223 protein-coding genes, 1 riboswitch and 2 other annotated features (1 of these 226 only partly in view) are annotated in these 230,686 nt (G+C 45.5%); of the genes, 77 read left to right on the top strand and 146 right to left on the bottom strand.

Features of this window, described 5'->3' with window-relative positions; genetic code table 11:
• On the top strand, nt 1-14 hold the end of the coding sequence (nhaB, locus tag BEL05_RS18855; RefSeq protein ID WP_028762034.1) for a sodium/proton antiporter NhaB. The gene continues 1,582 nt to the left of window position 1, outside the view; 14 of the gene's 1,596 nt are visible here — the last part of the coding sequence; its start codon lies off the left edge, out of view; its stop codon occupies nt 12-14.
• Between the two features lie 87 nt (nt 15-101).
• Nucleotides 102-623 carry a disulfide bond formation protein DsbB gene (dsbB, locus tag BEL05_RS18850; protein WP_069672087.1) on the top strand — a complete coding sequence of 174 codons (522 nt, stop codon included), beginning with the start codon at nt 102-104 and terminating at the stop codon, nt 621-623.
• Between the two features lie 82 nt (nt 624-705).
• Here the strand turns inward: dsbB and BEL05_RS18845 are convergent, their stop codons facing one another.
• From BEL05_RS18845 to BEL05_RS18835, 3 genes are read right to left on the bottom strand one after another with little or no spacing between them, the layout of a single operon-like run.
• Nucleotides 706-1,146, bottom strand: a complete 441-nt coding sequence (locus tag BEL05_RS18845; RefSeq protein ID WP_069672086.1) for a YcgN family cysteine cluster protein — start codon at nt 1,144-1,146, stop codon at nt 706-708.
• Between the two features lie 46 nt (nt 1,147-1,192).
• Nucleotides 1,193-2,176 (bottom strand): lytic murein transglycosylase, encoded by a 984-nt coding sequence (locus tag BEL05_RS18840; protein WP_069672085.1) that lies wholly within the window; start codon nt 2,174-2,176, stop codon nt 1,193-1,195.
• Between the two features lie 19 nt (nt 2,177-2,195).
• The gene (locus BEL05_RS18835) at nt 2,196-2,477 is read right to left on the bottom strand and encodes a YcgL domain-containing protein (RefSeq protein ID WP_028762038.1); all 282 of its coding nucleotides are present in this window, start codon (nt 2,475-2,477) and stop codon (nt 2,196-2,198) included.
• 126 nt (nt 2,478-2,603) lie between these two features.
• Between BEL05_RS18835 and minC the strand changes: the two genes are divergently transcribed.
• Genes minC through minE form a run of 3 tightly spaced genes read left to right on the top strand, consistent with a single transcriptional unit; the run spans nt 2,604 to nt 4,360 of the window.
• Nucleotides 2,604-3,269 carry a septum site-determining protein MinC gene (gene minC / locus BEL05_RS18830; RefSeq protein ID WP_069672084.1) on the top strand — a complete coding sequence of 222 codons (666 nt, stop codon included), beginning with the start codon at nt 2,604-2,606 and terminating at the stop codon, nt 3,267-3,269.
• Between the two features lie 21 nt (nt 3,270-3,290).
• Entirely contained in the window at nt 3,291-4,100 is an 810-nt protein-coding gene (gene minD, locus BEL05_RS18825; RefSeq protein ID WP_028762040.1) for a septum site-determining protein MinD, read from the top strand.
• A gap of 2 nt (nt 4,101-4,102) precedes the next feature.
• Entirely contained in the window at nt 4,103-4,360 is a 258-nt protein-coding gene (minE, locus tag BEL05_RS18820) for a cell division topological specificity factor MinE (protein WP_028762041.1), read from the top strand.
• A 49-nt stretch (nt 4,361-4,409) separates the two neighbouring features.
• Here the strand turns inward: minE and rnd are convergent, their stop codons facing one another.
• The 8 genes from rnd to BEL05_RS18780 form a co-directional block, all read right to left on the bottom strand.
• Nucleotides 4,410-5,519 (bottom strand): ribonuclease D, encoded by a 1,110-nt coding sequence (gene rnd / locus BEL05_RS18815; RefSeq protein WP_028762042.1) that lies wholly within the window; start codon nt 5,517-5,519, stop codon nt 4,410-4,412.
• Nucleotides 5,520-5,618: 99 nt separating this feature from the next.
• Nucleotides 5,619-7,292 carry a long-chain-fatty-acid--CoA ligase FadD gene (gene fadD, locus BEL05_RS18810; RefSeq protein WP_028762043.1) on the bottom strand — a complete coding sequence of 558 codons (1,674 nt, stop codon included), beginning with the start codon at nt 7,290-7,292 and terminating at the stop codon, nt 5,619-5,621.
• Between the two features lie 211 nt (nt 7,293-7,503).
• Nucleotides 7,504-8,394, bottom strand: a complete 891-nt coding sequence (locus BEL05_RS18805) for an alpha/beta hydrolase (protein WP_028762044.1) — start codon at nt 8,392-8,394, stop codon at nt 7,504-7,506.
• 6 nt (nt 8,395-8,400) lie between these two features.
• Complete coding sequence (locus tag BEL05_RS18800) at nt 8,401-9,219, bottom strand: class I SAM-dependent methyltransferase (RefSeq protein ID WP_069672083.1); 819 nt, start codon at nt 9,217-9,219, stop codon at nt 8,401-8,403.
• A 69-nt stretch (nt 9,220-9,288) separates the two neighbouring features.
• The gene (locus tag BEL05_RS18795) at nt 9,289-10,023 is read right to left on the bottom strand and encodes a M50 family metallopeptidase (protein ID WP_139151923.1); all 735 of its coding nucleotides are present in this window, start codon (nt 10,021-10,023) and stop codon (nt 9,289-9,291) included.
• A gap of 107 nt (nt 10,024-10,130) precedes the next feature.
• Nucleotides 10,131-10,472, bottom strand: coding sequence for a hypothetical protein (locus BEL05_RS18790; protein ID WP_069672082.1), 342 nt, complete (start codon nt 10,470-10,472; stop codon nt 10,131-10,133).
• Nucleotides 10,473-10,541: 69 nt separating this feature from the next.
• Entirely contained in the window at nt 10,542-11,255 is a 714-nt protein-coding gene (gene tsaB, locus BEL05_RS18785) for a tRNA (adenosine(37)-N6)-threonylcarbamoyltransferase complex dimerization subunit type 1 TsaB (RefSeq protein ID WP_069672081.1), read from the bottom strand.
• 195 nt (nt 11,256-11,450) lie between these two features.
• Nucleotides 11,451-11,795, bottom strand: coding sequence for a GNAT family N-acetyltransferase (locus BEL05_RS18780; protein WP_069672080.1), 345 nt, complete (start codon nt 11,793-11,795; stop codon nt 11,451-11,453).
• A 281-nt stretch (nt 11,796-12,076) separates the two neighbouring features.
• Between BEL05_RS18780 and BEL05_RS18775 the strand changes: the two genes are divergently transcribed.
• Both BEL05_RS18775 and BEL05_RS18770 read left to right on the top strand, forming a co-directional pair.
• Nucleotides 12,077-12,976 (top strand): DMT family transporter, encoded by a 900-nt coding sequence (locus BEL05_RS18775; RefSeq protein WP_245687031.1) that lies wholly within the window; start codon nt 12,077-12,079, stop codon nt 12,974-12,976.
• Nucleotides 12,977-13,001: 25 nt separating this feature from the next.
• Complete coding sequence (locus BEL05_RS18770) at nt 13,002-14,303, top strand: NAD(P)/FAD-dependent oxidoreductase (protein WP_028762051.1); 1,302 nt, start codon at nt 13,002-13,004, stop codon at nt 14,301-14,303.
• A 148-nt stretch (nt 14,304-14,451) separates the two neighbouring features.
• Here BEL05_RS18770 and yoaA read toward each other — a convergent pair whose 3' ends face one another.
• Nucleotides 14,452-16,377 carry a DNA repair helicase YoaA gene (gene yoaA / locus BEL05_RS18765; RefSeq protein WP_069672079.1) on the bottom strand — a complete coding sequence of 642 codons (1,926 nt, stop codon included), beginning with the start codon at nt 16,375-16,377 and terminating at the stop codon, nt 14,452-14,454.
• A 261-nt stretch (nt 16,378-16,638) separates the two neighbouring features.
• Nucleotides 16,639-16,759 (top strand) — a sequence feature (His leader region).
• A gap of 62 nt (nt 16,760-16,821) precedes the next feature.
• Between yoaA and hisG the strand changes: the two genes are divergently transcribed.
• The 8 genes from hisG (at nt 16,822) to hisIE (ending at nt 24,055) form a co-directional block, all read left to right on the top strand.
• Nucleotides 16,822-17,721, top strand: coding sequence for an ATP phosphoribosyltransferase (gene hisG / locus BEL05_RS18760; protein ID WP_028762053.1), 900 nt, complete (start codon nt 16,822-16,824; stop codon nt 17,719-17,721).
• Between the two features lie 43 nt (nt 17,722-17,764).
• Entirely contained in the window at nt 17,765-19,081 is a 1,317-nt protein-coding gene (hisD, locus tag BEL05_RS18755; protein WP_069672260.1) for a histidinol dehydrogenase, read from the top strand.
• Between the two features lie 2 nt (nt 19,082-19,083).
• Nucleotides 19,084-20,127 carry a histidinol-phosphate transaminase gene (gene hisC / locus BEL05_RS18750; protein WP_069672078.1) on the top strand — a complete coding sequence of 348 codons (1,044 nt, stop codon included), beginning with the start codon at nt 19,084-19,086 and terminating at the stop codon, nt 20,125-20,127.
• An 81-nt stretch (nt 20,128-20,208) separates the two neighbouring features.
• The gene (gene hisB, locus BEL05_RS18745; protein WP_028762056.1) at nt 20,209-21,276 is read left to right on the top strand and encodes a bifunctional histidinol-phosphatase/imidazoleglycerol-phosphate dehydratase HisB; all 1,068 of its coding nucleotides are present in this window, start codon (nt 20,209-20,211) and stop codon (nt 21,274-21,276) included.
• Nucleotides 21,273-21,929, top strand: coding sequence for an imidazole glycerol phosphate synthase subunit HisH (gene hisH / locus BEL05_RS18740; RefSeq protein ID WP_069672077.1), 657 nt, complete (start codon nt 21,273-21,275; stop codon nt 21,927-21,929). The genes hisB and hisH overlap by 4 nt, the downstream gene beginning before the upstream one ends.
• The gene (hisA, locus tag BEL05_RS18735; RefSeq protein ID WP_069672076.1) at nt 21,926-22,663 is read left to right on the top strand and encodes a 1-(5-phosphoribosyl)-5-[(5-phosphoribosylamino)methylideneamino]imidazole-4-carboxamide isomerase; all 738 of its coding nucleotides are present in this window, start codon (nt 21,926-21,928) and stop codon (nt 22,661-22,663) included. The genes hisH and hisA overlap by 4 nt, the downstream gene beginning before the upstream one ends.
• Nucleotides 22,645-23,418, top strand: a complete 774-nt coding sequence (gene hisF, locus BEL05_RS18730) for an imidazole glycerol phosphate synthase subunit HisF (RefSeq protein ID WP_028762059.1) — start codon at nt 22,645-22,647, stop codon at nt 23,416-23,418. Before hisA ends, hisF begins: the two co-directional genes overlap by 19 nt.
• Before the next feature lie 19 nt (nt 23,419-23,437).
• Nucleotides 23,438-24,055 carry a bifunctional phosphoribosyl-AMP cyclohydrolase/phosphoribosyl-ATP diphosphatase HisIE gene (gene hisIE / locus BEL05_RS18725; RefSeq protein WP_069672075.1) on the top strand — a complete coding sequence of 206 codons (618 nt, stop codon included), beginning with the start codon at nt 23,438-23,440 and terminating at the stop codon, nt 24,053-24,055.
• A 63-nt stretch (nt 24,056-24,118) separates the two neighbouring features.
• Here hisIE and BEL05_RS18720 read toward each other — a convergent pair whose 3' ends face one another.
• Nucleotides 24,119-25,420: a hypothetical protein gene (locus tag BEL05_RS18720; RefSeq protein ID WP_069672074.1), complete on the bottom strand. Its 1,302-nt coding sequence runs from the start codon at nt 25,418-25,420 to the stop codon at nt 24,119-24,121.
• A 382-nt stretch (nt 25,421-25,802) separates the two neighbouring features.
• Between BEL05_RS18720 and BEL05_RS18715 the strand changes: the two genes are divergently transcribed.
• Nucleotides 25,803-26,909 (top strand): phosphoribosylaminoimidazolesuccinocarboxamide synthase, encoded by a 1,107-nt coding sequence (locus BEL05_RS18715; RefSeq protein ID WP_069672073.1) that lies wholly within the window; start codon nt 25,803-25,805, stop codon nt 26,907-26,909.
• Between the two features lie 83 nt (nt 26,910-26,992).
• Here the strand turns inward: BEL05_RS18715 and lpxM are convergent, their stop codons facing one another.
• The 4 genes from lpxM to pheS all read right to left on the bottom strand — a co-directional run bounded on the left by lpxM (nt 26,993) and on the right by pheS (nt 31,716).
• On the bottom strand, nt 26,993-27,928 hold the full coding sequence (lpxM, locus tag BEL05_RS18710; RefSeq protein ID WP_069672072.1) for a lauroyl-Kdo(2)-lipid IV(A) myristoyltransferase: 936 nt from the start codon (nt 27,926-27,928) through the stop codon (nt 26,993-26,995).
• Nucleotides 27,929-28,028: 100 nt separating this feature from the next.
• A complete protein-coding gene (ihfA, locus tag BEL05_RS18705) occupies nt 28,029-28,325 on the bottom strand; it encodes an integration host factor subunit alpha (protein ID WP_028762064.1) in 297 nt (98 codons plus the stop codon).
• Nucleotides 28,326-28,329: 4 nt separating this feature from the next.
• Nucleotides 28,330-30,717, bottom strand: coding sequence for a phenylalanine--tRNA ligase subunit beta (gene pheT / locus BEL05_RS18700; protein WP_069672071.1), 2,388 nt, complete (start codon nt 30,715-30,717; stop codon nt 28,330-28,332).
• 15 nt (nt 30,718-30,732) lie between these two features.
• Nucleotides 30,733-31,716 (bottom strand): phenylalanine--tRNA ligase subunit alpha, encoded by a 984-nt coding sequence (gene pheS, locus BEL05_RS18695; protein ID WP_028762066.1) that lies wholly within the window; start codon nt 31,714-31,716, stop codon nt 30,733-30,735.
• Between the two features lie 392 nt (nt 31,717-32,108).
• Here pheS and BEL05_RS18690 point away from each other — a divergent pair, with 392 nt between their 5' ends.
• Both BEL05_RS18690 and BEL05_RS18685 read left to right on the top strand, forming a co-directional pair.
• Nucleotides 32,109-33,611: a methyl-accepting chemotaxis protein gene (locus tag BEL05_RS18690; RefSeq protein ID WP_069672070.1), complete on the top strand. Its 1,503-nt coding sequence runs from the start codon at nt 32,109-32,111 to the stop codon at nt 33,609-33,611.
• Nucleotides 33,612-33,732: 121 nt separating this feature from the next.
• A complete protein-coding gene (locus tag BEL05_RS18685) occupies nt 33,733-36,366 on the top strand; it encodes a PDC sensor domain-containing protein (RefSeq protein ID WP_069672069.1) in 2,634 nt (877 codons plus the stop codon).
• A gap of 117 nt (nt 36,367-36,483) precedes the next feature.
• Here BEL05_RS18685 and BEL05_RS18680 read toward each other — a convergent pair whose 3' ends face one another.
• From BEL05_RS18680 to topA, 6 genes are all read right to left on the bottom strand, one after another.
• On the bottom strand, nt 36,484-37,353 hold the full coding sequence (locus tag BEL05_RS18680) for a putative ATP-dependent zinc protease (protein ID WP_028762069.1): 870 nt from the start codon (nt 37,351-37,353) through the stop codon (nt 36,484-36,486).
• A gap of 64 nt (nt 37,354-37,417) precedes the next feature.
• Nucleotides 37,418-37,789, bottom strand: a complete 372-nt coding sequence (locus BEL05_RS18675) for a SpoIIAA family protein (protein ID WP_028762070.1) — start codon at nt 37,787-37,789, stop codon at nt 37,418-37,420.
• 26 nt (nt 37,790-37,815) lie between these two features.
• A complete protein-coding gene (locus tag BEL05_RS18670) occupies nt 37,816-38,103 on the bottom strand; it encodes a hypothetical protein (protein WP_028762071.1) in 288 nt (95 codons plus the stop codon).
• Nucleotides 38,104-38,201: 98 nt separating this feature from the next.
• Entirely contained in the window at nt 38,202-38,558 is a 357-nt protein-coding gene (locus BEL05_RS18665) for a DUF3802 family protein (protein ID WP_028762072.1), read from the bottom strand.
• Nucleotides 38,559-38,677: 119 nt separating this feature from the next.
• Nucleotides 38,678-39,250 carry a YceI family protein gene (locus tag BEL05_RS18660; RefSeq protein WP_028762073.1) on the bottom strand — a complete coding sequence of 191 codons (573 nt, stop codon included), beginning with the start codon at nt 39,248-39,250 and terminating at the stop codon, nt 38,678-38,680.
• A gap of 514 nt (nt 39,251-39,764) precedes the next feature.
• Nucleotides 39,765-42,428, bottom strand: coding sequence for a type I DNA topoisomerase (gene topA / locus BEL05_RS18655; protein ID WP_028762074.1), 2,664 nt, complete (start codon nt 42,426-42,428; stop codon nt 39,765-39,767).
• Nucleotides 42,429-42,787: 359 nt separating this feature from the next.
• On the opposite strand from topA, the gene astB reads away from it, so the two are divergent.
• Nucleotides 42,788-44,125: an N-succinylarginine dihydrolase gene (astB, locus tag BEL05_RS18650; protein WP_069672068.1), complete on the top strand. Its 1,338-nt coding sequence runs from the start codon at nt 42,788-42,790 to the stop codon at nt 44,123-44,125.
• Nucleotides 44,126-44,401: 276 nt separating this feature from the next.
• On the opposite strand, the gene BEL05_RS18645 is transcribed toward astB, so the two are convergent.
• Nucleotides 44,402-46,861: a hypothetical protein gene (locus tag BEL05_RS18645; protein WP_069672067.1), complete on the bottom strand. Its 2,460-nt coding sequence runs from the start codon at nt 46,859-46,861 to the stop codon at nt 44,402-44,404.
• Between the two features lie 216 nt (nt 46,862-47,077).
• Here BEL05_RS18645 and BEL05_RS18640 point away from each other — a divergent pair, with 216 nt between their 5' ends.
• The gene (locus BEL05_RS18640) at nt 47,078-48,397 is read left to right on the top strand and encodes a dicarboxylate/amino acid:cation symporter (RefSeq protein ID WP_069672066.1); all 1,320 of its coding nucleotides are present in this window, start codon (nt 47,078-47,080) and stop codon (nt 48,395-48,397) included.
• 62 nt (nt 48,398-48,459) lie between these two features.
• On the opposite strand, the gene BEL05_RS18635 is transcribed toward BEL05_RS18640, so the two are convergent.
• The 13 genes from BEL05_RS18635 to BEL05_RS18575 form a co-directional block, all read right to left on the bottom strand.
• Nucleotides 48,460-49,764, bottom strand: coding sequence for an inosine/guanosine kinase (locus BEL05_RS18635; RefSeq protein WP_028762078.1), 1,305 nt, complete (start codon nt 49,762-49,764; stop codon nt 48,460-48,462).
• A 191-nt stretch (nt 49,765-49,955) separates the two neighbouring features.
• The gene (gene hemH / locus BEL05_RS18630) at nt 49,956-50,975 is read right to left on the bottom strand and encodes a ferrochelatase (protein WP_069672065.1); all 1,020 of its coding nucleotides are present in this window, start codon (nt 50,973-50,975) and stop codon (nt 49,956-49,958) included.
• 119 nt (nt 50,976-51,094) lie between these two features.
• Nucleotides 51,095-51,739 carry an adenylate kinase gene (gene adk / locus BEL05_RS18625; protein WP_028762080.1) on the bottom strand — a complete coding sequence of 215 codons (645 nt, stop codon included), beginning with the start codon at nt 51,737-51,739 and terminating at the stop codon, nt 51,095-51,097.
• A 197-nt stretch (nt 51,740-51,936) separates the two neighbouring features.
• Nucleotides 51,937-52,782 (bottom strand): tetratricopeptide repeat protein, encoded by an 846-nt coding sequence (locus tag BEL05_RS18620; protein WP_069672064.1) that lies wholly within the window; start codon nt 52,780-52,782, stop codon nt 51,937-51,939.
• Between the two features lie 74 nt (nt 52,783-52,856).
• Nucleotides 52,857-54,776, bottom strand: a complete 1,920-nt coding sequence (htpG, locus tag BEL05_RS18615) for a molecular chaperone HtpG (RefSeq protein WP_069672063.1) — start codon at nt 54,774-54,776, stop codon at nt 52,857-52,859.
• A gap of 158 nt (nt 54,777-54,934) precedes the next feature.
• The gene (gene recR, locus BEL05_RS18610; RefSeq protein WP_028762083.1) at nt 54,935-55,534 is read right to left on the bottom strand and encodes a recombination mediator RecR; all 600 of its coding nucleotides are present in this window, start codon (nt 55,532-55,534) and stop codon (nt 54,935-54,937) included.
• Nucleotides 55,535-55,546: 12 nt separating this feature from the next.
• A complete protein-coding gene (locus tag BEL05_RS18605) occupies nt 55,547-55,876 on the bottom strand; it encodes a YbaB/EbfC family nucleoid-associated protein (RefSeq protein WP_069672062.1) in 330 nt (109 codons plus the stop codon).
• A 97-nt stretch (nt 55,877-55,973) separates the two neighbouring features.
• On the bottom strand, nt 55,974-58,745 hold the full coding sequence (gene dnaX, locus BEL05_RS18600; RefSeq protein ID WP_069672061.1) for a DNA polymerase III subunit gamma/tau: 2,772 nt from the start codon (nt 58,743-58,745) through the stop codon (nt 55,974-55,976).
• Between the two features lie 285 nt (nt 58,746-59,030).
• Entirely contained in the window at nt 59,031-59,585 is a 555-nt protein-coding gene (apt, locus tag BEL05_RS18595) for an adenine phosphoribosyltransferase (protein WP_037427701.1), read from the bottom strand.
• Nucleotides 59,586-59,790: 205 nt separating this feature from the next.
• On the bottom strand, nt 59,791-60,159 hold the full coding sequence (locus tag BEL05_RS18590; RefSeq protein ID WP_028762087.1) for a YbaN family protein: 369 nt from the start codon (nt 60,157-60,159) through the stop codon (nt 59,791-59,793).
• 287 nt (nt 60,160-60,446) lie between these two features.
• Nucleotides 60,447-61,190 carry an HvfC family RiPP maturation protein gene (locus tag BEL05_RS18585; RefSeq protein ID WP_028762088.1) on the bottom strand — a complete coding sequence of 248 codons (744 nt, stop codon included), beginning with the start codon at nt 61,188-61,190 and terminating at the stop codon, nt 60,447-60,449.
• On the bottom strand, nt 61,191-62,027 hold the full coding sequence (locus BEL05_RS18580) for an HvfB family MNIO-type RiPP peptide maturase (protein ID WP_028762089.1): 837 nt from the start codon (nt 62,025-62,027) through the stop codon (nt 61,191-61,193). It lies immediately after the preceding gene.
• A gap of 89 nt (nt 62,028-62,116) precedes the next feature.
• Nucleotides 62,117-62,590: an HvfA family oxazolone/thioamide-modified RiPP metallophore gene (locus BEL05_RS18575; RefSeq protein WP_028762090.1), complete on the bottom strand. Its 474-nt coding sequence runs from the start codon at nt 62,588-62,590 to the stop codon at nt 62,117-62,119.
• Between the two features lie 366 nt (nt 62,591-62,956).
• Here BEL05_RS18575 and dusC point away from each other — a divergent pair, with 366 nt between their 5' ends.
• Both dusC and BEL05_RS18565 read left to right on the top strand, forming a co-directional pair.
• Entirely contained in the window at nt 62,957-63,886 is a 930-nt protein-coding gene (gene dusC, locus BEL05_RS18570; protein ID WP_069672060.1) for a tRNA dihydrouridine(16) synthase DusC, read from the top strand.
• A 150-nt stretch (nt 63,887-64,036) separates the two neighbouring features.
• Nucleotides 64,037-64,393: a TraR/DksA C4-type zinc finger protein gene (locus BEL05_RS18565; RefSeq protein WP_028762092.1), complete on the top strand. Its 357-nt coding sequence runs from the start codon at nt 64,037-64,039 to the stop codon at nt 64,391-64,393.
• A 240-nt stretch (nt 64,394-64,633) separates the two neighbouring features.
• On the opposite strand, the gene BEL05_RS18560 is transcribed toward BEL05_RS18565, so the two are convergent.
• The 7 genes from BEL05_RS18560 to rnm all read right to left on the bottom strand — a co-directional run bounded on the left by BEL05_RS18560 (nt 64,634) and on the right by rnm (nt 73,020).
• Complete coding sequence (locus BEL05_RS18560) at nt 64,634-67,312, bottom strand: TonB-dependent receptor (protein WP_028762093.1); 2,679 nt, start codon at nt 67,310-67,312, stop codon at nt 64,634-64,636.
• A gap of 799 nt (nt 67,313-68,111) precedes the next feature.
• Complete coding sequence (locus BEL05_RS18555) at nt 68,112-68,867, bottom strand: exo-alpha-sialidase (protein WP_245687030.1); 756 nt, start codon at nt 68,865-68,867, stop codon at nt 68,112-68,114.
• 265 nt (nt 68,868-69,132) lie between these two features.
• Entirely contained in the window at nt 69,133-69,999 is an 867-nt protein-coding gene (gene rluB, locus BEL05_RS18550; RefSeq protein ID WP_028762094.1) for a 23S rRNA pseudouridine(2605) synthase RluB, read from the bottom strand.
• Nucleotides 69,992-70,615, bottom strand: coding sequence for an SMC-Scp complex subunit ScpB (gene scpB, locus BEL05_RS18545; protein WP_028762095.1), 624 nt, complete (start codon nt 70,613-70,615; stop codon nt 69,992-69,994). Before scpB ends, rluB begins: the two co-directional genes overlap by 8 nt.
• An 18-nt stretch (nt 70,616-70,633) precedes the next feature.
• Entirely contained in the window at nt 70,634-71,422 is a 789-nt protein-coding gene (locus BEL05_RS18540; RefSeq protein ID WP_028762096.1) for a segregation and condensation protein A, read from the bottom strand.
• A gap of 120 nt (nt 71,423-71,542) precedes the next feature.
• Entirely contained in the window at nt 71,543-72,163 is a 621-nt protein-coding gene (locus tag BEL05_RS18535; RefSeq protein ID WP_028762097.1) for an L-threonylcarbamoyladenylate synthase, read from the bottom strand.
• Nucleotides 72,160-73,020 carry an RNase RNM gene (gene rnm / locus BEL05_RS18530; RefSeq protein WP_069672059.1) on the bottom strand — a complete coding sequence of 287 codons (861 nt, stop codon included), beginning with the start codon at nt 73,018-73,020 and terminating at the stop codon, nt 72,160-72,162. The genes BEL05_RS18535 and rnm overlap by 4 nt, the downstream gene beginning before the upstream one ends.
• Before the next feature lie 214 nt (nt 73,021-73,234).
• Nucleotides 73,235-73,343 (top strand) — a sequence feature (Trp leader region).
• Between the two features lie 59 nt (nt 73,344-73,402).
• Between rnm and BEL05_RS18525 the strand changes: the two genes are divergently transcribed.
• The 6 genes from BEL05_RS18525 to trpA are packed head-to-tail and all read left to right on the top strand — an operon-like array spanning nt 73,403 to nt 80,084.
• On the top strand, nt 73,403-74,959 hold the full coding sequence (locus BEL05_RS18525) for an anthranilate synthase component 1 (RefSeq protein ID WP_069672058.1): 1,557 nt from the start codon (nt 73,403-73,405) through the stop codon (nt 74,957-74,959).
• Complete coding sequence (locus tag BEL05_RS18520; RefSeq protein ID WP_028762100.1) at nt 74,956-75,555, top strand: aminodeoxychorismate/anthranilate synthase component II; 600 nt, start codon at nt 74,956-74,958, stop codon at nt 75,553-75,555. The genes BEL05_RS18525 and BEL05_RS18520 overlap by 4 nt, the downstream gene beginning before the upstream one ends.
• Nucleotides 75,552-76,586, top strand: a complete 1,035-nt coding sequence (gene trpD, locus BEL05_RS18515) for an anthranilate phosphoribosyltransferase (RefSeq protein ID WP_028762101.1) — start codon at nt 75,552-75,554, stop codon at nt 76,584-76,586. The genes BEL05_RS18520 and trpD overlap by 4 nt, the downstream gene beginning before the upstream one ends.
• Nucleotides 76,587-76,617: 31 nt before the next feature.
• The gene (gene trpCF / locus BEL05_RS18510; protein ID WP_069672259.1) at nt 76,618-78,045 is read left to right on the top strand and encodes a bifunctional indole-3-glycerol-phosphate synthase TrpC/phosphoribosylanthranilate isomerase TrpF; all 1,428 of its coding nucleotides are present in this window, start codon (nt 76,618-76,620) and stop codon (nt 78,043-78,045) included.
• A 43-nt stretch (nt 78,046-78,088) separates the two neighbouring features.
• Entirely contained in the window at nt 78,089-79,288 is a 1,200-nt protein-coding gene (trpB, locus tag BEL05_RS18505; RefSeq protein WP_069672057.1) for a tryptophan synthase subunit beta, read from the top strand.
• On the top strand, nt 79,281-80,084 hold the full coding sequence (gene trpA, locus BEL05_RS18500) for a tryptophan synthase subunit alpha (RefSeq protein WP_028762104.1): 804 nt from the start codon (nt 79,281-79,283) through the stop codon (nt 80,082-80,084). The genes trpB and trpA overlap by 8 nt, the downstream gene beginning before the upstream one ends.
• An 86-nt stretch (nt 80,085-80,170) precedes the next feature.
• On the opposite strand, the gene BEL05_RS18495 is transcribed toward trpA, so the two are convergent.
• The gene (locus BEL05_RS18495; protein WP_069672056.1) at nt 80,171-82,243 is read right to left on the bottom strand and encodes a S9 family peptidase; all 2,073 of its coding nucleotides are present in this window, start codon (nt 82,241-82,243) and stop codon (nt 80,171-80,173) included.
• A 217-nt stretch (nt 82,244-82,460) separates the two neighbouring features.
• On the opposite strand from BEL05_RS18495, the gene BEL05_RS18490 reads away from it, so the two are divergent.
• The 5 genes from BEL05_RS18490 (at nt 82,461) to BEL05_RS18470 (ending at nt 84,649) form a co-directional block, all read left to right on the top strand.
• A complete protein-coding gene (locus BEL05_RS18490; protein ID WP_028762106.1) occupies nt 82,461-82,817 on the top strand; it encodes a hypothetical protein in 357 nt (118 codons plus the stop codon).
• Nucleotides 82,818-82,878: 61 nt separating this feature from the next.
• Nucleotides 82,879-83,175, top strand: coding sequence for a DUF6482 family protein (locus BEL05_RS18485; RefSeq protein WP_069672258.1), 297 nt, complete (start codon nt 82,879-82,881; stop codon nt 83,173-83,175).
• 11 nt (nt 83,176-83,186) lie between these two features.
• The gene (locus tag BEL05_RS18480) at nt 83,187-83,438 is read left to right on the top strand and encodes a DUF3081 family protein (RefSeq protein WP_028762107.1); all 252 of its coding nucleotides are present in this window, start codon (nt 83,187-83,189) and stop codon (nt 83,436-83,438) included.
• Between the two features lie 27 nt (nt 83,439-83,465).
• Complete coding sequence (locus tag BEL05_RS18475) at nt 83,466-84,071, top strand: HAD family hydrolase (protein WP_069672054.1); 606 nt, start codon at nt 83,466-83,468, stop codon at nt 84,069-84,071.
• Nucleotides 84,072-84,133: 62 nt separating this feature from the next.
• On the top strand, nt 84,134-84,649 hold the full coding sequence (locus BEL05_RS18470; protein WP_069672053.1) for a CIA30 family protein: 516 nt from the start codon (nt 84,134-84,136) through the stop codon (nt 84,647-84,649).
• Nucleotides 84,650-84,684: 35 nt separating this feature from the next.
• Here the strand turns inward: BEL05_RS18470 and BEL05_RS18465 are convergent, their stop codons facing one another.
• Nucleotides 84,685-85,869: an HD-GYP domain-containing protein gene (locus tag BEL05_RS18465; RefSeq protein ID WP_069672052.1), complete on the bottom strand. Its 1,185-nt coding sequence runs from the start codon at nt 85,867-85,869 to the stop codon at nt 84,685-84,687.
• A 302-nt stretch (nt 85,870-86,171) separates the two neighbouring features.
• On the opposite strand from BEL05_RS18465, the gene BEL05_RS18460 reads away from it, so the two are divergent.
• Genes BEL05_RS18460 through xthA form a run of 3 tightly spaced genes read left to right on the top strand, consistent with a single transcriptional unit; the run spans nt 86,172 to nt 87,846 of the window.
• The gene (locus BEL05_RS18460; protein WP_028762111.1) at nt 86,172-86,717 is read left to right on the top strand and encodes a septation protein A; all 546 of its coding nucleotides are present in this window, start codon (nt 86,172-86,174) and stop codon (nt 86,715-86,717) included.
• The gene (locus tag BEL05_RS18455) at nt 86,717-87,016 is read left to right on the top strand and encodes a YciI family protein (protein ID WP_028762112.1); all 300 of its coding nucleotides are present in this window, start codon (nt 86,717-86,719) and stop codon (nt 87,014-87,016) included. Before BEL05_RS18460 ends, BEL05_RS18455 begins: the two co-directional genes overlap by 1 nt.
• 23 nt (nt 87,017-87,039) lie before the next feature.
• Entirely contained in the window at nt 87,040-87,846 is an 807-nt protein-coding gene (gene xthA / locus BEL05_RS18450; protein ID WP_028762113.1) for an exodeoxyribonuclease III, read from the top strand.
• An 81-nt stretch (nt 87,847-87,927) separates the two neighbouring features.
• Here the strand turns inward: xthA and BEL05_RS18445 are convergent, their stop codons facing one another.
• The 3 genes from BEL05_RS18445 to BEL05_RS18435 all read right to left on the bottom strand — a co-directional run bounded on the left by BEL05_RS18445 (nt 87,928) and on the right by BEL05_RS18435 (nt 90,888).
• Nucleotides 87,928-89,376: a methyl-accepting chemotaxis protein gene (locus BEL05_RS18445; protein WP_069672051.1), complete on the bottom strand. Its 1,449-nt coding sequence runs from the start codon at nt 89,374-89,376 to the stop codon at nt 87,928-87,930.
• A 74-nt stretch (nt 89,377-89,450) separates the two neighbouring features.
• A complete protein-coding gene (locus BEL05_RS18440; RefSeq protein WP_069672050.1) occupies nt 89,451-89,945 on the bottom strand; it encodes a DUF1097 domain-containing protein in 495 nt (164 codons plus the stop codon).
• Nucleotides 89,946-90,243: 298 nt separating this feature from the next.
• Complete coding sequence (locus tag BEL05_RS18435; RefSeq protein ID WP_028762116.1) at nt 90,244-90,888, bottom strand: MBL fold metallo-hydrolase; 645 nt, start codon at nt 90,886-90,888, stop codon at nt 90,244-90,246.
• Nucleotides 90,889-91,049: 161 nt separating this feature from the next.
• Between BEL05_RS18435 and BEL05_RS18430 the strand changes: the two genes are divergently transcribed.
• Entirely contained in the window at nt 91,050-92,339 is a 1,290-nt protein-coding gene (locus tag BEL05_RS18430) for an alpha/beta fold hydrolase (protein ID WP_069672049.1), read from the top strand.
• Nucleotides 92,340-92,415: 76 nt separating this feature from the next.
• Here BEL05_RS18430 and BEL05_RS18425 read toward each other — a convergent pair whose 3' ends face one another.
• The 7 genes from BEL05_RS18425 to BEL05_RS18395 all read right to left on the bottom strand — a co-directional run bounded on the left by BEL05_RS18425 (nt 92,416) and on the right by BEL05_RS18395 (nt 101,316).
• Nucleotides 92,416-93,015 (bottom strand): cytochrome c3 family protein, encoded by a 600-nt coding sequence (locus tag BEL05_RS18425; protein WP_069672048.1) that lies wholly within the window; start codon nt 93,013-93,015, stop codon nt 92,416-92,418.
• Between the two features lie 8 nt (nt 93,016-93,023).
• Nucleotides 93,024-93,512, bottom strand: a complete 489-nt coding sequence (locus BEL05_RS18420; RefSeq protein ID WP_028762119.1) for a nitrate reductase cytochrome c-type subunit — start codon at nt 93,510-93,512, stop codon at nt 93,024-93,026.
• Nucleotides 93,513-93,523: 11 nt separating this feature from the next.
• Nucleotides 93,524-96,013: a nitrate reductase catalytic subunit NapA gene (napA, locus tag BEL05_RS18415; RefSeq protein WP_069672257.1), complete on the bottom strand. Its 2,490-nt coding sequence runs from the start codon at nt 96,011-96,013 to the stop codon at nt 93,524-93,526.
• A 2-nt stretch (nt 96,014-96,015) separates the two neighbouring features.
• A complete protein-coding gene (locus tag BEL05_RS18410; RefSeq protein WP_028762121.1) occupies nt 96,016-96,273 on the bottom strand; it encodes a chaperone NapD in 258 nt (85 codons plus the stop codon).
• A 41-nt stretch (nt 96,274-96,314) separates the two neighbouring features.
• Nucleotides 96,315-96,473: a periplasmic nitrate reductase, NapE protein gene (locus BEL05_RS18405; protein WP_028762122.1), complete on the bottom strand. Its 159-nt coding sequence runs from the start codon at nt 96,471-96,473 to the stop codon at nt 96,315-96,317.
• 416 nt (nt 96,474-96,889) lie between these two features.
• Nucleotides 96,890-100,765 (bottom strand): ATP-dependent RNA helicase HrpA, encoded by a 3,876-nt coding sequence (hrpA, locus tag BEL05_RS18400; protein ID WP_439332371.1) that lies wholly within the window; start codon nt 100,763-100,765, stop codon nt 96,890-96,892.
• Nucleotides 100,766-100,899: 134 nt separating this feature from the next.
• Nucleotides 100,900-101,316 (bottom strand): CBS domain-containing protein, encoded by a 417-nt coding sequence (locus tag BEL05_RS18395; RefSeq protein WP_028762124.1) that lies wholly within the window; start codon nt 101,314-101,316, stop codon nt 100,900-100,902.
• Between the two features lie 341 nt (nt 101,317-101,657).
• On the opposite strand from BEL05_RS18395, the gene hyaA reads away from it, so the two are divergent.
• The 13 genes from hyaA (at nt 101,658) to BEL05_RS18335 (ending at nt 114,383) form a co-directional block, all read left to right on the top strand.
• On the top strand, nt 101,658-102,794 hold the full coding sequence (gene hyaA, locus BEL05_RS18390; protein ID WP_069672046.1) for a nickel-dependent hydrogenase small subunit: 1,137 nt from the start codon (nt 101,658-101,660) through the stop codon (nt 102,792-102,794).
• Nucleotides 102,795-102,798: 4 nt separating this feature from the next.
• Nucleotides 102,799-104,505, top strand: coding sequence for a nickel-dependent hydrogenase large subunit (gene hyaB, locus BEL05_RS18385; RefSeq protein ID WP_028762126.1), 1,707 nt, complete (start codon nt 102,799-102,801; stop codon nt 104,503-104,505).
• A 10-nt stretch (nt 104,506-104,515) separates the two neighbouring features.
• The gene (cybH, locus tag BEL05_RS18380; protein WP_037427712.1) at nt 104,516-105,187 is read left to right on the top strand and encodes a Ni/Fe-hydrogenase, b-type cytochrome subunit; all 672 of its coding nucleotides are present in this window, start codon (nt 104,516-104,518) and stop codon (nt 105,185-105,187) included.
• A gap of 10 nt (nt 105,188-105,197) precedes the next feature.
• Entirely contained in the window at nt 105,198-105,761 is a 564-nt protein-coding gene (locus tag BEL05_RS18375) for a HyaD/HybD family hydrogenase maturation endopeptidase (protein ID WP_028762128.1), read from the top strand.
• Nucleotides 105,742-107,499 carry a Kae1-like domain-containing protein gene (locus BEL05_RS18370; RefSeq protein ID WP_028762129.1) on the top strand — a complete coding sequence of 586 codons (1,758 nt, stop codon included), beginning with the start codon at nt 105,742-105,744 and terminating at the stop codon, nt 107,497-107,499. The genes BEL05_RS18375 and BEL05_RS18370 overlap by 20 nt, the downstream gene beginning before the upstream one ends.
• Before the next feature lie 2 nt (nt 107,500-107,501).
• Nucleotides 107,502-109,868 (top strand): carbamoyltransferase HypF, encoded by a 2,367-nt coding sequence (gene hypF, locus BEL05_RS18365; RefSeq protein ID WP_083250393.1) that lies wholly within the window; start codon nt 107,502-107,504, stop codon nt 109,866-109,868.
• A gap of 138 nt (nt 109,869-110,006) precedes the next feature.
• The gene (gene hypB, locus BEL05_RS18360) at nt 110,007-110,777 is read left to right on the top strand and encodes a hydrogenase nickel incorporation protein HypB (protein ID WP_028762130.1); all 771 of its coding nucleotides are present in this window, start codon (nt 110,007-110,009) and stop codon (nt 110,775-110,777) included.
• On the top strand, nt 110,777-111,022 hold the full coding sequence (locus BEL05_RS18355; protein ID WP_028762131.1) for a HypC/HybG/HupF family hydrogenase formation chaperone: 246 nt from the start codon (nt 110,777-110,779) through the stop codon (nt 111,020-111,022). The genes hypB and BEL05_RS18355 overlap by 1 nt, the downstream gene beginning before the upstream one ends.
• 2 nt (nt 111,023-111,024) lie before the next feature.
• Nucleotides 111,025-112,140, top strand: coding sequence for a hydrogenase formation protein HypD (gene hypD / locus BEL05_RS18350; RefSeq protein WP_028762132.1), 1,116 nt, complete (start codon nt 111,025-111,027; stop codon nt 112,138-112,140).
• 2 nt (nt 112,141-112,142) lie between these two features.
• Complete coding sequence (gene hypE / locus BEL05_RS18345) at nt 112,143-113,168, top strand: hydrogenase expression/formation protein HypE (RefSeq protein ID WP_069672045.1); 1,026 nt, start codon at nt 112,143-112,145, stop codon at nt 113,166-113,168.
• Nucleotides 113,168-113,515: a hydrogenase/urease nickel incorporation protein HypA gene (gene hypA, locus BEL05_RS18340; RefSeq protein WP_028762134.1), complete on the top strand. Its 348-nt coding sequence runs from the start codon at nt 113,168-113,170 to the stop codon at nt 113,513-113,515. Before hypE ends, hypA begins: the two co-directional genes overlap by 1 nt.
• A 30-nt stretch (nt 113,516-113,545) precedes the next feature.
• The gene (locus BEL05_RS21100; protein ID WP_169731086.1) at nt 113,546-113,710 is read left to right on the top strand and encodes a hypothetical protein; all 165 of its coding nucleotides are present in this window, start codon (nt 113,546-113,548) and stop codon (nt 113,708-113,710) included.
• 421 nt (nt 113,711-114,131) lie between these two features.
• Nucleotides 114,132-114,383, top strand: a complete 252-nt coding sequence (locus BEL05_RS18335; RefSeq protein ID WP_028762135.1) for a hypothetical protein — start codon at nt 114,132-114,134, stop codon at nt 114,381-114,383.
• Nucleotides 114,384-114,399: 16 nt separating this feature from the next.
• Here BEL05_RS18335 and BEL05_RS18330 read toward each other — a convergent pair whose 3' ends face one another.
• The 32 genes from BEL05_RS18330 to bioB all read right to left on the bottom strand — a co-directional run bounded on the left by BEL05_RS18330 (nt 114,400) and on the right by bioB (nt 140,711).
• Nucleotides 114,400-115,656, bottom strand: a complete 1,257-nt coding sequence (locus BEL05_RS18330) for an ABC transporter permease (RefSeq protein ID WP_037427714.1) — start codon at nt 115,654-115,656, stop codon at nt 114,400-114,402.
• Nucleotides 115,653-116,870 carry an efflux RND transporter periplasmic adaptor subunit gene (locus BEL05_RS18325; protein ID WP_139151920.1) on the bottom strand — a complete coding sequence of 406 codons (1,218 nt, stop codon included), beginning with the start codon at nt 116,868-116,870 and terminating at the stop codon, nt 115,653-115,655. The genes BEL05_RS18330 and BEL05_RS18325 overlap by 4 nt, the downstream gene beginning before the upstream one ends.
• Nucleotides 116,867-118,048 carry an efflux RND transporter periplasmic adaptor subunit gene (locus BEL05_RS18320; protein WP_069672044.1) on the bottom strand — a complete coding sequence of 394 codons (1,182 nt, stop codon included), beginning with the start codon at nt 118,046-118,048 and terminating at the stop codon, nt 116,867-116,869. The genes BEL05_RS18325 and BEL05_RS18320 overlap by 4 nt, the downstream gene beginning before the upstream one ends.
• Nucleotides 118,038-119,063 (bottom strand): HlyD family secretion protein, encoded by a 1,026-nt coding sequence (locus BEL05_RS18315; protein WP_342671963.1) that lies wholly within the window; start codon nt 119,061-119,063, stop codon nt 118,038-118,040. Before BEL05_RS18315 ends, BEL05_RS18320 begins: the two co-directional genes overlap by 11 nt.
• Entirely contained in the window at nt 119,029-119,715 is a 687-nt protein-coding gene (locus tag BEL05_RS18310; protein WP_069672042.1) for an ABC transporter ATP-binding protein, read from the bottom strand. The genes BEL05_RS18315 and BEL05_RS18310 overlap by 35 nt, the downstream gene beginning before the upstream one ends.
• 271 nt (nt 119,716-119,986) lie before the next feature.
• The gene (locus BEL05_RS18305) at nt 119,987-120,379 is read right to left on the bottom strand and encodes a hypothetical protein (protein WP_069672041.1); all 393 of its coding nucleotides are present in this window, start codon (nt 120,377-120,379) and stop codon (nt 119,987-119,989) included.
• 162 nt (nt 120,380-120,541) lie between these two features.
• Complete coding sequence (locus tag BEL05_RS18300; RefSeq protein ID WP_069672040.1) at nt 120,542-120,955, bottom strand: hypothetical protein; 414 nt, start codon at nt 120,953-120,955, stop codon at nt 120,542-120,544.
• Nucleotides 120,956-121,003: 48 nt separating this feature from the next.
• Nucleotides 121,004-121,468 (bottom strand): GNAT family N-acetyltransferase, encoded by a 465-nt coding sequence (locus tag BEL05_RS18295; RefSeq protein WP_069672039.1) that lies wholly within the window; start codon nt 121,466-121,468, stop codon nt 121,004-121,006.
• A gap of 68 nt (nt 121,469-121,536) precedes the next feature.
• Nucleotides 121,537-122,136, bottom strand: coding sequence for a GNAT family N-acetyltransferase (locus tag BEL05_RS18290; protein WP_028762144.1), 600 nt, complete (start codon nt 122,134-122,136; stop codon nt 121,537-121,539).
• Nucleotides 122,137-122,227: 91 nt separating this feature from the next.
• Nucleotides 122,228-122,743 (bottom strand): GNAT family N-acetyltransferase, encoded by a 516-nt coding sequence (locus BEL05_RS18285; protein ID WP_028762145.1) that lies wholly within the window; start codon nt 122,741-122,743, stop codon nt 122,228-122,230.
• Between the two features lie 323 nt (nt 122,744-123,066).
• Complete coding sequence (locus BEL05_RS18280; RefSeq protein WP_069672038.1) at nt 123,067-123,615, bottom strand: NAD(P)H nitroreductase; 549 nt, start codon at nt 123,613-123,615, stop codon at nt 123,067-123,069.
• A gap of 112 nt (nt 123,616-123,727) precedes the next feature.
• On the bottom strand, nt 123,728-124,321 hold the full coding sequence (locus BEL05_RS18275; protein ID WP_069672037.1) for an HvfX family Cu-binding RiPP maturation protein: 594 nt from the start codon (nt 124,319-124,321) through the stop codon (nt 123,728-123,730).
• Nucleotides 124,322-124,484: 163 nt separating this feature from the next.
• Nucleotides 124,485-125,549: a phosphotransferase gene (locus tag BEL05_RS18270; protein WP_139151919.1), complete on the bottom strand. Its 1,065-nt coding sequence runs from the start codon at nt 125,547-125,549 to the stop codon at nt 124,485-124,487.
• Nucleotides 125,550-125,561: 12 nt separating this feature from the next.
• Nucleotides 125,562-126,218, bottom strand: a complete 657-nt coding sequence (pnuC, locus tag BEL05_RS18265) for a nicotinamide riboside transporter PnuC (RefSeq protein WP_028762149.1) — start codon at nt 126,216-126,218, stop codon at nt 125,562-125,564.
• Between the two features lie 37 nt (nt 126,219-126,255).
• A complete protein-coding gene (locus BEL05_RS18260; RefSeq protein WP_028762150.1) occupies nt 126,256-126,516 on the bottom strand; it encodes a YkoF family thiamine/hydroxymethylpyrimidine-binding protein in 261 nt (86 codons plus the stop codon).
• A gap of 57 nt (nt 126,517-126,573) precedes the next feature.
• A complete protein-coding gene (locus tag BEL05_RS18255; protein ID WP_069672035.1) occupies nt 126,574-128,721 on the bottom strand; it encodes a TonB-dependent receptor in 2,148 nt (715 codons plus the stop codon).
• Between the two features lie 71 nt (nt 128,722-128,792).
• Nucleotides 128,793-128,913: riboswitch (TPP riboswitch) on the bottom strand.
• A gap of 117 nt (nt 128,914-129,030) precedes the next feature.
• Nucleotides 129,031-129,420 carry a YcfL family putative periplasmic lipoprotein gene (locus tag BEL05_RS18250; RefSeq protein WP_028762152.1) on the bottom strand — a complete coding sequence of 130 codons (390 nt, stop codon included), beginning with the start codon at nt 129,418-129,420 and terminating at the stop codon, nt 129,031-129,033.
• A 44-nt stretch (nt 129,421-129,464) separates the two neighbouring features.
• Entirely contained in the window at nt 129,465-129,929 is a 465-nt protein-coding gene (locus BEL05_RS18245) for a PaaI family thioesterase (protein WP_028762153.1), read from the bottom strand.
• Nucleotides 129,922-130,422, bottom strand: a complete 501-nt coding sequence (locus BEL05_RS18240) for a PaaI family thioesterase (protein ID WP_028762154.1) — start codon at nt 130,420-130,422, stop codon at nt 129,922-129,924. The genes BEL05_RS18245 and BEL05_RS18240 overlap by 8 nt, the downstream gene beginning before the upstream one ends.
• Nucleotides 130,423-130,452: 30 nt before the next feature.
• Nucleotides 130,453-130,806 carry a purine nucleoside phosphoramidase gene (gene hinT / locus BEL05_RS18235; RefSeq protein WP_028762155.1) on the bottom strand — a complete coding sequence of 118 codons (354 nt, stop codon included), beginning with the start codon at nt 130,804-130,806 and terminating at the stop codon, nt 130,453-130,455.
• 205 nt (nt 130,807-131,011) lie between these two features.
• Nucleotides 131,012-131,584, bottom strand: coding sequence for a hypothetical protein (locus tag BEL05_RS18230; RefSeq protein ID WP_069672034.1), 573 nt, complete (start codon nt 131,582-131,584; stop codon nt 131,012-131,014).
• Nucleotides 131,585-131,756: 172 nt separating this feature from the next.
• Nucleotides 131,757-132,608 carry a CsgG/HfaB family protein gene (locus BEL05_RS18225; protein ID WP_028762157.1) on the bottom strand — a complete coding sequence of 284 codons (852 nt, stop codon included), beginning with the start codon at nt 132,606-132,608 and terminating at the stop codon, nt 131,757-131,759.
• A gap of 2 nt (nt 132,609-132,610) precedes the next feature.
• Nucleotides 132,611-133,024, bottom strand: coding sequence for a curli assembly protein CsgF (locus BEL05_RS18220; RefSeq protein WP_051412846.1), 414 nt, complete (start codon nt 133,022-133,024; stop codon nt 132,611-132,613).
• A 16-nt stretch (nt 133,025-133,040) separates the two neighbouring features.
• Nucleotides 133,041-133,508 carry a curli production assembly/transport protein CsgE gene (locus BEL05_RS18215; protein WP_028762159.1) on the bottom strand — a complete coding sequence of 156 codons (468 nt, stop codon included), beginning with the start codon at nt 133,506-133,508 and terminating at the stop codon, nt 133,041-133,043.
• Complete coding sequence (locus BEL05_RS18210) at nt 133,505-134,131, bottom strand: LuxR C-terminal-related transcriptional regulator (RefSeq protein ID WP_028762160.1); 627 nt, start codon at nt 134,129-134,131, stop codon at nt 133,505-133,507. Before BEL05_RS18210 ends, BEL05_RS18215 begins: the two co-directional genes overlap by 4 nt.
• A 165-nt stretch (nt 134,132-134,296) precedes the next feature.
• Complete coding sequence (locus tag BEL05_RS18205) at nt 134,297-134,854, bottom strand: curlin (protein WP_245687029.1); 558 nt, start codon at nt 134,852-134,854, stop codon at nt 134,297-134,299.
• Between the two features lie 258 nt (nt 134,855-135,112).
• Entirely contained in the window at nt 135,113-135,463 is a 351-nt protein-coding gene (gene cctA / locus BEL05_RS18200) for a tetraheme c-type cytochrome CctA (RefSeq protein WP_028762162.1), read from the bottom strand.
• 371 nt (nt 135,464-135,834) lie between these two features.
• Nucleotides 135,835-136,698: a protease HtpX gene (gene htpX, locus BEL05_RS18195; protein WP_028762163.1), complete on the bottom strand. Its 864-nt coding sequence runs from the start codon at nt 136,696-136,698 to the stop codon at nt 135,835-135,837.
• 248 nt (nt 136,699-136,946) lie between these two features.
• Nucleotides 136,947-137,618, bottom strand: a complete 672-nt coding sequence (gene bioD, locus BEL05_RS18190) for a dethiobiotin synthase (RefSeq protein WP_069672033.1) — start codon at nt 137,616-137,618, stop codon at nt 136,947-136,949.
• On the bottom strand, nt 137,603-138,400 hold the full coding sequence (locus BEL05_RS18185) for a methyltransferase domain-containing protein (protein WP_069672032.1): 798 nt from the start codon (nt 138,398-138,400) through the stop codon (nt 137,603-137,605). The genes bioD and BEL05_RS18185 overlap by 16 nt, the downstream gene beginning before the upstream one ends.
• Nucleotides 138,401-138,478: 78 nt before the next feature.
• On the bottom strand, nt 138,479-139,630 hold the full coding sequence (locus tag BEL05_RS18180; protein ID WP_069672031.1) for an 8-amino-7-oxononanoate synthase: 1,152 nt from the start codon (nt 139,628-139,630) through the stop codon (nt 138,479-138,481).
• A 28-nt stretch (nt 139,631-139,658) separates the two neighbouring features.
• On the bottom strand, nt 139,659-140,711 hold the full coding sequence (gene bioB / locus BEL05_RS18175; protein WP_028762167.1) for a biotin synthase BioB: 1,053 nt from the start codon (nt 140,709-140,711) through the stop codon (nt 139,659-139,661).
• Nucleotides 140,712-140,863: 152 nt separating this feature from the next.
• On the opposite strand from bioB, the gene bioA reads away from it, so the two are divergent.
• Nucleotides 140,864-142,198 carry an adenosylmethionine--8-amino-7-oxononanoate transaminase gene (gene bioA / locus BEL05_RS18170; RefSeq protein ID WP_028762168.1) on the top strand — a complete coding sequence of 445 codons (1,335 nt, stop codon included), beginning with the start codon at nt 140,864-140,866 and terminating at the stop codon, nt 142,196-142,198.
• A 33-nt stretch (nt 142,199-142,231) separates the two neighbouring features.
• Here the strand turns inward: bioA and BEL05_RS18165 are convergent, their stop codons facing one another.
• The 3 genes from BEL05_RS18165 to BEL05_RS18155 all read right to left on the bottom strand — a co-directional run bounded on the left by BEL05_RS18165 (nt 142,232) and on the right by BEL05_RS18155 (nt 147,288).
• Nucleotides 142,232-143,317 carry a sensor domain-containing diguanylate cyclase gene (locus BEL05_RS18165; RefSeq protein WP_245687028.1) on the bottom strand — a complete coding sequence of 362 codons (1,086 nt, stop codon included), beginning with the start codon at nt 143,315-143,317 and terminating at the stop codon, nt 142,232-142,234.
• 312 nt (nt 143,318-143,629) lie between these two features.
• Nucleotides 143,630-143,995: a DP-EP family protein gene (locus BEL05_RS18160; RefSeq protein ID WP_028762170.1), complete on the bottom strand. Its 366-nt coding sequence runs from the start codon at nt 143,993-143,995 to the stop codon at nt 143,630-143,632.
• Nucleotides 143,995-147,288, bottom strand: coding sequence for an nSTAND1 domain-containing NTPase (locus BEL05_RS18155; protein ID WP_069672030.1), 3,294 nt, complete (start codon nt 147,286-147,288; stop codon nt 143,995-143,997). Before BEL05_RS18155 ends, BEL05_RS18160 begins: the two co-directional genes overlap by 1 nt.
• Nucleotides 147,289-147,542: 254 nt before the next feature.
• Here BEL05_RS18155 and BEL05_RS18150 point away from each other — a divergent pair, with 254 nt between their 5' ends.
• Nucleotides 147,543-147,959 (top strand): globin domain-containing protein, encoded by a 417-nt coding sequence (locus BEL05_RS18150; protein WP_028762172.1) that lies wholly within the window; start codon nt 147,543-147,545, stop codon nt 147,957-147,959.
• A 16-nt stretch (nt 147,960-147,975) separates the two neighbouring features.
• On the opposite strand, the gene BEL05_RS18145 is transcribed toward BEL05_RS18150, so the two are convergent.
• The 7 genes from BEL05_RS18145 to BEL05_RS18115 all read right to left on the bottom strand — a co-directional run bounded on the left by BEL05_RS18145 (nt 147,976) and on the right by BEL05_RS18115 (nt 156,090).
• Nucleotides 147,976-148,413 carry a hypothetical protein gene (locus tag BEL05_RS18145; RefSeq protein WP_069672029.1) on the bottom strand — a complete coding sequence of 146 codons (438 nt, stop codon included), beginning with the start codon at nt 148,411-148,413 and terminating at the stop codon, nt 147,976-147,978.
• A 52-nt stretch (nt 148,414-148,465) separates the two neighbouring features.
• A complete protein-coding gene (gene oleD / locus BEL05_RS18140) occupies nt 148,466-149,587 on the bottom strand; it encodes a 2-alkyl-3-oxoalkanoate reductase (protein WP_069672028.1) in 1,122 nt (373 codons plus the stop codon).
• A 12-nt stretch (nt 149,588-149,599) separates the two neighbouring features.
• On the bottom strand, nt 149,600-151,297 hold the full coding sequence (gene oleC, locus BEL05_RS18135; RefSeq protein ID WP_069672027.1) for an olefin beta-lactone synthetase: 1,698 nt from the start codon (nt 151,295-151,297) through the stop codon (nt 149,600-149,602).
• A gap of 23 nt (nt 151,298-151,320) precedes the next feature.
• Nucleotides 151,321-152,193, bottom strand: a complete 873-nt coding sequence (locus BEL05_RS18130) for an alpha/beta fold hydrolase (protein WP_069672026.1) — start codon at nt 152,191-152,193, stop codon at nt 151,321-151,323.
• 91 nt (nt 152,194-152,284) lie between these two features.
• A complete protein-coding gene (locus BEL05_RS18125; protein WP_028762175.1) occupies nt 152,285-153,334 on the bottom strand; it encodes a 3-oxoacyl-ACP synthase III in 1,050 nt (349 codons plus the stop codon).
• A 227-nt stretch (nt 153,335-153,561) separates the two neighbouring features.
• Nucleotides 153,562-154,824 (bottom strand): methyltransferase, encoded by a 1,263-nt coding sequence (locus BEL05_RS18120; protein ID WP_245687027.1) that lies wholly within the window; start codon nt 154,822-154,824, stop codon nt 153,562-153,564.
• Between the two features lie 69 nt (nt 154,825-154,893).
• Entirely contained in the window at nt 154,894-156,090 is a 1,197-nt protein-coding gene (locus tag BEL05_RS18115; RefSeq protein WP_069672025.1) for a chemotaxis protein, read from the bottom strand.
• Between the two features lie 183 nt (nt 156,091-156,273).
• Between BEL05_RS18115 and BEL05_RS18110 the strand changes: the two genes are divergently transcribed.
• On the top strand, nt 156,274-156,510 hold the full coding sequence (locus tag BEL05_RS18110) for a DUF1289 domain-containing protein (protein WP_028762178.1): 237 nt from the start codon (nt 156,274-156,276) through the stop codon (nt 156,508-156,510).
• 4 nt (nt 156,511-156,514) lie between these two features.
• Here BEL05_RS18110 and BEL05_RS18105 read toward each other — a convergent pair whose 3' ends face one another.
• The 6 genes from BEL05_RS18105 to BEL05_RS18080 all read right to left on the bottom strand — a co-directional run bounded on the left by BEL05_RS18105 (nt 156,515) and on the right by BEL05_RS18080 (nt 164,863).
• Nucleotides 156,515-156,880, bottom strand: a complete 366-nt coding sequence (locus tag BEL05_RS18105; protein WP_028762179.1) for a YajD family HNH nuclease — start codon at nt 156,878-156,880, stop codon at nt 156,515-156,517.
• A gap of 113 nt (nt 156,881-156,993) precedes the next feature.
• A complete protein-coding gene (locus BEL05_RS18100) occupies nt 156,994-158,970 on the bottom strand; it encodes a BCCT family transporter (RefSeq protein ID WP_069672024.1) in 1,977 nt (658 codons plus the stop codon).
• 288 nt (nt 158,971-159,258) lie between these two features.
• Complete coding sequence (gene phoU / locus BEL05_RS18095; protein ID WP_069672023.1) at nt 159,259-159,960, bottom strand: phosphate signaling complex protein PhoU; 702 nt, start codon at nt 159,958-159,960, stop codon at nt 159,259-159,261.
• Nucleotides 159,961-160,000: 40 nt separating this feature from the next.
• A complete protein-coding gene (gene pstB / locus BEL05_RS18090; protein WP_069672022.1) occupies nt 160,001-160,819 on the bottom strand; it encodes a phosphate ABC transporter ATP-binding protein PstB in 819 nt (272 codons plus the stop codon).
• A 72-nt stretch (nt 160,820-160,891) separates the two neighbouring features.
• Nucleotides 160,892-162,544: a phosphate ABC transporter permease PstA gene (gene pstA, locus BEL05_RS18085; RefSeq protein WP_069672021.1), complete on the bottom strand. Its 1,653-nt coding sequence runs from the start codon at nt 162,542-162,544 to the stop codon at nt 160,892-160,894.
• Nucleotides 162,545-162,604: 60 nt separating this feature from the next.
• A complete protein-coding gene (locus tag BEL05_RS18080) occupies nt 162,605-164,863 on the bottom strand; it encodes an ABC transporter permease subunit (protein WP_069672020.1) in 2,259 nt (752 codons plus the stop codon).
• Between the two features lie 184 nt (nt 164,864-165,047).
• Here BEL05_RS18080 and BEL05_RS18075 point away from each other — a divergent pair, with 184 nt between their 5' ends.
• Together BEL05_RS18075 and BEL05_RS18070 are read left to right on the top strand one after the other, a co-directional pair.
• Complete coding sequence (locus BEL05_RS18075; protein ID WP_028762185.1) at nt 165,048-165,542, top strand: glycine cleavage system transcriptional repressor; 495 nt, start codon at nt 165,048-165,050, stop codon at nt 165,540-165,542.
• 166 nt (nt 165,543-165,708) lie between these two features.
• Entirely contained in the window at nt 165,709-166,551 is an 843-nt protein-coding gene (locus BEL05_RS18070) for a DUF2797 domain-containing protein (protein WP_069672019.1), read from the top strand.
• Between the two features lie 170 nt (nt 166,552-166,721).
• On the opposite strand, the gene BEL05_RS18065 is transcribed toward BEL05_RS18070, so the two are convergent.
• The gene (locus BEL05_RS18065) at nt 166,722-167,291 is read right to left on the bottom strand and encodes a DUF4136 domain-containing protein (RefSeq protein ID WP_028762187.1); all 570 of its coding nucleotides are present in this window, start codon (nt 167,289-167,291) and stop codon (nt 166,722-166,724) included.
• Between the two features lie 313 nt (nt 167,292-167,604).
• A complete protein-coding gene (locus BEL05_RS18060) occupies nt 167,605-170,565 on the bottom strand; it encodes a M9 family metallopeptidase (RefSeq protein ID WP_069672018.1) in 2,961 nt (986 codons plus the stop codon).
• Nucleotides 170,566-170,913: 348 nt separating this feature from the next.
• On the opposite strand from BEL05_RS18060, the gene BEL05_RS18055 reads away from it, so the two are divergent.
• The 4 genes from BEL05_RS18055 to BEL05_RS18040 all read left to right on the top strand — a co-directional run bounded on the left by BEL05_RS18055 (nt 170,914) and on the right by BEL05_RS18040 (nt 173,195).
• Complete coding sequence (locus BEL05_RS18055) at nt 170,914-171,510, top strand: LysE family translocator (protein WP_028762189.1); 597 nt, start codon at nt 170,914-170,916, stop codon at nt 171,508-171,510.
• Nucleotides 171,511-171,532: 22 nt separating this feature from the next.
• Nucleotides 171,533-172,102 (top strand): DUF1415 domain-containing protein, encoded by a 570-nt coding sequence (locus tag BEL05_RS18050; protein WP_069672017.1) that lies wholly within the window; start codon nt 171,533-171,535, stop codon nt 172,100-172,102.
• Nucleotides 172,103-172,162: 60 nt separating this feature from the next.
• Nucleotides 172,163-172,912 carry a ribonuclease H family protein gene (locus BEL05_RS18045; RefSeq protein WP_069672016.1) on the top strand — a complete coding sequence of 250 codons (750 nt, stop codon included), beginning with the start codon at nt 172,163-172,165 and terminating at the stop codon, nt 172,910-172,912.
• A gap of 88 nt (nt 172,913-173,000) precedes the next feature.
• Nucleotides 173,001-173,195 carry a DUF4250 domain-containing protein gene (locus BEL05_RS18040; RefSeq protein WP_028762192.1) on the top strand — a complete coding sequence of 65 codons (195 nt, stop codon included), beginning with the start codon at nt 173,001-173,003 and terminating at the stop codon, nt 173,193-173,195.
• 24 nt (nt 173,196-173,219) lie between these two features.
• Here BEL05_RS18040 and BEL05_RS18035 read toward each other — a convergent pair whose 3' ends face one another.
• Nucleotides 173,220-175,211 carry a DNA topoisomerase III gene (locus BEL05_RS18035; protein WP_069672015.1) on the bottom strand — a complete coding sequence of 664 codons (1,992 nt, stop codon included), beginning with the start codon at nt 175,209-175,211 and terminating at the stop codon, nt 173,220-173,222.
• A gap of 267 nt (nt 175,212-175,478) precedes the next feature.
• Here BEL05_RS18035 and BEL05_RS18030 point away from each other — a divergent pair, with 267 nt between their 5' ends.
• A complete protein-coding gene (locus BEL05_RS18030) occupies nt 175,479-175,742 on the top strand; it encodes a hypothetical protein (protein WP_069672014.1) in 264 nt (87 codons plus the stop codon).
• A gap of 18 nt (nt 175,743-175,760) precedes the next feature.
• On the opposite strand, the gene BEL05_RS18025 is transcribed toward BEL05_RS18030, so the two are convergent.
• From BEL05_RS18025 to trmJ, 21 genes are all read right to left on the bottom strand, one after another.
• A complete protein-coding gene (locus tag BEL05_RS18025) occupies nt 175,761-175,946 on the bottom strand; it encodes a hypothetical protein (protein WP_069672013.1) in 186 nt (61 codons plus the stop codon).
• Between the two features lie 435 nt (nt 175,947-176,381).
• The gene (locus BEL05_RS18020) at nt 176,382-178,499 is read right to left on the bottom strand and encodes a methyl-accepting chemotaxis protein (protein WP_069672012.1); all 2,118 of its coding nucleotides are present in this window, start codon (nt 178,497-178,499) and stop codon (nt 176,382-176,384) included.
• Between the two features lie 356 nt (nt 178,500-178,855).
• The gene (purF, locus tag BEL05_RS18015; protein ID WP_069672011.1) at nt 178,856-180,370 is read right to left on the bottom strand and encodes an amidophosphoribosyltransferase; all 1,515 of its coding nucleotides are present in this window, start codon (nt 180,368-180,370) and stop codon (nt 178,856-178,858) included.
• Nucleotides 180,371-180,470: 100 nt separating this feature from the next.
• Nucleotides 180,471-180,959: a CvpA family protein gene (locus tag BEL05_RS18010; RefSeq protein WP_028762198.1), complete on the bottom strand. Its 489-nt coding sequence runs from the start codon at nt 180,957-180,959 to the stop codon at nt 180,471-180,473.
• A 263-nt stretch (nt 180,960-181,222) separates the two neighbouring features.
• On the bottom strand, nt 181,223-181,801 hold the full coding sequence (locus BEL05_RS18005) for an SPOR domain-containing protein (protein WP_069672252.1): 579 nt from the start codon (nt 181,799-181,801) through the stop codon (nt 181,223-181,225).
• 32 nt (nt 181,802-181,833) lie between these two features.
• On the bottom strand, nt 181,834-183,084 hold the full coding sequence (folC, locus tag BEL05_RS18000; RefSeq protein WP_069672010.1) for a bifunctional tetrahydrofolate synthase/dihydrofolate synthase: 1,251 nt from the start codon (nt 183,082-183,084) through the stop codon (nt 181,834-181,836).
• Nucleotides 183,085-183,188: 104 nt separating this feature from the next.
• The gene (truA, locus tag BEL05_RS17995; RefSeq protein ID WP_028762201.1) at nt 183,189-183,974 is read right to left on the bottom strand and encodes a tRNA pseudouridine(38-40) synthase TruA; all 786 of its coding nucleotides are present in this window, start codon (nt 183,972-183,974) and stop codon (nt 183,189-183,191) included.
• Between the two features lie 161 nt (nt 183,975-184,135).
• On the bottom strand, nt 184,136-186,988 hold the full coding sequence (locus BEL05_RS17990; protein WP_069672009.1) for a FimV/HubP family polar landmark protein: 2,853 nt from the start codon (nt 186,986-186,988) through the stop codon (nt 184,136-184,138).
• A gap of 190 nt (nt 186,989-187,178) precedes the next feature.
• Entirely contained in the window at nt 187,179-188,195 is a 1,017-nt protein-coding gene (locus BEL05_RS17985; protein WP_028762203.1) for an aspartate-semialdehyde dehydrogenase, read from the bottom strand.
• A 2-nt stretch (nt 188,196-188,197) separates the two neighbouring features.
• Nucleotides 188,198-189,328, bottom strand: a complete 1,131-nt coding sequence (locus tag BEL05_RS17980; protein WP_069672008.1) for a 4-phosphoerythronate dehydrogenase — start codon at nt 189,326-189,328, stop codon at nt 188,198-188,200.
• Nucleotides 189,329-189,439: 111 nt separating this feature from the next.
• A complete protein-coding gene (ndk, locus tag BEL05_RS17975) occupies nt 189,440-189,871 on the bottom strand; it encodes a nucleoside-diphosphate kinase (RefSeq protein WP_028762205.1) in 432 nt (143 codons plus the stop codon).
• Between the two features lie 178 nt (nt 189,872-190,049).
• A complete protein-coding gene (iscX, locus tag BEL05_RS17970; protein ID WP_069672251.1) occupies nt 190,050-190,241 on the bottom strand; it encodes a Fe-S cluster assembly protein IscX in 192 nt (63 codons plus the stop codon).
• Between the two features lie 104 nt (nt 190,242-190,345).
• Nucleotides 190,346-190,681 carry an ISC system 2Fe-2S type ferredoxin gene (gene fdx / locus BEL05_RS17965; RefSeq protein WP_028762207.1) on the bottom strand — a complete coding sequence of 112 codons (336 nt, stop codon included), beginning with the start codon at nt 190,679-190,681 and terminating at the stop codon, nt 190,346-190,348.
• A gap of 8 nt (nt 190,682-190,689) precedes the next feature.
• Nucleotides 190,690-192,552: a Fe-S protein assembly chaperone HscA gene (hscA, locus tag BEL05_RS17960; RefSeq protein WP_069672007.1), complete on the bottom strand. Its 1,863-nt coding sequence runs from the start codon at nt 192,550-192,552 to the stop codon at nt 190,690-190,692.
• A gap of 62 nt (nt 192,553-192,614) precedes the next feature.
• Nucleotides 192,615-193,136: a co-chaperone HscB gene (hscB, locus tag BEL05_RS17955; protein ID WP_069672006.1), complete on the bottom strand. Its 522-nt coding sequence runs from the start codon at nt 193,134-193,136 to the stop codon at nt 192,615-192,617.
• Nucleotides 193,137-193,153: 17 nt separating this feature from the next.
• Nucleotides 193,154-193,477, bottom strand: a complete 324-nt coding sequence (gene iscA, locus BEL05_RS17950; RefSeq protein ID WP_028762210.1) for an iron-sulfur cluster assembly protein IscA — start codon at nt 193,475-193,477, stop codon at nt 193,154-193,156.
• 14 nt (nt 193,478-193,491) lie between these two features.
• Nucleotides 193,492-193,875, bottom strand: a complete 384-nt coding sequence (iscU, locus tag BEL05_RS17945) for a Fe-S cluster assembly scaffold IscU (RefSeq protein ID WP_028762211.1) — start codon at nt 193,873-193,875, stop codon at nt 193,492-193,494.
• A gap of 38 nt (nt 193,876-193,913) precedes the next feature.
• Nucleotides 193,914-195,128 carry an IscS subfamily cysteine desulfurase gene (locus tag BEL05_RS17940; RefSeq protein WP_069672005.1) on the bottom strand — a complete coding sequence of 405 codons (1,215 nt, stop codon included), beginning with the start codon at nt 195,126-195,128 and terminating at the stop codon, nt 193,914-193,916.
• Between the two features lie 82 nt (nt 195,129-195,210).
• On the bottom strand, nt 195,211-195,672 hold the full coding sequence (gene iscR / locus BEL05_RS17935; protein WP_028762213.1) for a Fe-S cluster assembly transcriptional regulator IscR: 462 nt from the start codon (nt 195,670-195,672) through the stop codon (nt 195,211-195,213).
• A gap of 194 nt (nt 195,673-195,866) precedes the next feature.
• The gene (gene cysE / locus BEL05_RS17930; RefSeq protein WP_028762214.1) at nt 195,867-196,688 is read right to left on the bottom strand and encodes a serine O-acetyltransferase; all 822 of its coding nucleotides are present in this window, start codon (nt 196,686-196,688) and stop codon (nt 195,867-195,869) included.
• 3 nt (nt 196,689-196,691) lie between these two features.
• Complete coding sequence (gene trmJ, locus BEL05_RS17925) at nt 196,692-197,456, bottom strand: tRNA (cytosine(32)/uridine(32)-2'-O)-methyltransferase TrmJ (protein ID WP_069672004.1); 765 nt, start codon at nt 197,454-197,456, stop codon at nt 196,692-196,694.
• A gap of 156 nt (nt 197,457-197,612) precedes the next feature.
• Between trmJ and suhB the strand changes: the two genes are divergently transcribed.
• The 6 genes from suhB to BEL05_RS17895 all read left to right on the top strand — a co-directional run bounded on the left by suhB (nt 197,613) and on the right by BEL05_RS17895 (nt 201,795).
• Complete coding sequence (gene suhB / locus BEL05_RS17920) at nt 197,613-198,416, top strand: inositol-1-monophosphatase (RefSeq protein ID WP_028762216.1); 804 nt, start codon at nt 197,613-197,615, stop codon at nt 198,414-198,416.
• Nucleotides 198,417-198,565: 149 nt separating this feature from the next.
• Nucleotides 198,566-199,738, top strand: a complete 1,173-nt coding sequence (locus tag BEL05_RS17915) for an NnrS family protein (protein ID WP_069672003.1) — start codon at nt 198,566-198,568, stop codon at nt 199,736-199,738.
• 110 nt (nt 199,739-199,848) lie between these two features.
• Nucleotides 199,849-200,253 (top strand): phosphate-starvation-inducible protein PsiE, encoded by a 405-nt coding sequence (locus tag BEL05_RS17910; RefSeq protein ID WP_028762218.1) that lies wholly within the window; start codon nt 199,849-199,851, stop codon nt 200,251-200,253.
• Between the two features lie 128 nt (nt 200,254-200,381).
• Nucleotides 200,382-200,684: a PilZ domain-containing protein gene (locus tag BEL05_RS17905; RefSeq protein ID WP_028762219.1), complete on the top strand. Its 303-nt coding sequence runs from the start codon at nt 200,382-200,384 to the stop codon at nt 200,682-200,684.
• A gap of 111 nt (nt 200,685-200,795) precedes the next feature.
• The gene (locus BEL05_RS17900) at nt 200,796-201,464 is read left to right on the top strand and encodes an AAA family ATPase (protein WP_028762220.1); all 669 of its coding nucleotides are present in this window, start codon (nt 200,796-200,798) and stop codon (nt 201,462-201,464) included.
• On the top strand, nt 201,451-201,795 hold the full coding sequence (locus tag BEL05_RS17895; protein WP_069672002.1) for a replication protein RepA: 345 nt from the start codon (nt 201,451-201,453) through the stop codon (nt 201,793-201,795). Before BEL05_RS17900 ends, BEL05_RS17895 begins: the two co-directional genes overlap by 14 nt.
• A gap of 25 nt (nt 201,796-201,820) precedes the next feature.
• On the opposite strand, the gene BEL05_RS17890 is transcribed toward BEL05_RS17895, so the two are convergent.
• Entirely contained in the window at nt 201,821-202,063 is a 243-nt protein-coding gene (locus tag BEL05_RS17890) for a YecH family metal-binding protein (protein WP_069672001.1), read from the bottom strand.
• Nucleotides 202,064-202,223: 160 nt separating this feature from the next.
• Between BEL05_RS17890 and BEL05_RS17885 the strand changes: the two genes are divergently transcribed.
• From BEL05_RS17885 to BEL05_RS17875, 3 genes are all read left to right on the top strand, one after another.
• Nucleotides 202,224-203,921, top strand: coding sequence for a sensor histidine kinase (locus BEL05_RS17885; protein ID WP_028762223.1), 1,698 nt, complete (start codon nt 202,224-202,226; stop codon nt 203,919-203,921).
• Complete coding sequence (gene btsR / locus BEL05_RS17880; RefSeq protein ID WP_069672000.1) at nt 203,918-204,628, top strand: two-component system response regulator BtsR; 711 nt, start codon at nt 203,918-203,920, stop codon at nt 204,626-204,628. The genes BEL05_RS17885 and btsR overlap by 4 nt, the downstream gene beginning before the upstream one ends.
• Before the next feature lie 121 nt (nt 204,629-204,749).
• Nucleotides 204,750-206,186, top strand: coding sequence for a carbon starvation CstA family protein (locus BEL05_RS17875; RefSeq protein WP_028762225.1), 1,437 nt, complete (start codon nt 204,750-204,752; stop codon nt 206,184-206,186).
• A gap of 61 nt (nt 206,187-206,247) precedes the next feature.
• Here BEL05_RS17875 and BEL05_RS17870 read toward each other — a convergent pair whose 3' ends face one another.
• The 9 genes from BEL05_RS17870 to BEL05_RS21095 form a co-directional block, all read right to left on the bottom strand.
• The gene (locus tag BEL05_RS17870) at nt 206,248-206,787 is read right to left on the bottom strand and encodes a YaeQ family protein (protein WP_028762226.1); all 540 of its coding nucleotides are present in this window, start codon (nt 206,785-206,787) and stop codon (nt 206,248-206,250) included.
• An 87-nt stretch (nt 206,788-206,874) separates the two neighbouring features.
• Nucleotides 206,875-207,786, bottom strand: coding sequence for a precorrin-2 dehydrogenase/sirohydrochlorin ferrochelatase family protein (locus BEL05_RS17865; protein ID WP_069671999.1), 912 nt, complete (start codon nt 207,784-207,786; stop codon nt 206,875-206,877).
• Nucleotides 207,787-207,901: 115 nt separating this feature from the next.
• Nucleotides 207,902-208,219, bottom strand: a complete 318-nt coding sequence (locus BEL05_RS17860; RefSeq protein ID WP_028762228.1) for a putative signal transducing protein — start codon at nt 208,217-208,219, stop codon at nt 207,902-207,904.
• Nucleotides 208,220-208,484: 265 nt separating this feature from the next.
• Nucleotides 208,485-209,432: a protein translocase subunit SecF gene (gene secF, locus BEL05_RS17855; protein ID WP_069671998.1), complete on the bottom strand. Its 948-nt coding sequence runs from the start codon at nt 209,430-209,432 to the stop codon at nt 208,485-208,487.
• A 13-nt stretch (nt 209,433-209,445) separates the two neighbouring features.
• Nucleotides 209,446-211,296 (bottom strand): protein translocase subunit SecD, encoded by a 1,851-nt coding sequence (gene secD / locus BEL05_RS17850; RefSeq protein WP_028762230.1) that lies wholly within the window; start codon nt 211,294-211,296, stop codon nt 209,446-209,448.
• Nucleotides 211,297-211,335: 39 nt separating this feature from the next.
• Nucleotides 211,336-211,668, bottom strand: a complete 333-nt coding sequence (gene yajC / locus BEL05_RS17845; RefSeq protein WP_028762231.1) for a preprotein translocase subunit YajC — start codon at nt 211,666-211,668, stop codon at nt 211,336-211,338.
• A gap of 26 nt (nt 211,669-211,694) precedes the next feature.
• A complete protein-coding gene (tgt, locus tag BEL05_RS17840) occupies nt 211,695-212,819 on the bottom strand; it encodes a tRNA guanosine(34) transglycosylase Tgt (RefSeq protein WP_069671997.1) in 1,125 nt (374 codons plus the stop codon).
• A 167-nt stretch (nt 212,820-212,986) separates the two neighbouring features.
• Nucleotides 212,987-214,024: a tRNA preQ1(34) S-adenosylmethionine ribosyltransferase-isomerase QueA gene (gene queA, locus BEL05_RS17835; protein ID WP_028762233.1), complete on the bottom strand. Its 1,038-nt coding sequence runs from the start codon at nt 214,022-214,024 to the stop codon at nt 212,987-212,989.
• 71 nt (nt 214,025-214,095) lie between these two features.
• Entirely contained in the window at nt 214,096-214,257 is a 162-nt protein-coding gene (locus BEL05_RS21095; RefSeq protein WP_156029356.1) for a hypothetical protein, read from the bottom strand.
• Between the two features lie 177 nt (nt 214,258-214,434).
• On the opposite strand from BEL05_RS21095, the gene BEL05_RS17830 reads away from it, so the two are divergent.
• Both BEL05_RS17830 and BEL05_RS17825 read left to right on the top strand, forming a co-directional pair.
• Nucleotides 214,435-215,028 (top strand): acyl carrier protein phosphodiesterase, encoded by a 594-nt coding sequence (locus tag BEL05_RS17830; protein ID WP_069671996.1) that lies wholly within the window; start codon nt 214,435-214,437, stop codon nt 215,026-215,028.
• A 10-nt stretch (nt 215,029-215,038) separates the two neighbouring features.
• Nucleotides 215,039-215,569, top strand: coding sequence for a protein disulfide oxidoreductase (locus BEL05_RS17825; protein WP_245687026.1), 531 nt, complete (start codon nt 215,039-215,041; stop codon nt 215,567-215,569).
• Here BEL05_RS17825 and BEL05_RS17820 read toward each other — a convergent pair.
• Nucleotides 215,566-216,918, bottom strand: coding sequence for a sigma-54-dependent transcriptional regulator (locus tag BEL05_RS17820; protein ID WP_069671995.1), 1,353 nt, complete (start codon nt 216,916-216,918; stop codon nt 215,566-215,568). The two genes, BEL05_RS17825 and BEL05_RS17820, sit on opposite strands and share 4 nt — an antisense overlap.
• A 54-nt stretch (nt 216,919-216,972) precedes the next feature.
• The gene (locus BEL05_RS17815; protein WP_069671994.1) at nt 216,973-218,565 is read right to left on the bottom strand and encodes a sensor histidine kinase; all 1,593 of its coding nucleotides are present in this window, start codon (nt 218,563-218,565) and stop codon (nt 216,973-216,975) included.
• Between the two features lie 343 nt (nt 218,566-218,908).
• Between BEL05_RS17815 and BEL05_RS17810 the strand changes: the two genes are divergently transcribed.
• Together BEL05_RS17810 and BEL05_RS17805 are read left to right on the top strand one after the other, a co-directional pair.
• Nucleotides 218,909-219,790 carry a hypothetical protein gene (locus BEL05_RS17810; protein WP_069671993.1) on the top strand — a complete coding sequence of 294 codons (882 nt, stop codon included), beginning with the start codon at nt 218,909-218,911 and terminating at the stop codon, nt 219,788-219,790.
• A gap of 114 nt (nt 219,791-219,904) precedes the next feature.
• Complete coding sequence (locus tag BEL05_RS17805) at nt 219,905-220,240, top strand: hypothetical protein (protein WP_069671992.1); 336 nt, start codon at nt 219,905-219,907, stop codon at nt 220,238-220,240.
• 47 nt (nt 220,241-220,287) lie between these two features.
• Here BEL05_RS17805 and BEL05_RS17800 read toward each other — a convergent pair whose 3' ends face one another.
• The 3 genes from BEL05_RS17800 to BEL05_RS17790 all read right to left on the bottom strand — a co-directional run bounded on the left by BEL05_RS17800 (nt 220,288) and on the right by BEL05_RS17790 (nt 223,335).
• A complete protein-coding gene (locus tag BEL05_RS17800; RefSeq protein ID WP_342671962.1) occupies nt 220,288-221,796 on the bottom strand; it encodes a PhnE/PtxC family ABC transporter permease in 1,509 nt (502 codons plus the stop codon).
• 1 nt (nt 221,797) lies between these two features.
• Nucleotides 221,798-222,415, bottom strand: a complete 618-nt coding sequence (locus tag BEL05_RS17795; protein WP_245687025.1) for an ATP-binding cassette domain-containing protein — start codon at nt 222,413-222,415, stop codon at nt 221,798-221,800.
• 65 nt (nt 222,416-222,480) lie between these two features.
• Nucleotides 222,481-223,335, bottom strand: coding sequence for a putative selenate ABC transporter substrate-binding protein (locus BEL05_RS17790; RefSeq protein WP_069671990.1), 855 nt, complete (start codon nt 223,333-223,335; stop codon nt 222,481-222,483).
• 235 nt (nt 223,336-223,570) lie between these two features.
• Between BEL05_RS17790 and BEL05_RS17785 the strand changes: the two genes are divergently transcribed.
• Together BEL05_RS17785 and BEL05_RS17780 are read left to right on the top strand one after the other, a co-directional pair.
• Nucleotides 223,571-224,245: a response regulator gene (locus BEL05_RS17785; RefSeq protein WP_028762243.1), complete on the top strand. Its 675-nt coding sequence runs from the start codon at nt 223,571-223,573 to the stop codon at nt 224,243-224,245.
• Nucleotides 224,236-225,585 carry an ATP-binding protein gene (locus BEL05_RS17780; protein ID WP_028762244.1) on the top strand — a complete coding sequence of 450 codons (1,350 nt, stop codon included), beginning with the start codon at nt 224,236-224,238 and terminating at the stop codon, nt 225,583-225,585. The genes BEL05_RS17785 and BEL05_RS17780 overlap by 10 nt, the downstream gene beginning before the upstream one ends.
• A gap of 2 nt (nt 225,586-225,587) precedes the next feature.
• Here the strand turns inward: BEL05_RS17780 and BEL05_RS17775 are convergent, their stop codons facing one another.
• Nucleotides 225,588-226,283 (bottom strand): 2OG-Fe(II) oxygenase, encoded by a 696-nt coding sequence (locus BEL05_RS17775; protein ID WP_028762245.1) that lies wholly within the window; start codon nt 226,281-226,283, stop codon nt 225,588-225,590.
• 119 nt (nt 226,284-226,402) lie between these two features.
• On the opposite strand from BEL05_RS17775, the gene BEL05_RS17770 reads away from it, so the two are divergent.
• Nucleotides 226,403-227,665, top strand: coding sequence for a cyclic di-GMP phosphodiesterase (locus tag BEL05_RS17770; protein WP_028762246.1), 1,263 nt, complete (start codon nt 226,403-226,405; stop codon nt 227,663-227,665).
• Nucleotides 227,666-227,714: 49 nt separating this feature from the next.
• Here BEL05_RS17770 and corA read toward each other — a convergent pair whose 3' ends face one another.
• Nucleotides 227,715-228,662 (bottom strand): magnesium/cobalt transporter CorA, encoded by a 948-nt coding sequence (corA, locus tag BEL05_RS17765; protein WP_028762247.1) that lies wholly within the window; start codon nt 228,660-228,662, stop codon nt 227,715-227,717.
• A 218-nt stretch (nt 228,663-228,880) separates the two neighbouring features.
• On the bottom strand, nt 228,881-229,246 hold the full coding sequence (locus BEL05_RS17760; protein WP_028762248.1) for a hypothetical protein: 366 nt from the start codon (nt 229,244-229,246) through the stop codon (nt 228,881-228,883).
• A 178-nt stretch (nt 229,247-229,424) separates the two neighbouring features.
• Here BEL05_RS17760 and BEL05_RS17755 point away from each other — a divergent pair, with 178 nt between their 5' ends.
• Nucleotides 229,425-230,084: a YccT family protein gene (locus tag BEL05_RS17755; protein WP_069671989.1), complete on the top strand. Its 660-nt coding sequence runs from the start codon at nt 229,425-229,427 to the stop codon at nt 230,082-230,084.
• Nucleotides 230,085-230,686 lie beyond the last annotated feature (602 nt).

Here is a 230,686-nt window from a genome sequence, read left to right as displayed (position 1 = left end):
CATCGGGTCATTAATTTGTTGATTGACTGAACTATTGTAGTTTCGTAAAGTCTTAAAAACGCCTCTAGTAGTTAGAGGCGTTTTTTTATAGGAGAATCTTTTTGAGCGCATTAACCCGATTCGCACAATCTCGCCTAGCCTGGCTTATCCTGTTTGCCAGTGCATTGACGTTAGAGCTGTGTGCCCTTTTCTTTCAATACGTCATGAAGTTAGACCCTTGTGTCATGTGTATCTACCAGCGTGTTGCTGTAATGGGTATATTAGGTGCGGGCCTTATCGGCATGCTGGGGTATGCTAATCGCTTATTTAGGTTTGCAGGTATTTTGTTATGGGGTATTAGCGCCTCATGGGGACTCCAGATAGCGCTTGAATTGGTGGAGATGCAAACCAATCCATCACCATTCTCCACTTGCTCTTTCCTGCCAGAATTCCCTAGCTGGATGCCACTACACGAGTGGCTGCCATCGGTATTTATGCCGACAGGTATGTGCAGTGATGTACCTTGGGAGATGTTCGGTGTCACGATGGGACAATGGATGGTGGTCGCCTTTACCGGTTACCTGCTCGCCCTAGCTTTATTTATTCTGCCTGCTTTATCGGTCACAAAGGCAAAAAAGAGTTAAACAAATGCGATGACATGAGCAGATAACTCTCAACAAAAAACGCCGAACTGGGCGTTTTTTGTTTCCAATGTTCAAGACCTTGTTAGTCGCAATCTTTAAGCGGCCACAACACAATATGATCTTCTAAGTATTTAACTTTGGTCTCATTCACTATCTTATTCTGAGTAGACATCCCTTTGGCATGCATCTGCTGTTTGTCACCGGCAAGTAAAGGATGCCAACTTGGTAGGTCTCGCCCGTGGTATATACGTCGATAAGCACAACTATCAGGCAACCAGGTTAAGGATGCAATATTATCAAGCGTTACCTTAGTGCAGCCTGGCACCAAGGTAAAACGTTCCTCATACTGCTGACATTGGCACTGAATGGGATCTAATAGCTTACACGCGGCATTGGTGTAGTAGAGTTCTTCGGTCTCGTCATCGATAACCTTGTTTAAACAACATTTACCACACCCATCGCACAGCAACTCCCACTCTTCGCTCGTCAATTGGGCTAATGTTTTTTCTTTCCAAAACGACATGATTCTCGATTCTATAAAAAAGCCTGCAAACGCAGGCTAGTGTACACTATTTAATGGCCGGATACTTTATCCGCTCGGAGAGATAGGTGACTGACAATGCAAAATAGTCCGAGGGGTTATAGCTCAATAGCGCCCGATAATTGTCATACACCAAATATTTTCGGCTACTAATCCCCTCAGGCATGATAAGTGACACTTGCATACCAGGTACATTCGGTAAGGCTGAGCCATCGAAGCGAGTCACGCCGCTTTCCTGCCACTGAGCGAACGTTCGCTTAGTCTCAATGCCAATCAGGTTGTTATCTATGTCAGCTGGGACTTGAACTTGTCGCCCCCAAGTTGCCTGATCGTTCCATCCCGCTTTTTTAAGCAAGGTTGCCGTTGAGGCAAATGCATCATCAAGGTTGGTCCAAATATCGATAGCACTGTCGCCATTACCATCAATTGCATGCTTTGCAAACTCACTCACTGTAAAATGAGCAAAGCCCATACGACCTGACCAAGTGCTAAGTAAGTTATGATACTTGAGCCCACGGGACTCTATTAACGCTAATGCCTCAAAAAACTGAGATAGATTTGACGCAGCATCATCGTCTCGGTAAGCATGAGAAGCGGTCACACTTAATACAGGATAATCGCCAACATCCGCTCCGAGCTGAGAAACTATGCCCCAAAATGCGATCACAAAACGAGGTTGTACCCCATATTGTTTACCTAACTTATCAAACTGAGCTTTGTGGCCCGCATACAGCTGTCGAGCGTTCGCAACCAATGACTCAGAGACCGCATTGGGAAGATATTGTTCGAGGGTTTGCGGCGATGATGCTTCATCTTGATTGACCACCGCTTTTTTAAACAATTTAATTTGAGGAAATAGCTGATCGATAGTCGCCTGTGCCACCCCCTCTTGCAGCGCTTGCGCTTTTAGCTCGTTGAGGTAGTCATCAAAACTCTGACGCTCCTGCGCCTGGGTCGTCGTTAAACTAGTACTAATGATTAACGATGTCAGTATTACGATTCTTAAAAACATGCACTATCCTAATTGCCAACTAGTCTCTACTATAACCTATCTCTTTTTTGTATTCTTCGAGTAGATTAATAGGAGGTGGAGGTAATTGAAGATAATACCCCTTCTGCTCTAGTTCAACTTTAACTTTGTTTATATCCGCTAAACCAAGATGCTGACGTTTATCTAAAGGCAACATCATCACCAATTGCGGTGCGCCAAACATCGCCATCAACGCCTCAGGCACTCGCTCAAAATCATTGCGTTTTTCTACAAAAAGGTAGCTATCCGCTTTTAATCGACTCTTATATACAGCACAGATCATATCGAGGTAAATTTCCAGTTTATTCAACTTGCCAGCTAATACGGCACACTATAACATGGGCCATTGGGATTATAATAATAACGAACTGGCTTTAGTCGGTTTAATTTATAAAGAGCAAATTTAGGAATGCAGAAACCTAGCCTCGAATTAAAAGGCTCCTCTTTTACGCTGTCAGTGATCCATATCAATCATACTGATTTAGCAGCGGTAGCCAATGAGCTCGATAGTAAGCTGGCCATTGCCCCACAGTTTTTTATTGGCGCTCCGCTCGTGGTCAATCTTGGCGCCATCACAGATGCAAACTATAACCTTGCTGGGCTAAAAGATTTACTGATTTCCCGCCAACTGGTTATTGTTGGCGTGACAAGTGCAACAACAGCGTTGATCAAGCAAGCAAAAGCGCTAGGCTTAGCCATCATCAAATCGGGGAAGCAGAGTGAAACTCAGCCCCAATTGCCAAAAACCACTAAAATCGTTAGACAGAATGTTCGTTCAGGCCAACAGATCTATGCGCAAAATGGTGACCTGATCATTGTTGGTGCCGTAGGGAACGGTGCCGAAGTGATTGCTGACGGCAGCATACACATATACGGTAATCTAAGAGGTAAAGCGATGGCGGGAGCCAATGGTGATAAAAACGCCGTAATTATCGCGCAATCATTAGATGCCGAACTTGTCTCCATTGCGGGACAATATTGGTTAACCGAAAATCTTCAGGCTCACGCCACGAGTAAAAGCGGTTGTATTCGATTAGCGGGTGACGCGCTCACCGCCGAAACATTATCGCTATAAAAACAAAAGGATATATTATAAATGGCACAAATTATTGTTGTCACCTCAGGTAAAGGTGGAGTGGGTAAAACCACTTCAAGCGCGGCAATCGCAACTGGGCTGGCATTAAAAGGGCATAAAACCGTCGTTGTCGATTTTGATATCGGATTACGTAATCTCGACCTGATTATGGGCTGTGAACGCCGTGTGGTTTACGATTTTGTCAACGTCATTAATGGTGAAGCGAATCTCAACCAGGCGCTAATTAAAGATAAACGTACCCCAAACCTTTTTGTACTGCCTGCATCGCAAACTCGCGATAAAGATGCGTTAACCAAAGAAGGCGTCGGACGCGTCCTAGAGAATTTAGGTAAAGATTTCGAGTACATTATCTGTGACTCGCCTGCAGGTATTGAGACTGGTGCGATGATGGCACTTTACTTTGCCGACACTGCAATCGTTACCACAAACCCAGAAGTCAGTTCAGTGCGTGACTCAGACAGAATCTTAGGCATGTTACAGAGTAAGTCTAAGCGTGCAGAAGAGGGGTTAGCGCCTGTAAATGAATACCTATTGCTAACTCGCTACTCCCCTGCTCGTGTTGCCACAGGTGAGATGTTGAGCGTCGCTGATGTTGAGGAAATTTTGGCTATTCCCTTGCTGGGCGTCATCCCAGAATCTCAAGCGGTGTTAAAAGCATCAAACTCAGGTATCCCAGTGATCATAGATCAAGAAAGTGATGCAGGTAAAGCCTATAGCGATGCAGTAGCACGTCTTACTGGTGAAGAGGTTGAGATGCGTTTCGTCAACGAAGAGAAAAAAGGATTCCTAAAAAGGATATTTGGTAGCTAATTATGTCTCTACTCGATTACTTTAAAACAAAAAAAGCACCCACCACGGCCGTCACAGCAAAAGAGCGGCTGCAGATCATCGTGGCCCACCAACGTGGTGAGCGTGATGCACCCGATTACTTTCCTGCAATGAAGCAAGAGATCATCGAGGTGATCCGTAAATATGTGCAGATCGACACCGACCAAGTGTCTGTGCAACTCGATCAAAATGACGATAAACTCTCAGTACTTGAGCTTAATGTGACGTTGCCAGAGAAATAACTGACAGTTTGTAAAATTAAAAAGCCCTCATAAGAGGGCTTTTTTGTTGTTAGAGTTCAAGAGACATAAGTATTGTTTCCACTAGTTCACTGCGCCAGCCGCTCAGTAAAAGTGGCTTTTCGCCAGCTTTGTCGTCCCAAATCCACTGCAAAAACTCATGGATATGACGCTTAGAACCAATCAGCTCCATTGGGACATCTTGCGCTTCTGCAACGGCTTGTAACGCAGTTTTAATCGTCTTAAACGCTGACTTATAACCTGGCTTTAACGCGATCACATCAATCGCTTTTGGTAAATTATCCAGATCTGCCGTAGCCAGAATAGCGACAATGGCTTTAGCGTGGACACGCTTTTCCTGCTCAGTCAGTTCGGTCATTCTGAAGATATCGCCACTGGTTTTCGGCTGTTTCTTCGCCAACGCAATCAGGGCATGATCTTTAATAACAAAACCAAGCGCTAAATCTTTCTCTAATGCTTTGTCTAAGCGCCATTTTGCCAACACTTTAAGGTAGGCCAACTGCTTAGGCGACAACTGGAAACTATTTTTAACTTTGAGATAAGCCGTCTCACCATCAGGGGCATCGAGCCGCCCTTGGGTCATCCGTTCTCCTTCTTCGTAAACCCATGCTAAGCGATCGGTTGCATTGAGCTTATCAACTAATTGTGGATAGAGTTGATAGAGATATTCAACATCGTTAGCCGCATAATGCAACTGTGCATCAGACAGTGGGCGCTTTAGCCAATCAGTACGAGACTCGCCTTTATCCAGTGACACCTCTAAGCAATGTTCCACCAACTTTGCATAACCTAGCCCATGGCCTAAGCCGCATAGTGCTGCAGCAATCTGGCTATCAAACAACACTTTGGGCTGGCATTGGCCATAGCGGGCTAATACCTCTAAGTCTTCACTACAGGAGTGCAGTACAGTGACCATGTCATCTCGTTCAAGCAGCGCCCAAAAACCACTAAGATCACTTATCGCAACGGGATCGATTAACGCTAACGACTGACCATCGTAGACTTGAATTAAGCCTAATTGTGCATAATAGGTCCGAGTCCGTACAAATTCAGTATCTAACACTAAGACACTCGCCTGACGATATTGCTCAACAAGCTTCGCTAAACTTGCATCATCTTCAATATATTGAAACGTTAACAATCTTATCTCCCCAGCACTTCTTTTTTAGCTATAAAAAAACCGGCTTAATCAGCCGGTTTTGAGATAACCAAATGGTCGTTTGGAACCTAAATATTATAATTACGCAGATTTGGCCTCATCGCGTAACTCACGTCTTAAGATTTTACCGACGTTGGTTTTAGGTAACTCATCCCTAAATTCTACCAGCTTAGGAATTTTATATCCCGTCAAATGATGACGACAGTGCTTAATAAGCTGCTCTTCGGTTAAAGATTTATCAGAAGCGACCACAAAAATCTTTACGAGCTCACCGCTTGCTTCATGGGGCACACCAACGGCGGCAACTTCAAGCACTTTAGGATGCAGTGCTACGACCTCTTCGACCTCATTTGGAAATACATTAAATCCAGAGACCAGAATCATATCTTTTTTACGATCGACGATAAAAAAGAAACCTTTCTCATCCATATAGCCAATATCACCAGTTGCTAGGTAACCGTTGGCGTCAATGACTTTCGTCGTTTCCTCAGGACGTTGCCAGTAGCCTTTCATCACTTGAGGCCCTTTGGCAAACAGCTCTCCAGTTTCCCCTTGGGCTAATACATTCCCTTCCTCATCACGAACTTGCATATCGGTATTGGCCACAGGGAAGCCAATTGACCCATTGTAACCCGCTAAGTTATAAGGGCAGCATGTCACCAATGGTGAGGCTTCAGTTAAGCCATAACCTTCTAATAGTTTAGTCTTAGTGATCCCTTGCCACTTATCCGCTACCGCGCGCTGCACAGCCATGCCACCGCCAATTGACAGCTTCAAGTTGTCAAAGTTTAGCCCTTTAAACTCCTCTGAATTCACTAACGCATTAAATAAGGTGTTTACCCCGGTTAATGCCGTAAAAGGATGCTTCTTTAATTCTGATACAAACGCCGGAATATCACGCGGATTAGTAATCAATAGATTATTTGCACCTTTGTGCAAAAACAGCAAACAGTTAACCGTCAAAGCAAAGATGTGATAAAGCGGCAATGCCGTCACCACAAACTCTTTACCATCGACTAATAGTGGCGAATAAGCCGCATCGGCCTGTAATAAATTACTAACAATGTTGCCGTGCGTTAGCATGGCACCTTTTGATACACCTGTCGTACCACCAGTGTATTGCAAAAAGGCAATATCATCTTTGGTCACCGTAGGTTTAACATATTGCAAACGGCGTCCTTTAGACAAAGATTGACGCATCGATAGGGCATGAGGCAAGTGATACTTAGGCACCATTTTCTTAATGTACTTCACCACGAAGTTAACTAAGGTGCGTTTTGGCGCACTCAACAGATCACCAAGACCGGTTAATATCACGCTTTCTACAGACGTTTGATCAACGACTTGCTCTAGGGTATGGGCAAAATTAGACACCACGACAATCGCTTTGGCACCAGAATCATTTAGCTGATGTTTAAGTTCACGTGGGGTATACAGCGGATTAACGTTAACGACCACCATGCCTGCACGCAAAATACCAAACAGAGCAATGGGATATTGCAGCAGGTTTGGCATCATAATCGCAACACGATCGCCCTTCTCCAACTTAAGCTCGTTTTGCAAATACGCCGCAAATGCTCGGCTTCGCTCTTCAAGTTTACGGTAAGTCAGCATGGCACCCATATTGACAAAAGCAGGCTGATCAGCATATTTGCTTACCGAGCTTTCAAACAGATCGATCAATGAGCTGTATTGTTCTGCATCGATAACGGATGGCACATCGTCGGGTAAATTGTTCGTCCAAAGCTGTTCCACTAGTCTCTCCTAAATCCCCAAGCAGAGTTATTGCAAACGCATCCGTTCGCTAATCATTTCCAAAACGGGAAACTAAACACTGACTTATAAATATTGTAAGTAACGCCCAAAAATCATACGGGCGTTTTAATTTTGATCATCATCACATAATTAGAGCAAAAATCCTAGCCCAATTTTATCATCCTTTTACGATTCATTGTCTCGAGCTAAATCACGCAATAAATGCATTAATTTGCTCAGCGACCATTTTACTGTTGCCCATATGCAGATGATGATCACCATCAAGAGCCACATGCGACAATTTTCCATACCAACTTTTAACTTGCTCTGCGATATCTGGCGCTATTTTGTAACCCTCATTGGCGCTTATCAGCAATACATTGGCTTGATGATCGCGCATCAATCCCGTCACATGTTCGAGGTTTAAACGCATTGGAGAGTCTAGCTTTAACCTTGGGTCGCTGCGCCATTGCACGCCCCCATTTACTCGCTGCATATTGCGCTCAATCAATAATTGGCACCAGACCCTGTCCAGCCCTGTCAAACGATGGCGCGCTGTAATGGCGCTATCCGAGGTGGTATACAACGGTTGTTGACGTTCGCTAAGAGCCATTTTACGATGCATAGCGAAACTACGAACTAATCGTGCTTTGCTCTTATCCGCAGATTCAACCAATGGACTCGCGGCCTCAATAAACACCCAATAAGGTGCCTTATTAGCAAATGCTGCACTGTAGGCCGATGCGACAATGCCTCCTAAGGAGTGCCCTATTACGGCATGAATCGATGTTTGACTAGACAGGTGGTCAATCAGCATCTCTAAGTCATAAAGGTAATCAATCCAGTGCAGCGGATATGCACCGGGTCTATGGGCCGAAAAACCATGACCAGGCCAGTCTATGGCCAGCAGCTGATAATCCTTGAGGTGCGCAGCCAATGGTTCAAAACTATTGGCATTGTCTAACCAACCGTGCAGTGCGAGCAGCAAAGGTTTGCCGTCATCCCCCCACAATCTGGCCCCCAAACGAATATGAGGTAGCGCGATGACTACCTCATTTTCGGGGCCGCTAGACTGCCATAATGCAGATCTGTTGTCAGGCATTTATCGTTATTTTTTCACAAATTTTAAGGTCATGCGATCACTCTCACCTATGGCCAAATACTTTTCTTTATCCTGATCACCTAAACGTAAACTCGGTGGTAAGGTCCAAACCCCCTTGGGATGATCCTTAGTATCTGCCGCATTAGCATTGATCTCACTGCTAGCTACCAATGAGAAGCCCACTTTTTCAGCAAGGGCAACCATCTCATCTTGCAGCATATAACCGGACTTGGCATCCATACCTGCTTTTGCTCTATGCTCAACGACACCTAGCACCCCTCCGGGTTTAAGCACTTGATATGCAGATTCCAATACCGCTTCAAGTTGACCAGCCATCGCCCAATTATGAAGATTTCTGAAAGTCAGCACGGCATCGGCACTGTTATTATCACCCATACTGATTAAACGAGGCGGATCGAAAGCAAAGGTAGATGCCTTGCCAAGTGAGTCTTGGTTATCGTTAATCCAGGTATCAAGTGCTTTACCCAAGCGCACGCGATAGGCAGGAGCCTTAACATCTTCTGGTGGGTTCGCATCAAAATTTGCACCAATATAGTGGCCCTCTTTTGCTAAATAGGGGGCTAATATTTCAGCATACCAACGCCCACCAGGCCAGAGCTCGATTACGGTATCGGTAGGTTTTATATCAAAAAAGGCCAATGTCTCACCAGGATGGCGATATTGGTCGCGCGTGACGTTTTTAGCTTGCCTTAATTCATTGCCTAACGCGGCGCTCATTTCATGATTGAGATCACCGTGTGCCAATGCATTGTTGCTCAAGAGTGATGAGAGCACGATTGCGGCTGCTATTGTCTGTTTCTTCATTATTATTCTCCCTGAAAAGTCTAAACCTAACAGTCTCTAAGACTAAATAAAACTTAAAATAACATTGATTTACAATTTGCGCCTTGTAGATGATTCGGCATTCGCATCAACTCGTCGCCAGCATAACCACAACATCAACAAACTGGTTAAGAGCCAGACTCCTACCCAAATCCATGCTGGGATCCAAGTGTGCTGAGATAACATCACCGCATCACCTTTTTGACCTAAGCCCAGCAGATAAGTTGGGCTTGCCAACGCGTTCAGCATCACCATTAAGGCGATAATGCGTAACGAGATGGTCAAAACCTTACTGTGGCTCAATTTAAGCGGCAATAGAAACACAATGGCTAGCATAGCAAGAATAGCAATGGTGAGCAGATCGCGGCCCCAAAACAGGACGGTTAATAATACAGCCCCACCTAAACAGGCTAAACTCACTTTAATCCCACGCGTCCATGTCGCCAGATTAAAAATGAGATAGCCCCATAGTGCTGCACCAAAATAACCTGAAAAACCAATCAGAATTGGCCAGCCGCCTTGACTAAAGCAGAGGCCAGCACCGTTAGGGAAAAGTTGGATATGGCTAACCGCGCCGCCGGTAAAGAGTGTGGCCAAACCATGAGATAGCTCATGAAAGTAGCTCTCTAACCACTTAAACGGCACGCTGATAAATGGCAGTCGGATCAATACCACTGCCAGTAATAACTCGATAAAAAATTGGCTTCGACTGGGTAAGCCTGAGGTTTTAAGGTGCTGAGCGCGATGGGAGTGCATGGGTTGAGTGTGATGTGAATCGATGGACATAGGTATCCGTTCATTCATGTTGAAGTAGTAACATTCCCCACACTTTATAACCAATAAGCAGGGGGAAATAGCGTTGTGGGTCGTTGTTCATGATGGTTAACTATCGATCATGCGTAGGTATCGATACCCACCATTTGCGAGATCGCTTCACGCTGTTCCGCATGTTCATTCAACAAATAGCTTGATATGGCGCCCTGTTTAGCCTGGGTATTGCGCTCATATTCAAGCTTGGCATCCAGTTTAGCATCCAAGTCTTGCTTAGCGATAATGCCCGTCTGTTGATTTAGTCCCTCAGCATCGACAGACACTTGTTGTCGTTGTGCTTGCTGCGCTCGAGCCTGTTCAGCTTCTAGAACAGGACGAGAATGGTTAACCGGCGCAATAGCATCACTTATGGCTGTTGCGCTGTGCATAGCACTGGGGAGGACAGACCCGGTATGTACTTGCATCGATTAACATCTCCTCTTAACAACAATGTTGCCGTTGTTCACTTGGCCCACAATTAAGCGTACACCAATTTATTCGCGACCAGGCAGTTTTTTCCAGGTAACCGTATCTCTGAGGTATACCGGAGCAAGACCGTCTACATCGGTCGACAGTCCCTTGCTATGAGCAAGCGCTGCTAAGGTCAGCATATACTTGGCCTCAGGAAACTTAGCTAAGCTAGATATCGTCATACCGTCAATAACCAACTCAGGGTATGCGTCAAACCCTGTTCCACAAGCCACCACTTCACAGTGATAATTTAAATCGCGGCTCACCGCATCAGGGGCACAGACTCGCTCACGGCCCACTAACGTGGCAATGCCTGCTTCACAGACAAACTCTCCCCAATACACTTCGCCCATACGCGCGTCGATAGCGGCAACCACTTGTTGAGCACCTTGCTCATCCATCGCCGATTGCGCCATCGCTTGCAACGTAGAAATGCCCACAACGGGAAGATCTTGTCCTAAAGCTAAACCTTGGGTCATTGAGGTACAAATACGAATACCAGTGAAACTCCCTGGGCCGCGGCCATAGGCAATTAAGGCTACTTCACTCAGGGAAAGTTGCGCCTCAGTAAGTACGGCATCAACCATAGGTAACAGACGCTGGCTGTGTTCACGTGGTGCGTCCGCTTGCTGGGCATAGATTCGTCCATGATGGCGCAGCGCAACCGAACACGACTCGGTACAGGTATCGAGCGCAAGAATTGTCAGAGGGGCAAGCTTATCTGTGTTTACAGGCATTAAATCAAACCAAATTTTTGGGACGTATAACAATGTGTGTCAGATCGAGGTAGGCCTTTCACAAAAAAAGCAAGCCACGACAGCAACGGCACGCGTCTCTACGACCACCATCTAATAATGAGCCGATTATAGCGTAAAACTTGCTAAGGTATAGCCAAAAACTTAGTGACAAAGTCGCGCGAGATATAGCGAACCTTAAACTAAGGATTTATACATGGCGTAGGCGTCTATCGTAAAGCCTGCGGGATGATCCCAAGGTGAAAAATTCCCTAACGTGTAGCCTAGCCCTTGATAAAACACCACGGCATTAAGTGATGCAGACAGGGACAAGGCGTTTAAGCCAGCGTCGATAGCCTGAGCCTCAAGAGCCCTGACTAGGCATTTCCCATAACCTTCACCGATAAAACAGGGATCGACAAAACAAGCTTCTAGGCTCGAACTTGAGCGGTCAATAAAGCCAAAACCAATCAATTGGTCGCTGTCATCTACCAATACCATCGCCTGATTATTCAATAAAACATTGCTGAAATGCACAGGCATCTCGACACCACTCTATCGCACCAATAAGTCGGACGAATAGTGGCTCGCACATCCCTTTAGTATGGCGCGCGTTCGAATTTGCCATATTTCACTCACCTCGTTGTGAGTGGCCAACCTCCATGCCGACATATCTGCTCCAAATAAAAACCCATGTTAATAACAGCAATTACTCGCTACCATATCAGCGTAGCCATTGGCGATTCAACCATAGTTAATATGTACAACAGCTTGATGATACTCATCAGCAAAGCTGTTTTTTTACTTTACATCAAGGAACCGCATTGAATAGCTCACCAGTATCGAACGCCTCAAAGGTTTGGCATCAAGGCGCTATAGTCTTTGCACTGTGCTCTGCGGTGCTAATGGGTACAATTGGTGCGCTGGCACAAGCAAGCATGCTCGATGCCACAACCGTAACGTTTTACCGCCTATTCATCGGCGCCGTGTGTTTATTAGCTTATATGGTTATCACAGGCAAACATCGCCAAATTCTTCACTGCCCCAGTAAACACAATGTTATTAACGGTGCCATGCTGGCTGGATTCATGGTGTTTTACGTTGAAGCCATTAACTATATCAACATGGCCAATGCGGTGATGGTGATCTATTTAGCACCACTGTTCACCGCCGCAGGGGCACATTTCTTGTTTGCAGAAAAGCTCAATAGGTTTACCCTCTCCGCTATTGTTACGGCACTCATGGGGGTGGTCTTTATATTACCTAGTCTATCTTCGCTAACAGACGATCCACAGCAATGGCGAGGCTATGGCTTCGCACTTTTAGCGCTGCTTAGCTATAGCAGTTTTATGCTGGTTAATCGCCGCTCAATACACACAACTCCCTATCAAAGTACCTTAGTCCAGCTCATTATAGGCGCATGCTGTTTACTGCCTTTTGCGCTTAATCAAGCAGTGGTTCCCAGCATTGAACAGTGGGGCTGGCTGTTATTGATCGGGTTTTTCCCTGGTTTCTTAGCTATCTTGCTGGCTGTTAAAGCATTACGCGAGCTGCCCACTGCAACCTTTGGCACCTTAGCCTATATGGAACCGGTTACAGTAGTGCTGCTCGGCTGGACGCTGTTTTCACAATACCTTACAGTAGATCAATTGGTTGGCTGCGTGCTAATCGTTATTGCAGGCCTAATTCAAACCCGATATAGCCATAGAAATCATGTTGAGTAACGACCTAAAATCACAGGAAGCGAGTATGAGTAGTGAGCAAGTAAGGATTGTCATTGTTGGCGGTGGAGCCGGTGGACTCGGCCTTGCCACCCAGTTGGGACACAAATTGGGTAAAAAAGGCCACGCTGAGATTATCTTAATCGATAAAAACCGTACCCATATTTGGAAACCTCTACTGCATGAAGTCGCAACAGGCTCGCTTGATGCCGATCTCGATGGTGTAGTTTACTCAGCTCACGCCGTAAAGCATGGGTACCAATTTCAACTGGGTGAACTCAATGATATCGATTTAAAACAAAAATGTATCTCCTTAGCCCCCATAGTTAACGCCAACGGCGAATCGCTATTACCTAGCAGACAATTGAGTTACGATAAATTGGTACTCGCTGTAGGCAGCGTAAGTAACGATTTTGGCACGCCTGGAGTACAAGAGCATTGCTACTTTTTAGACTCCCACCAGCAGGCTAATCGATTTCACGACGCATTGTTAGACAGCTTTACCCGAGTGCATCAATCGGATGAACTCGGCGCGCTAAAAATTGCCATTGTTGGCGGCGGCGCCACTGGCGTTGAGTTGTCAGCAGAGCTATATCATGTCACCGAGTTGCTTAAAGTCTACGGCTTAAGCAAAATGACCGCCGATAAACTCAGCATTAGTTTGATTGAGGCTGGGCCTCGCATCCTCCCTGCACTACCAGAGCGAATTGCGGCATCAGCCACTCGCGAGCTGACCAAACTTGGGGTAGAAGTCAGGCAAAACACCCGTATCAGCGAAGCCACAGCCAAGGGCTTTTTAACCTCAGAATCTGAACTTATCGATGCACACCTCATGCTTTGGGCGGCAGGCGTTAAAGCGCCAGAGTTCATTAGACAGATAGATGGATTAGAGCTTAATCGCGCCAATCAGATATTGGTCAAGCCGACACTGCAAAGTCTCACCAACGACTCACTCTATGTGATCGGTGACTGCTGCGCCTGTAAGCAAGCTGATGGCAGTTTTGTGCCACCGCGAGCGCAATCCGCCCATCAGATGGCTCAATGTGTCGAAGCTAATATTCTTAATGAAATCAATGGTAAAAGTTTGAATGAATATGAATATATCGATCATGGGTCGTTAGTAAACTTATCACGTTTTAGCACAGTGGGTAGTTTAATGGGTAACCTCACGAAAAACAGCATGTTTGTAGAAGGTAAAATTGCCCGCTTTATGTATATCTCCCTTTATCGCATGCACCAAAAAGCGATTCATGGCGTCCCTAAAACCTTCGCCCTATGGGTAGCAGAAAAAGTGATGCGAGTCGTGCGCCCAAGAATGAAACTGCACTAAAGTTTTAGTGATAGTTATTGTAATTAATAGTGATAGTTATTGTAATTGATAGTGATAGGGATAGTGAAACAGGGTTACTTTTTCTGTTTCACTAGCCTAAATGGCTTGTCGTTAGCTCAATAATCAAGATGAATAATTGGAAACGAGCTTAATCAATGTGTTCTAAAAAACGAACCGCATTGTCCAAATTGCGGGTGCGGCGCATGGGTGGCAAAGAGTTGATAAATGCCTGTCCGTAGGGGCGATTAACGATACGGTTATCACACAAGATCAATACACCGCGATCTTTTTCATCACGTATCAATCGACCTACGCCTTGATTTAAGGTGATAACCGCTTGCGGCAAGGACAAACTCATAAAAGGATCGTTCCCTTCACGCATTACCCCTTCGGCCCTTGCCTTATACAAGGTGTCATCGGGTGACATAAATGGCAGTTTATCGATAATGACGCAGCTTAACAGTTTACCGCGCACATCCACCCCCTCCCAAAATGCCCCCGTCCCCAACAAGACCGCATTGCCCAATTGACGATACTTTTTCAGCAAGGTTTGTTTACCAGCCTGGCCCTGCACTAATAGGGGATATTGCACTCGACCGTGCAGCGCTTGCGCCACCTGATTGAGCATTCGATGACTAGTAAACAGCATGAAAGTACGACCTTTAGCGGCATTGATGGCTTGTATCGCCACATCAACCAGCTGCTTAGTGGCGTTATCATGTTGGCTGACGCTCCCGAGATGACGAGGTACACAAAATAGTGCTTGGCGGCCATAGTCAAACGGACTATCTAAAATCAAGGTGTTAGCAGTATTAAGCCCAAGCGCTTTGGTAAATAAGCCAAGATCACGATTAATTTGTAAGGTCGCTGAGGTAAAGATCCAACTGGTGTCAGTTCGAAACAGTGCTTCACACTCTTTGGCCACATTGATAGGTGAAATACGCAGCACGATATGTCGATAGCCATATTCGACGCTGTACGCGCTATTGTGATTGTCACATTGGAAAAATGCCGCCAATTTACTTAAGTAAGCATCGAGTTTTTCAACACAATCATCGAACTCTTCATTACGGCCAAGGTATCCAAGCAACATATTTTTATAGGCAGTTAGCTCCTCTAGCAATCCCCATGAGGCGGCCATCAATTCTCGATTACTGAGTAAGTAACGCCAATCCACTTGCTCTGTTGCAAACATTAAAGATTGCCATTGTTCAAGTTGGGTTAAACAGCGCGCCGTCATGGCTGCTATCTGCGGCGAGTCCGCCATAGATTGGCGATAAAGGTTGGCAAATTGTTCAATAAGATTAAGTAAACTTTTGATAGTCAGTTGCTGACCAAAATAAGTCACAGCAATATCGGGCAGCAGGTGAGCCTCATCGAAAATAACCGCATCGGTATCGGGCAATAGCTCGGCAAACCCGGTCTCTTTTAGAACACTATCGGCCAAAAATAGATGATGATTGACCACAATAATCTTGGCTTCCATCGCCTTTTGCCGGGCTTTACGGGTGAAACAGGGCTCATAATGCTCACAGGCTTTACCAATGCAAGTCTCTTTTGAGCTAACGACTAACGGCAACGCCGCTGAGTTTTCTGAAACCGTATTTATTCCACCAATATCACCATCGATGGTTTGCCCAGCCCATTGATTTATCCGCAAAAGATCATCTAACACTTGGCTATCCATCACATCAGCGCCGCTGAGTTGGCGTTCCATATTGCGCTGACACAGGTAGTTACTACGCCCTTTCAGTAACGCAACCTTCAGTTTGATATCGAGCATCTGCTGCAGTGCGGGTAAGTCTTTAAAAAACAGCTGTTCTTGTAAGTTTTTACTCCCCGTGCTGACAATCACTTGCTTACCGCTTAACAGCGCGGGCACAAGGTAGGCATAGGTTTTACCCACCCCCGTTCCCGCCTCCACAACCAGATTTTGACCATGCCAAATGGCCTCGCTCACTGACGATGCCATTTGTTGCTGTTGAGGTCGGCAGCTATAGCCACTCACTAGTTGGGCAATGACGCCGTCATTAGCAAATATCTGCTGTACCTCTTGGGTTAATCTGCTGGTCAATCTAGGTCCATGTTCTATCTGATGTAAAGTGATGCAGGCATTATCCGTGTTTTATCTATGAGTACAAGTTGAGGCCGCTACCAAGTTAGGGATTTGGATAACAAGTTTACGCAAACAAGCTGAATATTTTTCAATGCAGTAAAATAAGGGTTGCATAAACATCCAGTCTTGATTAGTTTAAATACAACTTAGGCGAAAGCATCGTCCAAATACTAAATTATCGATACGAGAAAAGAATATGACCCAGCGTTTGAATACTATCCATCATCACCATCATATGCGGTAGCCTTCGGACGCTTACTGCCGGAGGACTATTTCCTTCTGGCGGTTGATTCAAATGAGATCAAAAACCCCTGGAAGGAATTCCGGGGGTTTTTAGTTTTAAGTTTAAGATTTTGTTTTTATACAATTAATTTTATTGAATCAACACAGAGGAAGTCAGTTATGTCAGAGTCAAACAGATTACGTATCGCGATCCAAAAGTCAGGCCGCTTATCTAAAGAGTCTCAAAAGCTACTAAAAAGCTGTGGCGTTAAATTTAACGTTAACGAACAGCGCCTTATCGCACACTCAGACAATATGCCAATCGACCTACTCCGCGTACGCGATGATGACATTCCAGGCTTAGTCATGGATGGTGTCGTTGATCTAGGCATCATCGGCGAAAACGTGCTCGAAGAGGAGCAAATTGAGCGCCAAGCCATCGGTAAACCTGCTGAATGCCTTAAGTTAAGAGAACTTGATTTTGGTGCGTGTCGATTATCACTTGCTGTACCAACCGAATTTAGTTATCAAGACGCGACCTCACTAGAGGGGCTTCGCATAGCGACTTCTTATCCGAACCTGTTACGCCGCTACATGCAGGAAAAAGGCATTAACTACCGAGACTGTATGTTAAAAGGCTCAGTTGAAGTCGCGCCTCGTGCAGGGCTTGCTGATGGCATATGCGATCTGGTATCAACAGGCGCAACACTCGAAGCCAATGGTTTGTACGAAACTGAAGTGATCTACCAATCTATGGCCTGCATCATTCAGTCGACGCAAGAGCAAACTCCCGACAAACAAGCCTTAATCAACAAGATTCTTTCTCGCATCAATGGCGTTGTACGAGCCAAAGAGAGTAAATATATTCTGCTGCACGCGCCTACCGAAACCCTTGACCAAATTGTTGCACTGCTCCCAGGCGCTGAAAATCCAACCGTACTGCCACTGAACGATGACACCAATCGTGTGGCCATCCACGCGGTAAGCACAGAAGATCTGTTTTGGGACACCATGGAGGAGCTCACTAAGTTAGGGGCAAGCTCAATCCTTGTCATGCCAATCGAAAAAATGATGGGTTAACACTATGACGCTAAATACGAGTACCGATGCAATGAAGGTCGAGATGCAACAACTCAATTGGGGAGCGTTAAACCTTAGTGAGCAAAAACAAGCACTGCAGCGCTCTCCCCTCGTTGGCGATTTGGCACTAGAGCAGAGTGTCAAAAACATTATTGATACAGTGGCTAACGAGGGTGATGTCGCGCTCAAGCAATTTTCAAAACAGTTTGACAACGTCAAATTGGATGAGCTTGCACTGTCTGGCATGGAGATAGAAGCCGCCTGCGCGAGAGTCAGCGATGAGATAAAGAGCGCCATAGCGCAAGCTATGGGCAACATAGAGACCTTCCATAAAGCACAAGCCTTTCAAGGCATTGATGTTGAAACTCAAGCGGGTGTGCGCTGCGAGCTTCGTAGTGAGTCCATTGAGAAAGTAGGGCTTTATATTCCTGGAGGCAGTGCGCCGCTCATATCTACGGTATTGATGCTCGCACTGCCAGCCAAAATTGCGGGATGTGAGCAACGTGTGCTCGTCAGTCCACCACCCATTGATGATGCCATTGTCTATGCAGCCAATGCATGTGGGATCACAGAGATTTTTCAAGTCGGTGGTGCCCAAGCCATCGCCGCCTTGGCACTGGGCACTGAGTCGATACCTGCTGTCGATAAAATATTTGGCCCAGGTAATCGTTATGTCACCGAAGCTAAACGTCTAGTATCCCAAGATAGTCGCTGTGTGGTAAGTATCGATATGCCAGCTGGGCCTTCAGAGGTCTTAGTTATCGCAGATAAAGACGCGAACGCCAATTTTATCGCCGCCGACCTATTGTCTCAAGCGGAGCACGGCCCAGACTCGCAAGTGATGCTGGTCACCGACAGCCAAAAACTCGCTAATGAGGTCAATCAAGCGCTGCAACAACAACTTGCCCTGTTATCTAGAGCCGATATCGCGAAGACGGCGCTATGTTGCAGCCGCACCTTACTGGTTAGCGATATGAATGAAGCCGCTAAAGTGTCCAACCGTTATGGCCCAGAACACTTAATTATTCAGACCTGTGCACCTCGTGAACTGCTCAGACAAATTCGCGCTGCGGGCTCGGTATTTTTAGGGGCCTACACACCAGAGTCGGTGGGCGATTATGCCAGTGGCACTAACCATGTGTTACCCACCTACGGTTATAGCAGGGCCGTCTCTAGTCTATCACTTGCCGATTTTTGCCGTCGTTTTACCGTGCAAGAACTCAGTGCAGAGGGATTAATGAGACTAGGCCAAAGCGTAATGACGCTTGCCAGCGCCGAGCAACTCGATGCCCACAAAAATGCTATCGCGGTGCGTTTGCTTAGCATTGAAGCGGCAACAAGTACGGATAAGGGAGCTTAATTATGGAGCAGAAGTTAACTATTGCCGAGCGACTAGCACGCCCAGAGCTGCTGACGCTGCAGCCCTATCAGTCTGCGCGCCGCATTGGTGGTGAAGGACAGGTTTGGGTCAATGCCAATGAGTCACCGTTTAACAATAGTGATATCGACGGCCTCAATCGCTATCCTGAATGTCAGCCACCCGCACTTATTAATGCTTATGCCAAATATGCAGGTGTGACTGCCGGTCAAGTCCTCACCAGTCGCGGTGCTGATGAAGCTATCGAGCTGTTAATTCGTACCTTTTGTGTACCAGGCAAAGATAGCATTGCCTGTTTTGGCCCGACCTATGGCATGTACGCCATTAGCGCACAAACCTTTAATGTCGGTGTTAATGCCCTGCGTCTTAATGATGAATATCAACTGCCAAACGACATCGATGTGCAAGTTGATGATGCCAAGTTGGTGTTTATTTGTAATCCCAACAATCCCACTGGCACTGTCATTAACCCAGAGGTGATCGAGCAGGTGATCGCAAAACTGCCTGATGCTCTCGTCGTTGTCGATGAAGCCTATATCGAGTTTTGCCCCGACTACAGTGTTGCCAACCTTATCAATCAGTTTGACAATCTCATCGTGCTGCGCACCTTATCCAAAGCATTTGCGCTGGCGGGCGCTCGCTGTGGCTTCATGCTCGCCAATGAGATGATCATTGAGATGGTGATGCGAGTCATCGCGCCCTACCCAGTGCCTTTGCCTGTATCCAACCTTGCTTGCGAGGCGCTAAGCCCACAAGGCATCGACACCATGAAACAACAGGTTAGCCAACTTAAACAAAATGGTTTACGACTCAGTGAAGCCTTGCTGCGCATCGGCGCTCAAGTCCTGCCCGCCAATGGTAACTTTGTATTGGCGACCTTTGACAATGTCACCGAAATCCAAAACAAACTTAAGCAAGGCGGCGCTGTCGCGCGAGCCTATAAAGATCCCGCTCTAGCCAACAGCATTCGATTTAGTTTTGCCAGTGATGAACAAACGGATACGTTAATCAATCTGCTTATTGATTAATCGCCGAGAAGCACAGATATTGACCCATATAACCCTAACTAGTGGCACAGAATAAGAATTGAAATTGAAGGTAGAATAAAGATGAAACAAAAGATCCTTTTTATCGATAGAGATGGCACCATCATCGAAGAGCCAATCACCGACAAGCAAGTTGATAGTTTGTCCAAGCTGGTATTTGAACCGCAAGTGATCCCCGCGCTACTTAAGCTTCAAGGTGCAGGCTATCGTCTAGTCATGGTCAGTAACCAAGATGGATTAGGCACCCCGTCGTTCCCTAAAGATGATTTTGACGCGCCGCAGAACATGATGATGCAGATATTATCCAGCCAAGGGGTAGTGTTCGATGACGTGCTGATCTGCCCACATTTTAATGATGAAAACTGTAGTTGTCGTAAGCCTAAACTGGGTTTAGTTAAATCATACCTTACCGAAGGCCGTGTCGACTTTACTGGCTCTGTTGTCATAGGCGATAGAGAAACTGACCTAGGCCTTGCTGACGCCATGGGAATTAAAGGGCTGCAATATAACCGTGAAAACCTTAATTGGGATGCCATTGCCGACGACCTCTTGGGCACTAATCGTGTTGCAACCGTTGTGCGCACCACAAAAGAAACCGACATCCGCGTCACGGTAGATTTAGATAGCCAACAGAAAAGTGACATCAATACAGGCATTGGCTTTTTTGACCACATGCTAGATCAAATCGCCACCCATGGCAGCTTCAAGCTGGATGTAAGCGTCGATGGAGACTTAGAGATTGACGATCACCACAGCGTCGAAGATACCGCCTTAGCCATTGGTGATGCACTAAGACAAGCCTTAGGTGATAAGCGTGGTATCGCTCGCTTTGGCTTTAGCATCCCTATGGATGAAGCCAGTGCCACTTGTCTGCTGGACTTATCAGGGCGGCCGTTCATCAAGTTTGATGGCCAATTTGAACGCGAAATGGTGGGCGAGATGGCGACCGAAATGGTGCCACACTTTTTCCGCTCATTTGCTGATGGTCTGCGCTGTACTCTGCATTTGTCCACCAACGGCGACAATGATCACCACAAAGTAGAAAGCTTATTTAAAGTGCTCGGTCGTACCCTGCGCCAAGCGGTTAAGATTGAAGGCGATGCGCTGCCATCGAGCAAAGGTGTGCTATGACAACCGCTCAAGACACCACCGTCATAATCGACACTGACTGCGCCAACTTAAGTTCGGTGCGCTATGCATTTGAGCGAATCAAGGCCAATGTGACCGTCACCGATAATATTGACGCCATTAAAGCGGCCACTCGAGTGGTGCTACCTGGTGTTGGTACGGCAAGAGCGGCCATGCTATCGCTCAATAATAAAGCGCTAATCGATACCATTACAGACTTAACGCAGCCAGTACTTGGTGTTTGTTTGGGGATGCAATTGTTAACGACGCAGTCAGCGGAACGAGGCAGCGATACTAACGATTGCCGATGTCTTGGCATTATAGACACTGCTATCGGCGAGCTCGATAGCCAAGGTTTGCCGTTGCCCCATATGGGTTGGAATCAAATCACTACAACGGCGCACCCACTTTTTAGTGGTATAGCGCCGGGGAGTTATGTGTATTTTGTGCATAGCTATCGTGCTCCGATCAGCCAATACACCATTGCTAGCAGTCAATATGGCGAGCCCTTTAGTGCGGCCATCGCCAAGGATAACTTTATGGGCGTGCAGTTCCACCCAGAGAAAAGTGCCGCCATTGGCGCTCAGATCCTGAAAAACTTTATGAAAATGACCAGTAACAGTCTAAATCTACAAAGATCGGAGGTTGCCCAATGATTATCCCCGCAATCGATCTTATCGACGGCCAAGTGGTTCGCCTCTATCAAGGCGACTATAACCAGCAAACCACCTTTGCCTTAAGTCCATTAAGCCAACTTCAATCTTATCAAGCACAAGGCGCCCAGTGGCTACATATCGTTGACCTTACAGGCGCCAAAGATCCCGACCTACGCCAAACAGCATTGATAGCTGAACTAGTGAACGGGCTTAAAGCCAATATTCAAGTGGGCGGCGGCATTCGCAGCGAAGCCCAAGTAGCGGAGCTGCTGGAGATTGGCGTCAAACGAGTGGTGATAGGCTCACTCGCGGTCAAAGAGACGGCACTGGTGCAAAATTGGTTTACCAAATATGGTAGCGACGCCATCTGTTTAGCACTCGATGTCAATATCAATGAAGAGGGCGAGAAAATCGTTGCCGTGTCAGGCTGGCAATCGGGTGGCGGTAAAACCTTAGAGTCCTTAGTGGAAGCCTTTACACCTTATGGCCTAAAACACGCACTGGTGACCGACATTAGTCGTGATGGCACCCTGAAAGGTAGTAACACCGAATTATACCAAGAGATCGCGCAGCTTTATCCCGATATTACATGGCAAGCGTCTGGTGGTATTGCTAATCTCGAGGACGTTGCCGCAGTAAGAGACAGTGGCGCCAACGGTATTATTATCGGCAAAGCCCTATTAATTGAAAACTTTAGTGTCGAGGAGGCTATCCAATGTTGGCCAAACGCATAGTCCCCTGCCTTGATGTCCGCGAAGGTAAAGTGGTTAAAGGCGTCCAGTTTCGTAACCATGAAATTGTCGGCGACATAGTCCCCCTGGCCGCACGTTACGCCGTTGAGGGCGCCGATGAACTGGTGTTTTATGACATTACCGCCAGCGCGCACGACCGTGTGGTTGATAAAAGTTGGGTGAGCCGGGTTGCCGAGCAGATTGATATCCCCTTCTGTGTTGCGGGCGGAATAAAAACGATTGCTCAAGCGCGAGAAAAACTTGCCTTTGGCGCCGATAAAATCTCGATTAACTCACCAGCCTTAAGCAATCCTAGTCTAATCGATCGCCTGCAGGATGAGTTTGGTCGCCAATGTATCGTTATTGGTATCGACTCCTTCTATGACGCTGACAGCAATAGCTACAAGGTTAAGCAGTTTACTGGTGATGAAGCCGCGACTAAAGATACCCAATGGTATACCCAAGACTGGGTTGAAGAGGTTCAAAAACGTGGCTGCGGAGAAATTGTACTGAACGTCATGAACCAAGATGGTGTGCGCCAAGGTTATGACATTAAACAACTATCAATGGTACGCGCCATCTGCGATGTTCCCCTTATCGCTTCTGGCGGTGCTGGCACCATGGAACATTTTAAGCGTGTGTTTACCGAGGCTAACGTTGATGCAGCCCTCGCCGCTAGCGTATTCCATAAGGGAATTATCGATATTCAGGCACTTAAACGTTACCTCATCAGCAACGCGATACCTATGCGCGTCTAACCCAATTGAAGGATAAACAATGAAAAACATCGAAGATTTTAGTCAACTTGATTGGGACAAACAGCAAGGCTTGCTGCCTGCGGTAATACAAAACCATTTAACGGGTAAGGTGCTGATGCTGGGTTATATGGATAAGGAAGCGTTAGTTAAAACCTTAACCACTAAGCACGTGACTTTTTTTAGCCGCAGCAAGCAACGCTTGTGGACCAAAGGTGAAACCTCTGGTAATACGCTAAATTTAGTGGCTATCGACACGGATTGCGATCATGATAGCTTATTGGTGCAGGTGATCCCAAATGGACCAACCTGCCACCTCGAACGAGAAAGTTGCTGGCCAGACGGGGATGCACACCCCTTTATCGACAACTTAGGCAAACTGATCGCTTCTCGTAAAGGTGATGACCCAGAATCTAGCTATACCGCCCATCTATTTGAGCGTGGCACTAAGCGTATCGCTCAAAAAGTAGGCGAAGAGGGGTTAGAAACCGCGTTAGCTGCTGCGACTCATGACAAAGCAGAGTTAATCGATGAGGCATCGGATCTCATCTACCACCTATTGGTGTTGCTTGAAGACCAAGACCTAAGCCTTGCCGATGTTACCGACAATCTCGTTAAACGTCACAACAAGGTAAAATAAGTTTAGCGCACAAAAAAAGCACCTCAGTAAGCCACTGAGGTGCTTAACATTTATTCTATAAGCCTATTGACGAATAAAGTTAACCGTTTCTTCTACGACCCCATCCCCATCTTCGTCAACACTCAGCACTAATACATTGTCTTCAACACTAACAAATAGTCCAAGTTCAGGATTTTCGGCAAAGTCTGTCAAGCCTGTATCACCGTTGCTATCAAAAGTTTGGGTCACCGTCATACGATTGGTCTCACTATCAATCGCATAAGTGCCCCACTCCATCCCTGACTCTTCACTTTGATCATCGAAGTCTACTTCAGCGTGCACATAAGTACCGTCGTTATAAAAAATGAACATCAACAGGTCATTCTCATCTGCATCCCCATCATTACGATCTCTAACGACCCAGGTACCAATAACACCATCATCAGGCAACGAATTAAATGAGATCGTACCATCAGATGTCCCATCTGCATCTTCATCGATGTCAAACACTAACTGACCATCGGCAACCTGTGCAAACAGCCTTGGCGCACCTTCCTCGGTAGTGAAATCAGTTAAGCCAGTATCACCATTCTCATCAAAGGTTTGAGTCGGTGATACTCGACCGGTCGCGCTATCACGTTCATAGGTTCCCCACTCCATTCCTGATATTTCATCGTCCGCTTCTTCTAGATCAACCTCTAAATGGATATAAGTTCCATCATCAAAGAAAACAAAGCTAAGCAACTCATTAACAGCATTACCACTGTTATCATCTAACTGATCCCATGCGCCAACAATACCGACCTGTACCTCATTGTCTCTCAGTTCACCAGAAAGATGTTCCAGTGCCGCATTTTCAGAAATTAGCGCGGTGACAGCGGTGTCCTGACCACCATTTTCAATGGTTGCTTGTACAGCCGATGACGCAGCAAAATCTGCCGTACTTAAACTGAAATCCACGGGCTCCGCAGCATCGATAGCCGTTTGAGTGATAGTAATACCATTGCTGGCATCACCATCTTGATCTAGGGTTTGCAGCAATCTCGCCATATTAACAACTGAAGAGTTGGTCACATCTTCTGTCGCTGCAATACTCAGCGGCGTCACCACACCGGTCGCTACCGTTGGTGGGAACTCAAGCCCACCGATAAAAAACGTCACCGTCTCACCAGCGATATAGTTATACTCGCCTTGCGCATTGGTTACCCCAGTTTGTGTTGCAGTGCGATAGCCAATGCCTATCACAGCGCTATCGATAAAAATACCTGCGCTAACAGTTGGACTAGGAGGAATTACTGGTGGCGGAGTGGTCGTTTCGTCATCATCACTACTGCCACATGCAACGAGTAAAGATGAAACAAGCAATGCTATCAGTTTTTTATTCATGTCATTTCCTTTAACATTCGTTCATTGAACTAGGTTGGATTATTTACGCAATGAAGCTCTTTTAGGTTAGAAGTAAAAACCGCAAACAGTCAATATATAACAAGTCCATATCGGTGCACTTGCACATGAAGCATAACAATACTCACTACTCCAATGACAAAAGTCAGTATCATTAATCACGGCAACCCGCCGATGCCAGCATATATTCTTATTTATAGTAAATAAGTCGAGTATATTGACTGCTAGCACCTTCATCCTTCGCTATAGAAAACACACTGTTTTATAGGTTATTTTGATGCGTAAACTACTGTAGCTAAGGCGCAGTTCTGCTACAATCTCGCGGTAATATCCCCTCTAACATTACATAAAAAAATAAAACCCTATGAATCATTCAAACAAAGTTTTAGCCGTTAACGATGATCTACCAATTCGTACAGACAAACCTGTTCATTCAGGTAAAGTTCGCAGCGTATATTGGCTTACTGCCGAAGACAGTGCGCGCCTGATCCAGCAAAAAGGTTACGATGTTCCCGCTGACACTCCGCTGGCCATTATGGTGATCAGCGACCGTATTTCCGCTTTCGATTGCATCTGGCAAGGCGAAAATGGTCTAAACGGTGTGCCAGGTAAAGGCGCTGCACTTAATGCGATCTCCAACCACTGGTTTAAGCTGTTCAAAGAGAAAGGCTTAGCCGATAGCCATATTCTTGATGTGCCACACCCCTTTGTATGGATTGTACAAAAAGCCCAGCCAGTGATGGTTGAAGCCATTGCACGCCAATACATTACAGGATCCATGTGGCGCGCTTATAGCAAGGGCGAGCGTGATTTTTGCGGTATTACCCTTCCTGAAGGCCTTGAGAAAGATCAAAAGCTTGACGAAGTGCTTATCACACCATCAACCAAAGGTGTACTCACCGGACTTGAAGGCGTACCTGAGGCTGATGACGTTAACGTATCTCGTGCCGATCTTGAACGCCACCTAGCAGGCTTTAACTTCCATCAGCCAAGCGATATCGACTTGTATGAGAAGTTACTCAAAGAAGGTTTTGCCGTGATAAGTGACGCCCTCGCCGCTGCCGATCAAATCTTTGTCGATACTAAGTTTGAATTTGGCTACGTTAACGACGCCGACGGCAATGAAAAACTGATCTATATGGATGAAGTGGGGACGCCAGATTCATCACGTATTTGGGATGGTGAAGCACGCCGCAACGGCAAGATTGTTGAGAAATCAAAAGAAGGTTTCAGACAGTGGTTACTTAATCATTTCCCTGATCCTGATATTCTGCTCAACAAAGAGCGCATGCCTGAGCGCTTCGCCTTGGCCAAGGATAACAAGCTCCCACTAGAAGTCATGATGGATATCTCCAATACTTATGTTGGTATTGCCGAAACCATCATTGGTGAAAAGTTAGTCTTGAGTGAAAACCCACGTCAGGAAGTGGTTGATATTCTACGTAATGAGTATCAACTGATTGTTGACTAGATATTAGCTTCTGGCTAAAAAATAAAACCGCAGTAGTCATTTAGCTACTGCGGTTTTTTGTTATCACCGCTAATTTGTGCCAATTAATAAATTGATGGTTCACCTGGCGGCCGAGTACGTAGCACTTTTAAAAACCACATATATTGCTCAGGGTATGCATTAATCACCTGCTCTACAGCACGATTAAGCGCTAGGGCCTCATTCTCTTTGCCTTGCATTTGGGCAGGATCAATCGGCGCCATCACGGTCAGTAGATACCGACGCGTTTTTTGGTTGTAGCCAATTTTTACAGGCATAACCTGAGCATTGCCTGCGGCCGCTAAACGGCCAACCACAGGTAACGTTGCCTTGACCGTGCCTAAAAACGGGGCAAAAACGCTTTTCTCTGGACCTAAATCTTCATCCGGCAAATAGAAAAAGCTATTGTCATTTTTCAGCTCTGAAAGCAGCGCACGAATACCAGCCTCGCGCATATAGATATTACCGCCTTGAGAGCTACGCATACGATTATTAAACCAATCGAATAGCTTATTACGATGGGCTTTTGCCATGGCGACCATAGGCAACTCAGCATTTAAGCGTAATCCGGCATATTCTATTCCCCACACGTGGGGCATGATAAAGATAACGGGTTGGCCACCATCACGGGCACGCTGCACGTGTTCAAATCCTACTAACTCAACACGACGACGAAGATTTTTAGTTGAGCGGAGCAACAGTTCCGATTGCGCGAGTAAGATCATGACAAAGTTTTCGACATTATCATCGAGTAACTGTGTGATCTCAGCTTCACTCTTTTCTGGGAAGCAAGCCACTAAATTGGCTCGTGCGACGCTAAGCGGTTTCTTAGCAATCTGCTTCACCAGTTTCGCTAATGTGCGCGCAATGGGGTCCCTCAGCCAAGCAGGCATTAACCCAAAAATCACTAGCGCACCAATAGCAAGCCAAGTTGGCCAGTGTTTTGGGTGCAAGAGTTCAAATTTAAAGCGGCGATCGAAATATTTTGGTTTTCTAGACAAGTAATTAAACCTCAAACTTGCGAAGAGTCCGATAAGACTGGAGTTCAGAAAAACAGAAAAAGCCACTCGTAGAGTGGCCTTAACTTTTAATCAAGTGAAGTTATTTACCGGCGTTAGCCTCTTCAACTCGACTCTTCAGTTTCTGTCCTGGGCGGAAAGTCACCACACGACGAGCAGAAATTGGAATATCCTCGCCTGTTTTAGGGTTTCTTCCCGGTCTTTGATTTTTGTCCCTTAGGTCAAAGTTGCCAAAGCCAGATAACTTGACCTGCTCACCGTTTTCTAGCGCTGACCGAATTTCTTCGAAAAACGCTTCAACCATCTCTTTAGCTACTCGCTTGTTAATTCCAAGCGTTTCAAAAAGATGCTCTGCCATTTCGGCTTTGGTAAGTGCCATACTTTTAATCCCTCAACAATGCGTTGAACTCTGACTTAAGTTCAGAAACTACTGCATCAACCATCTCAGCAATCTCTTTCTCTTCAAGTGTACGAGTGTTGTCTTGTAGTGTAAGTGCTATCGCCAAGCTCTTTTTGCCCGGTTCAACACCTTTACCCTGGTATACATCGAACAAGTTTAAGCCAACCAACTGATTTTCGCCAACTTTTCTTATCAAATTTACAACATTTCCTGCGGAGACCTGCTCATCTACGACGATAGCGATGTCACGACGGTTTGCTGGAAACTTAGATACAGTCTGGGCTTGAGGCAAACTTGCATGTAATAAAGCGTCTAATTCAAGCTCAAAAACAAATGTTTTTCCGTTTAGTCCAAATGGCTTTTCTAAGCTAGGATGAACGGCACCAATGACGCCTATCACACGATCATTTCTTAGTATTTCAGCACATTGCCCCGGATGCAGAGCTGAATGCGATGCTTTTCTAAAAGTAAATTCTTCATCAGAAACTGTCAAGCCGATAATCGCTTCTAAGTCACCTTTAAGGTCGAAGAAGTCAACGGTTTTTGATTCCATTGACCAATGTTCGTCATTTTGGTTACCTGAAATTACCGCGCCTAGCATAGCCTGCTGGCGTACATTTGACTCGGCGGTTTCATCTGGTACAAAACGTAGACCCGTTTCAAATAAACGAACACGATTTTGTTGACGACTCTGGTTGTAGCCAACCGCAGTCAATAGTCCAGTAAAGGTCGATAAGCGCATTGCTGACATCTCTACAGAGATTGGATTTGGCAAAATCATTGCCGTTTCACCGGGGTGAACCAACTCTTGCAGCTTGGGGTCAACAAAACTATAAGTAACAGCTTCTTGGAACCCACGTGCTACCATCATAGCGCGTACACGTTTTAGGCTGATGTCTGATTCTTTATGATCAGGCATACTCAACGCCGCGATCGGGGCCGTATTGGGGATATTGTTATATCCGTATATACGTGCAACCTCTTCAATGAGATCTTCTTCAATCGCCATATCGAAACGGTAAGTAGCTGTCGTTACCTGCCAGCTATCTTCAGCAACAACAACATTAAAGCCTAAGCGCTCTAAGATCTCTGTTACATCGCCATCACCAATATGGTGGCCCAATACTCTGTCTAGCTTGCTACGGCGCAGCAAAATGCTTACAGGCTGCGGTAGGTGCTCATCTGACTTAGACTCAACAACTGGACCAGCTTCACCACCACAAATATCCAGTACTAGGCGAGTCGCTCTATCCATCACTTTAGCTTGAAGCTCTGGATCGACACCACGCTCGAAACGGTGTGACGAATCAGTATGTAACCCTAAGCGACGTGACTTACCCATTATGGCAAGTGGCGCAAAGAACGCACATTCAAGCAGAATGTCTTGCGTATCCGTTGTCACACCTGATGCTTCACCACCAAATACACCTGCTAGTGCCAACGCTTTTTGCTGATCGGCAATCACTAAGGTATCACTAGGCACTGTGATCTCGTTACCATCGAGTAGTGTTAATTTCTCTTCGCCATCGGCTAGACGAATCGTGACATCACCGTTAAGCGTATTAAGGTCAAACGCATGCATTGGCTGACCGAACTCGATCAGTACATAGTTGGTGATATCAACAATAGGATCGATTGAACGAATACCACTGCGACGCAGCTTTTCTTGCATCCACAATGGCGATGGTGCTTTTACATCTACGTTTTTAACTACACGGCCTAAGTAACGTGGACAAGATGCTGGCGCTTGGTTGTCAATAACCACGGCATCATCGATGCTAGGTGTTACGGCTTGCCACTTTGGTTCCGTCACAGCTTGGCGATTAAGTACACCAACTTCCCTTGCTAAACCCGCCATACCTAAACAATCAGCGCGATTTGCGGTTAAATCCACATCAATGACGGCATCATTAAGGTCGAGGTATTCTCGCACATCGGTGCCAATTGGCGCATCAAGTGGTAACTCTATAATGCCATCGCTCTCTACATCGATCCCAAGTTCTGAGTACGAACAAAGCATACCAAAAGAAGGCTGACCACGAAGCTTAGCCTTTTTGATTTTAAAGTCACCAGGCAATACAGCACCAACCATGGCGACCGCGACTTTAAGGCCTAAACGACAATTTGGTGCACCACAAACAATATCGATTAACTCATCGTCACCAACATTGATTTTTGTTACACGAAGCTTGTCTGCATCTGGGTGCTGACCGCACTCGACCACTTCGCCAATTATCACGCCAGTAAAGTCTGCTGCAACGGCATCAACACCGTCGACTTCTAGACCTGCCATCGTAATTTGGTGTGACAGCTCGTCACGGGTAACACTAGGATTGACCCACTCACGAAGCCAAGATTCACTAAATTTCATTTTTTACTCGCTCCGTTATTTGAATTGCTTAAGAAAACGTAGGTCGTTTTCAAAGAATGAACGTAGATCATTAACCCCATAACGCAGCATAGAGAGTCGCTCTACACCCATACCAAACGCAAAGCCCTGATACTGTTCTGGATCAATGCCAACGCTGCGCAGTACATTTGGATGTACCATGCCGCAACCCAATACTTCTAACCATTTACCATTTTTGCCCATCACATCAACTTCGGCCGAAGGCTCAGTGAATGGGAAATACGATGGACGGAAACGTACCTGTAAATCTTCTTCAAAGAAATTACGTAAGAAATCGTGCAAGATCCCTTTCAGTTCAGCAAAGTTAACATGCTCATCGACCAATAAGCCTTCCACCTGATGGAACATAGGCGTATGAGTTTGATCGTAGTCGTTACGATAAACACGGCCTGGAGAGATGATTCTCAGCGGCGGCTTCTCATTTTCCATGGTGCGGATCTGCACACCAGAAGTCTGCGTACGCAGCATTAACTTTGGATTAAAATAGAAGGTATCATGATCGGCACGCGCAGGATGGTGCTCAGAGATGTTAAGCGCATCGAAGTTATGGAAATCATCTTCGATTTCAGGCCCCTGCTTAACGCTAAAGCCAAGTTCGCCAAAGAAGGTTTCGATACGTTCGATTGTACGCGTCACTGGGTGTAAACCACCATTGTCGATACGCCGACCAGGTAGCGTGACATCAATGCTTTCGGCTGAAAGTTTCTCTTCTAGCTCTTTCGCCTTTAAACCATCAATACGCTCAGAAAGCTTTTGTTGTACAGCTTGCTTGGCCTGATTAACGGCTTGACCGAAAGCGGGCTTCTCTTCAGCGCTAAGCTTGCCCATCATCTTCATCATGTCGGTGATTTTACCCTTCTTGCCTAGGTAATCGACACGAAGGTCATCAAGGGCTTTCAGATCATCTGTCCCTTCGATAGCCTGCAAGGCCTGTTCTACGATTTCTGTTAACTGTGACATCATCTCTTCCAGTACGCCCGACCTTAGATAAGGCCAAGACTTTCTATATGCTAGCTATTTATCTTGCGAAAATAGAAAAAGAGACAAATTTTACGTGACCACAAGGCGTTTGACTAGGGCTTATTTGGTATTTATCTAACGAAAGACAAGGCAAAACAATATTGAAGCGTTCAAAGTAACGACTATTGAATAAAAAGCACCCTAAAAATGTAATTTTGATTCGCGATGCCCCCAATGACGTTGTAAACTTCATCGGTACCTTAATTAACAATAATGATAAACAAACCGTACAAATAACCAACAACCGAACGCTTATCTCTAAATATCGGGTCAAGTTATTAAAACCTTTTCCGATAATTTATGTATATCCGTGTCGGCAACAGAGAATTGCTATGAAAGAAGTTAAATTTCGTTGGGTAGATCAATACCTTATTCACATGACCTTAAAGACCAAGTTTTCAATACTGGCCATTATCCCTATCATTACTTTAATGGGCTTATCTTATATTCTATATAGCCAGTTTACTGCCCAAGTCAGTCAAAGTTACCAAGATTCAAGTACCCAGCAAGCGCAACAGATGGCACAGCTCATTGACATCAGCAGCCGCTATATACCAGAGAGTGAACGACAATCTTTTAGCAATGAACTCACCCGCCAGGGGTTAGCTATCGCCAAGCAAAGTCTCTCTGGCGCAGCCTCCAAAGCTGTAACTAAAGGCGGGGGTGCGGTTGTAAATAATAATACAGTGACGGCTTATAGCGGTGAGACGCAACAAGGTTTAGTGGCAAAGGTGAGCATAAATAACCTAAGTAACGTCCTCGGTGAGTCACGAAATACAGTGATCCTTAGCTTGGTTATGTTAATTCTAGTGATCTTGATTAGCAGCTATTACATCTCGACATTTGTCGGTGGTGCACTTTATACCAATGTTATGGCACTCAAGCGTGCCGCAGATGGCGATCTCACCGGGCGACTAAACTTTTTTGAAGTTAACGATGAGTTCAGCATCTTGGCCATCAGTATCGACACTTTGGTTGAGCGCCAACACAACCTCGTTACCCAAATGACCCAAGCAAGCAGCCAAATTCGTAACGTTGTGCAGAGTTTTAGGCAAACGGCGCAAGAAGGCCAGAGCCTAGCAGCAGAGCAACGCCAGCATCTTGATTCGCTAGCCACCGCTATGGAGGAGATGACCGCAGCGGTAAAAGAGGTTGCTCGTAACGCAGAACAGTCTTCGACAGAAACACAAGAAGCTAATCAGCAAGTTGAAGCAGGCTCTAAAGATATCACCATAACCGTAGAAGCGATTGGTGCGCTTTCCAATGAGATCGGTGATGCATCAGAAGCAGTAAATACCCTCAATGACAATGCCGCCAAGATTGATGAAGTGGTGACCACCATTAATGCCATCTCTGAACAAACCAACCTGCTTGCCCTAAACGCTGCTATCGAAGCTGCCCGTGCTGGTGAGCAAGGACGTGGTTTTGCCGTTGTTGCCGATGAGGTTCGTACACTCGCGGGCCGAACCCAAGCAGCAACGGTTGAAATTAAGTCAATGATCGAAGCGCTACAAACTGGTTCCCAAGACCTCACACGCGTCATGAAGCGCACAGTGGACAAAGCAGAAGAAGGTAAGCAACACGTACTGGATACAGGCGAAGATCTGAAAGCAATCGCACACCACAGTGAAAAGGTATATGAGATGAGTGTGCTCATCGCGACATCTGCAGAGGAACAATCTGCGGTTGCCAACGAGATTGCCACCAATCTTATGGAGATCCGCAATCAATCCCACGACGTCGAACAATCGGCTAACCAGTCGGTGTCAGGCTGTGATGAATTGCACGCAACAGCTGAACAACTTGACCATTTACTCGTTGGTCTAAAAGTTTAACCCCCTTAATAACTGGCAGTAGACCTATTGGGTCGCTGCCAGTTCATTGTGTTTCCCTATTTTCAGTTAGCGATTTTTACTTTAGTCTTAGAGATTAACAGGTAATTGATGGAATAAACGGATGCGCGCCACTGAGAATAAAAACAAGGGAGATAGTCAAGCGCCGCTATGGCGAGATAGCCTAACGTTTAAGTTCACCGTAGTGCAATTTGTGGTTGCCGCACTGATCATTGCTTCAAGTATCTGGCTAATTTTCTCTACCGAACAAAAGCACCATATGGATACTCAGCTTTCGCTGAGCCAAAACCATGGCTTATCCGTTATCGCACAGTTACAGCAGATCACCTCAAAAATAGAAGCCTTAGCCGTTTCGATTGGAATTGTTGGTGAAACCTATCGTGATCAAGAATCGCTCATCGAACAGATAGTTCCACCGCTGTTGGCTATAGAAGAGAATGAACAACTCATCATTAGTGGTGGTTTATGGCCTGAGCCTTGGGCATTTAGCGAAAACAAACAACGTAATAGCTATTTTTGGGCAAGAGAAAAGAACCTCGACTTCCAATTTGAGGGGGGCTATAACACCGAAGTAAACACCAGTTACCATAATGAATTCTGGTATAAACCCGCTAAATATCTACAGAATGGTCACACACACTGGTCGAAAAGCTATATTGACCCCCATACTAATGCTGTGATGATCACGGCATCAGTTCCCATGCGGGTGGAACATAACTTTATTGGCGTTGCTACGGTTGATGTCTCACTCAATGCCTTAAATGAGCGCTTGCGTTTTTCCGATAAAAACCCACTTTCAAAAGGCTATCTGTTTGTCTTAGACAGTTTCAATAACTTGTTATCTGACCCCTTTTACGAAGCTGAGGAAACACCACTGGGCGACACACTGTTAGGCAAACCACTTGAAACACTCATTGAACAATATCCCGCTTTATCTGCGATAGATTCAAGTATAAAGAGCATTGATAGCGATTTTGCTAAACAGGTACTGGCCACATCCGTCTATCAAGATACACAACTTGACGATCTGCTTAATAATACCGCCCAGTCCGAAAAGCAACGTCTATCAGTGCTGCTAAATGCTTCTGTACAGCATCTTGAGCTTAAACAGGATCCCGTGATCATATCACTCGAGTCAGGGCCCATTTTTAATGAGCCTGTCTTAATATCAATATTCCAAATGCCACAGACATACTGGAAAATAGTATTAGTGACTCCACTATCGAGCTTGTCGCAACAGGCGAATGCAATTGCAATCAAAATTGGCGCGTTTTTGCTACTGGCGCAGCTCATCGCACTATTTGTACTGTTTATATTTCAACATAAACTATTTATTCGGCCGATATTTCAAATTGTCTCTGCACTACAGAGTGGTAATTTAGGTCGACTGGAGCTCGATGCCAACCGCCGAGATGATGAAGTTGGCCAACTTGCCAAAGCCTTTATTGCCCGCAGCAACCAATTAGAGATAGCCTATGCAAGCCTTGATGCGGGAAATCTGGCACTTGAGCAGCAACTGGCCATGCAAATACATGCTCAACAAGAGCTTGAGGCAAAGAAGGAGTTAATAAATTCGCTGTTAAATGCATCACAAAACCTAATCTGCATTAAAGATATTAATGGGCGTTACACCCTAATTAATGACAAGTTTTGTGAAGTATTGGGCATCGAACGACAACAGATATTAAATCGATTAGATAGCGACATCTATCCTAAGCATATCGCTGCTATCATTGCAGCTCACGACCAACTCATCATCGAATCAGATAAAGCACAAAGCTTTGAGCAACCCATACCAACGGTACAAGGGGAACGCACCTATCTCATCACTAAATACCCGATAAAAGATAGTGATGATAATCTGATAGCCTTGGGTGCAATGGCTGTTGATATTAGTAGCTTAAAAGAGAAATATGAAGAGCAGCGACAAACTTCAGCTCGCCTAAGCATAACCATTGATGCACTAAGAAAATCATTGACGCTTGCAGAAGCAAAGAGCACTGCGTTAAGAGAGCAGTTAACCCTTGGGGCAGATGCTAGCCAGAAAAAGGGGCAATTGGCCCGCATAGAATCAGAGCAGTTACATATATTGCCACAGGTAGTTGAACAGCTTTTCAAACATCAGCTGGTAAACCTTGAGCAACTATTTTTATCATTTCATCAGCAATCATCGATACAAGCCCCTTCTGCAAATCGTTTGCTAGTGATAGACCGACTGACTCAGCAAATCGACATAATCCGTCATACGCTCGCCCTGCTCAGTCGAAGTAATGGCACAGTTAAATCAATAAACTTAGCGATGTTTATTCAAGATGTCACGAGCGTTCTCCATCCACAACTAGCAGCTAAGAATGTTGATATTGAGGTCAACTGTGCCACAGCCGTTACAATCAATATGGCGGCATGGGACCTGTTTACCATCAGCTATCAAATACTCTCAAACACCCTAATTGACGGGTTTGGCCAAACATATGAACGTGATACCGCTGCGAGTATTACTATCGATATTAGCGCGAAGAAAGACTATGTTATCCTGCGCTTTCACGATAACGGATCGGGACTGAGCAGCGACATGCTTGCGAGAATACAGCAACAGCTTAAGCAGCAACGCCATGATGGCACGCTTAATAAACTCAACCTATGGCTTAGCGAACGCTATGAGGGTGAAATAAAGATTAACTCTGTCCTCGGCCGATACACAGAGATAACCGTCAGTTTTAACCCTAATTTACCTTAGAGGCTAACAGCTTAAAGAGAAACCTTGGTCTCGCAGCATTCTTACAATGGTAAAGTGGTAATCGTTTATATGCTATAAGAACAGAAAAGAGGCTTGCGCCTCTTTCTTGTTATTACTTTATAGCGATACATCGACCATATAATGACCCTGAAGCCAATTACGCCCAATGAGCAATTTGTGCGTCATCTTGCTTCTATCACGTAAATTCACTTTAACCTTATACTCTTTACCTAGCTCTCCCACTTGTAACTCCACCATGTAACGTATCTCGCTACCTTGAGCATTACGTATTAACGATGTTTCCACAATACGAGCATGAACACGATGCTGCTTGCCCTGTTCATTTTCGGTAGTAAAAAATAGCATTTTTCCGACATTTTTCTCCATGTCATCAACGCCATTCTCAACCTTTAGATCTACAGCATGTAGTGAGTTCTCAACCGCACCAGTATCAATACGTGTGTTAAATAGCAATCCAGTTTCAACAATACTAATGGGGGCGACAGGACCAATCAATTGTTTATCAGCCACGTCAACAATATATTTGCCCTTAAGCCAATTCCGCCCAATTAAGAGTTTGTAATCCATGTGGCTACGGTCTCGTAGGTTAACTTTGACCTTGCGTTCGTCCCCTTTCTTACCAATCTTAAGTGACACCATGTAACGCGTTTCAGTGCCTTGAGAATTGCTCACCGTCGACGTTTTAACAATTGTTGCACTTAAGCGCTTTGACTCGCCCGTACGATTTTCGGTGGTAAACCAAATGGTTTTTCCCACATTGTCCTTCATATTTTTAGCGCTACCACCTTCGACTTCTAAATCAAAAGCATGTATTGAAGTATTGCCCGCGCCGGTATCAATGCGCGCTTCATAAGTTAAACCAACCTCACTCACACTCATTTGCGCCGTTTGGCCGATGATCGCTTTTTCACCAGCAAATGTTGGTGCGGCAATCATTAGTGCACTCAAAATTAATATTCTTAGCATTTACAACCTCAAATTATCTACTAAAAAGCCGACCTAAAGTCGGCTTTATCCATTCACTTAACGTTTATGCGTCATGATGAAGTATCCAATCCTGTGCGTTTTCCACTTCCATACGACTAAAAACTTTAACCGGACATGGCACCATATAAGCCAGTACGCTTGCCGTATTCGCAACCAAATCATTATCAGTGATGATGGCAACTCTTGAAAAATCAGTCAAATGAAAAAAGCCTAATTTGGCGTCATCCCACAGCGTTTCAACAGAAACGCCCTCAAAACCTTCACTAAATTCATACCATAATTTAATTGTTGCGTGGTCCATTAACTTAGCCTCAATTGCTGGAAGCAAATGCTGCTCGTAGTCTTCACTAGTTAACACACCTAACGCCTTAATAGCGACAACATCGTGGTGAAACCCATCTAACAGCTGTATCATGATGAACTCCGTTTTTAATCAGAATGCTAATGAACAAAGTGAAAAACAAACAGGCTAAACAGAAAGCTGGTGCAGGCACAGTGCATCATATGTTCCAAACGATTAATCCCATCTTTTAAATATCGATAGTGGCGAACAAACTGAACACCGAGCCAGACGAGTATAAACGGCACAAATGGCAGCGAAATCACTAAGGGAATAAAGCCCCAGCCCATTTCAAATGCATTAGCAGTGAACAGCTGAAACACTGCCCAAAAAATTAGCAAAATGAGGTAAACAATATAATGCTGTTTATAGAGAGATTTAGATAACATCTGAACAACGACCCTAATGCGATTTACTCTATTACATTAGGTACAATTAACCGCTTTAACAAGTACTCAGTTGTAAACAGCTGTTGCACGGTGATAAATCACTCACTTGCTTGCATCTTCGCAATCTCTTGGTCAAACAAATTCTTTATCAATCCGGAAAACTCGGTAATAAAAAGAGTTTGCTCTGGTGTTGCGTTTTGCTTAGCAACGTTGGCGAGGATCTCTTCTAAATCGTAGACGATGGCATCGACTTCTCGAATGACCATATTTCGCTGCGCAAAACTGAGTGAGGGGTTTTGCCCGCAAACCATAATGATCTGGGCGGCAAGTTGCTCTTCAAAAAGTTCCATAACGGTTTCATCACCAATAGAGGTATGCTCTGGGGCTTCGAATAAGCCTAAGTGCTCAGTGAGATACTGTATTAAGTGAATATAACCGTCTTTATCAGTAACCATTATTTACCTTAGCATCTTAAATTATACTGAGCATGGCCTAAGCCATGCTGAATATCCAGTGACTGTTGATATTATGGTACAAAACAAAGCCAGAGTCTTGTTGATAGCGCACGTTTTTATTATCGCTTAAGCGTTAACACGAATGAGACAGGTACAGCTTGGCTGATTGTCGTTAAGCCAGCTATTTCCCTGAGTTTTTCAACCCCTTCTGTTAAGCCAAAATCAGCAGCATTGATCAATAGCGGCACATCACTCACCACAAACAGTTTATCTGTTGCCAATTTGGCAACCTTAACATGCACGGCCATTGTCTTTGATTGACCATGGAGTGCTATTTCAGTCTGCAGCGACATAGGCATAACACTGCCAACGGCTAACGACTCAACGGCCGCATCATCTAACTCAGCCTTGAGCGTTAAGTTTGGGTATTGAGCGGTTTCAAAAAGGATCTCCTTCATTCGGATATCTCTTATTTCAACATTGGTCCACACGCTCGTTAGTGGAATCGATAAGGTAAAAGCACCTGACTTTAACTGACCTTCCAGTTGATTAAAACGGTGGACTTCCGCAACATCACCCTTTTTAATCGAGATAAAACTCACTTTCGAGTCTTCATTAACCACCTGCCAGTTCATCGCGAAAGAAAAACAACTTATCGCACTAAGGGAAATACCCAGTAACATTCTTCTCATTGCTATACGCTCCATTGCTTAATGAATCCTTGCTTACACTATCGACACAAGCATAAAGACAACCACTAGGTTGTCTTTATGATCAATTTCACTCGTGATATCAATATTAGCCTATTCTTAGCTAAGCGTATTAAATAGTTGGAAAAGTAACATCAACAATCTGCTTTTCTTACCGCGAATGACGCTTGCCCAAAACGACTTAATGCAAAAAATTAATCACACGATTAGCCCACCCAATGATAAAACACTCGCGTATTAAAAGAGCGAAATGTCCGATTGATGCTATAACTCAGCAAGAGTGCAGCGCGTCTGAGACAAGGCCCTTAATGACTCCTGCATTAAGGGCATTCACAACGCCCCAGTTGATTGCAACGACTGAGAAGCATAGTCTTCTGCATCGGGTGCACTCGTTGCAAAAAACACACAGAGTCATTCACACTCTGGTACTGATTGGTAATAGTAATGAAAGCTGCAGATATAAAAAAGCCCTAACTTTAGTTAGGGCTTTAACAATCTAGGCTTTTTTAGCCTTGGGTTTAGCTTTTGGTTTTGCCTTGGACTTAGCTTCGCTTACCCATTTACCGCCTATATACTTTGCCGTCCATCCTGTCGCTTTACCATCAACTTCTGTCGATACGTACTGCTCTTTGGTTTTGCGACTAAATCTCACAAAGGCTTTGTTACCGTCATCATCACAAACAGGAGCGTCTGCTAGATAAAGGTATTTAGGCCAAAGTAGCTCACGGTATTTAACCAACTCTTCCACTAACGGTGCACGTGTTTCACGCGATTTAGGGAAAGTGCTAGCGGCCATAAATATCCCTGCGGCACCATCTCGCAAGACGAAATAGCCATCAGACTTGGTGCATTTTAGATCGGGGAGATGAATAGGATCTTCTTTTGGTGGTGCAGCCTCACCACTCTTCAACAATTTACGTGTATTTTTACACTCACTGTTGGTACAGCCGAAATACTTACCAAAACGGCCGTTCTTCAGTTCCATATCATTGCCACAGCGATCACATTCTAAGATTGGGCCTTCATAACCTTTAATCTTAAATTGACCCTGTTCAACCTCATAACCACCACAAATAGGATTATTACCACAAACATGTAGTTTGCGTTTTTCATCAATCAGGTAGCTATCCATCGCTGTGCCACATACATCACAGCGATGCTTAGCACGTAATGCATCAGTTTCTGCATCTTCGTTATTTTCGCTAATGGCTTCCTCACCCGGCGTTAAATTAAGCGTGGTCTTACAACGCTCTTTAGGTGGGAGTGCATAGCCCGAACAACCTAGGAAGACACCTGTGGTACCGGTACGAATCCCCATAGGGCGACCGCACGTTGGGCACTGAATATCGGTAAGCACCATCTCGTTAGGACGCATTCCGCCCTCTTCTGGTGGTAATTCCGCCTTCTCAAGCTGTTCAGTTAAGCCTTTGTAGAAGTTATCCAGTACTTTTTTCCATTCAAGTTGACCCTGAGCAACATTGTCAAGTGTCTGCTCCATGCCCGCAGTAAAGTCATAGCTCATTAGCTCTTCAAAACTACCGACTAAACTTTCACTGACGATCTCACCCATTTTTTCAGCATAAAAGCGACGGTTTTCAACTTTTACGTAGCCACGATCTTGAATAGTTGAGATGATCGTTGCATAGGTCGATGGCCTACCGATCCCACGCTTTTCTAACTCTTTAACAAGTGATGCTTCGCTAAAACGCGCAGGCGGTTTAGTGAAGTGCTGCTTAGGTAGCAACTCATCAAGCGCAAGCTTATCGCCTTTAGCGACGTAAGGTAGAGTATTGTCTTCTTCATTTTTCTTTTTAATTGACGTTTGTACACGCGTCCAACCGTCAAATTTGAGTGTGCGACCAGTCGCCTTAAGCTCATAGTCACCCGCAGACACAGTTAGGCGCGTCGCATCATATTTTGCTGGCGTCATCTGACACGCAACAAACTGGCGCCAAATCAGCTCATAAAGACGTTGAGCATCGCGCTCCATGTCACTCAGGCTCGCAGCAGTCACTTTGACATTAGAAGGACGAATCGCTTCGTGAGCCTCCTGAGCCCCCTCTTTGCTGCCATAACGGATTGGCGACTCTGGCAGATATTTATCGCCAAATTCTTTGCCAATCATTTCACGTACATTGTCTAATGCTTCTTGACTCAAGTTGGTTGAGTCAGTACGCATATAGGTGATGTGACCCGCTTCATAAAGGCGCTGAGCCATCATCATCGTCTTCTTAACACCGAAGCCTAAACGAGTACTCGCAGCTTGTTGCAGTGTAGAAGTGATATAGGGTGCTGAGGGCTTACTCGATGTGCCTTTGTCTTCACGGGCGCTCACAACGAAGCTTGCCGCAGATAATGCAGCGACCGCCGCCATGGCTTGAGCTTCATTCACTGGATTAAAGGCATCGCCCTTAAATTTGCTCACCTGCATTTTTAGCTTATCGTTAGACAAGGTATTTAAGTCAGCATGAATATCCCAAAACTCCTCAGGAACAAATGCCTTAATTTCACTTTCGCGTTCAACCACTAAGCGTGTTGCAACAGATTGCACTCGACCCGCAGATAAACCACGAGCGACTTTTTTCCATAGCAAGGGTGACACCATAAAACCCACGACTCGGTCGAGAAAACGACGAGCTTGTTGGGCGTTCACCATATTCGTATTTAGGCTAGCTGGATGACTAAAAGCATCTTGAATCGCGGTTTTAGTGATCTCATTAAACACCACACGTTGGTAGCGTTCTGGATCACCACCGATAACCTCTTGCAAATGCCATGCAATCGCCTCCCCCTCTCTATCCAAATCGGTTGCGAGAAAGATATGGTCAGCGTTAGCGGCAAGGGTTTGAAGTTCCTTAACGACTTTTTCTTTACCTGGTAACGTCTGGTACTTTGCTTTCCAGCCTCGTTCAGGATCGACACCCATACGAGCGACTAGCGCTTGTTTGGCTTTTGCCGCTTTGTATATAGCCTTTTCATCAGGAGACATCTTACGTACTTCAGCAGGCGTTTTAGTCGCCGTACTTGTCTCACTGCTCGAAGAGGTCGGTAGGTCACGGATGTGCCCTACACTCGATTTTACGATGTAATCTTTGCCGAGATATTTATTAATAGTCTTGGCTTTGGCCGGTGATTCGACAATAACTAGCGATTTACCCATAGAATGATCTGCGCCAAAAAGTCTCAAAATTCTGTAAATTGGCTCCATATATAGAGGGTTGTATCAATAGTTTCAAGCTAATCCCTCTTTTATTTGTCACGGAGAGCCATTTTTTAACCGTTTTTGAAAAAAATGTGAAAAATAATATTGCGTAATTAAAAACTAATATTTCATTATTACCCATCTAGCAAGTACTAGTTATGCATTTCTAGTCAAATATCACATTAACAGCCATTTTCCCCTAGCTTGTTAAGCGTAAACTCTCAAGTATACTGAGGCACAAATAAGCCATTATTCAGCACAAGTATTGAATTTGTCGAACACGGCACAAAAACAAAAATGACTCTGAAGGATAAGCAATGAAGCATTACGAAGCGAATTTTGATGGACTCGTCGGACCAACCCACAATTATGCGGGACTGTCATACGGTAATGTGGCTTCTTTAAGCAATGCCGCGGCAATATCAAGCCCTAAAGCTGCCGCTAAACAAGGCCTTAAAAAGGCCAAAGCGCTCGCAGATATGGGAATGGTACAAGGTATGCTTGCACCTCAGGAGCGCCCAGACCTCCATACACTGCGTCGAATTGGTTTTTCAGGTACTGACGCCGAAGTTTTAAATAAAGCCGCTAAACAGGCCCCTGCGGTCCTTAGAGCCTGTTGCAGCGCATCGAGCATGTGGACAGCCAATGCGGCAACGGTGTCACCTAGTGCCGATACCCATGATGGAAAAATCCATTTCACACCAGCAAACTTGGTCGACAAACTGCATCGCAGTATCGAACCCACAACGACAGGTAATATTCTCGCAGCAACGTTCAACAACGCGCGCCACTTTAGTCATCATCAACATCTACCAGAACATCCAAGTTTCGGCGATGAAGGTGCGGCTAACCACACTCGTTTATGCAGCGAGTATGGCCATGCAGGCCTAGAACTTTTTGTTTACGGGCAAGAAGCTACCAACCCGGCTGCGCCAAAACCGCAAAAGTATCCTGCACGTCAAACTTTAGAGGCTTCGCAAGCGATTGCACGCTTACATCAACTTGATGATGATAGCAGTGTGTTCATTCAACAAAATCCCGACGTGATCGATCAAGGTGTATTTCATAATGATGTGATTGCCGTAGGTAATCAGAATGTGCTCTTTTATCATGAGCAAGCCTTTATGGATACCCAAAAGAAACTTGCCGAAATCCAGCGTAAATTTAATGGACAAGAGCTTCACTTTATTGAAGTCCCTACCGCTAAAGTCGGAATTCAAGACGCCGTTAAAAGCTACTTGTTTAATACGCAAATCATTACCCTGCCAAACGGTGAAATGGCGATTATCGCACCGACAAATTGCCAAGAGAACCCAGCGGTATTTGCTTATCTCAATGAGGTAGTAACGCTCGGTACACCAATCAAACATGTACACTACTTCGATGTTAAACAAAGTATGCAAAATGGTGGCGGCCCTGCATGCCTGCGTTTACGTGTAGCAATGAATGAAATGGAAGTGGCGGCGGTTAATCAACATACCTTGATGAATGATGCGCTGTTTAAACGTTTAAATCTATGGGTTGATAAACATTACCGTGATGAATTAGCCGTTGATGACCTCGCCGATCCGCAGCTCATTATAGAGTCTCGAACAGCACTTGATGAACTGACGCAAATTATGAAACTCGGCAGTGTGTATCAGTTCCAAAAGTAAATGTGCTGCTAAGAACAATTAAAGAGAACCACCTTTTTATAAGGTGGTTTTTTATTAGCTGTCATCATCAGTCCTAATGCTTGAACAACCAATAGCCTTATTCAAGTTCAAAACAGCCAAAACGCAGACATTCATCACATTAGAATGCTGGACATTAAATATAAATCAAGCTCAAAAAGCGATATGACAATGGGTTAATTAAGGATATAAACTAACGGAATATGTTCAAAAAAAAAGGCGCCAACGGCGCCTTTTTTCACTATCTACAGCCGATAATTACAGAATAGATATACCCACCGACACCACTTGAGTCAATGCACCATTAGGCGTCTCGACTTCAACAATGAATACACCACTATTCGGTTCATCTTCACCTTTTAAGGTAACACTGAACTCGCGACCACCATTGTAGTTTGAGCTTGGCCACACATACTCAGCGGCACTGACTACAGAGCCTGCACTAGCCTTAAACCTTACGATTGAACCCGCCGGCATCTGTTGGTTATGCAGATCTGAAATTGTAAACCCAACGGTTGCAGCTCCTTTACCTATGATTTTAATGCTGCCCCCAAAATGAGGTCCATCTTTATCATCAATGTAAATATCAGCAGGCGCAGTTCCGTAGGCCGTACTACCAGACATTACCATCACAAGGCTACGACGCACATAGAGTGATTTAGAATCGCTTATACCATCTGCACAACCCGCATGGACTGGATCAGAACAGAGTACGCCATTGTATTTGCCATCTTTAGCTTCAAACACACCATTGGCATTAAAATCAATAAGCTCCTCTAACGAGCCCCCAACCTGACCACCTGCTTGTTGAGGGTTAAATAAACCATCCTCGTTGTAATCGTTATAAGCATCGGTCAAATCAAATGATTGACCCGTCACATCGGTGCCATTAGTGAATTCGCTCATCTCACTGGCATCAAATCGGCCGTTACCGTTTAAATCAGGGAAAGATTCCTCACCTATTGCTGTCGCCGTGATCGTGGCGCGACCACCATATTTTTGACCATAAAAGTTACCGTAAACATCCAGTGTAGGGTAGTAGATCAACGCCGCTGTTGGATTGTTAACCAAAGCGCCAGCACCAGATAGTATGGTGTTACCTTCAGGTCTTGGTAATTGACTGGTCCATTTTACAGAACATGCACCTTTTACGGTCTGACATGCATCTTCAATAGAGCCACCTTCAGTGGTAAAGGAGACGGTTGTCCCATCTGGCACTGGGTTATTAAACGCATCGGCCATACGGGCAGTCACGACAACTTCGGTGCCATCAACATCCCAACCTTCAGCATTTAATACTGCAGCAGACAGCGAAAAACTGTCCTGATCTGGAATACCTGTTGACACAATTAATTGACTAGACTGGCTTGATATCGCAGGCACAGAGCCATCATCAACCGTAGCAGTCACACGTAGTGACGTTGATACGGTACCCGTTGTCACAACTGTTTGTACAACCCCTGCGTTATCTGTGGTGGCTTGAGCAGGTGATAGACCGACCCCGCCGACTAACGTATTAAGCGAGAACAACACATTCTGGTTAGCAACAGGGTTACTGTTCTTATCTAACACTTTGAATTTAACAACTGAAGACTCGACCCCACCAGTACCAAGAATGCTGATATTCTCTGGCGTTGCTGACTCAAAAACGATGCTGCCGACGTCGGCTTGAAGTACGTTGATTGTCCCCGTTGCAGAAAGACTAATACCGCCAGCATTTGCCGTGACGTTAATTTGATCTTCCCCTACACACCCTTGTGCACGATAGGTTGATGTTGCCACACCATTACTTGATGATACTGGCGAGCTAATTTCCGCTTGTGCTGGATTTTTCGTTGCACAGGTAGATGAGAAGTTAACATCAACAGGTTGTGTAAATGGATTGCCCTTGTCATCCTGAATCTGTACAGAGATTGTCGCTGTGCCGCCCGCAGATAAATTATCAGTACTAATTGATGCCACACCTTTAACGAATGGTGAACCGCTTCCCATCAGAACATTCGTTGCGCCAACCACGACAATAGTCTTACCTACTTCGTTGGTCGATAAGGTCGCTGTCACTTCACCTGCACCTAAAGAACTACCCGCGTAGATATCAACGGTTGCTTTGCCATTGGCATCTGTCACTGCCGTTTTAATGGGAAGATCACCAATAGGGCTGTCAAAGGTGACAATCGTTGCTTTAGCAATACCAGTCACGGTCGCGGTTAACTTGCCAGGTGAAAGCGTACTAATTGATTGCGTTGGATTACCATCGACATCAGTGAGTACAAGAGAGACTTGTGCGCCGCCACCTGCTTCACCACCATCACCGACCATAGTTACGTTAACCGATGCACTCTCTCCTGAAGAGGTGGTCGCGGTTATGGTCGCGCCGGTGTTAATCGACGCAGTATTAAGCTGAATCGTTGCTACACCATCAACGGTTGCTACCTCACCAGTGCCTGGGGCAAACGTACCATAGCTTTCGTCATTTAGAGAGAAAGAAACCAGTGTACTAATATTGGCCCCAGTCGAATCCTTTACAGTGGCCCTAATCGTTGCTGGCTCAGCAGCTGAAATTTGAGTATTTGAAATAGACAACGCAATTGAAATAGTGGGTTCTGGTGGTGTCGTCCCTCCGCCACTGCCATCATCGGTGACATTGCCTCCTCCGCTACACGCTACGATAAAAAGCAAGAATAAATATGAGGTGAAAACTTTATACGCTGACTTCATTGTCAGACTCCCTGTTACTCAGATTATAATTTTAAGCGTCTGCTTATTACTTATAGATGAACATTACACAATTTTCCTATAACTTTTCCATCACTAATCGCGTTTATTTGATTAAAACCCCCAAAAACTTTAACTATTTAGCCGTTTCATCGCCTTTCGTTTCTTGCTAGGCTTTAAACGCAAATTGAAAAGCATAAAAATAATACAGGAAGCACTATGGCTCGCACTCAAAATAAAAAGCTCGGATTGACGGGTAAAATACTTATCGGCATGGGCGGGGGTATTTTATTTGGACTCCTTATTCGGAGTCTATTTCCAGATAGTCAGTTCATCGAAGAGTACATTACTAATGGCTTACTTAATGTCGTTGGTACCATTTTCATCTCAAGTTTACAGATGCTCGTTGTCCCACTGGTTTTCATCTCACTGGTTTGCGGTACCTGTTCACTGAGCGACCCATCCACTTTGGGCCGACTCGGTGGAAAAACCATTGCCTTTTATCTGTTTACTACAGCAATTGCATTAAGTATGGCGATCTTGATAGCCCTGCTTATCCACCCGGGTAATGCCTCACTTGCTGCAGAGAATATGCAATACGCCGTAAAGGAAGCGCCCAGCCTGTCCAATGTGTTAATTAATCTTGTCCCTCGCAACCCGATTCAGGCAATGACTGAAGGCAATATGCTACAAATAATCATCTTTGCGGTGATATTTGGCTTCGCGGTGTCACATATTGGCGAGCGCGGTAAGCGTGTCGCTGCACTCTTTACCGATTTAAATGAAGTGATCATGCGCGTTGTGACCTTAATAATGCAACTCGCCCCCTATGGTATTTTTGCCCTAATGGGTAAACTGGCATTAACCCTCGGCTTGGAAACGTTCGAAAGTGTATTGAAATACTTCTTTGTTGTCTTAGGTGTATTACTTATACATGCATTTATCGTCTACCCCACACTGTTAAAAGTGTTCTCAGGACTGAGCCCATTTACCTTTATACGCAAAATGCGCGATGTGCAGCTCTTTGCATTTAGCACCGCCAGTTCTAATGCCACGTTACCTGTCACGATTGAAACTGCCGAACACCGTCTGGGCGTCGACAACAAAGTCGCCTCCTTCACCCTACCCCTCGGTGCTACGATCAATATGGATGGCACTGCGATTATGCAAGGTGTCGCGACGGTATTTATCGCACAAGTATTTGGTATTGATCTGACTATCACTGACTACGCAATGGTCGTCGTAACGGCAACATTGGCCTCAATCGGTACCGCTGGGGTACCTGGCGTCGGACTTATCATGTTAGCCATGGTGTTAAACCAAGTAGGACTGCCTGTAGAAGGTATCGCGTTGATTATGGGAGTTGACAGACTACTTGATATGGTGCGCACGGCTGTGAACGTTACAGGCGATTCTGTAGCGACTGTCGTCATTGCTAAGTCTGAGGGGGCGTTTGATGAAGTGACCTTTAATGACTCTCAAGCTGGTAAAACTGCCGGTAGCTTTGTAGAACAAGTCAATGCTGACATAAAAGACTAAATCGATGACATTAAAAAGGCGTCCAAATGGACGCCTTTTTGGTGACTGAAAATAACAAAAGACTAACGTTCCCAGTAGGACTCTTCCAAACTATCTTCACGCTCAGGTAAGCCGCGAGAAAGTCTTGGACTATGCTGCGCCAATACCTCATAGGCTACACGATTCGCGTATTTACAAATTTGGGAGAATGAGGAATAACACAAGCCATCACGTTTATGCTTACTTGACCCAGGTACATTTGCTCTATGATAAGTATTCGACGCTAAGTCATGCAGTAACGCGGCTAGAGCACCATCACCGGCACCATTAGTGTTACGAATGATCTCAGGTCCCCCCATATAAGGCGAAATATGCGCAAACACTTTAATCGGTGTTTCGCAATCACGCTTTAATTTAGGGCGAGAAAACTCATAGCGATTAAACTCTGGAATCGCACCAGGCAGCAAGGTATGACTGGTTTCCCGCTTTTCAGTATCCTCAGTATAACCGGCAGTATAAAGCCCTAACGGTCCAGCAGTTGACAGTACCATATCGCACCACTCTAACGCGGCATTGCTTGCGCTCAGTGGATCTTTAAAGCCCGTTAATGCTTCACCTTCATCCTCATTCATCGCCAAAATGGTGACATTGTCTCTAATAAAATCAATCCACCACTGTGGATCTTCCTCAATCAAAAAGCGTGTGCCAAGCGTTAATACCACAGGGACATCGGCTTCTTTAGCATATTCAATCGCTTTTAACGCCGCATCGGTAATTTGATCGCCGTCGCTTGCGCGCATTAGATAGGCCGTTAACACTAAGGCTGAAGAGTCTTGCACTATCTGCTTATCGATAAATTCAGGCGTCAACTTATCCATAAAACCTTTGCTTATCGCAAAGGTACGCTCACCGCACTCGGAGATCAACGTAAAGCAACGGCCAATTGGACCATCGACAGGCTGCAGGTAGTTAAGGTCCACCTTAGAGGAGGTATTACACAAATAACGGTAGGCGTAACTGCCCACTTCGATATTATTACTCATCACCCCAAACAATACCGAACGATCATCAGCCAAAATAGAGTAGTTGTGAACCGTGTTACCTATGGTGCCACCCGCAAACTCATCACTGATCATATTTGACTGCTTCAACTCTGTGTATAGCTGATGGGCTTTGTCATTGTCGATAAGAGTAGAGTTACCTTTTGGCAATTCGTAACGGCTTAATAACTCATCAGCCACTTTCGCTTCAATATCAACTAAGGTTTGATCTATGCCACTAATGTGAGTAGACACATGCTGTGGTTGCTGTGTTAGCTGTGCCAATAATGGATCACGATTTTTAACTGGGAAATAGTGTTTTGACTTACGTTGACCAGGAAACTTCATACCGAACTCACTCTTGTCGCATCCATGCAAAATCAAATGAAAATAATGTGCAAGTTAGACCCCCGTAACCTACACATCATTGAGCTGCGCGCTACAAAAAGCGACGTCAGCAGCCTCACCATCAATAAACGGCGGCAGATCCTACCATATAAAATAGCAGCAGGCAGTGATTTATGCCTGTAAGTGGATGATTAACTCGCCAACCAATGCCCAGCCTGTTCAATGACTAGCGATTTCAGCAGTGCGATATGGGCGGGCTCATCATTCAGGCAGCCAATAAAGCGATAGCTGGTGCCACCGGCGTCAATAAAGCTCTCTTTTCCAGCAATAGAGATCTCTTCTAATGTTTCCAAACAATCAGCCGCAAAGGCTGGACACATAATATCGACGGACTTAATACCTTGTTTGGGCAAAGATTCTAACAAACTGTCTGTCGCAGGAGTCAACCACTCCTCTTTGCCAAATTTGGATTGAAAGCAAAGACGCCACTGAGAGGCTTCAAGCCCTAATGCTTGTGCTAGCAGTTTTGCCGTCGTTTCGCATTGCTGTTGATAAGGGTCGCCTTCTGTCACATACCTAACCGGCACACCATGAAAAGACATCAGCAAGCATTGAGATTGGCCATGTTGCTGCCAATGGGCGCGAACCGACTGCGCTAAAGCCTCGATATAAAGTGGATGTTGATAATACTCTTTACTAAACCGAGTCTCTGGATAGTTGCGCCTGCTTTTATAACACGCTGCAACCGCATCAAATACTGGTGCTACCGTGGAGCAGGAATATTGAGGATAAAGCGGCAGTACAATCACTTTATCAACCCCTTGAGTGGTTAATGCATCAATGCCATTGGCTAATGATGGATTGCCATAACTCATGCCCAGCGCAACCGGAACCGTTCTACCTAGCTGCGCTTGCAATGCACCCGACAGAGCCAGTTTCTGACGCTCACTGACAACCATCAAAGGCGATCCCTGTTGCCACCAGATCGACTGATAGAGCTCAGCCACAGCTTTAGGCCGAGTATTGAGGATAATGCCATTTAAGATGGGTTTCCAAATCAAAGGGTTAAGGTCGACGACTCGGGGATCACTAAGAAACTGCTTTAAAAAGCGTTTCACATCTTTAGGCGTCGGACTATCCGGCGTACCTAGGTTAACTAATAACACACCCACTTTAGGTGAAACGGCAGCAGTATTGGCAGTCAAGATCACTCTCTACTCATTGGTAAATCATCAATAATGACAGTAGGCTAGCACCGCAATAGGCATAAAAAAAGCCCACCTAAGTGGGCTTTTTAAAATATGAGAAGCAGCTCATAAGATATTGCAAATTAACCGATAGCGTTAACAATCGCTTCGCTAACCGCTGCAACACTTTGGGTACCATCAAACTTGTTGTAGGTCATTGCACCTTGCGCAGCAACCTTACCGTAATACTCAACAAGCGGCTTAGTCTGCTCATGGTAGATGCCTAAGCGCTTACGCACAGTGCTCTCTTCATCATCTGGGCGAATCGCTAAATCTTCACCAGTAACATCGTCTTTGCCTTCCACTTTAGATGGATTAAATACAATGTGGTAAACACGGCCAGATCCAGGGTGAACACGACGGCCACTCATACGCTTAACGATCTCTTCATCTGGCACATCGATTTCAATCACGTGATCGATAGCAATACCACTCGCCGCCATTGCATCGGCTTGCGGAATCGTACGTGGGAAACCGTCAAGTAGGAATCCGTTAGCGCAATCTTCTTGAGCAACACGCTCTTTTACTAGTCCAATAATCAGCTCATCAGAAACTAATTGTCCTGCATCCATCACTTTCTTCGCTTCTAAGCCAAGTGGCGTTCCCGCTTTCACTGCAGCACGTAGCATGTCGCCAGTAGAGATCTGTGGCACACCATATTTTTCCATGATGAACTGGGCCTGAGTACCTTTTCCGGCACCTGGGGCACCTAATAGCATAATGCGCATCTGAGAGTCCTCTTATTTCGCATAGTTTTGATTATTAGTTTTTATCATTTGGGCGGCGATCTTCGCACAATTAGCCGCCCTTTTGAAGAGCTGAAAGCCGTGTTTTAGTTCGACTTTAGGCTGATACAGCACAATTCGCTCAATAAATACTATTTAACCGAGCAATTACCCAAATGACTGGGTAAATCACGCGTCAGTTAATAAAGTAAGCTGTATAACTTACGACGATATTGGTTAGCAAGCGGGTTTGCTTGGCCTAATGCGGTTAGAATTTCCATAAACAGCTGCTTCACATCACCGCTCTGCGCGCTAATATCTCGCTGCAAAATAGCAAACAGTCGTGTTAATGCCTCTTCATCACGCTTGGCACTGTGGAGCGCTTTGGCCAAGGAGAGCACTAAGGGTAAATCATCCGGCTGTGCTTCAACTGCATCGATCAGATTGCGGATCTCAGGTGTATCAGCGGCATCTAACGCCAAAGATAGCTTGGCTTTTAAACTTTGATAATAACTGTCTTGATCGGCAAGCCCAATATTATCAAGCAGTACCTGTGCCTGATTAATATCATCAGCACTAAGCAAGGCATCAGCATAAACCAGTGCAACTTCTGCTTGCTGACATTCACTATAGGCTTGTTGCAATAAGCCAAGCGCTTGAGTTACGTCGCCATCTACTAGCAGAGCCTTAGCTTGATTTAGCTGTATTTGCCAAGCCTTAGGCAGATGTTGATCTAACATGGCTTGAATTTGCACAGGCTCTTGAACCCCGGCAAAACCATCAACTGGTTTGCCCTCTTTCAGCACTAAGGTGGTCGGCAAGTTCTGGATCTGAAAGTAGTTAGCGATCTCCATCTCTTGGTCGCAATTTACCTTGGCGAGGACAAAGCGACCGCCTTGGGAAATGGCAAGATTCTGAAGTGTATCCGCTAACGCTATACTTTCTGGACTTTGTTGACTCCAGAAGGTTAGTACAACAACTTGCTGCATCGAGGCATCGACAACTTGTTGTATGTTCTCTTTGGTTAAATCCAATATGCCTTCCATAGTTCCCCTTTACATGGGTTAACCCAAATAATGAAAGAGGCAGTCAAAACTGCCTCTTTTTTAATGGCTAAATATTACTTAGCGCCTGCGAGTAACATCTTATTCATCAACTTAATAAATGCTGATGGATCTGCAAGGCTGCCCTTTTCTGACAGTTGGGCCTGTTGAAGTAACAAGTCGGCCCACTGACTAAACAGCTCTTCATCTTGCTCTCCATCTAAGCGTGCAACTAATGGATGCTCAGGATTAAGTTCAAATACAGGCTTGCTCTCAGGAACCGCTTGTCCTGCCGCTTGCATTAACTTAATCATCTGCGATGACATCTCCCCTTCTCCTGCAACCACACAGGCCGGAGTATCGGTTAGACGAGTCGTTACCTTAACCGCAGACACTCTATCACCCAGCGCATCTTTAACGCGGGTCACGAGTCCTTCTGATTCAGTCTCTAGCTTCTCTTGTGCCTCTTTCTCACCCGCATCCTCAAGATCACCCAGTTCTAAGTCACCACGGGTCACAGAGTGAAGTTGCTTACCATCAAACTCGGTTAGGTGATTAATCAGCCACTCATCGATACGCTCTGACATCAACAACACTTCGATATCTTTCTTACGTAACAACTCAAGATGTGGGCTGTTGGCAGCAGCTTCATGGCTGTCAGCTACAATATAGTAAATCTTGTTCTGTCCCTCTTTCATGCGACTGATGTAGTCAGCTAAAGAGACAGTGTGTGCCGCTTCATTAGTATGAGTCGATGCAAAGCGCAGCAAACCAGCAATTTTTTCTTTGTTGGCAAAATCTTCGGCTGGACCTTCTTTTAATACCTGACCAAACTCAGTCCAGAAGGTTTGATACTTTTCAGCATCATTCTTAGCTAACTTCTCCAGCATACCCAGTACACGCTTAGTGACGGCGGTCCGCAGTGCGGTAGTGACCTTGTTGTCTTGTAGGATTTCGCGAGAAACGTTCAAAGGCAGATCATTTGAATCAATCAATCCCTGCACAAAACGCAAGTAACTTGGCATAAACTGCTCTGCATCATCCATCACAAACACACGTTGCACAAACAGTTTTAGACCGTGTTTACGATCGCGATTCCAAAGATCCCAAGGCGCTTTCGCAGGGATGTAAAGTAAGCTCGTGTACTCTTGCTTACCTTCAACACGGTTATGGCTCCACAATAGTGGGTCAACAAAGTCATGAGAGATATGCTTATAAAACTCTTGATACTCCTCGTCACTCACATCACTCTTGCTGCGAGTCCATAGCGCAGTCGCTTTGTTCATCCCCTTCCACTCGCCTTCCGTTGCCGGAATCGCTTCAGCTCCCTCTTCGGTGGCCTCTTGCGCAGGCGTGCCTTCTTGCCACATCTCTACCGGGACTGAAATATGATCTGAGTATTTGGTAATGATTGAGCGTAGACGGTAATCGTCGGCAAACTCTTTCTCTTCTTCACGAAGGTGCAAAGTGATCTCTGTACCGCGGGTTTCTTTGGTAATAGTTTCAACGGTGAAGTCACCTTCACCCGCAGACTCCCACTGAACCGCTTCATCATGTGCGTGGCCAGCGGCACGAGTGCGAACAGTCACTTTATCGGCCACAATGAATGCCGAATAGAACCCCACACCAAATTGGCCAATTAGTTGCGAGTCTTTTGACTCATCGCCAGATAGGTTTTTAAAGAAATCTGCGGTACCTGACTTAGCAATAGTACCCAAATGCTCAATAACACTGTCGCGTGTCATGCCGATACCATTGTCTTCAATCGTGACAGTGCCTTTCTCTTTATCAGCACTAATGCGCACACGCAATTCGCCATCACCTTCATACAAGGCATCGTTGGTCAAGGCTTCATATCTTAACTTGTCTGCAGCATCTGCTGCATTGGAGACCAATTCACGTAAGAAAATCTCTTTGTTTGAATACAAAGAGTGGATCATCAAATTCAGTAGTTGTTTGACTTCGGTTTGAAAGCCATGAGTTTCTTGTTGTGACATCGATTATTCCTTCCTGTATTTACAAAAACGCTCTATGGCTAAAGAGATGGGGGTCGAATTTGGCTTTTCAAGGCAAAATTCATTTATCAATTTCATTTGCTCAAAAAAAATCCAGTACTTTCGTACTGGATTCCTATTTCGATTAACGCCAATGCCGTTTATATCGGCAATCGTCCGTTAAATGAGAGTGCTAATGTAGTGCTATCGACATACTCAAGTTCACCGCCAACGGGGACACCATGGGCAATTCGACTGACCTTAATATTATGTTTCTTAGCCATGTCAGCGATATAATGCGCTGTAGCGTCACCCTCTACCGTTGGGTTGGTCGCCAAAATAAGCTCACTCACCTCGCCGCCAGCTAAGTGCTGGGCTAACAAACTTAAACCAAGTTCATCTGGTCCCACGCCATCGAGTGGCGAAAGATGACCGAGTAATACAAAATAACGCCCACTAAAATGGCCACCCGCTTCAATAGCTAATACATCTGCAGGCGTTTCCACCACACAGATAAGATCAGAGTGACCACGACGACTACTGGCACAGATTGGACAGTGTGTCTCTTCAGTAAAGGTGCGACAAGCAGTGCAATGGCCGACATCGCTCATTGCACTGGCTAACGCACTGGCGAGTTTTTGGCCCGCTTTCCGCTCGCGCTCTAACAACTGAAACGCCATGCGCTGCGCTGATTTAGGACCAACGCCCGGTAAACAGCGTAAAGACTGGATCAAATCATCAACCAGCGGACTAAATTTCATAATCGGTCCAGATTAAAACGGCATCTTCATGCCTGGTGGTAATTGCATGCCACCAGTCACTTCAGCCATTTTCTCTTTTTGATTTTCTTCAACTCGACGTGCGGCATCGTTACACGCTGCAGCAATAAGATCTTCAAGCATCTCTTTGTCATCTTCAAGCAGGCTAGGATCGATATCTACCTTACGAACACTATGAGAGCCTGTCATGGTCACTTTTACAAGACCAGCACCAGCTTCGCCAGTGACTTCCATACGTGCGATCTCTTCTTGCACTTTGGCCATTTTATCTTGCATCATTTGGGCCTGTTTCATCAGGTTACCCATACCGCCTTTTCCAAACATATCGATTTCTCTTCAATATTAAAAAACTGGCTAATCTTACTCAATTAGCGCCAATAAGCAATCAAAGCTGATCACCAAACTGTAAACTTATGAACAGTTATGACTCAACGCTTTCGATAAAGTTCGATTTATCGACAAGTGCAATACCGTTACCACGTTGCCCAAGTAGTTCTGGCGCATAACTTAGACTATCATTTTCCATTTCGGCATTCATCATCGCCTGCAACCACTGAATGTTATCATCGCTGAGTAATCCATGATGCGCTTCGGCCAACAATTCTTGATGAAAACGTTGACGGATCTCCAGTGGTGTCTCACGTCCAGACTCAACGCCCACCACAAACGCCACGCGGCAAGTGTCGCCTAGCGCTTGACTTAACGCGGCTTCAAGTTGCTCGATGGCCCCGGGGGCTTCAAGATGCTTCTGATTCGGTTTAAGTACCAAGGGCAATGGATCACAAAACTGCTGACATACAGAGTTAACAGCCAGCTGCCTGACACGACCACCAATATCTAGCGCTGACATTAAACGATACCATTGCAAGTCGATACTGTGACCAGTCACTTTCCCCTCACCTAGGGGTGGCAACACCGTATTTGGGTCAGGAAAATCAGCAGCCGCTGGCTGCACAACAACATCACGGTGCTGTTCAGGTTCAGCACTGCTGACAAGGCTATTAGTTTGGCCACTCGTAGCTGATTGACGCGTAGCAGGCTCATCACTGTTTACTCTAAGGTCCGCGGTCTCACCTTTTGCTAGCTGTGAAGTAGTAGTGCTCACATTAGATTCTGGCGCCGCGACCCAAGGCGGCCTATCTTCATCATTGGAGGCTGCTAGCTCATGAGCAATCTCAGATGACTGGTGTTGATTAGTCTCACTGGACTGTGCAAACTCTGTGATCGGTGCTTTTTGTTCATCGCTACGTTGCACCCCATGTTCATGCTTGGTGCTGCATGACGCTTGATCACTGTCACTGTCACTGTCACTGCGAGACGGTGGCACATATGTTTGGCGTTTCGGCTCAAACTTTTTTGTGTCACTCTCCTTAGATGATTGCTCAACCAGATCTGATAGCAAAGACTCTCTGGCCGCTAGTACAGCATCCAGCAGGTCATCATCAAGCGGATCTGTGACCTCGACACTCGGTTCAACACTATCAGCAGGCTTCCTAGGAGACAGATTGGCAACTTGGGTGCCGGATTGACTGGCAATATAGGCATCATAATCACTAGGATCCTGATAATGCTCGCTGTCAGAGTCATCAACAAAATGATTCATTTCATCAAAATGCGGCGTATTATCTGCCACATTTTGCCCAAAAGGCGTTGTCGCATCGGTTTGAACCGCGGTTTCTGACACCACGGGCTCAACGGCAGCGCTGCTGGCGGAGTTTATGGGTGAAACCACCGATTCTGGCACCGCACTAGATTCATGCGATTGTGGTTGCGCTGGTGTAGGCTGCACATTGGATGTTGGCGCATTAGCCTCTGCACTGGCACCTTGATTATGACCTGAATCTTGGGTTTGGCTCTGGGCTTGGCTTAAGATCAGTGCCTGCTCAGCCTCTAACGCCGCCACATCAGCATCATCTTCACTGTTATCAATGGCTGCTGGCTTATCGTCAATCAAATCAGTCATCTCAGACGAACTCTTAGCCGTGATATTTACGCTAACATCTGTGACAGTTTCAGGACGATGATTCAATGGCGCGGGTTCATTGGCAAGGTTGACCGCTGGCAACTCAAGTCCATTGTTACTAGGCTCTGCTTCCCAACGTTTTACTGGGGCTTCTGGCACAAATGCCACCGCTCTTAACAGCGCCATCTCAAGCCCCGACTTTGGATCTGGGGCATGAGGTAGATCCTTGCGACCGCTCAACAAGAGTTGGTAATAAAGCTGAACTTGCTCAGGATTTAACTGTTCTGCAAACGCTTTAATCTGCTCAGCATATTTCGACAGTTGCGCCGCAGCTGGCGCAAATTGTGTCAAAGTTATCTGATGTAATAACTCTAATATACTTCGCAGCACTTCCTCTGGATCGGCACCAAATGAAAGTACCTCTTCAGTTACCTGCAGCAGATGAGCCACATCACCTTGAGCTAAAGCATTGAGCAATACGATGACATAATGTTCATCTATGGTCCCGAGCATGGTTTGCACTTGCGTTAAGCTAATGCTGCCTGCCCCAAACGCAATCGCTTGATCGGTTAAACTCAAGGCATCGCGCATACTGCCGTTGGCCGCTTTAGCCAAAAGTTTAAGCGCACCTTCATCATAGCTAACCGACTCTCGGGACAATATATTGGCTAACTGCGCTTGTATCTCATCTAAGGTTAAGCTTTTGAGATTAAATTGCAGACAACGTGACAGCACAGTGACAGGCAAGCGCTGGGGATCGGTTGTCGCTAAGAGAAATTTAACATGCTCAGGTGGTTCTTCTAAGGTTTTGAGCAGCGCATTAAAACTGCTACGCGACAACATATGCACTTCGTCGATCAAATAGACCTTGAAACGTCCTCTGGAAGGCCGGTACTGCACGTTATCCAACAATTCACGGGTATCATCAACTTTCGTACGCGATGCCGCATCGACTTCTATCAGGTCAACGAATCGCCCCTGCGCAATCTCAACACAGCTGCTGCATTGCCCACATGGAGAGGAAGTAATACCCTGTTCACAGTTAAGACCTTTTGCAAATAATCGTGCCAAACTGGTTTTACCCACGCCTCGGGTACCCGAAAAAAGATAAGCATGATGTAAACGATTCTGCGTCAGTGCATTGGTCAGTGCATGGAGAACATGAGACTGTCCGACCACTTGCTCAAACTTGGCAGGGCGCCATTTTCTGGCCAACACCTGGTATGACATGGAACTCCCCATTTGTGTCATCAAAACAATAGCGGAAATAGACGCCGATAATCCGCAAACAATAACATGCCACGAGATAACTCGCTAGCAAGCAGCGCTTGTCGATAACGATATAAGTTGGAATTACAGAACAGTTGGAGTTTGTTTAAGCAGATAAGGATAAAGGGGGAGACTCAGCCAGTGACGAACGTACGCCCTGTATTGCTTAAAAACAAAAATGCTGCGAGTGACAGGCACCTAAAGCCAGTCAATCTCACAGCATTTCAACACGCTAAAACAGCTTGATTATTCGCCTTCAAACTCACACAGAGTCACTAACTCTAGATCCATATCGTTTAAGCGCTGCTCGCCACCGAGCTCAGGCAACGAGATCACAAATGCCGCGTGGTTAACTTGGCCGCCAAGTCGACGGATCAACTTAACCGTGGCTTCGATGGTGCCACCAGTTGCCAACAGATCATCAATGACCAGTACTTTATCATCGGCGTTAATCGCATCGGTGTGGATTTCAAGCATGTCGTGACCATACTCAAGCTCATAGCTTTCTGAAATCGTTTCACGTGGCAATTTACCCGGCTTACGCACAGGCACAAAACCAACACCAAGCTCTAAGGCTAGGGGCGCACCAAAAAGAAAACCACGCGCTTCGGTGCCAACAACCTTGGTAAATCCTTGGCCTTGGTACTTCTCAAGAAGTAATTCTATTGTCGCTTGATACGCATTGTGATCTTCCATCAAACTAGTGACATCTCTAAACATGATGCCTGGCTTTGGGTAATCTGGAATTGTCTTAATACTTTGCTTTATCAAGGCTAACTTATCTGTATTCATTGCTACCATCTTTTTCAATTAAACCCACTTAAGGGATAAACTAACCATTTGGCCAGCTTTGACTAGAATTTTCGGCTAAAGCTTAAGCCCCTTTGAAGTGTGTTGCAACACTGAGTGTCACAAACCTTAACCTTGTTTAAAGCGCTGAGTCACAATTTTAGCGAGAGTTAAACAACCCAGAGTTGAACAAAAATGCGGTGCGCGGACAAAACCACTAATCATCAAGCTCGGGAATGCGACGTAAATAAAGCAGCAGACCTGTTAACATACAGGCCAACATCACCTTAACCCATATCAGCGGTACAATAGCAATACTGACGAGAAAGCTAACACTCGTGGCAATGTACGCTTTCTTCTTTAATCCCTTACGAATCGCTCTTTCTCTGTCCCAATCTTGCAGCGCATCGGCAAACCATGGATGAGTCATTAACCAATTGTGGAGCCTCTGGTTAGATCGCGCAAAACAAAACGCCGCCAGTAAAACAAAAGGAACCGTTGGTAGTAAGGGAACAGCAATACCAATTAAGCCTAGCAGCAGACTGCACAGCCCAACCACAAGATACATACCACGCTTTAGCGCCATTGATTCCTCACATAAAAAAACCACTCAAAAATGAGTGGTTAGTATACCTGAGTAACGCTTGGAGGCTATAGCAGTTGTAGATGCTTCAACCAAGATAGAGTCGCTGGAAGCGTTGGTAGTAACAGTACGAGAATAAATCCAACAAAATAAACAAGATTAAACGGGTCTTTAAACGGCTGACTCATGACTTCCTCACTCTAGGTGTTAATTTTATTGATCTAGATCAATTTTTGGCGCCATTATAGAGAGATGAAGCAATGATAGAAAGCCCTAACTCGAACTATTTTTCAGCGATGACCCAAGATGATATTACGGCTAATCATATCCCCAAGCATCTGCGTGCATCCGCTGACGAGAGTCTCCTTATCCATCTGCGTGTACAAGCCACACAACCACTTGATAATCTGATCAAACTCAAGATAGTCATGTTGCTCAATATAGGCCAATACTTGCGCCGCAAGTGGGTTAAGCTGTAAAAAACAGACCTCTTCTTCTGCATCCCGATAGATACAGAAAAAACTGGGCTGCTCACTTTGAGTCAAGGGTTGATATTCAGCGCTAATTCGCTGTACGTCAAAGTGATACTGAGCCACACGTGCACTGGCACGAAATGCCAATTTGGCACTACTCACTTGGGTGTCGTCAATGGGGTGGTGCAGCGGGTTTTCTTGCTCTGTCGCTACAACCAACTCTAACCACTCATAATGTGCAAGCTCTAACATAAACACAGGATCACGTTCGCTTACTGGGTACTCTTGCTGGAGGAACACCAAAAACTCTTGTGCAATTTCAATAAAGATCGGCGTTTGACAGTCGTGCGTAACAAAGAACTGCTGAACTAACTCCTCCCATTGTTTATCCTCATACAGCGAACACAACACCGGAAAAGCATTAGAGACAAACCCATTAATATTATTAAAAAACAGCTCTCGGTAAACCTGCATTCTACGTGCATCAGTTCCGCTGGGCAGGGGTTGACTCGGGTCTCGAATGTAATCGATAAATGATTGCTGGACATTAACAAACGTCATTTATGCACTCCGATTAATAGGCTGCTGCGCCGCTGTTTGATAATCATGAATTTTATTAATTTCCTGCAATAGCACTTGGGTTGGCGGGATATTAAAATCTCGCTCCAATAGGGTCGGAAAAACACCATGATGAGCATAGCAGGCTTGCAGCAACTGCCAAACGGGATCAATAACATCTGCACCATGGGTATCAACCATCAGATCGACCGCTTCTTCATAGTGGCCGGCAATATGCAGGTAGGCGATACGCTCTGTCGGCATCGCCTTTAAAAAGTCTAATGGATCGTATTGGTGATTAATCGAGTTGACGTAGATGTTGTTTACATCGAGCAGTAGCCGACAATCTGCTTCAGATAAAACCGCGTTAACGAACTCTAGTTCACTCATTTCACTACCTGGTGCGGCGTAAAATGAGACATTTTCCAAAATCAGTGGTCGCTCAAGGATCGCTTCAACTTGCTTAACGCGTGACGCCACATGGATAACGGCTTCTTGGGTAAACGGGATTGGCATTAAATCATATAAATGCCCTTTTCCTGAGCAGTAACTTAGGTGTTCTGAATAAACATCGATACCATGTAAGTCCATAAAGCCTTTGATCTGCTTTACAAAACTCACATCTAACGGTTCTGGGCTACCAATCGACAAAGAGAGCCCATGACAAAAAAATGTATTGCGCTCAGTTAACTGTCGAAACTGTCGTCCGTATTTGCCACCAAAGGTCATCCAATTCTCAGGCGCTACCTCGAAAAAATCAATAGCATTAGGTACCTGCTCGCAAAACTCGTCCAACATCTCGCGCCTTAGCCCTAATCCCACCTGTGCATTATTAGCCATAACGTGACAACCTCAACTCTCTAAAACAATTAGGCCAGCAATTAACTGGCCTAACTAAAGATTTAAACAACGTTTAACCGGAAGTGGTATTACTTATTACCACCACACTTGCCTTCTTTGGCTTTTTTATCACCACCACATTTGCCTTCGCCACACTTACCTTCTTTCATGGCTTTCTTTTCACCACCGCATTTACCTTCGCCACACTTACCTTCTTTCATGGCTTTCTTTTCAGCGCCGCATTTGCCTTCGCCGCACTTACCTTCTTTCATGGCTTTCTTCTCAGCACCGCATTTGCCTTCGCCGCACTTACCTTCTTTCATGGCCTTCTTCTCAGCGCCACATTTGCCTTCGCCGCACTTACCCTCTTTGGCTTTTTCGCCCTTCTTCATGTTTTCGCCACATTTACCTTCGCCACACTTTCCTTCACCGTCAACGATTTGGTAACCCGCTTGCATTTCGCTATAACCGAATGGATTCGCCTGTGCTTCAGCGGCAAAAGCACCACCAACAAAAACCGTACCTAACGCAACAGCCACTGCAGTATTTTTAACTAATTTCATAATCTCTTCCTTCCATAATCGATTTGTATGCAATTGGTTGCCAACACCACTATGTTGCTGGCTCGGGTAATATGACCCGCCCTACCAAGTTTTTATTTCAAAAAACTTATCAGACATCACATTTATGCTACACAAATGATAATAGTGCAACTTAGTTTGTCTGTACAAAGCCATTGAATCGATAGTTTTTCCGCAGTAAAGGTCGATTATTTTGTAACGAGTATAGCGTTAGAGTAGAATGTGCGCCCTTTTGCGGCGTTCACTAACATAACTTCGCAACAAGTTGATGTGGCCTTTTCTTAATCTAGAGCCGCACTGTTTTGAGGCGCAGGCCTCAATTGTTTATTTAAGTGGGATAACAAGTTAATGCGCGTAATTTTAGCCCCAATGGAAGGCGTTGCCGATGCCCCGATGCGAGCTCTGTTAACCCGTGTAGGTGGGTATGACATGGTCGTTAGCGAATTTATTCGTGTCGTCGATCAACTATTACCAGAAAAAGTCTTTTACCGGTTATGTGCAGAGCTTAAACATCAATGCCACACAGAGGCAGGCACACCGGTTCGCTTGCAGCTACTCGGACAAAACCCAGATTGGATGGCAGAAAACGCGCTACGCGCAGTTGAATTAGGCTCCCGTGGCGTCGATTTAAATTATGGTTGTCCTGCCCCTATGGTTAATCGTAGTAACGGCGGCGCAGCACTGCTCAAAGAGCCAGAAACTATCTATCGCGTGACTAAAGCTGTGCGCGATGCCGTCCCAGCCGGTAAACCCGTGTCCGCTAAAATACGCTTAGGCTGGGATGACAAAAGTCGGTGTATCGAAATCGCACAGGCAATTGAATCGGCTGGCGCAACCGAATTAACCGTACATGCTAGAACGAAAGAGGAAGCCTATCGGCCACCAGCCCATTGGGAGTATATCGCTAAGATTAAGCAAGCAGTCCGCTTACCTATTATCGCCAATGGTGAGGTGTGGAGCCGTGAAGACTACTTAAAATGCCAGCAAGTCAGTGGTTGTGATGACGTAATGCTTGGGCGGGGCGCGTTAACCGTGCCAAACTTGGCACATGTGGTCAAAGGCACCCAAACGCCCATGAGCTGGCAAGAAGTGAAAACACTCCTGATCCAATACTCCGACTTTGAGATTGTCAGCGAGAAAGAAAAATACTATCCAGCCCGCATTAAACAGTGGCTGCGCTTCATCGCGAGACATTACAGTGAGGGCGAAGCCTTATTTCTGCAAGTTCGCGTACTTAAACATACCCCAGATATATTGTCGCTGTTAAAAAACAGTTAACTTGCAGCCAGCATTGGGGTTTCACTGGTCTGATCTTATTGTTGCACACCAATTTTCCTAAAAATCACACCGAGTTTTGATCTCAGTCATAGCCAATTTGCGCCAGCGGCTTAGACTGAATATCCATCAACATAAACTAGGCATTGATTTGTGAGCAGATCCCATATCAGACATGAACTGTCGGAGCTTGAAGCTAATCTCAGGAAAGAGTTAGGTGCACTGCTAAGGTTGAACCATTTATCTATTGATTGTGAGTCGTTGTCACTGTCATCGTTAATAGATGAGTTAACCGCAGCCAAACTTTGCGATGAACCACTCTTTCTCAAACTCACCCAACTCGATGCCGCAATGTGCCAACTCGACATTGATCTCTATGGATTATGTTCTGACTGCGAGTCGGAAATTGAGCAGCAGAGAATTGACGCCAATCCCTTGGAGCAGCGCTGTGCACAATGCGCTGCCGATCATGAACACGAACACCGCCAAGAGTTGCGTTTGACTCATTAAACCTATGTGTCAGCTATCTGCTACAAATGGTATCTGACACAGTGCCCAACCTCTGCAGTCCATGAATTGTCACCACCGCTGATAACTGATGTTGACTTAAGCGACCTGTCATCATAGTCCTGTTTATACACTGCGCTCCATCAAATCTGTAGCCTCCATATTTAACCATTAACGATAATGGTTTAATTCGCCCATAAAAAAACCTCCAACTAAGGAGGTTTTTTATAGGCTAAGCCAGGCTTAGAACTTTTGATTTACACGTAAATAGAAAGTACGACCAAGTACATCATACAAGCCCGTGTTCACATCGCGATATGCGGCAAAGTTATAATAGGTAGGAGCTTGCTCATCAAACAGATTATTTACCCCAAGCGTAACGGTACCATTCCAATCATGAGTGTAACCCACTTGGAAGTTATGCTTGAAATAGCTTGGCGTATCGATGATGTAATCTTCGCCCTGCTCTCTCCAATATTCACCCGACTGGCTGCCAATATAGACCGTAGTCCACGCTGCGTTAAAATCATCAAAGTACCAGGCTGCAGAGAAGTTACCACGCCATTCTGGGTAGTCAACAACACCTGAGTAATCAATAGTTACCGACTCAGAGTCAGCCTGCTTTTTAAACTCCAGCACATGGCTCATATCGACCTTAAAGTTAAAGTCACCAAAGCCAGTTTCTAAGTTGTACGCGGTGGCAAAATCGAAACCTGATGTCTCAACCGTTGCAATATTAACCACACCACTTTCGATGTATTCGATCTTACCGTCAGCACCACGGGTCACAAACTGCGAACCACCATTAACCTTTTCATCACGAATCACATCTGATGCACTCACAGACTCAATCTTATTGTCATAAGTGATGGCATAATAAGACAGCTCAAGGCTCCATGCGTCGGTCACATTCCATACACCGCCTAGTGTTAAAGAGTTACCCTCTTCAGCTTCTAGATTAGGGTTACCGCCGTACCAAGTTTTGTGTTGATTTCCCGTTGCACAGTAGTTGGCATCTGAGTCGTTGTTCGCTTCACACCACACTGAATCATAAGCCTTCTCAAAGCTTAGTGATTGAGATGAGAACATCTCCCCCATATTTGGTGCACGGAAAGAGTCACCATAACTGGCACGAAGGAGTAACGAATCAACTGGACGCCAGCTTAAACCAAACTTAGGCACAACGGCATCAAATGTCGATGATTTGGTCACGACCCCCTCAGGACCACTCAGGCTTCCCTCTTGCTCATACTTTTCATAGCGAACTGCCGCTGAAAACTCAAAGTTAGCAGGCAAACCCACTTGGAACTCTGTGTATACAGCTTGGCGCGTACGCTCAGCATCAACATCATCGCCACCTGAGCCACCTGAGATAATACCTGCTGCAGACTCAGGGTCGCTAGTTTGTTTAAAGTTGATCATTTCATACTCGATACCACCAACCATAGCAACAGTGAAATCTCCATTTTCAAGCACTAATGTACTGGCTAACGCATCAAACTGAGTGCTGTCGAATTTGCCTTGATATACGCCAGTATGAGCCGCAGCACCGTACAACTTAGCCATCTGTGCATCCCACTCGGCATAGCTCATTCCAGAAGTATTAAAGATGTCATACTCACCAGTATCGATTTCGCTCTGAATGATGTTGTCATTGATCAAGTTATAATTGAAAGAGTTAGTGGTTGACGCAGAATGCTGAGCATTGATCTCCCAGTCAATCCCGTTACCGACTTCTGAGTAACCAACAAATCCACCTAAAATATCGTAGTTATTGGTCTCGGTTAATGTGTCGCGCTCGCCAATCTGTACCGAGCGCATATAAAGCGTCATATCTGCACCAGTTGGGTTGTATTGGTTATCTGCGCCCATAACTGGATAGTTAGTTGACACAGGCGTGCCGGCATAACGCGTATTGGTTTCGCTCAACGATGCAGACCCACGACCACGGAACTGAATGTTATCAGTCACTTCATAGTTGAAATTGGTCATGAATGAGTTACGCGTCATGTCGCCAAATAACTTGGTGACAGCCCCGTAACTGTAGAAACAGCGACCGTTATTTTCACCGTCTGTACCATCGGAAACATTTTCTGTTTGATCGCACATATCAGAATTAGCGTAAAAGTCATAAATCGGCTTGCCATCTGCATCTAACTTGCCAGTGTTGTAGTAACCATTTGGCACTGAGCTGAACGAACTGTAATCGCCATAAGAGGGATCATCCATATTCCATATATCACGGTCCATCACAGATTTAGTGTCATAGTACTCATAGGTAAATGTGACATTGCCTTTATCTGAATTGAAGCCCGCAGCGATAGAGAATCGGTTGGCATCTCCGCCGTCGATATCGGGTTGCTCAGTGCTAAAATCAAGCTGGAAACCATCAAACTCTTTCTTGGTAATAATGTTAATTACACCTGCAACAGCATCAGAACCATAAACCGCAGAGGCGCCATCACGTAAGATTTCGATTCGCTCTACTATTGCCAATGGAATTTGCGAAGTATCGGCAACCGCACCTGAGCTAGAACTTGTGCCAGGCATACGACGGCCATCTAGCAGGACAAGCGTTGCTTGTGCACCAAGACCGCGCATATTAATACTGGCAGTAGAGCTAGCACCAGATCCATAACCTGACATGCCACGCCAAGAACCAAAACTGTTAATGGCTGAGTTGTTAAGCACATCTGCAACGGTTTTCTCACCCGTTAAGGCTATATCTGCTGCGCTGAGCACAGTTACAGGTGAGGAAGTTTCCATATCCACCTGTTTAATGCGTGAACCAGTTACTTCGATGCGTTCTACTTTTTCACTTTGCTCTTCAGCAAATACTGTTCCTGAAAAAGCCATACTCGATGTCGTTAAGGCAAATATGCCTACGCGAACCGCTTTCGCTGTTAAGGTCAAAGAGTTCATATGTTTCCCTCATATACGAGTAATTAACAAAAATTCTCGCTTAATAATATTTATTGTTTTGTTTTTAATTAAGAAGTTAATCCTTCGGTATGGATATTGTTAAAAAACAAAAAACATGTCAACGAACAGCACATAAAAACAACCCAAATGAAACCAATTGATACACATGAAATAACAAAAATTTATTAAAAATAATAAGGGAATACAAGAAAAGCCATAAAGAACAACGACCTAAAAAAATAAAGATGATAAGCAAGAGAACGAACAAAGTAAATGCATTACATTAAAGTCAGTGGATACAAATAAATACACATGTATGATTATTGTTTTAATTATTAATAAAAGATCAATAGTAAACACTAAACACAACAAGTACCGAAACATTGTAAACGCTCGGCAAATTTTAGAAGCTCTAAAAACCCACCCTAGTTAATAAAATGTTACTAAGTGAAGGGTGATATAATTATCCAGCTATTTTAATATTAAATAAACATTGTTATTTACAACTAGTATGTCATTAAATAAATGAAACGTTGGCGGGGTTCAGCAAGATATTAGAAATCTAAAACAGCAACATTGCGTACCAACTAAATAGATGACGGCCACGAGTCAAAACGAGTAGCGTACTAAGGATATTATGAGCATCAATGTATTCAAAGAAAGACTTGAGTGCTCTCATCACCAATACCCAGCAACAAGGCTAAATCAAGCCGATTGAATTAACATCAGCTTAGTCTAATCGGCAGACTTGACATTGTCGCGACTCAATTGATACAAAAAACGATTGTGGCAGGAAAGATTAACTCAGTTGCACCTTAGCGAAATAGATCGCGCATGTCCCTTCATGAGCGGAATAATAGCTGATGCGTAACTCCTCTTCGGTCACTATAACTCCGGCATAGCTGGTATCGCCACCAGACGGTAAGGTCAAACACTCAATCAACTCCCCTTTACTAGATAAAACCTCAACAATTGATGTTCTTACACGCTCATCATATAGCCGTACCACGGCAAAGTGTCGCCCTTGCCATATAAAATTGACTGGACCACCGATACGTTTATCTAACACGCGCCAATGCCAGGAAGTATAGGGAGGATTGGCTTCACCAAGCAGCGCTCGCTCATCGGTTTGCCAGAGGGGATCTCGTCTAAGAAGACACCACGCCTTGCCTTCACAATCAAATACCAACCCTGACTCATTCACATAGCCACTTTGATTTAATCGTGGTTTCAGCTGAGTGTATTGCAGCCCATCATCACTACGATATAAAGCGACATAACCATGAAGCTCGTTTGGGTGGTAAGCAACGCCATACAAACAATCTTTATGCTCAGTGACGCGCCACAGCCATTCATCTTTACCTGCTAACTCTTGCCCTGATGACCAATCTTTACCATCCTTTGATTGCCAATAGTAAGATTGCAGATTTTGCTCACTCTTATTGTGAAGCGTGGCACCGCCAAAAAGATAAAGTTGTTGCTGAAACACGACTAACTTTCCATCACGAAGATCGGTCTCAGCAGAAGTGATTAGCGCTGAACTATGCCATGTCACACCATCGTCACAAGATTTGAGAATACGCAGCGCACCATCAGGAGAGACATGGGCGCGACCTTCTCGAAATACGCAGTAAAGCGCACCATTAAACGCCGCTAAGCCAGTAAAGGCATTATGTTAACCTTGGTCGCAAACCTTTGTTACTAATATGATTTCCATTGGCATACTCCGCTTGAAGGCTATAGAGAGTTATAGTATTGCAGCACAATTGTGGGTACAAAAAAGGCCGCCTAAGCGACCTCTTTGGGATACTGTAACTCGGTTAGCTACGTTGACGTGGTGTTTTGCCTGCGGCGCTCTTATGTTTGCGCACAGCCCGCCGAATTTTGGCACTTTTGACTTTAGCACGAGCAACACTGTGCTTGTCCGTTCCCATTAGGGTACGTGTTTCCTCTTCCATGCCGGCCAATTTCCTTAGGTAATTAACCTGCTCAATTGGCAACTCAATCCAACCACCACGCGGCAAGGTTTTTGGCAACTCGATCATACCGTAACGAATACGGATCAGACGGCTCACCTGTACCTCTTGCGATTCCCATAAGCGACGAACTTCACGATTACGGCCTTCGGCTAGTGATACATGCCACCACTTGTTCATGCCCTCACCACCAGCTGGTTTTACTTTATCAAAGTGAGCTGGACCATCTTCAAGGGTTACACCTGTGCGTAAACGCTGAATGCAAGCGTCATTGACTTCACCAAATGTACGCACAGCGTACTCGCGCTCCACTTCATGTGAAGGGTGCATTAGTCGGTTGGCCAATTCACCATCAGAGGTAAACAATAACAAACCAGAGGTGTTGATATCCAAACGGCCGACCGCGACCCAGCGTGAATCACGCGTGCGTGGTAATCTATCAAAGACCGTAGGACGTCCTTCAGGATCTTTGCGGCTGCAAATTTCACCTTCTGGCTTATGGTAGGCTATCACACGGCATACCAGATCCTCTTCAGACTTTACCGAAACCGCGCGACCATCGATACGCACCTTGGCGTCAGCCTCAATACGATCACCTAGCTTAGCAATTTCACCGTCAATACTAACTCGACCTGCAGCAATCCATGCCTCCATCTCACGACGGGAGCCATGGCCTGCTCGGGCCAAGACTTTCTGCAATTTTTCACTCATTAGTAGACTCTTCTATAGTGTTGGGCACGGTTTCATCGTCGGGCACGCTTACCTCAGCGCTCACCCCACCAGAAAACAGTGCCGCTAGTGACTCAGTATCAGATAGAACGGGAAGATCCGCTATCGTATCTAAGCCAAAATAGGCTAAAAATTCATTTGTAGTCGCATATAACGCGGGCCTTCCCGGCACCTCTTTATGGCCTACAATTTTAATCCAATGTCTATCGGATAAACTCTTTATAATGTGGCTACCGACTGCCACACCACGGACAAACTCTATATCTCCTCGTGTCACTGGCTGACGATAAGCTATCACTGCCAATGTTTCGAGTGTCGCCCTAGAGTAACGAGGCGCTTTTTCTTGCCACAAAGTTTGCAAATAGGGACTCAAGGTTTCAATCGTCTGAAAACGATAACCACCCGCCACCTTAGCCAGTTCAATGCCACGGCCTTGATAATCTTGCTGTAACTCCTCTAGCGCTGCTTTAACCTTAACGCGAGATACGTTAAAGTTTGCCAACACACTCTCAGTTAAATGCTTAATTGACACCGTTTTCGCCATGACGAATAAGCTGGCTTCAATCAATTGTTTTAACTGATCAGGGTTAATTTGCAGTTTCTTACCGTTTGACAATCAATACGCCCTAACATGAATCGTTGATAATGGCTCAGCTTGAATTAAGTCAACCAATAGCTCTTTGACTAACTCCATTAGCGCTAAGAAGCTCACCACCACACCAGCTCGCCCCTCTTTGACATCGAATAGCTGCTCAAAAGGCAGATAATCCTTGCCTTCAAGCATAGCTAAAATCTGTGCCATACGTTCCCGGGTTGACAGGTTTTCACGTCTAACATGATGATGCTCAGTCGCTTCAACACGTTTTAACACCGATGCAAATGCGCTGGCGATATCAAACAAGGATACCGACGGCGGCACGACAACAGGTTTAATATCCGCCGCTGGCAGCGCTTTAGCTTGAAATATATCTCGCTCTAAACGCGGTAACTCATCTAAACGCTGTTGGGCGTCTTTAATGACTTCATACGCTTTTAATTGGCGAATAAGTTGCGCCCGAGGATCTTCTTCATCCTCATCGCCCACGTCAGGCTTTGGCAATAATAACCGCGACTTTATCTCTGCTAAGGTAGCGGCCATGACCAAATAGTCGGCAGCAAGTTCCACTCTGGCACCTTGCAGTAACTCAATATACTCAAGGTACTGATCCGTCACCGGAGAGATGGCTAAATCCACCACATCCAGTTTTTGTTTCCGGATTAAATATAGCAAGAGATCGAGCGGTCCTTCGAAGGACTCAAGAAACACCTCTAATGCTTCTGGCGGGATAAACAGATCGGCAGGCAGATGTTTAACCACCTCGCCTCGAACGACTGCTAGCGGTAAACTTTGTTGAGTTCCAAGCATCCGCGCTCCCAATACCCTTTATTTTTCAAAAGGAAACTGACCAACTACAGCGTTTAACCTCTTGATTGCTTTACGCCAAACGCGCGATTATACCCGCTAAGCGTCGCAATAGACAGGGGTTTAAAGAAACTGACTGACATCCCCTGCGCCTTCACGCAAAATATCGATATCCCCTTCGGATAAGTCAATCACGGTCGTCGGCTTTTCGCCTAAATAACCACCATGGATAATCACATCCACTTGATGCTCAAGAATGTCACGAATGTGCTCAGGATCGGACTCGGTAAACTCCTCGCCTGGCAATATCAAACTGGTCGACATAAGCGGGGCATCTAGCGCTTCAAGCAGCGCCAAAGCAATGACATTATCAGGCACTCGAATACCAATGGTCTTTTTCTTAGGATTCTGTAACCGCTTAGGCACCTCTTTACTTGCTTTAAAAATAAAGGTGAATGGCCCCGGTGTGTTGTGCTTTAACACGCGATAAGCTTGATTATCAACCTTTGCATAAGCGGCTAGTTCAGATTGATCGCGCACCATCAGTGAGAAATTGTGGTCATTATCTATCTGACGAATACGGGCTATACGCGTCATGGCATCTTTTTCGCCTAACAAGCAACCTAAGGCATAACCGGAATCGGTTGGGTAAACCACCACTCCGCCCTGCTTAATCACATTCACCGCCTGATTAATCAGTCGTGCCTGTGGATTTTCTTCATGTACATAAAAAAACTGACTCATTTAGATTCCATCCAATTATCCATTTGCCATACCCAATCAACACCTTGGGGCTGGAACATATTTTTACCTAACTCAATCCAACTGCCAGGAAAATGAAAATCACTACCTAGTGATGCATGCAGTTGATTGAGTTTACTTAATGCAATTAAATTATTTCTATCTTCAATGGTTTGCTGACCAAGCACCACTTCCATCGCATCGCCCCCAGCCGCTTTAAACTCTCTAACCAAGCGTTTGAGCCATTTCCCAGACAGCTTGTAACCACTAGGGTGTGCTAATACCGCGCAGCCACCAGCCTGATGAATAAATGCAATGGCTGTTGCCATGTCGGACCAATTATTCGGCACATATCCCGTTTTTCCACGCGCGAGATACTTCTTAAATACCGATGCGGCATTAACGGCATAACCATTATCCGCTAACCAGCGCGCATAGTGCCCACGACTCAGCGCTGCCCCACCGGCTAACGCCTTAGCTCCTTCGTAAGCGCCTTCTATACCCGCCTTTTCTAGGCGCATCCCAATCTCTTTGGCCCGGGCTTCACGCAACAGGCGTTGCTCGGTCAAAAACTCAGCTAACGGTTCATTGTCAGTATCAATATTCAGTGCAACGATATGAATATCAAAGTTATTCCACCGTGTTGATATTTCTGTACCATTGATTAAGGTTAACGGCTCACTTTGGTTATTATTAAACTGATGGGCCTCAGTTAAACCTGCGGTTGTATCGTGATCAGTGATAGCCAACACTTGTACACCTTTCTCAATGGCGCGAGCAACAAGCTCTGAAGGTGACAACTGTCCGTCTGAAGCGGTCGTGTGGCTGTGAAGATCAATTAAAAGCGTTTCATTTATCATCCCACTATTCTACTAGAGTTTGTTATTAGAAACATCTAATTGGGTTAAATAGTGCGACAATCCCCTTGATGAGATGTCGCTTAGACCAAATAAGCACTAAATAGAAAAATATTCAATTGACATCACCGCCACGTGGATGTTTTTATATAGCCATTAAACAACATTACCTTTTACATAAATGAGAGACGCTTCGATGACATTTCAGTTCAATAACATCAATTGGTGGTGGCACTTCCCAAACTAGCGGGTGGTGTGAAGAACTGTGCTCATGTAAAAGAGACAAGATTCAACAAAAAGCCCGCACTTGATGCGGGCTTTTTTGTAAAAAAAAATCATAATCAGCCCGTTATTGCGATACCAGACGTTTAAAGCGAGAGACAAGATGACAATAGCTAAAGTAACAACGGTTAGGGAACGGATCGACTATCCGAATGATCCGCTCAGCTTATATCAGCAGCTTACCCACGATGCGCCGCACACTATGCTGCTCGAATCGGCTGAGATTGAAAGCAAAGATAATATTCGCAGCATCATCTTAACCCACGCAGCACTGGCTATCCGATGCAAAGGTTATCAGTTAACCTTTACCGCACTGACTGAAAATGGCCAAAACTTGCTCGCACCAATTGAACGCTATTTCCCCGATGCTGACGCCGTGGTTGAAGACAACACGCTAACCTTAACCTTGACGAAAGCGTCTCAACAACTCGATGAAGATGCTCGGCTTAAATCGGTGTCGCCACTCGATGGTTTACGCGCCATAGTTAAGGGCATCGATTGTGGTGAATCACCACAATTTGAAGATCTATTCCTAGGTGGTGTACTGGCATATGATTTAATTGACACGGTAGAGCCTCTGCCGCAAGTACCAGAGGGTAATAACAGTTGCCCTGATTACCTTTTCTATCTGGCTGAAACCTTGGTCACAGTCGATAGACAGGCCGAAACAGCGCAAGTGATCACGCATCTATTTAATACAGAACAACACCAAGATAATGACTATGCATGCTGCCTTAGCGATCGTATTGCAACGATTGCAGCACAAGTCGCGGAACTTAGATCGGCTCCAGCACTGGTTACTGTTGATGCTGACGCCAAAGTTAACGTCTCTGATGCGGAATTTGTCCAACACGTCGAGGCGCTAAAATCTCATGTGGTAGCAGGAGATATCTTTCAAGTTGTCCCCTCACGTAGTTTTAGCCTCCCTTGCCCCAATACCTTAGGCGCATACCGAGCGCTGCGTTTAACCAACCCCAGCCCTTATATGTTCTACTTTCGAGGCGATGATTTTACCGTGTTTGGTGCCTCACCAGAAAGCGCACTCAAATATGAAAGCTCGACCAATCAGGTTGAGATTTACCCAATCGCTGGCACCCGAGCGCGAGGAAAAACCCTTGATGGCAGTATTGACACCGATCTAGACAGCCGGATTGAGCTTGAACTTCGGCTAGATAAGAAAGAGCTATCTGAACATTTGATGTTGGTCGACCTTGCGCGTAATGATGTCGCTCGCATTAGTCAAAGTGGCACCCGTAAAATTCCTGAGTTACTTAAAGTCGATAGATACTCACATGTGATGCATTTGGTCAGTCGCGTCACAGGACAATTGCGCCAAGATTTAGATGCACTACATGCTTATCAAGCATGTATGAATATGGGCACCCTGACTGGTGCTCCAAAAGTGAGTGCCGCACAGCTCATTCGTGGCGTAGAGAAAACACGCCGCGGTAGTTACGGAGGCGCCGCAGGTTATCTTAATGGTCTAGGTGATATGGACACCTGCATTGTCATCCGCTCCGCCTTTGTAAAAGATGGCACCGCACACATTCAAGCAGGGGCTGGTGTGGTCTATGATTCAGACCCACAGGCCGAGGCTGATGAAACCCGTCAAAAAGCACAAGCCGTTATAACAGCAATTAAGATGGGAGGTGGCGTATGAAGCTTTACCTATTGGATAATTTCGATTCATTTACCTACAACCTAGTTGACCAATTTAGAAGCTTAGGCTTCGAGGTGGTGATCTACCGTAATGATGTCGATGCCCAGTTTATCGCTGATAAACTCCTCAATGAAGCTGGTAAAGCCGCATTAGTATTGTCACCAGGCCCTGGTGCTCCCCACGAGGCTGGATGTCTGATGACATTAATCAGTTTGGTTGCGGGAAAAGTGCCAATGCTTGGGATCTGCTTAGGACATCAAGCCATGGTTGAACATTTCGGTGGCAAAGTTGAGCGCGCTCAGCAAGTGGTACATGGCAAAGCGAGCCCAACCTTTCACAATGGCCAAGAGATATTTGCTAACTTGCCCTCGCCGCTTCCCGTCGCACGGTACCACAGCCTAGTGGCGACCCAAGTCCCAGAGTGTTTAGAGGTCATTGCGACAACAGAAGAGATGCCGATGGCGATCTCTCACAAAACCTATAAAGCCGTGGGCTTTCAATTTCATCCTGAATCGATTCTAACCACGCTAGGCAGTCAGTTATTGACGCAAACCCTCAGCTATTTAACCAGCCCGGCAGTGGGAGAGGAAAAATGAGCCAACTACAATCAATCTTAGATAAACTTTATGCTGGACAGAGTGCTAGCCGCGAAGAAGCCAACACCTTAGTCAGTCAGATCATTAGCGGTGAAATGAACCAAGTCACTATGGCAGGTATGCTAGTCGCAATGAAAATGCGCGGTGAAACCATTGATGAAATATCAGGGGCAGCCGATGCACTGCGCGCCGCCGCAAAACCTTTCCCACGTCCAAGCAAAGCCACTAAAGCGCAAGGTATTGTTGACATTGTCGGCACTGGCGGTGATGGCCACAACACCATCAATATTTCAACGACAGCAGCATTTGTTGCCGCGGCTGCTGGCGCTAAGGTCGCCAAGCATGGAAATCGCAGCGTCTCAAGTAAATCGGGGTCTTCCGACTTATTGGCACAATTTGGCATCGATTTAACAATGGCCCCAGACACCGCCCGAGACTGCCTAGACAATCTGGGCTTATGTTTTCTATTCGCGCCCCATTATCATGGTGGCGTGCGACATGCGGTGCCGGTGCGCCAAGCGTTGAAAACCCGCACACTGTTTAATCTTTTAGGGCCGTTAATCAATCCCGCACACCCAGATTTTATGGTGCTAGGTGTATACAGTCAGGAGCTGGTCGACCCGGTTGCTCACGCATTGAAAGCCCTAGGTATAAAGCGTGCAATGGTGGTACACGGCGCAGGGCTCGATGAAGTAGCTATTCATGGCGACACCTTTGTCTGTGAGCTGCATAATGGTGAGATAAGCCAATACACCCTTACACCTGCTGAGTTAGGATTACCACAAGCTAGCCTTCCTGAGTTGGAAGGGGGCACTCCAGAAGAAAATGCCGCGTTGACTAAGGCCATTTTACAAGGTTGCGGCCAAGCAGCGCACACCAATGCGGTTGCCGCCAATGCAGGTTGCGCATTGTACATCGCCGGTATCTGTAACAGCCCTGCAGCTGGCACAGCACTCGCGTTAGATACCCTAGCCAGTGGCAAAGCCTTTACCTTACTTGAGCAGCTTGCCGACGCAAGCGCCGTTAAATAGAGAATTGGGAGTGATTGTGAGCAGTTCAACTATGACCCAAACAGCACCAAAGCAAAGCAATGTATTGACCAAGATTGTTGATACCAAGGCTGAGCATATCGCTGCATTAAAAATCCGTTTCCCCGAGGCATCACTGCAACCCAAAATATCAGACAGAAGCCTGTTCGAGGCTCTGAAAGCGCCCAATGCTGGGTTTATCTTTGAGTGTAAAAAAGCCAGCCCTTCGAAAGGCTTGATTCGCCCAGATTTCGATGTTGAAGCGATTGCCGACGTTTATTTGCATTACGCGGCGGGCATATCGGTATTGACCGATGAAGCCTTCTTCCAAGGTGATATGGGTTATATCCCCAAAGTCAGAGCCCGGGTGACACAACCCATTCTGTGTAAAGATTTTTTTGTTGACACATATCAAGTCAAACTCGCGGCGCATCAAGGTGCCGATGCCATTTTGCTGATGTTATCGGTATTAGATGATGAGCAGTACCAAGCCTTAGCGGCCGAAGCCCAAAAGTACCAACTCGATATGCTGACAGAAGTCAGTAACGAAGAGGAGTTACAGCGTGCTATCGCTTTAGATGCTGCAATCATCGGCATCAATAATCGTAACTTGCGCGATCTATCGACCGATTTAGCCACCACAGAAGCCTTGGCACCACATATACCCGCAGATCGCGTGGTGATCAGTGAATCAGGGATCTATAACCAAGCACAAGTGCGTCGCCTCAGCCCATTAGTAGATGGTTTTTTGGTGGGTAGCTCGTTAATGGCAGAAGATGATTTAGATTTAGCCTGTCGCACCTTGACCTTAGGTCATAACAAAGTCTGTGGAATGACCCGTAGCGAGGATTTGCAAGCAATCGCAGAGGCGGGGGCAATTTACGCAGGACTTATTTTTGCAAAAAAATCACCACGCTACGTAACGCCAGAGCAAGCGCTAGCGCTGACAACCGCACAACGTGCCAGCGCTAAATCGCTTAGCTTTGTTGGAGTATTTGTCAATGAAGCCCCCAAAGTGATCAGTGATATCGCCTCATTATTAGATCTATTTGCCGTACAGTTACACGGCAACGAATCAGAATATGAAATAAACCAAGTACGAGAAGCATTAAAAGAGGCGGGCTCACAAGCAAAAATTTGGAAAGCGGTTGCCGTTAATGTTGATGCAGCAGATACTGAGCTCACGTTAGTCACCAATGCCGACCGTCTCCTTTTTGACAGCAAGACCCAGCAAGCCGGCGGCGTACAGTTTGGCGGTACCGGCCAAGTATTTAACTGGCAACTGTCACTCCCCAACAAAACTGAATCCATGCTTGCAGGCGGTTTAACCGCTAAAAATGCCGCTGAGGCCAGTAAACAAGGGTTCTTTGGTCTGGATTTTAACTCAGGCGTTGAACATGAGCCGGGGGTAAAAGATCATCAACAAATTGCTGCAGCATTTAGCGCACTTAGAGCCTACTAAGTGACAATGACACCAAATTGAATTTTAATTTAAGGAACTACCAATGACTAAGCTTGATCCCTACTTTGGTGAATATGGTGGCATGTACGTGCCGCAGATATTGATGCCAGCGCTAAAACAACTTGAAGCAGCTTTTGTCGATGCCCAGCAAGACGAGGCGTTTCTGGCAGAGTTTAGCGACCTACTGAAGAACTATGCTGGACGCCCAACAGCGTTGACACTCACCCGTAACTTAAGCCCGAACCCTTTGGTTAAGATCTACCTCAAACGTGAAGATCTATTGCACGGTGGCGCCCATAAGACCAACCAAGTGCTCGGCCAAGCGTTACTCGCTAAGCGCATGGGTAAAAAAGAGATCATCGCTGAAACCGGAGCTGGGCAACACGGTGTAGCCACGGCCCTAGCCTGTGCATTGCTCGATTTAAAGTGCAAAGTTTATATGGGCGCTAAAGACGTTGAACGTCAATCGCCAAACGTGTTCAGAATGAAACTGATGGGCGCTGAAGTCATTCCTGTAACCTCTGGTTCATCGACACTAAAAGATGCTTGTAATGAAGCGATGCGCGACTGGTCTGGCAGCTACGATAAAGCGCATTACCTACTTGGCACCGCTGCAGGGCCACACCCTTTCCCAACCATAGTGCGTGAGTTTCAGCGCATGATTGGCGAAGAGACAAAACAACAGTTACTTGCACGTGAAGGTCGCCTGCCAGACGCGGTTATCGCCTGTGTTGGCGGCGGTTCAAACGCCATTGGTATGTTTGCCGACTTTATTGACGAAGCCAGTGTCAAACTTATTGGTGTCGAGCCCGCTGGGTTAGGTATTGATACCCCGATGCATGGCGCACCGCTTAAGCATGGCAAAACCGGTATATTTTTCGGCATGAAAGCCCCCTTGATGCAAGACAAAGAGGGACAGATTGAAGAGTCTTACTCCATCTCGGCAGGCCTTGACTTTCCCTCTGTCGGCCCACAACATGCTCACCTAGCAGCCACCGGCCGCGCCACTTATGAATCGGCAACCGATGATGAAGCGCTCGAAGCTTTCCAGTTATTAGCCCGTAGCGAAGGGATTATTCCAGCCCTAGAATCCGCCCACGCGCTAGCTTATGCCATCAAGCTTGCCAAAGTAGCCACAGAAGAGACCTTATTGGTGGTCAATCTCTCTGGTCGCGGTGATAAAGATATCTTTACCGTGGCGGACATATTAGAAAATAAGAACAAGGAGAGCGGTAATGAGTAACCGTTATCAAGTAGCATTTAGCGCATTAAAAGCGAAAGGCCAAGGCGCTTTTGTGCCTTTTGTCACGCTTGGCGACCCCAGCCCTGAGTTATCGCTAAAGATCATCGATACCTTAGTTGAAAACGGTGCCGATGCGCTAGAGCTAGGGTTTCCCTTTTCAGATCCGCTTGCCGATGGTCCCGTGATCCAAGGGGCAAACTTACGTGCACTAGACGCAGGGACCACGCCGAGTCATTGCTTTGAGATGCTTAGCAGTATCCGTGCTAAATACCCCGATCTTCCTGTCGGGCTGCTGCTTTACGCCAACTTAGTCTTTGCCAACGGTATCGATGCCTTTTATGCCAAAGCCAAGGCTGCAGGGGTCGATTCAGTACTCATTGCTGATGTGCCAGTGGAAGAAGCGGCGCCTTTTATCGACTCAGCCAAAGCACACGGTATTGCGCCAATCTTTATCGCCCCGCCTAATGCTAACCGTGAAACCTTGCAGTTAGTCAGTGAGAAAGGTGAAGGCTACACCTACCTTCTGTCGCGTGCAGGTGTCACGGGGACAGAGTCGAAAGCAGGCAGGCCAATTGATGAGATTTTAACCCGCTTGAAAGAGTTCAACGGTGCACCACCACTATTGGGTTTTGGTATCGCAGAGCCAGCGCAAGTGAAGGCCGCGATCGACGCGGGCGCAGCAGGAGCCATTTCAGGATCGGCTGTGGTTAAGATAATTGAAGCCAATCGTGATAACGAAGCCGCACTCCTTAGTGCGCTGGGCGAATTTACCCGCAATATGAAAGCCGCCACTTAGGCTAATATCGCCACTTTCAGTGCCATAAAAAAACGCCTGATTAACTATCAGGCGTTTTTATTATCTAGTACCCATTAGCATAATGACTATTCAGTTTCTTGCTTCGCTGTATCGAGCATAGCCTTATGGTCTATCTCAAACGGTGGCATTGCTTTGCCATCATTTTTCAAATAGTGATCCATCCAGCGCATTAAACGAAGATTGTAATCGTATTGCGCAGCTGCTTTACGGTTACCATGTCCTTCACCAGGGTAATAAACTAAGCGCACGTCCTTACCCTGCACCTTCATATAACGATAAAGCTCCATCGATTGAGCAGGATGTACACGAGGATCATCCTTACCATGCATGATCAGCAATGGGGTTTCAGATTGGCCCGCCCAATAAATTGGGCTGCGCTCTAAATACCACTGCCACTTATCCCAAGGATAAGAGCGTGCATGCACTAAGTGCATCTCATTCGAGATATCCGTCGTACCAAATTTAGACAGCTGATTGGTCACACCAACAAACATCACGCTCGCAGCAAAATGTTTTGTCAGCTTAGTCGCCGCCCATGCTGAAGCATAGCCGCCGTATGAACCACCCGTGATACCTACTTTTTTACTGTCCACTAGCCCCATATTAACAAGGTGATCTTTAAACTCGACCAGATCGTCGAACTCCTTGCCAGCATAATCATTTTGTCCAAGCTTAGAATAGTCAACGCCTTTACCCGTACTACCACGGTAATTAGGGTAAAAAACCGCATAACCTTGACTCGCCGCTAATTGACCTGGACGAGAGTAGTTAGTCAACCAACCATCTTTATCATGGCTCTCTGGGCCGCCATGGACCGACATGATCAACGGGTAGCGCTCCCCCTTTTTGTAGTCGAGGGGATAGATCAACACACCACCAATCTCAACGCCATCTTTCGCCTTGAAGGTGATAGATTCCTGTTTAGCGAAACGCTTATCGTCTAGCCATGGGTTGGAGTTACTTAGGCGGTTTGCCTTATGCTTGGCACCTCGAAGGAGATACACTTCATTCGGATGTTTAGCAGTGTTAGCACGCAGGGCAATACTCTTATCTGAATCAGAGATACTAAGCTGTGAAGCGATAAATTTACCCGGTTTAACAACCTCTTTGAACTTGCTGCTACCCGGTTTAATCAATCCAATCACTGAATCCGTATCGATATTACTAATGAAATAAAGCTCATTGCTGCGCTTTTTCCACTCTATATCGCTCACGTGGCCTAAATGATTAGGTAACCATTCTTTGATCTTACCGCTTTGGCTGTCAGCAAGGTAAAGTCGACCGGTCGCGGGATCGTGCTTATCTTGTGCGCCTAAAATGGCGACATATTTCCCATCATGGGAAAACTCAGCAGCGCCAAGCTTACCTTCAGTCATAAATGAGGTCACAACCTGCTGCTTGTCCACATTAACAATATGCCACTGCGACTTCATGTACTGATCGTCAATCAACGCTGAAGGTTGGGTTTTAACAAGCAGTTGCTCATCATTTGCCGACCACTGTACCGCTGAAACATAATCCTCAATCGCCCAAGCAACAGGTGTAAGCGGCTTGTCATTGACAGTCAAATCGACGACAAACAGCTGTTTATTAGTCAGTCCCTGCTCATAAACCTCGGCCATAAAACCAAGCTCTTTTAGCTCCTTAACACTTTTGTCTTTAGCAGGTTTTGCAATCAGCGCAATTTGTTTACCATCATGACTGAGTGCATAGCTGGCGATGTCTGTCTCTTTTAATTCGAAGGTTTTCTGTGCCTGCCCCCCATTAAAAGGGATCTGATATAACGCTGTATGTTTGTCATCACCCATCTTTGCGAGGAAATACACCAAGGTGCCATCCATTGACCAATGAATATTTTTAATGGTCACTTCGCCTGTAACATAGGGGCGTTCAATACCTTTGTCGTCAACGATATACAGCTCAGCCCAATGTAAGCCATTCTTCTCTTTATAGAGTTCACGAGGCACATAGCGAGTAAAAGCGACATTGTCTCCTGATGGGCTTACCTGAGCTTGCGCCACCTGTTGCAATCCAATCAGTTCCTGGGCCGTGAGTAGATCTCCAGCCGCTGCATTAAGACTGAGTACACCAAACGACAAGGCGATGGCATGCTTTACAGCTTGTAACGGTCTTTTCATATTTGCTTTAGACTCCAATCTGTTAGTTATCTTGTTATTGTTATCTTGATCTGGGCAACATTATAGGTTCATTGGATACAAAACTAAAACAGTGCCTAACAATTTATTGGCATTAAGTCATGGTGCAGGTAGTATTGGGCTCGCGGTAAGCGTCAAAAAGCTTATATTGTATCCTTCTAACAAGTTGCCAGCCGCGTCATTTAAGGAAAAGGTAAGCATGGAGCATTTTTTAACAAAGGTGTTAACCCGGCTGCAAGACTACCGCAGCAAAAATGGCATCGAACATACGCCCTACGATGCAAAGTACGACCAAAGCAACAACATCAAGGCAATTCATTTTCAGCTGTCTTATGGGCTCGGAAAATTCAGTATTGAACGAGATTTGGCCAACAATCGCATTGTGATCAAAGAGCGCCAATGGCAACAATGGGTTACCGTATTGTTCTTCGTCATTATGGCCATCCTAAATCCTGAGCAAACATGGCTACTATTCGCGGCCGCCACGATCAATATAGCTGTGTTAATCATTAAAGAGATTAAAATCGTTGCCCTAAAACGTTTTCTATTTGAGTGATCTTTCTGTCGCGCGCTAGCGTATCTCTGACTCAAATCGAAAAGTGATGAGGATGATTAAGATGACGCAGCAAGAGCTAATCGAACGTTTTGATGCACAAACACTGGCACCAACAATTATTAACACAGCCGATGCGACTCACTATTTAGTTGGCGGTGAAGATGAGCTTGGCAATTTCTATCAGCTAACCGCCCCAAACAAACGCCCCTTGTTATATTTTTCTTTAGACCAAGCCAAAACCCAACTCAAACAGATGGGATTGACTCATGCCCACTTTGAACTGTGTTCGGCCTATGATGAGATGATTGGCATAGAACCTCAAATTGCCGACAAGTCATCCATTGAAATACGGTTCTAAGCCTAACCACTATGGAAACTCAGATAAAATTTACCAAAGCCCTTTTGGCATACAGTAGAGTCACCCACTGTGGTGAAAAGACCGCAAGAGGCTATCAATTTAACGATGTTGAAGTGTGGGCAGATTTCGATGGCTATACTTGTTACATGCAATCAGGGGGCGTGACGCTGACCTTGTTATTTCATGGCAAGTTTCTGCTTGAATATGACAGTAGAGATAAGCTTAAGCGTTTTATCAGGCAGCTCGATAAGTTAGCACATTAGTCGAGGATTGAGGATTGAGGATTTAAGATGCAACATATGAAACAGATGTTCGAAGGCTTCATTTTTGACTTAGATGGCACCTTAGTCAGTTCGTCACTGGACTTTACTGCACTCAAGGCCAGCATCAACTGCCCTCTAGATGAAGATATTCTGGCCTTTATGGAGCAGTTAAGCGGCCCGCAGCGGCATCAGGCCGAGCAGATTATCGTCGCGGCAGAGCTTGACGATGCGCAGCAGTGCACGACACTGCATGGGACCTTAGCGTTACTGGACTTTTTGCTACTTCAACAAGTTCCCATGGCCATAGTAACCCGTAACAGTCAGCTGGCAGCCCAGTGTAAAATTGAACAAACCCAACTCCCCATTGAACTGGTGTTGACACGAGGCGATGGCCCCGCAAAACCCAACCCGAGCAGCTTAACACACATCAGTCACACTTGGGGAATTGCGCCAGATAAACTCGCCTACATCGGTGACCACCTTTACGATGTCCAAGCAGCTAACCGAGCAGGTATGCAGTCGGTGCTGCTGACTTTTGGCCAGAAAAAGCCCTACGAAGCCCAAGCAGCATATTGCTTCACAGACCCTATGCATATGCTTAAATCTATGCCTCTTTTACCACTATGCGCCTAATACTGCTGCTAGCACTGTGTGCAACGATGACATCAATAAATGCTTTTGCTAATGAGGCCAGCATGACAACACCTAAGGTTGAATCCCGACTCGTAGATTTTAGTGACAAGGAAGCCACTTGGACTATCGTTAATGACGGTGTCATGGGTGGACGTTCACGCAGCGATTTTAAGGTTGAACACGATAGCGGGCGCTTTAGTGGTGTCGTGTCCCTCGAAAACAATGGTGGATTTGCATCGGTCAACAGAAGCGTACAGATCAGCAAAACCTTACCTGCTGAATATAATAACCGTTGGAGAATTAACATCGACATCATAGGTGATGGCCGCACCTATCAACTCAGGCTCAGAAATCAGGCCGGCACAACCTTCAAAGCTGATTTTGAGACCCAGGCGGATACCCCCCAACAGCTGACCTTTAGTGCTAACGACTTTATCGAATCTTTTCGGGGACGAACATTCCCGCAAAACCCGAAACCCCAATGGAACGATCTGGTTACTATCGGTTTTCTCATCGCTGACAAACAGGCCGGTGAGTTTCAATTAACCGTCAAAGCAATAAACTGGTATCTCGAATAATTAAGCCTAAGTGGCTGTGTTTGATGACAAGTCAGTTAACCTTGATGAGAAAGAAATTCGATAATTTCATCCATGTTGAGATTGAAATCATCCGCTCTCACGCACTTTACAATCAAATCGTCAGCAGCGGTAGCAAGGTCAATATGATGACAAGCCTCAAAGTGATCCGGATTTAGCACGTAGAAAGGCCTCACCGTCGGCCTTATTGGATCTTCGGTATTATGACGTTCAACAATTGCTAAACGGTTTGACTCTAACTGCACCACAGAACCAACAGGATAAACCCCCATACATTTAATAAAGTGATCAACCAATTGCACATCCAGCTCATTATTTTTAGCCAGCACCCTTAGAATGCTAAATGCTTTTACTTGCGGATACCCCGACTTATAACAGCGCGTAGAGGTCAACGCATCAAAAATATCGCAAATCGCAATCATGCGACCATAGGTCGATATCTCCCGTTCCGGTAATCCATTTGGATAGCCCTTACCATTGAGTTTTTCATGATGTAGACGTGCAACTTCAAGGCTTAATGAACTGATATTGGGTGTATTTTTAATAGTACGAATAGAGTGCGTGGCGTGGGTTTTCATTATCGCAAACTCATCATCAGTCAGTTTTCCCGGCTTATTGAGAATATGCTCTGGGATCATGATTTTGCCCACATCATGTAAGAATGCGCCAATGGCTAAATGATGCACAATCTCTTTATCTATCTTCAAGTAGAAAGCAAAAATACTCATCAACACAGACACTGCAACCGAGTGCTCTAGCAGGTACTGATCTTTATGGCGGATATTAAGCACGCAAGCCAATGCATCAGGATTATCAAAAATCAGGTCAATAGACTGCTCTGTTACCGCCTTTACCGGTGCCAAATTTAGTGGCACACCGTTTTTGGCATCATGGAAGATTTTTTGCTGTATCGACTTAGACTCTTCAAATACTTGTTTGGCTTTAACCAGTTCACTGGAGAAAAATCGTGAGTTGGGAGGGGGTGACTGGCGTTTCTCTGGGCGCGTGACTGACTTACCTACTAGACGTGATTTAGCCGTATCAATCAACAGCCTTTCAACACCTTTCGCTTTCAGAGCATTAATGATCCGCTCATCTTCTACCCAGCCTTGAGATGACAACCTAAACCTGTCTTTAGGAAAACTGATATCGACGATATACATTCCAACACTCAATTGTGAAATGTCGCGCTCAACAATCATATTTTACGATCCATGTCTGTTACCGAAAGGATAACTTATTGCGAATCTCTATAAACTATCACCAAACCTATTCTAAGGTAAATTAAAGCATTCATTTTATAGGACGTTTATCAAAAATATCTATGTGTTCGCAAAGAGAATAAGCTACTGTTGCAACATTGAAAGTCCCACCGTTAGCGAGATGTAAATAGCGAATTATTTTTATGCAGTGGCTTGTGGATTGGGACCCTAAACTTTTGCTGCGTATTCTAAGCATGCTACACTCACACCCAGTTTTATTTTTAATTTACCTAAGAGTTACTATGAAACAACTGCTCGACTTTTTGCCTTTAGTCATCTTTTTCGCTGTGTATAAATTCTTTGATATTTATGTCGCTAGTGGGGCACTTATCGCCGCGACTGCGCTACAACTTATTATCACCTATCTGTTATACAAAAAGATCGAAAAAATGCACCTGATCACATTTGCCATGGTCAGCTTTTTCGGTACGCTAACGCTTATTTTCCATGACGATGCATTCATCAAATGGAAAGTCACTGTCGTCTATGCCATGTTTGCCATCGCACTGGCGGTCAGCCAATGGATCAATAAGCCGATCTTAAAAGGGATGCTAGGTAAAGAGCTTGTGGTTGCCGATAGAATATGGGCGCGAGTGACTTGGTACTGGGTGCTGTTTTTCCTCTCATGTGGCCTAATCAATATCTACGTCGCATTCAGTCTCTCGCAAGAAACTTGGGTGAATTTTAAAGTCTTTGGGCTTACCGCCCTCACCTTAGCCAATACTGTGATCACCGTAATGTATCTTTACAAACACATGCCTGAAGAACATAAAAAGGAACTCAAATAATGTGGTACATGATTTCGTCTCAAGATGTTGAAAATAGTTTAGAAAAGCGTATGGCTGCTCGTCCAGATCATTTAGCTCGCTTGCAAACCCTATCGGATGAAGGCCGTTTATTGGTCGCAGGCCCACATCCTGCCGTCGACAGTGACAACCCAGGTGACGCCGGTTTTACCGGTTCGCTCGTGGTGGCGGATTTTGACTCATTAACCGCTGCGCAAGCTTGGGCTGACCAAGACCCTTATATTGCCGCTGGCGTTTATGAAAGCGTTATTGTTAAGCCATTTAAACGTGTTTTGCCATAATCTAAACACCAAGGAATGATGTTTTGAAAATTGTATCTTTTAATATCAATGGATTAAGAGCTCGACTACATCAGTTGCAAGCCTTAATCGATAGCCACTCACCAGACATTATCGGCCTGCAAGAAACCAAGGTGCACGATGAAGCATTCCCTTTAGCCGATGTTGAAGCGATGGGATATCAGGTCCACTTTCACGGCGGAAAGGCCCATTACGGTGTTGCAATGCTGTCAAAAATGGCGCCCACTAAGATACAAAAAGGCTTTCCTACGGACCTTGATGACGCACAGCGACGGATGATCATGGGCACATTTACCCAAGAAAATGGCCGTCCACTGACCGTGCTCAATGGTTACTTTCCTCAGGGTGAAAATATTGCTCATGAGACCAAGTACCCCGCAAAACGTAAATTTTATCAAGATCTGATGATGTACCTAAACGAGTACCATACTCGCGATGAAGATATCGCCATCATTGGTGATATCAATATCTCGCCCGTTGATCTTGATATAGGCATTGGTGAACCAAACGCTAAGCGTTGGTTAAAAACCGGTAAATGCAGTTTTCAACCAGAGGAACGAGAGTGGCTAAAGACCTTATTAGATTGGGGCTTAATCGACACTTTCCGTCAGCTGTATCCTGACCGCAGCGAGCGTTATTCATGGTTTGACTATCGTAGTAAAGGGTTTGACGATAACCGTGGACTACGTATTGACGTGGTCCTAGCGACCCCTTCATTGGCCGCGCGTTTAATCGAGTCGGATGTCGACTATGATCTACGAGGCATTGAAAAGCCATCGGATCACGCACCTATTTGGAGCACGTTCAAATAGCCATTAAAAAGGTTCAATAGCTTAAGCTATTGAACCTTTATTATATTCGACCTATCACACTCTCTGCAGACGATATTTTAATTAGCTAAGTCGATATTGAGTCAAAATTGACTCTAGTTCTGTCGAGGAGACTTTCAGCTCTGCGGCCAAACCTACCGAACGCTCTGCTGTATCCTTAATCGTCTGCGACTGATCACGGATATCATTGAGCTGGGCGGCGATATCTCTTGCTGACACACTTTGCTCCTCTGCAGACGCCGCTATTTGTGAACTCATATCAAATACATGATTAATGGAATCGGCCATGGTATCCACATCGCTACCAACGGTTTCTATCGCACCACGCCCGAGCTCTGCTTGTTCAACAATCTGATGAGTGATATTCGACAGTTGTGTCGACCCAGTTTGTAGTCCCTCAATCATAGACTGGATCTCGACCGTCGCTTGCTGAGTCCGTCCCGCTAGCGTTCTGACTTCATCTGCAACCACAGCAAAGCCGCGACCTTGCTCGCCTGCCCTCGCCGCTTCTATCGCAGCATTAAGTGCCAGCAGGTTGGTCTGTTCAGAGATACCATTAATGGTGGTAACCACCGCCCCGATTTCATTCGCATTACCCGATAACTGGTCCACCGAACTTGAGGCCGCGCCAATCTGAGTGGTTAATTGAGCAATACGGTTAACCGCTTCGGCGATACGTACTTTACTGTCTGCCGCTGCCGTTGAATTTTGTTTGGTATGCTCAGAGGTATTAGCCGCGTTATGAGATACCTCCTCAATCGCAGCAGTCATCTGATCCATCGCCACTGCGACAGTATCGAGAAACTGATGCTGAAAATGTGCTAACTCATCATTCTGCTTCGCTTGTTGATTAAACTCGTCCGATGCATGAGATAAGGTGGCAGCATTTTTTCCAATAGCCGTCACCATCTCACTCATATTATCCGCACTGCGGTCTATTTCACGAGCGATCATACTAAAGTCATCGGTACCAAAAAAGTTGAGTCTGAAAGAGAGATCACCGTCAGCAAGGCGTTTGATAGCGATATACATATCCCATAACCCGCCACCCAATGAGGTTGAAATCCAATAACTTAACTGACATAAGGGATAGAGTGACAACAGCGCTACCCAGAACATCCATTGACCGTTACTTTTTGCCCCCAGCTCCCATGACGCAACGTTCACCGTCGATTGTAAATACTGACCATTAACCGCAGCGCTAACAGTCACATTATCACCTTGGCGAGATCTGTTTTCACGTGACCCCAATTGCAAACCATGTCGCTGCGCAAACTGAGACAATGCAGTCCCAGTTAAACTTTGTTGCTGGGCAACATTAGCATAGCTGTCAAGGGCGGCTTGTGCCCGTGCCATCGAACTTTGACCGGCATGCTCAGACACTTGATTGAGATTAAACAGGGCGACGACTAATGTAATAACACCGACCATAGAACAAACTAGCCAAAACTTTCCATTTAGGCTTAGTTTAATCATCAAGGCATCAATCTTTCTAAATTGAATCTCTTTCATGGAAACTCACTTATTATTTTATCTGGCTTGACTATTCGCGTTGACACGTGCCACCAGGTGGCTTGTTAACTGCGCTACTGGGATGCTTTAACTATACGTAACTTAATAGCAGGCAGTGTTTTTTGCGTAAAACAGACCAGCTGTTCAGTTAATAGTGTCATGCTATAACCTAATAAGGCCCCTAGCAATAAAGGCGGAATAATATTGATAATATCGCCCCCCATCGCGAAGGTGATACAGCAACCAATAAAGGCCCCTGGAATAAAGGATAGTTTGTGATAGCTAGCTTGCAAACACATAAGTGCGGTGACAATGCCCGTTAGCAAATAGCCAATCAGTGGTGTCTCGAAAAAACTACTGCCAGAAATCACCACCCAAGCCCAAAACACGCCAGACAAATTGGTCAGCCAACTCATCAACACGCCTTGAAAACCTGCTTTAGGTTGAGCGAAATAGGTACTGCACGCAAGAAAGCCAATCCAAGTGACTAAGTGAAATGTATCGGCAACCCCAGCCCAAATAGCAGCGAGAATGCCGGCCGACAAAGCGACCTGCCAACGGTTTTCCATGTATGACCCCTCATTACATTGGAATATTATTTTTGGTTAAATTACTTCAAATTGATAAACAAAAATAGGATCTAGGCCAAATAAACCAGATCTGATGTTACTAAATTGCAAAATATGAGTGATTTGTAGTAAAAAAACACAAATTATTTTGAGGTTGTCACTAGAGATCGTGACAAAAGGCGAGATTATTGATGCTGTTTTTGCGCTATCGCTGGCAAAATACGATTGCTTCGCCCTGTACCTTCACTTAATGGCGGGGCGAAGCATTCATCGTATATGCAATAGACGCTAATCGCGCTTAGCCAAAGAGTTGATCAGCCACGAAGGGGTTTTGATCGCGTTCAACACCAAAATTGGAAATAGGCCCGTGACCCGGAATAAAGGTCACATCACGACCCAATGGCCAAAGCACAGTGGTGATAGATTCAATCAAGTCATTATGGTTGGACATCGGAAAATCTGTACGACCAATGGAGCCTTTAAAAAGAACATCGCCTACCCAGGCAAGCTTGTCTTGAGCACTAAAAAAGACAATGTGACCAGGCGTATGTCCAGGACAATGCAGTACCCGTAGGCTTTGCTCACCTACCGAGACGGTATCACCCGCATTAAGATACTGATGTGGCGTAAATCCCTCTACAGGTAAAAAACCAAAGTGTTTACTCTGATCCGGCAGGGACGACAGCCAATACTCATCATCTTTATGGGGGCCAATTATCGACACACCTGTCGATTCACTCAATGCCTTAGCCCCACCCACATGATCAATATGACCATGCGTTAGTAAAATCTTTTCCAGTGTCAAACCATGATGTTCGAGTTGCTGCTCGATGCGATTAATATCGCCACCGGGATCGACAACCGCAGCTAACTTACTTTTTTCACACCAAATAATACTGCAGTTTTGCTGAAAAGGCGTGACTGGCACAATTTGATACTTCATCTTTACATTCCACTTTTACTGACTAGCCATAGATTACGTTAAGCTGAGTGTTTTCACTAACATCTGTTACAAAAATATTGATCTGAGATAAGCTATCCGCACCGATATTTTTTGTATACAATTTGCCCCTATCTGGCCATGCTATTTTATACAGGGTAATTATGCACACTCGGCAAATTCTGGCAGGTATTCATGCCATCAAACACACCTTCACACTCCCACTAGACTATAGCCAACCCAATGGTGAGCAGATCACCGTATTTGCCCGCGAACTCAGAGGGACAAACCCACAAGACAGTACACGACCTTTTATAGTCTTTTTTCAAGGTGGACCCGGATTTGGCGCGATCAGACCGGCCGCCAATAACGGCTGGATAAAACGCGCCCTGAAAGAGTTCAGGGTTTTACTGCTCGACCAACGTGGCACAGGACTCTCGACTCCTGTCAGCCACGTCTCGATTAGCCATTTAGATTCTGCCCAGCAAGCTACCTACCTGAGTCATTTTAGGGCTGATAATATCATTCGCGATGCAGAGGCCATTCGTCAGTCCATCGCCAATGGCGATAAGTGGAGTATTTTGGGGCAGAGCTTCGGTGGGTTTTGCGTACTTAAATATTTAAACGATGCACCTGAAGGGTTAAGTGAAGCCTACATCACAGGTGGTATTCCCTCGTTAAGTCGTCCAGCCGAACAAGTCTATCAAGCGACCTATCGCCGTGTACTCAGCAAAAATGCAGACTTCTTTACCCGCTTTCCTGACGCCCAAACGCTAATAAAACAACTAGCAGAGCATATTGCTCACCATGATGTCAGAATTGCCACAGGCGAGCGGCTCACTGTTGAGATGTTACAACTGTTAGGTATTAATATCGGCATGGAGCAGGGCCCAGAGTCGGTGTATTACTTACTTGAACAAGCTCTAATCGATACCGCCGCGGGTCCCCAAGTCAACCCTCTATTTTTGGCCCATTTTTGTCAGCTATTAGATTACAACACCAACCCTATCTTCGCGCTGCTGCACGAAAGCATCTATTGTCAAAAAGACGCGTCGAACTGGGCTGCACAGCGTGTGCGCAGTGTCTACAGTGAATTTAACTATGAGGCCGATAAGCCATTTTTATTCACTGGCGAAATGGTGTACCCCTGGTTTTTTGAGCAGTTTACTAACTTAAAACCGCTTAAACATGCCGCACACCTACTAGCAGAAAAAACAGACTGGCCAAACTTGTACGATCAAGAAAGGCTGATTGATAACCAAGTGCCAGTGGCCGCGGCTATTTATAGCGAAGATATGTTTGTTGAGATGCAGTACAGCCTCGAAACTGCAGCATCGGTGGGTAACTTAACCTATTGGTTAACATCGGAATATGAGCACAATGGTATCCGCATGGATGGCGAGCATATTCTCGACAAGTTGATCGCCCTTAATCGTGGCGAGCAGCTAAGATAGCTACATTGCTAAACCATAAAAAAACGCCAGCGAGATGATTGCTGGCGTTTGCTTTAGTGGAGATAAAAATTAACGTCTAGAAACCTTCGACACCTTTCATATCAGGTAAGTGGTGAGCAATACCTTTATGACAGTCGATACAAGTCTTTTCACCGCTAGCTAATGATGTGGAGTGCATATTAGCCGCTCGTGGAGATTGACGTGTAAAGTCCATGTAATCAAAGTTATGACAGTTACGGCACTCTAATGAATCATTCGCTTTTAAGCGTGCCCATTCATGCTCAGCTAACTCTCGACGCTTTGCTTCAAACTTATCGCGTGTATTAATGGTGCCAAATATTTTCCCCCATACCTCTTTCGAGGCTTGCATCTTACGCGCGATTTTATCTGTCCAGTTATGTGGTACGTGACAATCAGGACAAGTCGCTCTTACGCCGCTTCGGTTAGTAAAGTGTATGGTGGTTTTTAGCTCCTCATACACATTATTTTCCATCTCATGGCAGCTGATACAGAAGGCCTCTTGGTTGGTCGCCTCTAGCGCGGTGTTAAACCCACCCCAGAAAATTACCCCAGCGACAAAGCCACCCAACGTCAGAAACCCTAAGCTGTAGTGAACGCTTGGCTTTCTTAACACTGTCCACACCTTTTGCAGGCTAGATAGTAGTTTCGCTATCATGTCAGCTCCTAGTGCTTATTGTTGGTATTGGTATCAGCATTGATCAAGTGATCCATATCGACAAAGTCATTTTCAACTAACAACTTAGCATCGAGCTGCGGCACATGGCATTGAGTACAGAAATAACGTCTAGGCGACAGCTCGGCCAAGAAATTATTTTCTCTATCCATATAGTGGGTCACACTCACCATTGGCGCCTGAGAGTCTCCCGTACGCTTACGCGCATGACATGACATACACTTGTTCACCTTCAGATCGATTTGATAACCATCAATCTTATGAGGAATCACTGGTGGCTGCATTGGGTAGTTACGCACCTCTTTTATATCGGTGTTTCTCACCTTTTGCATCGCTGGCGGTGTTGGCTCAACATTCAGTGGTGTTTCTCTTAAAGTGGCAATCTTTTCGTCAGGTACACTGGCTGATTGCGCCGTGAATGTCACGCCAACGGTTAGACTCACCATCGCGGCTAATGTCACAAGTTTTACTGTTTTCATGGTGATTCTCCTTACGCCTTAACCACTTTAACCGCACATTTCTTAAAGTCTGTTTGCTTAGACAATGGATCTGTCGCATCAAGGGTAACTTTATTAATGAGCTGGCTGGCATCAAACCAAGGTACAAACACCAATCCAACAGGAGGCTTATTACGACCACGAGTCTCAACGCGCGTCTTAATCTCACCTCGACGTGAAATCACTTTCACTTCATCACCACGACGTAGGCCACGCTTCTTCGCATCATCAGGATGCATAAAGCAGACTGCATCAGGGAAAGCACGATAAAGCTCAGGTACACGTTGGGTCATAGAACCTGAGTGCCAATGCTCTAGCACTCGACCCGTAGATAACCAGATATCGTACTCTTCATCTGGAGACTCTGGAGGCGCTTCATAGGGTAGAGCGAAGATCACTGCGCGGCCATCTGGCTTACCGTAGAACTCAAAGCCTTTACCTGGTTTCACGTAAGGATCAGAACCTTCCCGGAAACGCCATTTAGTCTCTTTACCATTGACCACAGGCCAGCGCAGACCGTGAACCTCATGATAGGTTTCAAATGGCGCAAGATCATGGGCATGACCACGGCCAAAAGTGGCATACTCTTCAAACAAGCCCTTTTGAACATAATATCCAAAGTGCTGAGCTTCTTCGTTCATAAACTTAGGATCGGTTTGCTCAAGCGGGAACTTATCTACATTGCCATTTTGATAAAGCACTTCAAATAGTGTCTTACCTTTAAATTCAGGGTTAGCCGCTAATACATCTTTTGGCCACACTTCATCGGTAGTAAAACGCTTTGAGAATTCCATCAACTGCCACAGATCAGAACGAGACTCACCAGGTGCTTTGACCATTTGATGCCAGAACTGTGTACGGCGCTCAGCGTTACCGTAAGCACCCTCTTTTTCCACCCACATTGCAGTAGGTAAAATCAAGTCAGCAGCTTGTGTGGTCACCGTTGGATAAGCATCGGATACAACGATGAAGTTTTCAGGGTTACGGTAACCAGGTAGTCCCTCTTCGTTGATGTTGGGACCCGCCTGCATATTATTGTTCACCTGCACCCAGTAAGCGTTGATATCACCATCTTTTAGGCGGCGATTCTGCTCAACAGCGTGGTAGCCAGGTTTCGGCGGAATGATGCCATCTGGAATTTTCCAAATCTTCTCTGCAATCGCTCTATGCTTAGGATTTGCAACAACCATATCTGCAGGTAAACGGTGTGAGAAAGTTCCCACTTCACGTGCGGTACCACAAGCAGAAGGCTGACCCGTTAATGAGAACGGGCTGTTACCTGGCGTCGAGATTTTGCCAGTAAGAAGATGAATGTTGTAAATGAGGTTATTACACCACACGCCACGCGTATGCTGATTGACACCCATGGTCCAAAATGACGTCACTTTAGTGTTCGGATCGGCATACATCTTAGCCAATTCGATCAGTTTATCTTCAGGAACACCAGAAAGTTTACTGACCGACTTAACATCATAGTCAGCCACAAATGCTTTAAATGCTTCAAAATCAATTGGCGTAGATTTACCCGCCGTCTTAACATTCTTAGCTTTCATCTGTAGAGGGTGTGTAGGACGAAGGCCGTAACCGATATCGGTTTCCCCCTTACGGAAGTTAACGTGCTTGTTAACAAAGTCCCAATTTACCGCGTCATTTTGAATGATGTAGTTAGCGATAAAGTTAAGCATCGCCAGATCGGTATTTGGTGTAAAAATCATACCCAGATCAGCCAGATCGAAGGATCTGTGTTCATAGGTAGACAAGACTGCAACATTGACATGAGGCGCACTTAAACGGCGGTCTGTCACTCGGCTCCAAAGGATCGGGTGCATCTCTGCCATGTTAGAGCCCCACAGCACAAATGCGTCGGCCGCTTCCATGTCATCGTAACAGCCCATGGGCTCATCGATACCGAAGGTACGCATAAAGCCACCTACCGCCGATGCCATGCAGTGACGAGCGTTAGGATCAATGTTGTTGGAACCAAAACCGGCCTTCATCAATTTCGAAGCCGCATAACCTTCCCATACGGTCCACTGGCCAGAGCCAAACATACCAACGGCTGTTGGGCCTTTTTTCTTAATGGTTTCCTTCCACTTTTGCGCCATGGTGTCAAAGGCAGTATCCCAGCTTATCGGCGTAAACTCGCCGTGCTTGTCGTACTTGCCGTCAGTCATACGCAGCATAGGTGTTTGCAACCTATCTTTGCCGTACATGATCTTAGATAAGAAGTAACCTTTAATGCAGTTTAAACCTCGGTTAACTTCACTCTCTGCATCGCCGTGCGTGGCAACGACTTTACCGTCTCGGGTACCAACAATGACCGAACAACCTGTACCGCAAAAACGGCATGGTGCTTTGTTCCACTCAAGTTTAGTTTCTGCTGAACTGGTAATTAAGTTGCTAGCCGCAGTCGGTAGCGCTAAACCAGCGGCTGTAGCAGCAGTCAATGCCGCATTAGCCTTCATAAATTCGCGTCTATTCATCTTCATTTTTCACCCTCTTCAAGCACTTCACTTTGGTGATAAACCATGGCCGCCGACAGTACACCCTCAATGCCGTTAATCGCTTCGATATCTGCCATTAATCCTTTTTGAGTCTCACCCTCTAACACCACGACTAGCTTGACCTCATCGTTAACTGACAACTCAGCGTTCTCCATCGTTAAAATGGTCTGCCTAACATTAGACATTTGTTCAGGCCTGACCTGAACCACTAAGCTTGTGACGTGAAGTTCTTTGCTCATTTGTAAATCACTCTTTATTTTATTTATTAGATGGCAGTGGTTTAGCCTGCGCCTGGCGGTCCCATCACTATCTGGCCAAACCAAATAGCAAATCCCAGCCCAGACACGAGTAACACTGACAGCAGTGGAGCAAGAAAAACGGTTAGAAAGATAAATATTTTTAACTCTAAGCTTTTTTCTTCATTTGATGTGGAACTCATGCATCCTCCAACGGGTCATGTCGGTTTTACACTTAGGTGCAGAACACTTACACAAACGTAATTTTGTTAAGTAAGACAGCCTTATACAGTGCCAGTCTCCTTACGCACTATGGTATCAATAATTTGTTAACATTCTGTATACCCCTAAATCGGTAAAAGCTACACACGCTTGATCCAGATCATCCTTTTATCGCTGATACTACCTAGATCACCCTGTGTAAGCGTCGTTTTCGATTGAGAAAGCAGCAAAATGAATACATTAGCTATTCATAAACCTCTAAAACATAGACTGTTATAGTACAATTTGTAAGCAGAACTGTGATCTAAATCCTGAAAATATCCCCTTAGGAGTACATGGTTTTTATAAGGCCAAAAAAAAGCACCTTAACTAAGGTGCTTTTAATAAGATTTAACGGTTAGGTTTCACTGATTCGGTGCATGATCCGTTTTTCAGAGATCGGATAGGCCGTTCCCAAGACTTGAGCAAAACAGGAGACACGATACTCCTCTATCATCCAACGTGCATCAATGAGCGCTTCAGGAATCGGCATGGTCCGTGGGACTTTTGCTAATTGCTCATCAAGTAGCTTCTGTACGTTATTGATACTATGAAGATGCAGACGGTCGCGGTTAGGATCCACAGGTAACTTATCTAAACGGTTGTCAATCGCTTTAAGGTAGCGCACTAAATCAGGTAAACGCTGCCAGCCACACTGCTCGACAAAGCCCTTGAACACCAGTTTATCCAACTGTGCTTGTATATCACTCATCGCAAACGCGATGTCTAAACTAATTTTGCCTCTTAGGCGCTTCTTGACCTTTTGGTATAAGGTTAAAATCTCTTCGACTTTTAGGGCTATTTTGGCTGCTGTGGGGTTTAACTCCTGACGCACCCAATCTTTAGCTTGGTCAAATTGCTCTGCGTTACGAACATCGAGGCCTTTTTCATCGAGCAGTTGCTGCACTGCCGCCGACAAAATATCATCAATAAGAATATGTACCTGGCCAAATGGATTAAAATACATCGCCAGTTTTGCCTTGTTCGGCAAACTGTTCTGCAGATGTTTTACCGGCGACGGAATGTTAATCAGCAATAGACGTTGTAAGCCGTTGCGATGCACTCGACTTGCCTCATGTTCATCATCAAACAATTTGATCGACACACTGGTTCTATCATCCACCAACGCAGGAAATGCTTTGACTTCAAAGTTACCTTTACGTTTTTCATACTGCTTAGGCAAACTGCCAAAATTCCATTCGGTTAGGTCTGCTTTTTCGATACCCGTTTCAGCGACATTACGAATGGCCTGAGTCACCTGCCCCTGCAATTGCGACTTCAATGTCTCCAGATCACGACCTTGGCTGATCACTTTGCCCTTGTCATCTTCAACATTAAAGTTAATCAACAGATGCGCAGTGAGCTGCGATAGATCGAAATCTTCTGGGGATATTCGTACACCGCTCATGCGCAATAACTGCTTACACATGGCATCGAGCAAACCAATATCGGTGGCTTTCATCGCCTGTAAGCACGCTTTAGCATAATCAGGGGCTGGCACAAAGTTACGCCGTAATGCCTTGGGCAGCGACTTAATCAGCGCGATACATTTCTCTTCCCGAAGACCTGGCACTAACCAATCAAATCCCACACTGTCTATCTGATTGAGCAGTGCAACGGGAATATGTACCGACACGCCATCGTCAATGGCTGATGGTTCAAAATGATAACTTAGACTGAGCTTAAGATTCCCCTGATGCCAATAGTCGGGAAAATCGAGCGCTGATACGTGGTCATCGCTGCGTTTCATTAACTGATCACGCTCAAAATCGAGTAAATCAGGATGACTTCGCTTCTCTTTTTTCCACCAGCTTAGCAGCTTTGGCGCGTTGTAGATCCCTTGAGGGATCCGTGGTTCATAGAAGTCGACGAGCGCCTGCTCATCAACCAAAATATCTCGTCGCCGAGATTTATGCTCCAGAGCTTCGATATCTTGCAGTAAGTTGCGATTTTTAACAAAGAAGGCTTCATTGGTGCGCAATTCACCCTCAGCAAGCGCGCTCCGAATAAAGATCTCTCGCGCTTCAATCGGATTAACAGGCCCATACTGCGCCCGTCTTCGATTGACAATCGTTAACCCATAGAGCTGTTGGTTTTCAAGGGCGATAACACTGCCCTGTTTAGCCTCGAAATGGGGTTCTACATAGTTTTTCTTAACCAGGTGGGCCGCTAGCGGCTCAACCCATTCCGGTTGGATTTTGGCACAGCATCTTGCAAACAAACGCGACGTCTCGGTCATCTCAGCGGCCATAATCCATTTAGGCCCTTTCTTAGCAAGTGGCGAACCAGGGAAGACGAAAAACTTGCGATTTCGTGCCCCAAGGTATTCATTATCTTTATCTTTAAAACCAATGTGGCTAAGCAAGCCAGTCAGCAGCGCCTTATGCAACAGCTCATAATCTGCGGGCTCAGCATTGAGTTTCCACTTTAAATCATGCACTGCCTGACGTAACTGCGCGTAAAGATCTTGCCACTCACGCACGCGCAGATAAGCCAAAAACTCCTGCTTACATAACTTTCTAAACTGGCTTGCCGACAGTGCTTTTTGCTCTGTCTTGATATGGTCCCAAAGCTTAACCCATGAGATAAAGTCCGAATCTTTATCACTAAAGCGACGATGCGCCTCATCAGCCGACTGTTTTTTATCCATGGGGCGTTCACGTGGGTCCTGAATCGACAGGCCTGCGGTGATCACTAACACTTCATGTAAACAACCAAATTCGTTGGCCTGCACAACCATTCTTGCCAACCTTGGATCAACAGGAATGGATGCCAATTGACGCCCAAGTGGGGTTAGTTGCAGTTGGCCTTTATGCTTTTTGACCGACTGCAACTCTTCAAGTAATAGGAAGCCATCACGGATATAGCGAGAATCGGGTGGCTGAATAAACGGAAAACCTTCAATATCACCCAGACCAATCGCTAGCATCTGCAAAATCACCGAAGCCAAGTTGGTGCGCAGAATTTCGGGATCGGTAAACTCAGGACGATTATTGAAATCTTGTTCATCATAGAGACGAATACAGATCCCCGGTGCGACACGGCCACAACGTCCTTGACGCTGGTTAGCACTCGCCTGTGAAATGGGCTCAATTGGCAGACGCTGTACCTTAGTACGGTAGCTATAGCGGCTTATCCGTGCCGTACCTGGGTCAATAACATAACGAATCCCTGGTACTGTTAATGAGGTTTCGGCCACGTTGGTCGCCAAAACGATGCGGCGGCCAATATGGCTCTTGAACACCTTAGATTGTTCGCCATAAGAGAGTCTGGCATAGAGAGGTAATATCTCAGTGTCACGGTATTGTTGCTTATTAAGCTGATCGGCTACATCGCGGATCTCGCGTTCGCCATTCATAAAAATAAGAATGTCACCTTGGCCTTCGGCCATTAGCTCTTCAACGGCGGCAAAAATACCATCGGTCAAATCGAGATCGGCGTCTTGCTCTTGCACTAACGGGCGGTAACGTGTCTCTACGGGGTAGGTTCTACCTGAAACCTCAATCACTGGAGCATTGTCAAAATGCTTAGAAAAACGCTCAACGTCGATTGTTGCCGAGGTAATGATCACTTTAAGATCAGAGCGTTTTCTTAGTACATTTTTTAGATAACCGAGGATAAAATCGATGTTGAGGCTACGTTCATGGGCTTCATCGATAATGATGGTGTCATATTGGTCCAGCAGCTTATCGGACGTCAGCTCAGCCAATAAAATACCATCGGTCATCAATTTGATGTATGAACTGGGCTTAATGGCGTCGGCAAAACGGACTTTAAAGCCGACCACTTCCCCTAGCGGACTGTTAAGCTCTTCAGCCACCCGGCTCGCAACACTGCGCGCTGCGAGTCGCCTTGGCTGCGTGTGCCCGATTAACCCCCGTGTACCTAGACCCAGCTCCAAACAGATTTTAGGTAACTGGGTCGTCTTACCTGAGCCAGTTTCACCTGCAATAATAACCACTTGGTTACCAGCGATCGCGCGAGCGATCTCATCGCGTTTTTGAGAGATAGGTAACTCTTCAGGGTAGTTAATCGTCGGCCGATTACTGCGCCGCTGCTCGACTTTGGCAGCCGCCTCGATAGCAAGCTGCTCCAACTTAGCGACTTCTTGGCTTTTCTTTTCTGCATCGGTTTGTTTATTAAGACGATAGAGACGACGCCTAATCCTCGCCGCATCGGCTTGATAACATTGCTTTAAGAAGGCATTAGAGAGGGGATGGCTAGGCGAGTTCAAATGCAAAATCCATTATCGAAAAACACAAAAGAGCGATCCTACCAATTAACGCGGTGATTTGGTATGGAAAATCGCTCTTAGTGGCCAATATGTCGCCACATTATGCAATTGGCTATGGATCTGTTAAAAATCGTTTATGCAGGCTTCAAATAACACTCTTGCATGGACGTATTAATTGCCCCCAACACCGCATGTCGGTCAATAGTGCCTACCACTTTTCCATTATCAATCACCGGATAGATTTTAGGTTTAGGTTGCAGCATCTGCTCCGCGAGGGTAATTATTGGCAAATCTTTTGTCACTGTCAGTACATCGCTGCGCATGCAGTCACTCACGTTAGCCACCAGATCACAATGATAGGTACTTTTTAACATGACAGCTAAACAATCTTGTTGCGACAAAAAACCCACTAAATGGCCTTGTACATCGACCACTGCCGCACCAATTTTTTTCTGCTTTACTAATTTCTCAACAGCGGCGGCCAGTGTCATATCGGCTTGTAATAACACAGGTTGACGGTCCATATAATCCACAACTTTCATTGATTCCATAGCCTAACTCCTTTGAAGGTATTCATCTTAAGTGTATATAAGGTTGGTCTAAAAAGCCGAAGATTTAGTCGATATTATTTATAAGCAATAAAAACATGTGATTAGGAGCGAGTAACAAAATCCTACCCCGATCACAGACAAATAAATAGTTGCGACAATTTGTCCATAGTTACAATTTAAACATGATCTAGCTCATACGAATTAAGGGTAAAGGTTAGCCAAAATCACAAGAAGTCAAAAGGTTGATATACATCAATAATCAACTGCAAATTGCGGCCTAAACTTGATTACTGAATAGTGCCACTACATTTTCGCATCAAAATGACAACAAAGGGTTAACCATGGACACACATGCCGCCTTATATGAACAGGGAAAAGCGCGTCTTGAAATGTTACGCAGCTTAGAACCTCGTCATGCTCATTCATTGCAAACTAAAATGGAAGAACATGGCGTTACCCGCCGAGACTTTATGAAATGGAGCGCTGCTGTAACCGCAATGCTCGCACTGCCACTCCCCTTTAGCACCTTAGTCGCTGAAGCGGCAGAGCTGGCAGATAGAGTCCCCTTAATCTGGTTACACATGGCCGAGTGTACAGGATGTTCTGAATCACTCGTTCGCGCCGATACCCCTAACCTAGACTCTCTTATCTTCGACCACATCTCGCTTGAATACCATGAAACATTAATGGCCGCCGCGGGTTGGCAAGCTGAAGAGAACCTAGAACACGCTCTGGAGACCTATAAAGGCAATTACCTTTTAGCCGTCGAAGGAGCAATCCCCACGGCCAATAACGGTGCATTCCTAACGGTTGGCTGTAAAGGTCATACTGGACTCGAGATTATTAAGCATGCTGCCGAAGGCGCCGCCGCGATAATTTCTGTCGGGACTTGTGCCTCATTTGGTGGTGTGCAAGCCGCAGCACCAAACCCAACAGGTGCAAAAGGTGTTGACCAAATCGTCAATAAGACGGTCGTTAATTTAGGTGGTTGCCCACCAAGTGAGAAAAACATTGTCGGTACCCTGATGTATTTCATCATGTTCGGAAAATTACCCGCACTGGATATGTTTAACCGTCCTAAATGGGCTTACGGTGCGCGCGTTCATGACAATTGCGAACGTCGTGGTCGCTTCGACGCTGGCGAATTTGTCGAAGAGTTTGGTGATACCGGTGCCAAAGAAGGTTTCTGTTTATATAAAGTTGGTTGTAAAGGGCCATACACCTATAACAACTGCCCCACAGAGCGCTTTAACCACCATACCAGCTGGCCCGTATTAGCTGGTCACGGCTGTATGGGCTGCTCAGAACCCAACTTCTGGGATGACATGGCAGATTTCGAAAAACCCCTCGGCAGACAGCTCCTTCATGGGCTCGATGCAACCGCCGACACAGTAGGCGCGGTTATTTTGGGTGCCACAGCTGTAGGTATCGGCGCTCACGCTGTTGCCAGCGTATTTGCCAATTCGAAAGAGGACTAATTCAATGAGCAAACGTGTAGTTATCGACCCTATCACTCGTATCGAAGGCCATTTGCGAGTCGAGGTCGAAGTTGACGAGAACAATGTTGTTCAAAAGGCCTGGTCTTCATCGACCCTCTGGCGTGGTATCGAGGTGATCCTAAAAGGTCGTACCCCCATGGACGTTGGCTTAATTGTTCAACGTATCTGTGGCGTATGTACCTACTCTCATTATCGTTGCGGCACAGAAGCCGTTGAAAATGCATTAGGAGTCAAGATCCCGCTTAACGCCAAATATCTACGTTCGTTAATGCAAACGTCGCTATATATGCATGATCATATTGTGCACTTCTACCATCTTCACGGCCTAGATTGGGTTGATGTGGTCTCGGCGTTGAGTGCCGACCCTGCTGCAGCGGCGCAAGTAGCGCTTAAATATACCGACAAGCCTATTGCTGCGGGTGAAGGTGAGCTTCGCGCTGTACAAGAGCGCGTAAAAGGCTTTGTTGAAACTGGCAAACTTGGCCCATTTGCTAACGCCTATTGGGGCAATGGCACCTATAAGTTTACCCCAGAACAAAACCTGATTGCCCTATCTCACTACCTTAAAGCACTCGAAGTTCAGCGTGTTGCGGCTGAGATGTTGGCCATCTTCGGTGGTAAACAGCCTCATCCACAGTCATTAGTGGTTGGCGGAGTGACTTCAGTACGTGACATGCTTAGCCCTGCTCGTCTACAAGAGTGGAAGCAAAAACACGCCATTGTGACTGACTTTATTCATCGTGCCTATAAAGCCGACATCGTCATGGCTGCTGAAGCATTTGGTGGAGAACCCAGCGTACTGGGCGGTGTTAACGTTAAAAACTTCTTGGCGACTAATGACTTTGTGCTCGCCGATGGTCAGTATATGTTCGACCAAGGTGTGATCATGAATGGCGACTTAGCCAACGTGTCAGACCTTAATCCTGAACTGATTAAAGAGGATGTTAGCCACGCTTGGTACACAGCCGATGGCCCACAACACCCATACGATGGCACTACAGTGCCTAATTATACAGGGTTTGTTGAGCGCGACACGGTTTACGGCAAGCTGCCCACCCTCGACGGTGATGGCAAGTACACTTGGGTGAAATCACCTCGTTATCAAGGTGAGCCTGTCGAAGTAGGTCCACTTTCTAGTCTGCTAGTGAGTTACGCCCGCGGTAACAAGGTCGTGGTCGATGCCGTCAACGGCCTATTAGAAGTCACAGGTTTACCCGTTGCGGCGCTGTTCACCACGTTGGGACGCACCGCAGCTCGTATGTTACAAACTGTGATTGTGGCGGAAGAGGGACTGAAAACTTTCGATGCACTAATCCAAAACATTCAAGTTGATGACAGTACCTATGTGAAGCCAGAGATGGATCCTAATCGTGAGTATGTTGGACATGCCATGATAGAAGCACCACGCGGTATGCTCAGCCATTGGATCCGCATTAAAAATGGCTTAGTCGAGAACTATCAAGCGGTAGTACCGACCACATGGAACGCGGGCCCAGTCGATGCCGAAGGCAAAGTAGGACCTTACGAAGCCTCGCTAGTGGGATTAAAGCTTGAAGATCCAACCAAACCGTTGGAAGTGATCCGTATCATCCACTCATTTGACCCTTGTATGGCCTGTTCTGTACATGTGATGGATTACAAAGGCCAAGAGTTAGGTGAGTTCCGTATCGACCCAAACGGAAATAGTTAAGGAGCAACTCATGGATACACACAATGTACCCTATGAGAGAGCCTTTATATTCAGTGCCGCGATCAGGATTTTTCACTGGTTACGAGCACTTTCAATATTGGTTCTAGTCATAACGGGCTTCTATATTGCTTGGCCATTTTTAGTGGCTCCCAGTAACTCTGATGTACTGGTCCAAGGTTGGGTGCGGTTTGCCCACCTCATCTTTGGCTTTGCGCTCTGCGCCATTACACTGGTTCGTGCTTACCTGTTTTTCTTTGGTAAGAGTGATATTGAAAGACGCTCCTTTAAGGATGTCACCAGTGTCAACAGTTGGATTGTGCAACTAAAATCCTACTTGTGGATGGGACACCTAGATAAAAAAGGGGTTTATGGTCCGCTTCAGTTTGTCACCTACTTAGCAATATCGGTTATTGCGGCGCTAATCTGCATCACTGGTTTAGTGCTTTATGCCAACGTATATCACCTTGGTTTAGGTGGTATGCTAGGTGGATTTGCTGCTTGGGTCACAGGCATCATGGGTGGTTTAGCGCCTGTGCGTATTTGGCACCATTACTTTACTTGGGTGTTTATAATCTTTGTGGTGATACACGTCTATATGGCAGTGTGGACAGGCATTAGATTTAAGCACAATTCAGTAGACTCTATCGTTTCTGGATATGACTATCATCCAAAGAAACATTAATAAGGGCGCCATGAAAATACTGTTACTCGGTATTGGTAATGTCCTGTACGCCGATGAAGGTATCGGCGTACATTTTGTCAATTACCTACAAGAAAATTATACCTTTAGCCATCCATCACATCAGCTCGATGTGATGGATGGTGGTACATTGGCACAGGGTCTCATTCCTATTATCTGCCAATATGACTATCTCATTGTCGTCGACACCGTCAATGCCAATGGGGTATCCCCTGGTGAAGTGTACTTCTTCGATTTCGACAAAGCCCCCAGTGAAATCGACTGGCAAGGCAGTGCCCATGAAGTGGAGATGTTACAAACATTGACCATGATGGAGATGGTCGGTGATAGACCCAAAACCTATGTGTTAGGTTGTACGCCAACCGTTTTAGAGCCCATGACATTAGGGCTCACTAGTCGTGTTGCAGCGGCTGTCCCGCTGATGGAAACCACGATACTAAATCACTTATCCTCTCTTGATTTTGAGATAACACGCGTTAAAAACATTGCTATCGAAGATCTTATTCCCGACTCTTACAAGCGCGGTGTAACTACTAATGAAAATAATCAAATTTGAATTTACCTGTTCACGACAGGTGCCTCTTTACGCGCATTTATGTAACCAATACCTAAATTATGCAGAGCTTAATATCAATATTGGTTACCAACAGGGCTGCTATTTCATCGAAGCCGAAGGTAAACAATCACAACTTGAGATCCTTGCCGATGCGATTGCTCAAGACTTTTTAATCTCGGTATGGCTCACAGACTCCCGCATCGCACTAGTTGATACACCTCAAGGGGAGAAAAAAATACTCGAAGATGGTGCCATTGAGCAGGAATTCTGCCAGCAATGTGCGCCAATCATTGGTGACAATCAATCAGCCGATTTCGGACAATTATCTCTACCCTGCAGCTGTTGCCATGGTGAACAGCGGATCAATACAGACTACCGTGGCTTAACGGTTAACGATATTAGAGCCATGACCGACACACTGCTGACACATGGCCAATTGACGCTTGGTGACGATAACCCGATCCACCTCTCTTTAACCGCACCGGCAACAACTCATCGGCCTCGCCTGTTAGTCTGCAATCCAAATACGCTTAATGCCCAATTCCACCTCAACGATAGGCAAATCCTGGCATTATCGAGTATTGAAAAACCATTGATCACGGTAAGACCAATTCAAGAACACCCCAAATTGGATGCACCACTGTATGATCTTTGCTTTGCCTACAACCGCCTATTACTGATTATTGCCGAACAGCTACGTCAAAAAGGGATTGATTGGCTGTTTATCGATGATGCGACGCAGCAATCGGCATTAGCCTTTATCGATTCAGGGTGGGTTGAGGTCGAAAGTCAGCATCGCTCTGCGGTTAACATCGCCGCAAAAGTCGATGCCTTACACGATAATGTACTCATTAACGACGCCGCCGACGGTTTTTATTACGCTAGCCATAAACCGGGGCGTTATCATGCCGAGTACTACAACACTAATCACACTCATGTAGACGACACTCATTGCATCACCTTAAGTGACGAAGAACGCGCCATTTGTGCGTTAAATAGCGTCTGCCTCGAACATGATTTGAGTAAAAACTGCGCTATCATCTTTCTAAGTGAACACTACGCAGGGCAGATCCTCACACTGGATGCTAAGAAAAACAGCGAGTTATTTTTCGCGCTGCCATCCCTTCCTGACACTGGCTACGAAATATACCACCAGCTAGAACAAAGCCCACAAAGGCAGGTATTAGAGAAATTTAAACAACGCTACCCAGAAGATTACCTGCGCTTACTCGATCTAAAACTGCCTCAACCTACCACTAACCTGCAAAGCCTATGGGCCATTGCGGCGGTGTTATTGGGGTTAAAAAGTCGAACAATGGCGGTTAATGATTTAGCCGATGCACTCATCGCGTGTGCTCTGGGCCACCGAGGCGCTAATTCACCACGTATTGACTACCCACTTACCCGCGGCGAAGCACATCGCAGCTTAAACTGGTGTAAAACCTTAGGCACCTTGATGAGTTTTAGATTGGCTGATGACCGGGATAGTCATAAGCTCGCATTTGGTATGCACGACTCACTAGCAGACTATTTTGCCAACTGGATTGAGCACTTAGATCTCAATATCAGTGTTAAGCAGGTCGCTCTTGCCGGCAGCGAATGGCAAAACCCACTACTATGCCAGCGCGTGGCATTGCGGGTTGGCAAAAACTTCCCAATTAGATTTAATCAGCAGTTAGATATTGATGGCAACAATTACGCCATTGGTGCGCTAACGCTAAAAAAACGTAGGAAGTAACAATGGTCCGATCCGCAGCAACGACGCAACCCTCAAGGTCCCAAGCCAAGCCACTAACGGACCCGTGTCGAATAAAGCTAGTGATCACAGGTATTGTTCAGGGCGTTGGCTTTCGCCCTTTTGTCTACCGTTTAGCCACCGAGCTTAACCTTAGTGGCTTTACCTTCAATAACAGTCAAGGTGTCACTATTGAGCTGCAGGGCAATAGCACTAACATAACCCAATTTGTTGACACATTGACGCATACGCCACCGCCGCTTGCACGCATTGATACCTTTGAGCAAGTTGAGGTTGACTCCCTTGCCAACTGCAGTGGTTTTGAGATTATTCATAGTGAATCAGACTGCAGCGCGCAAGTGGCAATTTCGGCAGATAAAAGCAGTTGTCCCGACTGCCTAAGCGAACTTAATGACCCCACCAATCGTCATTACCGCTATCCGTTTACCAATTGCACTAACTGTGGACCACGATACACCCTAATCAATGCCTTACCCTACGACAGACCGAACACCTCTATGGCCCATTTCACTATGTGCCCAGAATGTGAACGCGCCTATCAAGATCCGCTCGACCGACGTTATCACGCGCAACCTGTAAGCTGTCCTCATTGCGGCCCACAGCTTACGCTAACAGACAATCAAGGTGCTGCGATCGCCCATAAAGATGCGGCACTGCAGCAAACCGTTGAGCGGATCAAAGCGGGGGAAATAGTGGCAATAAAGGGCCTAGGAGGTTTTCATCTCGTCTGCGATGCAACCAATCATGCAGCCGTTACGGCACTACGACTGCGTAAACAACGCCCAGCAAAGCCCTTTGCGGTAATGTGCGCCGATATTGAGACGGCAAAGTCGTTAGCACGAGGCAGCGACTTAGCCTGGCAAGTGTTAACAAGCCAAGAGCGCCCCATAGTATTACTCGATAAACATCAAACACCTACTGGAGAAACACAGCTGAGTCCTTCGGTGGCGCCCACGATTGACAGAATCGGTCTGTTCTTACCTTATACACCGCTGCACCATTTGCTGTTGCAAGCACTCAAGCGGCCATTGGTCGCTACAAGCGCCAATCGCAGTGGCGAGCCGATTATTACCGATAGCCAAGATATCTGTGCGCGTCTGCAAGGGGTTGTTGACTGCATCTTAGATCATGATCGCATCATCCTAAATGGTTGTGACGACAGTGTGGTACAGGTTATTGATGACACAGTACAGATTATACGCCTAGCAAGAGGTTATGCCCCGCTCACAATGCATTGTAACAGGCCCGTGCCTCAAAGCACCTTAGCTGTCGGCGCACAGCAAAAAAACAGTATTGCCTTTGGTTTTGGTCACAACTTAGTATTAAGTCCTCACATTGGCGATCTGTTCAGTCTCGAAGCAGAACAATATTTCATTGATACGCTAGCCACCTTTAAACGCCTATATGCATTTAATCCTGAGCAAATCATCCGAGACTGCCACCCAGATTACGCCTCAAGCCAATGGGCAGAGCAATTTAGCCAACTAAATGGTCACTGCCAGCCAACTCAAGTGCAACACCATTACGCCCACATTTTGAGTGTCATGGCAGCCAATCAGCACACAGGCAAGGTATTAGGTTTTAGTTTCGATGGGACAGGTTTAGGCGAAGGACGTGAACTTTGGGGCGGTGAAGCCATGATTGCAGATATTCAAGGCTACCAGCGCATCGCCCATCTAAAACCGATAACCCTTATTGGTGCAGAACAAGCCATTAAAGATCCTCGCCGGATCATGCTCGCCATGCTATTTGAGCAGTACACTTTAGAACAAGTGCTTCAGCTCCCCTTAACCAATATTGCTGCCATGCCGCAGGCCAGTATCATCAACCTGCACAAACTGTGGCAAAAAGGGGTGGCGACCCAGCAAACCAGTTCAGTCGGCAGGCTATTCGATGCCCTTGCCTGCTTACTAGGCGTGATAGAAACCACCCAATTTGAAGGGCAAGCAGGCATGATCATTGAGTCGCTCGCCAATGGTCTCACCGAACAACAAGTGGCCAACGCCGGATTGGTTTTCAATCTACCTTTAATTGATGGCCAGTGGCAAACGGATCAGTTGTGGCAACAAATAATGGATGTGCAGCTATCTAGAGGTGACAACGAAACAACCAAAGCGCTAATAGCCAAAGGGTTCATGGACTGTCTGGCCGACGCGGCAGTGAGTTTGGCCAAACGCCATCCGCAGCTCCCTATCGCACTGTGTGGTGGTGTATACCAAAATCGTTATTTGCTCAGCCTTACACGGCAACGACTAGACGAACACGGCCTAAATTGGCTGGACACCAAAGGGGTTCCGGTGAACGATGGCGGTATTGCATTAGGTCAGCTCTGGTATGGCATACACCAATAAACGCTGAAAAAACAAGACAGATAAACAAAGTTTATTAACAGATTATTAGAATTTTTGCTGAAAACTGACCAGTATCAATGAACTAAATTACTGGCTAAGCCAAAATGATATAACAGCATTGAAAAAATGGAGTTCAACATGTGTAAAGACTGCGGCTGCTCAATCACTCGTCACGACAGTGCTCACCAACACGAGCACAGCCATGACCATCACCATGGGCACCACCATGATGAGTTACACAGTAATCCTCAACTCAATGACATTAAAACGCTATCTGTTATCAACAAAATACTAGATAAAAATGATCACGAAGCGGCCCATAACCGCGCCCACTTTGAAGCGAACAATATCACCGCCTTCAATCTAATGAGTAGTCCTGGCAGCGGTAAAACCACCTTGCTTGAACACCTTAAAGAATACACAAGTCTTAAATATGCCGTGATTGAAGGCGATTTAGAAACCTCTCGTGATGCAGATAGACTCAAAGCCAAAGGTATTGAGGCATACCAGATTCAGACAGGCTCTGCCTGCCACTTGGATGCCTTTATGGTGCATAGCGCCCTGCATCATGTTGACCTTGCGCCATTAGATATCTGTTTTGTAGAAAATGTTGGCAACTTAGTCTGTCCAGCGTCCTACGATGTCGGCACCCACCTTAACGTGGTATTAGTGTCAGTGCCTGAGGGTGATGACAAAGTGGAAAAGTACCCAGTCATGTTTCGCAAAGCCGATCTGGTATTAATTACCAAAGCGGATTTACTGCCCCACTTCGATTTCAGCATCGAAGAAGCACAGGCACAGGTCAAAAAGCTCAACCCTGAAGCAAGCGTATTGACGGTATCAATTAAAGACAGTGACAGTATGTTTGCCGTCGCAAACTGGCTAAATGAGCATAGGAGAGCAAACTAATGTGCCTCTCTATTCCCTCCCAAGTGGTTGAACTACATAACGAAGAACAAGCCGTTACGGTTGAAACCATGGGCGTTAAGCGCAAAGTCAGCAGCCATTTAATGGGTGAACCCTTAGCGATTGGTGATTACGTATTAATCCATATTGGCTTTGTGATGAATAAAATCGATAAAGCCGATGCTGAGCAGAGCCTAGCCCTCTACCAAGAGATAGTCGACAAGATTGGCCACCAGGAGCATAGCTAACCATGATAGAGCTAAAGCAACTGTATCAAGGGTTTAGAGACCCTGAGACCATTCATAAGTTGGCCCAAGCCATACAAACGCTGGCACAGGATCACCCTGAGACCATTCATATCATGGAGGTCTGTGGCGGCCACACCCATACGATTATGAAATATGGCTTGAATCAGCTGCTACCGGCTAACATAGAGTTTGTTCATGGCCCAGGCTGCCCTGTATGTGTGATGCCTAAAGAGCGTATCGACCATGCCGCCATATTAGCCTCCATGCCTGACACCATCTTGGTCACCCTCGGGGATATGATCCGCGTACCTGGTTCCAAAGGTAGCTTGGCGCAGTTTCGTGCCAAAGGTTGCGACATAAGGCCTATCTACGATCCTCTCGATACCTTAACGATTGCTAAAGATAATCCTGATAAAACGGTGATTTTCTTTGCCATCGGCTTTGAAACCTCAACGCCTATGACTGCCGTGCTGATTGAACAAGCTGAACAGCAAAAGATAAATAACCTGTTATTCCATATCAACCATGTACTGGTGCCGCCCGCGATTGATGCCGTAATGGCCGATCCACAAGCCAAAGTAAACGCCTTTATCGGTCCCGCCCACGTCAGTGTGATCAGTGGGGCAAAAATTTACCGCTCGGCTGTAGAGCAGTACGGCACGCCAGTGGTGGTTTCCGGCTTTGAGCCTGTTGACGTAATGGAGTCGATTCTTCGCATTGTTAAACAGAAAGTAGCTGGCGTTGCAGAACTCGATATTCAGTACAGCCGGGCCGTGAGTGAAGAGGGTAATTTAGCCGCACAAAAGAAAATCAACCAATACATGATGGTCCGCCCTCATTTTCGTTGGCGAGGACTCGGTCCGCTGCAACTGTCGGCCTTAATGCTAAAGCCGCAATATGCTCACCGTGATGCCGAAGTACAATTCAAAGATCTGCTACAAGTCGATGATATTGATGATCACAAAGCTTGCCAGTGTGGCGATATTTTACGGGGCATTGCCAAACCCAAAGATTGTAAAGTATTTGGCCGAGGATGTACCCCTGAAACCCCGCTGGGCAGCTGCATGGTGAGCTCAGAAGGCGCCTGCAATGCCTATTACCGCTATAACGGAGTCTAAATATGTCACACGCTTTCGATAATAAACCCGAAAAAGCGGTACAACTCAGTCACGGTGGTGGTGGCAAAGAGATGAACAAGCTGATCAAAGAGATCTTCTTTAAAGCCTTTAACAACCCAATATTGGCAAGCGAAGAGGACGCTGCAGTGCTCCATCTTGAGGGCACCACCGCATTCACTACCGACTCATTCACGGTTGCACCGCTATTTTTTGCGGGGGGAAATATCGGCAAACTAGCAGTGGCGGGAACCGTTAACGATCTCGCTATGATGGGCGCAGAACCGCAATACCTCAGCTGTAGTTTTATCATTGAGGAGGGTTTCCCAATGACCCAACTAAAACAGATAGTCGAGACCATGGCTGATGAACTGCATAAAAGCAGCACTCGTGTCGTATGTGGTGACACCAAAGTGGTGCCTAAAGGGTGTGCCGACGGACTGTTTATCAATACCTCAGGTGTCGGGCGTATTCTGTGCCCCAATATTTCAGTGAAAAACTTGCAAGTGGGCGACGCTATTTTAGTGTCGGGTGATATCGGTCGCCACGGTGCAGCCATATTAATGGCAAGAGAGGGGCTAAACCTTGAGTCTGAGTTAGTCAGTGATTGCGCTAATCTATGGCCTGTCGTCGAGCAGCTTATCGCCTGCAATATAGATATTCACGCCATGCGTGATGCCACCCGTGGTGGATTAGCAGCGGTACTTAATGAATGGGCTAGCGCCTCGAATATCGGCATCACCGTTGAAGAGTCTAAAATCCCGGTGTCCGATGAAGTTAAGGGACTGTGTGAACTCTATGGATTCGAACCCCACGATTTGGCTAACGAAGGCACTTTTATCATGGCCTTACCCCTTGATGTTGCCCAAGGAGCACTTGAAATTATCAAGCGTTATGGCAACTGTGAGCAGGCAGCCATCATCGGCCAGGTAGACGATACTCATGCTGGTAAGGTGGTGCTAAAAACCCCATGGGGCAGTAGTCGTTATCTGGATTTGCCCCACGGTGAACTGCTACCAAGGATCTGCTAATGCATGAATACTCGATAGTCACAGCACTCCTAGAGCAATGCGAGCAGCATGCTGAGGCTAATAATGCCAACAAAATCACTAAAGTCGTGATTAAAGTGGGTGTGCTAAGTGGTGTCGAGCCGGCACTTTTACAAACCGCATTTGACACATTTAAATTAGAAGGACCCGCCCATGAGGCGCAACTTACCATCAAGCATCAACCCCTGGTGATTGAGTGCGCGCAATGTGGCAGCATAAATCAGCTAGAAGAACGCAGCATCGTCTGCCCTAATTGCAACAGCTTCAACACTAAGATCCTAGAGGGAGAAGAGATGTTACTGATGCAATTGGAATTGGAAACCGATTGATCGACCTAATAAACAATAATGGAGAAAACAATGAACAAAGCCATCGCATTACTTGCTAGCCTACTACCTGCAGCCGCTTGGGCTCACCCTGGACATCATGGCATCGGATTATTTCATCACCTCAATGATCTACTGCCAATTGTCGCCGTTGTTATCTTAGTGGCTGGTATTATGATTTGGAAAAAACGTCATTAACCACCCAGTACCTTAGGTACAATTCTGACGTTAAATCATGTGTGCCACACGTTTAGTCCTCAAGTTGAGATAACACTCGACCTGAGGATTGGCGTGACTATCATTCACTCACTTTTTACGCATAATAAGTCAGTGGCATCATCCTCAATTCGACACCTATAAAGCGATCCCCTCACCACCAACTCGCACTAACATGTGTCAATAAAACCGCTATCAGCCTGGATTATGACGGCATAGGCATCTTTGACGCTATCGACGTCAACTAAATAAAAAACCAATAAAATCAATCATCAAAATCGTTAGTTTTATGCATGACTAGCGGCAAAACATTGACAGTTTCTTTCTTGAATTTTAGGGCGTATAGTGCGTCACTACAGGCATATAGCGCCTGTCTAAATTAGTAAACTTAGAGGTGAGAAACATGTTCCGTTTTACTATTTACTCAATCGTTGCCTACGCGTTTTGGTTAACCTTTGTCGATGTTTCCAGCTTTGTTGAAGACACTACAGGCAATACTTGGTTGACGGATTTCAAAAGTCAGTGGTTTGAACAGAGCGCACCGACAACACCATCGACACAAACTGTGCGGGCACAGCTCGTAACGTCGATGGGCCAATCAGACTGCATAGAAAGTGAGAACTGCTACTTAGCCGCCAAGCCGAGTGCCGAATAGCGGAAGCAACCAAATGCTAATCTCGCTGTAGTGCTACAATCGGATCTAATCTAGCCGCCTTTTGTGCGGGGTACAGACCAAAACCGATACCGATTGTCATGCATACCGCGAGCGACAAAATAATAGCAAAACCTGACCAAGCCACCGGCCAGCCAGCAGCGGCAGAGATAACCAATGCAAGCAGCAAACCCACCACAATACCTATCACCCCACCTGTTGCGGAAATAGCAATACTCTCAATCAAAAACTGACGAGCAATATCCTTACGTCTCGCACCAAGTGCGCGAAGTAGCCCAATTTCTGAAGTGCGCTCCATGATCGTCGCCAACATAATATTCATAATGCCAATACCGCCAACCAGCAATGAGATCCCAGCGACACACGCCATAACAATATTGAATATTTTTTGAGTTTTCTGATGTTGCGCCAACAGATCCGCAGGCACGACAATCTCATAATCCTTCTCTCCACCATGACGACGCTCAAACAGGTGTCCCAAACTCTTGGCTGCCAATGACGGATTGATGTTTTCTTTGATGGCTAATTTTATGGCATCAAGTTCATCTTCTAGGGCCTTAAAGTTCATCTTCTTTAGCGCTGTGGCTAAAGGAATAAATACCTGATTACGTTCGCCGCCCAGCTTTACGCCAGCTATCTTAGACTGACCCGTTTCCCCTTCCGACAATACACCAACTACAGTAAACCATTGATGATTGACTTTAACTAAGCCGCCAACGGCTTCTCCTCTTGGGAATAAGCTGCGCGCGGCTTCACCACCGAGCACCGCAACCTGACGATAGTGGCTTTCATCATCAGGCGTTAACGCACGTCCCTTAGCCACATTAAACGCGCTTAAACGAAAATAGCTGGGTGTGACCCCATATACCATAGCATCGCTGCGGCCTTGACGACTAAATAAGCTAAAGGTTTTAACCTGTTTCTGCGCGCTCCAATCTTCCACAAACGGCAATGTACGCTCGGCGCTTTGCACATCTCTCAGGCTCAGCCCCACGCTGTGTTCTCGCACAGATTTGAGTGCATCACCATCGGCCACGCGGGCATTCACCACTAGATTACGCACCCCCATGGACTCGATCATTTTGAGTGCTTCTCGCTCAGCACCCTCGCCAACACTGAGCATCGCTATCACCGCCCCGACACCAAACACCATACCAAGCAGCGTAAGTGATGTTCGCAATTTATGGTGACGCATCTCATCAAATGCTTGCGCGATACCTTGTAAAGTCCGAGTCATCCTTTGTTGCGATCTCATACCCGACTCCTTTTAGGTGGCGTGGTCAAGGCAATCACATCTCCGGCTGAGAGACCATCCGTGATAACGGTCATATCGATACTACGTTGGCCTGTGGTCACAACTTGCTTAGTAAAGCCTTTAGCAGTCTTAAGGTAGACCCAATACGCCCCCTCCTTTTGAAACAGTGCCTGGTTAGGAACTGTAATCACCTGTTCAACAGACAAGGCATGCACTGTCGCTGACAGTTGACGACCCGGCTGCATAATAGCAGCTACGGTTTCATCTAAACTCACAGTAAACTGGAAGTAATTAACAGGGCTATCTTTCTCTTTTGGCTTAGCTAGCGCATCCAACTGCACCACTTTGCCGTTAAAGCTTTTGTTGGGGTATGCATCCAAGGTAATACTGGCCGACTGCCCTAAGGTCAAGCCAGCCGCTTCAGACTCAAGCACAAACAGTTTGGCTTGCATCACTGAGGTATCGGGTAAGGTACCTATGGTAAAGCCGGACCACATCATATCGCCGACAACGGGCGATGCCCCATCCCAGCCAGCTTGGTAAACAAACAAGCCGTCATGGGGCGCAGTGATCTCCATCTGATTTAAGTTATTCTCAAATCGTCGAATTTTTGCTTGGTGGCCCTGTTGTTTAAGGGTGATCAAATCTTGTTCGGCTTGTGCCTGCGCATCGTGCTGAGCCAACCCCCAGTCAAAATAGTCCATCTTAGCACCTAGGTAATCTTGGTTACGCATCTGCTCAATGATCTCGATTTTGGTGTAAACACGTTCATCTTCACTGAAAAACTGTTCCGCCAGTGCTTTCTCTTTACCCGTTATTTCTGTGCCAGCTTGCAATTCTTGACTGACGGTTTTGTCTTTTTCCTGTTGAATCTTGCTATCAAGATCCAACTTGCTAAAGTCAAAACGCTCTCTTTCCAGTCGATAACTTTCTCTGGTGGGGTCCATTCTGGCCACCACATCGCCTGCTTTAACCCAACTAAAATTGTCGAGTATCCAAGCCAAAGACTGTGGACCGCGTAAGCCTGATGGAACTGTAACCGCTGTCGACTGGCTCGCTTCTAACTCGCCAGTGGCCGGTATTTGCACATTAAAATCACGTCGCTCAACCACCATAGTTAGCACCCCATCACTGGGTTGTGGCGAGCAGCCAAACAGCGTCATCACCATGATAAGTAACGCCACAGCTTTAACGCATTTCACAGTCATATTCATGGCAGTAACACCTCATCACCGACGCTTAATCCTTGGCTTATCGACACCCGCTCACTGCCAATATCCGCTAAGGTTATGACCTGTTTGCGGGCACCAAATAGGGATGGGCGAAATACATAGGCTTGTCCTGCGTCGAAATGCACCGCTTCAGTGGCAAGTAACGTCGCAGCTTCACCTTGAGCAATATCGATAGATATTTTGGCCGCCATGCCCGGCCGCATCAGCTCACTGTCGGGTTCATCAATACTGGCTACGGCGTCAAAGACCACCAAAGGAACATCTTGATTCTTGTTGCGAAACACAGCGCCCAATTCGACTATTTTCCCCTTAAAAACGCGCTCAGGGTTGGCATCAAGACGAATATTGATCACTTGACCTAACTGAACACGTTTCGCCTCAACCTCAGGAATAGTCATATTGACCTGCATATGAGACAAATCAGGAATCGATAATACTGAGTCACCCGCAAAAACTGATTGGCCCTCTTTGATTTTATTCCCTTGTGGATCGTTGCCATACACAACCATGCCAGCACGTGGTGCTTTCAGCGTCATCGACGCGATACCTGTTTTCAATGCAGACACTTCAGCCGAAAACTTTTGCTTATCCCCGAGAAGCATGGCTTGACGCTGCTCTGCACCTTGAGACTCAAGCGCAATTTTTTGTTCAATTAACACGACCCGGTCTTTGGCTATCTCTGTATCGCGCTGGTATTTCTCTTTTTCAATGAGGGCAACCGTCTCATCAGATAACTTGAACTTACGCTCCGCTTTTTCAAAGTTCATTTTCGCTTCGGCTAAATCGAGTCGTAGCTCCTCCATACGTTTGGCATTACGCAATTTTGAGGTTTCTATATCTTGCTCCGTGGCGGCCAGACTGGCTTCACTGACAGAGAGTCGCTGACTTAATTCAGAGGTATCAAGTCGTGCTACGACCTCCCCCTTTGCAACAGCTTTACCCTCGGGCGCCAGCTGTTTGACTTGGTATTGCCACACTCTTCTTATGGCGGGTGGCATCATTGAGATAGTGTCGGCTGACACTAACTCACCAGTCACTTCTACCTTTTGAAGTAACACGCCCTGCTCAACAACTGTTACCGCACCTTGACTGCATCCCGCTAAAACCAGTGCACTGCACAATAAGGGCACGAAACGATTTACCACTAACTTAACCTTCATCGTGCGTCGACTCCTGCGCTGTGACTAACACACTCATCCCTGGCACCAACGCAATATTGGTACTGGCAAGATTAAAATCTATGCCCACCTTAAACCATTTACTCCGTCCCCACGCAGGCTGAGTAATAGCTTGCTTGCCAATACTATTAATACTGCCTAAAAAAGTAATATCCGGCTGTGAGTCTAACCGTAATGTTACTGCTTGTTTAAGCTTTACCCTGTCCACGTCAATTTCATTAACCCAGGCAGCCACCTCTAACCGGTCGAGTGCTGGAATGGTGGCTATCTGTCGACCAATTTGAACCGTGTCACCAACGCCATACTTTTTCTCTGACCAAGGATCTCGCTCATAAAGCACAGGGCCTGAAATTTGAGCCTTTAGCTCAAGTTGCTCTAACCCTCGAAGTGCCTGACTCAGCTCCAACTTGGCTTTTTGCTTATCGATAGCCAACTGTTGTCGGCTCGCCAACTGCTTTTCCAACACTTCGGCTAATGCCTGTCGCGCTTTAGTTTGCTCTGATTTAGCTTGCAGCAATTTAAATTGGTTTTCGGCGTACTCTTTTGCGGCAATATATTCAGCGGGCACATCGGCATCAAGCTGCGCTTTTTCAACCTCTAGACGATGCTGCTTGAGATTGAACTGCGCTTGTAATACCGCGGCTTTTAGCTCAATGGCGGTGCTCTGCTCTTGCGCCGTCACCCTGAGTAAGCTGGCTTCTAACTGCTCTATTTGATTAGCGATCTGACTTTTATCGAAGATCACCACGCTTTGGCCCGCCGTCGCTAGTGTCCCCTCAGGCAACAGCCATTGGATCTGGTACCGCCACGCATCACCCGCTTTGGGAACAGTGAAGGTCTGTGACTCGACGGAAGCAATCTTACCTGTTAGTAGCAGCGATGGCTCAGCATAGGCTGGCTCACTATAAGTGAATAGACTCAGACAAGACATCAACAACAGACTCAGCGCAACGGCAAAATGTTTAGGCTGCATCTTGGCCTCGATTTTCAATCTCAATAATCTCACCATCACGCATACGGATGATTCTCTGCGCATAGGCGGCGACCTCCTCTTCGTGGGTCACCAAAATAATGGTCTGGCCCGCTTGATGCAGTTCAGTAAACAGCGCCATGATCTCCACCGAGGTTTTACTGTCCAGCGCACCTGTGGGTTCGTCGGCTAACAATATGGCAGGCCGATTCACTAATGCCCGAGCAATCGCCACCCGCTGTCGTTGGCCACCCGACAACTGGTTAGGACGATGGTCTTGGCGCTCGCCTAAACCGACTCTGGCTAATAATGATTGAGCATAGGCATCGCTGTCTTGCTGATGTTCGCTAAAGCGCAATGGTAACAATACGTTTTGTAGTGCACTCATACGGGGAAGTAGGTGAAAGCTTTGAAATACAAAGCCAATCTCTTTGTTGCGTACAGCCGAGAGTTGATCGTCATCTAAACTGGCCACCTCTTGCTCATTGAGTTGATAGCTACCACTGCTGGGCTTGTCTAAACAACCAATGATATTCATCAATGTTGACTTACCCGACCCTGATGGCCCCATGATGGCAACAAATTCATTGGCCTTAATGTTAAATTCTACGCCACGCAGCGCGAGTACTTGCGATTCACCCATTTGATAGGATTTAGTTAACGCTTTTACGGTGATCATAAGGTTATTCTCGAAACCATTGGCAACTCCTTAGCCCTCATACTTAAGTTCATCCCAAACATTTATAACTTCTGTTTCACAGCCTTAATGACCAAGTCTAATTGACGAGTTTTGTTGGCATTACCCCTTCAGGGATCGTTAACGATTACACGTGAAAAAAGTATCTAAGTAGTAGTGATAAACGATCCTTGTCACAACACGGTCAATAGTTTGCCCTAATGCGATAGCATTATGCAATTGAATTTATATAACTTTGCATTGCAGCCAAAGATCATAGAGATTGGAACACCCCTAGCAGGGTAAAAAAACTTATCGCAGCAAAGAAGAACCATTGAAACAGAGATTTAAACGGCGACTCAATATCAGAAAAGAAACCAATGTAGATCTGCCAAACCGCAAACAGTAGATAGTTTAATGCGATAAACAACACTAGGCCATAGCCTTGCATAATAGAAACCATCTCTAAGCCACACGCATACAAGACTAATGTCGACATCACTAAAAACACTGACACGTAATGAAACACACACTGCATGATTTTCTGCGCAATCGGGTCAAAATTGGCATCGAGCATGGGGGTCAAGAAGGATTTAATACCTATGGTAAAATGCCCAACACAGGTCAAGAGTGCAAATGTCGCTGCGATGACAAAATAGATGTTCATTTTTTCTCCGGCAATACGCAAATGGAAGCCCATGGAGATAGACCAAGTTAAGGGGGAAATCGTTTCATCAAAAACAGCAAAGCGTGCTTTAACGCACGCTTTTATTAACTGATACCACGCAGCATAACGATCTGAACAATCACTTGTTTATACTGATAGGTATTACATGGTAGCCATTACCCAATAATCTAATCGTTTTTGTGGATTAGCCAACAGGCTTTGACATTGAGTTTTATAACGGCCCATTAACCCACCTAAATTTTTATTACTGGGTAAGCTGGCCTGCTGCGCGGCAACTTGCTGCGCCAATATTGCATTCACCTCTGACTCACTTTGATATTTTTTTGCCAATGTCACCGCATCGAGGCCTGACTGCTTAAGGCGATCACCCACCGCCTGCATCTGTGGCGCATTCATGTTAGAGATGGCATCTGAAGCAATTTGATAATAGGCTGCACATGCCAATACTTCCTTGTTAAATTCGATTTCCGCTGGCGAAGGCGTTAATTCAACCGCCTGAGCTATGCTACCAAAAGAGACCAATATCAAAGCTGGCATTAAAAACTTTACGCGCATTGAGACATTCCTTGACCAAGTATGAACTGAGTTGTTATTGCTCCATTTCTACTTTAGAACGCGCTCAACATCAAGTGAATATGTTAAAAACTCCTTATCCAGAACAAAGCCTAGCGACTCGTATAGCGCCTGAGCTTGCTGATTATTCTTGTGAGTTTCTAAGGTAATTGAGGTAATTCTATTGGCGTAAGCATACTCCAGCACACAATTCATCAGTCGACGTCCAAGGCCCACACATCGGGCATGCTGCGTCACATATAAATCGCTCAGAATTAATATCGAACATGCAGAGATTGAACTAAAGGTCGGATAAAGCTGACAAAAACCAAGACCATGCCCTTGGGTATCTAATGCAACAAAAATCACCGAATCGTTATGTTGTATACGGGCGTTAATAAACTGCCTAGCTAAATCTAAGTCAGCTTCTTGCTGGTAAAACTGTCGATACTCATCAAATAATAATGCCACAGCATCCAGCTCTGTTATCGTCGCACTCTTAATTTCACCCGACATCTATCCTCCTTGATATAAATCTCTATTTCACTCTGCCAACACGCTGCAACAACTTAAGTGCCTGATACTTATCTGGCGTATTGCGCGATTCTTGATCTTAACTGCTGCTTAACGTCAGGCCACTCACTATCGATAATTGAATAAACTACGGTATCCCTAACCGTTCCATCTTTAAGCAGGCGGTGATTACGTAATACGCCATCTTGTTTCGCACCGATACGCGTTATCGCTTCACGGGAACGTTGATTATGCCAATGGGTTCTAAACTCTACAGCCATTACATCTAAGGTTTCAAATGCATAACTCAACAGAAGATATTTAGCCTCAGTATTTATTCCCGTTTGCTGCGCGCTTTTAGCATACCAAGTGTGACCAATCTCTAAGCGCCGATTAGGCTGATCCCATGCCATAATACGTGTAGCACCAACAACTTCACCGGTAAATTTGTCTCGCACAATATAAGCCAAAGCTTCGCCGCGTGCTTCAGCTGCAATCGCGGCCTCAACATAGGTTTTCATCTCATCGGGATGCGGAACATTGGTGTACCACAGCCGCCAAAGTTCACCATCACACACCGCCACCGATAACGCTGCTATGTGTTCTCGCATCATTGGCTCTAAAATAACCCGTTCACCAACCAGCGCGTTTGGCACCTTTGCATTACTCATAATACCTCTGCGTCAATTACGTTATAACAATCGTATGTGATCATTTGATGAAAAGGGCAACCTCGAGGACGAAGCATTAACCTAGCAAATTTTAATCAATAATTTCAAGTGCTTTATGATATAGCAATACGTCATCACCTTGATCCCACTGCAACACTTTGTCAAATTTGAAGCCCAATTTCTCCAGTAATTGAATCGATGCCTGATTACCAGGACTGACAATACCAAGCAGCTCGCTAAACCCTAACGCTCTAGCGTGCTCTACAACCCCCGCAGCAGCTTCCAAGGCATAGCCACGGTGCCAATATTGCGGCAACAAGGCATAACCAATATCGATATCAGAGAGTTGTTCTCGTTTCACTAAACCCGCTAAACCGATAGCCTCACCCGTTGACGTAAGAGTGACCGCATACATACCAAATTCATTCTGCTGATAACTGTCGAGAGATCCTTCAATAAGATAAGCTTCAGCTTGCGGCACAGTGGTTATGCCGCGATCGCCAATATTGTTGAGAAATCCTTCGGAGTTCAATATGGCCAACATAAATGGTGCATCGGCCACTGTGAGCCGTCTTACCGTCAGACGCTCTGTTTGAAAAACAAGCAAAGTTAGCTCCTTATCCCTTGATAACCCCTTGGGCTCCACAAAACTATACGGGTAAGCCAATGATGATGAAAGCGCTAATAGCCACCTCTAGTGGCTCACACATGTGAAGCATTGTTAATACAATAGCAATTAAAACAATACAATAGGAATTAAAACGGCACTCTTCGCTAAATCATCACAAAAAAATGCCCACCTAATTAGGCGGGCAATCAAATCACTTAGGGTGAAAACCTATGCATGGGTCAATGCTGGTTCAGCTCTACTTTGACAGGTTTTCAACAGGAGTAAACCCGACCAAAGTCGATAGGTCAACCACCCGATAGTTATAGATAGCGCACCACATCGGTTGCCAGTTTCGTTGGCTTGATAGGCGCGGTGACCGCTGGCGTACCAAGGTATAAAAAGCCGATGATCTGGTCGTTGTCTCTTAAGCCTAGATCTTTATGTAAAACACGATTAAAAGCCAAGCCTCCGGTGCGCCATATGCCTCCCAGCCCAAGAGCAAAGGCTGCCTGTTGCATCGCCATACAGGCACAGCCAACCGCAAGGTGTTGCTCTAACGCAGGCACTTTGGCATGCTCAACAACTTTAGCCACCACAGTGATCACCATAGGGGCACGTTGCGGCATATTAGCCATTTTTGCTTGGGTACTTTCATCGCTGCCTTCAGCAGCACTGGCGTTTACAAACAACTGCCCTAACTTTGCCAACCCATCTCCTGAAGCCACGATGAATTCCCACGGATTAAGACCTGCATGATCAGGCACTCTTATCGCTGCACTTAAAATGGTGTTCAACTGCTCAGCATTTGGGGCTGGCGCCACTAGACGCGGCGATGACTGTCGAGTTAAAAGAAGTTCAATAGCATCCACAAGGCGTTCCTGCTTTGTTAATCAATCATTAAGCCAGCAGAATAACAAATCACTAAAAAAAATCCTACTAAAACAGTAGGATTTACATCAGCAAGCTATCTACTTATATTACTTAGGTTAACTGATTACGCTTAGCAATCAAATAGTCGACACTGGTGTAGCGCCCACCGCCAATAATCACTAGAGCAAATAGCATTAATAGGTAGGTCACAGCAAATTCAATGCCGTTGTTTAGCACCACAAAATTACCTGATGAAGTGAGCCAATCATAGTTACCGTGTGTTTGTAACAGAGATTTGGCCGCCGCTAATTTATCAGCAGACGCCAACACTTGCTCGTTAGCCAGCCATGAACTCGCATCGGCAATCGCCAACCAGCCATTTTCCCAATGCACTGCAAACGCCGCAACGAGCATAGTAAACATGAGCGGAATAGAGATCAGCCGGGTAGCTAAACCAAGGATTAGTAATATGCCCCCAAAAAACTCAGACCCAGCAGCCAATGCAACCATGACCTCAGGCATGAGCAACCCCAATCCCCAGTCTGGATTACCAAACCACGCTGCGGTGTCACTAAAGTGCGACAGTTTATTGTAACCTGCCTGCATGAGCACGGGTGCCAGATAGAGTCTTATTCCTAAGGCCGCTAGGCCATCACTGTGTTTAACAGCCGTCAGAAACTGTCGGTATATTGCGCTGATTTGCATGAAATACTCCCTTAATCTGTTTATTGAGAGAATAGACCATGCAGAGCAATGTTATATTTCGGTGACTCGCAATTAAATCTGTTTCGGCTAATTAACAAAGCACTGACAAGTCGCTGCAACAAAAATGTTAGGTATTGTTAGCTGAAGTCGTCGAGTGGCGAAGTTAATCGATTAGAGCGATAAAATCATCGAAGCAGTTGAGGTAAGCGTCGAAAGAGTGGTGGGTAAATGACTCGAAATTGTCAGTGCGCGTGAGTGTATCATCGTCATTGTTCTCACTTGAGGTGTTTGAATCCATATCTGAGTGATGCGAGATAGCCATCAGCAATCCCCAACAACAACCAAAATACCAATAGATCTCAATGGCCGCAGGGACTGCCTTTAACGCATCTGAAGTGAGGTTTGGATTATGCTCAAGATAACGGCTGATCAGTGTATGTCTTTGGGACGTTGACAGTCTATGGGTTGCCAATACGCTCGCTAGGTCCACTAACGGATGTGAACTGCAGGCGTATTCATAGTCGATGCACCAGAGTTTATTTTTAAATAGCAGGTTATGCGGGTTCAGATCACGATGACTATATTGTGGCCCAAGCATACAAGCTTGGAGCAAAACTAATAGCTGCTCTATCTTATCACTCTGCGCCATCAACACCTTAAAACGGGTTTGCCACAACTGCCTCTGAACTATATTGAGATGACATGCCTGTTGCCTGCTGTGTTGAGTTAATGCCTGGCGATACTCATGCCACTGCTGTGGCAGCGACATCTGATTTATGGGCAGTGGCAGACTTGATAAGGTATTAAGTAAATTAAGCAGGTATTGTTCCGCTTCTGGCCAAGGCTCAAAACAATCGATAAGCGGATGTGCACGATTGGCACACATCAACACACTCCAATCAGTACTGTGTTCGATATATTCGCTGAGGTAACATTGATTATTGGTACTATTAAACAGCAGCTTAGGTGCAACATCGGCACTTTGCGCGAGCCGCCAATTCGCTAATTCTGCATTTCTGTCGCAGATGCCATTACTGGCAGCGCTATTTAGCCGCAATACCCATTTCCCAGTTTCAGTGGCAATCAAGTAGTTATGGTTACTTAATCCACGAGACAAGGCAGTAATCATCGTGTTGTTGTCGAGTAAGCACCCCACATTTTTTAATGCAAGGCGCACCTCTTCATCCAGTTGATCGAACAACTGCAGGGCAGACAATGAATCGCTCAATCAGCCCCTCGACTACTCATAAGAGTATTGTCCATTAGCGCTTTGTTGCTCATTTCTCATCGTCGTTCGCCACAAGAAATAACCGCCTATCGCCATACCCACATAAAGAATAAACAGCAGTGACGTCAGCATCAGTCCTTTATTGAGGTAAAGATAGATGGAAACGACATCGATAACGACCCAATAAAGCCAGTTTTCCAACACTTTTTTTGCGACCAAGTAGGTCGTCATTACTGCAAAACAGGTGGTTGCCGCATCGAGATAAGGAAAAGCAGCCTGAGTGTAGTTTGCCATCAAGTAGCCAACCATGAGAGACGCCAACGTGGTGATACCGATTAACAATGAATGCCGAGATAACGACCAACTTACCACGACCACCCCTTTATCATCTCCCCGTCCACGGCTCCACATCCAATAGCCATATACGGCCATGGCCATATAGTAGATATTAAGTACCGACTCCATCAACAACGACACTTCCCAAAACAATACCGTGTAGATAGCAGTACTAAAAAACGCCGCCGACCAACACCATATACTGCCACGCATCGCCAACAACAGGTACGCCATCGCTAACACCACCGCAATAGCTTCCCACAAGGTCAGCGCATTGGCTTGTGCCATCGCGCTGGACAGGGATGAAACAAATGCCGACCAAAAATCTACCATATTAAAAACTCTGCTTTAGCAACGGAAAAATAAGAGATTATTGAGTATGGGTTAAGTCCAACTCACCGCCAATAAACTTGACGACAAATACCGCTTTACCCCATTTCTCATGAGCCGCTTGCATCTCAACGGCGAGCATCGCCATCACCTCGCTATACTCACCACAAATTTGCGTCGCCATGGCATTCGTTTTACGCTCAACGCTCTTATAGCTATCCACCCTATCAATAAACCACTGTATTGGTTCAATATAGTTCTCTTTAAATGGATACATACTTATTTCGGCGGTTAGTTTCATTACAACTCCTAAAGGGTCGCCAGCCGATGCTGGCAACCTGTAAAAACCAAAAATGGGTTACATAAATTTCACGTTAACGGTGACACCTAGCTGACGTGGGTCGCCAAAACGTATGTACTGCTTATCTGCCCAATCGATGTCTGGCTCGTTACCAAAGTAGAAGCCACGTACGCCATATTGCTCATCAAACAGGTTACGTCCCCAAAGGTATGCCGACCATACATCGGTTTCATAACCAATACGCGCATTAAAAATAGTATAGGGGTCTGATTTAGAGTCATTACTATCAGAGTAATAAAATTCACTCTTACCACTGGCCGTTAGATTAGCAAACCAGCCGCTATCGGTGCGATATGTTGTCCCTGCACTATAGGTAAAGTTAGGTGAATGAGCGAGTTCACGACCCGTAAGATCGACCGTTCCACCGTACTTATCTTGATATTCATAATCACCGTAGGCAGTTTCTAACCAGCCTAATGTGCCGTAAACCTTCAGATTATCGGTGGCATACCAGTTACCTTCAAGCTCTGCACCATAGTTATGTGAGCTACCGGCATTTTCGGTATAAAGAATGAATTTTTGCGGCTCAAGGGGATTTTGCTGTGAAGCTGACACTTGCTGATCGCGTCTATCCATATAAAACAGCGAAAAGTTAGTGCTCGCATTGCCCTCAAGCCACACCGACTTAATCCCTAGTTCATAGTTATATAGGGTTTCAGCCTCAAACTCTTTCTTATCGCTTAACTCAACAGGCAGTGACATATTAAAGCCGCCAGCCTTATAGCCTCGTGCAAGACGGAAATAGCTTTCATGGTTATCTGACAAGGCTTTACTCAATGCAATATGACCGCCCCACATAGTTTCTGACGGTTCAAAACCATCTCCGTCGCTATCACTATATTCACTGTCACGGCGCTCTACACGCATACCAACTGATAAAGCATATCCTCGGCCTAAATCAGAATCTAACTGACCAAACAGCGCCAGATTTGTAGCACTGTACTCGGCCGTTAACGCATCTCCCCAACCGTTATAGAACTCATTGGTATCATTGTCTTCGTCAAGTTTCATGCCGTATACGCCCACAAGCCAATCGGTACTGTTATTAAACAGTCGTCCTGCTTCAGTCGAACTTAAACGAAACTCTTGCGACATAGTTTGTCTGTCACCAACCTTGTCCCAAGTATAATCATATTGGCAAGGAGCCCCCTCACAGACTCTAGCCGCCCAGTAATCAGGATTAGCCCAATCACCGTCGTAGCCATGGTGGGTATCACTTTGGGCAAAGGAGCTTAATGACACTAACTCAAACGCCTCTGCACCAGAATAGGTGAACTTTAAAGAACCACCGGTAGTGCGCTGCTTATCCCCCCCTGGCGCATCGGTTAAGGTGTCAAAACCATTGTTATCCAATGTCCACGCATCATAACCATTATTGAAATCGGCGTGCAGTACAGACAAATCAATAGCAAGATCGTCGGTCGCATACCAGCGTAGCTTAACCCGACCACTAAACTCGTCACGACTATTGGTATCATCACGGTCTAGATAAAGGTTATCGCGATAACCATTTTGTTGATGTTGTTGCAGTGACACTCGGTAAAGTAACTTGCCAGAGTCCGTTAATGGTCCTGAGCTAAAACCACTAAATGTAGTCAGCTGATCATCGCCCAGCGACACTTCAGCGCCATGTTCAAATACATCAGTGGGATCATTACTCTTTAGATAGATAAGACCTGCCAGGGCATTAGCACCATAGCGAGTTCCCTGAGGACCTCTAAGCACTTCCACTTGCTGCAGGTCGTACATCGATGCAATCATTCCAAGCCCGGACATGTCGATATCATCGATGATGTAGCCAACCGAAGAGTTAGGCGCTCCTTGATACTCTTCTTGCTCACCTACGCCGCGGATTTGAAAATATTTGGCGCGAGAGCTACCACCTGACCAGTTAAAGTTGGCCACCGAATTGAGGAGATCTTCAAAGTGTTGTGCGCCTTCATCTTCAATCTGTTGCTGATCGATAACGGTAATACTCGAGGGCATTTTGTCCAGACTTGACTGGCGAAAATCGGATGTAACGACGATCACTTCCATCTCATCACTGCTTTTATCAGTGTTGAGTTCATTAGACCATGCGTGTTGTGATGTTAGCGCTGCGGTGACCGCAAGTGCGACCGGTGTTAAGGATTTGATTGTAAACATAGGACCTCAAATTTATATTGAGATCCGGCACTTAAAAAAGCGAGAAAGAAAGCACAGTGAGATTATATTAATCCGTAAGTGTGGCCCATTCCTACGCCGGTATTAGCCGGATCAGGTTCTAAGGGTTTGTCACTAGACATCTCAGTTAGTCGTATCTCTTGGAGATACAGACTCACACCCCTTGGCCCGAGCGATTATACATGAGTCATACAAATTGTTGACATTTTTAACGGGTAATTAGGTATAAATCATAAAAAAACGCCAGCATTGCTGACGTTTTAAACAATCTCAGCCACACTAATAAATAAACTAGTTTGAAAAGGCCTTTCTCACATACAGTTCACAGCGCACCGCACTACTATTAGGCGCTACCGCACTAACCTGCATCTGCTGTTTACCGTGCAACTTTAACGACTTCCAAGAAACCCCCTCATCTTCGATGGTAAGGCCGTTAATATCGTACCAAGTAAACTTATACTGCAGGCGTAGATCCGTCGCGACCTTACTACTAATAGTGCCAGCGGCTTTCAACGGATCGCCTTGACCAACCACCATGACACGTTCAACCGACACCTCACTATTAAAACGAGTGTTATCGATACGTTGTTCACCCGTAGAACTGGCCATTATCCCTGCTGTATGAGGCGCGCAGGCATTAAGAGCGAATGCCAGTAGCGCTATGACAATAATCTTATTCATTTATCTCTCCTTCAATACCCTAGGTATGAGCCACTTTTTACTTTCTATTCAATTAAAAAGTGAGCTCTAGCGGTTGCAATAAGCGACTTTCTATTAGTCTGCCAACAGTTAATATTAACGTTGGCCACACGGCGACCTTGACGGGTGATCTTACACTCTGCAAAGGTATCTCTATGATAGCCAGCTCTCAAGTAATCAATTGAGAAATCAACAATCTTAGGTACTTTACTGGTCTGCATAAAGACCATTAACTGCACAATGGCCGACATTTCCATAAAACCTGCTATCACGCCACCATGAATCGCTGGCAAAGTCGGATTACCAATATTTTCATCTTTAGCTGGTAGTTGGAATACCAACTCATCCCCAAAGCGCACCACCTCCATACCGATAAACTTAGCATAAGGAACATGGGCTAAAAGATGACTAAAGTCATTTAATTCAGTGGCTTTTTTTACTATTTCTTTAACGTTCAACTCGGCGCTTGATGCGTGCTGAATATCACTCATACTCATCTCCCATTAAAGCACGTCTAAATTCATCCCCTACCATATCAGGACTAATACGCATAAATGAACCAACGGCATGGGCTATTGGATCATCAATAGAGTCTTGGTAGGCGATAGCGCGGGTAAACGCGATACTTGATGACAGCTTGTAACACTCAGCAAAACCAAAAACCGACTTATGCGGCTGTGCTGGTTTCATATAATCAACTCGTAAATCAAGCGTTGGTGACAGCTCTAGAGAGTTAAACTTATCGAAAATACTGCAGACCACCGCACTGCCGCTAGCCGTGTCCATGAGCGTAGTGATCACACCACCGTGGATCACTCCAGTATCAGGATAGCCAATCAATTCAGTGCTATAAGGCAGCTCAATCAATACATGATGTTCACTGCCTTCTAACACTTTAAGCTGCAGACGGCGACATTGAACCAGTTGGTCAACAAAGCGTGTCGCTAAGCCTGTCAGCGGGAAAAAACCTGGACTTACTTTCATTAACTAAGGCCTCTTATTCACTAAATGCATTCAACGTTTAGTGACTAATGGTCCCAAAAAGTCACCACCGAGCAGATGCATATGAATATGGAAAACCTCTTGGCCGCCATGCTTGTTACAGTTGATCACTAACCGATAACCATCTTCCGCAATACCCGCTTCATCTGCGAGTTTGGCCGCAACGGTGATCATCCGCCCCAGCGCTTTCTCATCGGAAGACTTAACATCATTAATGGTGGGGATGAGATGATTTGGAATAATCAGAATATGAGTTGGTGCCTTAGGGTCAATGTCCCTAAATGCGGTAACCAGCTCATCTTGATATAGAATTTCAGCAGGGATTTCACGTCGAATGATTTTACTAAAAATTGTTTCTTCGGCCATCGAAGCATCCTCTCAGAGAAAATATTCCTGACAGTATACTCACAAATCAGTGGTTGTGATAAATCTATTCATCAGTAAATAACAGACCAATAACCAAGCGCTTAAATTATCAATCGCTATAGGAGCGAAGTTTCACACACCTAAATGCAATGAACAGCAAGGCCATATACGTTGCATATAGGCCTCGCCACTCAAACTCTATTCTTTAGTCAAAGGCCAATTCATCATTGGCTCGTTGACTCTCTGCTCTTTCAGCTAAAGCATCTGCACGCGCCAGCTCCAACGCAATTTGTTCAGGTGATTTAAAAATAACTTGGATAGAGCCTTGTTCGTTGCGATTGGGTGCCTGTTGCACCACGAATGCACTCGTGTTGTCATCAAGCCTGCCATACCAGCGTTTACCTATGCAGTGCCCCTGAAACACACATTTATAAGAGCTAAGTTCACTACTTTTACTTTCAGTCGTGTGATAACCGATATTAATTAAAGAGGCTTTGATAAAATTGAAGTCGTCGTCAAACTGACTGCTGTGCTGTGAATAATAGCCACTTTGCATCATGACCTTCAAAAGGCCTGCAGCTTGTGTTCCGTATAACTCATAATAACGAGCAATGGAAGGGCCCTTTGGAAGCGTGTGTGTGGTGACCACTTGCTCCGAAGCATTCTCCACGATCTCACCATAGCCTTGTAAAGGCGCCCCCCAAGTTAAACCAAATAGTGCCGACGCATTAACCGTGAAGGGAATAGCCAGAATGAATAAAGCGATCTTTCTAATCATGAGGTGTTTTCGAGAGTCAATAAATTGGCGACTTTATAACAAAGGATACATTTAATTACAAAAAAACTATTTAAAAGTATGAGCTTAGTATAAAATATGCCAATCTCAACCTCTTTAAAATCCATGTCAAAATTCCAAGTCCGCACTGAAATCTTGCACCTAACATCGCCGATTACCCCTGCTTAATTTTTTCACTTACACGTAGAGGTGAGTGAGCCTCCAACCAATACTTTTGCAGCACAGGATTATTCAAACCACTATGCCTATCGGCAAGGCTCCACGCGCCTTTCCAAATACCATCGGCAATCATATGTACCACAGCACTTTCAATAGCGGAGGCAACACATAAACTCACAGGCTCATTTGAGGTATAACCTAATTCCGACTCCAATAGCTCTTGTGCATCAATAAACTTAAACACGCCTGCAGAGATCTCTTTAGAAAGAATTGATTTTGTCGTGGTCACACTACTTAACAATCGCCCCGTTCTAATATCAACCGCACGTAAGTTAACCGTCACCGTATCCACCCTAAACTGGCTTGAAGCACCAATACCGAGATAACGGGCACCTGCACCACCTGTTTTGATGTTGGTATCATAAGCAACAATACCGCCTTCCATCAGAATTTGGGCAGAATTAAGTTGAGGTAGTTGGTTAGCATCACCTTTAAGCCCCGCCCTTACAATTTTTCGTTCTGTCAGCAGGTTTTGTAACCCTTCTCGCTCAACAGGGACGAACCAACTTGAATCATTGAGTGCCTGTGCTAAAAAGGCTGTACCACTTTGCGGCACTGCGGTTGAAAAGTTACTCGATGGAATCGGTTTATATTGCCCAGTTTGATCCCTAAAATCATAAACTGCTGCAACCATCGCACCTTGTGGTGATGGCAAATTGACAAGATCGTAATAGGTTTCACCTTTAGGCATTAAGCTGCTCGAGGCTTCGATATTGTCAAATTGTTCGGGAACAGAGGAACACGCCGTAAGGCAAAGTAAAACACCCGCAATTACAAAGTTTTTCATCATTAACCGCCTACCGTACCACTATCGACTAAACCACCCACTTCAATCACTGTTGTTTCACCTGTGACTAAATCGGTGATATGCACCAGCAACATACCATCTTCATTAACCACTTGGATCTCAAAGTCAGTGGTTTTCAGATAGCCTTCACCACCATTAGCCGCATCATTAAATAGTTGGCTCATTAAACGCGATTCTAGTGAACTGGCCATTCGTTCGAGCGCTGTAGGAGGGGTATAGCCTGAGCCCCCTTTATGATCATTCTGAGCTGACGCGTTAGCTAACAGGTAGGAGCCATTTAAATAACTCCCACCGAAATTAGGGTTAACTGGCGTATAAATAAGTTGAGTAGCTGCCAAATCTAGGCTGATTAGCGCCATTGCAGCCGCTGACCAGCTCAGTTGTTTGTAATGCATATGAATAATGTCCTTATTAAAACTCATCCGGAGCCAAATCGGGATCTAACCATTGAGCCCAACTGGATTGTTTTTGATTTTGCATCAAAACCTGATTCACTCGCTTAGCCGCTCCCACCGCTTGCTTATCAAGATCGCGACTTGCTGGCGATATCACAGTAATATAGACCGGCTTACGATTATGTAGGATGAGCACCTTACTGCCACTGCGGGCAGTGGCTCGCTCAACAACGCTTAAACCTGAGTGTTGCGTCATACCGCCAATATCTCTGTAAGCCGCTACAAATTCACGATAAAAACGATGACCCACCCTGGTCATCGCACGATTGAGTATCAGCCCATCAATCAAATCACTCTCCTGTTTAGGGAGCGCATCGCTGATACTTTGCTGTTGGACTTGGTGGGCTTTGTTAATACCAGTATCTGCAGCTTGCGCAGTGACACTGCACAGCAGAAAAATTAGCCCGCCAAATCGATGGTTCACTGCTGCACCTCATGCAGATGGGTCTGTGCCCATGCAATGGCTTGTCCGCGACTGGATACGCCAATTTTTCTAAACACGCGATAGAGATGAGTCTTAATAGTACTTTCACTGACAAACAATTGATTAGCAATATCAATATTGGTGCTACCACTTAATAGCGCCTGCAGCACCTCTCGCTCTCTTACGGTCAAGTTATCAGCACCGTCAGCATAATCATCATCGGTAGCTGACGACAGTAACTGCTGCGGTATAATCGTTTGACCACGTAATACATTGCTTAAAGATTTACCCACCTCTTCAAGCGAAGCATCACTGAGAAAAACGGCGGCTGTAATGGGTGAAATAAGAAATCGAGCATCGATCTGTTGGGGATAATGTAACAAGACGACTCTGGCTGAGTGTCTCTTCTCTATCTGCTTTTGAATTTGATAGGCGCGTTGTACATCAACACTGGAAAGATCAATCACCACCAATGAGTAACTTGACTCATTCATGGTCGCTTCAACTTGCTCTGGAGACACTTTGGCTAGCTTAACTAAAAACTCTTGAGGCCATCGCGTATCCAATAAGTCGGTTAATAATTGCGATCGTGAAACCACTACCCAGTTAATTACTTTGAACATCCTGCTCACTCCATGTCGCTACGTCGTAGCGTATTTCCATTAGTTTCGCGACTATCATAACAACTAAAATCTAAATAAAAACCATTCCTAAGATCCGACCTGATAAAAAGGATTAGAACAAATTAGCTGTTTACTCGCTTTTTTCACTATAAAATGCTGATAATACTATTGATTAACATGCCCCTGAGTCACCACAGTATTCTGCGAATTTCCCCACTGAGCAACAACCACACCATGCCCTGAACCATATTGGTTAATCGTTACCGCATTTTCGTAACCCGTTTGATAGATAATGGCGCGATTATCATTGCCCTGTTGCTCAACATCTAATGACAAAGCTGTACCATACTGAGAAGCGACGACTAAATTATTAAATCCTACCTGCAACAAACTCGCCTCAATAGCGATGCCATCTTGCCCAATTAAACTCCGATTACCACCGCCTTGTTGGCGAATATCAACAAAGATGTCAGTACCGCTCTGCGTATTTAACGCTAAATTGGTCACACCTATCTGATGGATATCAGCATCCAGTGCATCACCAGACTGGTTGATGGCGGCTTTATTATTGAATGCCGATAATTCGTCAATCTCGCTCAAGTCAACGCTGGCAAGTGACGTAAACGAAACAAGGCTAATCAAAACCAGCACCAGCATCCCTAGTAAACTTCTATAGCGCTCGTAATTTTTACGCAGACTTCCCATGTGCGGTTTCTCTTCCATTTAATCTGCAAAGATTATCACCTCATCACAAGCATCCTTCGTCCCCAAAGAGTATTAAGTCACCCTAGACTAATAGCCTATTCAACCGAAAGGTCTAATACTTTACTACTATAAAAAAGCAGATCTACAGGTCTGTTGCATGAACTAAGGAGCTGACAGTTTGAAAGTTAAAGTGTGCAAGATGACAGATGCCCATCCTTCTATTGCAGGCAAAAAAATACCAGCCACTTGGCTGGTATTTTCAATCTCTTATTGAGATTACTTATTTAATACTGACTCTGCAGTACGGCCATCATCATGGCAACTGTCACAAGCTGGTTTATCACCAACATTAGAGTCATGTGGCGCATGGCAATCTGCACACATAAGGTTGCCATCATGTGGCTGATGCACCGCATCCATTTCAGCTAGCGTACCATGACAGCTTTGGCACTGCTCAAACTCATGAGCACCGTCTGCTGAAGGTTCGCCGTCAGCATGACATGCTTCACAACCATCCATCTCAGCATGCATTTCAGCAAGTTCTTGTGGCTCAGCCATCGCTACTGGAGACAAGGCTAACGCCGCTAGACCAGCACCAAATAACGCACTTAAAATTTTCTTGCTCACGATAATATCCTCTTTATATTTGGCATTGTGGGTTAGTTTTATATGGTCCCATCTAGCCGTCATCCAATTTGCACAACTAGGCTTAAAATAGCTAAGGATTGGCTGATTGGCAACTTTTATGTCGGCGCAATCGTAACAATTCCGTTATCGACAAAACGTGCGCTTAATCAAATATCTATGACTTACACCACCAAACCAAGGTTATACGTGAGTTTTGTCACAGCCCTACCATGCAATTGAACATCTATTGTCTGCGGTCATCATCCCCCCCTGCATTAATTCAGCAATCTAACCATAGGCAGAAAACCTTAGTGTTTTAAAACGACAAACGGGAGCCGAAGCTCCCGTTTGATAACCAATATTGTGATTGATTATTTTGCTTTTAGCGCCGCAATACGTTTTTCAAGTGGCGGGTGACTCATCATGAGTTCTGCCATCGACTTCTTGCCATTGATACCAAACGCTGCCATTTGCGCAGGCATAGCCCCTGTTTCTGGGCCTTGGCGTAAACGATCTAACGCTGCAATCATTTTTTGTTTGCCAGCAAGCTTAGCGCCGCCCTCGTCAGCCTTAAATTCACGAATACGAGAGAAGTAAGCCACAATCATCGATGCCAAAATACCAAACAACATATCCAGGACAAAGACCACTGCCATATAGGCAAACATTCCTAGGCCTTCACCCTCTTCGTCGTTACTGGCGACAAAGTTATTGATGATCCCGGCAACAACACGCGCTGCGAAGATAACAAAAGTGTTTACCACACCTTGAATTAGGGTCAAGGTCACCATGTCACCGTTAGCAACATGACTCACTTCGTGGGCAAGCACCCCTTCAATCTCATCTTGAGTCATGCCGTATAACAAACCACTACTTACGGCTACCAACGAATTGTCTTTACTCGGTCCCGTTGCAAACGCATTAAGCTCTGGCGATTGGTAAATAGCAACTTCTGGCATTTTAATGCCAGCTTGCTCAGCCTGGCGTGCAACTGTTTCTAACAACCAACGCTCTGTGTCATCACGTGGAGTGGTGATCACTTCGCATCCCATGGTCTTTTTAGCCATCCACTTAGAGATAGCCAAACTGATAAATGCACCACCGAAACCAAAGATAGCTGCAAAGACTAACAAGCCGCCCATCGTTGAGGTATTAACCCCTAAAATTGACATCACGATTGACGCAACTAGCAAAATCGCCATATTCGTCGCAATCAATAAAAAAATACGCTTCATGTAAGCTCCTATAAGACACACTATTGTGCCAATTTAACCCTATAACGACATAATATGTCCGAAAATTCAAATCTCAAGGGGTAAACGTAAAAATAAATTCATCACTGATTAATTTCAGTGCAAATCACGGAATTAATCCAAGTCACGCAGTCTAGAAGTCGATGCTTAAGCCAATCTTAAATAAGCCGTAAGTTAATAAGATAGGCCATTAAACTTAGTTAATTAACAAACAAATAGGCGAAGAACGACTAAGACAACGCATCGATATCACAATAGCCAGCAGCCGTTGCCACGTTTCGACTCGGCAGATAAGGAACAACACCTAGGCAGGGTGATGTCATTAACTCGGTTAATGTTGTCAGGTTTTCTTGTAGATAAGCCATGTTGGGATCTGTAACATTAGCTACCCAACCTGCCAAGGTTAAACCATCGGCCAATATCGCCTCTTGGGTTAACACCGCATGATTTAAACAGCCCAACTTTACACCCACCACTAAAATCACTGGCATAGATAATTGCTTAACCGCCTGAGATAAAAACTCGCCCCCCCCCAATGGCAGACGCCAGCCCCCCGCACCTTCTACCAGCATCAGATCGGCACTGCTAAGAGGCAACGCCTCTAAATGCTGGCAAATTGCATCGACACTCAAACCTATGCCAAGGTGTTTAGCCGCAATGTGAGGCGCGATAGCGGGCTCAAACGAAAATGGATTTACTTGTGAGTAATCCAACTTCACGCTGGACTGAGCTATTAATGATAAAGCATCGGTATTTCTCAGCCCCTCTGGCGTCACCTCGCAACCCGAGGCAATTGGCTTTAATCCCAACGTCGAGCCTCTTGCTTGCGCCGCATGCAGCAGCGCCGAACTCACAAAAGTTTTGCCACAATCGGTATCGGTTCCGGTTACAAAATAGCGCATGGTTCACCTACTAATTTTCCGCGTACAATCATGATCTGATAGGTCAATGGTAAGCCCTGTGGCTGACGAATCGCTTCAGCGCGCGAAGTAAGCTGTTGCCAATCTTGCCGACCTCGAAGTCGCGCCTGCTGTGATGCATTATCTGTCGTTGCCCTTACCGATGCGCCCACCCCTTTTATCGAATAAAGCAAAGGCTTTAACTCGTCAAAAAAAACCGTAAACTCTTGACAAACAATAGTTAACTGTTGCCATTGCTGGGCATCAAAGCAGGCATTAATCCTATCTAAATGATTAAAATCATTTACCCGTAAACCTAACTGTTTTAGCTCATCGAGACTGCCATGACCAACAATAGCTAAATGGCACTCGCCATTAGGCTGCAGCACTCTCTCGATTTCAGCCACGGCACTTTGTAGGTCTTCACACCACTGCAACGCCAAGTTTGAATACACCAGCGCCACGCTATCATTTTTTAAAGGCAGCGCCTGTGCATCAGCACATAGTGGTATTTGCTCTGGTTGCGTGATTCCTAACTGATTAAGCATGCCCGGTGCAATATCGACCGCTACAACATCACTGACTCCCGATAGTGCTGAAAAATCAGTCCCAGGCCCGCAGCCCAAGTCGAGCAAACGACCACTGGCATTGATTGAGTTAAGCAAGTGTTTTGCTGTACTGCGCTGCACCACATCATGGCGTTGATAGTCACTCGCCGCCAGAGAGAAACATTGCGCAATAGTCGACTGTTTAACATGAAACGATGCTTGTGACCCTGTTTTCACTACTTCAGGTTCCTATAAATATGTAATTCTCAATACTAGGTTTTGGACAAAGACCTGGAGAGGCTGCACAAAATTGACTCAGCGCTCTGAACTAAGGGCGCTAGCTAAACAACTGACTAACATGTCGATCTGCGAATGGCTATGGTTAACGTTAAGGGTGATACGCAAACGAGCACTGCCTTTAGGTACTGTGGGCGGACGAATCGCGCCAACCCAGATCCCAGCTTGCTTAAGGTATTCGAACACCCGCTGTAACGACTCCAGCTTGCCAACGATAATCGGTTGGATCGGCGTATTAGAATCAGTTATCGCCACGCCTGATTGCAGACATAGCGCTTTAAAATACGCAATATTATCAGTTAACTTCTGCTGCAGCTCACCAGTTTCAATCGCCAATGACACCGCACAATTGACAGCGTAAGCCGCACTCGGCGACAAAGCCGTCGAATAGATATAATCGCGCGCATTGGCAACGAGAAAATCGATACAAGCGCGAGAACCTAATATCGCCGCACCCTGGCCACCAAGGGCTTTACCGAAAGTCACCACTTGAATGTCGCAATTATGGGCATTGGCTTGCTGTTGTGCACTTAAAACACCAAAACCGTGCGCATCATCGACTATCAGCCAGCTCCCCTGCTGCGTACAGGTTTTATAGAGCTGTGAGAGTGGCGCAACGTCACCATCCATACTGAACACACTTTCAGTGACCAGCGCCAATGGCTGATGAGCCTTAATTAGCCGCTGCGCAGCTAGTAGATCATTGTGTGAAAATCGCCTTAAGGTAGCACTACTTTCACGCAGACCATCAATTAACGACGCATGGATCAGCTTATCCGCAACTACCGTATCACCCGTGCCAAACAAGGTTTTCATTAACGCACTATTGGCGCTAAAGCCAGAGCAAAATAGCAAGGCTGCCTCATGACCTGTCGCCTTGCAAAGGCTAGATTCTAGCTCTGCATGGGCATCGCCGTACCCCGTCACTAATGGCGAGGCGCCGCTGCCAACACCATAGCGTCTTGCGCCTTCAACCAACGCATCGATCAATTGAGGCGACACACTCAAGCCCAAATAATCATTGCTACTGAAGTTAAGGTAATGCTGCGCCTCACAGGAAAACTGGTTAGGGGAGCTTGCCGTTTGTGTCAGTTGTACCCGAGCCCGTAATAGCCCCGCAGCTTGCGCCGCGACTTTTGCCTGAGCAATTTTCGCCGACAGCCCTGTCATACTAGAGACTCACCCGCGCAAGGCTCATTTACAGTGCGCCCGCATCATAAAATGCCTGACTCTGTTTGTCTTTTAGTGCCTGTGCTTTAGCAAACACGGCTTTATCATCTTCCACCATAGCAGCCTTCCCCTGTTCAGGGTGCAGTCCTAGGCGTTTAAGTAAAGCCATATCGTCATTTTCTTCAGGGTTACTAGTCGTAAGCAACTTGCAGCCATAAAAAATAGAGTTAGCGCCAGCAAAGAAACACATCGACTGCAATTCATCACTCATCTTCTCGCGCCCTGCTGACAAACGCACCCGCGATAAAGGCATAACAATACGCGCAACGGCGATGGTGCGGACAAACTCAAGCGGATCAAGATCATCCAAGTTTTCAAATGGCGTTCCGGCAACCTTCACCAACATATTGATCGGTACTGAATCTGGGTGCTTTTCCATGTTGGCAAGCTGTTGCAACAATCCAGCTCTATCCGTTGCCTGCTCGCCCATACCAACAATGCCCCCAGAACAGACTTTCATGCCTGCGGCACGAACATTTGATAGGGTATCAAGCCGCTCTTGGTAGGTACGCGTGGTAATAATGTCGCCATAATACTCAGGAGAAGTATCAAGGTTGTGGTTGTAATAATCCAAGCCCGCATCAGCCAGTTCACTCGCTTGCGAAGGAGAAAGCATGCCGAGTGTCATGCACGTTTCCATCCCCATCGCCTTCACTTCACTCACCATATCTTTAAGGTATGGCATATCTCTTTGATGAGGATTACGCCAAGCGGCTCCCATACAAAAACGTGATGCGCCGGCGGCTTTCGCGGCACGTGCTTCGGTTAATACCTTATCAATTTCTATCAGACGTTCTTTCTCAAGCCCGGTATCATAGCGAGCACTTTGCGGACAATATTTGCAATCTTCTGGGCATGCACCCGTTTTAATCGACAAAAGTCGGCTTATCTGAATCTCATTGGGATCGAAGTTTTCACGATGTATGCTATGGGCCTTGAACAATAGATCGTTCATAGGAAGTGAAAAAAGCGCTTCTATTTCATCGCGCTGCCAATCATGGCGAAGTTGAACTTGAGACATTGATACCAGCCCTTACTCTAATCTATTATTACCGCGGCACTGGGTTTAACCACGACATTTATGTTGATTAGCATACCGTTAGGTCTTAATCTGTCAACGCCAACCAGTTTACCAAGTTTACTAACGGTTAATTTTTAACCAAGGAAACCATTATGTCTTCATACCCCACCATTGACTACGACTTCGATCAGCAACATATATGGCACCCTTATACTTCTATGACTCACGCCCTACCAACATTTGGGGTGGTAGCAGCTAACGGTTGCGAGTTAGTGTTAGACAATGGTAAAGCGCTGATCGATGGTACCAGTTCTTGGTGGGCCTGTGTCCATGGCTACGGACACCCGCAGATCCTTGCCGCCATGAACGCACAACTCCACACCTTAAGTCACGTCATGTTTGGCGGCATCACCCATCACAGCGCTATTGAGGTGAGTAAGCAACTGGTAGCCATGACCAGTGATAACTTAACTAAAGTGTTTTTGGCCGATTCTGGCTCCATCGCGGTCGAAGTTGCCATGAAGATGGCACTGCAATACTGGCAGGGGCGTCAGCAACCCAAAAAACAGCGCATATTAACAGTTAAAAATGGCTATCACGGTGACACGTTTGCCGCCATGAGTGTGTGTGATCCCGAGGGCGGTATGCACACAATGTTTGGCAATGCTGTTACCCAACAGCTGTTTGTCGATGCGCCGCAAACCCCTTTCGGTGCAACGCTACTAGCCGATGATCTGACCGCCATGCATCTGATGTTAACCAACCAGCATGAGTCCGTCGCCGCCGTGATCATAGAGCCAATTATGCAAGGTGCTGGGGGAATGCGTTTTTACAGCGCTGATTATCTTAAAGCATTGCGGGCATTATGTGATGAGTTCAATGTGCTACTGATCTTAGATGAAATTGCCACAGGATTTGGCCGCACAGGTAAACTGTTTGCCTATGAGCATGCCGATATTGAAGCCGACATCCTTTGTGTAGGTAAAGCGCTCACAGGCGGTTATATTTCGCTGGCGGCAACCTTGTGTAGTGACGAAGTCGCCCAAGGCATTAGTGACTCACCATCTGGTGTGTTTATGCATGGCCCCACTTTCATGGGCAACCCGTTAGCCTGCGCTGCGGCCAGTGCTAGCCTATCGCTGATTGCAAATAATGAGTGGCAAGCCCAGGTGTCGCAAATCGAAACCCAGATGTGCCAGGAGCTTGCCGAGGCCAGCCACTTTGACGGCGTCAAGGATGTACGAGTATTAGGCGCGGTCGGCGTAATTGAGATGAATAGACAGTTGAATACCGCCGCACTGCAGCAGCAATTTGTCGATCTAGGGGTATGGATCCGTCCATTTTCCAATTTAATCTACATCATGCCGCCCTACTGCATCAGCCAGAGTCAATTAACAACACTCACCCAGGCAATGAAAACGGTGGCTAAATCTGTTGGTCAGCAAACTACAGCTAAAACTGACACCCAGTTTATTAGCCATGGCTAACCCATTTAACCACCCACATCTTTTGAGTTAATGTTATAGGCTCAAATTAATCCGATTGCGACCATCAGACTTTGCTCGATAAAGCGCCGTGTCAGCGGCGCATACTAAAGCAGTCGGGGTACGATATTGCCCTAAGACTTCGACGGCGATTCCTTGGCTCACGCTCACCCGCACTGAAGGATGCAAGCCCAAATCGGTAAAAGAGAGCTGATTGATAGCGGCTTGCACCCGTTTAGCCGTCAGCTCTGCAGTTCTGGCGTTGCAGTTAGGTAAGATCAACGCAAATTCCTCTCCCCCATAACGCGCTGCCAAGCATTGCCTACTGGGTAACGCCTTCTCAACCACCTGCGCTATTTTTTGCAAGCAACGATCGCCATTGACGTGACCATATCTATCATTGAACAACTTAAAATAGTCCACATCAATTATCACTAAACTGAGCGGTTGATGTCCATTAATGCTGTCATTCCAACTTGTTTGGAGCATTTCATCAAACTCATGGCGGTTTGCCAGTCCAGTCAGTCTGTCCGTACGGGCTTGGCGTTTCAGTTCATGGTATTCGGCTTTATGGGTGGTGAGGTTGTGCATCACCCCTATGAATAGGTTTTCGCTGCCTGTTTGGCTGGCAGGTAAACAAGAGAGGGATAAGTCCACATCAAGTAATAAGCTGTCGGCGCGATGAATCACCACCTCTTTTGGACCATGATTGCTGGGCAATTCGTGGCACTTTTTCCAACTAACGAACAGTGACAGATACTCATCTTTATGTTGATGGCCGAGGAAATCACACCATTGCTGGCCAATCAGCGCTTCGCGTGGGGCACCAAATAGCTGCGCGGCCAACGGATTTATCATCTCAAATACACCGTTGCCATTGACCACAAAAATCGCTTCTGACATGTAGTTGATAACCGTACCAAGGGCGTTCAGAAAGTCATTTTTTACCGTTCCAGCAATAAGCTCATCAACGAAATCTAACTGTTTTTTTGCTCTGTCGAGGTTATCTTTTGGTGGCTGGCTGCAGGTAATATCCTGAGATATTCCCATGCGCTCAAGTCGTTTTGCCAGGTCCTGGTTCATGGTGTCGACAACCACTTTTTTCACTGATGCTGATGACATTTTGCGTTCCCTCTTGCCAGTATTCTTAGTCAGTAACTGAGAGCAACACCCCAACTAGTTAAGTAGTGCTACTCCGATGACTAACAGATTAAACAAAAAATCAGCAAACAACCTTCTGGCAACCTTCCCACATATATCTTTGATATTAAATGTATTTTCACAATGAGATATAGGTAGAAATGAAAAAGAAGAGAAAGGAAAATCAAGGTTTAGCCGTTTACAGTCCCAGCAGTACAGAAAAAAAACGGCTTTGTGATAGTTAAAAATGGCTCGAAAATCGTTTCAAGCCACAGCGACATATAGCGTACATACCTAATCGGTTGGGTCATTCTTAACTTGCGGATCCTGCGTCTCATATATATTACCTGCAGCATCAGCAAGCAATAATTTTAACCCGATAGTTCCATTAACAACATTGACATCTTTTAACACAAGTAAGCTACCAGCAGCCTTAACTTTAAAAGAACTGATATCGGCAAGCACTGATGCTGGAGACTGGTCTTTCTTTGGAAATACCGCGCCCGCAAATAGATAACCTAAGTTTTGTTCGTCATTAATTTTATACGTTATCTTAGCCACATTTGTTTTTACAATCACCGGGTTTACGTCAAACGAAAATACTGGACCAGCAGGACCCTCTTTTACATCGACAGTAACGGTTATTTTTTCACTAGACATTATTCACTTCCCTTTGGTTGGACAAACATTGTTTCAACGATTCTTTCATTAACGATCAAGTCACTAATCTCTTTCTCGTCATCTAATTGTTCTAGACATCTTAGTGCATCCACATAGGCCACAACATATTTTGGATCTTTATCAACTTCAACGATATCCGATAAATAGGCCTTCGCTGCCATGCAGGCAACTGTAACATCTGAGAACGGGTTTTCAGCCAAAGCAATCGACGCTGCCAATAACTCAACCCTTGCAGCAGAAAGCTTGTACTCAGCCTCATCAGCATCGCTACCTAATAATTGAAAACTAATGTGTTTCGCTTTGGCTAACCAGCGCTTAGACGCTTCAATATCATTACTTTTCAAAGCGTACCTAACTAGAAAAGCATAAAATCCGTAGCGAAGTCGCTGGGTTTTTATACCGTCAGAGAAAGACTGTTCAGCGCTAGCCATCTGTTCAATCAGTTGATCTACATTAAACAGGTCTAACTCATCACTCTGAGGATAATCGAGTTTTAAACCAAGTAAATGCAGTTTTATCATAAACATACGTCTAGCCCAAACTTGGTTTTCAGCATCAACGCCTAACAGCGTTTGAATCAGCTCATGGCTCTCAACCGCACTATTCCAAGCAAGATGATAATGACCACGATATTGATACTGTAAGGAGATACTGTGATAACTCAAGGCTAAGATTTCCGCCAGGTAGGCATCTGTTTTAATCTCTAACGGCATGCTGGCAAACTCAGCTTGAATAGACTGATGCTCGTTAATGCTGAGCTGCAACTCGCCATTTGACAATGCCGCACTAGCAAGCCAAGAGCGGGTATCGGCAACATCGGCAAGTAAAGAGATATTAGACGGATTTTTAGCAACAGCTTGCTGTTTTAATACCAAAGAGCGCTCAAAATGTTGTCTGGCTATACTGAACTGTTTGAGGTTCATCGCTATCGACCCCAAAGAGTTCAAGGCATACGATAGCTCCATTAAGGCTTCTTGATCTTGCGGTGCCTTTAACAACATGGTGTCGCTATAGGCACGATAAGCTTGAAAATAAGGCTCAGCCGCCTGCCAATTTTTAGCGTCGTATTGTATCTGTCCAAGCCAAAAGCTATTGGCACCTAGGGTTTTTAATAGCTCAAGATTGCTGTCATCAACTCGTAATAGTTTTAGCAAACTGTCTCGTGCTGCTAATAGCGCTTCTGTCGCCTCGGTAATATTATCCCTTGAATAGGCTACTTCACCTATCGCTTCTAATGTTTGTGCATGCTGAAATTTTGCTTCGAAACTAAGATGACTATCAGTTTCAAGCAATGATGCCCCAGCAAAATACTCTAACGCCTTGTTACTGATCCCGTCGAGCAAGTCCATTCGGCCAATACTGCGCAGTTTATCGGCAAAATCACCCACCATAAAACCCAGTAAATTTTCTGCGGCAAGCCGCTTCTGTGTTGCCTCTTGCTCAGCATTAAAGCTTTTGACGCTCATTAAAATCGATATAAACGTCAAACTGCACAGTAGTGCAATCGTGACTCTGCCCGTCCAACGCCGAATTGCCGCACGACGCTTGGAAGCGGCAATAAACTCAAGCTCTCGTTGATCTAAACTAAAAAAGGGGTTGAGCCGCAATGCATCGGCCTCATGAAGTGGCTTGCCATCCGCCAATAAATAGGCGCTTTGTTTATCTTCGCTTAACCAGCGCTGGGACAGGTGGAACAAACGGCTTTTAATGCTAAGGCTGTCATGATGGGCCTCTATCCATGCGGTGACGCGCGGCCAGCAGCGCAATAACGCTTCATGCGCAATACTAAAACAGGCCTCACCATGTTGAAGGTGAGAGACAAATAAACGACTGTCGACCATCGCCTGTACTAAACGTTTCTCCGACTCATTGGCGAGCTCCGCCCAGCGCGCGCTGCGACTGGTGATCGACTTTTCATCTTCTCTTAAAGTCACCAATAGGGATAACACTTTGGGTAAGCATGCTTGTTGCTTAGGGTTCAGCGCTGCTATCGCCTCTTCGGCATTTTTCCCAATGGCCCCTTCAATCCCGCCTAACTGATGATAAACACTAGCTTTTAACTGGTCATCGTCACTACGCTGTAAATACAAGGCTTGCAGCATATATTGCAACATGGGCAAGGTGTCCGGGTTACCCGCCGCCTCGGCACATAACAGCTCATCCAGCGGCGTGGCGCTCAGAGGGTCAAACTCCCAATTTAGATTTGCCGCAATGGCAGGTAAACGCACCATCTGCAACAACTCATGGCGACTCGGTGGCGCCAAGTCAAAATGTGCACCTCGAGATTTACCCGCCATTAAGCTGGGATATTCCACCAGCAGAGGATAAAAATCGTTACGGCAAGCACTAATAACCAATACACAGCCGGAACTGGCAAACAGTTCAATTAACTCAATAAACAGGTGCCTTTCAACCTCCGTAAATAGTGGTGACGATAGCAGCACCTCTAACCTGTCAATAAACAGGGCCAAAACCGATAAGTGATCAGCATTTTCCCTTAGTGCAGCCTGGCAACAATCAACAACAGATTGCGGATTTGAGCGCAATAACTGCGCTAAAGTGTCACTGCTTAGTCCATCAAATACCGGGGTATCGGCCAGTTCCCAGTCAAGCATAACACTGGCAAGACTGAGCAGCAGTTGTTCACTTGAAGCATCAGCTAAATCAAAACAAGCGTAAGAGACTGCCTTCAGACCATTGTAGCCCTGTTGGGCCATCAAATTGGGCATGATGCCTGCGTTAACTAAAGATGATTTACCGCTACCACTAGGCCCCAGTACCAGACAAAACCCGCGCCCAAACTGGATCTGCTGCGCTATACGGTCTAGCAAGGTCGTTACCTGATCGCTACGACCAAAAAATACGGCTGCATGCTCAGGACCATAAGCTTGTAGCCCTGGAAAAGGCGAACCAGCATGCCAGCTCTGCTCGCTGACGGCTTGTTCTGTGCCAATGGGAAACGTGACTTTGGCTAAAGTACGATAACCGCGCTTACGGATGGTTTCGATATAACTGGGATTGGTGGCGTTATCGCCAAAGGCACGGCGTAGTTGGTTGATGATCTTATGTAGGGGATTGTCGCCCACCTCAGATGCGGGCCAACACTGACTAACAATCTCATCGCTACTGAGCACTTCACCATCGTGACGACACAGAAGCTGCAGCACATCCATCGCCTTAGGCTCGAGCTGCTTAAGGATATCGCCACGCCGCAATGAATTAGCCGATGGCGTTATCTGCCATTCACCAAAAAAGAAATAAGTTTCATCCATTGAATGTTTGCCTAGCCAACATTACCCCTTAAACCGCCACGATTGGCTGCGTCATTAAGCACCACTGTGACCTTATGTTCGCGTGTGGCGCAAGTCAATGATGAGTATCATTATCATACTAAATCATGCTAGCTTAACTGATTCAATACGTGGTTGCAGTATTGCTAATGCATATATTTAATAAAAACATGGAAGTAGGTCTATAATTCCACGAGTAACTGATTGTTACCGTCTCACAAGGATTGAGGAGAGATATGAGCCTGACCAACAATGAAAAACAACTGATCAAACAGTCTTACACCCAGATCACGTCAGCGACCAGCAACTTTGCGGCCATCTTCTATGATTGCCTGTTCGAGCTAGCCCCCTTGATTCGCCCTATGTTCGTCAATGAACGTAATGTGTTTGAGCAGCACTTTAATGAAATTATTGCCACTGCAGTGGATAAAGTTAATGATTTTGAAACAATAGAAGAATCTTTATTGCAACTTGGTAGAATACACCGAAATTTTGGGGTCAATATCGGCCAGTTTAAAGTGGTAAAAAATGCCTTGCTGTTGTCAATCCAATATACACTTAAGCAGCAGTGTAACGAGGAGATAGAGCAAGCTTGGTCCCACTATTACGACTGTATTGCCGCTGTGATGATCCGTGGTTTAGAAACCGAATAACGAAAGCGGTAATCGACTAACGCTTTAACCACACCTCAAGCTCTTTCAGCTCACCATTCTCAATACGCTTGGTATGCCACGCTATTTGACCATTTTCGAGCACTTCTAACTGATACTCAAAGGTAAATGATGCTGATGCGTCGAATGAGTTAAGCGTTGGGTATTCAGTATATGTCGTGCCATCATAGACAAGGCGACCACTTGCCGCAGCCCACAAGGTGGGCGCGGCAGCTTCACTTTGCTGCATAGTCGTAAAGCTAAAATACTCCCCTGCAATCACTTTAATCGCAGTTAACCCGCGGCTTTGGTAATCCACCCACTGTTGATTTTCATCTAAATATTGACCCGACTGAAGCGACCATGCCCCATCAAGCGTCTCAACACGCCCGTGTGCTATAGCACTAGACACTGTCAGTACTGTCAGGAGTAAAATTGATGAGTAGTAAAAACGCATAGTCGTTCTCCGTAACCTTGCTCTCAACAAGACGCAGCCCCTAATATAGGGCTTAGTGAGCGGCAAGCCAATGGGCTAGCGCTTGCATCCCTTCATCAATTGACACTATGGGTTGATAACCTAAATCCTGTTTTGCCGCCGAAATATCGAAATAGTGACAGGTTGAAAGCTGTTTAGCGACAAAGCGCGTCATAATGGGTTCATTCGACTTACCCAATAGTCGATAGACATGCTCAAGCAGTGCGCCTACACCATAGGCAAGATTTGACGACACTCTTTTACTCACAGGGGGCAGCGACGCACAGGCCAAGATTTTGTTAAGCATTTCAGCCATAGTGATTGGTTGGTCGTTACTCAAAAAATAACACTTACCTGCCGCCAAGCTGTTCTCTTGTAACAAAGACAGCGCCGCTAAAATATGGGCGTAGGCGGCATTACCGACATAAATGGTATCGACTAACTTATCTTCACTGCCGACGAGCTTTAAACGTTTCGCTTTAGCACGCTCAATCACTCTGGGTACCAGATGCGGGTCTTCAGGCCCCCAAATAAGATGTGGGCGCAAAGAAACCGTTTTCAGCCTGGCCTCATTGGCTAAGGTGTTACCATTAGCGGCTACCACCATCTGCTCTGCTATCGCTTTGGATTCACCATAATAGTTCAGATAATGAGAGGCATAAGGAGCACTTTCATCAATGCCCGCTTCGTCTTCACCAGCAAAGGTGACACTTGGGGTACTGGTATACACCAACGAAGTAATGTTATGGGCTTTACAGCCATCAATAATGTGACGACAGCCGTCAACATTGGGCAAATAATAACTGGCTTTACTGCCCCAAACACCGGCTTTGGAGGCTACATGAAACACCAGATCGCAGCCTGTCATCGCCGCCTTCACTGCACTTGCATCGGCAATATCGCCGGATACCATATCAACACCCATCGCCCTAAGTTGAGGATAATCTCCCCGAGCAAAGCCCGTTACGGCAATACCCGCAGCGACCAGACGTTGGCAGATAGCTTTACCCAAAAACCCGCCTGCACCGGTCACAAACACTCTCGATACCTGGCTTGCCAAGGTGGCCAGAGCTTGACGTTCTAAAGGGTGAAATTGCAATAATGCATCATCTAGATTATCCGATAGCGGTGACACTGTTGGCGATGTCGTTGTCATTATCTTAAACTCCTATTCTTTATGGGTTTTCTGTGCCCATACAGCGAGCTTTTCTCTAAAAATCTTAGCGTTATGGCGAATATCTACCGGAAAATCCGGATGAATAAGAAAACGACTAATCCCCTGCGTTTGAGGGTAACGCTCGGCCAGTGCCGTTAATTCGGCGTATAGTTTGGCGCTTTCATTGCAGTTCACTCCCTGTTTAAGCTCAATACACACCAGCGGAGTGGGCAGACCTTTAACGGTTATTCCCACGAGTGCAGATCGCTTAATAATGGGATGGGTGTTAAATATCCGCTCGCAAGGTATAGAGAAGTATCGCTGCTTCCGAGTGTTTATTTGAGCATCAACACGATGCGCCTTACGGCCACACATCCATAAACGGCCCTGCGGATCGAGATAACCTAAGTCGCCCATACGGTGATAAATATCCCCCCCCTTACCCGGCACTTTAGCCTGCTTGGTTGCCCCGTCTCTATGGTAATAACTGCGGCTGACCATTGGCCCTTTAACGACAATCTCGCCAATTTCGCCCTCAGGGAGCCTTAGCGCATCATCCCACTCGGTGATCACCTGCTCAGTAATAGCGATCACCGCAATATCAACACCATCGATGGCGCGCCCAACACAGATCCCACCACCGTTGTCGGTCACGGCCGTGGTACTGAACAGCTCTTCACTCGCTATTTTACTCAAAGGTAGAGATTCAGTGGCACCGTAGGAGTTAAGTACATCAACCCCATCGGCCAACATTCGGCTAAAGCGCTGAATCGATGGAATGGTTGCAGGTGCTCCTGCCGAGATAACCCGCTGTAAGCTGGGCAACGAGTGCACACTATTGGCCATAGTGCCTGCTTGACCTAACCGCTCGATCAATGCAGGGTTAACAAACATATTGGTGCACTGGTACTTCTCAACCGCCGCAAAGATGTGATCGGGGTTAGCGGTAATAGGCTTACTGGCATCCATATCTGGTACGATTGATGCCATGCCTAATGCTGGACCAAAGAGTGAAAACAGCGGAAAAGTAGCGAGATCACGTTCGCCATCTTTTATCTGATAATCATGGCGTAATGCTTGGATCTGCGCTTCAAACATGCGGTGGGAATACACCGCACCTTTAGGTGTGCCGGTGCTACCGCTGGTAAACAAAATCGCGCACATCTCATCCGGGTCTAACTCCGCCATATCATAGGTTGCGTGCGCAGTATGTTGAGCCACTAACTCAGTGAGATTTACACCGCCCCAAAAAGCATTGCCATTCACTGTCAGTAACTTTTTAACCGACGCCTTGCCCCAGCCAAATAAACGTCTTGCAAGATGGGCCTTAGGAATACCAATAAAGGCATCTGGCGCCGCTTCTTCGAAACACTGTTTAAGGTTGTTAACGCCCATACCTGGGTCAACTAGGATAGGAATGATTCCCGCTTTGAATAGCGCAAAAGTGAGTGCAAAAAACTCAATACTGGGTGTAACCATCAACACGGCTTTCATACCACCATGGATACCATATCCATTGAGCGCTTGAGCCAATACATCACTTTGCCTATCCAGCTCGGCGAAGGAGAGTTCTTGATAAGTCAGTTTTTTTTGTAACAGCGGCAGCCCTTTGGCCTGCTGCACTGCAACAGCCAGCTTGTCAGGACTATTGAGCGCAGCAGATTTAAGGTGGCGACAAAGATTGGCGCCCTTGATGTGATAATCAGACATGGAGCGTCAACCTCGCCATTATGTTATTGGGTCATGAATTGTTTAATATGACTGACCACTTCCTCGCTGGCATCCTCAAGAATATAGTGTCCACAATCTGCAAACTCATGCACTTGTGCCTGCGGAAAACGTAACTTCCACTCATCAAGAAAATGTTTATCAAACACAAAATCTTGTAATCCCCAGCAGATCATCATAGGCACGTTTTTAAACTGTGCCAAACTGTCGGCGATATCCGATACCAGTTGATAATTTCTGTCTCCCGGTTTAAGCGGGATATCCTGTACAAATCGCAGCGTTGAGATGCGATTAGCCCACGAGTTAAAAGGTGCGACATAAGCTTTACGCACTTCAGCAGGCATAGGCTGACGTTTGACGCCAACATAGGATGCAATGGATGAGAACGCGTTGAAGCCTCTTACCAACGCTGTCCCTAACAAGGTATTGCGACAGATAGACAATGCCCATGGAAACGGCTTACTTTGAGGAAGATGAAATGCCCCCGTGTTGAGGATCACTAATTTTTTAATCCGCTCAGGATGACGCGCCGCAAACCCCATACCTATCATACCGCCCCAATCATGAACGATTAAGGTGATGTTTTGCTTAACATCTAAGTGATCCAGTAAGGCTTCAAGATCGTCAATACGGTTTTTTAAGGTGTAGTCATAACCGCTATCATCGGGTTTATCCGATAACCCACAACCAATATGGTCAGGCACGATACACTGGTGGGTCGCACTTAATGCCGCCACCACATTACGATAATAGAAAGACCAACTTGGGTTGCCATGTACCATGACAACAGGCTCACCCTCACCTTCGTTCACATATTGCAGTTTGTGACCATTTCTATCGAAAAAATGACGCGTACAGGGAAATAGCGTATCCAGCATGACCTTTCCTATTTACATTATTATGCTCAATGAGCGCCGTTAATGCGCTCACTGAGGGGAAAATCCGTTCGAGATTAACAAGGGTGGTGAATTACCACTTAAGTCCTAACATCATGCAGTTCAAACCACTGCCAATACCGAGAAAGCTGACCTGATCGCCCTTACGCAGAAAGCCTTGATCATGGGCCATAGCGGCTGTTACAGGCAGTGAAACCGTGCCCATATTGCCTAGCAACTGATAAGTAGGAAACTCTTTCTCTTGCGGGATATTAAGCGCGTTTAACACTTGTTTACGATTCGATGCGCCCACTTGGTGACAGATCACTTTGTCGACCTGCTCCACCAACCAATTACGTTGGGTTAAAAAGTGGCTCCAAGTATGACGAGCAAGCTCAACGCCTTCTTTAAGCAGTGCCACGCCATCGGTGCGCATAAACTCGCGATAGAGTTGAGGACCCGCTTCTTGCAGACCCCACTGGCACAAATTATGATGTTGTGGCGCAGAAAGGTGACTGGCTCCCAGCAGTTGATGCTGACGCTCACCCTTCAAGGGTAAACTACCATCAGTCAATAACACGGCCACCGCACCAGAACCGCCTGTCAGCGTCGCTAGGGATTGCGCGTAATTTTGCATGGTGGGTTCGGCAAGCATGTTGTCGATAGTGATATCAACGATATGGCGTGCTGATTCACAAGAGACCACAAGACCAGCCTTAATTTGGCCAAGCTCAATACGATTGGCAATATCTAATATACCCGATAACACACCTAGGCAGGCGTTACTGATATCATAGATAGCGGTATCCTTAGATACCCCAAGCTCTGCAGCAATGCGGCAAGCCGTTGCTGGCTCATGTTGATCTCGACAAACACCGGTATACACCACTGCACCAAGATCACTCACTTGTATACCCGTCTCTTCTATCGACTTATGTGCGGCCGCCAAGGCGCCATCGGATAGACGGTGTCCTTTTGGCCACCAGCGACGCTCGTGGATACCCGTCAATGCAGCTAGTTGCCCCATAGGGATCCTAAACTTTTGATACAAAGGGGCTAATCGGGATTCTAACTCTGAAGTGGAAACCACTTCAGGTGCCAGCTCATAGGCCAGACTATTTATAAAAACGCGAGAATATTTCATGAAACCGTTTTATTTCGCTCAATTAGTCAGCACCGAACGCGCCGACAATTATTATTATTCACTGTTAACCCGACATTTGAGCAAGAAACCGCTCATGATTCAATAGAAAACCTCGATATGACGGCTTTTTTCGACATAAAGCCACAAAACAGTATCTAATCCTTAAGCTGTTTACCCTTAGGTTACCTTGCAAACTAAGTTTTAATGCTTTCTAAACAGTTTGTTACTTACTCAACCGCACCATTTCGTTCACTATTTAAACAAGTGGCCGAGATCAACGTATTTCTGGGGCTGATATGCGGTGCGCAAAACTCACTGAGACTCACTTGATAGCCCGACTCCTGCATAAAGCAACATCTATCGAGGATCAACCAGCGCTCCAAGTGCGCTCGAAATAAGTGTGCGACTAGATCGATACGGCGGGTTAATCGCTGCCGAGTCAATCCTAACGTCTGATAGTGACTTGCAGACCAAGTTGGTGGCAATACAAGCTGCTTTTGCGCCGCAGCCCATTGACAAAACTGCTCAAAAGAGCCACTGAGTTGACTCTGTTTAACCGCCGGTATCGGCAAATAGCAGCCTGATTGGGTCACATCGCGCTGCAATGCATCGAAACCCAGTCGCCAAGCCACCTCTTGCAATCGCAGGCTGCGCGCTTTGTCATTAGCAATAGTGCTGTGTTGCAATGGCAGTTGTAGGTCGTGCTTACTGAGAGTCAGCTGACTAGCCTTAGCTTGCTGCGACAGCGGCTGATAGGTCTTTGCGCGTATGAGATGGTAACAACATGGGGAGATCACCACACTTTTTGTCCCCACGTTTGCCGCATGTTGCAGCAGCGCCACATGCAGATCACCGCAGGCATGCAAGGCCACTGCTTGTTGGTCGACTTTGAGTAGGGCACCACCTTGCGGCGAAAATGCATCGGCGCAGACAAACCGTTGTGGGAGCTGCCATTGCTTGGCAAACGCCGCGCCCTTATCACACAAGGTTTGCTGCCACTCAATGCTGGTGACCGCTCTATGTTGCGCTTTAGCGATTAAGCGCCCTAGATGGCCCTTACCCGCACACCACTCTAGCACCTCGGTATTGCTATGCTTTAACCCATTGCAAAATGACACAATCTGTTGCCATTTACGCCCTTTAATATGGGCACTAAAATGGGGCTGTTCAGCTGCAGATAAGCCTGGCACTAGCAGCTCATCAATATCATGTTGTTGAGGCTTTTTTGCTGTCAGCATATCGAGCGGCCAACACTGTCTAGTCGCAGTTAAATCGCGCTGAAGAGCTGGCAGTAAGTGAACCATTAACTGCTGTGGGTCGGCATCAATATCGTCAAGCAAATCATCTTCAATCGCCCAAACCTGTTTAGCTAACTCGGGGAACGCCACTCGCCAAGGCAGATCGATACACTCAAATGCTTTAACCTGCCACAATGCGCGACTCGCCATCAGTAAGCCATCGATTCGTTGAAATTGTTCACTATAAGACACTGCTTTACCCCAAAAAAATAAGGCGCTAAAAAGCGCCCTACTAGTTTAAACGTATTCACCCCATCAAGGCTAACTCATCACAGCCTTATTAGCCTGCTTTAACGCCATTCGTTTACCTAACCAAACCCCGAGTCCCAACGGCGCAAAAAACACCAGGGTGAGAAACAACACAAAATACAAAATCAAACTTTTTAGCGTCTTAGTTAGCTCCTGAAATACCACTTCAACGGTATTTTTAGATATTTCATCTAAATTAGCGGCCGCGGCAACACGTTCGCGCGCCACCATATCTTCAAGGGCTAGACGTTCATTTTTAACCATCACTTCCAACGCTTGACGTTCAATAGATAACTGGGCCAACTTATCGTCAGTCGATTCACTTAACTGCGTCAGCAACGGGCTCAACTCTTGACGTAAATCAACCGCCAGTGTTGCCATTAGCTCTGGGCTTTCTGCCATAAGCTGTTGAAAGCGTGCGGAGGTATCACTGATGCTCGAAAGTGTTTTTTGGATCTCATCGGCATTAATATTTGAGTGCAGCGCATAGAGTTCAGCTTTCCAGCCGAGTATTTTAGGCATCTGCTCTGCAATCATTGCCATGCGATCGGAAATATCACTCATCACCTCAGGCACGGTGCCGAATGTTGTGACCGCTTCAAACTCATTAATGTTTCTAAACGCCAACCAATCGTTGAATGCCGAACGTCGAGAAAAACTGATATCAGTCAGTGGGTTTTCAGTCACATGCTGCTGGATAAAAGCTTGATATTTTTTGAATTCCTCTGGGGTAACAAATCCCTGAATCGTGCGTTCGAAGTTATGCAGCAATCTTTGACTCGCGTCGATAGCAATGGATTGCTGCAGGCCAAAAAGCGCCTTACCTGCGCCTGTACTGAAATACTCTGTCATCTGCGCATTAAGCACCCAAGTATCCACCATTGCAGCCACTGGTGATGCTTGAAAAATCGTGCGCTGCAATGCTTGTTCACTGTTAATTTTCCACATCAAAGTGTTGGACTTAAGTGAGATAGCCGCAGACGACATAGGCACTTGCTCTGCCCCTGTCGTCAACTGTGCAATCTGATCGGCACTGCGCTCAACTTCGCTATAAAATGTTTGACTAAAATCTCGGCTAAATACGCGCATATTTAACTGCGCCTTAGGCAGTGGCTCAATGCCACTCTCTAATTTAACCTCAAGCAGTGAGCAGCCAGATAACGCAGCTAACATCATTAACGTTAACACCAGCTTTCGATTCAACCCCATAACATCACCTCAAATTTATTCACAATCCATTGAAATAAATAAATAAAATACTATTTGCATTTTAGCAACTGTCGGCAAAAAATTCTATCACGCAAAGGAGTGAACCTGTGTTTAACACAGTATTGAATCAAACAGGGGGCTAACGTAAAATGCCGTTTCACCTTTGAAAGAGTATCACAAAAGATGCAATCCCCCTGTGTAGCGCGCTGCGGCCTTAATGATGATGACATCTGTATGGGTTGTTTTAGATTAATCGATGAGATCGTTGGCTGGAGCCAAGCCAGTGAACTGGAACAACAGCAAATTTGTGACAACGCTATACAGCGCAAAGCGGTTGTGGCGAAGAGCGAAAATAGCCAGATCATCAGCCGAGCAAAATGGTTAGCCGCTGAAAAGCGCCTAAACGGCGCTAACAGCTAAACGACTACTTTTTATTCATCATCCCTTTTAAGTCAGCAAAAGGGTTATAAGTGGCCGCCTCCACTTTGGTTTCTGTCGTCGCACCATACTGAATAAGCTCTTCATATTTTGCATGCTCATTATCATGACAGTAGAGACAAAGTAGCTCCCAATTTGTACCATCTGAGGGATTGTTGTCGTGATTATGATCCCGATGATGTACCGTCAGCTCACGTAAATTAGAGTGCGTAAACTCTCTGGTGCAGCGCCCGCACACCCAGGGGTATAGCTTTAATGCTTGTTCACGATAACCCGTTTCCCGCTTAGCTTTATACTCACGAGCCTCTGCAAGCACTCTATCTAACTTACTCTGACCTTGATTTACAGACATACATAATTTCTCTAAAAACATCATCAATGCCCGCAAGCATAATAACAGTTGCTTGGCAGCGCAAACAAAAACGCCCAATCTCAGCGACGGGGCGTTTTTTAACAGTGAAATACCTAACTTTCGGACCTTAAATACTCTGAACTCGACAAGTGCAGGTAATGAAGATAACGCTCATATTGAGTCACGACGTCAGCTAGCAATTGCTCTTCGGTGTACCCCATTACATCATAATGTTGTCCACCATGCTCAAGAAACACCTCTACCCGAAAATAATTGGTGTCTCCCGTTTCTATTTCAGCTTCAATAGGATTTGGAATAGTATAAGCACGTACCCGCAGACCATAGACAAAGTCATGCTGCTCATCTTCATTAATAATTAAGCGAACCCGGTCTTCAATATCAAGCACTTGGGCGCGGATATTTTTTTCCACGAAGCGCTTTTCCGCTTTAGCTAAGGCGGGCCCTGCGACCGCTTCTAAATACTGTTGTGCTTGTTCATGGCTGGGGTGTGATAGCAATACATCAATGCGTTCCTCCCAACTCACATTCGTTTTTGCATATTGGACGCTGGTGTTGTGGGATTGAACACTGTTCACTTTTAACCAGTCATCCTGTAATGCTTTAAACAAACCAAAACACATCAACATCATCACCAATAAAAAGGGCATCGCACTCGCGATAGCGACCGTTTGGAGCGCCTGTAAGCCACCCGCAATTAACAACACCGACGCCACGAGCCCTTGCAACAACGCCCAAAAAATACGCTGCCATACCGGCGCATTGGCATCACCACCAGAGGTGAGGTTATCAATCACTAATGAGCCTGAATCCGATGAGGTGACAAAAAAGGTCACCACTAAACATAGGGCAATCGTCGACAAAAGTGTCGATGCTGGCATATGTTCAAAAAACTTAAACAGGGCTACTGACACGTCAGATGACACCGCATCGGCCAAATAGGCCGCACCATGGTTCATGATTGCGTCGATTGCCGTATTACCAAATACTGTCATCCATAAAAAGGTAAATGCCGAGGGAACAAATAACACCCCAATCAGAAACTCGCGAATAGTACGGCCACGAGACACCCGAGCAATAAACGTTCCGACAAATGGTGACCATGAGATCCACCACCCCCAATAAAGTAGTGTCCAGCCACCAATCCAGTCATTTTTCTGCTCGTAGGCGTACAAATTAAAGGTCTTACCGACAATGTCACTTAAATAGGCCCCGGTGTTCTGCACGAATGCCTGCAGCAATGCGACGGTGGGACCGAAAGCCAATACAAAGACTAACAACAGCACCGCCAGCCCAAGGTTTAATTCACTTAATCGCTTAACACCTTTATCAAGGCCTGAGAATACAGATACCGTTGCTATTAACGTGATGCAAATAATCAACACCACCTGAACGCTAGTCGAGATAGGTAACCCCAATAGATAATGCAAGCCTGAGTTAACCTGAAGCACCCCAAAGCCTAATGACGTTGCCACACCAAACATAGTGCCTAATACGGCAAACGTATCAACAATGTGACCGATTGGCCCATAAATACGATCGCCAATCAGCGGAAATAATGCACTTCGAGGAAGTAAGGGTAATTTATGGCGATAAGAGAAATACGCCAAGCTTAAGGCTACGACAGCATAGATCGCCCAAGCGTGTATGCCCCAGTGGAAGAAAGTGATCTTCATTGCGTCTTTTGCTGCCTGAATAGTTTCAGGTGTTGCATCAGGCGGGGCCAAGAAGTGCATGACAGGCTCTGCGACGCCGAAAAACATTAAGCCTATACCCATGCCGGCAGAGAACAGCATGGCAATCCAGCTTTTGTAACTGTAATCGGGCTCAGCATGGTCAGGACCCAATTTGATATCACCAAATCGGCTAATCATCACAAAAATGATAAATATTAGAAATATTGCAACACCTAAGATATATAGCCAGCCAGTCTTCACCTCTAGCCATAGTTGAACGGACTTAAATATAACTTGTGCTTGCGTTGGCCACACAGCCCCAACAAACACCATACAAAAAATAAGAAATACCGATGAATAGAAAACCGGTGGATTGATACTCGATTTTATCGCCATAACGCCTCGCATAACGAAAACAGGCCTAGTCCACGATTAGACTAGGCCCAACTTGACGCTCTTCACTCTCCACACTCAATTGTTGAGGTGGGATAATTTAGTTATTAACTATGTGAGCGTCGCGGCGGATTTTATAATGACTTTTCGCAAGGAACTGTGACAAAACAACAAATTATATAAAATTATCTTTACCTGAAATATCATCAAGTACGACCAGAATCTCCAGAGCGTAAACCTAAAAAAGCAGCACAAAGTGCTGCTTTTAATGCTTGCTCAATAGTGAACAGCTTAGATCTTTTTCATCTCTTCATAAGAGGTATGACGTACATCTTTACCCTTAACGTAATAGATGATGTATTCACAGATGTTCTGACATCTATCGCCCACACGTTCGACCGCACGCGCCGCCCACAGCACATCTAATACCTCAGGGATAGAGCGAGGATCTTCCATCATATAGGTCATCAACTGACGAATGATCCCCTCATACTCACTATCGAGTTTCGCATCCTCTTTATGCAGTTCCATCGCCACTTCGGCATCCATACGCGCCAAGGCATCCAGTGTAGCGTGCAAGGTACGAGTCGCATGGCGACCCATATTTTCGATACTCACTAGCAGCGGCTGCTGGTTTTTCAAGCGCTTATCAAGAGCCGCGTTGGCAATTTTAACGCAGGCATCACCGATACGTTCTAAATCGGCAATGGTTTTCGAGATAGCAATGATCAAACGTAAATCACTTGCCGCAGGCTGACGTTTAGCAATGATGCGTGTGCACTCTTCATCAATAGCCACTTCCATACCGTTAACTGTATGGTCGCCATCAATGACCTTTTGCGCCAAATCGGCATCCAGCTTGCCCAGAGCGTCGAGAGACTGCTCTAACTGACGTTCAACCAAACCACCCATCGCCAACACGCGGTTACGAATATCATCCAACTCAGCATTGAACTGACCAGAGATATGCTTATTTAAATTCATGTTTTCCATTAAAAATTAACCTTATCAATTCAAATGTAGTGTCGGGTGATTAGCCATAACGACCAGTAATGTAATCTTCAGTTTTACGCTTTTTAGGCGTGGTGAAGATGGTATTGGTGTCTGCGTATTCGACCAGTTCGCCCATATACATGAATGCAGTTTGGTCTGACACACGTGCAGCTTGTTGCATGTTATGAGTCACGATCACTACGGTATACTTTGACTTTAGCTCAGTGATCAGCTCTTCAATCGTCAGTGTAGAGATAGGATCTAGCGCTGATGTTGGCTCATCGAGCAACAAGACTTCCGGCTCAATCGCTATCGCCCGTGCTATCACTAAACGCTGCTGCTGACCACCAGAGAGGCCAAATGCATTGTCGTGCAAACGATCTTTCACTTCATCCCAAATCGCAGCGCCACGTAATGAACGTTCGGCGGCATCGTCTAATTCACGGCGATTGTTGATCCCCTGTAGACGCAAACCATAAACCACATTCTCATAAATAGACTTAGGAAAAGGATTAGGACGCTGAAATACCATACCAACATTGCGGCGCAGTGATGCGACATCAACCTTCTTGTCATAGATGTTTTGCCCATGGAGCAGAATTTCACCACCAATGTTGCAATTATCCACTAAGTCATTCATACGGTTAATGCAACGCAGTAAGGTAGACTTACCACAGCCACTTGGGCCAATAAAAGCAGTCACCTTCTTCTGAGGTATCTTCATCGACACGTCGAACAGTGCCTGTTTATCGCCATACTTAAGATCCAGATTACGGATCTCTAACGCCGTTTGCTCAGGGCTTAAGTTGTCTAAATCTAAAGTCTCTGTTTTCATTACCGACTTATCTATCGAAATCATAACGTTTCCTAATCACTTCAGGATATCTGTTTATTAACGCCTGAGCCATGCTCAGGCGTATTAAATATAGGGTTAATGTTCTAACGAGCGATACTTCTCACGCAGGTGGTTACGAACAGCAATGGCCGTTAAATTTAAACTGACAATCACTGACACCAATAAGAATGAGGTGGCATACACCAGCGGACGAGCCGCTTCTACGTTCGGGCTTTGAAAGCCAACATCATAGATATGGAAACCTAAGTGCATAAACTTACGTTCCAAATGTACAAATGGGAAATTCATATCAATAGGCAGTGTCGGGGCAAGTTTTACCACACCGACCAACATTAACGGGGCGACTTCACCTGCCGCACGGGCAACCGCTAAAATGAGGCCGGTCATAATGGCAGGGCTTGCCATAGGCAAAATGATTCGCCATAACGTCTCAGCCTTCGTTGCCCCCAACGCTAAACTGCCTTGACGCACAGAGCTTGGAATACGGCTTAATCCCTCCTCAGTAGAGACTATCACTACTGGCAAGGTTAAGATGGCTAAAGTTAACGCCGACCAGATAACCCCTGGCGAGCCAAATGTTGGTGTTGGCAAGGCTTCTGGGTAAAACAACTGATCGAGTGAGCCACCGAGCATATATACAAAGAAGCCAAGGCCAAATACACCGTAAACAATTGATGGCACACCCGCTAAGTTAATCACCGCAATGCGGATCATTTTAGTGACAGGACCTTTTTTGGCATACTCATGCAGATAAATGGCGGCAATCACCCCAAATGGCGTCACGATAACGGCCATCAACATCACCATAAAGACGGTACCGAATATCGCAGGGAACACCCCGCCTTCGGTATTCGCTTCACGAGGATCGGCACTAACAAAATTGCCGATGCCTGCGAACCAGTGGCCCACCTTGCCTAAAATGCCAAGATGATTTGAATAGGTCACATCAAGAATACTGTCGAGTCTTAAGGTCACCTCTTCACCGCGCATATCTCGAATGATCACCGAGTCACGAGCCGCTTCTTGGCGCAGGGCAAAGAATTCATCTTCTAGCAGCTGGTAATCGGCTTGCAGCTTGTCGCGTTCTGCTTGCAGCGAAAGTTTTCGACTGTCAGTTAAGGCATTATCTAACTCGTAGCGACGCTCTTTAAGGCGCAAATTTTCAAGCTGATAATTGATGGCACCAATCTCACGTTTTTGCAGTTCAACGGCACGATCATTTAGTTCAACCGCGCGCTCGATATGTTCCTCAAACGACGCCTCTACATCATCTAATGCTAAACGCTTACCATCTTCGATAATCGCCAATGGATAACCATAGAAATCGCCGTTTTTAGTTCGCTCCATCTTAGCCACATCCTCAGGCTTAGAGCGAGAAACGATATCAGTGGCTAATACCCAGCGAAAATCTAAACCAACAAACTCACGGTTACCCGTTTTAATCAGGTAACGGGTGACCATCTCGCCAGGGTCTTGTTTAAACTTGTGACCTGCAGAGATAAGTCGCTCTGTCGGCACCTCTTCTCGATCATAAATCTCACCTATGATGGTTGATGAGACGCCTTGTTGGTCCACCAGCTCCCACTGGTAGATCTCGGCTGGCCAAAAGTAACTTAAACCGCGCCACGCAATTAACAGCAGCAGACCCAATACGGCAATCAAACTAATACTGACAGCACCGCCTGTCATCCAGATCCAGGGGGAACCCGATTTAAACCAATTACCCATTACATAAGCCTCTTAAGGTCACAGGCGAAATACTTGAAATTGTTATCATACTGGCCTCCATTACAGTGAGCTGTAGCGTTCACGTAGACGCTGTCGTACCACTTCAGCAATGGTGTTAAAGAAGAAGGTAAAGATAAACAGTACAAATGCTGCTAGGAAAAGCACCCGATAGTGTGAACTACCAATCGCCGATTCAGGCATTTCTACTGCGATATTCGCCGCAAGTGTCCGCATCCCTTCAAACACACTCCACTCCATAATGGCGGTATTACCGGTTGCCATCAGCACAATCATGGTTTCACCCACCGCACGACCTAACCCCATCATTACTGCAGAGAAAATACCAGGACTCGCAGTGAGTAACACCACCCTTGTCAGGGTTTGCCAATCCGTCGCCCCTAAGGCCAAACTACCATTGGATAAGTGACGCGGTACGGAGAACACAGCATCTTCGGCAATCGAGAAAATAGTTGGAATGACCGCAAAGCCCATAGCGATACCAACCACTAGCGCATTTCGTTGGTCGAACGTGATGCCCAATTCATTGGTAATGAACATGCGTGAATCACCACCGAATAAGGCCAGTTCCAATGTCGGACTGATATAGAAAGAGAACCAGCCAACAAAGATAATAACAGGCAGTAACATCAACTCCTGGTAAACCTCTGGTAAACGCTGTTTCCAACGACCAGGTAGCTTATGCCACGCAAATGCAGACGTTAAGATACTTATTGGCAGCATAAACAGCAGCACGAGAATCCCGGGCAGGTTGTCTTCAATAAGCGGAGCTAACCAAAGACCCGCCAAGAAACCCAAGATGACGGTGGGTAAGGCTTCCATGATCTCAATAGTAGGTTTGACGACGGCGCGCACTTTGGGAGACATAAAATAGGCGGTATAGATAGCCCCGGCAATCGCCAAAGGTGTCGCAAACAACATCGCATAAAGCGCCGCCTTCATGGTGCCAAATGCTAATGGCATTAAGCTCAGCTTGGCTTCAAAATCATCAGAACCTGACGTGGACTGCCATACATATTGCGGCTCTGGGTACCCTTCGTACCATACCTTGCTCCACATGGCACTCCACGAAACCTCCGGATGACTGTTCTCAACCGAAAGCAGGTGTAAACGTCCCCCCGCCTCTACTACTAAAGCATTTGAGCGAGGGCTAAATCCCATCTGCTGTGGTGCTTTGATATCAAACGTTTCAGTAAACAACTTGCGTTGGCTAGTGGTGTAGAGCAAGTTTAACTCGCCACTTTCACTTATGGTTGCAAAGCTCTTACGATAAAACTCACTGGCAATACTTTTTACGCCAGCAGAGTTTTTAAAGTCCCTAATGGCTTGATATTGACGACCTGTATCACCATTGACTTGAAAGTACTGTACAACAACGCCATTGTCATAACTGACTAGGATTGAACTCGCTCCGGCCAGCAATGCCACATCACTTACTCGGGTCTTGGCACGATCTAACTCAATCACTTGCGCCAAGGTTACTGCGTCAGCATCACGAATATCGTAAACAAAGAGACGATCCCCTGCGCGAAGCAATAGCTGACGTTGGTCGGGAGTCATCAATTGTTGATTGACCTGTTGCGGCGCATCGTCAATCACACTTGAGGTTGCCACCCACTCAACCTCTTCTGTCATCATGTTCTCTTCACCTTCATGACGCGTAAGATGCCAGCGCTTATTATCGTCTTGATACGCAAAGCTCATCATGTCAGAACTCGAAGAGAAGGCGAGTTGGTTTAAACTATGGCCTGAACCGTCAACACTCAGAGGTGTCACGCCCAGTGGATACCTAAGACTTGGCGTGATCACCCGCTTATTATCTGGGTAAGTAACAGAGAAATTGATACCAGCTATCACCACTTGGCCATTCGATAGGCCAAATGCAAATCGTTGCTCACTAGGCATTGATGTAGCGCTGCTAACCACTTGGGCATTGGCAGGCAGTTCAACTTCTGCTTCCATCAATAGCTGAGCAGTCGCCGATTGATAAAAAGCCACTTTGCCATTTTCGGCTACACGATAAATAATCTCATTTTGCTCATCACTTCCCACCATTAACGCGGCGACATCGTTATTTTGTAACTCGACGCTCATTATCGGCTGGACATCTGCACCATCAAAAATAGGCTTAACTACATAGAGCAGATAGAAAAAGATCAACAACAATGCGACAAAAACCATAGTGCCGCCCAACGTGACACCGGCTTGAGTCAACTTATCTTTAAATGCTCTGCGACTTGAGCCTTTCCCCATCAACAACTGTGATGCAGCAGAACCAGGTTGGGTTACCTGAGTTTCCATTAAAAACCTCGTTAATTATTGTTCAGTAGAGTTTTTCACTGGGATTGTCGTTTCGGCTATGTTAACTATAGTGAAACAAAACACCCCTTTATCTGACCTTTGGGATTATATGACGCAAAGATGACACTATTGTTACAACGCATAAATGTCATCGATATTAAACAACTTATGGAGCTTTAGCGAAATGTTAAGATATTTAGTGACACTGCAAGTCGCCGATAAATCAGGATTAGTGGAACAGATAGCCCATGTTATCAGTCGCCATGGCGGGAATTGGTTAGACTCAGAGCTACGTCATATCGATGGTCTCTTCGCTGCCATACTACTACTCGAAGTCCCCGCTGCGAATTGGGAAACCCTGTTAGAAAATTTGGAGTGTATAGAGGGGTTAACGCTTACCTATGCTAAGACGACCAAAGCGATTGCCCCACAGACCTACCAAAACTACTCATTGGTGGCCTATGACAGGCCCGGGTTAGTTCACCAAATATCAAATAAGATTAGTGACTTAGGTATCAATATCGAACGACTATCGACCTGCTATGAGAGCGCAAGTCATACCGGAGTAGCCCTATTTAGAGCCACCTTTAGTCTAAACCAACTTGACGATGCCGCGCAGCAGCAACTGACTCAGGCACTGTATGAACTCGGCGATGATGTCGTGCTTGATATCATCTAATCGACTGTTACACCTTATGGCAAGGACAGAACGATTCATTATTCTGCCCTTGCAATCGGTTAAATCTATCAAAGTTAACAACAACAATCTGATATACTCTGCATTATTGTTTATAAGGTGTTGAAAATAAAGCTTCACCTGCTCTATACCTATTTGGACTCCAAACATGCACAACTCCCCGCTCATCGGCACAATAAAGAAAATGCGCGCTAGCCTAGATAACAACAATCAAGTCCAGTATCAGCTACCGCTCGGCGAACAGCTTATCGAGATGAACCCATTGATCGGACAACAGGTCACTCTCACCCACAGCGGCAATATCTATTGCTGCAACTGCAATAAAAAAACCAAAAAGAGCTTTTCTCAGGGACACTGCTTTAACTGCATGCGCAAACTCGCCAGCTGCGACATGTGCATCATGAAACCGGAAACTTGCCATTTCGCCGAAGGCACATGCCGCGAGCCACAATGGGGAGAAGAAAACTGTTTTGTGCCGCATTATGTTTACTTGTCAAACACTTCGGGCTTAAAAGTGGGTATCACACGTCATACTCAATTACCTACCCGCTGGATCGACCAGGGAGCTACACAAGGGCTGGCCATTTTAAAGGTCTCTAGCAGACAACTATCTGGGTTAGTAGAAGTTGAACTCGCTAAGATGATCAACGATAAAACCAATTGGCGCACTATGTTAAAAGGTAATGCTGACCCAATGGATCTTGTTGCCCAGGCAGCCGAGTTATTGCCGCAAATTGAAAGTAAAATCCATGAGCTAGCTATGTTGCATGGTGAGTATGCGATTGAGATACTCAAAGGCGACATTCAGGAAATTGACTATCCTGTCACGCAATTTCCGACCAAAATAGCTTCGCACAACTTTGATAAGGAACCAGTAGTTACCGGTAAATTAGAGGGAATTAAGGGGCAGTACTTGATTTTTGATACAGGGGTGATCAATTTGAGAAAGTTCACCGCTTATGAGATCTCGGTCGAAAGCCAAGCCTCATAGTCTTTAATTATAACAAGCGTTAACAGCATCACTCGCCGTTAGCGCTTGCCTAAATTAACCGGTTTAGGGATTGTTTATACTGATTTTAACCCTCAAATTTACCTATTTAGCACACTGAACAACCCCTGCTTTTTTCGCGCTAATCGACAGCCTTTCGCAATCTGTGACTCTTAGTCTTGATTTGGTACCGACTTCAACATCGCATTGACTAATGATTCTAAACGCGGTTGACGCTTGCCATCTTGATGGGCTAAATCAGTAAAGCCTTGAGTTAATACACGCCATGCAGGCATCGCTTGATAAGGCTGAAACATCACCAACATCACAGATCCCTTCTCATACTGGCTCATGTCGACGCCCTGCTCCGACAAGCCCGCGACTAACCCCGCTCTTTTAAGGATCTCTTTGTCACTCATCTCAGAGCCAAGTGCCACACCAAACCCCAACAAGAGATCAGGCGAATCTTGAGCCGTAACTTGCTGATAGCCCTTATCTTGCATCACCTTTATTAATGCACTTTGCATCGCGACATTTAACTTATCGCTGTCTACACGCTCGTCGACTTTAACGGTGGCAACACTGGGGTGTAACGCAAATCGCTTTGTGTTGGCGCTGATAAAACTTAAATCACCTGTCGCAACGGTTGTGGTGCGATCAGATTGGGGCATAAGCTCATCATCCTGCGTTACACAGGCTGTCAATAGCAGTGCTACGACCATCATTAATATCTTGTTCACCATAGATAAAGCTTCCCTCTTGTCTGTTTGGCACAGTTTAGCTCACTCAAAATTAACCTATCCTGACTGAGATGCAATCTCTATTTCTCAGCGGTTGCGCTTTCATGGCTGCTTGGTCGCTATTTATATCGAAGGATATAAGCAAATGATTGGCCTAGAGCGTTCTGAGTACGAATTCAAGACAAATGAATAATGAAAGGCTCGCTTGTGCAGTTATTCAACACCAAAAGACTCATCTAAAAGCTGGCCAAGAAGCATGCACCCAATAAAAACACCGACAATGATGTCGGTGTTTTTTGTTACACAACTTTAGCGATTATTGAGGTGTGACATTAACCACTAAGCTGGCACCGCTGCTCGATGGGGCACCGTCTGCGCTAATGTAATACCAACCTTCATTCGGTGAGGTGACTGTGATCGATTCTACATTACCACTGTTCTCCGATTTAGCGTCAAAGCTCGTAGGGCTTGCCCATGTTGAACCATTGGCATAGAGGTTCACATTGCCCGTTCCGTGCGCGGAGTCAATCGAAATAGACGCCGTATCGCTTGGCACATAAAAGTAATAACTTGAGTGACCGTCGGCAATACAGATGGCTTCACCAAACGCTAATCCACCGTAACTATATGGACTCAAGGTTGCACAGGCATCGCTGACGATTGTAGGCGTTGTGCCACCGTTGTTGCCACCACCTGTAGCTGGCGCTGTCAAACTAACTTTTAAGCTAACACCATCGAACGCTTGCGCTGTAGAGGTGGATACATAGACCCAGCCACGGTTAGCCACCACATCAATTAACTCGTTATTACCTGAGGTCACTGACTTAGCCGTAAAGCTATTTGCCCCAGCCCAAGTATCTTGGCTGAAATAGAGGTCTACATCACCATTACCGCCCGCAGTTGAAATGTACAACTGAGTATTATCGGCAGCGACGTATGTGTAGAAGTAGTTAGTCCCCGCCCCTGACACACACTCGACCTGCTCTTGGTTTAGGTTGCCATCGTTGAGCGTTGTCGCGCCACAATGCTCAACCGGTTCTGTCCCGCCACCATTGTTGGCGTCAGCATTGTCACCGATACCATTACCATTTTCATCGGCCCACTCTGTTGCATCTAATGGGAAAACATCGCTGTTATCACCGTAACCATCACCGTCGCTGTCAATGGTTTCGCTACTATCTAGTGGAAATGCGTCGCGGTTATCACCAACCCCATCGCTATCACTGTCTAGGGTTTCTGTTGGATCAAATGGAAAAGCATCATCGCTGTCGGCAACGCCGTCACCATCGCTATCGAGCGGCGGCACCACGACACCGCCATCAAGCGGGGTATCGTTGCTGCTAACAGTCAGTAACCATGCGTTCCACTCACTGTCATATTGAGTTCCTATGGTGTCATTAATGTAGTTCAGCCACTCGCTTGCCTCCCCGCCCCGAGCATGCACGAGTAACGCATCTACATCGGCACGATGGTTCTCAAACAAGAAGCGCACAGCAAGATAGCCCCAACGATACACTCTGTCAGTACCGCTGTTGTAGGTATTTGACAAGATTTCACTTAAGGTAAATGCTTGGCTGCGGCCAATAGTCACCGCCTCATCGTAGCGATTTTGGTGAGAGATATATTCCGCTAACCCCTCAGACCACCAAACTGATTTCCCCGTATCAATGTCGAAGTAATTGAATGCACCATATTGATTAAAACGTCCATCAAGATAGTGCACGTACTCGTGGCGTAAGTTCCAAACCAACACCTCATCGGTCCACGTGGCTTCGTGTGCAATAAACCTTGCTTGGTTGCCCACTTGTGATGGCGTGCCCTCAAGATACATACCACCATTATCGGTACTAATACCAAAAATAGTGCCCGCATATTGATCATAGTCATCATAGCTGTTGAAAATATTAACTTCGAGATTGGTGTTCAGATCATCTGCGACCGGTTGATTCCCCGTGGCTAAGATGTCGTGAAATAGTATCTCTTCACCACCCATGAGATCGCACGATTGCTGCAACTCAGCATTGCTCATCTCTTGCGCACGAATATTGATGGTGTCGCTGCAACTGTACTGAATAGACAGCACAGTATTTTCAAGTTCATCGGCCCAACCACAGATACCAAAGGCCTCACACTGCCCTGGATTGTAATAGTCAAGGTAGCCGGCAGCATCAGCCCACTCTTTAGAGAGACGTTCAAACTTGTTCATGTAGGTTTGAACACCGCTGTTTAAATCAGTTTTCAAGCTCGCAGGTAAAGCCCAATACTCTTGATATTCGTAGAAACGACCGAACTCATGAAAGGCGTCAGTGGACTCCCAGTTATAGGCCGAGTTAATAATGTAATCAGAGGTCGCGACCTTTAGCAATGCTGCACGCAACGCATCATATTCCATTGACGCTTTAGTGTATGTCGCATCCCAATTGCCATTATAGAGGGTAGTTAACGCCTTTGTTAATGCCGAGCGGTGCTGGCTTTCCGCCAAGTGGGATTCACTGAATCCGTTGAGATAGGCAGTGATTGCAGGAACCGCTTCGTAAAAACTATCAGCGCTGTCCCAAGAGATAAAGAACTCTTGCAGAGTATTACCTTGCATGGCGCCAGTATCTGACATTGCTGGATTCTTAGAGTACTCGATTAGCAGGTCACGTAACGCATCGGCAGGCAGTGTGTCGTTATAAGTCAGCCCATCATTGTAGTACTCAATGTAAAACGCACCGCGAAGGAAATAAAACAGGTTAAGCATTTCACTGCCGCTAGTGCTGTCATAGGTGGCCGCATTGGCTTTAGCAAGGTTAGCTACATCAATGACATTTTGCGCTTGGTAAGCGGCAATCGATGTGGCATCGTTTTTAGAATAAAGCTCTGATATACAAGAGAACTCAGCTTGGCGGACAAAATCATATAACGCTTGCCCTGTTAGCCCATCAAATTGGCTATAGCCATTACAGGGGTCAACTTCTGCTTCAGGGCCTCCAACGCCCATCGCGCCAACCATACCAGGCAGACCAGTAACCGTTTTACTTTTACTCTCAAGTGTTGGCACATGGTGAGCTAAACGGCTCGATCCTTTGGGTTTACGCGCCTCTTTATTAAAGCGTGCTTGACTGCTGGTAACCGTTTGCTCTTTGGGGTTAATCTGTTGGGTCGGTGCTGTAAGCGAACTGTGTTCACTCGCCAGTGCAGCCATAGAAGGCATAATTGCTACAGAACATGCCATGGCAATTATTGACTGTCGAAATCGATGACGGTTTGTGATTCTAGGTTTGACTATTTTCATCTTGGTCTCCTGACCGACAACGCCTATTTGGGCTTTGCCATTACTCAGTTTTTAACTAATGCCACGCGTTCTCTGTGCATGTGCATTGCGGTGTTCCACACCCTGTCGCCGAGATAGGTTAACAAGATGTTACACTCAAGTTATATTTTATACAGTATCCCATTGCAAGCTTTATTGACGGGAGAATCATGGAAGATTGCCAAGATGTCAACGATTGCTGTCATTAAATTTATATATTTATCAAGGATTTATAGATAAATGTTTATGATGAGTATTTTTTTCTGGTCTGTTGAAAAAATGTCAGCGATGATGTCACTTTAATTTCAATAGAAAGTGAAGCACTTGTCCATAGAACTCATTTTTGCTATCGCCTTGTTTGCCTTTTCATCGGGGATCACCCCTGGGCCTAATAACATCATGTTAATGACATCAGGCGTCAATTTTGGCATTCGACCAAGCTTGCCTCACCTAAGCGGGATCTGTATTGGGTTTCCCTGTATGGTACTGGCCATCGGGTTAGGCCTCAGCGCACTGTTTCACAGTTATCCTATTTTGCATCTCATCATTAAATATGTCGGTATCGGTTATCTACTTTATTTAGCTTGGCTCATCGCCAATAGCAGTAGCAAGATGGATGGTAAACAAACTGCCAAACCCTTGAATTTTTTCCAAGCAGCAGCATTTCAATGGGTTAATCCGAAAGGCTGGATAATGGCTGTCGGTGCAGTGGCAACCTTCACCTCGTTGGATCAACCACTGCTGGACCAAGTGCTACTTATTGCCACGGTTTTTCTCAGCGTGGCATTTCCTTGCGCTATAATCTGGTTGGGATTTGGCGTGGCATTAAAACGCCTATTAAAGAATCAACGCCAGCAAAAGATCTTCAACATTTCCATGGCGCTCTTGCTTGTCCTCTCTATCATCCCTATGATCGGTTCAAATTAACGGGATTTTAGTAGGACAATCGATGACGGCTCCCGATAGCGATACCCAAAAAGAATTGGAAATGGCAGCCCAACACACTAAAAATTGGGTTAAAGATGTAATAATGAAATACAACATCTGCCCTTTTGCTCGCCAAGAAGTGGAACGTCAAACCATACGTTATGCCGTCATTGATAAACGTAAGCTCACAGAGGTATTAGAAGCTCTCATCGTTGAATGTCAGTTTTTGGATAGCCATCCAGAAGTTGAAACCACGCTATTTGTATTACCTACAGGCTTTGAAGGTTTTTATGACTACCTCGACTTAGTAGATATAGCGACGGATCTGCTGCAGGAGCAAGATTACGAAGGCGTTTACCAACTCGCCAGCTTTCATCCAGACTACTGCTTCGATGGCGAACCACAAGACAGCGCAGCGAACTTTACCAATCGTGCCCCCTACCCGACGCTGCATATCATTCGAGAAGTGAGCATGGAAAAAGCCTTAACCAGCTTTGATGACCCTGAGTCTATTCCCGAGCGCAATATCACTTTTGCTGAGCGAAAAGGCAGTGAGTTTTTTATCAAGCTGCTTCAGCACTGTAAACGCTAAATCGCCGATCCCATTGCGGCAAGACAACTTAGCGTACGACATCCATAATCAGAGGATAAGATGGCAAGCAAATATTATGTAGTCTGGGCCGGACGTGAAACAGGCATTTTCACCAGCTGGCCGCAAACTAAAGCCTTAGTCGACGGTTTTGCAGGCGCACGTTATAAATCATTTAGCACAGAAGCTGAAGCAAAAGCTGCCTTTAGTAAAGGGGCGAATTTAAGCACTAATTCAAAGAGTAAGGTCTCATCAAAAAAAGCTTCACAACCGAATAGCAGTGCTCTACCGGACAGTGATGTTGACATTTATACTGATGGCGGATGTGAGCCCAACCCAGGCAAAGCTGGCTCAGGCCTAGCGCTATACCGACGCGGAGTGCTGGCAGAGCTGTGGTATGGGTTATATAACGCTAACGGTACCAACAATACCGCTGAGCTCAACGCCCTGCATCAAGCGTTACTGATGGCCAAGACTGAACTGAATATAGGAAATAGCGTTCATATCCATAGTGATTCGCAATATTCGTTAAACTGTATCACCAATTGGGCTTATGGCTGGAAAGCCAAAGGTTGGAAAAGAAAAACCGCTGGCGACATCGCCAATCTCGCGATTATTCAAACCGCCCATGCGCTTTATGATGACATCAAGTCACAACTGAAAATCTCTCACGTAGCCGCACATGTTGGCATTGAGGGTAATGAGCTGGCTGATAGGATGTCAATCTATGCCATTGATCAACAAGATACTGGGTTTCGCCAGTACCCGGAACCAATTGTTTTGGCAGATATATTAAGTTTGCGTGCAGGATAATCTGCAACAAAATCGCTAAAGATATTGGCATCCCGCTACCTACTGGGCTACACCTAAACAACAGCCAACTAGATAGCGAGCCGTCACAATGGATTATCAATTGTCTCAGCTTAGTGGCGATGTGCTGTTAGGCATCGTCAACGAGCAATTACGTTTGCACTGCCACGACAGAGAAGCACTTTACTATGAGCTTGATATTGCGAGTGAACTATTAGAGCAAAAATTAAGTGAAGCAGGCTTTAGTTACGACCCTATTAGCAATCAATTTAAAGGTACTGGCTAACGGATAAGACGATTGCCAGCAACCTTAAGCAGGCCTTTTTCGCCGTCCTTTTGTGGCGTTAGTATAGCTTTGTCCACCAGATTTAGCCGCTGAGTTTTTTCCACTATAACGACGCTTTTTAAACGGTGCAGCCGTGCTCTTTACCCCCTGTAATGATGTCGGCAGTTGCGCGCCGGCTTGCTCAATGAGCTGCGTAAGCGAGGTGACTAATGGGGTCATAAAGCTTTGATACTTTGATTCTTTACGGCTAATTGCATTAAGATGACTTTCCCAAAGTGCGGTCATATCTGGGGTGCTCGCTGAAAGTGGCAAACTGTTTATCAATCCCTTACCCACCTCTGTTGCGACAATTGATTTCCCCTGTCGCTGCAAAAAACCCCGTTTAAACAACAACTCAATAATACCTGCTCTGGTGGCCTCAGTGCCTAAGCCGTCAGTCTCTTTTAATATCTTTCGAATCTCAGGATCTGTCACATAGCGGCTAATCCCTGTCATTGCGGCTAACAAAGTCGCATCGCTAAAAGCTTTCGGTGCTTGGGTATTTTTTTCTACTAATTCGCCTTGACCAGATTGAAGCAATTGCCCTGTAATTAACGGTGGCAGTTGTTGCAGCGACTCAGTGTCATCATCAGTTTTTGACTGACCATTACCTCTTTGTGGAAACAGCTTTTTCCAACCTAACGCTTTGTCTTGTTTAGCTTTGGTGGTAAATCGACCATTAGCAATATCCACAACGACCTGTGTTTCATGGTACTGATATGGTCCATAAAATTGTGCTAAATACTGACGTGCGACCTGCAAATAGATCTGTTTTTCACCTTGAGTCAGGCTAGACAGATTGGCCACTTTTTCAGTTGGAACTATCGCATGATGAGCATCAACCTTTTTATCATCCCAGGCTTTGGACTTGATGCTGCAATTGGGTGCATCAACGCCTTGTACTAATTCACTGGCCCCCTTAAGTACAGCATCGACCACTTTTGACGCTAAAGAGAACTGCTCTTTAGGCAGGTAACGGCTATCTGAACGAGGATAGGTAATGAGTTTATGTTTTTCATAAAGGGACTGACAGGTATCCAATACTGTTTTAGCGCTCATGCCAAAGCGTTTTGCGGCATCTATCTGCAGCGCTGACAAACTGTACGGCAGTGGCTGATTTTGCTGCTTATCTTTGCTTTGCAGATCCATCACCACGGCCTGTTGCTGGCTAATGCGATTGACAACATTTTCAGCTAACTTCTTAGATAGCACCCGACCATCTTCATCCATATAGGGCTGACATGCTTCACTTGGCTGCCATTTGGCCTGAAATGCCTCGCCCCTATCGGTCGTTAAATTGGCCAGTACTTCATAAAAAGGTTTGCTAACAAAATTGGCAATCTCCTCATCACGGCGAACGACTAACCCGAGCAGAGGTGTTTGCACCCGCCCAACGGATAACACCCCTTGATAACCCACTTTACGCCCCTGAATGGTATAGGCGCGAGTCATATTCATGCCATAGAGCCAATCAGCACGGGCGCGGGCTAATGCAGAGGTTGATAATGGAATGAACTCTCGATTACTACGTAGCTGACCCAAGGCACGCTTTACCGCTTGTGGGTTAAGGTCGCTAATAAGTAGGCGTTTGGTTTGGTTGAGTTTGTCACCTTTAACCCCTAAGTGGGCAATCACCTCATCAACCAGTAGTTGTCCCTCGCGATCAGGATCACCTGCATTAACCAAGACACTCGCCTGTTTAACCAAGCCTCGTAATACCGTTATCTGGCCTCTGGTTTTAGCCTTTGGCTTCATTTTCCATTGCTGAGGAATAATAGGTAGATGTTCGAACTTCCAGGATTTAAACGCCGGGTCGTAACTATCAGGTTCAGCTTGCTCAAGTAGGTGACCAATACACCAAGAAACACAATCACCGTTTGCGGCGGTGATAAACCCGTCCCCTTTTTTATGGGGTTTTGGTAACACTTCGGCAATGGCTCGCCCTAGACTGGGTTTCTCGGCAATGTATAAGATCATAAATTGGCACAATCACTGTATAAATTACCAGTAACTTTAACCTAGGAATTGTGAGACTGCAAACACAAGCTCGCGCTAATTAGCGTCTTAGCACCATAATAGGACGAGTCCCTGTCAGAGTGATCTATGCTATATGCTCTTTGGTAAACCCCTGCTTGCGATGATTACATTAGCAAAGATATTTATCTGACAATGTAAATACAGTTGAGAACTATTATCATTTGCGGGTATGGTAGACATCTCTTAAAGCACTTAACGGACATGACTATGCTAACCCCTGTACTAACTGATCAACCCCGTTTGGACCAATTGGTGATCTATCAGTTCCTCGCCACATGTGGTTTGCTTATGCTTGTTGTACCGCTAATTGATACTAGCCCTTGGACTCAGTCACTGCTGGTGACGCTAGTCATTCCTATAACGACCCTAGCGACCTTAATCGGCATTTTTATCAAGCAAAGTATCAATCGCTGCACCATTACCCTACTGTTTTCAATTTGGTTACTCGTATGGGGAGTACATCTTGTCTAACTCGCTAACACAGCTAAGCTATATAAAGAATTTTGCCGTTGCAACGCCTAAATATTGGGTCAATAAATGAATTTCACCACTTGCCTTATGGGCGCGTTGTGACACTAAACTGCTGTTTTCAGCCATTTCAGAAATGACCACAATACATCGTTCAGCACCCTCTCCAGCGGCTAACTCAGCCACCTCAAAAATCTGATGGCTCATCAAGGATGATTTGACAGCTGATGTTGAATATTTTTAAGCGTATCGGTCATTTTCATTGATAGGCTTACCGTCTCTTGGCTGATCGCGACGCTTTATGTAACTGATGTGGTTACAGCGACATCGACTATTGCAGTGAAGTGAGCATCTGTTTAATTTGTTCTGTGCTTTCTGCCAGAACAGTTTTTACCAGCCCCAAACACTACAAGGTAGACAACAGTGTAAAACCAACGCTTTATTAGATATTTACCGTTGGCAGTTTGCGTTATCTGCGGATGCCTTTAACAACACAAAGACCCAATGATGAGATACGGGTTTTCATTGATAAGACGAGCATGCCATCTTTTGAAAACCATAAACAGTAAAGCCCATGCTCAATCATGAGCATGGGCTTTACTTGTCGACTAAAGGGTTAATCGTCTGTGTATTCAATCACAACTACGTCTTGAGCTTACCAAGTTGCTGATGCTGCTGCGCGACGAGATCGGCCAAACTGACGCTGCTAGCTTGCGCTTCATCAGCAAGACGCGCCAATTCCGATGCAGAGTCTGAAATACCAGTTATATTACGATTAACTTCCTCGGTGACAGCACTTTGCTCCTCGGCTGCCGTCGCGATATGAGTGACTTGGGACGAGACCTCCTCAATTTGAGAAACTATCGTATTGAGTGAGCTTAACGCCATCTCAGTCTGTTCTACCGCCCGTTGTGCCCCATTAACGCCTTGGTCTATGATATTAGACGCGCTGTTGACTTCCCGCTGCAGCGAATCAATCAGCTTACTGATCTCATCGGTAGAGCTTTGAGTTTTGGAAGCTAATGCCCGAACCTCATCGGCCACCACAGCAAAGCCACGCCCTTGCTCACCCGCACGAGCGGCTTCAATCGCCGCATTCAGCGCTAGTAAGTTTGTTTGCTCTGCTATCGCACTAATTACTTCAAGAATCTTACTAATGTTTGTGCTGCTTTCTGCAACCTTACTGACCGCCTCTTTAGCAAGCAATGACTCTTGCGACATATGTGTCACATAACTCATCGCCTGACTTAAACTCTCTTCGCCACTTTTGACATTCGCGGTCATCGCTTCGGTTTCCATCGCAGTCTGCTCAGAAGCCTTAGCAACTTCGAGTGCTGTTGCGCTCATCTCATTAACCGCGGTAACAACACTCTCTATTTCACTGTATTGTCTATTCACACTCTCACGAGTTTGCTCGGCAATACCCGCTGCGGTTTGACTCTCTCCTTGAGAGCGCTCTGCAAGTTCTTTAAGCTCCGCGATAAGCAACCTTAGCTTGGTAATAAAACCATTAATACCGCTGCCTAAGGCAATGAGTTCAGCGTGAGACTCAACCGTAATGGTCTGAGTTAAATCACCTTCGGCACTCGCCAAGTTTTCAACCCGACTTTGAATCACCTTGAGCGGCGCAATAATACTGCGGATCACTATGCTGATGGTCACCACCGCAATCACAGACACAATACTACCAACGATGAGCAATAAACTCCCTAAGGAGGCAGCCATCTCTTGCATCGCGATATCCATCGCCATGGCAGCTTTATATGCATCCTCTTTCGACACTTCGACAATTAAAGACCACTCAGCCCCCGCAACGGGAATAGCGATAGGATAGGCAACAACTATATTATCGCCACTGTCGAGGTATCCACCATTTTTATGTAGTGATTGGTACTGGGTCGCCTGAGACGCGGGTATCGACTCTGCTAGCGGTCGTGCTTTTTTAGTATAATGACTTGCGGCAACAATCAAGCCTTTTTGGCTTAATAGTGTCACCTTAGCTTTGCCTTGATATAAGCTATTGGAAAGCTCGTCGATCATTTTTTGAAAAATAGGTAGGTTTAAATCGGCCCCCACCAGTCCTATAAATTGATTATTGACCACGACAGGTACGGTCAATGATGTCATCAACTCGTTATTACCCGGTGTGATCTCATAAAGATAGGGCTCCATTAAACAAGGTTTTTTCTTGTCCTTAGCACACAGATACCACTCGGCTTCTCTGATGCCAAACTCATTGAGGGTTTCAATGTACTTTTCTGCCGCATCATCCACTTGGTGATGCTCGACACTGCCGTCATCATTACGGGTAAAATAGATCTCTAGCGTCCCCACTTCAGGGACACTGTGCGCTTGGTCTGCGGTGTTATCGCTATCTAAGCCATCGTAGCCATTGACCTCAAATTGCGCATACAAAGAGGACAGTTGATCATTCTGTTTTAATATCCCTGCGGTAGCTTCAAGCACACCTTCTCGTGATAATGGCTTGGTTTCAGCAGTTTGCTCCATCATGCCCGCAAATGAAAATGGGATCCGGTAAGCTTCATTGATAAACCCAGCCACTCGTTCACCATACTCTCCCGCACGAGCACTTAAACGTTGCTGAGTCTCTTGATGTAATGCAGTTTCAACTTGATCCGCAAGCTGGGCATTTTTGTCGCTGAGTGACCACCATAAGCTAAATGATAATATCGCTACGATGACCAGAAACAGCATTGATGTTATCCAAAGTAACTTAGTACTGATAGACAAATGCTTCATTTAACGCTCCAGAGAAATTGAAAGTGTTACAGGTTGCAACCACATCAATAAACGTAGCATTTGTTTCAAAATAAACAAACAGATAAGCGACTTATTTATCATATTTGATCCAGTCGTTCTTATGACAAGTGGTTGACTAGAATGAGAGAACTAGCGTTAAACCAAAAGAATCATCATCGATAATTTAAAAATAAAATGTTGCGGTAACTATTCATTTGGTTCACGGACTGGTTTATGGGTGGCCAGCGCAACAGAAATAATGCGACACCCATAAAAAAATCGACTCAGTAAGGAGTCGATTTTTCAAGCGCTTTCATCAGCAACACATTAATTCAAGAATACGTAAACCTTGTCCCTTATGGATGACACACGTTATGTAGTTCTAAATTAGTGCCGATATCTTTGCTACGGTTAGCTTTAGCATCATCATTACGTAGTTGCGTTAGATGATCTAAATAAGCTTGGTCAACATCATTGGTAATATAACGTCCGTCAAACACTGAGGTTTCAAAACGTTTTATCTCTGGGTTTTGCTGACGTACGGCCTCGATAAGATCCTCTAAGTCTTGGAAAATAATACCATCTGCGCCAATAAGCTTATTGATCTCTTCAGCATCACGACCGTGAGCGATCAGTTCGCTTGTGGTTGGCATATCAATACCGTAGACATTAGGGAATCGAATTTCTGGCGCAGCTGACGCAAAGTAAACTTTCTTTGCACCGGCTTCTCGTGCCATCTCTATGATCTGTTCAGACGTGGTACCACGTACGATGGAGTCATCCACCAATAATACGTTTTTGCCTTTAAACTCTGCATTGATTGCATTAAGTTTACGACGCACTGACTTTTTACGCTCCTGCTGACCAGGCATAATAAACGTACGGCCAATATAACGGTTCTTCACAAAGCCTTGGCGGTACGGAAGATCCATATTACGAGCAATCTCAAGCGCAATATCGCATGATGTTTCAGGAATAGGGATTACCACATCGATGTCATGATCTTCCCACTGCTTCTTAATCTTCTCTCCTAGCATGGTTCCCATGTTCACACGACTGCCGTATACCGAAACTTTGTCGATGGTAGAGTCTGGACGAGCAAAATAAACATACTCAAAGATACAAGGAGAATAGCTTGGTGACTCGGCACATTGGCGTGTATACAGCTGCCCATCAAGTGAGATATAGATTGCCTCACCCGGCGCAACATCACGCATGGTTTCGAAACCTACAGCATCAAGTGCCACACTTTCCGATGCCACCATATATTCGGTGCCCTGCTCGGTTTCATGTTTACCCAATACCAGAGGACGAATACCAAACGGATCTCTAAATGCAACCAGACCTTGTCCAACAATCATTGCGGTAACAGCGTAGGCACCACGGGTGATCTTATGTACGTTTGTAATGGCATTAAACACTTCATCAGCGGTTAAAAACTGGCTTTCAGTGGTTTGCAATTCATCGGCAAGTAAATTCAGTAAGACCTCTGAGTCTGACGTGGTATTAACATGACGACGCTGCTTAATAAGACGCTCGTGCAGCTCCACGGTGTTGGTCAAATTACCGTTATGTGCCAGCGAGATCCCAAAAGGAGAATTAACGTAAAAAGGCTGAGCTTCAGATGCACTAGAGCTACCGGCTGTTGGGTAGCGAACATGACCAATACCCGCGTTGCCCTGCAGGCGTTGCATATGTTTTGGTTCAAATACGTCTTTTACCAGACCATTTGCCTTACGCAATCTAAATGCGTGACCATCCACTGTAACGATTCCAGCCGCATCTTGCCCGCGGTGCTGCAGTACAGTTAATGCATCATAGATTGTCTGATTAACCGATGTCCGGCCAACTATTCCGACGATACCACACATGGGTAGGTTTCCTCATTTTAAGATGTTCTGATAATTATTATGATTGAAAGTTGGCCACCTCTTAGAAAGGTTGACCTATTTCAGTAATGCTTTAGCATTTTTATATTTTGGGTACAAAGCTAGAGGTGTTTTCCACATAGTCAAAAAACCATTGGATAACCACTCCAAATTCGGGGACCAGCTGCGAGCTGCGCCACCAATCGGTATTGGGTGCTCCGGTAAAAGCATCCATAAAAAAGAGTATCGCGCTAACGACTAAGGCACCGCGCAATGCGCCAAAACAGAGTCCAAGTACACGGTCGGTACCAGACAAGCCTGTTTTAGCGACGAGCTGACCAATAAGATAATTAACGAGTGCACCAATAATGAGTGTCGAAACAAAGAGAATAGCGATGGCTACCCCGTTCCTTAACATCTCATCGAGGATCTGGGTAAGGTAAATGGCGAGGTCTTGATAAAACTGACTCGCGACGAAAAACGCTGCAAACCATACCACAAGTGACATAGCTTCTTTAACAAAACCACGAAGTAGACTAATTACAGTCGACACTCCGATGACAGCGATAATGGCATAATCGATCCAAACCATTGAATAATGTGATCCAGCATTAGCATTAAGACGGCGCGATCTTACCAGAGACTGAAGACATTCTCACCCCCAAAACACAATTTAAATGCCGCAAAACGTAAACAGATCTTTGTGAAACGATTTTACCAGACAAGTGAAAAACACTTTTCTGTAAAGCAGCGAAATGACACATAAAAAAGCCTAGCAATATCACTAGGCTTGGTGTAGAAACGCCCACAATTTGTTGGCTTTAAATACCAAGGCAATCGCGCGTGTTTATCGACTCACTGCACTGGGTTATAGGCAACAATAGCCGACTTCACCCCTGCGGCCTTATCAACCTCTTTTTGTAAGTTAAGCAGTTTGGTCTTAGAGATATCAGGCCCCACAAAGACTTTAGTTAATTGACCATCAACCGGCTTCACTGGAATGGTATAAGCTCTAAACCCTTTTTTTCTTAATTGGCTAACTAAGGCTTTCACGTTGGTCGCATTTTTGAAGCTACCTAACTGCAATGTATACGCTGGGCTAGCATCATTATTGACTATGTTTTTTTTAGCCTCGCTTGGACTCGACTTCTCAGCGTTTTCCGACACAGTTGCTGTATCGATAGGCGTTGTTTCAACCGTTTCTTGTTCAGTTGGCTCCCCTTCAACGAACTGAGCGGTTTGTTCAGATAAATCAATCAGCTCTATTGGTTGCGGTAAATCATCACTTTGCACTATCTCCGGGCGCAGTGGAATTTCGGCAAACTGCTCCTCTTGAAGCTGCTTCTTGCCATCTAGGATATCAGGCAAAAAGATAACACCTAGCGCCACCAGCACAATGACGCCCACAAGACGGTTTTGGAATTGACTAGACAATCGACTCTGTTTTTCTTCGGTCACATTCACACTCACTCTTGATCTAAATTCTTAAACTCTGCAACAGTGTAAAAGGAGCCAAACACAATTACCACATCGTCACTTAACATATCTTGATTTAATGCCTGCCATGCCTGATTCATTGAACCAAAATGGTTCGATGGCGTGTCGCCACTTAGATAACTGCCCAGTTCAATGGCATTGGCACTTCGGTCACAGTTAAGATCTGTGAAATACCAAGCATCGACACAGTCTTTAAGTGTCGTGATAACCGCTTGGCAATCTTTGTCTTTTAACATGCCACAAAGCGCCAGAATACGACGGCCTTTATGTGCCGCTAAACGAGACGCCAAATAAGCGGCTGCATGAGGGTTATGGGCGACATCAAGTAAAATCAACGGATGTTCACTATAGGTTTCAAAGCGGCCGGTTAGGCGCGCCTGCTGTAGGCTAGCTCTTACAGTGTCATGGTCAACCGTCGGCAACAACTGCTCAACAACGGCCAGAGCAGTAACGGCATTGGGCAGGGGCAATTGCGGCAGTGGTAAGCGATCAATTGATAATGATTGACCAGAGAATTGCCAATCGGATGTTTTCTGCTGATAAGTAAAACCACAACCAACGGCGCTGAGGTTTGCTTCAATTTCGTTAGCATAGTCGACAACCGACTGAGGCATATTTGGGTCGCCCACAATTGCTGGACGACATGTGCGAAAGACGCCAGCTTTCTCTCGGCCCACCAGTTCTCGCGTATCACCAAGATACTCTTGATGGTCAATATCGATAGCCGTGATGACGCTGATATCGGCATCGATGAGGTTGGTGGCATCAAGGCGTCCGCCTAAACCAACTTCTAACAGGACTAAATCTAACTTTGCGGCCTTAAAAACATATAAACCAGCTAAGGTCGCGTATTCAAAAAATGTCAGTGAAATATCACCTCTAGCCTTATCTATGGCACAAAAGGCCTCAATCAAGGCCTCATCACTCGCATCGATTCCTTCGACACGCACCCGCTCGTTGTATTTCATTAGGTGGGGCGAGCTATAAACGCCGACACGCCAACCCGCTTTCGCCATGACTTGTTCTATCAAGGCACAAGTGGTGCCCTTGCCATTTGTTCCCGCTACCGTCACTATTTTGGTGTTGGTCAATGTTGTTAACCCCAAGATTTTTGCGACAGCAGTGACCCGCGTGAGTCCCATGTCAATTTCAGAGGGGTGAATTGACATTAGATGCGCTAACCAAGCATCTAGACTAGAGTGATGATTTAGTGAATGCATAAAATACTCTATAAAAGACCAAATAAGACAAGATTAACTGTCGCCAAAAGTTATAAACCGCTAACAACCAAGCGCTAATTATCTGTCAATGTGAAAACGGTAAATTAGTCCAACATAAACAGTGGGCCCAGCGCAAGCTTAGGTAATTGGTGGAGCTCGGGATAGGTTACGTCGACGAGATACAGACCATTAGGTTTTGCCGTTGCCGCTGCTTGCGTACGGTCTTTAAGCGCCAATAACTGCTTAATCCAGCTAATATCTTGACGGCCATAGCCTATCTCTAACAATGAACCGACAATGTTTCGTACCATATGGTGTAAAAAGGCATTGGCCTTGATATCCACACAGATATACATGCCTTGGCGGGTAACATTGACCTCATGTACACAGCGAAACGGAGTATTCGACTGACATTGAATCGCACGAAAACTGGTAAAGTCTTGCTCTCCGAGCAGGTGTTGCGCTGCTTGGTGCATCTTGTTCTCGTCAATCACACCTGGGTAGTGACTCACCCCAGAGCGAAGAATGCCTGGGCGAAGTTGATGATTGTAAATCATGTAACGATAACGCCTTGCTGTTGCGGTAAATCGCGCATGGAACTCGTCATCAACCTCTTTTGCCCAACGCACGGCGATATCATCAGGCAGATTAACATTAACCCCTAAGGTCCAAGCACTCTCTTTACGAATGGCGTCGGTATCAAAATGCACAACCTGTCCGGTCGCGTGAACGCCCGCATCCGTGCGGCCAGCACATTGAATAGCGATAGGTTCATTGGCAACAATTGATAACGCCTTCTCTAATTGCTGCTGCACCGAATCAACTTCAGCTTGACGTTGCCAGCCAAAATAACGACTGCCATCATATTCGATACCTAATGCGACGCGCATGAAATGCCATCCCTTATCATAAAAGTAGTGTAGTAGGCGCGGGATTCTAGCATACGAACACGCCAAACTGGATAGTAAAAGGCGCATAACTCTAGGTAAATCCACCTCGGTTAGCGCATAAAAAACGGCGCCTTAGCGCCGTTTTTTTGAGAAACCTCGACTCAAAGCTCCTTCAATAGCCCTTGAGCCTCTTCCTGTTGGCGGTCATTACCATCAAGTTCGACCTCTTTTAGTAGCGCTTTTGCGCTGTCAACGTCATCAATTTCAATGTAAGCACGTGCGAGATCTAATTTGGCATTCACCGAATTCTCCTCGTCGTCCACATCCACCATCGATGCGCTTCCCATTAGGTCATCGAGTTCTCCCATGTCGACATCGAGCTCTTTATACTGATCTACATCAGCCACATCTTCATCGGCGTCGTTGAGTAACCTATCGATATCGATAAAGCCATTATCCTGTTGAAAGGCAGTTAAGTCATGTTCATTAACGGCGCGCGCAGGCTGCTTCTTCAGCTCCTGAGCATCTAACGCGGCCAGAGCTTGATCAACAGTTAGGTTGTCATCATCTTCTATATTTAGCGATAGTTCATCATCTGCGTCATCAGCATCCGCATGGCTAACCGCTTTGGTATCCGTGTCTAGTGCCAAATCGCCCATTGCAGCACTGTCCCACTCAAGCACGTTTTCATCTGCACGCTTACTGCCTTTTAAGTCGTTAAAGAATCCAGAGTCACGCGCGGATTTGTCTGCACCGCCATCTGCAGATTCTAAGTCGGCTAATAGTGCATCTAACGCTACATCATCAGAGCTGCCCGCAAGATCCACTTCTACAACATCATCAGCCTCAAGTGGCGCGTCAGACTCGGCTTCGCTGCTCTGTGGCGTATCAACCTTGTCAAGGTCGGCCAACAAGGTATCAAGCTCATCATCGCTAGCAGCTTCATCTGAGGAAATTTCACTTACGTCGGCTTCAACGACTTCACTGGTATCATCAGCTTCGGTGGCAGGTTCAGTGGCTGGTTGTTCCAGATCAGCGAGTAAACTATCCAGATCGTCATCCGATACAGCATCAGCTTCGATTTCAGCATCAAGTTCAGCGGCGATTAACTCGCTAATATCTTCACTGTCTGCTTCAGGCGGGTGACTTTCTGATTCAGTTGGCGTTTCAAACTCTGCCAAAAGCTGATCAAGATCCTCGACGGCATCACTGTCTGACACACTCGGTTGTGCATCTAATTCAGCGGCAATTTGTTCACTCAGATCTTCATTATCTGTATCACTACTTAGCGCCGATTTATCGTCGCTCGCAGGGATCTCGGTACTTTCAAACTCAGCCAATAAGCTGTCGAGATCAGCCTGTTCATCTGATGTCTCTGATTGGTCATCAAGTTCTGCCGCAATCGACTCACTTAAATCTTCATCCGTTTGCTCATCGGCGGCCGCTTCAGACATTTTAGGGAGATCAAATTCAGCCAGCAACGCATCCAAATCTTCCTCTTGTGCTTCACTCTCTACAGCCGTTTCTTCACTGCTATCTTGGGGCCTGTCTAAATCATTCAACAGCGCATCAAGATCCGTGTCATCAGTGGCTTCAGGTGTATCCTGGCTGTCAAAATCTGCCAATAATGAATCTAAATCATCTTCAGACTCAGCAGCTGTACTCGGCTTTTCGGCAGGAGTATCAAGGTCTGCCAATAGCGAGTCGAGATCATCTTCTTGTTCAGCTGACGAGTCGACCGCTTCGGCTGGCGTATCGAGATCGGCTAATAATGAATCTAAATCATCTTCTTGGTTGGCGTTAAGCTCATCCTCCTCTTGCTCACCCATCGCCTCAGCCCAAAGATCATCGAGAGATTGACCTTCCTCATCAGCAACATCCTCGGCAGGCTCATCGGCTTCAATGACCATATCTTGGGCCATATCAAGTTGGTCAGAGTCATCGGTTAAGTCGGCTTCAGGTGCCAATTGACTGGCATCAACACTCATCAATGAATCCAAAGAGTCTGATTCATCCTCAGTATCAAGGTGAACGGCCATCGCAGACGCTTCATCAACAGGCTGTTCGCTGGCCTCACTGATAGATGCCGGTTCTGCAACCGGCTTCTCTGTTTCACCCGCTTGATTTGCCTGCTTATCACTTCGACGTCTCAGCGCAAACCAAATACCCATTAGTAGTAAAAATGCCGGGATTGCTGCAGCAACAGCTAAATAGAGCGGGTTGCTCATCATGGTTCGCCAATCATCACTTGGTGGCTCCACAACTTCCTGAGCCATGGTTTTTTCTTGACGTAACGCCTCGAACTCTGACGTCAATACTGCCTTTTGCTCTTTTTGAATCAGTAATGCTTCTTCTAACTCGGCCACCTTAGCCGTTAACTCATCAATACGCCCTTGAAGCTGATTGGCGTCATTATTATTAAGGTCTAATTTATCTTGTGCACGGGCTAATTCATCGGTCAACGATAAGCTTTTTGCTTGTTCCGCTTCAAGCTTGGCCGTCAGTTCTTCAACCTGCTGCTGCACTTGAACACTGACCGTAGGTAAAGCTGGAGTATTGACTACTGCTTCAGGTACCGGAACAGGCTTGGCATTATCCGCTTTTGCCACCGGGCTTTTGGCTGTTTGCTTCCAACCTTTGTCACTCTGCTGAGCTTGCTGCTTAGCCAAACTATTGGGAATTGCTTGCATCACCTCTTTAGCAGGGATCAACAAAATCATGCCACGCTCTAAGCTGTTATAGTTGTCGCTTGAAAACGCATGAGGGTTAGCATCATAAATAGCGGCCATCACTTGATAAATGGAGACACTGGCATCAGGACGCGTTTTTTGAGCTATGCTCCAAAAGGTGTCAGCGGCAGTTGTCGGGCCATATTGGCGCAAGACCTGACGGCTCTCACCATCAGGCCCTGTGATTTTCAATGGCTCAGCGGCAGACAATAAGCCCGTCGTTGAGGTTAAAATGACTAATGCGCTGGCAATAATTCCAACAAGATGCGATGTACGAAAGTTCATCCTTTCTTCCCTTTCAAGCGATGTAATGCCGTGTTTTTACAGCATGCTTTAGGCAATTGTATTTATTGAGATTACTATAAACCAGAAATGGGTGCCCTGCTACTATTCACAATTCAAAAACAACTGATAAAACAAAAAAAGCCTGCATTAAGCAGGCTTTTTCAACGAATTAACATTATAGCGACTGGCGTTAATAATAATCTCTAATTAAAACTTCAGCGATTTGCACACTATTAAGCGCTGCACCTTTTCTAATGTTATCAGAGACAACCCATAAGTTAATCCCATTGTCATGAGAGATATCTTTACGCACACGTCCCACATAAACAGGATCGCTACCCGCCGAATCGGTGACGGCTGTTGGATATTCTTCATCAGACTCAAACAGTTCAATGCCCGGCGCGTCACGTAACACCGCCTTCACATCCTCAGCATCAGCCGGCTGAATCGTTTCTAGATGTACAGCCTCTGAATGCCCATAAAAAACAGGCACACGTACCGCCGTCGGATTAACCACAATTTGGTCATCGCCAAATATTTTTTGGGTTTCCCATACCATCTTCATCTCTTCTTTAGTGTAGCCGTTCTCCATAAACACATCGATTTGTGGCAACACGTTAAACGCAATCTGCTTAGAATACGCTTTAGGCTCAACGGGTAAGCCTTGCAGTAGCTTAGAACATTGGTTCGCGAGTTCTTCAATCGCTTGTTTACCTGAACCTGATACCGACTGATAAGTCGCCACATTGATACGTGAAATACCAAAGGCATCATAAATTGGTTTCAGAGCAACAAGCATCTGAATAGTTGAGCAGTTTGGATTAGCGATTATATTGCGGTTTCTGAAATCCGCAATCGCCTGAGGGTTTACCTCTGGAACGACTAGTGGCACGTCAATGTCATACCTAAAGTGTGAAGTATTATCGATCACCACACAGCCGTGCTCTGCTGCAATAGGTGCCCATTTAGCCGATACATCACCACCTGCAGAGAAAAAGCCGATTTGGGCTTGTGACCAATCAAACGTATCAACATCAAGGATCTCAACCTGTTTACCGTGGAATGTGACCGTATCTCCTGCACTGCGACTGCTGGCTAATGGGTACAAATTCGCTACCGGGAAATTGCGCTCTTCAAGGATCTCAATCATAGTTTGACCCACGGCACCCGATGCACCTAATACGACTACGTTATATTCCTGCGACATAATTACAGACCGACTCCTGAAAAACCTATATTGGACAACCAATCTACATCAGAACACGCATTGTTGGCTAGCGTTAAGGCGCTAAATTCACGCCTGTGCTTGTGATTTTTTCTCATAAGATCAAACCCATTGTTATTTAGGAATCTTTGCCTAAATAATTCATCGTCATCACGCAGATCATAAACCAACCGTGACAAGGTCAATAACCCTTTTTCCTCTGGCTGTTCATTCAAGGTAACGGCATGACTCCAAAGCGCTGGCAACAAGCTATCCATTGACTTATCGCCACTTTTATCCAACCGCGCCATTAGTGCCTGATAAAGCATAAATGTCCCTCTCGCTTTGCCCTCTAAACTGTAACCAGCAATATGGGGCGTGGCGATCTCTGTGAGCGGGACAAGTTCTGGCATGGGATGGGGTTCACCTTCCCACACGTCGAGCACTAGCTTAATATCCTCTCTCTGACGCTTTAGTGCAATCAAAGCGCGATTATCTATCACCTCTCCGCGGCAGCAATTAAGCAGCCATGTACCTGGCTTTAATGAAGCCAGGCGCTTTTCGTCGAACAGGTACCAGGTAGGATGCGTGCCTGTTTTTGTTAATGGCACATGTAATGAGATCACATCACATAGCTCAACTAACCTATCAAGGCTAACAAAGGCTCGTGGATCCGCAGATTGCGCAACAAAAGGGTCATGCAACAAGGTTTTGACACCATAAGCTTCGAGGCACTTTTGCACAGCACTGCCCGTATTTCCTGCGCCAACAATGCCTACAACTTTGTCCTTTAATGGCTCAGAAAAACGCCGAGCTAGCTCTAACATGGCGATAAACGCATATTCTCCCACGGCCGTTGCATTGCAACCAGGTGCATTGGCGTAACCAATTTCACGGCTATCAAGGTACTGGGTATCGATATGATCCATACCAATGGTCGCCGTCCCAACAAACTGAAGGTTTTTGCAACTGGCTAACAAACCGGCGTTTACTTTGGTGACTGACCGCACTAACAACACATCAATATCACTCAGTTGCTGTGCTTGAAGACTACGACCATCGACGCGAATAATCTCTCCGAGATCCCCAAACAGGGCATCGACATACGGCATGTTTTCATCGGCAACGATTTTCATTGGGTGATTTTACTCTAGACAAAATAAACAATGATGTGACTTTACCTTAATCTATAGACACAAAAAAGGAGCCTAACGGCTCCTTTTGATGTGCTATGCAACATACTCAAATTAACGAGTACGTGGGCAAAGCTCTTCAGTGCTGAAGAAGTAAGCAACTTCACGTTCAGCAGAAGCAACAGAATCTGAACCGTGTGCCGCATTCTCATCGATGCTTTCTGCGAAATCTGCACGGATAGTACCAGGAGCAGCTTCAGCTGGGTTAGTTGCACCAAGAATATCACGGTGAGCTAGAACAGCGTTTTCGCCTTCTAGAACTTGAACCATGATAGGACCTGAAGTCATGAAAGCAACAAGTGCACCGAAGAAAGGACGCTCGCTATGCTCAGCGTAGAAACCTTCAGCTTGCTCTTGGCTTAAGTGAACCATTTTAGAAGCGATGATTTTAAGGCCAGCTGTTTCAAAACGGTTATAGATAGCGCCAATGTTGTTTTTAGCAACTGCATCAGGCTTGATGATAGAAAAAGTACGTTCGATAGCCATGTCTAGCTTCCTTTAATAAACAGGTTTAAAAAAATTCGCGCGGATTATACGAAATTTAACGGCAAAAACCTACCTTTATAGAAAGATGAATGAGACTTTCCTCTCATTACACTGTTGGCGATATGGGATCTTGCACGAACAATCATCACCCACAGCCAGCCCTATCACTAAAATTGGCCTAACACTCTTCAATCCAATGGCTTTGGATTGCCTCTAAAATACGTTCATTACAATGTTCAGGATCATCGTCAAACCCCTCTAATGCAATGACCCAATCAAACAGATCGGTAAAACGAACCTGCTGGGGATCTACATCAGGAAACGTTTCTAGCAAACATAATGCGATATCGAGCGAATCAATCCATTTCATAACAACCTCAGGGTTAATTTGATACCCATGAGCATAGTTGTTAGCGCTGTAAAACACACAAAAAAGCCAGTCATAAAGACTGGCTTTTTATCGGCAAGGTTGAATTAACCTTCGCTGACCATATTGATGGTATATTTCGGAATATCGACCACTAAGTCACAATCTGGTACACGAGATTGACACGATAAGCGACTTTCAGGCTCTAAGCCCCAAGCTTTATCAAGCATATCATCTTCTAGCTCATCACTGGGTTCAAGCTCATCAAACCCTTCACGGATGATCACATGGCATGTGGTACAAGCACATGACTTTTCACAAGCATGTTCAATATGGATACCACTTCGTAGCGCAACGTCTAATACCGTTTCGCCTTGCTGAGCTTCCACGACAGCCCCATCTGGACACAACTCTTCATGGGGTAAAAAAACTATTTGTGGCATATCGTTACCTATATATTATCAACAGACTGACCTTTAAAGGCCAACCTAATAGAGTTATCCATACGTTTCGCAGCAAAGGATTGACTCGCCTCATCAAGCGCCTCTATGGCTTTCTCGATTGCGCTGACATCATTTTGTGCAGCGGTTTGAGCAAGATGCGCCATTCCCTGTTCAATCAATGCAGCTTCTTTTTGGGACAGTAACTCACTGTCTTTACCTAATGCGGCTGACAATGATTCTAATACCCGTGCGGCTTCAACCTGTTGCTCTGCGAGCATACGTCGTTCAATATCTTCTTTGGCATTCGCCATGGAGTCTTTTAGCATAGTGCCGATCTCTTGATCGGTTAAACCAAACGACGGTTTAACTTGAATCGTCGCCTGCACGCCAGATGACTTCTCCATCGCTGTCACACTCAATAATCCGTCAGCATCAACCTGAAAAGTGACTCGAATATGCGCAGCACCAGCTGCCATGGGAGGGATACCTTTTAATGTGAAGCGCGCCAATGAGCGGCAATCGGAGACCAACTCTCGCTCGCCTTGCACAACATGAAAAGCCATCGCGGTTTGCCCATCTTTAAAGGTCGTAAACTCTTGAGCGCGGGCAACGGGAATAGTGGTGTTACGTGAAACCACCTTTTCTATCAAGCCCCCCATGGTTTCAATACCTAAAGAGAGTGGAATAACATCAAGAAGCAGCAGATCGGACTCGGGCTTATTCCCCACTAAAATATCAGCTTGAATCGCTGCACCAATCGCAACAACACGATCGGGATCAATCGACGTCAATGGCGTACGACCAAAGAGTTTAGCCACGCTATCGCGTACAAGTGGTACGCGAGTAGAACCACCCACCATAACGGTTTCTAGAACTTCATCGGCGGCTATACCTGCATCACGTAGCGCTCGGCGGCAACTCGCCATCGTTTTTTTCACTAACGGCGTGATGATCTCGTCGAATTTATCTTTATCGACACTGCACTCAAACGTTTGCCCGTTGGTTAACACCAATGAGGCTATAACCGCTGTGTCATCAGTTAATGCTTCTTTTACCCGGCGTGACTCAATCAATAATGCGCGCTGTTCTTGAGCCGTTAAGTCGCTTAAATGCCAAGCGCTTTGTAAATACTCTGCCAACACATGATCAAAGTCATCTCCACCAAGTGCGGAGTCACCACCAGTGGCCATCACCTCAAACACGCCTTTATTCAAGCGTAATATTGAGATATCAAAGGTTCCACCACCTAAATCGTAGATGGCAATAATCCCCTCTTGTCCAGAGTCTAAACCATAAGCAATTGCTGCCGCCGTAGGCTCGTTAAGTAAACGCAAGACTTTAATGCCCAACAAGCCAGCAGCATCTTTTGTACCTTGGCGCTGTGCGTCATCAAAATAAGCAGGAACCGTGATCACTACGCCCTCGAGTGACCCACCTAATGTTTTTTCGGCGCGTTCTACAAGTGGCTTTAATATTTCTGCCGAGACCTGGATAGGATTAACTTGACCACCAGCTGTGTTAAACAGTGGCAACCCGTTCTCACTGGCAGAGAAATGATACGGTAATGACTGCTCTTTAGCCTGAATATCGGTTAGGCTTCTGCCCATAAATCGCTTGACCGAAACGATAGTATTAAGCGGATCTTGAGCTGAAAAATGCTCAGCATCCACACCAACCTGCACCAACTGCTCGCTGTAGCGAACAACCGAGGGAATGGCATGGACTGCATTTTCGTTGGGTAAGGTGTCAGCAACGCCACTTCGTACAGCAGCCACTAATGAATTGGTGGTCCCTAAATCGATACCCACCGCTAATCGATGTTGATGAGGAGCCGCGCTTTGTCCGGGTTCAGCAATTTGCAAAAGTGCCATATCTATCCAACTTAAAAAATAAAGGCCCAATCAAGATTGAGCCAGTCAACAATTGATTGCCTCTAAAAAAGAGCGTCTTCTGCCCTAGCGAGTTCATCTTGTAATTTTGCCATAAATTTCAGTTTACGTATCATATCCGCAACGTTTAGCAGATCTTGCTCACTATCGCTGCCGATGAGTTTACTCATCTGCGATTTTATTTGAGCCGTGTAGTCTGAAAAAGAGTGGTGTAACTGTTCGATATGCTCCTCAGGAGCATCGCTGTCAGTGATATCCTCAAGCGATTCTCGCCATTCCATCTGCTGCATTAAAAACTGGGTGTCTTTAACCGTTGTGGATTCATGACTCAAATCAAAGCCTTTGAGGCTCAAGATATGTTCAGCACGTAGAATGGGATGTTTTAAGGTGTTATATCCATCATTAACCTGAGCCGCGCGCTGAACCGCTATGCGTTTATCTTGCTCACTTGCGTTGGCAAATTTATCAGGATGCACCGCCCGCTGCAGATCGCGGTAGCGCTCTGCCAACAAGGCGGTATCAAGATCATATTCAGGCAAAAAACTAAACAACTCAAAATAGTTCATGTATTTAGATTCGGTAGTTAGACTGTAAAGCTTTCGCCGCAGCCACACTCCCCTTTTGCGTTAGGGTTATTGAACTGGAAACCTTCGTTAAGACCTTCTTTAATAAAATCTAACTCAATTCCCTGAAGATATACGAAGCTCTTAGCATCAATGATGATTTTCACATCTTCGATATCAAAGACTTCATCATCGGCATTCAGATCATCGACAAATTCTAGCACGTAAGCCATGCCTGAACAGCCAGAGGTTCTTAACCCTAAACGTAATCCAATACCCTTCCCGCGGCTAACCAAAAAGCTTTTTACTCGCTCGGCAGCCGCTGGAGTCATCGTTATTGCCATATTAACTCCGAATATTACTTGTCGTGCTTTGACTTGTAGTCTTCTAACGCTGCTTTAATCGCATCTTCTGCCAAAATAGAGCAGTGGATTTTAACAGGCGGTAAAGCAAGTTCTTCCGCAATATCCGTATTCTTAATCGCTTGTGCTTCTTCGATGGTCTTGCCTTTAACCCACTCTGTAACTAGAGAGCTTGATGCAATCGCACTGCCACAGCCGTAAGTCTTGAACTTTGCATCTTCAATGATACCATTTGCATCAATTTTTAGTTGTAGCTTCATCACGTCACCACAAGCTGGCGCACCAACCATTCCGGTCACAACTGATGAGTCGTTCTTGTCAAATGAACCTACGTTACGCGGGTTCTCATAATGATCTATTACTTTTTCACTGTAAGCCATGATTCTGCTCCAATCGCTCTATTCGTTTATTAGCCGGATTAATGATGTGCCCATTGAACCTTAGAAAGGTCAACGCCATCTTTAAACATCTCCCATAATGGAGACATCTCCCTTAAGTGACCAATAGACTTAGTAATGGTCTCTATCGCATGATCAATTTCTTCTTCTGTGGTAAAGCGGCCGATCGAGAATCGAATGGAACTGTGTGCCATCTCATCATTCAATCCTAACGCTCGCAGTACATAACTAGGCTCTAAACTCGCCGACGTACATGCAGAACCTGATGATACGGCAAGATCTTTTAGTGCCATCATCAAGGATTCACCTTCAACAAAGTTAAAGCTCACATTAAGGCTACCGCAATATCTTTGCTCTGCATCACCATTAATGTAGGTTTCTTCAATATGCTTGATACCATCCCACAATCTGTCACGTAGACGACGAATACGAGCGTTATCGATTTCCATATCGGTTTTAGCAATAGCAGCCGCTTCACCCATACCCACAATTTGATGAGTTGCTAAGGTACCACTGCGCATTCCCCGCTCATGTCCGCCACCGTGCATTGTCGCTTCTAAGCGAATACGTGGCTTACGACTAACATACAATGCGCCAATCCCCTTAGGGCCGTACATCTTATGAGCAGAGATAGACATCAAATCGACTTTTGTCTGCTGAACATCGACAGGCAACTTACCAACACTTTGCGCCGCATCAACATGGAAAATCACTTTCTTTGCACGGCATAACTCGCCGATGGCATCGATATCGTGGATCACACCAATTTCATTGTTAACATGCATTAAGCTCAACAAAATAGTGTCTTCACGCATTGCCGCTTCAATATCTGCCAGCGGGATAATGCCGTTAGCACCAGGCGCAAGATAGGTAACTTCGTAACCTTCGCGCTCAAGTTGACGGCACGTATCAAGTACTGCCTTATGCTCAGTTTTACTGGTGATGATGTGCTTACCCTTTTTATGGTAAAAATGGGCAACACCTTTAATTGCTAGGTTATCTGATTCGGTCGCACCTGAGGTGAACACAATCTCTCGAGGATCGGCATTAATCAGCTCAGCAACTTGATTACGAGCGATGTCAACAGCCTCTTCAGCTTGCCAACCGTAACGGTGCGAACGCGATGCTGGATTACCAAAAATCCCGTCCATTGTCATACATTGCATCATTTTCTCTGCAACACGAGGATCGACTGGCGTTGTTGCAGCATAATCTAAATAAATAGGAAGCTTCATCTCACACTCCGTACTTAGCAGTCCTAGGATTGACTGCTTACCACGTACAAATATTAAAAATTAGTTTAATAACAAAGTTAACTTATGCTGTTACTCTTTGTTCCTGTTGCATTTTATCTTGCTTAACTGAAATAAACTGCACATCACGTTTATTCATCAATCCCGCTAGACTAATGCCATTTAAAAAATCTGAAATTTGTTTACTCAAATCGCCCCATAATGAATGCGTTAAACAACGCGTTCCACTCTGGCAATTACCTAAACCTTGACAGCGCGTCGCATCAACTGACTCATCAACGGCTCTAACAACCATGCCTACAGAGATCTCACCCGCGTCATATCCAAGGCGATATCCACCACCAGGACCTCTGACACTAGAGACTAATCCATGTTTTCTTAATTTAGCAAAAAGTTGTTCAAGATAGGAAAGAGAGATTCCCTGACGCTCGGAGATGTCAGCTAAGGGGACTGGGCCAGATGTAGAATGCATTGCAACATCTAACATTGCTGTTACTGCATACCGACCTTTAGAAGTAAGTTTCATAGCTACCACTGCTCTCAAAAATGCTTAAGCCAATTGGACCATACTTGAGTAATTTAGTCAAGTATAAAACCAAGCAATTTAGTCAGGTATTAATGGTGATTGCGAAACAGTAAATACCCTGTTTCTTTGGTGGGGTATTTAACCTGTTTCACTGGCAAGATTCAATGTCAAAGCGCAATTAATCTCACTATTTATTAAATAATGGGATCGAACTCATCTATTGCATGTTGACGCTTTTCAGCGGCGGCTTGTTCTACATCGCTAAACTCGTCGACTTCAAGCTCTGGTAAACGTTCGGTGCATACACTGCCGCCCATGCTTTGGACTGCTTGGCAAACCTCTTGTACCTTCGAGTCCATTAAGTGCATATGATCTAACATCTGACCAATAGCATTGGCAACGGGATCAGGGTTGTCTGGTGATACCGCATAAGCATCGAAGCCATACTTCTTTGCCATTTCAGTGCGGCGCTGAGCATGTTCTTTAGACTGTTCACTGGGTTTCGCCACTACGCGAGCAGGGATCCCCACAACCGTGGTGTCTTTGGGAACTTCTTTAACTACCACCGAATTGGAGCCGACTCGAGCACCATCATGCATAGTGATAGGTCCCAAGATTTGAGCGCCAGCCCCCACCACAACATTATTGCCTAACGTCGGATGCCGTTTGCCAGCCTGCCACGTGGTGCCGCCTAACGTTACACCGTGATATAGAGTACAATCATTACCGATCTCAGCAGTTTCACCAATCACCACACCCATTCCATGGTCGATAAAAAAGCGATCACCAATGGTTGCTCCAGGGTGGATCTCCACCCCAGTTAACCAGCGTGAAAAAGTTGATATCACTCGCGCAGTTAAGCACCATTTGCGCTTCCAGAGTTTATGACTGACCCTATGTATCCATATTGCTTGCATACCAGGGTAATTAAGCAATATCTCTAGCGTGCCATTTGCCGCAGGATCTCTGTGATAGATGGATTCGATGTCATCTTTGATTCTGGAGATTACGCCCATGAACTACTTTTCCTTTGTTAGCGCTTCTTGCTCATCGTTAGCTGGTTTATTAGCTATTGCGACTTTCTTATCAACTGAGGTCAAGATACCCCGCAAGATATTCATCTCTTGGCTCTCGATTCGTGCGCGACTAAATAAACGGCGTAGCTTGGTCATCACCTGGCCAGGATGTTGTTTAACAATAAAGCTTGTTGACAACAAGGTTTGCTCTAGATGATTAAAAAAGTTCTCTTGCTCTTTCGCTAGCGGATACTCCACCTCTTCAACCATCTCTTGCGTCTGATTAAGGTGAGCTACGCGCGCTTCGTAACAGATAATCTGCACGGCTTGTGCTAAGTTGAGCGACGTATATTCAGGGTTAGCAGGAATCGCTACATGGTAATTACACTTTTGCAGCTCTTCGTTCGTCAGTCCGTTATTTTCTCGGCCAAATACAATCGCGACAGGACCCTTAATGGCTGAGCCAACCAATTTCTCACCCGCTTGACGCGGATCAAGCATTGGCCAATCCAGCGTGCGGCTACGCGCACTGGTCGCTATCACAAGACTACAATCTGCGATAGCATCGGCTAAGGAGTCAACGGTAACAGCATGTTTTAAGATATCAGATGCACCTGCAGCCAAGGCAACAGAGTGGCCGTCTGGCGCCACTTTAGGCTCGGCAAGATAGAGGGTCGATAACCCCATCGTCTTCATTGCACGGGCGGTTGAACCTATATTTCCAGGATGAGAGGTGCCTACAAGCACTACACGAATATTGCTGAGCATGAAATTACTTAATTTCTTTCTATAGAACAATGTGCTTGATGGTATCACAGCACACAAAGATCCCTTAAATAAAAATCTCTATTTGATATAACCATAAAATATCGTATAATACGCGCCGATTATTTATATCTGTTCTTTAACATCCAGGGGATTGTAATGCATCCGATGCAGACTATTGCTGTGCGCGCCGCTCGCGCCGCCGGCCAAACAATTTTGCGCGCCTACACTGAGCTTGACCGTGTAGAAGTTAGCAATAAAGGTATCAATGACTACGTAACAAACGTAGATAAAGAAGCTGAAGCTGCCATTACATATCAAATTCGCAAGTCTTACCCAGACCACACTATCGTCGCTGAAGAAGGTGGTGAAAGTCAGGGTGATAATAAAGATTACATGTGGATTGTTGATCCCTTGGATGGCACTAACAACTTTGTTAGAGGCATTCCCCACTTCTCCGTATCTATCGCAGTCCAATACAAAGGCAAAACTGAAGTTGCCGTCGTTTACGATCCTATTCGTGACGAATTGTTTACTGCTGTGCGCGGTAAAGGTGCAAAACTTAACGATTTCCGTATTCGTGTCAGCAAAGCAAATGATTTAGATGAAGCACTTGTTGCTACAGGCTTTCCTTTCAAAGCAAAACAACATACTGAAACCTACATGAAGCTATTTGCATCGACGTTTGCCCAATGTGCTGACGTTAGACGTGCAGGCTCTGCGGCACTTGACCTTGCTTATGTTGCTGCAGGTCGTATGGACGCATTTTTTGAAATCGGCCTTAAGCCTTGGGATATCGCTGCAGGTGAGCTTATTGTCCGTGAAGCAGGTGGTACTGTCACCGATTTCACTGGCAACCATAGCTATATGAGTTCAGGCAATATCATTGCTGGCACACCAAAAGCGACCGTTTCACTAGTAAAGAACTTCCGTCCACTGTTGAGCGAAGCACTTAAGCGTTAATATTGCGCCAACAGGAAACAGTAAAAAAACCGTCACATTTATGTGGCGGTTTTTTTATATCTGAAAAAATACGTTAGCCAACCATTTACATGTATTATTTTTACACCTTATAATACCCGACACTTTTACTCAGTTATTAAAGTCCACATATGCTCAATATAGATGAACCGTCAGACCGTCAACCCAACTGGCCATTTCTGCGTTTAGGCTTTCGTCCATTCTTTCTCTTGGGCACCTTGTTCAGCATTGTTGCTATGGGTCTTTGGGGAAGCTTTTTCCTTGGGCAGATGAGCTTTACACCACATGGCAATCCGCTTTGGTGGCATGGTCATGAGATGATATATGGCTTTGTTATGGCAATCGTTGCTGGATTTATTCTAACGGCCTCACAAACCTGGACAGGACAACCAAGCATAAAAGGAAAAGCCTTAGGCCTTTTGGTGCTGCTTTGGCTTATCCCGCGTGTGTTGCTTATTCAACGTCAATGGTTTCCATTTGAACTGGTTGCCTCTATAGATCTTTTATTTGCTCCATTAGTCGCATGGATATTGGGCAAACAGGTCATTGTCGTAAAGCAGTGGCGCAACTTTGCCTTCATTCCAATTTTTCTACTACTCAGTATTGCTAACGCTCTAAGCTATTATGGCGTTCTCACTCGCGACCTAGCATTGGTCACCCAAGCGTTTCACGGTGCGTCGATCTTAATGGTGACAATTGTGGCACTGATTGGTGGTCGAGTAGTCCCTTTTTTCACAGATAGAGCGACGACCTGGCAGCGAGTAGAGAGTCTTGCATGGCTAGAAAAGCTCACATTTATCAGCCTTATCTTACTATTTGCTGCCAACATCATCGGCAATGCCCTCGCTATCCAAATTATGGCAATGATTGCTGGTACTACCTTGCTATTTAGATGGTCTCGCTGGGGAGTTCAGTCAACGCTGCGTGTCCCTCTATTATGGTCATTGCACCTTAGCTACCTATTTATTCCTGTCGGCTTGCTCTTGATGGCTACCGGACTAAATTTCTCGGCAGGCTTACATGCCATGACGGTTGGAGGCCTAGGTGGCATGATTCTCGCGATGATGGCGCGGGTGTCATTAGGTCACACCGGGCGTAACCTTGTGCCGCCAAAAACTATGGTCCTCGGGTTTGGACTCATCTTAATCGCAGCAACCTCGCGAGTGCTGGCCGCGCTCCTCCCCCAACAATTTAGTTTATGGCTAGCGATTGCGATACTAAGTTGGATATTGGCCTTTGCTAGCTTTTTTATCTGCTATATGCCAATTTTGGTAAAGCCACGTATCGACGGCAGACCCGGTTAGTGCTAGGCGACAAGGATAATTAACGCCAATATGTGAATGAAATCACAAACATCGGCTAGCGTAGCGAGCAATAGTTGTTACCATCTATAAAAACACTAACGAGAGTTATTATGGGAAAGCTATATAGCCGATATGGGTCAAAAAGCTTAAAAGCGGTTGAACATTTTGTATTAATTATCATCGCTATTGCGACCATCATCGCCATTGGACAAGAGATTGTACACGTTGTAAAGATGGGTGAAGTCACACTGGCTGACTTGCTGCTGCTATTTATCTATCTCGAAGTGTTAGCTATGGTAGCTAATTACGCCGAGTCGGGTAAGTTGCCGGTGCGTATGCCTTTGTATATCGCTATTGTTGCGCTCGCGCGTTATCTCATACTCGATATGAAAGCCATGGACGATTGGCGTATCCTTGCTATATCGGTATCAACGTTAATACTTGCCGGCACAGTAATCGTCATTCGTTGGGGCCAGCTCAAGCTCCCCTACCCAAGAAATGAAGAAGAGCGATAATAACACCTGCTGCGCTCTATATTCATCGGGCGCACTTTACCCCCCAGTTTTGACTACTATTTCTTATTAAAACTGTGCTACGTTTAAAGCATAATGTGCATCGTCCATTAACAGAAAGGAATAATCTGATGGAAGCAACCCACGAAGAGTTTGATGAACGTCGTAAATCGTTACGTGTAGATATGGAAGCAGAAAGAGTGCTGGTTTCATGGACTGACAGTAATGGCGAGCCTCTGACTGACGATGGAATCTGTATCGATCTCGCTCGCCGCGGGGTATTGATTGAGTATAAACAAGCTTTTAATGTTGGTGACTTAGTCGCAATTACCTTTAACCCGGATAGTGACAAACAAAATCAAATCAGGGGTCAAGTTTGTCGCTGTAACCAATGCCACGATCAAAGTTACCATATCGCTTTACAAATTATTTAGTGATATCAGCTAACTAATCGATGCCAGTTAGCGCAGTTTCTAAAACTCTGTTCTATACTGAAAACACTTTACAGACTTTACTGTTAGTACAACGTTTGAGGGGGAAGAGGTATGATTCTGCTGGTCGGTGGTGAAAAAGGCGGCGCAGGCAAAAGTTGTCTAGCTCAGAACATCGCAGTTCATATTACACAAAAGCATAATGCCAATGTTTTAATGGTCGATTGTGACCCTCAGCGTACAACCTCAGACTGGATCCAGGCACGTAATGAGGATCCAAGCCTGCCAGCCATTAACTGTATTCAACTCTACGGCAAGATCCGCAATGATTTACTTGGGCTTGATGAGCGATTTGACTATGTCATTGTCGATTGTGGTGGTCAAGATAACTTAGCCATGCGTGCAGCCATGTCGGTAGCGACCTATGTTGTGCTCCCACTTAGGCCAAAACGTCGTGACTTGAAAACCTTGCCCCATATGGAAGATATGCTTAGTACCTGTAAAATGGTCAACCCTAAAATGGTCGCCACCATAGTAATGACCCAATGCCCTTCACTGCCAAGTCAATATAAACGCATTCTCGAAGCAAAAGAGGTGGTTGAGTCATTTGGATTAAGGGTATTAAATGCTGTCACATTCAGCCGTAATATTTACGACGATAGCGAAGAGCAAGGCTCTTCAGTGATTGAAATAGAGCCCGAAGGTAAAGCCGCTATTGAAATACGTGCTATAGCCGACGAACTATTTGCCATACCGCCAGAAAATTCCTATGAGCTTAACTGATTTAAAACGGCGTAAACCCAAACCACGAAAAAAGCTTTCCGTGGAAGAGTTTATTGAAGATGCCAATAACTATGCATTTGGTCAGCCGAGCCTTGCGAAGAAAACACGCAAAAAAAAGCCGACTAATGAGTCGATGGAATTAAAAAAACAGTCGACCAAGATTTATCGGCACGCGACGTTCACACTTACCGAGCAAAGTATTGAACAGTTAAATGAGTTAGCTAAAACCGCTAATGTGGCTAAATCTAGACTGATCCGCATGATGATCACCGATTTCGCTACTAAAGATAAAAATGAGCTAGCCAGTATCATCGAAAACAGTCTAGATTAGCCACCTCTAGCGGCGTTGGAGGTAGCTAGTGGTTGCAGATCCGCTCTGCTGCCGTTTCAATCCCCTCTTCAGATGCGGTAAATTTCCCCTTTGCCTCCAAAAATTGGATCAGTGCTTGCGCATCCATCTCACTTGCAGAGCAAGTGTGGTACCTTGCTTGCTCACCAAAACGTTGCACCATAATCTTTTCTAACTCTTGCTTAGTTACCGCTCGACCGAGCGACAACATCAACTCCATCACTTGATGACCATGAATTGAATCAGACATACAACCTCTAAAAGATATAAATTATATGTGACTTTATATCCTATTATTAATACTTAAACCTTGATCTGTTCCGCAAAGCTAAACTGTTGTTTACTATTCACAGCCAATGCTATGCTCAAACCTATCAGCTCGCCAACCCCGTCGGCAACCTAAGGTAACTATGCAGTTAATTCTCTTACTGACTCAACAGATGTGTTTGTATTTGGTTATCGTTTATCTGTTGAGTAAAACCCCTTTATTTAAACTCTTTGCAGAAACGGCAACGCGTCTTCCTCATAAGGTATACATCTATTTTATCTTCTCTGGCTTTTGCGTTATGGCAACCTATTTTGGCGAGCAAACCAACGATGCAATCGCCAACACCCGTGCAATGGGGGCGGTGCTTGGTGGACTGCTCGGCGGTCCAGTCACAGGTTTTCTTGTGGGGTTAACGGGCGGATTGCATCGCTACAGCATGGGCGGGTTTACCGATATCGCATGCGCTATCTCAACCACCCTAGAGGGTCTTTCAGCTGGAATGGTGGGCCTCTATCTAAGAAAAATCGATAAAAGTGAACTGGTTTACACTCCGATGCTAGTGTTTCTCGTGACGTTTTCAGCAGAAATGATGCAGATGGGGGTCATTTTGGCAGTGGCCAAGCCTTACAGTGACTCATTGGATTTAGTTAAACAGATTGCCTTACCTATGCTGCTTGTCAATTCTGTAGGGGCTGCACTGTTCATGAGCATGGTACGAGATCAAAAAACCATGTTTGACAAATTATCATCAGCATTTTCCACCAAGGCACTCAAAATTGCCGAGCGCAGCGTGGGAATACTATCCAGAGGATTCGATCAAGAGAGTAGCACTAAGGTTGCCCAGATTATAATTGAAGAGACTCAAGTAGGAGCGGTAGCCATTACCGACAGGGAAAAGCTCCTTGCATTTATCGGCATTGGCGATGACCACCATATTCCAGGGACCCCAATCTCGTCACAAATAACCCAAGATGCTATTGATCAAAATTGTGTCATGTTTGCTGATGGCGTTGAAACTCGTTACGCCTGCTCCATTTCCAGCCACTGCCGCCTAGGCTCCAGCCTGGTTATTCCACTAAGGTGCGAATCAGAGGTTATTGGCACCATCAAACTCTATGAACCAAAGAATAAGCTGTTTCTCAACATCAATCGGACACTAGGTGAAGGCATTGCGAGGTTGATGTCAAATCAGATCCTCTTCGGTCGATATGAGCAACAGCAAAACTTGCTGACTCAAGCGGAATTAAAACTATTACAAGCACAAGTCAATCCACACTTTCTCTTTAATGCGCTTAATACGGTCGCGGCGATTATTGGTCGAGATCCCATCATGGCTCGGCAGCTGATCCAACATCTAGCCCAGTTCTTACGTATTAACCTTAAGCGCACAACAGGCCTGGTCACTCTAGCCGATGAGTTGGAACATATTGATGCATACTTAATGATTGAGAAAGCGCGGTTTTTCGATAAATTAAATGTCGATATCAAGATTCCGCCAGCACTAAACCAATATAAGTTACCTGCATTTACTCTTCAGCCATTAATAGAAAATGCGGTCAAACATGGTACTTCTCACCTTTTTGAGACAGGAGAGATCAGCGTGAGTGGCGCAATAGAAGAAGATTTATTAATATTAGAAGTCACTGACAATGCGGGCCTCTACCCTGATAACCAAGATGATGATAATTCAGGCTTGGGGATGTCTATCGTCCATAAACGAATTCAAAACTTATTTGGTAATGAATACGGGGTCGATATCGCGTGCGAAAGAGACCGCTTTACAAAAATAATTATTAAACTGCCACTCATCACAGCTTCTCAACCGGACACATTATCGTGATAACTTGCCTGATCATTGACGACGAACCTTTTGCCCGTGACGCACTGTGCGATCAGTTAGCTCAACACACCGAGTTAGCCGTTATCGGCCAATGCAGTAATGCTATTGAAGCGATGCAATTGATCACCAAGCTCAAACCTCAACTGATTTTTGTCGATATACAGATGCCAAAGATCACTGGCTTAGAGATGGTTGCTATGCTCGATCCAGACACCATGCCAAGGGTGGTATTTGTCACAGCTTACGATGAATATGCCATTAAAGCATTTGAAAACCATGCATTTGACTATCTGTTAAAACCCGTTGATGAAAAGCGATTACAGACCACGATTCATCGCGTAAAGAAAGATCTTGCGCCACGTTCCCTTGAATTGATTTTACCCAAGCAGCTAGAGCATGTCCCTTGCTATTGCGGCAATCGGTTGAAAGTGATCAATGTTGATGAGGTAGAGTTTGCATTCAGTGATCTTAGTGGTATTCATGTCACCACTTGTCTCGAGCAAGTGCATACCCATTTAACCTTAAAAGTCTTAGAAGAAAAAACGCATTTAGTGCGTTGCCATAAGCAATATCTGGTTGCCCCTAACGCCATTAGCGAAATATTAGTCCAGGAAAATGGCGCTGAAGTGCTTACCCATTCAGGTAAGCGAGTGCCAGTATCAAGACGTTTTCTTAAACCACTTAAGCAACTCTTTGGTTTTCACTAAACACTGTTAACTACGCTATATAACCGCTTAATCCCCATATTCGACCACTCAGTTAATTGTCAGTTTTCATAAAATCCTGATTCGTTACACTCATGTTAACTTTTATTGGGGAGTAAAGATTATGATGTGGTTTTTAATGTGTATTGGCCTACTGTTAGGTGGCTACTTTATCTACGGCAAATTTGTCGAAAAAGTGTTTGGCATTAATGAAGCCCGCCAAACCCCTGCTTTTACTAAAACTGACGGCGTAGACTTTGTACCCATGTCTAAAGGCAAAGTCTACCTCATCCAACTACTCAACATCGCGGGTGTTGGTCCTATTTTTGGCCCAATTCTTGGTGCTCTTTATGGCCCTGCGGCCATGTTATGGATCGTATTTGGTTGTATTTTTGCAGGCGCCGTCCACGACTACTTCTCTGGTATGCTCTCTGTACGTAACAACGGCCAATCAGTTCCTAACCTTGCCGGTAAATACTTAGGTAAGAGCGCGAAACATTTCATGAATGTTTTTGCCATTATTCTACTCCTACTCGTCGGTGTGGTATTTATCTCTGCGCCAGCAGGCTTATTAGGTAAGTTGACAGGCTGGGATGTCAGTATCTTCCTTGGTTTTATCTTCGCTTACTACCTCATCGCCACCATAGTGCCAGTCGATAAAATCATTGGCCGCCTGTATCCATTCTTTGGCGCCTTACTGCTGTTTATGTCTGTGGGGTTAACTATTGCACTTATCGTATCAAGCGAGCACACCTTACTACCTGGATTTAGCGCTGGCGATTTCTTAACTAACCTAAACCCAAATGATATGCCACTATGGCCTGCATTGTTTATCACCATCGCGTGTGGCGCCGTATCGGGCTTCCATGCAACCCAATCTCCGTTGATGGCGCGTTGTGTAGAAAACGAATCAAATGGTCGCTTTGTCTTCTACGGTGCCATGATAGGTGAAGGTGTTATCGCGCTAATCTGGTGTGCTATCGCACTTTCATTCTTCGGCGGTGTAGCAGGGCTTAATGAAGGCATGGCGGGTAACCCTGCTAACGTGGTTTATGAAGCTTCTACTGGTCTTCTAGGCGCTGTAGGTGGATTCATGGCAATCTTAGGTGTGATTGTTCTGCCTATCACTTCTGGGGACACAGCATTCCGTTCAGCGCGCCTAATTTTAGCCGAGTTCTTCAAAATGCCACAAACGGCGCTACCTAAGCGTTTGATGCTCGCTATTCCACTATTCATCATGGGAGCCATCTTAACTCAAGTTGATTTTGGTGTGATTTGGCGTTACTTCGGTGTTGCTAATCAAACAACCGCTGTAATGATGTTGTGGACAGCATCGGCCTACCTACTACGTCACAATAAATTCCACTGGATCTGTACGATACCAGCGATGTTTATGACTACGGTTGTGATTAGCTTCCTACTTAGCTCAGAAAAACTAGGCGCAGGTTTACCAATGACACTCTCTACAGTCGCAGGCATTGTCGCCACATTAGTCATAACAGCTCTTGTCGTCGTGAAGACTAAAGGAAAAGGTGAAGACGTTTTGCCTGAAGAGGCTTAATTCTCTTAACCCATAGAACAAAAAAGCCAGTCAAATGACTGGCTTTTGCTTTAAATGCCGATCACTCTTTTAATCGCTCTGGAATAATGTGCACACTGCCTAAATCACTCGACAACCACACCTCACCTTCGCTGATGTTAAATTGTAGGATCATACTGCGGGTAACGAGTTCTCCCATCGCCTTAACTGCGTCTTCAGGAATGTTCCACACTTTGAGATTGTTATAACGGGTAAACGCTTGTTGGTTTTGTTGCCACCAAATTGGCACACTGCGTCCGCCATAGGCGAACAGCTGCACTTGCTTTGAACGTCCACAGGCTTTTCGCACCCATTTCTCGTCGCTCTGACCAAACTCAATCCATAATTCGATCTCATCACTTAGCGACTTCTGCCATAGCTCAGGCTCATCCTCGACACACAATCCCTTACTAAATTGCAATGATTCACTAGCATTCATCGCAAAGGCCAATAGACGAACCATCATACGAGAATCGGTTTCAGAGGGATGTTGGGCGATTGTCAGCCCATGATCTTGATAATAGCCTCTATCCATATCGGCTATCTGCAGTTGCACTTTATAAACGGTTGCTTTAGGTGCCATGTTTTCAACTACCTGATAAATGTTGCGCCTAGTCTACCCTAATTTAGCCACAACAGGTTCACAGGTTTTAAGCAGAAACAAATTCAACTACAAGGAACCTGCTTTGATATGTTTAGCCATAGGGAAATGAGCGACAAGCTGCTTTACCAGTTCTGGTGATCCATAAATCAATAGGCGATCGCCCTGCTGATAGTGCTCGGTGATTTGACTTAAAGGTAATCCTTCACTGCGAGAGGCATCGCGTCTAACAAGCTCTAACAAGGATGTTGGCAATGGCGTCTCACTACACAATAGATCCAAACGTTGTAACAGCGGCATCGCCGCAATAGGTAGCAGCTGCACAGGAGTCTCATTATCAATCAGTATGATTTCGCCCGTACTGCATAAGTTGTTAAAGCTATTGTCATAATGAAACTGTGTCTCTGCGTCATAACGATCGCCATTGGCATTAAAAAACTGCTCCCAAAATAGCTTACGTTGACTAAAAATAGGTAATCGTTGCTGCACATCGACTCTACGCTCAGCAATAAAATCAAATAACTCACTGAGTGAAGGTGCAAGCCAGGTTTCTAGGCGTGAACGCAACTCTCTGGCAAACACTGGAGCAGCCCCTGCGGTGCTAATCGCAACCTGTAACCGGCCTCTGTCGACAATTGATGGCGTAATAAAGCGGCATAGACTTGGTGCATCAACCACATTGACCCATATTCCGTGTGCTTTGGCATGAATCGCCATGGTGCGGTTAAGTTCATCGTCCGCTGTCGCCATATACAGTAGGTCAAGCTTATCCAGATCTTCAACCATCACTTGACGCTCAATTAGCGTTATGCGACCGCGTTGGGCGTATTGGCGTACTTCATCGCATACTACTGGTGCAATAACCTTAATGTTTGCTTCAGTCCTTGCCAACAGATCGAGTTTTCTACTGGCAACCTCACCAGCCCCCACAATCAACACGTGTAACGATTGGGTGTCAACAAACAGCGGAAAATACTGCATGATATGGCTTCTCTTTAATTATTGCGGAAACTAGCAAAAGCGAATCGACCCATAACATACCAAATGTAGGCCAATCTTTAACGGTTTAACTCTGCGGAAATTCAACGAATTTAAACTAACTAAGCAGCTCACTGCGCTCTGCGCTGCACTGCCAACACAACTCAAAATTGCCTTCATTCATTTCATGACACTTCACACATTGCCATTTAGGGCTTTCGCTGTTGAGTGACTCAAGCTGTTTTCGTGCTAGCTCATATTGGGATTCGGCGACCCATAGCTCTACATCTTGCAAATCCACGGGTAATTCACCAATCCCGCCTAATAAAGCTTCACCTCTAAGCTCGACACCTATACCGCAGGCTTCAAGCATCCCTTTCCAACTGTGTGCCTGTAATAGGTTGCCACCTGCGACCAATCTACTGCGCTCTTCCATGTTGTTATCCTCTACGACTATTGCTCTTCCGGCAAATTATTAAGGTTATACAATCAGTATCAATGCCAATTCTTCGAACCATAAAATTATAGCACTGCTACAACTTATCAAGCCGCTTAGGAAACGGTTTAAAATTCTGCAATGGCATAACTGCCAAACATCCTATCCCCAAAGCAGTCCGTATGTCGAGAAGGAATATGGCCAATCGTAGGATTTTAGCGCATAAAAAAAGCCACTTTGAGTGGCTTTTTTCTCACGCAAATGATTAAGGCATTAACGCATCTTGATCCGCACCCTCTTTTTCAATCTCAACTGGCATCATGTGTTCACGATTAATACCCAGTTTAACTGCAAGGAAACTTGCTACATAGATTGACGAGAACGTACCCACAAAAATCCCCATCAGCAAGGCTGTTGCGAAGCCATGGATCATGGTGCCACCTTTTAAGAATAGCGCCACAACCACCACAAGCGTGGTTCCTGTGGTGATAATTGTACGGCTCATGGTTTGCGTAATTGAGTTGTTAACAATCTCAACTGGTGTGCTTTTACGCATCTTGAGAAAATTCTCACGAATACGGTCAAATACAACAATGGTATCGTTAAGCGAGTAACCTACAACCGTCAGAACACCAGCCAAAACAGTCAAATCAAACTCCAACTGAAATAGCGAGAATACCCCAAGCGTAATAATCACGTCATGAGCCAATGCCGCGACAGCACCAAGTGCTAAGCGCCATTCAAAACGGAAAGATACGTAAATTAGGATACAGATTAAGGCAACCAATACCGCTAAACCGCCCTGCTCAGCAAGTTCTTTACCGACTTGCGGTCCAACAAACTCAACGCGCTTTTGCGTCACATTTTGGTCGATACCGGATGCGGCTTCCATCACATGAGCAACTTGAATGCCGCTCTTGACGTCTTCTTTTACTGGTAGGCGAACCAATACATCACGACTTGAACCGAAGTTCTGCACCACTGCACCATCTGTTTCTTCTGAGGTTAAGGTGTTACGTAACTTGTTTAAATCAACCGCGCTGGAAAACTCCATTTCAACGACTGTGCCGCCGGTGAAATCTAATCCCCAGTTAATTCCTTTTGTCGCCAACGATCCTAAAGAACCAAGCACTAAAATAAGTGACAAGATACTGATCGGCACTGCATGACGTAAGAAGTTGATCGAGCCTTTAATTGATAAAATCTGGAACATGGTCAACTTCCCCTTAAATAGACAGTTTCTTCACGCGCTTACCACCCCACATCGCATTCACGATTGAGCGAGTACCGACGATGGCAGTAAACATTGACGTGGCAATACCTATCATCAGTGTTACCGCGAAGCCTTTAACGGCACCGGTACCCACAGCAAATAGAATTAACGCTGTCATAAAGGTGGTGATGTTAGCATCCGCAATCGTTGAGAATGCATTGCCATACCCTTCGTGTATCGCTTGTTGCACGCTTCGGCCTGCCCGCAACTCTTCACGAATACGCTCGTAAATTAGTACGTTACCGTCAACAGCCATACCCACAGTCAGTACCATACCGGCAATACCTGGTAGGGTAAGAACTGCGCCAGGGATCATCGACATCACACCAACTACCATCACAAGGTTGGCTGTTAATGCAAGGTTAGCTATCAGACCAAAACCACGGTAGTAGACCAACATGAAGATAAGCACGACTGCCATACCCCAGATCATCGCCTGCACACCATTTTCAATGTTTTCAGCACCTAAACTTGGACCAATTGTGCGTTCTTCAACAATAGAAACAGGTGCAATCAAAGCACCAGCACGTAATAGCAAGGCAAGATTTTGCGCTTCAGAATGATCAAGTCCAGTAATGACGAAGTTACGCCCTAGACGAGCCTGAATGGTCGCCACTGAGATCACTTCCTCAATTTTGTCCATCTTGACACTACCGTCAGGATTCTTAGCACCGTTATCTTTATACTCAATGAACAAGGTCGCCATCGGCTTACCGATATTGTCTTTGGTCACATTTGAGAAGATAGAGCCCCCCTTAGCATCGAGATTAATCGATACCTGTGGACGACTATACTCATCGAAACTTGGCTGTGCGCCTTGAATATGGTCACCGGTCAACATCACCGCTTTTTGCAAGGCAACTTGACCGCCTTGACGACGCTCATAAATTTGAGAACTGGCAGCAATACGACCACTCGCTATAGCGGCAGCGTCAGCTTTTTCATCAACCATATGGAATTCAATCGATGCCGTCGCGCCTAAAATATCTTTAGCACGTGCCGTGTCTTGAACACCTGGTAATTCGACGATGATACGTTCTGCGCCCTGGCGTTGTACCACAGGCTCAGCAACACCCAATTCGTTTACACGATTACGCAATGTAGTGATGTTTTGCTGTAGAGCCTCTTCCTTAATCTGCTTAAGGTAGACTTCACTCATGTTGGCAAGCAACAGGTAATTGTCACCTGAAGAGATATCGCTAAAGACCATATCGTTACTGCGTGTCTTTAGGAAGCGCTCAGCTTTGGCCAAGTTTTCTGCGTCGCGGAACTGAACCTCAATACCTTTTGCAGACTGGCGAATACCCGAATAACGGATCTTCTCGCTGCGAAGGTCGGTTCTGAAATCAGCGATCTTAGCTTCGGTCATCTTACGAATTGCTTCGCTCATGTCCACTTCCATAAGGAAATGCACACCACCACGTAGATCGAGACCCAATTTCATTGGGCTACCGCCCAAGGACTCTAACCACTGTGGCGTTGCCGGTGCTAAGTTCAATGCAACGATAAACTTATCGCCAAGTGATTCAGCAATCGCTTCTTTCGCTAGCAATTGCTGGTCGGCATTGGCCACTCTCACTAACAGTTGACCATCCTCAAGTTCTGAGCGTTTTACCGCGATGCCTTTAGTCGACAATATTTCATTGACTTGCGTCTGAGTTGAAACATTGACTTCAGCACCACGAGTGGCCACAACTTGTACAGCATGGTCTTCACCAAATAAATTTGGTATTGCGTAGAAGGCACCCACAGCGATGATGATCATCACCATTAGGTTCTTCCACATTGGGTATTTATTTAACACACCATCGCCCTCTTGGCTTAAAGTGACTTAATTTACAACTTAAAGTGACTTAATAGACCCTTTAGGCAAAACAGCCGCAATGTAATCCTTCTTAATTGTGATTTCGCTCGTTTCATTGATGGTCAACAATACGTAATCATTTTCGTCGCTGATCTTAGCAATTTTGCCAAGAATACCGCCGCTAGTTAACACTTCATCACCTTTGCTCAGCGAGCTCATTAGGTTCTTGTGCTCTTTAACACGCTTTGACTGAGGACGGAAAATCATGAAGTAAAAAATCAGGCCAAAGATGACCAACATGAATACCAATTCCATTGTTCCACCAGCGCCAGAAACAGGTGCATCGGCTGCATATGCGTTTGAAATGAACATAGTTCTCTCTTCTTATTAGCTAAAAATTAATCGATTAACTTAGGAACTTCACGACCTTGACTGGTATAGAACTCCTCAACAAAGGCGTCTAATGTACCTGTCTCGATTGCGCCGCGCAAACCTTCCATCAACATTTGGTAATAACGTAAGTTGTGGATGGTGTTTAAACGCGCACCTAATATTTCATTGCAACGATCTAAATGGTAAAGGTAAGCCCGTGAGTAGTTCTTACAGGTATAACAATCACACTTAGTATCGAGTGGTGACGTATCATCACGATGACGTGCATTACGGATCTTGATAACACCTTCACTAGTAAACAGGTGACCGTTGCGAGCATTACGAGTTGGCATAACACAATCAAACATGTCAACACCACGACGTACGCCTTCAACTAAGTCCTCTGGTTTACCGACCCCCATCAAGTAACGTGGTTTTTCAGTTGGGATTTTCGGACAAACATGCTCCAAAATGCGGTGCATATCTTCTTTAGGCTCACCCACTGCCAAACCACCGATGGCATAGCCATCGAATCCAATATTAACCAATCCCTCTAAACTCTCATCACGCAGATCTTCATACACACCACCTTGGATGATGCCAAAAAGCGAGTTAGGATTTTCTAATCGGTTAAACTCATCACGCGAACGTTGTGCCCAACGCAGTGACATCTGCATAGACTTACGCGCTTCATCTTCGGTTGCCGGATACGGAGTACATTCGTCAAAAATCATCACCACGTCTGAACCTAAAGAGTCTTGGATTTGCATAGACTTTTCAGGATCAAGAAAGATTTTTTCGCCATTGATTGGCGAACGGAAATGGACGCCCTCTTCGGTGATTTTACGAATATCGCCTAAACTGAAAACTTGGAATCCACCTGAGTCAGTCAAAATTGGACGCTGCCAATTCATAAAATCATGCAAGTCACCATGCTTGCGCATGATCTCTTCGCCTGGACGTAACCAAAGGTGGAAAGTATTACCTAATAAGATATCCGCACCCGTAGCGCGCACTTCTTCAGGCGTCATACCTTTCACCGTGCCGTAGGTACCAACCGGCATGAATGCGGGTGTTTCTACCGTGCCGCGTTCAAACACTAATCGACCGCGACGCGCACGACCATCAGTAGTATCTAATTCAAATTTCATAAATCACCTCGCCAGAGAAACAGTCTGACTATATTCCTCGCTGAAACATCTTCAACGACTATTAACAGATAGAGATAAGGGCAAACCTGTCAGTATCAACCCTTAAACGTAAAAATAAAAATACCCACCTTTGAAGGTGGGTGGGTATTTTAAAACAAAATGAAAGCTTAATTCGGTTTTTTAGTCACAAACATGGCATCGCCATAGCTAAAAAAGCGGTATTTTTCAGCAATCGCATGCTGGTAAGCTTCTTTTACCGCATCGAAACCAGCAAATGCGCTGATAAGCATAATGAGTGTTGACTCCGGCAGATGAAAATTGGTCACCATCGCATCAACAATTTGGAACTCATAACCCGGATAAATAAAGATATCTGTATCACTGCTATATGCTTGCAGTTCCCCCTCACTTGCCTTTGCGGCACTTTCAAGAGAACGTACGGATGTGGTACCAACAGCAATAACACGATTACCGGCAGCTTTGGTCACTTTTATCTGATCAACCACGGTTTGCGGCACTTCAGCCCACTCCGAATGCATCTTATGCTCTAAGATATTGTCAACACGTACTGGTTGAAAGGTGCCCGCCCCCACATGCAAGGTAACAAAAGCGGTATTCACGCCTTTCTCTTTCAATGCACTCAGCAGTGTGTCGTCGAAATGTAAACCTGCCGTGGGCGCAGCTACCGCACCTGGCTTTTGATTGTAAACCGTTTGATAGCGCTCTTTATCGGCATCATCATCAGGTCTATCTATATAGGGAGGCAATGGCATATGACCCACTTCCTCTAAGACTTCTAAAATGCTTTTGTCACTGTTTAAACCAAGCTCAAATAGCGTGTCATGGCGCGCTAGCATGGTCATTTCATAACCACCATCAAGGCAGACGATACTATTTGGCTTAGGGGATTTTGAGCTGCGAACATGAGCAAGTATACGTTTATCGTCAAGCATACGCTCAACAAGGATCTCAAGTTTACCGCCCGTTTGCTTTTGCCCAAATAGGCGCGCAGGGATCACCCGGGTATTGTTAAATACCATCAGGTCACCAGGGTTGACCATATCGAGAATATCTGTGAACTGTTTATCAGCAACCCTACCAGAGGGGCCATCTAACGTCAGCAGTCGTGATGCTGTACGTTCTGGCATTGGGTATCTTGCGATCAACTCATCAGGCAATTCGAAGGAAAAATCAGCTACACGCATAGTCTATCTCTACTTAGCATAAATCGGCCGCTAGTCTATTGGCTGACGTAGATAAGATCAAGATGATTAGGCTAGTTAGTGCTTTTATCCTCATCAGACAGCGGTTCGCTTTTCTGAAGGTCAAAATCTGCTTTACGATAACTGTGCTGCTCAAACGGAATATCTACCTGAACCCGCTTACGTTGAGTTTGCCGTTTCTTGCCTATGAATTTTGAAAACCAGTTCCACATCATCCATGATCCTTAAACCGATATTGTAATGAAAGAGAGTTATTGTCGTGCACATCCGTTAAGAACCCTCCACTCTGAGCGACAATTAACTTACCGAGGTCATGAAATAAAGGTTTCTTAGCACTAGCGGTCATGATAACGTGAAAACAGTGGTTTAACAAAGAAAATAAACTTTATCTAATGAACTTTTTGGCCCATCTTCACCTCGCTGATAACAGTAACACTTCCCTTGCAGCTAATCTGGCTGGCGATTTCGCCAAAGGTAATATCTCTGATCATCCTAAGAGGCTACAGCAAGGTATTTGGATGCATCGACAGATTGATGCATTAACAGATAGTCACGAACTCACCAAAGAGCTGCGCCAAGCCTTTCCAGCCAATTTACAACGTGCGGCACCCATTTTAATCGATTTGGCTTTCGATCATATATTGGCGAAGTATTGGGATGAATATCATAATCAAACCTTAGCCGATTTTGCCCAAACAGCCTATGACGCACTAGACAACACTGCAGAACTTCCAAAGCAGCTAATTGATATTATTCCGAACATGCGTCAACAAAACTGGTTGCTTGCCTATGAGGGACGCTGCGGACTCAATCAAACCATTGAGTCGGTTGCTAAGCGAGTATCTAAACCAGAGATTTTTAACGGTGCAGTAAAGACAGTTGAGAAGATGGATATAGAGATTGAGATCGCATTTAGGACCTTCTACCCGCAATTGATGGCCTATAGCCGCATCTGGACGCGACAAACTCCGGCTGAATATCTATAGCCGCCTAAACGTGAAATTATATCAGCGCGTCAAAGCGATCCATCAGGCGTTAACGCCTCAATCGTCGTGGCTAAAAGGGTTACGCGACCTAGCTATTTTTGGCCTTATCCTCTTTGCCGTTCTCAGCTATCAACAGCGCAATATGCTGAGGGAACAAGCACCTGACATCATGGCACTCACAACCCAAAACACAGTCGTGTCAATGGCGAAAGATGCGCCCACGCTGGTTTATTTTTGGGGTTCTTGGTGTCCGGTATGCCGCATCACCTCGCCCATGGTCAATGCGATCAATGACGATTATGCCGTTATTACTGTCGCAGTCGCTTCTGGGGGGAATGAGGATATCAATCAATATCTTACGGAACATGATTATCAATTCCCCGTCATCAATGATACCGAAGGTATGCATATACAATGGGGGGCATTGGCCTATCCTGCAATCTATGTTGTCGACCAAACAGGGCAAATAAGATATGTCACATCAGGTGTCACCACAACTTGGGGACTACGAGCCCGCTTATGGCTCGCCACCAATCTTTAAACCAGTTGGTACTTCTCCAGTCGATACAAAAACGCCTTATAACTCATGCCTAAAAACTTAGCCGCTTTAGTTCGATTCCCCTCATGTTTTGTCATCGCTTGTTGTAAGCAGTCTTTCTCAAATAGGTCCCACTCAATACCGGTTTCAGGCAGGATGAAGCCATTGGTATCTAACATTTGCGGCGTTAACGTTAACTCATTGACCATCTCTTGTTCATCACCAAGCAGCACGAAACGCTCAATCCGATTTGCTAGCTCACGCACATTACCCGGCCAAGGGTGATCCAGCAGGCATTTTAAGGTTTGACTGGACAATTTGGCAGTGGGCATTCCATATTGACGGCAGTGGATCTTCAAAAAATGTTCCACCAGCTGGCCCACATCTTCTCGGCGCTCTCGTAAAGCAGGCATATGAATAGGCACTACATTTAAGCGGTAATAGAGATCTTCTCTAAAGCGCCCTTCAGCCACTTCAACCTGCAGATCCCTATGGGTTGCCGCGATAACGCGAACATCTAATTTTAGCTCACCATTTTGCCCCAAACGAGAGATAACGCCCTCCTGTAAAAAGCGCAGTAAATTAGTCTGTTGCAGTAGCGGCAATTCACCGATCTCATCGAGAAACACAGTGCCGCCATCGGCCGCTTCAAGCTTGCCTATTTTTAAACTGTTGGCACCAGTGTATGCTCCTTTCTCAGCACCAAACAGTTCAGCTTCGGCCAATGACTCTGGAATCGCACCACAATTAATCGCTATAAAAGGTTTATGCTTTCGATTGGAGAGCTGGTATAACGCCCTCGCGGCCAACTCTTTACCTGTGCCACTTTCACCACCGATGAGCACAGTGGCATCGGTTGCGCTGACCCGCTGCACCCGTTGATACACTTTCTGCATCATGGTTGATTTACCCACTAAGCCAACGAGTTCTTGTTGTTGGGACAGCTCAGACGCCAAACGGCGATTTTGCTTTTTAAGCGCAATAGATTTGGCAACTTTATCGATAGCCAGCAATAGGGTTTGACGTTGATAAGGCTTGGCCAAATAGTCATCTGCACCAGCGTGCATCGCATCCACTGCATGGGTAATGGTGCCGTACGCTGTGGCGATGATAAACCCCATATCAGGTCGTTCTCGACGCACGTAGTTGAGTAAGTCCATGCCGGTTAACTGCCCCAGTTTCCAGTCAGAAAACACTAGATCGGGTTCATCTTGCTTGATTAATACTATTGCCGCCTCTACGCTCTCAGCGCTAGTCACTTGATAATCATTGGCTGCTAACATCAAGACGATTAAGTTACGCTGATCAGGCTCATCTTCAACAACCAATATTTTCAATTTTACTTCACTCATCTAGGCCTCATTTATGTGGCTAATGGCACCCATCAGCATTGCTCTTATTCTGGGTTAACCCTGTTTAACTCGGGCAAATGTTAGTGTGACAATGGTGCCACCTTTCGGGTTATCATCAAACTGGATATCCCCGCGATAATGGCCCTTGATCAATCGCTCCGCAATATAGATCCCCATCCCAGTTCCCTCAGTCTTGGTGGTAACATGAGGTTGCGTCAATTTATGTTTTAACTCATCAGGTATCCCCTTGCCCGTATCCCTCACTATGATCACATGTTGCTCATGTTCTTGAGTCAAGGTGACATCAATGGTGCCAGAGTCAGGAGTCGCTTCAACAGCGTTAATCAGCACAGCATGGACGATACTGCGGATTTCAGACTCTGCACCTGCCACCACCAAGTTCTCTCCCGGTTTTACATTTGGCATAACGAAAGAAATCACAGGTTTACTGCCATTAATTGATAGCTCTAACAAGATATCTTGAATGATGGCATTCAATGGCACTTGATGTGTTCTGTCCACTTGAGTACTTGAGAGTGTTAGTAATGATTGAATGCTTTTGTCCATCATTACAATTTTTTGCTGTATTTGACTAAGCATACGCTGCAACTCCTCGCTTGATTGAGCATGGGTTGCGGCTTCTGACAATAAGCCCACCGTATGCAGCGGATTACGTAAGCTGTGGGCAATCCCCCGCGTTACCTCTCCCAACTCAGCAAGCTGTTGTTGTTGGACCATCATGCTCTCTTTTTCACTCAACTGTTCAAGCTGACGACTCATCTTGTTAAAACCCGAAAAAATCGCCTTTAGCTCTTTAACGCCTTTCTCCTCCACTTGAAAGCCCAACTCTCCGCTCCCTAGCTTTTGATGACCCCGAGCCAATTGACTCAGCGGCGCACTGATATAGTGACTAAGCAAGTACGTCAGGATCAACGCCACTAAAGAAGTGATTAAAATTAGTGCAAGCATAGACTCATTGAACTCCTCCAGCTGATCATTAGCACCAGTACTTGGTAACTTAAGGTCTTTAATCACACTGAAAGACAGCTCACCTAATGCTGGTACGCTTGGTGCCTCAATGATGGCAATGTTGCCATCTTCCAACCAACGATTACTGTCAATCTGTATTTGACTCACCGCCTCATTCAACCGCTGCTGATAAGCCATTGCAGCGTCACGCCTAGCCTCTACGATGCTGGCACGTTGTTGTTGCTCAAAAACGCGCTCCTTCTGTGCCATCTCGTTAAGTTGAGCCTTTAGCTCCTTTTCCTTAACCTGCAAGGCTTGATGTAACTTTTGTCGTGACTGCCCACTTAAACTGTCACCGTCTTGTGTTTCAAGCGCCATCACTTCTTGGCTGAGTTCGCTGATCGCTTGGGTTATTTCACCAATTTCATTGTTAAAGCCATGGCCAAACTCTTCAACATCATCGTGTATAGCGTCGTGCTCAAACTCAACTACGAAATCCTGTTCATTACCAACGTTCTCAATCAACACTTTAACTAGGTTTTGCGATAACGTCTTAGAGCTCTGACTTAATTCGCTTTGCAGCTCCTCTTTTATTCCTTGAGAGATCATAAGCTGCATAAGCCCGAGCAAAATAATCAAAGCACCAAAAAGTAGAAATAGATAACGTTTAATCGACATACAATCCCCAAAAACTGTTGCACACACTCACTAGGTTTACTCACTCGAGTATCAAACCCGCGAGTCACTGTGAAATATCACTACAAGATTAGTACCAAGTTGTAATTCCATTGATTCAACCACTTACGTTAGCACAGTTTTTATAGATTTCCTTAAATGGGGAATTCACTCCTCATTTGCGGTTAAATGCGAATAGAAGTAATCCCAATAAAAACTAAAAAGATTAATAAAAACAGTTTTTTAAATAATTGGCACAATTCTCGCTCTATCCATATACATCCACATTCCATCCGCTTGACTGATCCGCAGTTAAATGGAGAAATGAGAAAACAAAGGAAGCGCTATGAAAATTTTGCCTATGTCGACACTAATCTGTACCGGACTGCTCTCATATTCACTATTGGCTGCACCAATTATGGTGCACCAAATTGAGCTCAATGAACCCCAAGGTGTCACTAAAGTCAGTCGCGATGAAAATGAGCTCACCCAAGTAACAGTGATGATAGACGGTGAACAACAGGAATTTACGTTTACCCCTGACGAACTCAACGATCCAGAAGTCATCAATCAACATTTGAGTCAATTGCCAGCCGCACAGCAGCAAAGGTTAGCCAAACTGCTTAGTCGACTCGACCTAAATCATGGTGATGTAAGGATCCTGAGTAAAAATGCATTCAGTCCCGAAATGCAAGGAAAGCTCACTAAACTGCGTGAGCAGATGCAGCATAAAGAGATTCAGCTAGCCGTTGTCGCCAAGGAGATGAAAGCTAAAAGTGCTGATCTAGCGGCTAAAAGCACAGAAATACAGATGAAAGCCGCCGAAATTCTCGAAAACACACACAGCAAAGAGACGCAGGAAAAGCTAGCTAGATTGCACAGTAAAGAGATGCTATTGGCAAAAGTCGCACATGATATGGAAGCTAAGGCTGCCGAAATCGAAATCCACTTCGAGACCCATGGTAATAATTTTGATGAAAACATCACTCTCATCACTGACGATATCACTGCATTAGCCAATGAAATTGTTGAACTTGAGATGGGGGCGCTTGGTCTGGATATTGACGTCGACGTTAATGACGCTCGCGGCAACCACTTTATCGTTGTCAACCAAGACTCGAACACCTACAGTACAGAACAGATCATCGAACTCATTAAATCAGCAGAGTTAAGTGATGATGATAAGCTTCGTATTGAAACATTACTAAGTAAACCATCGTCAAAATAAGCAGAAGAAATATTACGCTTTGATGATGTAGTCACAAAAAGTGTGAACACGCCGATAGAATGCGCCTTAAGCAAAGTGTACTCTCCAGATCAATAATCTATTTGGAGATACCCTATGTGGTGGCGCATTCTCACTATTTTCTTGGCCTTTGCTTTGCTCGGGGCGCACTTTTTAAGGTATGGACAAACCCTCCTATGTGCACTCTTTGTTGTTGCCCCCATTTTGCTCATCTTTAGACATAGATTTGTCGCACACTTTCTTCAAATGGTTCTGCTTTCTAGTGCAGTATTTGTTTGGGGACTCAGCGGATATGATTATGTGCAGATACGTATTGCCATGGATGCGCCTTGGCTTAAACTGAGCCTCATCATGTCAGCCGTGACAATGTTCACCATCGGCGCATCGATATGTTGCCATGGCATACAAAAGCGCCGTGCACAGCAAAACTAATGACTCAAATTAAACTAGGTGGTTAGGCCTGGTTTTATGATGACAATTTAAGTAATACACGAGCGCCCATGGGCGATACTATCCCCGACTTGACGAGCCACTAATTTTCTCGCCGAAAAATCAATAACCACATTAAGCAAAGCCGTTACCGCTAATAGGTAAAGGGCATTGCTGTAGCGAATTTCAGCAAAGGCACTGTCGATATAAAATCCAATAGTTGCTACACCTAGAATGCCAAATATTGCCGTTTCCCTTAGCATCACCTCAAAGCGATAAAACAGTAATCCCATCAAATTAGGGTATACCCGAGTTAAAATTTCATAGGCAAAAAAATCAGCCCGTTTTTTATAGGTTGCACTCGGAGTGATCCCCTGCTCTTGTTTAACCAACAAAAATGCGATCAATGCACCATTGTGCAAGGCCAATGCAATGATGGCCGGCAACATCGATGGCCCAATCAATAACATCAATACAAAAGCTAAAATATATTCGGGAATTGAACGCAATACGAGTAATCCCAATTGCCCGGCGACAGCGCGATATTTACTACCACTATGCTGACTCGCTACAAGATGGGCAATTAGCGCGACAAGATGACTCAAACCTAGTGCCGACAACGCTAATATCACAGTGGCGAACACCCCGGGTAACGCTTGATTAATAGTGATAGAAGCCAACCATTGATAAAATTGATTCAGCCCATCACTAAGTTCCATTTGAGTATAAATAACCCCTTGTATACCTGGCGGCAGCAGATCATAGGAGACAAACCGCCACAGTAAGCCGCCATCTATAATGCCAATATCAGGAATAGTCCATAGCGCCGCCAATAGATACACTGGAATCAGGTCTTTTTTAGCCCATAAGCTAATCGTGCCGATGAGTAATATGAACAACATCAATAGCGCAGCACCTTCACTATACTGCCCTTGGCGAAATGCTGTCTCGAGATAAAAGCCCAAGGTTGGCATACCGATAAAGCCAAGTACGGCGCTGCTGCGGAGTGCGCACTCAAATCGATACCGAATGTAAGCCAGCATTAACGGGTAAACGTGACCCAGTCGGCCATAAACGTAACGGCTGAGGGGGTCGGTATTAAAGGGCAGCCCCCGTTCAGTCGTGGACGGAGATTGAGCCAAAATATCATGAAACACCCTTGCAAAGGTTGCGCCGTAGGGTAATCCAATCGCTAATATTCCAGTTAACGGTGATAAGCCAAAAATTTGTAGAAACAACAAGGCCCAAAAGAGTTCATGAACTCCTCGAACCATAGCACAACTAGCGGCGACAAACGGATGTTGATAAACCAAGGCTAATGGGCCACCGAGCACGATGCCAAAAGCCACACCCAATAAGGCAAAGTTAACGGTTTGCCAGAGGGCTGAAAGTAAAAATTCAGTGGCGAAGAAGTCTGGAGAAATAACCCCTAGTGCCAATCGGCTTAGTTCCGCCCACGGATCGACACTGATGACTTCAATATCGGCAAACAGCAGGGCGACTAACGCCAATAGCCACAGTTGTGCAGTCAATCGCTGCCAGGGCCCAAAGAAACGCACTTTATCCCCCATTATCGGAAACTGAGCCAACCTTACGGTCAAAAAATGCGATTAAATGTTCAGGCTGAAGTATTTGTGATGGGGCATCCAGTGCAATTTCGCCATCTTGCAACCCGACAATACGGTCGAAATAGTTCAATGCCATTTGGCAATCATGTAGCACCATAATCACTGTTGGATGTCGGCTAAGCACTTGAGCAATCAACTGCTGCGCCATCACAGGATCAAGTGATGAAAATGACTCGTCACCAATAAAAGTTGATTGTTGTTGATACAATGCCCGCGCAAGCGCAACCCGCTGCCGCTGTCCGCCAGAGAGTTCGCTAACTGTTTTATTCAGGGCGACATCGAGCAGCAATGCGCTGCAAAGTTCACTCACCTCATTGATGCGATGGGTTTGTGGCCTAATGAGGTTTAGCAGATTGTAGCCAAAGTGGTGACGGGCAAGCGCACCCATATAGACGTTATGGAAGACGCTTAACGCATCAACTAATCCTTGAGATTGTGCACAATAAGCAGCCTGAGAGTTAAGCTGAGTATAGATATGGGCTAGTAGCGTAGACTTACCTACACCCGACGCGCCGACAATCGCAACTTTTTCACCTTGCTCAATGCTCAATGAAAGGTCTTTAATGACCTTCCTATCGCCGTAACTGAGTGTTAAAGCTTCTAATCTCAGCACGATTAATCGAGTAAGCCAATAGCAATGGCCACCGATTCAATCGGTTCATAATCTTGGTTTTCCGCCTCAACAAAAGAGAGACGAGGAAAGCTGGCGAGTAATTCTGGGTCTTTCATATTCAATAAGGCGGCTTTCAACTTAGCTTCAAATCCTGAGCCAAATGTCTGTTCAACACCATGACGAACTGTCCACTGATAGTCCGGATAAGCTGGCGTTTCCCAGATAACCCTTACTTTGCTGGTATCAACTAACCCTTTTTCAACGGCACTTTCCCACACCTTATAATTCACAGCCCCAATTTGATAAGCGCCAGCTTCGACTTGAGCAATTGTGCGGCTATGATCGCCCGAAAAACCAATACGAGAGAATATCTCTTTTGCTTGTTTTCCCATGTTGCGTTCAATAAAAAACTGCGGCATCAAACGCCCAGAGGTTGAGCCTTTAGAGCCGAAGGTAAAAGTGTAGCCATTTAGGTTAGGGAAATTACTCGACGCCACCAATTCCACCGAATGGTGGGCGATAAAAAAGCTTTTGAAAAATTGGTCTTCATAACCTTGAGCAATGGCATCAGAGCCTGGCACCAATCGTCTTGCTTGCACGCCTGATAAACCGCCAAACCAAGCCAGCTGCACTTGATTATTACGAAATGCTGTGACTGCTGCAGCATAGGACTTAACCGGGACATACTTAACGTCAACGCCCAACTCCTGCTCTAAGTAGCGCGCAACCTTATTAAACCGTGTCTGCAATTGGCTTTCATTCTCATCGGGAATGGCAGTAAAAGTAAAGGTTTGTGCACAGACTGTCGGCACAAGTATAAAAGACAACAGCAACAAGCTAATACGGCTAAATAACATTTTGTAAATCCGATATTTAAAATTAACGCGATTTTAACCTTTAGTGCACTAAATTCATAGGCGAAACGGCTAAGAAAACCAAGTTGATAATGAAGGGATTCAATAGGCTTAAACATAAGTCAGCACTCATTAAGCTAACTTGATATAAACTAAGTTCTTTATCGCAGCATCACTTAGTTGGCACAGATACTATAACTGGTTAAACTGAGTAAAATCATTTAGAAGGCAAACTGTAATGAGAATTTTAGTTGTAGAAGACGATCCCATTCTGTCACATCACCTACAAGTTCAATTGTCGGAATTGGGCAATCAAGTCCAAGTTGCTCTGACCGCAAAAGAGGGATTTTATCAAGCCACTAACTATCCCATCGACGTTGCCATTGTCGACTTAGGTCTGCCAGATCAAGATGGTATGACACTGATCCAAAACCTCAGAAAAGCCGAGCTTAAAGCCCCCATTCTCATTCTTACTGCACGCGTAAATTGGCAAGATAAGGTCGAAGGCTTAAACGCCGGAGCCGATGACTATTTGGTAAAGCCGTTTCAAAAAGAGGAGTTAGTTGCACGTCTTGATGCATTAGTTAGGCGCAGCGCTGGCTTTGTTAAACCACAGATAACAAGTGGGCCACTAGAGATCGATCTTGCCGCCAAACAAGTTTCTTTGAACAGTGAACCCATGGAAGTCACTGCTTTCGAGTATCTAATTTTAGAGTACCTGATGCGCCACTGTCACGAAGTCGTCGCCAAACAAAGGCTGCTTGATGTGATATACGGTGATAAAGAGGGTGACCCAAACACCATTGAAGTCATGGTCAGCAGACTGCGTAAAAAACTCTCTAAAGGGGGATTAGATAATTCAATCGCCACCATTCGCGGTCAAGGTTACAAGTTCAATTTGCCATGCAGCTAAATTTTAAACCCAAAAAACGTCTGCTCATGCGGATGTTTATCACCTCGCTATCCATTATCGCCTTAGTGGGTATTGGATTAGCTTGGCTAGTCAACGTGCTATATGCACAGAATAGCTACAACGAGGAAACCGCTAAGCTCATTGCCGAAATCCCTAGCGTCGCAGCAGAACTAAAAGAACACAATCTAATTCCCGATACCAGTGAGTGGTTGGATGAAAATAACACCCCAGAGCGATATATTATTGCCAGTTGCAATGAGACCTTCTCTCAAGTGTGGACATCATCAATGGCAGTCGAAAGAGGTCTGTTTGATACCTGTGAACGTTTTAATGACATTAGACATGATACACCGCCCTACCACCTCACTCTGGCCGATAGTAAAAACTATTTCGTCTACCTTTTAGCCGTCGAAATTGCTCACAACAAATACAACTTACTCGTCATGAAAGATGCCGATAAGCTGGAACAAGAGCTGAATAAGTTCAGCCGCAGAACCTACTGGCGACTCTCTGGAGTTCTCGCGTTGGCCTTTGTACTGCTTGTCAGTGCCGCCTATTGGGGAATGCGTCCCTTAGTGCGTATGCGCAATGAACTAGAACAAGTAAGCAGTGGCAAGGCTAAATCACTTTCTGAAGATTATCCGGTAGAACTAGAAGGTGTAACTCAAGCCCTTAACCAACTATTAGTTCAGTCAGGTGCGCAGCAAGAGCGATATCAAAACGCAATGAATGACCTAGCCCATAGCCTAAAAACTCGTCTAGCGGCCGTGCACGCCATCACAGATGACGCGAGTTTAACCAAGCATAGTGCCAGCGAGAAAATCATGGATCAAGTGAGCCAAATGGACCAGTTGGTAAAATATCAACTTAAGCGAGCCATGTTAGGTAGAAAAGGACTTAAACAAGAGCAAACTCCTGTAGCACCGCTAATTGAACAGTTGTCACAGATGCTGTTTAAAGTTTATCGAGATAAACAGGTAAACTTTTCCGCAGACATCCCAACTGCCCATGTTTTCCCTGGCGATCAAGGCGATCTAATGGAGTTATGCGGTAACTTAATGGAAAATGCTTTCAAAATGTGTATCAGCCAAGTCGCCGTTAGCGCCTACTATAACGACAACAGTGAATTTGTCCTGATTGTGGAGGATGATGGCCCTGGCGTTGCACAAAATATTCGTCAGCGGATTATAGAGCGGGGCGTTCGAGCCGACACACAAAAAGCAGGACAAGGTATCGGCCTGGCCGTCTGCAACGAGATTGTTATCAGTTATGGCGGACAATTATTGATAGAAACCTCCGAGCTTGAAGGCGCTAAATTCATTATCCGCATCCCAATATAAGGTCAACCTACCGGAGCATAAAGCTTTTCAGCTCGATTAAACATCACCCATGACGTGGCGATATATTTATCACCACTAATGGGGGTGTTTCCCCGATGACTGTGCGTAAATCCAGCAGGCGCTATTACCATGGTGCCTTTTTGGGGCTTCACTTTGCGCTGCTGGTAAAAAAATTCCGTCTCTCCGCCCTCTTCGACATCATTGAGGTAATACATATACAAGACTACGCGATGCAAAGCTTCATTATGCCCAAGTTGTGGAAACTGCTCTGAATGCCAATGAGGATAACCGCCCTTACCTTGTTCATATTGTTGAATATTGATCGAACCACTACGATAAAGATACTGCACCAATGGCGCTACACGATGTCGCCCTAAAGAATCAAAGTTATCAGGCGTTAGTGTTTTAGGTTGACCCTCGTCATCGGCAAGGGTGACCGCCACAGCTCCCATCACACCCATAGAATATTTCTCAAAATAACGCGCGCTCTGTTTTAGCGTATAATTAAGAAGCTCGTTTTTAAGCGGCGCAAGCTCCGGAAAATTATCCATCGTAATGTCACGGCTGATCTTCTTTTCTCGATCAACGCCATGGCCTGTTTGCCCGTCAATAACACCTTGATGAGAATTAAACATTGCGATTAAACGGTCACACAATTCATCAGGTATAGCATTAGGGTAAACTTCGATAAAATCCATACATAGCTCTCTAATTTGACTATTTTTTAATGCATCTATGCTGACACACAGCTTAAGTAATTGTAAAGCCGCCGAGTTCATATAAAATAGTCGTCACATATAGGTAAACATAAGTTCACATGAGCAAAAGCTGTAAGATTCGGGTCACACAACTCCAAATCGGTAACTTTGTTAGATTGCCCGTTTCATGGAAAGATCACCCCTTTCTATTTAACTCTTTTCGCATCAAACAAGAGGCACAAATTGAACTCATTAAAAACTTAGGTATCGAGTTTGTATTTGTTGATCTGGAAAAAAGCAGTACCCCACCATTAGCCAAAGACGCAGTGAGCGAAACGCCAACCCAAAAAGGTGCAGACTTAACCGCATTAACTGTCGAGATGAATAAAGACAAGCTCGAACGTATCGAACATCTTAAAAAATTACGTCGCGATCTTCAGAAAACTGAACAGCAGTTCGACCGCTCCATCGCTATGATGCGCAGCCTAATCACTAAACTGCGTAATCGACCACTCAATGCGATAAACGATGCGAAAGAGCTGATCCATAACATTACCGACCAACTGCTTAATTCTGAAAATTTGGTGCTGCATTTAATGGGGGATGCTAAAGACAGCGAAGGGATCTATTACCACTCACTAAACGTAGCGGTATTGTCTATGTTAGTGGCCAAAGAACTTGGATGGGAGCGCGACGGTATTGAAGCCGTGGGTCTTGGAGCGCTATTCCACGATACTGGAAAGCTTAAAATCCCTACGCAGCTAATGCGAAAAAAAACGCCCTTAACCCCGCCTGAAGCAAATTTTATTAAGCAGCACCCTACAATGGGCGTAGATCTACTGAAACTAGCCGATAACTTTCCAACAGATGCAATCTCCATCGTCAGAGACCACCATGAATACCTTGATGGCAGCGGTTATCCCAAAGGGCTAAAAGGCGACGCCATAAGTGTTCCAGCACAACTGGTTGCAGCGGTAAATCTCTACGATAAGCTCTGCCACCCCGAAGGAGCCGAAAAAGCTCGAACTCCCTATGCAGCGTTGGGTTACCTGTATAAGAACTTTAAAGACAAGCTCAATAATGAGGCAATAGGCAAGCTAATAAAAATGCTTGGCATCTACCCACCGGGCAGTGTCGTCGAGCTTTCTAGTGGCCAATTTGCCATGGTGATGGCCGTCAATTTAGATAAAATCTTATTACCACGGATCTTAGTTTACGATGCGTTGGTGCCAAAAGAGCAAGCGCCGATTGTTGATTTAGAAACTGAAGGTCTGACGATTGTTCGCTGCATTTCACCTGCAGCCTTACCAGAGAAAATCTTTAAATACCTCAGCCCGCGAGAACGAGTCAGTTACTTCTTTGGTGGAAACCAAAAGGCTTAGCAGTATGCTAAGCCTTTCACTGAACAATTGATAAATCCCCGACAAAACGCTATAGCCAGCCTTTGCGTTTGAAAAACAGATAGGTTGATGCGGCGCTACCAATCATCATCAATATCGCCATGGGATAACCCCACTGCCACTCCAGCTCAGGCATATTCGTAAAGTTCATCCCATAGGCACTCGCTATCACCGTTGGGGGTAAGAATATTACTGCGGCGACCGAAAATATCTTAATGATCTTATTTTGCTGCAGCCCACTGAAGCCCATCGCTGCATCAAGCAAGAAGTTCAACTTATCGAAAATAAACTGACTATGAGGCATCAAAGACTCGATATCTGACAACATCTCTCGAAGATCTTTCAGATCGTCATCAGTTAGTTTACCTCGGTAGTATCGTTGCATATAACGCAGCGAACGTTGGGTATCGAGCAAACTTAATCGGATTTTACCGTTGGAATCTTCCTGTAACGTGATCAGCTTAAACACATCATCAAGCTCATCATTGTCAAAGACCTGTTCACCAACATTATCAAGAACTGAGTACACATCCTCAATTAAATCAGATAGGTAATCCACTTTAAGATTAAACAGTTCCAAAAACAGTGCTTGAGGTGTCGATACTTGAATCCGACCTAAACGCAGATAGTTTCTTAGCAAACGAATTAGCCCAACGTCATCCTCTCTTAAGGTCACTAGAAACTGCTGCCTTAAATTAAAAGAGATGTTTACGCCCTTGACGTCTTGTCCAACACGTTGCGGAAACAACGAGTTAATATGTAAACCATCCCTATTTTGATAAAAACGTGCAGAAGCCTCAATCTCATTGATATCTTCCTCTTCAGGTAACTCTTCTGAAGAGTACCCCCTCAACCACTCTCGTTCATCATCTTCAGGTTTAAAAAGGTCAAGCCATAACGTCCCCATAGGCACGGTATCTTGAATTCCCAACTCGACAATAGACAACTTACTATCTTGGTAGACATAAGCAGTGATCATAAGACCTCCTGAAAAAACACTGAGATGAAACGACAACACATCAAAGCGCAGGGCAAAAAACGGCTAATTCTAACCTATAACAATCAGTTGAAAAACAGAAACTCCTTACAAATATCAATTAATCATTTAGCAATAAGCAATGATGACCTTTTTTATACATCTGTGGGCTAAGCGTCAATAATCCAATAGCAAGTTCGCAACAGCCCCAAATAAATACACTACCTTATTGGCACCGAGGCAATTATTACGCGCTCTTGGTTGGATAAGCGAATATTAATTCCATCTACCGTAGTGATTTCATCTGCTTTAATGTCCCGTTTATAAACCTGATAGACAGCGCTACTTTCTGCGATTGGGGAGACAATTGTAACCTCAACAATCTTAGCGCCATCTTGCCAAGACCAATACCAATAACCGGCACTTGCAAGCAATGAGACAGACACCAACCCAAAAAGCACATAACGCATAATCATACGTTGACCCAGTTGCGCTGCCGTTTCTTTTTCACGAGTAGCCGATGGCTTACGAATATAAAAAAGTGCTCCCGCAATCACTAATAGAGTGACGAGTATTTTTGTTAGCACACTATTCTCCACAATAGATATTAATGAAATTATATCTCCAAAAATCAATGATTACTGTTACAAAGCGCCCAGCTAGCGGAAAAACACCACCTAACCCTATCGAGCATTGTTCAAACCTCAACGAGAATGTTATAAAACTCTATAATAAATTTAATCTAGATCCTATAACGGTAATGTTATGAACCTAATAAAATTGCTCGCGCTTACCACAGTCCTTTTTGTCAATCCTGCGTTAGCAAAAATCGAGCTTATCCTCCCCAACAGCACTGAAAGTTTAGCCATTAATGGTAAAGCTACCGATGAACGTGAGTTATCGATAGAAAATGGTACTGTGCAGTTATTGTTTAAATATAACGCTAACTACAGATCCCAAGGCCAGCAGGTACGATTCACCTCTCAAGCCACCATTCTGACCTTTGAGGGCAAAGACAGTCGTTATCAAATCGAAATGCCGCCAATAAACTCACAAAGAGACGCCGACAAATTCAATAAACAACCTTGGCTCACCATAAAAAATGCCAGTGGTGACCTCGTTGACTACAAAATTGATATTCTCGTTAAAGAGGGCTTACAGATTGGACGAGACTATACTGGAGAATTAGAGACTTACAATACCAACTATGGCATTGCAGCTATCGCACTTCTCCCTCCGTTAAAACAACAGCCCAAAATCATGCCATTCGACAACCAGCAAGCACATATAGAAAAGACTGAAAAACAGCTATCAGCAGAGCCCCCTCAACCGGATCAAATTAATATCGGCCAAATGCTAGATTTCTGGTACAGCCAAGCAGACGAGGCGACAAGAAAAGCATTTAAAGAGAGAATTAACCAGTAGACATAAACATTAAACAAAACCACAGTGTCACTAAGCCTGGCGGCGCCAGGCACAAGGTGTCCGAATGCCAGAAACTCATAACTGCTGTTTCTGGCCAAGCTCAGTAACAAGACGACATCAGCAGTAGACATCAAGGCAGCGCAAAATGACTTATCCATTTCAAATCAAGGGGTTAGCCTGAAATAGTTAGCTACAAACAAATCCTCAGAAAGCCTCTCGCATGGGGGAGAATGAGTGTCTTGAATACGAACCATTTAGCAACCTCGTAGCGAGAGGAGACCTTGTCGACGAACTAAGGAGCTCTTGCTGAGTTAGCCGCGAAGGACTTCCATATGAGTAGTTGTTCGCGCGAACAACAAGGATGTAGGAAGTGCCATAAATTGCCTGGTTCAAATCAGGTGAGCCTGTAAACGAAAAAGTCCGTTGCATTCACAGCGGGCTTTCTTGACTCTCTGACGAGAAATTAAGCACCTCGAAATGAGTTACCCTTTATTATCCCCGAAAGAGACACATGGTTGTACCAACACCCGAGACGCATAAATGCAGCGTCTTGGACGAGGTCGGGAGTTGGTATGATACTAATGGGTATAACACGCACATGG

Origin of the sequence: Shewanella colwelliana (assembly GCF_001735525.1) — a bacterium.
GTDB lineage: Bacteria > Pseudomonadota > Gammaproteobacteria > Enterobacterales > Shewanellaceae > Shewanella > Shewanella colwelliana.
The sequence above is the reverse complement of the archived record's forward strand: the minus strand, read 5'-3'. Positions and strand labels throughout refer to the sequence as shown.

Excerpts from the sequence above, each read along its gene's own strand:
- BEL05_RS18355 (WP_028762131.1), top strand. The coding sequence starts at position 110,777 with ATGTGCCTCTCTATTCCCTCCCAAGTGGTTGAACTACATAACGAAGAA.
- pstB (WP_069672022.1), bottom strand. The coding sequence starts at position 160,819 with ATGATTTCGATAGATAAGTCGGTAATGAAAACAGAGACTTTAGATTTA.
- BEL05_RS18125 (WP_028762175.1), bottom strand. The coding sequence starts at position 153,334 with ATGAAATATTCTCGCGTTTTTATAAATAGTCTGGCCTATGAGCTGGCA.
- BEL05_RS18605 (WP_069672062.1), bottom strand. The coding sequence starts at position 55,876 with ATGTTTGGAAAAGGCGGTATGGGTAACCTGATGAAACAGGCCCAAATG.
- bioB (WP_028762167.1), bottom strand. The coding sequence starts at position 140,711 with ATGTCTCAAGTTCAACTTCGCCATGATTGGCAGCGCGATGAAATAGAA.
- minC (WP_069672084.1), top strand. The coding sequence starts at position 2,604 with ATGCAGAAACCTAGCCTCGAATTAAAAGGCTCCTCTTTTACGCTGTCA.
- astB (WP_069672068.1), top strand. The coding sequence starts at position 42,788 with ATGAAGCATTACGAAGCGAATTTTGATGGACTCGTCGGACCAACCCAC.
- napA (WP_069672257.1), bottom strand. The coding sequence starts at position 96,013 with ATGAATAGACGCGAATTTATGAAGGCTAATGCGGCATTGACTGCTGCT.
- BEL05_RS18425 (WP_069672048.1), bottom strand. The coding sequence starts at position 93,015 with ATGATAGCGAAACTACTATCTAGCCTGCAAAAGGTGTGGACAGTGTTA.
- BEL05_RS18540 (WP_028762096.1), bottom strand. The coding sequence starts at position 71,422 with ATGCTTGGAACTCAACAAAGTTTACCGCTAGCAGTCGTTCGAGGCGAG.
- BEL05_RS17865 (WP_069671999.1), bottom strand. The coding sequence starts at position 207,786 with ATGCAGTATTTTCCGCTGTTTGTTGACACCCAATCGTTACACGTGTTG.
- secF (WP_069671998.1), bottom strand. The coding sequence starts at position 209,432 with ATGTTCCAGATTTTATCAATTAAAGGCTCGATCAACTTCTTACGTCAT.
- BEL05_RS18395 (WP_028762124.1), bottom strand. The coding sequence starts at position 101,316 with ATGGAATCAATGAAAGTTGTGGATTATATGGACCGTCAACCTGTGTTA.
- BEL05_RS18220 (WP_051412846.1), bottom strand. The coding sequence starts at position 133,024 with ATGCATTACAAACAACTGAGCTGGTCAGCGGCTGCAATGGCGCTAATC.
- BEL05_RS17900 (WP_028762220.1), top strand. The coding sequence starts at position 200,796 with ATGATTCTGCTGGTCGGTGGTGAAAAAGGCGGCGCAGGCAAAAGTTGT.
- BEL05_RS18685 (WP_069672069.1), top strand. The coding sequence starts at position 33,733 with ATGCGCGCCACTGAGAATAAAAACAAGGGAGATAGTCAAGCGCCGCTA.
- adk (WP_028762080.1), bottom strand. The coding sequence starts at position 51,739 with ATGCGCATTATGCTATTAGGTGCCCCAGGTGCCGGAAAAGGTACTCAG.
- BEL05_RS18800 (WP_069672083.1), bottom strand. The coding sequence starts at position 9,219 with ATGAAGAAACAGACAATAGCAGCCGCAATCGTGCTCTCATCACTCTTG.
- tsaB (WP_069672081.1), bottom strand. The coding sequence starts at position 11,255 with ATGCCTGTAAACACAGATAAGCTTGCCCCTCTGACAATTCTTGCGCTC.
- BEL05_RS18690 (WP_069672070.1), top strand. The coding sequence starts at position 32,109 with ATGAAAGAAGTTAAATTTCGTTGGGTAGATCAATACCTTATTCACATG.
- BEL05_RS18050 (WP_069672017.1), top strand. The coding sequence starts at position 171,533 with ATGACGGCTCCCGATAGCGATACCCAAAAAGAATTGGAAATGGCAGCC.
- BEL05_RS18045 (WP_069672016.1), top strand. The coding sequence starts at position 172,163 with ATGGCAAGCAAATATTATGTAGTCTGGGCCGGACGTGAAACAGGCATT.
- trpCF (WP_069672259.1), top strand. The coding sequence starts at position 76,618 with ATGACCCAAACAGCACCAAAGCAAAGCAATGTATTGACCAAGATTGTT.
- BEL05_RS18115 (WP_069672025.1), bottom strand. The coding sequence starts at position 156,090 with ATGGGGTTGAATCGAAAGCTGGTGTTAACGTTAATGATGTTAGCTGCG.
- BEL05_RS18455 (WP_028762112.1), top strand. The coding sequence starts at position 86,717 with ATGTGGTACATGATTTCGTCTCAAGATGTTGAAAATAGTTTAGAAAAG.
- BEL05_RS18375 (WP_028762128.1), top strand. The coding sequence starts at position 105,198 with ATGAAAATACTGTTACTCGGTATTGGTAATGTCCTGTACGCCGATGAA.
- iscX (WP_069672251.1), bottom strand. The coding sequence starts at position 190,241 with ATGAAATGGATTGATTCGCTCGATATCGCATTATGTTTGCTAGAAACG.
- trpA (WP_028762104.1), top strand. The coding sequence starts at position 79,281 with ATGAGTAACCGTTATCAAGTAGCATTTAGCGCATTAAAAGCGAAAGGC.
- queA (WP_028762233.1), bottom strand. The coding sequence starts at position 214,024 with ATGCGTGTAGCTGATTTTTCCTTCGAATTGCCTGATGAGTTGATCGCA.
- yajC (WP_028762231.1), bottom strand. The coding sequence starts at position 211,668 with ATGTTCATTTCAAACGCATATGCAGCCGATGCACCTGTTTCTGGCGCT.
- BEL05_RS18030 (WP_069672014.1), top strand. The coding sequence starts at position 175,479 with ATGCTAACCCCTGTACTAACTGATCAACCCCGTTTGGACCAATTGGTG.
- BEL05_RS18225 (WP_028762157.1), bottom strand. The coding sequence starts at position 132,608 with ATGAAAAACTTTGTAATTGCGGGTGTTTTACTTTGCCTTACGGCGTGT.
- trpD (WP_028762101.1), top strand. The coding sequence starts at position 75,552 with ATGAGCCAACTACAATCAATCTTAGATAAACTTTATGCTGGACAGAGT.
- BEL05_RS17940 (WP_069672005.1), bottom strand. The coding sequence starts at position 195,128 with ATGAAGCTTCCTATTTATTTAGATTATGCTGCAACAACGCCAGTCGAT.
- BEL05_RS18535 (WP_028762097.1), bottom strand. The coding sequence starts at position 72,163 with ATGAGTCAGTTTTTTTATGTACATGAAGAAAATCCACAGGCACGACTG.
- BEL05_RS17895 (WP_069672002.1), top strand. The coding sequence starts at position 201,451 with ATGAGCTTAACTGATTTAAAACGGCGTAAACCCAAACCACGAAAAAAG.
- BEL05_RS18100 (WP_069672024.1), bottom strand. The coding sequence starts at position 158,970 with ATGGCGATAAAATCGAGTATCAATCCACCGGTTTTCTATTCATCGGTA.
- BEL05_RS18795 (WP_139151923.1), bottom strand. The coding sequence starts at position 10,023 with ATGTCCATCGATTCACATCACACTCAACCCATGCACTCCCATCGCGCT.
- recR (WP_028762083.1), bottom strand. The coding sequence starts at position 55,534 with ATGAAATTTAGTCCGCTGGTTGATGATTTGATCCAGTCTTTACGCTGT.
- tgt (WP_069671997.1), bottom strand. The coding sequence starts at position 212,819 with ATGAAATTTGAATTAGATACTACTGATGGTCGTGCGCGTCGCGGTCGA.
- BEL05_RS18245 (WP_028762153.1), bottom strand. The coding sequence starts at position 129,929 with ATGAGTGATATTCAGCACGCATCAAGCGCCGAGTTGAACGTTAAAGAA.
- apt (WP_037427701.1), bottom strand. The coding sequence starts at position 59,585 with ATGGTAGCAATGAATACAGATAAGTTAGCCTTGATAAAGCAAAGTATT.
- hinT (WP_028762155.1), bottom strand. The coding sequence starts at position 130,806 with ATGGCCGAAGAAACAATTTTTAGTAAAATCATTCGACGTGAAATCCCT.
- BEL05_RS18520 (WP_028762100.1), top strand. The coding sequence starts at position 74,956 with ATGAAGCTTTACCTATTGGATAATTTCGATTCATTTACCTACAACCTA.
- trpB (WP_069672057.1), top strand. The coding sequence starts at position 78,089 with ATGACTAAGCTTGATCCCTACTTTGGTGAATATGGTGGCATGTACGTG.
- oleD (WP_069672028.1), bottom strand. The coding sequence starts at position 149,587 with ATGACAACGACATCGCCAACAGTGTCACCGCTATCGGATAATCTAGAT.
- suhB (WP_028762216.1), top strand. The coding sequence starts at position 197,613 with ATGCATCCGATGCAGACTATTGCTGTGCGCGCCGCTCGCGCCGCCGGC.
- BEL05_RS18305 (WP_069672041.1), bottom strand. The coding sequence starts at position 120,379 with ATGAACATCTATTTTGTCATCGCAGCGACATTTGCACTCTTGACCTGT.
- hisB (WP_028762056.1), top strand. The coding sequence starts at position 20,209 with ATGAAACAAAAGATCCTTTTTATCGATAGAGATGGCACCATCATCGAA.
- BEL05_RS18205 (WP_245687029.1), bottom strand. The coding sequence starts at position 134,854 with ATGGAAGAGAAACCGCACATGGGAAGTCTGCGTAAAAATTACGAGCGC.
- BEL05_RS18295 (WP_069672039.1), bottom strand. The coding sequence starts at position 121,468 with ATGTCGGGTGAAATTAAGAGTGCGACGATAACAGAGCTGGATGCTGTG.
- BEL05_RS18025 (WP_069672013.1), bottom strand. The coding sequence starts at position 175,946 with ATGAGCCATCAGATTTTTGAGGTGGCTGAGTTAGCCGCTGGAGAGGGT.
- BEL05_RS18165 (WP_245687028.1), bottom strand. The coding sequence starts at position 143,317 with ATGTCATCAGCATCAGTGAAAAAAGTGGTTGTCGACACCATGAACCAG.
- hisF (WP_028762059.1), top strand. The coding sequence starts at position 22,645 with ATGTTGGCCAAACGCATAGTCCCCTGCCTTGATGTCCGCGAAGGTAAA.
- BEL05_RS18230 (WP_069672034.1), bottom strand. The coding sequence starts at position 131,584 with ATGATTAGAAAGATCGCTTTATTCATTCTGGCTATTCCCTTCACGGTT.
- BEL05_RS18780 (WP_069672080.1), bottom strand. The coding sequence starts at position 11,795 with ATGCCTGTGCATTTCAGCAATGTTTTATTGAATAATCAGGCGATGGTA.
- BEL05_RS18260 (WP_028762150.1), bottom strand. The coding sequence starts at position 126,516 with ATGAAACTAACCGCCGAAATAAGTATGTATCCATTTAAAGAGAACTAT.
- BEL05_RS18670 (WP_028762071.1), bottom strand. The coding sequence starts at position 38,103 with ATGTTATCTAAATCTCTCTATAAACAGCATTATATTGTTTACCTCATT.
- dusC (WP_069672060.1), top strand. The coding sequence starts at position 62,957 with ATGCGCGTAATTTTAGCCCCAATGGAAGGCGTTGCCGATGCCCCGATG.
- htpG (WP_069672063.1), bottom strand. The coding sequence starts at position 54,776 with ATGTCACAACAAGAAACTCATGGCTTTCAAACCGAAGTCAAACAACTA.
- BEL05_RS18495 (WP_069672056.1), bottom strand. The coding sequence starts at position 82,243 with ATGAAAAGACCGTTACAAGCTGTAAAGCATGCCATCGCCTTGTCGTTT.
- rnm (WP_069672059.1), bottom strand. The coding sequence starts at position 73,020 with ATGATAAATGAAACGCTTTTAATTGATCTTCACAGCCACACGACCGCT.
- pnuC (WP_028762149.1), bottom strand. The coding sequence starts at position 126,218 with ATGGTAGATTTTTGGTCGGCATTTGTTTCATCCCTGTCCAGCGCGATG.
- BEL05_RS18180 (WP_069672031.1), bottom strand. The coding sequence starts at position 139,630 with ATGACAGGGCTGTCGGCGAAAATTGCTCAGGCAAAAGTCGCGGCGCAA.
- BEL05_RS18275 (WP_069672037.1), bottom strand. The coding sequence starts at position 124,321 with ATGCAAATCAGCGCAATATACCGACAGTTTCTGACGGCTGTTAAACAC.
- pheT (WP_069672071.1), bottom strand. The coding sequence starts at position 30,717 with ATGAAATTTAGTGAATCTTGGCTTCGTGAGTGGGTCAATCCTAGTGTT.
- fdx (WP_028762207.1), bottom strand. The coding sequence starts at position 190,681 with ATGCCACAAATAGTTTTTTTACCCCATGAAGAGTTGTGTCCAGATGGG.
- hisH (WP_069672077.1), top strand. The coding sequence starts at position 21,273 with ATGACAACCGCTCAAGACACCACCGTCATAATCGACACTGACTGCGCC.
- pheS (WP_028762066.1), bottom strand. The coding sequence starts at position 31,716 with ATGTCACAGTTAACAGAAATCGTAGAACAGGCCTTGCAGGCTATCGAA.
- BEL05_RS18430 (WP_069672049.1), top strand. The coding sequence starts at position 91,050 with ATGCACACTCGGCAAATTCTGGCAGGTATTCATGCCATCAAACACACC.
- BEL05_RS18040 (WP_028762192.1), top strand. The coding sequence starts at position 173,001 with ATGGATTATCAATTGTCTCAGCTTAGTGGCGATGTGCTGTTAGGCATC.
- BEL05_RS17830 (WP_069671996.1), top strand. The coding sequence starts at position 214,435 with ATGAACTTTTTGGCCCATCTTCACCTCGCTGATAACAGTAACACTTCC.
- BEL05_RS18110 (WP_028762178.1), top strand. The coding sequence starts at position 156,274 with ATGCAATCCCCCTGTGTAGCGCGCTGCGGCCTTAATGATGATGACATC.
- BEL05_RS18065 (WP_028762187.1), bottom strand. The coding sequence starts at position 167,291 with ATGGTGAACAAGATATTAATGATGGTCGTAGCACTGCTATTGACAGCC.
- bioD (WP_069672033.1), bottom strand. The coding sequence starts at position 137,618 with ATGCGCTATTTTGTAACCGGAACCGATACCGATTGTGGCAAAACTTTT.
- BEL05_RS18665 (WP_028762072.1), bottom strand. The coding sequence starts at position 38,558 with ATGGTTACTGATAAAGACGGTTATATTCACTTAATACAGTATCTCACT.
- BEL05_RS18035 (WP_069672015.1), bottom strand. The coding sequence starts at position 175,211 with ATGATCTTATACATTGCCGAGAAACCCAGTCTAGGGCGAGCCATTGCC.
- hypE (WP_069672045.1), top strand. The coding sequence starts at position 112,143 with ATGTCACACGCTTTCGATAATAAACCCGAAAAAGCGGTACAACTCAGT.
- BEL05_RS18250 (WP_028762152.1), bottom strand. The coding sequence starts at position 129,420 with ATGAATAAGATTATTGTCATAGCGCTACTGGCATTCGCTCTTAATGCC.
- BEL05_RS18490 (WP_028762106.1), top strand. The coding sequence starts at position 82,461 with ATGGAGCATTTTTTAACAAAGGTGTTAACCCGGCTGCAAGACTACCGC.
- BEL05_RS18585 (WP_028762088.1), bottom strand. The coding sequence starts at position 61,190 with ATGACGTTTGTTAATGTCCAGCAATCATTTATCGATTACATTCGAGAC.
- hisIE (WP_069672075.1), top strand. The coding sequence starts at position 23,438 with ATGAAAAACATCGAAGATTTTAGTCAACTTGATTGGGACAAACAGCAA.
- BEL05_RS18310 (WP_069672042.1), bottom strand. The coding sequence starts at position 119,715 with ATGATCACCGTAAAAGCGTTAACTAAATCCTATCAAATGGGTGAATCG.
- BEL05_RS18560 (WP_028762093.1), bottom strand. The coding sequence starts at position 67,312 with ATGAACTCTTTGACCTTAACAGCGAAAGCGGTTCGCGTAGGCATATTT.
- BEL05_RS18840 (WP_069672085.1), bottom strand. The coding sequence starts at position 2,176 with ATGTTTTTAAGAATCGTAATACTGACATCGTTAATCATTAGTACTAGT.
- BEL05_RS18640 (WP_069672066.1), top strand. The coding sequence starts at position 47,078 with ATGGCTCGCACTCAAAATAAAAAGCTCGGATTGACGGGTAAAATACTT.
- BEL05_RS18290 (WP_028762144.1), bottom strand. The coding sequence starts at position 122,136 with ATGAGTAATGCAAAGGTGCCAAACGCGCTGGTTGGTGAACGGGTTATT.
- BEL05_RS18320 (WP_069672044.1), bottom strand. The coding sequence starts at position 118,048 with ATGAAGGTTAAGTTAGTGGTAAATCGTTTCGTGCCCTTATTGTGCAGT.
- BEL05_RS18470 (WP_069672053.1), top strand. The coding sequence starts at position 84,134 with ATGACAACACCTAAGGTTGAATCCCGACTCGTAGATTTTAGTGACAAG.
- BEL05_RS18845 (WP_069672086.1), bottom strand. The coding sequence starts at position 1,146 with ATGTCGTTTTGGAAAGAAAAAACATTAGCCCAATTGACGAGCGAAGAG.
- hscA (WP_069672007.1), bottom strand. The coding sequence starts at position 192,552 with ATGGCACTTTTGCAAATTGCTGAACCCGGACAAAGCGCGGCTCCTCAT.
- BEL05_RS18835 (WP_028762038.1), bottom strand. The coding sequence starts at position 2,477 with ATGATCTGTGCTGTATATAAGAGTCGATTAAAAGCGGATAGCTACCTT.
- pstA (WP_069672021.1), bottom strand. The coding sequence starts at position 162,544 with ATGGGTAATTGGTTTAAATCGGGTTCCCCCTGGATCTGGATGACAGGC.
- BEL05_RS18150 (WP_028762172.1), top strand. The coding sequence starts at position 147,543 with ATGAGCCTGACCAACAATGAAAAACAACTGATCAAACAGTCTTACACC.
- BEL05_RS18590 (WP_028762087.1), bottom strand. The coding sequence starts at position 60,159 with ATGGCGCTAAAGCGTGGTATGTATCTTGTGGTTGGGCTGTGCAGTCTG.
- BEL05_RS18445 (WP_069672051.1), bottom strand. The coding sequence starts at position 89,376 with ATGAAAGAGATTCAATTTAGAAAGATTGATGCCTTGATGATTAAACTA.
- BEL05_RS18790 (WP_069672082.1), bottom strand. The coding sequence starts at position 10,472 with ATGCAAGTACATACCGGGTCTGTCCTCCCCAGTGCTATGCACAGCGCA.
- BEL05_RS18070 (WP_069672019.1), top strand. The coding sequence starts at position 165,709 with ATGCACAACTCCCCGCTCATCGGCACAATAAAGAAAATGCGCGCTAGC.
- minE (WP_028762041.1), top strand. The coding sequence starts at position 4,103 with ATGTCTCTACTCGATTACTTTAAAACAAAAAAAGCACCCACCACGGCC.
- BEL05_RS18010 (WP_028762198.1), bottom strand. The coding sequence starts at position 180,959 with ATGGTTTGGATCGATTATGCCATTATCGCTGTCATCGGAGTGTCGACT.
- BEL05_RS18080 (WP_069672020.1), bottom strand. The coding sequence starts at position 164,863 with ATGGAAACTCAGGTAACCCAACCTGGTTCTGCTGCATCACAGTTGTTG.
- BEL05_RS18720 (WP_069672074.1), bottom strand. The coding sequence starts at position 25,420 with ATGAATAAAAAACTGATAGCATTGCTTGTTTCATCTTTACTCGTTGCA.
- BEL05_RS18620 (WP_069672064.1), bottom strand. The coding sequence starts at position 52,782 with ATGGAAGGCATATTGGATTTAACCAAAGAGAACATACAACAAGTTGTC.
- BEL05_RS17870 (WP_028762226.1), bottom strand. The coding sequence starts at position 206,787 with ATGGCACCTAAAGCAACCGTTTATAAAGTGCAACTGCAGATAGCCGAT.
- BEL05_RS17915 (WP_069672003.1), top strand. The coding sequence starts at position 198,566 with ATGCTCAATATAGATGAACCGTCAGACCGTCAACCCAACTGGCCATTT.
- BEL05_RS18645 (WP_069672067.1), bottom strand. The coding sequence starts at position 46,861 with ATGAAGTCAGCGTATAAAGTTTTCACCTCATATTTATTCTTGCTTTTT.
- BEL05_RS17875 (WP_028762225.1), top strand. The coding sequence starts at position 204,750 with ATGATGTGGTTTTTAATGTGTATTGGCCTACTGTTAGGTGGCTACTTT.
- BEL05_RS17910 (WP_028762218.1), top strand. The coding sequence starts at position 199,849 with ATGGGAAAGCTATATAGCCGATATGGGTCAAAAAGCTTAAAAGCGGTT.
- corA (WP_028762247.1), bottom strand. The coding sequence starts at position 228,662 with ATGATCACTGCTTATGTCTACCAAGATAGTAAGTTGTCTATTGTCGAG.
- BEL05_RS18105 (WP_028762179.1), bottom strand. The coding sequence starts at position 156,880 with ATGTCTGTAAATCAAGGTCAGAGTAAGTTAGATAGAGTGCTTGCAGAG.
- BEL05_RS18680 (WP_028762069.1), bottom strand. The coding sequence starts at position 37,353 with ATGCTAAGAATATTAATTTTGAGTGCACTAATGATTGCCGCACCAACA.
- phoU (WP_069672023.1), bottom strand. The coding sequence starts at position 159,960 with ATGGAAAACATGAATTTAAATAAGCATATCTCTGGTCAGTTCAATGCT.
- BEL05_RS17810 (WP_069671993.1), top strand. The coding sequence starts at position 218,909 with ATGAAAATTTTGCCTATGTCGACACTAATCTGTACCGGACTGCTCTCA.
- BEL05_RS18440 (WP_069672050.1), bottom strand. The coding sequence starts at position 89,945 with ATGGAAAACCGTTGGCAGGTCGCTTTGTCGGCCGGCATTCTCGCTGCT.
- hisA (WP_069672076.1), top strand. The coding sequence starts at position 21,926 with ATGATTATCCCCGCAATCGATCTTATCGACGGCCAAGTGGTTCGCCTC.
- cybH (WP_037427712.1), top strand. The coding sequence starts at position 104,516 with ATGGATACACACAATGTACCCTATGAGAGAGCCTTTATATTCAGTGCC.
- hypB (WP_028762130.1), top strand. The coding sequence starts at position 110,007 with ATGTGTAAAGACTGCGGCTGCTCAATCACTCGTCACGACAGTGCTCAC.
- BEL05_RS18480 (WP_028762107.1), top strand. The coding sequence starts at position 83,187 with ATGGAAACTCAGATAAAATTTACCAAAGCCCTTTTGGCATACAGTAGA.
- BEL05_RS17820 (WP_069671995.1), bottom strand. The coding sequence starts at position 216,918 with ATGAGTGAAGTAAAATTGAAAATATTGGTTGTTGAAGATGAGCCTGAT.
- BEL05_RS18460 (WP_028762111.1), top strand. The coding sequence starts at position 86,172 with ATGAAACAACTGCTCGACTTTTTGCCTTTAGTCATCTTTTTCGCTGTG.
- hscB (WP_069672006.1), bottom strand. The coding sequence starts at position 193,136 with ATGAACTATTTTGAGTTGTTTAGTTTTTTGCCTGAATATGATCTTGAT.
- BEL05_RS18485 (WP_069672258.1), top strand. The coding sequence starts at position 82,879 with ATGACGCAGCAAGAGCTAATCGAACGTTTTGATGCACAAACACTGGCA.
- BEL05_RS18715 (WP_069672073.1), top strand. The coding sequence starts at position 25,803 with ATGAATCATTCAAACAAAGTTTTAGCCGTTAACGATGATCTACCAATT.
- ndk (WP_028762205.1), bottom strand. The coding sequence starts at position 189,871 with ATGGCTATCGAACGTACTTTTTCTATCATCAAGCCTGATGCAGTTGCT.
- BEL05_RS17775 (WP_028762245.1), bottom strand. The coding sequence starts at position 226,283 with ATGGATTTTATCGAAGTTTACCCTAATGCTATACCTGATGAATTGTGT.
- BEL05_RS18300 (WP_069672040.1), bottom strand. The coding sequence starts at position 120,955 with ATGCGCGTAAAGTTTTTAATGCCAGCTTTGATATTGGTCTCTTTTGGT.
- hypA (WP_028762134.1), top strand. The coding sequence starts at position 113,168 with ATGCATGAATACTCGATAGTCACAGCACTCCTAGAGCAATGCGAGCAG.
- BEL05_RS18060 (WP_069672018.1), bottom strand. The coding sequence starts at position 170,565 with ATGAAAATAGTCAAACCTAGAATCACAAACCGTCATCGATTTCGACAG.
- BEL05_RS17770 (WP_028762246.1), top strand. The coding sequence starts at position 226,403 with ATGAGCAAAAGCTGTAAGATTCGGGTCACACAACTCCAAATCGGTAAC.
- BEL05_RS18240 (WP_028762154.1), bottom strand. The coding sequence starts at position 130,422 with ATGAAAGTAAGTCCAGGTTTTTTCCCGCTGACAGGCTTAGCGACACGC.
- BEL05_RS17805 (WP_069671992.1), top strand. The coding sequence starts at position 219,905 with ATGTGGTGGCGCATTCTCACTATTTTCTTGGCCTTTGCTTTGCTCGGG.
- topA (WP_028762074.1), bottom strand. The coding sequence starts at position 42,428 with ATGGGTAAATCGCTAGTTATTGTCGAATCACCGGCCAAAGCCAAGACT.
- BEL05_RS18410 (WP_028762121.1), bottom strand. The coding sequence starts at position 96,273 with ATGAGCAAAGAACTTCACGTCACAAGCTTAGTGGTTCAGGTCAGGCCT.
- BEL05_RS21100 (WP_169731086.1), top strand. The coding sequence starts at position 113,546 with ATGAACAAAGCCATCGCATTACTTGCTAGCCTACTACCTGCAGCCGCT.
- rluB (WP_028762094.1), bottom strand. The coding sequence starts at position 69,999 with ATGAGTGAAAAATTGCAGAAAGTCTTGGCCCGAGCAGGCCATGGCTCC.
- BEL05_RS17755 (WP_069671989.1), top strand. The coding sequence starts at position 229,425 with ATGAACCTAATAAAATTGCTCGCGCTTACCACAGTCCTTTTTGTCAAT.
- BEL05_RS18075 (WP_028762185.1), top strand. The coding sequence starts at position 165,048 with ATGTTAAGATATTTAGTGACACTGCAAGTCGCCGATAAATCAGGATTA.
- BEL05_RS18370 (WP_028762129.1), top strand. The coding sequence starts at position 105,742 with ATGAAAATAATCAAATTTGAATTTACCTGTTCACGACAGGTGCCTCTT.
- iscU (WP_028762211.1), bottom strand. The coding sequence starts at position 193,875 with ATGGCTTACAGTGAAAAAGTAATAGATCATTATGAGAACCCGCGTAAC.
- BEL05_RS18465 (WP_069672052.1), bottom strand. The coding sequence starts at position 85,869 with ATGATTGTTGAGCGCGACATTTCACAATTGAGTGTTGGAATGTATATC.
- truA (WP_028762201.1), bottom strand. The coding sequence starts at position 183,974 with ATGCGCGTCGCATTAGGTATCGAATATGATGGCAGTCGTTATTTTGGC.
- minD (WP_028762040.1), top strand. The coding sequence starts at position 3,291 with ATGGCACAAATTATTGTTGTCACCTCAGGTAAAGGTGGAGTGGGTAAA.
- BEL05_RS17885 (WP_028762223.1), top strand. The coding sequence starts at position 202,224 with ATGCAGTTAATTCTCTTACTGACTCAACAGATGTGTTTGTATTTGGTT.
- BEL05_RS18325 (WP_139151920.1), bottom strand. The coding sequence starts at position 116,870 with ATGAATATGACTGTGAAATGCGTTAAAGCTGTGGCGTTACTTATCATG.
- cysE (WP_028762214.1), bottom strand. The coding sequence starts at position 196,688 with ATGGGCGTAATCTCCAGAATCAAAGATGACATCGAATCCATCTATCAC.
- BEL05_RS17985 (WP_028762203.1), bottom strand. The coding sequence starts at position 188,195 with ATGTCGCAGGAATATAACGTAGTCGTATTAGGTGCATCGGGTGCCGTG.
- BEL05_RS17780 (WP_028762244.1), top strand. The coding sequence starts at position 224,236 with ATGCAGCTAAATTTTAAACCCAAAAAACGTCTGCTCATGCGGATGTTT.
- BEL05_RS18405 (WP_028762122.1), bottom strand. The coding sequence starts at position 96,473 with ATGAGTTCCACATCAAATGAAGAAAAAAGCTTAGAGTTAAAAATATTT.
- BEL05_RS18210 (WP_028762160.1), bottom strand. The coding sequence starts at position 134,131 with ATGTTCAAAGTAATTAACTGGGTAGTGGTTTCACGATCGCAATTATTA.
- BEL05_RS18335 (WP_028762135.1), top strand. The coding sequence starts at position 114,132 with ATGTTCCGTTTTACTATTTACTCAATCGTTGCCTACGCGTTTTGGTTA.
- BEL05_RS18635 (WP_028762078.1), bottom strand. The coding sequence starts at position 49,764 with ATGAAGTTTCCTGGTCAACGTAAGTCAAAACACTATTTCCCAGTTAAA.
- BEL05_RS17860 (WP_028762228.1), bottom strand. The coding sequence starts at position 208,219 with ATGGAAGAGCGCAGTAGATTGGTCGCAGGTGGCAACCTATTACAGGCA.
- BEL05_RS18330 (WP_037427714.1), bottom strand. The coding sequence starts at position 115,656 with ATGAGATCGCAACAAAGGATGACTCGGACTTTACAAGGTATCGCGCAA.
- BEL05_RS18475 (WP_069672054.1), top strand. The coding sequence starts at position 83,466 with ATGCAACATATGAAACAGATGTTCGAAGGCTTCATTTTTGACTTAGAT.
- hisG (WP_028762053.1), top strand. The coding sequence starts at position 16,822 with ATGTCAGAGTCAAACAGATTACGTATCGCGATCCAAAAGTCAGGCCGC.
- hisC (WP_069672078.1), top strand. The coding sequence starts at position 19,084 with ATGGAGCAGAAGTTAACTATTGCCGAGCGACTAGCACGCCCAGAGCTG.
- BEL05_RS17990 (WP_069672009.1), bottom strand. The coding sequence starts at position 186,988 with ATGAACTTTCGTACATCGCATCTTGTTGGAATTATTGCCAGCGCATTA.
- BEL05_RS18155 (WP_069672030.1), bottom strand. The coding sequence starts at position 147,288 with ATGGATGAAACTTATTTCTTTTTTGGTGAATGGCAGATAACGCCATCG.
- dnaX (WP_069672061.1), bottom strand. The coding sequence starts at position 58,745 with ATGTCATACCAGGTGTTGGCCAGAAAATGGCGCCCTGCCAAGTTTGAG.
- hypD (WP_028762132.1), top strand. The coding sequence starts at position 111,025 with ATGATAGAGCTAAAGCAACTGTATCAAGGGTTTAGAGACCCTGAGACC.
- BEL05_RS18580 (WP_028762089.1), bottom strand. The coding sequence starts at position 62,027 with ATGGCTAATAATGCACAGGTGGGATTAGGGCTAAGGCGCGAGATGTTG.
- BEL05_RS18575 (WP_028762090.1), bottom strand. The coding sequence starts at position 62,590 with ATGAAATTAGTTAAAAATACTGCAGTGGCTGTTGCGTTAGGTACGGTT.
- hyaA (WP_069672046.1), top strand. The coding sequence starts at position 101,658 with ATGGACACACATGCCGCCTTATATGAACAGGGAAAAGCGCGTCTTGAA.
- BEL05_RS18420 (WP_028762119.1), bottom strand. The coding sequence starts at position 93,512 with ATGAAAACAGTAAAACTTGTGACATTAGCCGCGATGGTGAGTCTAACC.
- iscA (WP_028762210.1), bottom strand. The coding sequence starts at position 193,477 with ATGGCAATAACGATGACTCCAGCGGCTGCCGAGCGAGTAAAAAGCTTT.
- BEL05_RS18435 (WP_028762116.1), bottom strand. The coding sequence starts at position 90,888 with ATGAAGTATCAAATTGTGCCAGTCACGCCTTTTCAGCAAAACTGCAGT.
- BEL05_RS18130 (WP_069672026.1), bottom strand. The coding sequence starts at position 152,193 with ATGCTGGATACGCTATTTCCCTGTACGCGTCATTTTTTCGATAGAAAT.
- trmJ (WP_069672004.1), bottom strand. The coding sequence starts at position 197,456 with ATGCTCAGCAATATTCGTGTAGTGCTTGTAGGCACCTCTCATCCTGGA.
- hisD (WP_069672260.1), top strand. The coding sequence starts at position 17,765 with ATGCAACAACTCAATTGGGGAGCGTTAAACCTTAGTGAGCAAAAACAA.
- ihfA (WP_028762064.1), bottom strand. The coding sequence starts at position 28,325 with ATGGCACTTACCAAAGCCGAAATGGCAGAGCATCTTTTTGAAACGCTT.
- BEL05_RS18770 (WP_028762051.1), top strand. The coding sequence starts at position 13,002 with ATGAGTAGTGAGCAAGTAAGGATTGTCATTGTTGGCGGTGGAGCCGGT.
- bioA (WP_028762168.1), top strand. The coding sequence starts at position 140,864 with ATGTCTTCATACCCCACCATTGACTACGACTTCGATCAGCAACATATA.
- hyaB (WP_028762126.1), top strand. The coding sequence starts at position 102,799 with ATGAGCAAACGTGTAGTTATCGACCCTATCACTCGTATCGAAGGCCAT.
- BEL05_RS17890 (WP_069672001.1), bottom strand. The coding sequence starts at position 202,063 with ATGTCTGATTCAATTCATGGTCATCAAGTGATGGAGTTGATGTTGTCG.
- folC (WP_069672010.1), bottom strand. The coding sequence starts at position 183,084 with ATGCATTCACTAAATCATCACTCTAGTCTAGATGCTTGGTTAGCGCAT.
- BEL05_RS18145 (WP_069672029.1), bottom strand. The coding sequence starts at position 148,413 with ATGCGTTTTTACTACTCATCAATTTTACTCCTGACAGTACTGACAGTG.
- hypF (WP_083250393.1), top strand. The coding sequence starts at position 107,502 with ATGGTCCGATCCGCAGCAACGACGCAACCCTCAAGGTCCCAAGCCAAG.
- BEL05_RS17785 (WP_028762243.1), top strand. The coding sequence starts at position 223,571 with ATGAGAATTTTAGTTGTAGAAGACGATCCCATTCTGTCACATCACCTA.
- BEL05_RS17905 (WP_028762219.1), top strand. The coding sequence starts at position 200,382 with ATGGAAGCAACCCACGAAGAGTTTGATGAACGTCGTAAATCGTTACGT.
- BEL05_RS18525 (WP_069672058.1), top strand. The coding sequence starts at position 73,403 with ATGACAATAGCTAAAGTAACAACGGTTAGGGAACGGATCGACTATCCG.
- BEL05_RS21095 (WP_156029356.1), bottom strand. The coding sequence starts at position 214,257 with ATGATGTGGAACTGGTTTTCAAAATTCATAGGCAAGAAACGGCAAACT.
- BEL05_RS18805 (WP_028762044.1), bottom strand. The coding sequence starts at position 8,394 with ATGCCTGACAACAGATCTGCATTATGGCAGTCTAGCGGCCCCGAAAAT.
- iscR (WP_028762213.1), bottom strand. The coding sequence starts at position 195,672 with ATGAAACTTACTTCTAAAGGTCGGTATGCAGTAACAGCAATGTTAGAT.
- BEL05_RS18160 (WP_028762170.1), bottom strand. The coding sequence starts at position 143,995 with ATGTCTAGTGAAAAAATAACCGTTACTGTCGATGTAAAAGAGGGTCCT.
- oleC (WP_069672027.1), bottom strand. The coding sequence starts at position 151,297 with ATGTCTGATTATCACATCAAGGGCGCCAATCTTTGTCGCCACCTTAAA.
- purF (WP_069672011.1), bottom strand. The coding sequence starts at position 180,370 with ATGTGTGGTATCGTCGGAATAGTTGGCCGGACATCGGTTAATCAGACA.
- BEL05_RS18675 (WP_028762070.1), bottom strand. The coding sequence starts at position 37,789 with ATGATACAGCTGTTAGATGGGTTTCACCACGATGTTGTCGCTATTAAG.
- htpX (WP_028762163.1), bottom strand. The coding sequence starts at position 136,698 with ATGAAGCGTATTTTTTTATTGATTGCGACGAATATGGCGATTTTGCTA.
- BEL05_RS17815 (WP_069671994.1), bottom strand. The coding sequence starts at position 218,565 with ATGTCGATTAAACGTTATCTATTTCTACTTTTTGGTGCTTTGATTATT.
- BEL05_RS17790 (WP_069671990.1), bottom strand. The coding sequence starts at position 223,335 with ATGTTATTTAGCCGTATTAGCTTGTTGCTGTTGTCTTTTATACTTGTG.
- BEL05_RS17980 (WP_069672008.1), bottom strand. The coding sequence starts at position 189,328 with ATGAAAATCGTTGCCGATGAAAACATGCCGTATGTCGATGCCCTGTTT.
- BEL05_RS18660 (WP_028762073.1), bottom strand. The coding sequence starts at position 39,250 with ATGAGAAGAATGTTACTGGGTATTTCCCTTAGTGCGATAAGTTGTTTT.
- BEL05_RS18020 (WP_069672012.1), bottom strand. The coding sequence starts at position 178,499 with ATGAAGCATTTGTCTATCAGTACTAAGTTACTTTGGATAACATCAATG.
- BEL05_RS18255 (WP_069672035.1), bottom strand. The coding sequence starts at position 128,721 with ATGTTTACAATCAAATCCTTAACACCGGTCGCACTTGCGGTCACCGCA.